Raw genomic sequence first — 230,686 nt, 5'->3', positions numbered from 1 at the left:
AGCCACGGAAGTTGCAAATATGGTAGGCGATCAGTGTGACCCCGTAACAATTTACAGGACACTTCATTATCTTGAGGATCATTCGCTTGCAAGCTCTTTCATTCTTCACTGCAATGAGCACGGGACCGAGCGTTATTACTCAGCAATGGAGGAAGAGGGTTCTTGCCATCATCATTGGTTCCATTGCGAGCAGTGCCATCGGTTTTTGGACCTTGGCGGATGCAGTCTTCAACCACTTCTTTGTACCTATGAAAAGGAAAATGACATTATCATAAAGGACCATACCTTTTTTTTGACCGGTATCTGTCCGAATTGCAAGAAAATCCTTTCGGATACAAAGGCCTGATAACAAACCAAGAATCAAAAAACTATAATAAAAGGGTTGCCACCAGATTTCCTGGAAGCAACCCTTTTGTATAGGAAAAGACTACCTTAGCAAGAATACTTGCCCGGTTCGATCTCGTCTCCGAAATCAGCCTTGGCTTTCTCGATTCTGGCGATTGTCTTGGCCCAGGCATCAAAGATAAGGGCAGGACAATTGGCATCCATCTTCTTGAAATATGCGGTTGATCTCTGCAATTTCTCGATCCACTTGGTGCAACGGAATGTGAATTGGTAGGTGTATTCACTTTCTGTGTAGTCAAGGTCAAGGTATTTCTTGAACAAGACCTTCAAATCCTTATAGAGAGGGATTTTTCCGGTAGGAGTATCCAAGGCTTCGTATTCGCCATGAATTCGTCCTTCTGCCCAGTGCAACCAGACCTTCTTGGCAAGCTTGTCCGTGCAGAATTTACCTTCCTTGGTCCTGAGGAAATAGTTGGTGGAGAAAACCTTTGGAGCCTTGTCAACACTCTTTCCGAACTTGATGTTGTTCATGGTGTATTCGCCAAGGGGATAGGATACGAAATCCATGTTAGCCATCGGGCTGGGATTCCTTACTCCTTCCTTTCCAAGGGTAGCAGAGGTGGTTTCTGACTCAAGCGTACAAGCCTTGATCAGGATACCTTCTTCCCAGGATGCGGATTCCTCCACTGGAACACAAGTATCGCTATCACGACCACCATAGAGAATACCATCGACCTTTACACCCTTCTTGGCCTCAAAGCCTTTCTTGTCATAGTTCTCGAGATAGTCGAGTCTCATGGTGTAACGGGCATTGCCATGTGCGACAGGAATCTTGTTTCCTGCTGCATCTGTTTTTCCCTCGAACCAGTTGGCACCGGAGTGGTTATCCCCAGTTTTTGGAGTATCGAGCCCCGAACCGAGCCAGTACGGCTGATTGTCAGGTCCGCGCAATACATTGGAGAAAATCAACTCTTGATCGCGCATGAGGTTGTCGAAGATCACGGGATCATCTTCAGCGTTGACGTCCTTGATAATACCAAAGATACCTTGCTCGACGTTTACACCACGGAATTCACCGTTGATGTTTCTGAAATAGGCAATGTCATCACCGACGATTTGTTCACCGGGAATCATTGCAGTGGAAGTCTTTCCGCAAGCTGATGGATAGGCACCGGCAAAATAGGTCTTTCTGCCTGCATCTTCATTCAAGCAAGCCATGAGGAACATGTGCTCACAGAGCCATCCCTCTTTTCCTGACTTGTTGATTGCAAGACGCATGGAATGCTTCTTCAATCCAACGGAGTTTCCTGCATATTGGTCATTCATTGAATATACGATGTTATTCTGCTTGTCCATGTAGATACGACGCTTGTCGAGGTTTTTTGAGCAACCACGTTCGTCAAGTACACCGGCTGAATGGATGAACTTGAAGAAATTGTCGTCGTTGTCTTTCATTTCCTTGAAATGCTCGTAGGCAGGTCTGTAGAGGATTGCCTCGGAGTGGGCGACATACCAGGAATCGGTGAACTGGACACAAGGAATAGTGAATTCCGAGAAAGCAGGGCCTTCACAGAAGAATTTCACGACGGCATCTTTTCCTGCCATGATATTCTTGGAGATACCCATGATCTCTGCCTTTCCTTCTTCATATTCAACGGAATTGAGGGTTTTCATTTTCTCGAGATTTTCTTTGTAGACCATGTATTTCGTATTTACTTTGTCACGAGCCTGATCCCCATAACCATCCCAGTGAATTGTCTGTCCGTTCTTTGCAAGCTTGAACTCTTCGCCAAGCTCAAGAGCTTTGGCCTTGATATACTCTTCGTCAGCCTTGCTATCATCACAAACGTAAATGGTGGCGGGGTTGCAGTGCTCAGCAAATTGACCTACAAAGTCCATGACCTTGTTGTTCTTGAGTGCCGTAAGCTTATTGTAGCTCGTTGCATTCATTTTGCTTTTCAGTAATTCAGAATACTTGGAATCCATATTATTCTCCTTTGATCAATATCAACGTTATGAAAAGTATACCCCCATTCAAAAGGTGTCGCAAGGGGGGTAAGTTCAAGGAATTTTATATGGCATAAAGGGAAGAATGGAAAATTAAGTTCACAAAAGGTCATGTCAGGGACTGTTTTGCACTTTTTAATAGTCAAATTTCCTATTTATCATAGGTGTATACGCTATAACCCAAAGGTAGTGGTTCTTAACCGAAGAGCTTGGACAGGATAGGAACTGAAGCACCTTTGACAGATTGACTCTCCCCTGTTTTCCCAATATATTTTGTGATACTTTCCTTGGAATTATGGGATATTCTTCTTTTTCTGTGCAAGGAAAATACTATCGAATGGTTTTTCAATGAAAGTAACATCGATAATCAAAGCAATTGGAATAGTGATTGCCTTCTGTTTTATGCAGAAAGGTCTCATGTATAGGTACCCTTCTATAGGAAGGATTGGAAGACAACTGAAATGGAATACGTAAACCCCCTCGGGACAGAAAAGGTATCAAAATTATTGGTAAGGTTTTCTGTCCCTGCGATAGTCGGAATGATGGTAAATGCCCTATACAATGTAGTTGACCGCATTTTTATCGGAAACAGTCCCGATTTGGGGTCGTATGGAATAGCCGGTATTACCATCGGATTTCCCATTATGATCATCCTCATTTCCGTGGGACTTCTCTTTGGAGTTGGCGGAGCAACCCTTTTTCGATCCGATTGGGACAGGGAAACAAGGAAGAGGCGGAACAAATTCTTGGGAACGCCTTCGGCATGTTGGTGCTTTTTGGCATTCTGTTCCAGATATTTGGTGAAATCTTTCTTGTTCGTATCCTTTCCCTGTTTGGGGCAAGCGAGCAAGTCATGCCCTATGCGCTCGAATATATGCGGTATATTTTTCTGGGATCCACTTTTCAGATAGTGAGCATGGGGTTGAATCATTTCATACGGGCAGATGGCAACCCCAAGATAGCGATGTTGACCATGTTTTTGGGAGCCGGAGTGAATACTGTCCTTGATCCCTTGTTCATCTATGGCTTCAGGATGGGAATGAAAGGTGCTGCCATTGCCACGATTCTTTCCCAGGCCCTCTCGACTATTTGGGTAGTCACATATTTTCTCGGAAAACGAAGCCGGAATAAACTTCGTCTTGCCCATCTCAAGCCGAAGAAAGAGCTTATTTCCAGAATTGTCAGCCTTGGAATGCCCGGGTTCTTGATGCAACTTGCCAACAGTTTGCTCAATGTAGTCCTGAATAAGACCCTGTTGGCCTATGGTGGGGATATGGCCATTTCGGCAATGGGCATCGTCAATAGTCTCCAGACTATTTTTATCATGCCTGTCATTGGCCTCACCCAAGGTGTGCAACCCATTATCAGTTATAATTTTGGGGCAAAAAAATTCGATCGGGTCAAGCAGGCGGCAAAACTTGCGATTGTGTCGGCAACAATACTCGTGACCATTGGCTATTTGATAACCAGGTTGTTTCCACGGCAATTGATAGCTCTCTTCAATCGTGACCCTGCGTTGCTCGATTTTGGAAGCTTTGCCTTGACCCGATGGTTCCTGTTCATGCCTTTGATCGGGTTCCAGATCATAGGATCGAACTTTTTCCAGGCAATCGGACGATCCAGGTCTGCAATGTTCCTTACCCTTTCCAGGCAGGTGATCTTCCTTATCCCGGCCATCTTGGTGTTCTCGAAGCTTTGGGGATTGGATGGGCTTCTTTCTGCAGCTCCCTTTGCTGATCTCCTGTCGACAACCTTGACTGCCATTGTCTTTACTGTAGGGATGCAAAAGTTGGAAGTACAAAGACGTTCCCTCTAGAAATGAAGCTACTTGACAGAGTGCTCATTGAGTAGTGAAAACAGGAGTACCCGGTTCTTGACTCCCAATTTTGCATAGATATTCTTGATATGTGTCTTGACTGTATTTTCCGAGATGAACAAGGCAGTGGCGATCTCCCTATTGGTTTTGCCTTGGACCAGATACCGTATGATCTCTTCTTCACGTACGGAAATTCCATGTGAGGCAAGGACTTCCTGTTGGATGGTAATTTGTTGATAAGGTACCTCATAATTCTGGAAGTACCTTCTGCTGATGAAAAAATAGAGATACACGACAAATACCGAAAAACTCAAGTAGGCCAGCTTGAAGGCATGGTGCTTGAAAAAAATCAAATCCAGGGGAAAGGTAAGTACCAGGGGAAGAAAGGTAATGCTGATTCCCCTCAACAACAACTCCTGTTCTCTTCCCTTGGCTTTCTTCTGGTAAAAAAGAGCTGTGATTCCAAGGATGACCATGAGCATGCTTCCACTGAAGAAATGGTAATGCAAGGTAAGCTCCATTGCCAAGATCCAGTCTCCCTTGCTTTTTTCTATGATAAAATAGAGGCTCAGGATGAGAAAGAGAAATATGATTGCCATCAATATCCTGTTCCCCAGATTTTTCTGGTTTTGGGTTGCTGGCAAGAGATCCATAAGATACCGACTCATCATCGATAAAAGGGCAGTGGTAAGAAAAATGGAGACCAAGGTAAAGCAGAGCCCAAACGTTTCATAGGCTTTTCCTTGCAACTGATCTGGGCCGTATACCCTGGAAATATAACTCATGAGTAGGGTAAGGCACATCTGGAGACAGAGAGGAATCAATACCGTCAGGAATCCCCGGGTATATTGGTCACGGGCACGTACATGGAGCAAGATACAGAGACAGGTGATGGAAAAGACCAGGGAAGTGGTGGTAAACAAGAGAATATCCCCGATTATGAACACTGTGTGGCTCCTTTTCGCTCCAGTTTACCACACGTGGTCCATTCTTCAAAGCGTGAACAGATAGGAAAGCTTTATCGTCAAGGAGTCATTGTTTTTCCAGCTCTTGAAAACGCTGTCTTCATCACCAGAAAGCAATCCGAATACCCTACCTTTTACAGAAAGCGATACATTGTCGTTGACAGAATAGGAAAGGGAGGGAAGAAATGCATAGCCCTTTGTTTCTACCTGGTACGTAAGGGCCAATCGTATATTCACTGTTTCCCGAACCAAGGGAAGGGATAGGGCAGCGGTGAGGGTATTTCCGTAGGCTTTGCCTGCAAAGGCCTGATAGATATCAACATCACCGTAGAGTGCATTGACTTGGTCGAAATGTTCTATCCACTGTCCATTGTACATGACTGTGGCATAGGCTTGAGTACCGAAAAGAAATAAACCGACACCTGCCTCATATACCCATTTGCTGTTATACAGGCTCGGATCAGTTCCCTCTCCATCCTCACTCAACCAATATCCTCCTTCCAGCATGAAGGTAAAGGGCCCGGTTATTATCGTGGCTTCCGTTCCAAATAATTGGGCCCGGGTATACTGAATGTCGACACTCGTAACGTAGGGAGCTGAGGGATCACTTACATCATAGGTAAGGTTCTTATAGCCAGGTTGGCTATAGAATCCATTGAAATACAGCAAGGCCAGGTCGGCTGGTCCCCAAACTGTCTTGAGTCGGGTCCCGAACTGCGAATAATCGAAGTTTGCGGTATTGGGATAGTTGATTGTCGCACGAGCACCTCCAGGGGAAAGAAATGCGGCAGGCAGGAGCGACCAACGGCCTTCTTGTGCTGTTTTCATCGGGGTGAACGTCGGCTCATATACGAGCTCCCAGGTTGTATTACCCCAGGTTGCTGTCGTCATGATCATTGGTTGCGGGATTTTCATGGAAGCAAGGTCATCGACGATTCCTTCGCTGTAATCGAGGGAGTTGAGTACATCGACTACATGCACTCCATCGCCCGCGCCCCCACTCCTTGGTAAGCAATCCTGCTTCAATTCGGACATTCTTCTCATAGATTGAGAGCGAGAGGTTCGTTATGGGCTGGGATTCAGAAGAATCCAAGGAAAGGGCTACGGAAGTTTTTTGGGTATTCCCTGTCAGATTGAGGGTGAGTAGAGGTTGGGGAACGATTGCCCCATCTGAAGGATAGCCAGCAAGGGAGAAGGCAACGGTACCGTTGCCCTCGATTCCCCTCTGCTGAGTGGTAGTTGCCAAGGGTTGTGAGGAATCGGAAAAAAGATTGCCCAGGTCATCATAGGCTGAAAGGGAAGCCATGACGGTGAACACTACAAGAAGCGTGAGTATTGTTTTTTTCATGATAGTCTCCCTGTAGCAAGGAATGAAAGCGTAAAGAACCCTTCGTTTAAGGGTATATCGTATTTTGCCTGCAAGATTTCAATGCGAGTGCTGTGTTGGGAGTCCAGGCTCGTCATCACCAGAGTGGTTGTCATCCAGCGGTTGCCAACTTTTGTAATCTCTTCGGTTTTGAGGACTTTGAGGAGAGAGGTTTCGTCTTTTTTATAAAACTCTACCTGAATTGGCAAGAAGGTGGTTTGGTCCACCCAGATTATGGTCTTGCCGTATTCGGACGAAATGGTAGGAACCGACTCCACTACATAACAATGGTAGGTCCCAGCATCCTCTTCTCGAAGGAGTGTATGGACTGCCTGGTCTTTGGTATAGGTAGTAGAAGCCATGTCGGCATAGGTGAAATCACTTCCCATAAAGGACCCGCCTCCCTCTTGGGCAGCTATCCGTTTGGTTTTTCCCAGGGAAGGGAGATATATCCATTGGTCATCGTTACCGTCTTTGTTCTCGAGGGTAAGGAATCTGGTGTTTTTCACACTGGAAGGAGAGAGAAAGACCGTCAAGGTCTTGGTCAATCCATCTTTTTCACTAGTCAGGGTTTGCAGGCGACGTTCCCTTGCACTGCCATTCTCTTCCTGCAAGGTAAGTTTGATATCCAGGGCGGAAGTGGTGGAAGCCTGTGCTTCCTGGACCTTCTGCATGATTGAGGCCCCTGTTTGTTCAGCTAGAACCGGAAAGGTGACGAGCAGAAGGCAAGACAGGACAAGCACGAGTTTTTTGCTGAGTTTGAAGTTTTTCATGGATTGCTCCTTGTTTGTTGTTTTGTAAGAAATGAGGGATTTGTCCGGATAATAAGCATAGGAAGGACAGTGAGACTGGATAGACTTGCAAAGAGCATGGAGATGCAGAACAGAATGCCCATTTGCTGGATGGGAATGAAGTGGCTGAAAAGCAGGCCGCTGAATCCAAGGGATACGGAAGCGGCATTTATTACGATGGCTCTCCCGGTAGTCCCCAGAATGTCTGGCAAGGAGTCTCCAAGCGATCGAGAAGTATCTGCACGTTTGAAAGCGGCTAGCAGATGTATTGCATAGTCCACCCCGATACCTATGGCCAGGGATGCCAGCAGGCTGGTAATGATATCCAGATGGATTTTAAGAAGAGCCATGGAAGCAAATATCCCGATGAGGGCAAAAGCAACCGGGACGATGCCCAGCAAGCCTGCAAGGGGTGATTTGAACATAAGACTTACCAACAGCCAGACGATAAGGATGGCCCCAATCAAGGAATAGATTTGCGATCTGGTAACCAAATCAGTCAAGGCGAGGCTTATTGCCTCTCCTCCACCCGTCTCCTGAGTCCAACCCGCACTCAAGTTCGTTTGCCAGAAACCAGTGATTTCCTTGGTGATTATTCGCAAGTTTTTTGTATCACAGGGATGAAGTTGGATGACTATCAAGGTGGCATCGGGTTCCAGGGCATCGTTGATATAGCCCGAGAGGTTGCCTGAATAAAGTATCAGATACTGGGAAATCAAGTTTTGCAGGTCTGCCGTCGTTTCGAGTCCGTATTTTTTGGGGTCGGTGGGTATTTCATAAAAAGTCTGGGGATCTTGAACTTTTCCCGTTTCTTTCGGCAAAGAAGAGATGGGTGTCGAGATTGGTGGAGCAGAAGATCCTCCAAAGAAATCAAAGGTTCCCTGATCTTGATTTTTCTTTTGGTAGGGAATGGTATCCAGGTTATAGATTGCATTGATCTGTTTTAGGTACGGCAAAATGGTCTGGACATTCCCGACCAATGGGTTTTTTTCAAGGGAAAGAGTGAAAGCTTCCAGGGAAGAAAGAAAACCAGGATTCAGGACAGAAGAGGGCGCATCTCCTTTGATCATCACGGTCAATATATTGCTTCCGTTCATTTTCTCGTTGAATACATTGGTGTCCTGCACGAGTTTGCTATTTGGCTTGAAGAAATCCAGCATATTGGTTCCTGTCTTGATTGTCGGAAGGAGGAGGATTGTGCCTATAAGCAGCAAGCCGGATATAAGAGCAATGGGCCTTGATCCTTTTCTGGCAATGGTTTCAAGTGCTGTAAAGAAAGAGGAAGAGCTTTTGCTTTTCTTCAAATGGATTGCCTTGATTCCTTTTGGGTAGGATAACCGCAACAAGGAGGGGAGCAAATATAAAGCCGATAGCTGGGAGAGTATGACCCCGAGTGCACTCAGATATCCAAAGGATCTGAAGGGGGCAAGAGGACTGGTGAGTTGGGCCAGGAACCCTGCTGCCGTAGTAGCCCCGGCCATAATGATAGGAAGTCGGTTCCTGTGTACCACACGTTTTATTATCGTATCCGTTTCCTCTGGGGAAAGCATTCCTGAAAAAGTGTCGACCTCTTCATAGAAATGGCTCATTACGTGGATGGTATAGGCACTTCCGACAATAAGCAGCAACACCGGGACCAACATGGTTGCCATAGTGAAGGTGCTGTGGCTCAAGGCCATGATTCCCATGATAAGGGAAGCCGAGACAAGAAGACTCAAGAGAGGAAGTACCACCCCGGCAATTCTACGAAAAGAAAGGAATAACACAAGGATGATCAGAAATCCGACGACAGGGCCAAGGATTGCAAGATCACTTACCAGACTCTTGTTGATTTGGTTCTTGACTACAGGAAGGCCCACCAAAGAGAAAGAAAGTCCCTCTTCTGGTTGGGTGGCAAGGATATTCTGTACTTTCCTGAGCAGGGTGTTCTGATCTGTCCCTGAGAGTCCGGTGTTTGGTTGGAGGATGATCGAGGCAAGGGTTCTATCCGACGATAGTAGGGTTCCCTCGTAGATCTCCTTCCCTTGCTCTATTCTTTTCTCCATTCCCTGCAGTTCTTCAGGGGTATCTCCCTGGAAGAGTGGTACTACTTCTATACCGTCAGAACCACCTTGCAGATGGTCGATATTGGTGAGGGACCGAACTGAATCGATTCCATCCAAGGCGGAGAAAGTATCCGAGAGGTTCTTGATCACGGACAGGGCAGTGGGCGTGAGAATAGTGGTTTTGTTGGTTTGCAGGACTCCTACTACCATGGAATCCATGGAGCCAAACTGTTTTTCAATTTTCTTGTTGACGGCCACGACTGCTGCCTTTTGTGGAATGAAGGCATCGGTAGAGCTATCAACGACTAGGTTTCTTGCCATTAGCAAGGAACCTGCGGCAATGAGAATTGCCGCCAGGACAATTAAGCAATCCCCGTAAAAACGTCGTCCCATACTGTGTTTCCCCCATAGCTAAGGGTACTGGGGGAAAACCTGTGATCCAATCGCTTTCTTGGAGGATTCTTCTGCTTCTTATAGGGTATTTATGCCATCACCTATATGGGTGATTCTTCTTTTATAGGGAACCAAGCAACAGTGTCTGGAAGGGAGCTAAGGTTGCTATGAGCAGAGTGTCTGTTTGTTTGAAAGAACAATCCAAGCCCCAAAGGTAGTGGTATTCCTTTTCAGAGGGAACGGTAATGGTTGCTTCAGTAGCCGCGGCATTGGTCAAAACCAAGATACTTTCCTGCCTTGTTTCTCGTTTGAAAGCATATTGGTCGCTCTGTAGATAAAGTTGGGTATAATCACCCAAAATCAAGGCTTCATGTTCCTTTCTCAGGGCAATCAACCCATGGATATGACTTAAAAGATCTTGATTTCCTTTCTGTATCTGGGAAACCTCAAGGCTGGGCCGAAGTGGACGATCGTCATCGCCTGACTTTTTGCCTTTGATGCCCCATTCCGAGCCATAATATACCGAAGGAGTACCCTTGAAGGAAAAAAGCAGGGTGTAGATGTTGAATAGATGGTGTTTGTCCTGTAATTTGCTTGCTAATCGGTCGACATCATGGTTATCCACGAAATTATAGAGAGATAGTTCCCTATACATTCCTTCTGGGCCAAATTCCCTGTTGGCGCTGTAGGCTAGTTCAAACAGATTGTGGTCATTATGGGCAGAATAGAGTGCCTTGTGCAGTTCATAGTTGGTGACGCTATCCAGCATCTTTTTGTTTGCTCGTTCTCGGTAATCCCCATGGATGACCTCCCCGAGCAAGAAGAAATCGGGATCGTTGGATTTTACCTGTCGATGGAGTGCCTCCAAAAACCCCAGGTCGAGGGAATCGGCACAGTCCAGACGAAGGCCATCGATATGGAACTGTTCTTTCCAAAATTGGGCAACAGACAACAAATAGTCTTGCACTTCGCTGTTGGTCAAATCGAAGACTGCCAACTCTTCGCAGCCTCTCCAATTCTCATAGGTAAAGCCTTCAGTAGTGAAACAAACATTTCGATACCACTTTTTATAGGGTGACTCTTCCTTGTTCTTTTCTATATCCCTGAAAGCAAAGAATTCACGCCCGGTATGGTTGAAGACTCCGTCAAGAATGACCTTGATACCTCTCTGGTGGCAGGTATGAATGAGGTTGACCAGGGTCTGGTTATCTCCGAGTCTTGGGTCGAGGGTGTAGTAATCGGTAGTATCATACCCATGGCTGAGGCTGTCGAAAACTGGTCCCAGGTATAGTGCGTTGAACCCCATTCCCACAAGATGATCCAGCCACTGTTCTATCTTGCTGAGACGATAGGCCAGGCAATGATCCTGGTAGGGGGGAGCCCCACAGAGAGTGAGTGGATTCATGTGATAAAAGCAAGCTGTTTCGTACCAAGATGTATTCATGTCTTTCTCCTTATACCAACCGGTAGGTATATTACCGGGGTGGCCATATATTCATTGTTGCAGAAATCAATGCACGATCACGCTTTTACGAATAGATTCCATGCATGAACTGGTGAATCAACTGATTGATATCCTTTTCTTGCAAGCTTTTTCCTTCCTGGAGATTGGAAAAGGCATATTCAAAAACCATACCAAGAAAACTATGGGCAAATTGATTCTGCCTGCCGTTCATGTTTCCCAGTTGCCATGCTGCAGATTCAAAAACCTGGAGAATCATGTTCTCCAGCCGATCGAGATAGGGTTTGGTGGCAAGATAGGCCTCATCCTTACGTCCGGAATAAAAAAGATGGATAAGCAGGCAATAGAATTCGGGGTTCTTCATGGCAAGGGAACAGAATTCCTGGGCAACGGCTTGAAGGGTGTAGGGAATGTCATCCTTTCGTTCCGTGGCTTTTTCGAGTTGGGGAAAATCTACAAGAAGGTAAGAGTCAAACAGGGCACGGAGCAAGCCTTCCTTGTTTTTGAAATAATGATACAGAGTTGGTTTCCCGACTCCTACTTTGTCTGCTATTTCCTGTACACCGACAGAGCTGTATCCTTTTTCCGAAAAAAGATTCAAGGCTGTCTGAAGTAGGGCTTCGCGATTGTTTTCCATAGCTTTACTGTATACCGTTCGGTATATTATGTCAATCAATCTTCCTTCCAATTTTTGCAATGAACTTTACAACCATCGCCCAAAGATGGATGATAAGGCATAAGAGGCAAAAACGATGAGTGAACCAGGACTGTACACCAAAATCGTGGCCACCGTAGGGCCAGCATCCAATACCTATGAAATTATCAGGACCTTGATTATCGAAGGAGTTCGGATCATACGTTTGAACTTTAGCCATGGATCGTATGATGAGCAACAGGCTCGCCACGATATGGCCAGGAAAGCTTCGGCAGCCTTGGCAATTCCTCTTGCCATAGTACAGGATCTGCAAGGACCCAAGATACGGGTAGGCTCGCTCGCTGAACCTTCGTTTGAAATCAAGGGAGGCGATAAGCTTACCATTACCACCGAACAGTGCATGGGTACCAAGGATAGAATCAGCATTGATTATCCCTATTTGCATGAGGAAGTGAGCAAGGGATCCCAAATCCGTATAGATGATGGCTTGATTTCCCTTACGGTCGATTCTGTCGTGGGCAAGGATATACTTTGTACGATTGCAGAGGATGGTACCTTGTTTCCTCGCAAGGGTGTGAATCTTCCGGGAATTCCCTTGCATCATCTCAGTTCCTTTACTGAAAAGGATAAAAAGGATCTTGCCTTTGCCTTTGCTAATAAACTTGATTATGTTGCCCTGTCTTTTGTGCGTAGTTCCAAGGACATCATTGCGCTCAAGGCGTATATGCAAAAGACTTTTGGACGGGTAATTCCCATTATTGCGAAGATTGAGAAACCCGAGGCGGTAGCGGATATCGACGCTATCATCGAGCATTCGAGTGCAATCATGGTTGCCCGTGGTGATTTGGGCGTCGAGGCTTTGCCAGAGGAAGTGCCTTTGTTCCAGAAATCCATAATTCGTAAATGTCTTGCTGCCGGGGTACCTGTGATAACCGCGACCCAGATGCTTGATTCAATGATGCATAATCCCCGACCTACCAGGGCAGAGACCAATGATGTTGCCAATGCCGTATTGGATGGGACCAGTGCAGTTATGCTTTCTGGTGAAACAGCGGCAGGGGAATATCCTATCCAAGCCGTGAAAACCATGAAACGCATAGCTGCCTTGACGGAACGAAGCGATGAGTTCAAACGACTTGTCCTCAATCAGATTCATGATTTGGAGCATGGTAAACTGGAAAAGAAGCAAACTAAGACAGAAGCTGTCGGAATTGCGACCAGGGAGCTTGCCTTGGCCATCCAGGCCTCTTTTATTGCTTGTTTTACTCATTCAGGCAGCACGGCCCGCTTGATAGCGAAATTCAGGCCAAGTGTTCCGATCCTGGCCTTTTCCCCGAAAATCGAGACGGTCCAGCGATTGTCTCTTTCCTGGGGCGTGAATCCCATACTGATTCAGGATTTGTCTTCAGTGGATCAGTTGCTTGACTATGCCCCTCATTACCTGCAGGAAAAGGGTTTTGTTTCCAAAGGGGAGACTGTTGTGATTACCGCCGGGGTTCCCGTGGGGAGTTCTGGAAGGACTAATATGATCAAGGTTGTGGAGATAGAATAGGGTTCCTTGGACTTGTTCTCAAACTTCCCTGTGAACTTCCAAAAAGATGCTGTCCTTGATTGAACGGATTGCAAAATCCTCGTTTTCCTTGATTCTCAAGGTATCCAGGGGGACCATTTTTTGTGTTCCTTCTGCATATCTCTGGATTTCAATCTCTCCTTTGACAACAACGATTACCGTATCGGAACCTTTATGGAAAGAGAATTCCCTGAAACTTCCCAAAGCCATCAGTACTTTCTTTGTATAGGTTTTTGGCCCCTCGCTAGTTTCCGTTGAGTCGATTATTGTATATTCCCCCCACAGGAGTTCTTCGTGGCGAGGGCTGGTGCTTATGGTATCGACATATTTCTTGAGAACCGGGCTTTTTGAAGGTGAAGTGACGAGAATACCGTCAGGGCTGGCAGCGATTACCAAATCATCCGTTCCCAGGGCTATGATGGGAATGTCAAGTTCATTGATGATAAAGGTACTTCCCGAAGGTTCCGCTATCAATCCCTTGCCCCGACAACCGGGACCCAATTCTGTTGCAAGGATATCCCAGGTTCCGAGGTCTTTCCATTTTCCCTTGTAGGGAACCATTGCTATGGAGGTTGCGTTTTCTACGATCTCATAGTCAAAGCTGATTTTTTTCAGCAACGAATAGGTCTCGTATAGCTGACTATACGTCGTTGCCTTGGTATGCTTGGCGAGAATATTCATCAGGTATCCCAGTTGAAAGGCGAATACACCACCGTTCCAACAGGCTCCTTCGCAAATAAGTGCCTCTGCTTTTGTTTTTTCGGGTTTCTCGACAAATCCCTTGACTGATTGATTGCCGTTGATCTTTTTCCCGGGTACAATGTACCCATATTTTTCAGAGGGATGGTCGGGTTCGATACCCATCAGGACCAGATCGGAAAAACCCTGTTTTATCAGTTTTTCCATTTTCCCGAGAGTCTTGAAATATTCCAGATCGGCATAAACGTCGACGGGGAGGACTATCACGACCTCATCCAGGGGAATCTGTTTTTCCCAGGATAGATAGGCCGAGGAGAGGGCAATCGCCGGAAAGGTATCCCTTCGTTCAGGTTCCAGGACAATGGTTATTGAGTTCCCAAGTTGATTCCTGAGAGAATCATGCTGGGCTTTGCCTGCGGCAACGGTAACCTTGTCCCCAAGGCCTGCTTCTTGGATCTGGCGGTATACCCGTTGAACCATGGATTCTGGTTTTCCATCAGTTCCCTGTAAAATGGGCAGGAATTGTTTGGAACGAGCTTCATTGGAAAGTGGCCATAACCGTTTGCCTGAACCGCCTGACAATAAAATGATATGCATACGCTGATCTACCTTTTTAGTGGATTGGTACCCCTATAGTATCGTATGGAATGTGGAATATCACAACAGGAAAGGAAATAAGTCGTACAGGTAAAAGCTTCTACCGTCCTGCAGGTATTCCATGCTATGATTCAACAAGATATGAAGTATGTAATTTTTACCTTTGCCCTTGTTCTCGGAGTTCCTGTCATTGCCGGGGCGACAGCCTTTTCAAAGCTACTCAAGAGACTAGCTTTTTCCGTTATGATTGTCTCTTTTCTTTTTGGGTCGAAATTCAGCATAAATATCATGTCCATGGAATTCTATAGGGGACCTGTCAGGGGTTTCGAAGTGACTTTTGCAGACCTCATTGCCATGGGACTCGCCCTTGGTATGCTACTGAGAACGGGAAGCAAGATTGTCTGGCGTCCGAGGTTCTTTTTCCCTCTGTTTGCATTTTTTATATTTGCAATAGTAAATGTTCAGAAATCCATGTACCAGATCTACGGATGGTTTGCTATCTGGCAGTTGTTCAGGATGGGATTCATGTATTGGTGCGTAATAAACTTCTTTGCAACGGAAGACTATGATCATGATTCCATCCTAGCCTTGATGCAGGGCTATATAGCTTCTGGATGGATTCTCGGGGCGATATCCTTTAAACAGAAATATCTTGATGGTATATATCGGACAAATGCGTTTTTCGATCATTCCAACACGGTCCCTTCCTTTGCCCTCATCATTTTGTGTGTTCTGCTGACGTGGGTTATTTTCGATGGCAAACTTTCCAAAATCCAGTTTATCCTGGGATTTTTTGCCTCTCTTGGGCTTGTCTTTGCCATCCTCTCCACCGGTTCGAGAACTGGAATGGTTACGGCAGCAGGAGCGATGGTATGTGCCATAATCATTGCACGCCATAAGGCAAAAATGACGGGTCATATGCGTTTTGCCATCATTTTCCTTATTTGCTGTATGGTCCTCGGTGGTTTGATGGTCATGGATACGGTCATCGACCGTTTTCTCAATGCCCCGGAATCGAGCGAAGAAGCTCGCGATGAATTCAAGATAGCTGCTGTCATGATGGCGGATGACTTCAAGATTGGTGTGGGTTTGAATCAGTATTCCCAGGTGCTTACCGATGTGAAAAAATACCGGGAAAACTTCCAGGTAATGAGGAATGAGGAACAGGGAGGTGTCGCCCATCATATATATTTGCTTACCGCGGCGGAAATGGGATACGGCGGTATGTACGCCTTCGTTGCTATTGCTGTATTATTTGGATTGTCGATGGTATTTTATGGCCTTTCTTGGAAAAGTCTGGAGCAACGCTTGCTGTTGGCCCTGGCAGTAGGGTTCTTTATTCTGTTTTTGATAGGGTTCTATGAATGGGTAATTCGGCAGTCTACGGTCTTATACCAGCTTGTTGTTGCTGTAGGGTTTGGTCAATCGCTTATCTACAGCATTAAAATACAGAAAAAGAAAAACCTGCTTAGCCTTGGGGGAGACGAACAATGACACAAATGTCCCGGACCAGACAAGTTACGATCAATGCCGCCACCAACTATATCAGGTTCTTTTTTTCCATGGTGGTCTCTTTTTGGCTCATTCCCTTTATTATCAGGAATCTGGGCCAGGATATGTATGGGCTCTGGACTCTATCCTTTTCCCTGATCGGGTTTTTCTCCCTCCTTGATTTCGGGTTTGGGCTCGGTGTCGTCAAATGGACAGGGGAAACAAAGATTTCGGGTGAAGTTGAGTACCGAAACCATATGCTCAGTACGGTTTTCTTTGTCTATGTTTTTGTCGCGATAGTCGGAATGATTCTTTTGGGAGGCTTTTCCTTTTTCTATGCAAAGGTTTTCTCGATACCGGAACCGTTTCAGGGGATCGCTGTGACTGTCCTGCTGATCCTTGGTTTACGGTCTCTCCTCATCCAGATTCCCCTGAGCCTTTTCAAGGGAATCTTGTTCGGGGAACAACGGATTTATCAGATAAACATTATCCAGACCATAGGTACCTTGCTCTATGCCTCTTCCGCCTATGTGGTGCTCAGTCAAGGGAAGGGAGTCGTTTGGCTGGCAATCGTAAATTGTGTTTCCTTCCTGTTGGAAAATATTTTATATTTCCTCTTGGCCTATAAAAAAGTTGCCAACCTTTCGATTTCCCCCAAAAAAGTACAGAAAGAATATCTTCGTGAGGCAGTATCCTTCAGTTTTTACTCCTTTCTGACAACCATTGCCGGCTTGGTTTTATTCCAGACAGATGTCATCATTATCCAGATAACCTTGAATCTGACCTTGGTTGGTCTCTACTCCATTGCCATCAAGATTTCCGAATATGCCTTTCTTTTGACAAAGCAACTGGTAAATGTCCTTACTCCGTTGATTTCCGAACTCAAGGAAAAGAAAGAATATGATTCCATACGATTCTTGCTGCTTGACCTCTCCAAATACATCATGGCAACCGGGGTAATTCTTACTGCGACCATCTATGTCTTTGGACAAGAGCTCCTTGTCTTCTGGGTCGGATCAGAGTTCACGGGAGCAACCGTTCCCCTTTTGTTGCTGATGACTTCTTTCATGATTTCCATACCTGAATTGATAGCCTCAAATGTATTGACGATGACCGGAAACCAGAAGTTTACCGCCAAGGTATCAGTGTTTTCCATTATCGTGAATGTTGGATCAAGTCTTCTGCTCGTAAGGCCTCTCGGGCTTGTCGGCATAGCGTTGGGGACGCTTATTTCCAGTTTTGTGAACAATGTTATCCTCACCTTATCAAAAGTGGCGAAAGAGTATGAATTTCCTGCCTATTGGTATTTGTCGAAAGTGTTTTTACCTGCCTGTCTTCCAGGCCTTGCCCTGGTAGGTATCGGTTTTACCATAAAATATTTCTATTCAGTCAGTTCTGTGTGGGATATGATAATAAAGGCTATACCCGGTGGTCTTGCCTATGTTGTCATTTTCTGGGAGTTCTTTACTGATAAAAAAATGAAGAAGACAATTATCGGAAAAATCGCAAGGAAAGCGCATTCAAAGGAGATTTGATATATGGCTGAGGAAACAGCTTTGAAACAAGAAGAGTTCAAGTTACCGCTTGAGCTAAAAACGGTTCTCAAGACTCTCCGCCAGAAATGGGTATGGCTTGTCCTTATCTGTGTTTTTGCCTTGCTCTTGGGTGTGCTTTCAGCTCTGCTGTTGGGTACCCAGAAGTATGAATCCACCACGGTATTGTTTTATCAGCCAATTGAATCCTATGTCCCCGATACCTTCAAGATTTTCCAGAGTGTAGGGGAAGGTACTGAACTTTCCTATGAACAGGGAGCAGGGTTGGTCAAGCAGGCCACTTCCGATACTTCTCTTTGGAACAAGGTAAATATGGTCAAGACCCTTCCCAATCTGGAAGAGCTTCGGCGAGAGTTGTCGATAACCAGGACCCTCGACCAGATTGGCGCTTCGATCAGTGTCGATGTAGCCAGGGATACCAATTTGATGTTCATTTCGGCAACCAGCGAGGACCCCCAGGAAGCTGCTCTGCTGGCAAATACAATTCGGGAAATATTTCTTTCCAATAACAATAGCCTGATCAGTAGTGAAATCCAGGATCGCCTGGTGACTCTCAAAATGCAATTTGAATCGGCTACCAAGGAATTGGCAACTGCAAAGTCAGATTTCAATGATTTTATTGAATTGCATAATATCAGGGATATCGCAACAGAAGCCCCTAAATATGCCGGGGAACTGGTGGACTTGGAGCTTTCCCTGGATAAGAACAAACAGCAAGTTGAAATCTATCGGCAAAGAGTTGAGAAAATCCAGGATGCCATCCAAAGCGCCAATATGAGCGATCTTGAAGAGCAAAAACGCAAGGCTGAAGCAGGGGCTGGGGGACTTACCTCCGATGAGGCAAATAACAAGATTCAACAGATTGCGCAGAAAATCAATGAGATACAGGCAAGTAGTACAAATCCCATTGAGGAAGCACGGTTGAATACCCTCTATGGGATTGCAGAAAATGAATATGTCCGTGGAATGATTACTCGTTCAGAATATGAGGCAGCAAAGTTCAACTATGATTTCTTTGTTGCAAACCATACCTATTCTGCGGAAATTGAAGCACTCAAGGCCGAGACTGAAAAAGTCAGGTCCATGACAATCGTAGGGGGTGGGGATAGCGTTGCTTCCTCTGAGTATTTGAAACTTGTCAGGGTCATGTTGTTGGATAATCAACTTGAACTCATCAAGTTGGAAATGGAATATGAAGTTGACCAGAAACGGTATGACTACTTGAGCAAGAACTATATAAACCTTCCTGAAATAAACCAAAATTATATTGTACTTACCGGAAGGGTTGCCTCACTGGAGGCAGAGACCCGAGGACTGGAAAAAGTACTCACTCAGTTCAATATAGTTGCAGAGGAAGACCACTCTGATTTCTATGTCATCTCCGATGCCGAGGTACCCTTGCTTCCTCAGGATTCCAATAGGAAGCTTATTGCATTAGCCGTTTCCTTCCTTGTTTTCTTGCTTGGTTTCACTATTTTGCTTATAACCGTAGTAATCGACCAACGGATAAAGTCGGCTGGGGATGCAAGGCAGAAACTTTCCAGAGTGATACTTGCCACCTTTCCCTTCGTAAGGAATACAAAATTGTTGCTTCCTGGAAAAGACAGGGAAGCCGAACATATTGAACGGTATAGGATTCTAGCCAGGCCCTTACGGATGAAATATCCGAAGCCAGGGGCAACGTTCCTTATTACCAGTACCGCGGACAAGGAAGGAAAAACCACCCTTGCGATTAACCTTGCTACGGTATTCGGTCGTCAGGATGAGCATGTGTTGTTGATTGATGCCCAGATACGCAAGACTGACAGTGGTTCTCCCTTGAAACCCTATAGGCTGACAGAAGAAATGGAAACGGAACCGGCAACAAAAGGATTGGGGTTGGGGGAATATCTTTCTTTCAAAGTTACTGACTGGGAAGATATCATTACCCAGACAACTCTTTCCGGGGTCGATATGATCATCAGGGAAGGGGATGCTGTCATCCCTGACCTGTTGCAGTCTTCCAGAATGAAAGAACTTATTGAGGAGTTGAAACAAAGGTATTCGATCATCATAATCGAAGGTTCTCCTGTGGGAGCTACCGTTGATTCCGAGATCCTTGCCAATTATGCTGATACGGTTCTCTATGTGACAGCCTGTGATATGTTGAAACCAAGTCAGATTTGCCAGTCGCTTGCTCGTCTGAAGAACACCCAGGTACCTTGTGAGGGGATTGTTCTTACGAAAGTGATGCCTGTGTATCTAGATTGATTCTAAGGGGAAATACCACATGACAAGAGAGGAAATTGACGTTATTTGTTATCGCATCCTGCTTTCCATCGGGGATTCCCTGGATCTGCGGAAAATGCTCGGGAAAAGCTTTACCATGTATATGAAGGAACTTCATTGTACGAAGGGTGCCGTAATTCTGATAAACAAGAAAGAATCTCAAGTATCTCCCTTGACAATAGCATATTCAATTCCCCGGAATATTGAGAAAAACGGTTCTTTTATGGAACTTATGCAGAATCTACTGCACTATACCATTGCTGATGATACTGCCACCCTTTCCATTCCAGGCGATAGCGGTACGTATCATCTGATGAGTCTCTCCAATGTTGGCATCCTTATTCTCTATACCCGGGATCAACCTCTTGAAAAAAACATCCTAGAAGCTCTTCGACCAATCAATCAGAAGTTGGGAACAGCCTGTGAGGCTTGCCTGCAGAACACGGAACTCCAGAAAAGCAACCAGAAGTTCATGGAGATGGCAAACATGCTTCCCGGGTTGATCATTGAACTGGACGAGAATTACAAGGTAACCTTCTTCAATCAAAGAACTCAGGAAATTTTCAAGCAAATTGATTCTGATGGTTTTCTTCCCCAGAATATATTTGATTTTTTCCCCTCGACGGAAATTGAGCATATCAGGAAGCTTCTCAAACGGGTAGAGGCTGGTGAAACCATGACTTCCGATGATGTCTGGATGAAGAACAGCAGGGACCAGTTCTTCATGGTAAACCTGATAATTTCCCCTATCAGCTATTATGGTAACATCACGGGTTTCAGGGGCATCGCCGTAGATATTTCTAGAAGGGTCAAACTCGAGCAAGACTTGAAACTGAGGGATACCTTGCTCAATTCCCTTGCCCTTTCGACACAGGAATTACTCAAATCTAGCGAATTCAAACAGGCAATCGACCATTCCTTTGAACTGTTCGGGAATGCAACTGAGGTAAGTTGCATCTGTTGCTATACAAATGTCTTTGACCAAGAAAATAAAATAAAATATGTCAACAATCATTCCATATGGGTTTCAAAAAACTATAAAGCTATGATTGATTTCTCTGGTTCCCTTGCAATCCCTGGCGATACTATCAGGGAGTTTCTTGAAGATCTTGGGAAAAAGATTCCTTGCAACGTAATCGTACGTACCCTTGATCCTGGCATTACCCGGACTTTATTGGAAAAGGAACAAATCAAATCGATTTTGATATTGCCTCTTTTCGTCAAGAATTCATTTTTTGGATTTCTTTCCATCAGTGACTGTATCAATGAACGGATATGGTCGGATGTAGAGATGGATATGTACAATTTGTTTGCCATTTCCATCTCTGAGGCTCTTGAAAGACATCAGGCCGAGACTGAGCTACAGTTATTGTACAAGGACATCATGGATGATCTCGATACCGCCCAGTCAATCCAGAATTATATCCTTCCCCCTTGGTTCAAGCTTCATGAAAACCTGTTGTTCTCTTCAAATTATCAACCCTGGACAAAAATTGGCGGGGATCTTTTTGATTGCATTAAGCTGAAAGATAACCGATATGTAATTTATATTGCCGATATTTCCGGTCATGGAGTGCAGGCTGCGCTGACGATGACTGCCGTAAAATCAATTTTCAACATGGTTATCCGAAGCGATCAGGATAGTAATTCACCTTCTGCCGTAGTTACCCAGTTGAATGGTATTTTGAGTAAACGTCTGTTCAATGACAACTACATGACCATGTGCTATTGTTTGGTGGATCTCAATGAAATGACCCTTACCAGTTTGAATGCCGGGCATCCTCCCCTCATGGTGATCAACCAGAAAACTTCATTGATAACCCTGCTTGATGAAAAAGGTGATATTCCCCTTGGTTGGATGGCAGATCATGTCTATGATGAATCCTCGGTGCAGGTCCTGCCTTTCTCGTATGATGATACGGTCTGCCTCCTTACCGACGGGGTGTTTGAATGTTTTAATGCAAAGAATGAACAATTGGGATTTTCCAGATTCAAGGAAATCCTCAAACAAGAAAATCATGGTTCCAATTGCATCATGGTTCCCCATGACTGTTACCGTACCATCGACGAAGAAGGCTTTACCACTAAAAATGATGATTTTACCTTTGTATCCTTCCAGGCGTTGCCTCAATTTGAAAATCCAAAGCGATTTTATTATGAACTTCTTTCAAACCTACATGCGGTCGATGAGGCTTCTGCCGCCTGCGAATCGTTTGTTTTGCAAACAGGGGGAAGTGATCTGCAGGCTTTCAAGTGCAGGTTGATTGCAAGTGAATTCTTGAGCAATATTGTCCAGCATGGATTGGAAGGTAAATCAAACGAAGTCATTTGCCTTGAAGTTGAATATGGTCAGGATATATCCCTCACCTTTAGGGACAATGCCGATGAATGGCCCCTTCCTCCACAAGAAGATTCCATGGACACTTTTTTCGATCTGCTCAACAATGATTCCAATACCCATGGAAGGGGAATGCAGATAATTCATTCCTATACCAAGGAAGCAATACGAAGGCGTTCCCATACCATCAACGAAACACGATTTGTACTGAAGGATGAGTAGTATCGGGTAGGTATCAGTCTCTTGATTGCATTGCCTTTGCAAGCAGGGCTTCTAGTTCCTGTATATAGCGGTCGAAGGAGAATTGAGAAATTGCAGTTGCTTGTCCAGCCTTGGCAAGGTTGGTAAACAATACAGGATCCTGGAGTATCCTCTTTATTTGATCTGCAAGGGTTTTTTCGTTGCCAGGAAGAAAGGTGAGGGCATTCTGTCCATCGAGAAGAAATTCTCCTTGGCCCCCGTTTGCTGTGCTTATGACAGGGAGTCCGCTTGCCATTGCTTCAAGGTGTGTAAGCCCAAACGGTTCTTCCCAGATTGAAGGGAATATAAAGAGATCATGATCAGTGTAGACCGAGGACATCTTCTCGTGGGGGACCAAGCCCTTGAACTCCACATTGAGCTGATGCTTTTTAACTATTTCCTCCAGCTGTTTTGTATAATCGGGTGGACCCTTTCCGACAATTGTGAGCGATATGGGTGGTACGGTCTTGTCTGAATGGAGGATTGCAAGAGCTGAAATCAACGTGTGGACTCCCTTATATTCATGCAGTTGCCCTGCATAGAGAAGTTTTATCGGTTTGTGCAGGGAAGCTTCACTCTTTGGAGGGAATTGTTCTAGGGGAATTCCTTGGTAGATAACCTGTGAATTGGCAATTGAAACCCCTTTGGATAGGAGATTTCGTTTCACCACCTTGCTGATACAGGTTGTATTCTTGAACTGCAGCCCTTTCAGGGTTATTTCTGGATTGATGAAGGTGTCGAGAAACCAATGGGCAAAGGCTTTGGGGGATAGTGCAAAGCGGTGCTCCAGAAAACTGGTGATGTTTTCGTCGTTGAACGTATAGACTACGGGAATTCTTGAGTTCTCCGCTTCCCTTGCCGCCGAGGGCGTAAGCCGAAGCAGGCTCCAGATAAAAATGACTTCTGGTTTGATTTCCTTGATGCATCGCTTAGTAATCATGCTATTGTAACTCTCTGCACGTATCCTATCTTTCCGCTGGTAACCAGCTATCTGGTCAAAGGGTTGGAAAAGATGAAGGTCCCTGTGGATGTTGCCTTCTGAAAGATGACTTGCATGGTCTGAGGTCAAAATATGCACCTCGTGGTTGCGTTTTTTCAGATATTCTACCACTTGACCGCATAGGATCTCATATCCGCCAAGGACATACGGTGGGTATAGATTCGAGATTACCAAAATCTTCATGTTATTATTGTAATCTATGTTATGATAATTACAATACGTATTGCCATCAGGTTTTGGGGCTATGCAAAACTAATTATGAAGAGAGGAATATATGGAACCTCGCAACCAGAAATTCCCTGTTCTCCGATTGAAAGGAGAGTTGGCTCCTTGGCCTCTTGATGAGGATTTTAGAAGGGATTGGTCAGAATTACTTTTTAGCTTACCCTATAAAACTCCTTTTTGCAGGTTGGAATGGATTGAAACAGGTATTTCTGTTTATGGGGAAAACATCCAGATGGTTCCCTGCCGATTCTATGACCCTGCAGGAGTTCTCCAGGCAATCGGGCTATTCAGTAAATTGGATGAGCCCGGAAGATTCCTGCCTCATACTGTCATTCGGACAATTGAGTACAATTCCCAGCGTATTTTTCCCCTTCTTGCCAAAAATGTCTCCATAATGGCTGAGGCCTTGAGAACCTTCAGGAATTCTTTTGATTTTCATGTGGATTATTATGATTTCTACAAGCTCGACCCCATGGGTAAGGACTTGGAAGAATTGGCAATGGATTTGGACAGCATGAAACTCACCTATGAACTTGAGGTTTTCAATGAACAACCCCAATTCAACCTGGACCTTACCTGGGATGATTATCTTACGGGAAGAACCCAGGGGCATAGAAAGAAAATTCGTCGCTATACCCGCTTGTTGCAGGAACAGTATCCCGATTACCAATTTACGCGACTGAGAACCCCAGAGGAATTTGAAGCGTATGGACTGGAGAAGGTGTTGGATACGATACTGGATCTTTATAATAGAAGCTGGCAATCCGAATATCTAACCGAACATGGTAATCTTGCATCAAAAATGAGCGATTTCTATTGCCGTATTGCCAGAACCTTTGCCCCTCTTGGGTTGCTTGATATCTGTTTGTTGGAGGCTGACAATACTCTATTGGCCTATGAGTTGAACCTAGTTGAGGAGGGGAGTATATTCATGCTTTTCGGAACTTACAACCAAGAGTATTCCCAATGGTCCCCGGGCAATGCCATTCTTTCCGAGATTATCCAGGATAGTATCAAGCGTGGGTATAGTCTGCTGGAGTTCGGAGGAGAGTATCTGGAATATAAAAAACTCTGGACTAAACAGTCCACAAATTCCTATCATCTCAGGCTCTATGGGAATACCTTGCATTCGAAGGTCAAATGCCTGCTTAAAAAAAAGAAATGATGGAAAAGAAAAAAAAAGGTCTACTTGCGACTTTCGAAAAACTGGCAAGGCATCTTCATATCGGTAAGGGTGTGTTTGAATATTCCCTGACAAGTCTTCTGAAGGTTCCTGTGCAACCTGACGAGGCTTTTTCCCCTGCTGGATATTCAGTCGTACCTGGTACGATCGAGAATTTGGATGGAATGGCAAGATGCCGGAAAATGGAGGACGAGGAAGAAGGGAAGAAACTCTTTACCAGCCGATTCTTGAAAAATAGTCTGTGTTATCTGCTCCTTGATCCAAACAAGGACATTGTAGGCTATGCCTGGGTAACGACTGCCATGAATCTGTATGAAGATAATGATAGGTATTCTCTTTTCTGTTCTCCTATACAAGCCTATATCTTCGATACTTTTTTGAAAAGCGAGGTACGGGGAAAACAACTCTATGGATTTTTGATCGGCAGGATCCAGCAGTTTCTCTCTGCAAAGGGTCGAACCGATTTTTTTGTACTGGTTGATAATGCAAATACAATCAGCCTGCGTGCCCATGGTAAATTGGGGGCGAAGGAGTTGGAGACCTATCGGTATTGTTGTTTGTTTGGTTTGACTTTCCATTCTTTGCAGGGACAACAAAAAACAAGGCGAAGACTTGGTCTCTTGCAAGGGCATGGAATTATTGAGTCATTTGCAATGGCTGCACCGGATTTGCATACTTTTTCCATTTCTGTACAGGCTTTGGACTCTGAAGAGGCCTGGGAGCTTCCTCAGGCCAGCGTTTCCCAGCTGGAAGAGACGATTGGGGATTCGCTTTCCCCTTTCCATCTGTTTTCTGTTGCCCATAATTGGTGGAAGACAGCTGTACAAGATCAATGTCGACTATTCCTGCTTGGCATCTACAAGGGTCACGATCGAAAACTTGTTGGGTATGGAATATTTCGATTGTATGCAAACAAGGAGAGATTCGGTCATCCCAAGGAATTGATTGCCTTCGACGATCTGTATTTCATGGAGAATTGTTTTTTTATCCATGTTCCTGATCTCTTACCCTATACCATCCAGAAATTACTGTCAAAACGCAATTTCCGCAAGGAAATACGAAAAGTTACCGATGCCGATATCCTTTCTTGGCATCGGATTCCACCAAGAGACCTGGTTCCCCAACTTCCCAAAGCAATATCCCGGTGGGCGGTCAAGGTGGAAGCCGAGTACCCGATACTGGAAATCAATGATAACCAATCATTCCGGGACAGCGGGATTGTTACGCACGTCATGCATGATATCACTAAGCAACAAAAACGGATGGTCAAGGCTTTTGGGATCATCCCTGAGTTATGCCCTTTCGAACTTGGCCTTCTTGATGAGCTTTCCTATGCCGACAGGGAAGAGCAGTTTTTGCAGTTGATGCGAAAAACTTGGCAATATGAATGGATGAAGGAAAGTCCGTTGGTCGATACTGATGTGTATGAATCAAGATTAAGAAACTATAGTCGCATATGGTCAGCTTCCAATTTCCCTGTATTGTATTTCCTTGACCTTGGCGAAAAGCACATCGCCTTCTTGTATGCGTTGCGGTCCAAGACTCGTTGCTGGTGCCTCTTGATAGGATATGATCCTGATTTCAAGACCTATAGTCCAGGGAAGACAATATTTCTTGGTATGTTGCATGATATGAGCAATCGAGGGGTAACCCAGTTCCATCTTGGAGGAAATGTTGTTGGATGGAAAGAGGATTGGCAATCCTATTGTGCACAGATTTATCGGGTGGAGTATTATCTCAATGCATTCTTTGTGTTGCCAAAAGTACTGAAGGCCCTGCTAAAAAGAGGTTGATTCTCCTAGGGAGGCATTATTCAGTACCCCATAGAGGCAGATATTCCAGACCATGGTTTCCCATACCGAAAATTCGTTGTTGTTCACCAGGGACCAGCCATCAGTCCATCGTCTCTGCAGGGGAAGTTCGTCCCATGCGGGGAACAAGGTATTCGATACAACCTGCTGATAAGCCGCTCCACTGCGTTCCTCTGAGGGGCCATATATCAAGATTCCCGGAACATTTCCGAGTCCCAGGTCATGCTTGGTATGCCAGGAGTCAAGTTGAAGCGGACTCTGGACCTGATCTGATCCCAGCCCTGTCACGAAACTCTTCCCCAGTGGATTGAGACCGAGATCATAGTCTCCATATTGGCACAGGATGTCAAATAGCTTTTGCTTTAGTGCAGGGTCTGTTTCCAGCCTATAAGCAAAGGCATAGACGTCTGCATATCTTCCCTGGGCGGTTGCAGAACCCCATCCATAGGTTTTCGTGGCTCCTTGGGGATAGAGGGCTTTCTCCATGTCAAATCCCATGTATCCACCTGTCTTGGCCTGGTTTAGGACAATTGCTTGCAGTTTTTGTGCAAGAATTGGGTCAAAGGGATCGGAAGAGAGAAGAAAACTGCTGAAATGTACCGTCTGGATTTGGGCGTATCCATTACCTGGTCGGTATTGTACAGGCCACTGCCCATCCTCCAGTAGCAGTCTGGTTGCCAGTTTTTCAAACAAGGTCTGTAGTTTTTCCTGCAGGGTTTTCGACTGAGGCTCGAAGAAGGGAAGAGCCAGGGATAATTGCAGTGAAGCATAGAGTACATCGGCGGTCTCTGAGGTTTCTGTGTATAATAACCCTTCGTCAGTAATGGTGTTGTCGATATAATTCCAGGCAAGCATTGCCCGGTCGAAGAGTTCCTGGGCCCTGGTTTCCCATCCAGGGAAGGAGGTCAGCAACCTGGCCGCCTGTGCCATCATGCCTGCTCCATAGGCTGTGATCTCGTTGGATACGGCCCAGGTTCCATAGACAAGGGAATCGGAAGCTGCATTGGTTTTTCCATATTCGGGGTGACCGCTCGTTTCGGTACCGGCCATGATTCCCCCCCTCTGATGGTCCCGTTCATCAAGTATCTGGAGGTTTTCCCAGATTTTTAGGCCCCAAAGGGCTTCATCGAGAAAATCCGGCAACCCATTTCCCGATTCCGGCAGATTATACTGTCCATCGATAAAATGGTCGGGGAAGGCTTCGTAGTAACCAAGCATAAGAATTGGGACGATCGTATGGTACGGGCGTCGATCGAAGTCTCCTGCGTCGTGGTATCCTCCGGATATCGGAATCATCGGGGTCCTTGGATCAACCTCGATTTTTCCGGAAGCGGACCAAGGGCTGCGGGTAAGGCCAACTTCTGTATGGCAAGCTTCCCGGGTAAATTCCGTGTAGGGGGATTCCAGGGCAATGCCACAGCGTTGGTGGTACAATCCTCTTGTATAGGTGTAGGCAATCCTTTCCACCGCTGCATAGGAAATCTCAAAAGGGTAGGAAATTCCACAACCTTCAAGCTGGATTACATAGGGGCCACCGGGAGGAACCGCTGATAGGTCAAGTCTATATACATATTCACCGGAGCTTACCAATCCTTTGGCTACCTGGGTATCGTCTCCCCTGAACTCGGCTTTCCCTGTATAGATTACTTTCAGGCTCTCCTTGTCGAGCACCCTGTATTCAGGGTCAGAGGAAAACAGCAAAGACCCTCCATTTCCCAGGTATACCCCAAGATTCGCATAGCGTATGCCGCTTTGGGGATGGTAACCTTCCTGATTTACCTTTATCGATTCACAGAAGATGGTCTTGTCATCGAAGGTAAAGGAAGTCGAGCCAAAAGGGCCCGAAACCGAATACACCTTGTTGTTTTGCAAGGGAGCCTCGAGGACAAGATACACTGAATATCGGGTTTCGATAGGGTAGGAACCCTTTGTCGTCTTGGGAAGTTCATCGACGCTTTCCTCTTGTATATAGAGTTTGTCCGGATGGATTGCATTGACTACCCAGTCTGAATTTTTCGTCTGCAAGGGGTTCGTTGCCAAGGTATTTGGCTTAAAGGAGTCGGTAAAAGAAACAACCAATACATTAGGTGCAGCGGTATGGACTGTGAGCGTAGGTTGTTCTACTTTTGCGCCGTTGCAGGAAAACAGCACCAGTGACAGACAGATCCAAAGAAGAATCAGTTTTCTCTGTTGTTTTATGATGATACCCACCTTTTCCATGCTTTACTATAAAACGGGTAAGTCCCCGATGCAATGGACAACTATGTGCCGGGGGATGATTATTTCCACAAAACTTGGTATATGTATGGTATAAATATGTATATAAGACACTTGTCTCGGAGGATTACCCATGATTGTAAAGAAGGAAAACGAAACCACTGTCATAGAAGTGGAGTCTGCAACCCTGACCGCAGCCAATTCCAAGGAATTCAAGGCTGCCATTGAACCCTATCTTGACACTGAGATGAATATTGTCATCAACCTATCCAATGTAACCTTTCTTGACAGTTCAGGGCTTGGTATTTTTCTTTTCTGCCTAAAAAAATTGAACCAGAAGGGTGGTGATGTAAAATTGTGCAACGTAACCAAACCTGTTCGGGTTCTGTTTGAATTGGTTCGCCTGCACCAGATCATTGAGGTGTTCAACACCGAGGAAGAAGCCCTGGCCTCATTTACCCAGAAATAACAAAAGGAAGCAAAGATGCCACAGGAAATGAAGAAGAAACGATCCCTGAGCCTTTGTATTTTCATAGATGCACTTGGCTGGGAGATACTCAAGAGTCATTCGTTCCTTGATGATGAACTCATCCATAAACAGCCTCTGACGACCATCTTTGGATATAGTGCCACCTGTGATCCTACTATTCTCACAGGCTTGCTTCCTCGTTCCCATGGCCATTTTTCTTTTTATGCCTATGATCCTGTGCATTCTCCTTTCAAGGGTTCTCCTTTTATCCAGATGATGCGTCTTGTTCCCAAGGCACTGTCAAGTAGGAACAGGGTTCGTTCCGTTGCCGGGAAGATAATCAAAAGACGGCTTAAGTACACTGGGTATTTCAATATCTATAATATGCCTTTCCGTCTGTTGCACTATTTTGACTATACAGAGAAAAAGGATTTGTATCAGAAAGGCGGAATAAACAGTGGAAGCCCGACAATTATGGACTATGCCCGCGACCACAAAGTGGATTTCTTTCTTGCCAACTGGAAGGCCCCGGAGATAGAGAACCTGGAAACCCTTTCTGCGGTTATCAAGGACGAGTCGAGGAACTGTTCCTTTGCCTATTTGTACATGGCTTCCATGGATGCAATCCTGCACCAGTATGGGAAGGACCATGCAGAGGTGACCAAGAAAATTCAGTGGTATGAAGAGCAAATCCGCGCCCTCCTTGCTGACGCCCAAAAAAACTATGAGGAAGTGAGACTTTTCATTTTCTCCGATCATGGAATGACGGATGTCCACACAAATTTTGATCTCAAGAAAATCATTGACAGTGCTGGCTTGAAATTTGGCAAGGACTATGCCGTTGTCTACGATTCCACCATGGCACGCTTCTGGTTTCTCACTGATGGAGCTGAGCAGAAAATCAGGGAAGTCTTGCAGTCTGTCAAGGAAGGGACAATCCTGGAAGATTCAGTTATGCATGAATGGGGCGTGGATTTTCCTGACAAGCGGTACGGAAAGCTTTTCTTTCTGATGAATCCCGGAGCCTTGATTGTGCCTAGTCACATGGGTGAACGGACCATAGCCGGTATGCATGGTTATTCCCCCCTGGATATCGATTCAACGGCTTCTTTTTCCTCCAATGTCGAGTTGGATACCAACCCTTCCCGTCTGGATGATCTTTATACGCTGATGAAACAGGAGATAGATCGTTGCCTGATACCAAAGAAAACAGAAAAGAAGATATGAACCTTCCTATCCCGATAGTGGTCCGGTCTCATAATGATCGGCATCTTATCGAGCAGACCCTGCAAATGTTGGGGCGTCAGACCTATGCCTGCGAAGTCCATGTTTTCGATAATGATTCTTCTGATGGTACCTTGGATATTCTCTCTTCCTATACTCTTTTCGTTCATAGGGTTCCTGGCGGGACGTATATTCCCGGTGCTGTCCTCAACGAGGCTATGAGAACCCTACAGTCTGCCTATCCCTATGTCGTGTTCCTTAATTCCGATTGCACCCCGGTTGATGAATTCTGGCTGGAGAACCTGGTATCAGGATTTAGCGAGGATTCAATCGCCGCCGTGTTTTCAAGGCAGATGCCCCGTCCTGATTGCCTTCCCCTGTTTGCAAAGGATACCGAGGATACCTTTGGTGATGGATCAAGGCAAAAATACTGGAAGCATTGCTTTTCCATGGCTTCCTCGGCCATACGGAGGGAATGTTGGGAAAAAATGCCTTTCAGGGAAGACCTGCAATATTCGGAAGACATTGACTGGACCTGGAGGGCTCGCCAGAAGGGTTGGTCCATAGCGTATGCAGCAGAATCGCGGGTTTACCATTCCCATAACTACACCCTTGCACAGTTGTGGAAACGACAGCAGGGCGAAGGAAAAGCCGATGCCCAGATTTTTACTTGGTCATGGTGGGAACGTTCATATCTCAGGTATTCCCTTCTTCCGTATCTTCGACAGGTTAAAAGTGATGCATCGTATGCAAAAAAGCATAAAAAAACTGGATTGCTCGGCTATTCCCTTGCCTTGCGTTTTTCCCAGATGAGAGGAAGAAGACAAGGGTTCAAGGAAGGACTAAGGAAAAAAGGTATGGACAATGGATAAACTACCAATGGTATATGCACGGGAAGGATCAACTGAATTCAATGCTTTCATAGAAAAAACCCTTGGAGCCCTGGCAGAAGAGGTTCGCCAGGCAATGATCTCTACCTTCGTTGCTCTTGTGCTCGGAGGTGGCTACGGAAGGGGAGACGGGGCCTGTGTCCTTCGAGAGGGTAACGAGTCACTCTATAATGATTTCGATCTATTCCTGGTCGTGACAAAGCCTATGGAAGTTCCTCTTCAAGTGCTTGAGGTTACCAAGAAATATGAGCATATGCTCAACATTGAAGTGGATATCGGAAAACCCCTGACAATCAACGATATCAAGCATCTTCCCCGCCAGTTGATGTACCAGGATCTTTTGCAAGCTCATGTGGTGCTACTTGGAGACCAGAAAGTACTCACTGCCAATGCACCGTCCTATTTGCTTGAACCCTTGCCTCAGGTTGATGCTCTGCGGCTTCTTTTAAACCGGGGATCAGGTCTTCTGCAGGCAATGTTGGAAGCCCGTGCCTTGGTTCTCGATCCTTCCCATCAAATGCCTGATCCTGATTTCATTCGCAGGAATAGGGAAAAATGTACGCTCTCCTTTGGGGATAGTCTTTTGATACAGGCCGAGAGCTATACTCCATCGTTGCTTGAACGGCAAAAAAGGGTAAAGAGCCTGAAGAAAGAGAAGAATCTTGAAAACCTTGATGAGCTGAAAAGCTTGTATGAGGAGGCAGTGACTTTCAAGCTTCGTCCCGATAGTCTTCCTCTTTGTCAGAATGAGCTCGATGATCTTCTTTATATTGCAGACTACTGGGTTTCTGTCCTTCTGTTCGTGGAATCGAAGCGAACCGGGAAGTCTTGGGCATCGGTGAGTACTTATGCAAATGATGATTTCATCAGGGAAAGCGAACAGCATACCAAAAAGAAGCTGCTACGAAATGTTGTAAAAAACCTCAAAAGGGGAAAGTTTTCCTTGCGCTATCCGCGTGAACAACTATATCGACAGCTGGCCAGCCTGTTGGGCAATGTGCAAGTATCTGATCCTGACTGGAATCGTGAAGCAAAAGATTTTCTGTCGCTATGGCAGTTATATAACTGAGCTAGTCGTTTCTTCTGGAAAATAGCAGTCTCAGGTATTTTCCCAGTAGCTTGGCATTGTAACGAGGGGTATCCATAACCTTGTAGTACATCTCTGAAGCAAAGAGCATTTCCTCGGATGGATACTGAAAGTAGAGGATATCGGCTTCAGAGATGATTCCTGGTTTTGATTGCAGGTAAAGTCCTTGCCAGTCTTTGGTAAGATGTGAATATTCTTCTGTTGTTTTCCATGGAGTCCCAAAGAACCTGGCCTTTCCGCAGGCAATTGTCCAGAAGCCGGGAATTAGATGCCACAGTAAATGCTTTAATAGAATGCCCTGCGTTTCTGATCGACTTCGAAGAACCTTGATTTCCCTTGAAAAAGGTTTGAACAGGGTTTCTGCAGTTAGCTTCTGGGGTATGGGGATTATTGTAACTGAATGCAGGGGCTTGTTTCCTGCCAGGGCTTGGAATAAGAGAAGCAGAATATATACCGGGAAAGTAACAAGAGCGAGTGCCAAGGCAAGCAATCGCGAAAAAAAAGGTGCCTTGAACTTGGTTCCACTTGGTAGGTTGCTCTCCACCGAGGAAAACAACAAGTCATCGGTAGCAGCATAGACTGTGTCCAATTCTGCCTTGAGAATTTTGTTCTGGTTTACCAGGCATCCCTTGATATAGAGGCTTTTCCCGATATAGCTCCCTGCGAACACCGAGGAGCCTATGACACTGCTTTCAGTATCTATGATACAGCCATTGCCGATTTCACAGTCGGGACCGACAATTGAGTTGGAACTAATATTTACCTGGGACCCAAGATAGACCGGAGCCACTATTGTTGCAGAAGGGGAAATCTTTGTACCTGGTCCAGTCCATACTCCTTCCCGGATTTTTTTCCCCATCATGATGAGGCCTTCTCCGTTTCTGACAAGAATTTTGTGAAGAGACTCCAAATAGGTATTGGCAGAGCAGACATCCAAGGAGAAGACCTTGGTCTCTTGCAATTCCTCGGTTGTTCCTTGAATCAGGATAGCTTTCGTGCATACGCTCCATAAAAGGTCCTTGTCGCTTTTCTCATCGCTGAAACGCATTGGTTCCAGAAGATGGTTTTTCGAAAAAAAGGGAAGCTGCAGGCTGTTGCAAAACAGGAACAACTCATCCTCGGCGATTGCTTCGCTGGTAATTATGCGCTCGGATATCTGGGTGGTTTTCTTCAGCAGGGAATAGGTTATGGAAATTCCCCATCGTTCGCCATCCCCAATAAGTTGTTCCAGTTCATCTGCATATTGAGAAAGAAAAATCAATACTTCGTGAATACCCGATCTTTCGATATATTCAATGATATGTTGTACAAAGGGCTTTCCCAGGATTGGGAGAAAGCATGCAGGATGCTCAAATGGTTCCCCATTGGTCTGGAATAGGGGGATTTTGGTAAAATCACAGATAGCTTTCATTGGTTGTTGATCTCCCTTTTAGTTCGTTTGATTTTTTGAATTCGAAGCAGGAACTCAGCATTGCCGATAACATATCGCTTCCACATGCGTCTAGGTTCCATGATCAAACGCCAAACCCACTCGATTCCTATTTTTCTCATCCAGGTAGGGGCCCTGGCTATGGAGCCTGAATAGAAGTCAAACAAGCCCCCGACTCCCATGGAGACGGGTACAGTCAAAAGATCCCTCTGTTCATGGATCCAGAGTTCTTGACGGGGCACTCCCATTGCAACTAGCAGGAAGTCAGCCTTTGAAGCATTGATTCTTGAAATCACATTGGGTTCTTCTCCCTTGGAGAAAAAGCCGTCCTGATAGCCTGCAACAATAGCTTTTTTTGCATGGTCATTTGCCCATTGGGCAGTTTTCTGGGCTATTGTCGGCCCTGCTCCAAGTAAATAGAGCGTCTTGCCTTCTGCTGCGCAACGCTCACAGAGCAAAGGAAACATATCAGTTCCGTTGACATTGTCGATAATCGGGGTTCCCAGTGTATCACCGGCTTTCCTTATTCCCGTGCCATCGGGAAAAATTGCCTTTGCATTCTGTAATATTTCAAGATATTGGGCTTGTTTTGCCGCTACATTGATGCAATGGGCATTTACAAAGTGAATTTCCTGGGTTTTCGATTGGGGGCCTAGGGATGAGAACAATAGGTCGAGAGCTTGTTGCATGGTTATATTGAGAATGGGTATGCCAAGGAGGTTGAATACGCCAGCATTCGGTTTATCCATATCAATAGGCTCCCTTTCCTGTCAGTACGGCAGGAATGGTCTTGAAGATCAACTTGAGGTCGAGCCAGAAGCCATGGCTTTCGATGTACAGGACATCCAACTCAACCTGTTGCTTAAATCCAATATCCGATCTTCCGCTTACCTGCCAGATTCCTGTAAGGCCTGGAGTGACCTCCAGTCGACGGCGGTCTTCCTGGGTATAGAGGGCGACTTCCCTTGGGACGGGAGGTCTGGGACCGACAATGGACATATCCCCCTTGAGCACGCACCATATCTGGGGCAGTTCATCGATACTGAATCGTCTAATAAAGCGTCCGATTCCGGTAACGCGGGGATCCTTTTTCATTTTGAAGGTGACATCGCCCTTACGCTCTGCCTGTCCTAGTAGGTTGTCTTTCATTTTGTCTGCGTTTATGACCATGGAACGGAATTTGGGAAAGGGAAAGGGTTTTCCCTGTTTTCCGATGCGTGTCTGGACATAGATGACAGATCCTCCATCGGTTAGCTTGATGCAGAGAGCCACAATGGCAAAGAGGGGGGAGAGGAGCAACAAGGCCGAAAGGGATACGACGATGTCAATGATTCGTTTGACAGCCAAGGTTGCCTTGATGACATTGGTCCAGAGTTTTCGCTTGACCTTTGCCTTTCTGGTTTTGAAAATCGAACTTTCCAGCTGTTTTTCCATCTGTAGGATTCTCTTTTCCCGTTCATCCTCAGAAAGCTTTTTTTGGTTTTCCCGCGGATCTGTCCTTTGGATGTATCGTACAATGCTGATGACGGCTTCCTCTGCTACTTCATCCTGTTCAATGACAATATCTGCATAGGGTTTTGAGGAGAATACTTCAGTTTCGATACGTTCCTGATTGGTGCTGATAATTCTCTGGATATCCGCTGAGAGCCCTACCTCACTTTTTGTACCCTTGCCTGATTGGTTTGCTATCTTTTTCGAATCCTTGTAATGCAAGAGGGCCTCGGAGGTTAAAGAAAGGTCATCAACCTCGACATATACTTTCAGGCTTGCAATCTGTCTGAAGGCTGACCTGGAAAGGATGTTGTCGCTGTAGATGATAAGGAAGGGTTCCGTATAGTCTTGTTTTATCTTTTGCAAAAGATACTCTTTAGAGAGGAGAAGGGAAGCTTCCTCAGGGGTTTTACCTGAAGGCAGAAATGAATGACAGTCGACAGCGATTGCCTTGGGAAGCCTTTTCGCCAAGGTTTCTGCGAACTTTTTTGCACGGGGAATTGATGGACCTGCCACAATAATTACATATGCATCCATACTACTCACCTTTTTTTGCCTTGTTTCAGTGCATTGTCAAAGACGCTCAGGGTTTGTGCAACTGTTTTATCCCAGGAATATAAATTAGCCCAGGCAAGGCTTTGCTCGGAGAGCAGATTCCTGGTTTCTTTACTGCCCAATACCTTTTTCATTGCCGCTTTCATTTGTTCACAGCTATCCGGAGGGAAATGAGGGGTATGGGGACCGCTTACTTCAGGGAGCGAGGCAGCGTCGGAAGTAATGACGGGAGTCCCGCAAGCCATGGCTTCCAAGACGGGCAATCCGAAGCCTTCAAAGAAGGAGGGAAGGACAAACAATTCCGCACCCCTATACAGATCTGCTACGTCGTCATTATCGATGAAACCCAGGAATTTAATGTCGTGAGAAAAAGGAGAGGCCTTGGCAACAGTATGAATCTCCTCTGAGCGTTCTTTGTCTGGACCGGGAAGAACAAGCTGGTAAGGGATAGTTGTTTCCTGGCGAAAAAGGTCAAAAGCCTTGATGAGGTTCACATGGTTCTTCCCTGGGTGTTCAAGGCGGGAAATGTACAGGATATAGGGCTCTGTTATGGAAAACTTCTTTGCTATCCTGTCTTTGATAACCTTCCTGTCTTTTTTTGGGTAGAACCGTTTGCTATCTGCCGCGAGGGGGATGACAGTAACCCGTTTCTCGGGCACTTTTGCAAATTTGACGATATCGTCCTTGGAAAATTGGCTTACCGTTATAATACTGTCCAGTCTTCTGATAAGAAAAGGGAGCATATTCCTGTTGAAGACTGCATGGGAGAAATCATATTTGTTCTTGAGGTGCAAGGTTGCCAGGTCGTGGACGGTTCCGATAATGGGACACGGGGCCCAACCACATATCCTTCTGTTTGCCGCAGGAAGGAACAAGAGGTCATAGTGCCGTTCCTTGCAGATTTTTGGAAGCTTGAACTGGTTCCAGAAGAAATTCTGCATAGGGGAACCATCGACATTCTCAACTTGGTACCAGGAAATATTTTTCTTTCCTTCAAGATAGTATTCTTTGTCTTTTTCCGGCCCTATTAGCTCAAATGAGTAGTCTTGTGAATAGGGAGCTTGATCGAATCGGTCTAGAAGCTCCCTGAAATAGCTACCGATACCTGAACGTCCGCAATCGGTTCCAAAACTTGGGCAGCCAATTTTTATCATATGCTTTTCCCCATCAATATGTTTTCAAGCTTTTCGCAATAGGAGTCAAAGGAGAATAGTGTCTCAGCTTTCCTGTAACCGGCTTTCCCGAATTTTTGTGCAAGTTCTTTGTCTTGCAACAAAATCAACATCTTGTCGGCAAAAGCCTGTGGATCGTTCGAAGGAACCAGAAATCCTGTTTTTCCATCCTCGAGCCAGTCAGATATTCCACCTACATTGCTTGCCACTACCGGGCGCTGGCGTAGCATAGCCTCAACCCCGACCATCCCAAAGGGTTCAGGCCAACGGGAGGGTACGACTACAAGTGAGGCCCCGTCATAGAAATCGACAAGCCGGTCATGCGAGATCCATCCAATGAATTTCACGATTTTTGATAGTTCCTCTTCCTGTACAAGTGCTTCGAGGTTTCCCAGGTCGTTGCCTGTCCCCAGGATTTCAAGCGTCACGGAAGAAGATAGTTTATCCTTCAGCAGGGCAAAAGCCTTGATGAGGGTATCGACCCCCTTTCCCCTGATCAACTGTCCCACAAACAGTACTGTATTTTTTTTTGGCTGTTCTTTCAGGGGTTCTGGAAAAGGTGCGACGCAGGGAGGAAGTAGGGCTGTCTGGTTGTCAGAAAAACCGTTGCGGAGCAATTCGCCTTTCATGTAGTTGCTTCCAACAATCAAGGTATCGAGCTTGCGGTTCTGGTCCAGCTCCTTGAGCTTAGTTCCAATAGAAGAAAAACCGATGCCCTTAGGTCCTTTCTCGAGAAAGGCCAGATCAAGATAACAACAAAATCCCGCCTTTTTGGTGCATATAGCGTGGGAAAAGAAATAGTACTTGTGTTTGCGTGGACAATAGAGGTCATGGTCATGAACCATACGGACTATGGGGAGGTTTTTGGCTGCGCTTCTTACGCTTCCTATATCATCGAACTTGTGAACGTAGATTACCTCAGGTTTTGTCTGAGTAAGTATTGAAACCAGGGAAGTGGGACCTAGCTCCCACGTTGATTCAAACAGCGAATTAAAAAGCTGTTGGTCAACGGATGAGTTTTTCTTGCAGGCAAATATACAAATATGCCCTTTGTCAGACAGTCCTTTGGCTGCTAAGGCGATGTTTTGTTCTACGCCACCGAAATAGCCTCCGGTCGTGTTAAGAAAAAGAATTCTCATTGATACTCCTATAGATTTTCTCCAGGCGACTTGTAATGGTATCCCAGCTATAGTCTGCCGTTGCTGTTTTCAGGCCTTCTTTCCCGAGTTCTTTTTGTAGGTCCGGATTTCCTGCAAGGTTGCATAATACTGAAGAAATGCTTGTAGAAGCTTCAATTGGGGACTCTGGGTCAAAGAATACTCCATCCTTGCCGTCAGAGACCAAAGATACGAGGCCTCCCCGTTTTGAAACGGCTACGGGTTTTCCGCTGGCCCAGGCTTCCAATACAACCATTCCAAAAGGTTCGTGCAGTGAGGGTAGTACAAAGCAATCCGCACTATGGTAGGCATCGACCAATTCGGTGCTGCTGTAGGGGATGCCCCCTATAAGGGTAACTCTGTCCCATACCCCAAGATTCTTTGCCTCGGTAGTGAGGGTCTCGACATATTCCTTACTGGTAACATGACCAAGAAAAACCAGATGGGCATTTGGGATTTTCTCAAGTATGGATGGAAGTTGCCTGACCAATCCCAGTTGGTTTTTCTGGACATCCAGCCTGGCAACCGTCAGAAAGACGAAACTATCAGGGGAAATGCCATGAAGTTTTCGAAACGAAGGTCCATTGCCGATTGAAAATCTTTCGATATCCACACCGTTGGGCAAGTACTCGACTTTTTTATTGGGAAATTTCTTGATCATAGATGTGTATTCATCTTTTCCGACACAGAGTATAGCCGCCGCATCGTCAAGAACGCGCCTGGATCCTACCCAAAGTCCCAGAATTTTACCCCATTCAAGGGTGCCTTTTGTAGGTTCAGTCCAAGTCTCTTGTTCTTCCTTGGGAACTGCAAGGTTTCCTCCATGCAGGGAAATGACATAGGGAATGTTTTTTTTTCGGGCGCAATATCGAACAATTCCTCCCAGGCGCTTACCTGTGTCCAGATGGATGATATCGATACCCTTGGTTTTCTGCAAAGCATGCATCAAGGAGAAGGAAAAAAGATTGCCAGCCTTTTTGTCCAACATTGACCGAGACTTTTTTGATAATCCCAGATATGGATAAAAATAGGAAAAACCGCCTGATGGGAATGTCCCTATACAGCTCAAAATCTGTTTTATCCAGTGCCTTGGACGTAAAAATTTCCATTTGGTAGCCTTTTTTTCCCAAGGCGTGATGAGGTTTCGGCTACGAAAGTCTCTGATCCTCCCCATTCGTTGGTCACAAATCGACGTGGGACATGGATAATATGTATTTTCTTGTCCATATACCCTGATTATATATGATAAAAACAGCATACGCTAGGAATCTTTTTCTTTATGATACCCGTAAAAGTATGTAGGTTCTGTGTGGTAATTTCCTTTTAGCCTACGGATTTAATTGACAGACCAGCCTCTCAACAGGAATAATGAATTTGGAAGGTGAGTTTAGACATGGTTGATTCAATGCGTCTGATAGCAATAGCGGAAAACTCTGAAGTAAAACGATCGGTCGTTGAAATTCTTGAGAAGACAGTCGGTCCATTACTTGTGTCGATAGCATGGCTGATGGATTGTTGAGTGTCAAACGCAACCATTTTGATGTAGCGATTCTCTTGCTGATATGAAGGACTTTTATTCGATTGAGAATATGGTGAAAAAACTACAGGAAGTAGGATCGATCCAATACATCATTCTCGTATCTGAACTGGAGAAGCCTGTTGATTCCAGTGACAATAGACACCTGCAGACAATGTTGATTGAATCCCCCAATGCTACGGCTACGGAAATCAACCAGGTCCTTGAGGTTTTGAGTACCGTAATGGAGCAAGAGAAAAGCTTGGAGGGAGAATCTTTTGACACAGATTCAGAGCAAAATGGAGGAAGTTGCACTCTTTGATAGTGTTCCCACCGGTCTCTATCGTATCGATACCGAAGGAAATTTCCTTGCCTTGAATAGACGTTTGTTACCATGTTTCATGCCTTGAACCCTGAAGTTCTTCTTTCCGATAACTATTTTTCCATGTTCAATGATCTTGATGAGAAACATACCTGGCTGGATATTATCAAGCGAGACAACACTATCCATGGTCTGGTCTATGAAATAGAGCGGATACGATGGTCAGGTAATCTGGGTTAGGGATACTGTTCGTGCCGTGCTCGATGCAAAGGGAGAACAGAAGTATTACGATGGTATCGGTTGAAGATATTACTTTTCAGAAAAAACTTGACGACAAGCTTTCGTTTCTTGCCACCCAGGATATCCTTACCGGTTTGCCAAACCGAAATTTTTTCCAGGATCAGGCCAAGCTTACAATCTCCCAAGCTCGATACAACGAGGATATCGTTGCGTTCTTGGTCATGGATCTTGACCACTTTTCTGCAATCAACGAAACCTATGGGTATAAGACCGGTGACCGGATTCTCCAGATTGTGGCAAATAGGACCAAGATTCAATTGAGAAAGAGTGATTTGGTATGTCGACTGGGAAGTGACAAATTCATTGCCCTACTCAACGGGATACGAAATCGAAGGGATGTCCTGGCAATTGCCAAGAAGCTAAACCAGGTATTTTCCACTCCCTTTACAGTTTTTGAAAAAGATATCACTGTATCGGCAAAGTATCGGCATTTCCTTGTTTCCCGAACATGGCGACGATATCAACACCTTGATCAAGCGAGCTGAGATAGCAACCTTTGCTGTCAAGGAACGGGAACGGGGTGGTTATATGATTTATACTGATGTTATTCATACTTCGTATGACGATGAAGACTAGGGGTAGTCATTGATTGGTTCCAGACTGGAAAATACACCACACTTTTTTTATTCCTGGTCTTCGTTTCTTGCGGAGTTGCCTTTTCACAATCCAATGCGTACCTGACAGGTCAGACAGGGCCAGCCAAAGGATTGGTGTTTTACGATAAGGGAGCAGTAACCGACGGAATGGCGTTATCTTGAGGTTTGTCCTTTCTCTGCACAGACGATGCTTCCTTGGGGAGTGCCAACGTTGTCTTCTTCAACTTCCTCGGCTATCGGGGCCGGAAAATCCAATACCGAGAAAATAGTGGCCAGGCAATCAAATAGGGGAGACTCGCCCTCCGCGGGCTGTTTACTGTGCAAACTTGGAGCTCAATGGATAATTCTGACTGGTTTCTCCCTTCCCAAGAGGAACTTGACCTGTTATACCGGCAATATTCGACCAACCAGCTTGGGGAATTCATGGGAATAGGTTATGGTTATTGGACTTCTACAGAGTATGATCAAAAAAGAGCCTGGGCCCAAGGGTTCTATGCAGGAGTGCAGGGAAGAATCGAAAAAACTGAGATGTTCCTGGTTCGTCCAATAAGGGCTTTCTAAAAATAAAGGTGGAAGATTTCTTCATGGAACTTACTATACTGGACAATGATTTTTGTATTTGTCAGGTCAGTAATCTGTCTGAAATAGACACTACCGATTCTTTTTGCTTTATTGCGAAGACTCTTGAAGAAATCTCGGTAGTTTGTTCTGTATCCCATGCGCCCAAAAATCCCCTTGCCAGGGATGATGGCTGGAAAGGGTTCAAGGTTGCCGGAATCCTGGATTTTTCCTTGGTCGGTATCCTGGCAAAGCTTTCCAATATCCTGGCAGAGAATTCCATACCTCTCTTTGCCGTATCGACTTTTGCTACCGATTATATCCTGGTCAAGGGCTATGTTCTTCGAAAAAGCACTCAAGGCACTTGAAAAAGCGGGATATACAATTGTATGAGAAGTGAAAGGTAGTAGAAAAATGGCTAAAAAAATAAAACTCTCGCTGGATGTGCTTTCTTTGGAATCCTGTACTGATTTTTCTGTCTGCCTACAGGAACTGTAGGGAATGGGATCTTTCCGTTTCTTCAAGGTATTTCAAAATATTTGTTTCGGTGATGCGGATATGTCAGGTCTTTCCTTTTCCCCAGGGTGGTGTTCTCTGGATGTTCGTTTGAGAACGCTTTGCTTGAGAAAACTTCTTTCATTGAAGTTCGATTTGAGTCTTGTGATTTTTCAAACAGGAATTTTTCAGACAGTCTCTTCCGGTCTTGTGAATTCATCGACTCAAAGGGCATCGGGGCAAACTTCGCAGATAGCAGGATGATTCAGGTCTCATTGAAGAATTGCAATCTGGATCTGGCAAATTTTACCGCGGTAAAGTTTGATACCTGTACGATTGCAAGAGGATCTTTCAAGGATGCTTTTTTCTGTGGATGTACTCTCAAGGATTTGCAACTCTCAAAAGTCAGTTTCATCGGGACTGATTTTTCCCAGACACCCCTGAAGGGAGTGGACTTTTCTGCCTGTGAGTTTTCTTCCATCCATGTCTCTCCCTCGGCATTGGAGCTCAAGGGAGTTGTTGTCGATCTTATCCAGGCAGCCGAGCTATCCAGGATGTTGGGAGTGATCAATAAAGAATGCAGATGCATAAAAAACCCAAGCTACTTTTCCCCGGAAGGAATTGCAACTTGGGTTTGCCTACTATGCTAGCTATTCTAGGTAATTGACGCCTTGAAGATGGCAAGTATCGAAGCTTGCAACATATCATCGAAAGCTTGTTTCGACTGTTGTGCAGACAACCCCTGTGCCAAAGCCCGTGAGAAACTGGCGATGAGCCCGGGGTTTTTTGTCAGACGCTGATTTGCTTCTACTTGGCTGTAGCCACCTGACAATGCCACTACCCGAACTACATGGGGATCTTTCATCAGATCCGAATAAAAGCCATCAATGGTGGGAATGGACAATTTGCACATGATTTTCGTTTCGTCTGGCAATGCTGCCAGATGGGCAAGAATCTCTTTCTTCAGGAGTATCTCGGAGGCTTCCTTATCCTTGCTGAAGATATCAACTTCCGGTTCAATGATAGGAATCAGTCCCTTTGCGGCAATTTGTTTTGCCAGTGAGAACTGTTGGTCCACGATATCCTTGATGCCCTTCATGTTGGCTTCTTTGATGACAGAACGCATCTTTGTTCCAAAAATATGTTTTTCGACGGCTCTATCAAGCAATTGGTCAAGGTTTGGGATGGGCTTCATGAGTTGTACCCCATTTTCAATGGCTGTCCATTCCCTTGTCAATTTTCAAGAAAGGCACAATGCCTTTTTTATCCCAGAGGGAAATCGGCGGTAAAGACATCCTCTATGGTTCGGTCCATGGTGTTCTCAAATAAGATGGCACCGAGTATATGTTCTGAGGAAAAAGCAGGACTGGTAATTATTCGTTTTCTCATTTCATGTACGAGGGAAAACATCTGCTCTTCATTTGTATAGGAATTCTTCTGAAACCCCATACTGGAGCAATGCCTTTGGTGTAACTTCCGCCACTCTGATCCAAGGCTGCTATAAAGCCTTTTCCTGTTTGCATGCGTTTCAATTGTTTTTTGTTCACTTGGTACTTCCTTCTCGTTAACACTACTAAAGGTAATGATTGCTTGGAAATAAATCCAGTGAAAAAGATTTTTTGATGATAGAAAAGTTGAAACAGAATAATCAGTGACCGAGCTACAACGTATTGTAGATACTACTGTCCGTTTGCTTCATCCTGCTCTTACAGGTATACATTGAAGAGTCTGCCTTGTGTATGATGCTGTTGAACTTTTCTTTTTTTCTGGGTATGAAGATGGAGAATCCGACGGCCACGCTATAGGTATCGGAAAATTTCCTTGTTTCGATTTTCGCGGCGAATCGTTGCAAGTTTTCTTCTGTTGTCCTGGGGATGAGACACACGAACTCATCACCTCCAATCCTGTAGATTTCAGCTTGGCTGGGCATCATCCTCTTCAATTTCCTTGGAGAAATGTTTCAGGACCCGGTCACCCTCTGAATGGCCGAAGGAGTCATTGATCTTCTTGAGATTGTTTACATCCATGAGCAGGACCCCTATGACTTCAATGTCTTTCTTTGTATCTATGATACCCTGGATCCTCTTTTCATAGGCACTCCGGTTTTTCAAGCCTGTCAGGGAATCGGTGAAAGCCATATCCAGTAGCATTTTCTCCTTGAATTTGTTTAGGTTGCCTTCCTTGATAATCTGGGCACTATGCCAGAAGAGAATTATTCCACTGAGTGACATCCCGATATGAAAAATAACGGCATTACGCAGTATTATTCCTAAAAATAGAAGCAACTCTTCACTGATGACTGATGCAAGGAGAATGAAAATGGCTAACAAGAAGGAGCCAAGGGCTTTGTTGCCCCTGGAATAATCAATACAGCTGGCAATAAAAAAAGCCAAGAGGAAAAGTACCAACGCGCCTCCTGCATAAATAAGCAGGTCCGTATATTGCATCATTCCCAGAAGCTGAAGAATTCCTATGAAAAACGTATGCTATGGGGAAGATGATCGATAGGTTGCAAAGTTTTTTTTTCAGTACTTCCCACTTGATAGGAAACACAGACAAACTTTGATAGAAAGAACGGAAGTAGATAGAGTGCGGCAAGACTGAAGTTCATGGGAATGGCAGGGTTTCGCATAAAGAAGAGTTTGCTGCAACTTTGGGTAAAGACCCAGGCTCCCAAGGCAATTTCTAGCCATCCGAAATAGAACAGATTGTCCCGTTCCTTTCCCTTTTCTGAACGTCAAGGCTACCACGACGGCATATGGCCCCCAAAAGGCAGAAGGAATAACCAAAGACAAGGGATGGCCATTCAACCAGCTGATCCAGAAGCGCTGAGGCTTTGCTTCCCAGTTCAGGTGCAGCAATATGTCCCGCAAAGGAATTGTTGGAAGAGAATACCATTCTCAGTACAAGTTTTTTTCCCCGTGTCCAGTCTGGCAAGCGGATAAAATGTGAGTATCCACCGCCATAGACCGGACGTATCCAAGGAGAACCTGTAGCATCGAACCGGTAAAGAGATTCTCCTTCTACAAGTACTTCAAGGGAGGTCATTCCCGTTTCCAGAGAGAGACAGGTATTGTGGTTTGGAAACTCAAGGGGAAGCGTAAGGGGAAGCTTCACAGGTCTTGCCTACAAGCTCACCCTTGATCAAATAGGGCAAGGTCTGATTCTCTGCTAGGGTTTTTCCGTCAATACGTATGGTCCACCCAGAATCAAGGAAAATATTTTTTTCGTTTTGCAGAGGTTCTGTTTGAAGAAAGGAATCAAAGACAACACAAACCAGGAAAATAAGAACTACCAATGCAAGAATTACAGACTGAATGATGTATCTGGTTGGTCCGAGATTCTTGGTATTCATTCGTCGATCTCTCCCTATAGGGCAGGCTATACACATCATAGCATGTCCTAGGGCATAACCTCAAAGGAAAAAGGGTACGGATGCAGTTGATTTGGTGAAGAGTTTTGCTATTTTTATGTTTTTTTACTTATAACACACCTCTGACAGTTTCTTTATATTCTTTTTGGGTGTCAAGAAAGAGAGTTTTCAATTCTTTGGCAGTTCCCGTGATATCAATGGAGGTCAAGAGAGCCGAAACAACTGCAACTCCATCTATTCCTGTTTTTGCACAACAGGGAATCGTCTGTTTGTTCATTCCTCCTATGGCTACGACAGGTATGGAGACTGAATTGGTTATGGCTTCAAGTTCTTCTAAAGATACCAATGTCGCATCTTTCTTCGTATTGGTCGAATACATTGCCCCGACACCGAGATAGTCTGCTCCTTCCTGTTCTGCTTGCAGGGCCTGTTGCTTGGTTTGTACGGAAACTCCGAGAAGCTTTGTGCTTCCCAAAAGTTTTCGTGCAAGGGCAACAGGAAAATCATTTTGTCCGACATGGACCCCAGCTGCATCCACACCCAGTGCAATGTCTATGCGGTCGTTTATAAGCAGGGGGATTCCTTCGCGGTCGCAGAGCGTTTTCAACTTATGTGCAAGGTTCAAGAAATCCTTGGACTCAAGTTCTTTTTCCCTGAGTTGCACGAGGGTGCAACCCCCTCTGATCGCTTGCTCTACGCATCGCTCCAGAGACCTGTTTTCTATGAGGTTGCTGTCCGTTACCAGATAGAGTGAGTAATCTATCTGGTTTTTCTCAAATTCCATGTTGTTTCTCCTTTTCTGACAAGAATGCAAAGAATACTGGTACAACACATGACCAAGCTAGTCGTCCCGACAAAACTGTCGAAGCTCAGCAAGGCTTGATAGAGCAGTACCCCCGATTAACCAAAGAATTACATTGTACGTGTCCCATTTTCTTTTTGGTTCTGGTTTTCTCTTGAGAATGAAATAATCGGTGAACAGCAAGGCATACAACGGTGAAAAGACAGAACCGATGAAATACAGGAAGTTCTCAAAGGAATCCAGGGGGACCAGGATTGATAGAACAAGGGCAAGAAGACATACCAACAAGGCCAATAGGTTTTCTTTCCACTTTCCATTCAGGTTGTGAGCGCTTACCCCAGCAGAAAATACATCCAAAAACGTCGTGGTGATAGTCGAGAAGAAGACAATGAACAGACCGGGAAGCCCAAGTCCTGTCGATACAAGTATCAGTGAGAGATCTGTTTCCCCATAGGTAAGTACAGCTCCCAGACCAAGGATGAACATGAAGGAACTGGCAATGAAATAGCCGATTACACTGTATAGGGGACCCTTGAAGGTATGTTTTGCAGAACGGGTGTAATCAGAGATGAGAGGAAGCCAGGATAGGCACATGGCCGCATTCAGTTCCACTCCCTGTCCAAAGGTAAGGGTTCCCGGCATCGTTGTTCCAGCTTTTTGTCCTTTCATGATGACTGTGGTAAACAGCAAGATACAGAACAGAAACAACAAGCCGATGACAACGGTGTTTATTTTTGCAAGGTTCTTGAGTCCGACCAACAGCCAGATTGCAATGCATATTCCGATTGCAATGCTCCAGAATAGTATATTGGAATATCCAAAGAGCAAACCGATTGCCTGGTCAAAGAGCTTTGCGCCATTTTCAATCATGATGGCAGCCCAAAGGACTAACTGGAAGATGTTCAGTATCGAGAATCCATAGGAGCCGTAGATACCGAAAGAGAATCGAGTGGATTCCATGGCGGTCATTCTTTCCCTTGATCCTATAAACCCGGCAAAAAAGAGTATTATCGATCCGATGAGGTGGCCCACCAGAATTGCTGCAATTCCCTTGGAAAAACCCAAGGGAGATAAGAGTCCTCCTGTAAGAATCTCTGCAATCGAAATTGCAGCACCGAACCAGATCAAGAAAAGACTGAATGATGATAGTTGCCATTTGTTATTGGACATCGATTTTCCCCCGTTCTGCAATTTGCTTTGCATCCAACATTCCTATTTGGTCGAGGATGGCACAATGAAAACTTCCTTCGCCCTTTTGGCTGCATTCTTCTTGTGCCAATTCCCCTGCCAGGCCCATGCAGAGTATTCCGGCTGTCGTTGCCATGAGCAGATCGGAAGTCGCCCCGCAACAAGTCCCTACCAATGAGGTACTCATGCATCCCGTTCCTGTTACCTTTGCGAGCCTGCTATGTCCGTTATGGATGGATAGGGTGCGATTTCCATCGGAGATAAAATCAGTTTTCCCGGTTATGGATACTATGCAGTTCAGTTGTCTTGCCAGGGTTTTCGCAAGTTCCCTTGCTACTTCACTGCTTGTCTCTTTATCGGTCTGTGAGGCATCGACGCCTTGTGTCTTTGAGGTAAGTCCTGCAAGACACCGAATTTCTGAGAGGTTTCCTCGAATTACGGAGGGTCCTACCTCCTCGAGGATTCGTTTTACTGCCTGGGTCCTGTAGGTTGAGGCTCCATTTCCTACTGGATCGAGAATGATGGGCAGATGCAATTCTTTTGCCTTTTTGCCAGCTTTGATCATGGATTCGAGCGTTCTTGCATTGATGGTGCCGATATTCAGGACCAAGGAAGAGGATAGGGCCGTAATTTCTTCGACTTCCTCGATTTCGTCTGCCATTATGGGAGATCCTCCCAGCTCAAGGACACAATTTGCACAGTCATTGACTGTTACATAATTAGTCAGGTGATGTACGATCGGCTTCTTTGTACGTACGGCTTGTAGCGTCTCTATAATTGCTTTTTCTATGGTAGTTTGCATGATGATTCCTTTATTGGGTAAGTCCTTGTTTGTAGAGTTTGTAGAAATGATTGGTAGGGCCGCATCCTTTCCCCAGTTCCAAGGCGTGCTCGATTGCCTCTGTTACATACACCTTTGCCTTTCGTATGGACTCGACCATATCTGTTCCCAGGGCCAAGTTTGCCGCAATTGCCGAAGAGTAGGTGCAACCCGTGCCATGGGTATTCTTTGTATCTATGCGATGTCCGGAAAAATGATGGAATTTTTTGCCATCGTACAGGACATCCGTAACATCCTCGATACGATGCCCTCCCTTGACAAGGACAGCCTTGGGTCCCATCAAGCATATTGCCTTGGCAGCTTCCTGCATGTCTGCAATGGTCAGTATCTTCTTTTGTATGAGCACTTCAGCCTCGGGAATGTTTGGGGTAAGGAGGTCGGCAAGGGGCAAGATTTCTTGTATAAGCGTCCCGACTGCATCCTCATCCATGAGGGAATATCCATTTTTGGCAACCATGACTGGGTCGATAACAACATTCTTCGGTGCATATTGCCTGATCTTTTTAGCAACGGATATCATGCAAGGAGCTTTTGAGAGCATTCCTATTTTTACTGCATCGACTGGGATGTCCTCAAATATGGCATCGATTTGATCAGCGATCATTGTTGGTGAGATATCTTCCACCCCGATTACCCGTGCGGTGTTCTCGGCCACCACCGAGACGATGACACTCATTCCATAGACTCCATTGGCAGCAAAGGTTTTCAGATCGGCTTGTATGCCTGCTCCTCCGCTGCAATCGGAACTCGCGATGGACAATGCTTGTTTCATACTTCTCATACTCCTTTTTATAAAAAAAGTGCCTACCCAGAGGGTAAGCACCTATTTCAAGTTCCTTGATGTGGTTGCTTCCCTACGCCAGTGTTAGCTGACAGGTTCAAAGGGTCAGGTTTTAGCCTTCTCAACTCCGAAGAGTCCCCCCGCGTTCAAAAAATAAATATAAAAAAAACTCCCCTGTAGGGAGCTGTATGAGTTGAATCAGTACTTTGCTTCCCTACGTCAGTATTAACTGACAGGTTCAAAGGGTCAGGTTTCAGCCTTCTCAACTCCGAAGAGTCCCCCCGCATGAATATGAGCCGAGTATAGGCAAGGGGAATAACTTTGTCAAGCTGAAACCTCCCGAGGATATTTTGGGGTATCCTTGTGTTACCTGGAAGAGTCCAATCAAAATAACTATGCAATTCACTAAAATAGTATGATGGTTTTTCTTGCAAATTAGTGGAGCTATGATATTCTTTGTATGTTAAGTGGTTCTATAAAAGAACCAGTAATGCCAGAAATGTTGAGAAAAACAAGAATATATACCCAGTATTGGTTCTAATAAAGATGCATATGATTGGTTTCTTCTTCACTTTTCTTTTTCGCTTTATACCCAAGTCACCTTGTTGCCTTGGATAGTAGAGATAGATGTTTTTATAGCCTAAGGAGGGTTATCTGATGTCAAAGAAAATTCTGGTATTGCTATGTGCTTTGGTTTTCGTAACGGGAAGCCTGATGGCCGCCCCAACTGCAGAGAAAAAACCGGAAACAAAACAGTTGCGGTTTATCGATGTATCTCCAAGTCCTACCCGGCAAGAGTACTTTACGAAGACATTTGAGAAATTCAAACAGGAAACAGGAATCTCAGTTGTCTATGAAAGTGTTCCCTGGGATGATGCGGCAAACAAACTTACCGTTCTTGGTGCTTCAAATCAACTTCCTGATGTTATGACTACCTGGGCTGGTTGGCTTGGACAATTTACCGAAGCTGGTTGGGTAGAACCCCTGACGGATTATATCGGGAATACTTCCTCTGAATATGCTTCAACGGTTACTCAATTGGTTTGGAAAGCAGAGAAAGAATTATATGGAAATATCTATACCATTCCTGATGGCATGATGGTAAAAGGGGTATTCGTACGTAAGGATTGGGCAAAAGACGCAGGTTTGAAGCTTGATCCCAAAAAAGGCTGGACCTACAGTGAATATTTTGACACAGTCTATAAATTGACTGATCCTGCAAAAAATCATTATGGTGTTTCTTTTAGAGGATCCAGAGGTGCTTTTGATCCCTTGTTCGTATACATGGAAAGCTATAATGGAGGCTCCGCCTACGCTGCTGATGGATCTGCCTTATTTGATTCAGCAGAATGTCTTGCAGCCTATAAACGATGGAATGCCTTGTATCTTGATGGATGTGCGCCAAAAGATGCTATCAACTGGGGATTTGTCGAAATGGTAAATAATTTTTGCGGAGGTTTGACAGGTACGCTTATAAATGATTCCGAAGTAGCAGCTACTTGCCTTGAGAACATGACTTCCGATCAATGGATGGTTATGCCCATGCCAAAGAGCGATAAGGACGGGAAAATCTACAATACGGTAAATTCCCCCTATGCCTATTCCATTTCTTCTACTTCAACGAATAAAGAAGCCTCTTGGAAGCTCATTGAATTCCTTACAAGACCCGATAATAATATTGAATATTGCAAACTTACTGGGTTGATTCCCATCAAGACTGCAGTCGGGGATGATCCGTACTATGGTCCCGAAGGTCCTTATGCCGCCTTTGTTCAACAACTCAATGATCCTGATATGGTAGTTCCCTGCGCTTTTGGGCCTTTCAGCTATACGGATATGCACCAGGGAGCGATGCATGAGGAGATGCAGAAATACCTGTTGGGTAAACAATCAGCAGAAGTTTCCCTTACCAATGTAAGCAAGGAATTGGGACGTCGCATGAAAGCCTACCTTGCAGAAAATCCTGGTTCTGCCGTCGAACAACCCAAGGGTTTATTCTAGGTCTTCAATGTATCGGTACTGCAGGTTTTGTCAAAGAAGGCCTGCAGTACAATTTTCAAATGGGCAATGAAAGGAGTGAGGTATATGGTAATAATCGTTTTCTATCTGGTAGTGGTTGCATTGCTTTGCATGCTGGGGATAGTTTTCATAAATAAGCATTTTCACCAGCATAACCGCAGGCAGCTAAGTCCAGCAACCAAACGAAAAATGGAACCATACCTATTCTTGTTTCCCACTATCGTTCTGCTTGTTCTTTTATTTGGATATCCTTTGGTCAACTGCAGTACCATGGCGTTCCAGAACTATAAATTGACTTCACCGGGTAATATCAAATTCAATGGATTCGATAATTTCAAAAAATTATTTTCTGAATCGGATTTCTCCCTGATTGTCAAAAATTCTCTTATTTATGTTTTTCTTTCCGTCTCCGGCCAATTTTTGCTTGGCCTGACTCTTGCCCTTGCCTTGCAAAAGCGATTCCCTTTCAGGGGCTTGTATCAAGCAATTATCTTTCTTCCCTGGTCATTCTCCGCTTTTGTCATTGGGTTGATGCATCGTTGGTCTTTTAACGGGGAATACGGGGTGGTCAATGATATACTTCTCAGATTTCATCTGATTTCTGAAAAGATTGCCTGGCTGGGCACCCCTGGTTTTTCCTTGGCAGTCGTGATTATTGCAATGATTTGGATGGGAATTCCTTTTTTTGCCATCATGATCCTTGCCTCTCTTCAATCAATTCCTAAGGAGGTTTATGAGGCTTCCTATATTGATGGATGCGGCGTGCTCCGTCGGTTTTTCGAGATTACCTTTCCCTATATCAAACCAACAGTCATCGTGACAATTCTTTTACGGACTATTTGGATTTTCAATTCCTTTGATCTCATTGTGGTGATTACGAATGGAGGTCCTGCAAACTATTCGCAGACGCTTCCGTCCTATATGTATACAAAGGCTTTTTCCAGCTATGATTTTGGGCTTGCTTCCGCCCTTGGCGTAATCTTGATGGTTTCACTTATCTTGTATGTAACCATCTTCCTCAAGGTAACCCAATATAATAAGGCAGGTGATTTTTAATGAAATATAAATATACAAAATTCCTGTTTGGCCTGGGAAGGGCAGTCCTTTTGGTCATATTTCTTCTTTTTGTCATTCTTCCGATATATTGGATGATTATTACCTCAATCAAAACGAATGGAGAAATAATCAATGCCCAGGAGATCACCTATATCCCCAAGGTAGTCACCACAGAGAATTACAACCAGCTTTTTAATCTGTATGACTATAAGGGTATGATTGCAAATAGTATCATCGTTTCGGTTGCGACTGGTCTATGTGTAACCATGTTGTCAATTTTTGGTGGATATGGGTTAGCCAGATATCGATTCAAAGGTAAGACGGCGATGCTTTTATTTTTCTTGGTTACCCAGATGATACCGGGAATCCTGGTAATCATTCCCTTGTACGTGATTTTTGCAAAACTTGGTTTGATCAATACCAGGTTGAGTCTTTTTTTCTATTATCTGATAAGCAATCTACCTTTTTGCGTAATTACCATGCGGAGTTTTTTTGAGCGTATTCCCTATACCCTTGAGGAAGCTGCCTATATCGATGGCTGTACTAAGATGAGTTGTCTTCGGCGTATAATATTGCCGGTTATGTTCCCCGGTATCGTTGCTGTTTTTGTTTTTGCTTTCATCGGGGCCTGGAATGAGTTGATAGCCGGTACCATTTTCATTAATACTTCAAATCTATGGACAATCCCTGTCGGCCTAAAATCCCTGATAGGAAAATATGATGTTAAATGGGGCGTGCTCATGGCTGGGGGTGTCGGTGCATTGTTGCCCACTGCCATTATGTTTGCTTTCATGCAGAAATTTGTAGTCGAGGGGCTTACCGCAGGTGCTGTCAAGGAATAACAAGGTGGAAAGGTATGAATGATACAGAAATCGAGCCTATTTCCAAGGATCTTTTACACGAGAAAGTCGCAGAAGCAATCCTTAGTTATATATATCGCAACGGATTGAAGATTGGGGATAAACTCCCTTCTGAACGACAACTGGCAATTGAGTTTGGAATTGGCAGGAATTCCGTCAGGCAGGGATTGTGTGCACTTGAGAAAGAACAAATCCTTGAGCGCTTGATCGGCAAGGGAGCCTTTGTCAAACGGGAGGTCTCTGCGGATTCAATCCAACTGAAACTGATGAAAGTCAACTATAAGGACTTGTTGGAGATAAAAATAAATCTTGAGCAACTTGCTATAAGAAGAGCAGCAGAAAGTGCAACACCTGAACAAATTGCAAAATTAAAAGCAATCGCGATTCAGTTGAATGACCTTGCTGACCAAGGAATTTTCTCCATAGCGGTCGATAGGAAATATCATTTGGCGTTGTTGGAATGCGGAGGCAGTCCAACCTTATCCCAACTTGTCATTTCCCTGATTGACTCCCTGGATTGCTATACCAATATGTTTGGTAATGTTTCTGGGATATGGCTCAAGACCATCTCCTATCATCTTGATATCGCCAATGCCCTTGAAAAGAAGCAAGTATCTTTTGCATTGGCAGCCCATGAATATATTTATCAATATGACATTACCGTTCTTGATCGCCTGGAATTGCAAAATATCCAGGGAAAAAACTCATGAACCAGATAGGAAATAGTATGGAAAAGAATGTTGGGAAATGGTGGAGCGAAGGAAAATTCGGATTGTTTATACATTGGGGGCTCTATTCTTTGCTTGCCGGTGAATACAAGAACCAAAAAACGGAGAATATAGCCGAATGGATTATGCATGATCTGCATATACCTTCCAAAGAGTATGAAAAATTGGCAACTCAATTTAATCCGGCTCACTTTGATGCCGATTATATTGTCAAGTTGGCAAAAGATGCCGGCATGAAATATATTGTTTTCACGAGCAAGCACCATGAAGGGTTTGCTCTCTATCACTCCAAGGTGAGTTCCTATAATTGCGTTGAAGCCTCACCGTTTGGCCGTGATCCTATTGCGGAATTCAGGCAAGCCTGTGATAAATACGGGATTGTATTGTGTCTGTATTATTCCCAGGCACAGGATTGGGACGATCCAGATGGCTGTGAGGATGGTATCGGTGAGGAAGGCAAGAATTTCCGCTCGTATCTTGATGCAAAATGCATTCCCCAGATCAAGGAATTATTGACAAATTATGGTGATTTAGGTCTTTTCTGGCTCGACACTCCCATGTATATGACTTTACAGGAGTCCACTGAACTACGAACGATTATCAAGGAACTTCAACCCCATTGTATGATCAGTGGCCGGATAGGTCATAGCTTGGGTGACTATATGACCACCGGAGATAATTTCATTCCACTTTTGCCCTATCCAGGGGCTTTTGAGGTTCCTGCGACCATCAACAGTACCTGGGGCTATAATAAATATGATGAAAACTGGAAAAGTCCTGAGAAAATTTTACGTTCATTGGTAAAAATAGTGAGCCGTGGTGGGAATTACCTGCTCAATATCGGACCAACAGGAGATGGTGACATTCCTCCTGAAAGCTTACAGGTCCTGTCTGAAGTAGGGGACTTCATGGCACTCAACGGGGATAGTATTTATGGAACAAAACCTATTCCTGTGTATCCCTATGACATCGATTGGGGATATTTTACGGGAAAATCCGGTAAATTATACATTCATATCTTTGAGGAAATGGAAATTGCCTACCTGCTGAATATTGCCAATAAACCTTTGAAGGCCTATCGGCTTTCTGATAAGTTGCCACTTTCATTGAAGGAAAGGACAACTTGTGAAGGCGATAGCAGTTGGTTGATCAAGTTGCCACCACGAAGGGAAAAGGAAATCGACCAGGTAATTTGCATTGAGATTGAAGGTGATACCGTCAGCTTTGAACCTATCAGGGACTGATCTGCTTTATTTCTAATTGTGTGTAAAGTTTTATAAATCATTAATATATAAGGAAATTAATAATGGACTTCCCTGGAAATATTCTTACGGATGATACCTATGATTTTATGGATATCGAGCGACCTGTGGCGGCTCCTTTATACCAAACGTCGCTTTTTACCTTTCCCAATGTGAAAGCTTTAAGAGAAGCTATTCAGGATGAGACCAAAACCCACCTCTATTCAAGGGGAAATAACCCCACCGTGGAAGCTGTTGAGGAACGGATGGCTAAACTTGAGGGAGGGGAGCAGGCGAAACTGTTTTCTGCGGGAGTGGCTGCCATTGCAAGCAGCATCCTGTCCTGCGTGAAACAGGGAGACCATATTATCTGTGCCAATGATTCCTATGTATGGGCAAAATATATCTGTGGTACCTATCTTGCCCGTTTTGGGGTATCTGCCACCTTTGTCGATGCAACAAATCTGGATGAAGTAGAGCGTGCAATTCAAAAGAATACAAAGGTCTTGTATTTGGAGAGCCCAAGTTCGATGTTCCTGCGTGTCGAGGATTTACGATCTCTTGCCTGCCTGGCAAAAAGTTATGGCATCACCTCTATTGTTGACAATACCTGGGCCACTCCCTTGTATCAGAATCCCTTGGCCTTTGGGATTGATCTTGTTGTGCATTCGGCCTCAAAATACTTGGGTGGACATAGTGATGTCGTTGCAGGTGTCGTAGTTGGAAGCCGAGTCCTCGTTGAAAGGATATTCAAGACAGAATTTCTTCCCATTGGGCATGTACCTGATCCTTTTCAAGCTTGGTTGATCCAAAGAGGTATGCGTACACTCCATGTCCGCCTACCCTATCACTATGCTTCAGCCTTGTCTGTCTGCGATTTCCTGTATGATAATTCAAAAATTGAACAGGTGCACTATCCAATGCATCCGAAAAGCAAATGGTATGATCTGGCCTCATCCCAAATGAGTGGAGGTTGTGGGTTGCTCTCAATTACCTTGAAATCAACTGACCGTGATAAGATCGAAGAATCAGTCAATAGGCTCCGGCATTTTCGTATCGGGGTGAGTTGGGGTGGTTATGAAAGTCTTGTATTTCCTTCCATGGCATCTCCAGGGGCCAATCCGTCGATGATCAGGTTGCATATTGGTTTGGAAAAAACCGAAACGCTCATTGATGATCTGGAACAGGCTTTTTCTGTTCTCTGATCGACTTTTGGAGAGATGTATGAATTTGAATTGTTTCCCTATGGTCCGAAGCGCAAAGCCTTTCTTGCGTTGGTGGTGGTTTTCAGGTGAACTTGAATACTTAGAGATTGAGGAACAACTCAATTGGATCAAGGAGAAAGGCTTTGGAGGCGTTGAGATTGCCTGGGTTTTCCCTTTGGCGGGAGCCAAGGCCGGACAAGGACCTTTTTTCCTTGATGAATCATGGTTCTCCTATGTTTCTTTTGCACAAGATCAATGCAAGAAGCGAGAGCTTGGTTGTGATTTGACCTTTGGTACGCTTTGGCCTTTTGGCGGGAATTTTCTTCCTGAGGAGTATTCCAGCAGAACTTTCAATGGCTTTTCTTCGCAACGTCTGAATAGATCCTGGGAGTCCCGATATTCCGAGGAACCTGGACGCATTCTCAATCATCTTGACAGCAAGGCTTTTTCCTTCTATGCCGATTTTCTCTTGACCCATGGTTTCAAGACCCTTTGTGAACAAGGGCCAGTATCTTTTTTTAGTGATTCCTGGGAAGTTGAAGTGGAGGGACTTTCCTATGGAGGTATTTTCAAGGATTTCTTTAGAAAATTTGGGTATTCCCTTGAACCGTACTTAGCGATGCTGAACGTTGATCAAGCTATTCGGTTTGATTACAGAAAATGCATTGCAGACCAAATACTTGAACAATTCTATCAGCCCTATGTTGATATGTGCAAAAAAAATGGGGCTTCTTCGCGTATGCAATGCCATGGTACACCCACTGATATCCTTGCAGCGTATGCTCTTGTTGATATACCTGAAACAGAGACCATGCTTTTTGATCCCGATTTTGCCTTGATTGCAGCTTCTGCCGCCGCCATATGGAATAAACCAGTGGTTTCCAGCGAAACCTTTTCCTGTTTGTATGGATGGGTTCCGAATACGGAAGTTCCCCCGGGGTTGGGGAAGGAAAAAATCGAGGACTTGAAATGTGTAGCCGATGCGCAGTTTGCCTGGGGCGTGAATAGGGTTGTCTGGCATGGAATGCCCTATAGTTCCAAGAAGAATCCCCATCATTTCTATGCAACAGTGCATCTGGGTCCGGATGGCACGCTCAATGGTTCGCTGTCTGCTTTTAATAGGTATCTGGAAGAGATGGGAACGTATTTGGCAAGAGGAAAAACTTTTTCAAAGATGGCTGTCTACCTTCCTCTGGAGGACCAATGGATGCTCGATGAGCTGCCTCCCGAATTGGTAAAACCAAGCAGTCATTATTATTGGGAGTTGCAAGAGTTACATATGCCTGATGAATTGCTCTCCTATAGACCTCTGTGGTTTTCTGGAAAGTGGCTTGAAAAAATTCACTTCAATGGAATGACCTTGCAGTGCGGTGACCAAGATTTCTCAGTTTTCTATTGCGATGCCGAATGGATGAGTTTGGATTCTCTGGCAGTATTGGAGAAACTGGCAAACCAGGGAGCCCCTATATATTTCAAGAAATTCCCAAAAGAACCTGGACAGGTAAAACATCAGGCATATGAACCTCTTCTTGCTTCTCTCAAAGCACATTCTATGAAAGTCCTTGATGTCATCACTCCGATTCTTGATTCCGAAATTCCTCTTGATTTTTGGTGCAGAAAGGAAGGAGATTGTTATTACCTTTTTATCTCGAACCCTGCCATGAGAAAATTACGGTACCCCATACCCTATGGGTTCAGTGCTTCTTGCAAAGGCTATGAGCTGTGGGCAGATTTCCATTCGCCCAACCAGATTTATCATCTACCACTTTCTTTTGCAAAATTGGATAGCCTTCTGTACAAGATTGATGACTTCAGTAAAACCGTTGAATTGATTGATACAGAGTGGAGAACTCCTGAAAAATGAACGATTTTTCCTAGAACTCCGCTTTGCTTTCAAAGCAGAGCGGTTCTCCTGTCACCGGATGGAAAAAGGTGATTTTTGAGGCATGCAAAAGCATCCGTTGCCCTTCTTCCTGTTTCCCGTAGAGCCTGTCGCCGATTATCGGGTGTTGCAATCCCTTTTCGTGCGCACTATGAAGCCTCAATTGATGGGTTCTTCCTGTTTGGGGAGTAAAGAGTACCCTGGTTGCCAATCGGTCTTCCTTGAAGTATTCCACCGTGAGTTTCTCCCATTTTGTAATTCCCCATTTTCCCTGGGCTTCGTCAAATACCTGACGGGGCCGATTTTCGATATCCAGACGGAACGGGAGTTCCACGACACCGGAATCAGAGGTAAGTACCCCTTCGAGTAAGGCAATATATTGCTTGCTGACTTTACCGTCCATGAATTGAATCGAGAGATTCCGGTGTGCCCTTGCCTCACAGCAGAGCACCAGCAGACCAGAAGTGTCCATATCCAGACGGTGGACCGCTGGTTGGTTGATGCAAGAAGGAAATAGTCTTTTTACCCGCGTTTCCACGCAATCCTGCATGGCTTCTCCCTTTCCAGGGACAGAGAGCATACCTGCTTTCTTGTTTACTACAAGCAGTGTCTCGTCACAATAGATGATATCCAGGCCAAGCATGGATGCAAGCAAGGGTTTGCACTTGTCATCGCATGGTCCATAAAAATGCTTATGGAGTTTCGATTGAGATCGATTGGTCTCTCCATAGTAAAACTCAGCCATACTTATTATCTGGAGGTTGTGCAAAAAAGCATAGTTAAGTAATTTGGGGGCGCAACAATCGCCAGTACCGGAAGGTGGTAGCTGGTTTTTAAAAATATCTGCGATGGTCGTATAGTTCCCATTGAGGCAACGAAATGCATATAAAGCGTAAATTTCTGCCAGACAGGCTGAGGAGAGTTCTTTTCGTCTTTGCCGAAGGAGCGTAGTTTTCTTGTTTGTCGCCTTGTTTATTTGGTCAGTCAAATCATGAATTGCGCTATCGTATCGAGCAACTACCACATTGAATCGTGCAACGTCACAGACAGGAGGTACCCAACCCTCGATATTCCATTTGCCATCATATTGTCCAGAGAAAGCCTTGAGAATGACTTCCTTTCCTTCTGGATCGAGGCACACCAAGACTCCGAACATCTGTCCCCTGGCTGGACCGAAGAGATAGGAAGTGGATATCTTTCCCTCGCTTTCGTAGTCGAGACAACCCTGTAAATCCAGGGACTCTTGTAATGCCTGGCAATATTTTTCGGCCAGTTGGGAGGGAAGGGGGTTGTTCATGAAAAGAAGATCCTTGTCTGTGTCATTAAGCTATATCGGCAAAAACCATTATAGCATACCGAGTTCTGTCAATTTGTTTCCCAGAGCGTCCAGGGTCGAGGATAACAACTCTTGTCCATATTCAGGGGTGCTGGTTCGAGGATCCTCACCTCGTACGCCCAGAGGCCATTCTTCCGGATTTTGCGAAAGTCGTTCCAAGGCAACCAGTTCAGGGTGTAGGGCAAGCATGAGGGAGGTTTCGTTTTTTCCTGCATGATCCATCTGGGTTTTCCAGGTACCTGGGGAAAAGTCACGCAAGGCGGAAACAAGCACGATATCAAACTGCTTTTCCCAGGTATCTGCCATTTCATTCCATACCTTTCGTGAAGGTCCGTGGCCATCGGCAACAATGCAACGAAATCCGGCTCGTTTTGCCTGGGCAAGGATAGCTTCTACAACCATGGTGAAAAGGCCTTTGGAAACCCAGTAGCAACTTCCTGTAAGTTGTTGGTTGGGCTGTGTCTCCTTGGCCTTGTCCATTCCCATGAGAGGTTGCCCGGTGGAGTCCAGCCCTATGCTGTCTGGGCCGATGAAAAGGGGAGGAAATACGATTCCCCCGAATTTTCTTGCCGCAGCTTCAAACAAATCCCGGGCTTGTATAAGATCGGAACCCAAGGCGTTCTGGAGGCCATGCCACTCCAAGGTTCCCAAGGGAAGATACCCAATAGGGTGTTCCCCAAGTCTTTTAGTAAATTCCAGGGGAAACAATTCCTCGTACAATACTGAATTCTTCATATGGCTTTCAGTGTCTCATGTCTTTGGGAAATCCGCAAGGATACGATTTCTCTAGCTTGCTTGCAGTTCGTTGTGCTTTGGTTTCTTGATGGTGAGGGCGAACAGGGTATTTATCAGTCCCAGGATCCCTGAAAGGGTAAACAACATCTCGATGCCTACTTGCTGCCAGATATAGCCTCCCAATAAGGCCACTACGACACTGATGAGATGGTTTACGGAAATTCCGGTGGTAATGGTAGAGGTCATCTCTTCCTGGGTATCCGCAATATCCTGCACATATACCTTGGAAGCCATGCTGGCCAAGGAAATTATTGAGTCGAGGACGAAATTTACACATACCACGATAAAGGCGACCTCCGGGCTGAACAATCTGTGGGCATACCCATAGAAGAAGCATACGACCATAAGCAGGAGGGTATCGGTTACCATGATGAACTTATATCCGAGGTGGTCGATCAGTTTCCCGATGAGTGGGGCAAACAGCATCCCAAATCCTGCGCAGATAGCCAGCAGGAAAGCGACCAGAGAGGTATCGGCACCATAGAACAAGATGAGTACATAGGGAGCGAAGGTAAGGAATACCTGTTTTCTTGCCCCATAGAAAATTTCCAGCATGTAGTATTTGGAGAATTTCTTGTTGAAATATATTTTACTTCGTTTTACGGGTTTTCCCTGGTCTTTTATGGTAAGGGCAATGAGGGTTGATCCGAGCAGCAGAAAACTGGCTATGAAAAATACTGTCTTGAATCCGGCTATTGAATTCTCGGGAATTCCAAGGTGACTCAGTACGGCAAAAATGATGGTTACTGCCAAGAAGCCGATGATATTGCCCCCGTTGCTGATACTGGACATGAGTCCCAGAGAGGCTCCACCTTTTCCTGGTTTTGCCATATCGAGGGACATTGAGTTCTTGATTGGCATAGTGATGTGCTCACCGGTACTGAAGACAACCATGAACAGGATGACTACAACCTTGGAAGTTCCTACCAAAAGCAAGCCCAACGTTCCTGCAAGCATGATTGCTGTCCCGATCTTGAATACCTTTGACTCAGAAAAACGGTACATGGCAGCCAAGATGAATACAAGGAGCAAGCCTGGGAGTTCCCTGAAGAATTCCACGATTCCTCGTTCAAATTTTGAAATCTGAACTATTTGGGCAAGATAATTGTCCTGGACTCCTCTATAGAATCCATAGGCAAGGCCTGAGCAAAGAATTACCAGGAGGAATTTGTTTCTCCTGGAATCACTTTTGTAAAGAGTGTTCAATCTTTCTTGGATAGTCATAGGTTTGAATATTCGTGAATATGGGGCTTGATGTCAATTAAATTTGACCTCAATTCCCTGTATTGAAGAATATTGGGATAGAATTACAGAAACGTATCAAGGCAGGACCTGGCTTTTTACCTTTCCAAGACAATGAAGGCTTTATAGTTTCTGGAAGATTCCCTCAGTTCCGAAGCCAAAGGTACCGCCGGCGATCACCGCGAAATGGAACTTTGCAATTCCCATATCAATCGGATCTGTTGCCCGGGACCCGGGGACGGAGGCCGTGACTTTTTCTTGGCCATACTTGAAACGTACTCGTTGGCTATTTATGGCAGAGGGGGCTTTTTGGACAGCCTCGATTCCTTTTGTGAACCATGTTGGAACAACTCCTTCGGCAGTATAGAATTTTTCGACAGCAAGGGTTTTCCTCTTCAGGGTATGGATGATTTTTTGTTTCAGGGATTGGTTATCGGCGATATTGCCAATGGATATGAGTGAAAGGATTGTCTCACCCTGCCCGACAGAAAGCAAGCTGTTCTTCTTGTCGTAGGTGCCGGCGATCCAGCAGGTTCCCAAGCCCAGGGAAGTTGCTTCCAGAACCAATTGCTCCCCGAAGTATCCGGCACGTTCCGAGAGGTCAGGGACCTCCTTCAATCCTTTCACTACGAGAACCGATCCTACATTCTTGAACATTCCATAGCTCTTGAAGGTGGAAAAGATATCTCCGGCGTCATCAACCCAGGAAATATGCAAACCGCTTTCCTTGTTTATCTCTTCTATTTTGTTGATCAGGTATTCCCTGGTCTTATCGGCGATGGGTTCCGTTGAATAGGTTCGGATCGATTTTCTGTGCTCGATGGCAAATTGGTAGTCTGGTTGCATATTGGTCTCTTTCCTTTATCAATCGGGGGATAAGCTCAAGGTCCGTAGGTACCTTGAATATACGTATAATTTATAGAATGGTCCAATCCTTAATGTTTCAAACAAGTGGAGAAACTTGGAGAGGTGTTGCAATTTTTGCAACGGGGTCATCAACCAAGAGTCGTGGGCCAAAGAAACGTATGCCAAAGAGGCCTAAGGGAGCGGTCAGCAAGATTGAAACCACGGCAATTGCCAGGATTTGCTGGCCTTCTGGCATTCCATAGCTAAGGGCGACTCCCCCAAGAGCTGCTTGTACGGTAGCCTTGGGAATATAGGCGATCATGCAAAAAATTCGTTGTTTCCAATTCAAATCTGAAAAGCTTGTTGCGATAAGTACTCCAAGGGATCTGAAAACCAGACCAAGGAGGATGACAAGCACGCTTTTCAGACCAGCCTGGAATACGGTGGTGATGTCAACTGAATATCCGATGAGCACAAACAACGTGATCTCTGCAAATATCCAGATCTTTGATAGCTTCTGTGATAATTCATGGGCGGCCGGTTCAAATTTTTCAAGCAGGACGAATCCCAGGGTCATCAGGCTTAGCAGGCCTGCAAAATGAAATGCATCGCCTACCTGTACAAGAAATGAACCGCAAACCAGTATGATGAGGGTTTTTTCCGTTGCCCTGATGTTGGTGTAATGTTTTTTGAACAGAAAGGTCAGCAACAGGCCAATACCGATTCCCGCGGCTATTCCGATGACAATCGAGACTGGTATCGCGCCGATCGATTTGAGGACATTGACGGAACTGCTTCTGGCAAGACCGATGAAAATCGTAAATAGGGTAATTGCCAATACGTTGTCCACCGAAGCTCCTGCAAGGATAATGGTGGGAACTACCTGTTGTTTTTCCGAGATCTTGCCTTGACTTTCCAGCATGGAGGGAACCACTACCGCCAGGGAAACCGCAGAAAGCATGAACGCGGTCAATCCTGATACCTGCCAGGAGAATTTGAAAAAGAATTGGAACAGGAACGTCAGGGCTGTTCCTTCAAGAAGACAGGGAATGAATGACATTGCAATTGCTGTTTTTCCTACTTTCTTGAGCGTGCTTTTCTTGAGGCCCAGACCAGCTCGGAGCAAGATGACAATGAGTGCAAAGGATTTGAGGAATGGGGCAATTTCCCAGAGAACGGCAGGAGTATGGGACGTAAGGAAATAGGAGCAAGCGATTCCAAAAAGCACCATGCCCAGGATAGAGGGTAGCCTGAGTTTGGAAAATAGTTTGCCCGATAGCCAACCACCGGCAAGTATGATAACGAAAAGTTGTGATATTTGTAGCATATGCACTGTTCCTTGCCTCAAGCAGGGACACCTGCCCTGTATGAAGATTCATCAATCTTGATACAGGAGTCATTGGCTGTAACAACAGCGGTTAATGGCGAACTCCACCGCCAGTGTGTATGATGTACTTTAAATGGCAATATTAGTCAATTCATGCGGGATTGCCTGCCGTTCTTTTCAAGTTTCTTATGATGGTTTCTCAGGATATTCTGGTTTCTTTCTGTTCTTTCAAAGCAGGTTGAAAGCATGAAAGACATAGGGTTGGGATGAGGACGGTGATATCGGTGGAACGGTGATATTTCAAAGTAAGCGAGACAATGGGCATGATGCAGAAATCTTTTAGCTTGTGATTTGCTAGATTGTATAGCCGGTCAGTCAGAAATTAGTGTATATTTAGCAAAGATTGATTTAATATATCTTATAAGAAATAAAATAATTTTGAGGAAAATGGAATGCTTGATAAAAGGTCTCTGGTCGACCAAGTCTATGAAACAATGAGAAACGACATTCTCCAACTCCGTTTCCCTCTCGGAAGCAGGATCAACGTCAACGAATTGCAAACGAAAATCGGTGTCAGTTGCACGCCGATCAGAGAGGCGGTGAACAGACTTCAGCTGGAAGGGCTCATCAGTTATAAAAACAATTTTGGAGCTTCGGTTCTTTCTTTGGACGTCCATGATGTCGAGGAAATCCAGGAATTGGCCATGACTTTACATTGTGCAGCAATAAAGCTTTCGCTGAAGCGGAGCGACCCCGAAAAAACCGCGGAAGAACTCGAAAAATACAGAAAGGCTTTTGCCGTTGCAAAAACACCAGAAGAGCAGGTAACCTCAGTGCACCTTCTCATCGGTGTCTTTTACCACACCTGTGGAAACCGCCGGCTCGACAATACCATGATATCCATGCAGGGGCTTCAACTTCTGCTGCGATACATATATGCCGCCGAAGGAATTCATAAGGAGGATGACCTTAGGGATTTTGACAATATGATTGGCTGTGTGAGGAAAAGCAATGCCGATGGAGTTTGCGAGTCTCTGAGAAAAACGACTGACCGGATGACTCCTGGTATTCTTTCTTATATTGCAAGGGTGGGAAAATAAAAAATTAATTCTTGGGTTTTATCTGTGAATGCCGCATCCTGGATCTGGGTGCGGTTTTCTAATATGTCTAGGCAATCTCAACCAAAAGTATAGCATTACACTCGGAAACTGCAAATTTTCCGCCAATTTTACTTGTCATAGACAAATATTTCCAACAAAATTTTCGGTAGAGTTGGGCCTGAAAACTGCCGATTCTTATGCTTGGCGGCAAATTGGTAAATAAAAAAGCTTGCATTTTTGCATTTAGCAAGATATAAGATATATAATGCAATTTGCAATTTCACTTGTTCTGTGGATAAAAAAGGAGCATTTATAATGAATCAGTCAAGCAGTATTTCCAAGAAAACAACAGTGTATTACATTTGGGCAGCAATTTCGCTAGCCTTCATGTTCCTGTTCAGAATGGTTGTGCCACCTTTTGCTGGTATTAATGAAGTCGGTATTGGAATGCTAGGGGTATTTTTCGGCGTTCTTATCGCTACAATTACTACGGGCGAAATATTCTGGCCTGCCGTAATGGGCCTCTTCGCAATGATCTTGTGTGGATTTGCTTCTGCGGGAGACCTTCTCAAGCTATGGTTCGGCAATACGACCATCCAGCAGATCATCTGGGTGATGGCCTTGACTGGTGCCTTGACTGAGTCTGGAGCTGTCAATGTCTTTGCAAGAAAGATCTTGCGTATAAAATTATTGCAGGGACATCCAATGCGTCTCACCATGACCATTTTTTTTGCGGTTCTGGTTTGCTCGGCGCTGGTAAGCAGTCCGACTGCCATGCTTCTTCTCTGGTACCCCATCTTGGACGGTCTCTGTGAAAACTGCAAGATTGAAAAAGACAGTGATCTCAAGAGACAATTGCTCCTTGGCGTTTATATTTCAGCAATGGGTGCATATATTCTTCCCTTCAAGGGCGTCCACCTTTCATCCATCGCTATCATAAGCAGCATCATGGAAGGCAGTGGGCTTGAATTCAACAGTGGCCTCTATCTCTTTGGCGCCACGCTCGTTGTCGTTCTTTTCGTTCTTGGCTATGGCTTCTTCATGCGCTTTGTCTGGAAGACTGACCTTACGCCCCTCGAGAAGTTCCGTTTCGCGGATCTCAACATCAAAGATGAAGACATGAAGATGACTCCTAAACAGAAAATCCTTTTTGGCTTCATGTTCTTTGGTATCCTCTTTCTCATTGCAAGTCTGGTTCTTCCCAAAGGATCCGCCTTCACTGCTTTCTATAATAAAGTCGGAACTACTTGGGTATGGATTGTTCTCTTTACAATTCTTTGCATGATGAGGGACAGAGAGGGCAAGCCTTTCATCAACGGCGTCAAACTTCTCCAGACCAAGACCATGTGGGGAATCGTTGCGGTAGCTGGTTGTTTCACAATCTGTGGTGGTGCCATTGCATCCGATGCCTATGGCATCAAGGTTGCCATCTCCAACCTGCTTACCCCAATTCTGGGAAATGCGAATTGGCCAATCATGGTTATTTTTTGCGTGGTTATTTCGACATTCTTCACGAACTTCACCAACGGTATGCCGGTAAGCTTTACGATCAACGCCATCTGCATTCCTCTTGCATGCAAGATGCAGCTTGCTTCTGGGGGTAACTTTGCAACCGTTCTCGGAATTGCAACCATCCTTTCCGGACTCTGCGCATTCCTCACTAACGGTTCAATTGCATATGCACCTCTTCTGCTCGGTCGTGAAGAGATGACATCCAAGTTTATTTTCACCAAGGGTGTGATGACCAACATTATCTTTATCGTAATATGCAGTCTGGTTTGTATTTTTCTTGGCTACATTGGATAATTTTTAAAAGGAACGAATAATGGCAACTACGATTATTGAAAAAGAACAAGAAACTCCGATTTATGACGAATGCGACATACTTGTCATCGGTGGCGGCGCGGCAGGACACTCCGCTGCCGTTGCTGCTGCCAGGGCCGGCTCGAAAAGTGTAATACTCCTTGAACGTTACGGGTATATGGGCGGCGATGTCACGGGCGGTTACGTCATAATGGTTCCTGACCTCAGTTGGTATGGAAAATCTTTCGTTCGCGGCCTCCAGGAGGAATGGTTCACAAGACTTGGAAAAATTCCCGGAGCTGCCCTTGGACCTTCCCTCGACCAAATAGGTAGCACTGATCCTCTCCTCCTCAACGCTTTCCGTGCCTACCATGACTGCGTAAGCGCCAATTTCGGGGGATCCAAGCCTTCCTGCTTGGTCAGGTCGATTTACTTTGAACCCAACCAATTGAAGATCGAGATGGATAAAATGCTTCTCGAACTCAAAGATCAGATCAAGGTTTGTTGCCATACACTCGGTGTCAAACCGATTATGGAGGGTAATGCAGTCAAAGGCGTAATTTTCGAAAGTAAGGAAGGCCGAAAGGCAATCCTTGCGAAAACCGTCATTGACGCAACAGGGGATGGAGATATCTTCAAACAGACCGGAGCACCTTACGCTACCTTGGCGGACGGGGAGACACGATCCAGTACCACAGCGCTTGTTTGGAGAATCGGTGGAGTCGATTGGAACAACTTCTATGAATGGAAGAGTGCCCATCCCCAGGAAGCTACAATCCTCAGAACAACCCTCGACAAGGTTGCAGGTTTCAAATCCGTTCCACTTCCAGGTCCCACGAATGATGTCTGTTGGGTCAATAACTGGCATGCCGGAAGAGATTGCAGTGTCATAGAAGACCAGACTGCTACCGAGATGAATACCCGCAACACCATGAGAGAAGTGGTGGAATATCTCCGCTTGACTGTTCCGACTGCTTTCAAGAACGCTTTCATTTACGATATCGCTCCCCAGCTCGGTTGCCGTTGCAGCACGCGTCTTGTTGGCGAATATGTTATGACCGGCAATGATTTTGCTTTTGCACATCACTTTGATGACGTCATCGCCTGGCATTCTACAATTTGCCAGCTTAACGATTGCGGTCCTTTGGAAATTCCGTTCCGAGCTTTGTTGCCTCAGAAGGTCGAGAATCTTGTTTGTCCCGGACGCCATCTGTCTGCAGACAACATTGCCATCGACTGGCTCAACCTCATTCCACAATGTGTTGGAACAGGTCAGGCAGCAGGTGTAGCCGCAGCTGTTGCTGCAGCTGATGGCGTAAGCATCAGGAATGTCAACATTCAAAAGGTCCAGGATATTCTCGTGGATCAGGATGTTCCTCTTCCAAGGAATGCCAAATTCGAAGCAAAGGATCCTTCTTACAAAGAATGCGTGGAAGAACATCAATATGGTCTTTACACAGATTTGGCAAAGCATATAAGCGAAGAAGTTGAGGCGAATGGAACCCTGTCTGCAGAAGAATTCAAGAATTGTACTTGCTGGAAGCCTAATTCTGAAAAGATGGGTAATGGTAAACGGCAATAAAGGGAATCCTCCGTCTGTCGGTGTAAATGAGTACAAAGAAGACGAGAAGAGGAAACCTGAAAGAAAAGAAAATCTGTCCGAGGAGTTTTATTCCCGACTCCTCGGGCTTCCTTCTTGTAAAATTTATGGGATCTGCGACAACTGCGGGAAGTGTGATCACTGAACTTTACTACTGGTGCCATGGAATGTATCAAAACCATGAACAATGGAAAAACGACACCTCAAGAAGGTGTCGACCTTCTTTTATAAAAATGATTTCTCCTTTTCTTTCGAAAAACTTTTTGAAGAGAATACGAGGTCATGAAAAGGCCACCAATGATGGCGTAGGACTAATTTGTCAGGAAATTCTGTTTGGCAAATGGATGGAAGATAGAACAAGATGAAGATAGCAGGCGAAGTTTTTTCCTGCCTGGTAGGTCTTGCCAGCAAAAAAAGGAATAAACTATCAATTTTATCTTGCAAGATATAAGATATAAGATATAAAATAAGAATAAGGGAGAACCAAATTGAAACAACTTTTAACTGGAAACGAAGCCGTCGCCCGAGGGGCTTGGGAAGCTGGTGTCCTTTATGCTTCCGGATACCCTGGAACTCCGAGTACGGAAATTCTTGAGAACTTGATAAAATACAGTGGTGTCTATTCAGAATGGGCTCCAAACGAGAAAGTTGCGCTTGAAAGCGTCATCGGAGCATCCTTTGCCGGAGCTCGGTCCTTGGCCACCATGAAGCATGTCGGTCTCAATGTTGCAGCTGACCCACTTTTCACGTTGGCATATACCGGAGTCAACGGCGGATTGGTAATAATCTCTGCAGACGATCCTGGTCTCCACTCCTCACAAGACGAACAGGACAACAGGCACTATGCGCGTTCCGCCCGAGTTGCGATGCTTGAACCTTCCGATTCCCAGGAAGCGAAAGATTTCATGAAAACTGCATTTGCACTCTCAGAGAAATATGACATGCCCATTCTTTACAGAATGACAACCAGAGTCTGCCACTCAAAGAGTATCGTCGATATTTCGGAAGGAAGAACCGAAGTGCCTCTTGTACCCTACGAGAAAAAAGATAAATTCAATCCCGTTCCCGAGATTTCCAAAAAACTGCATTCCAAGGTTGAAAGAAATATCAAGGCACTCGAGGAATACTCGAATTCCACAGAACTCAATTATATCGAATGGGGTTCGAAGAAAACAGGCATCATCGCCGCAGGAGCTGCTTTCCAATATGCAAAGGAAGTTTTTGGCGACAATGCCTCCTATCTGAAACTCGGTTTTACCTATCCTCTTCCAATGGAAAAAATCAAGGCATTTGCAAAAGAAGTTGATGAGCTCATTGTGGTGGAAGAACTCGATCCCGTAATGGAAATCGAAATCAAGGCCGCAGGCATCAAATGTACGGGAAAAGACAAAATTCCTCGAGAGGGAGAACTCAATCCTGATATTCTCAGGGAAGCCTTGCTCTCCACCAAACACCAAACAATCGATGTCTCTGACATTCAGACCGCCAAACGACCTCCCGTTCTTTGTGCAGGCTGTCCTCATCGTGGTTTCTTTCAGGAACTCGGAAAATTGAAAGACATCATCACTGTTTCGGACATTGGTTGCTATGGTCTTGCTCCGAAGGACATCGCAATCTGCATGGGTGGTGGATTCTCTGTTGCGCATGGTGCCCAGAAAGTATTTTCTCTTTCGGGAAGCTCAAAGCGCTGCGTGGGAATTATGGGAGACTCCACGTTCTTCCACTCTGGAATGACATCCATGCTCGAAGCCGTTTACAATAATTCGAGTGTTTTGCTCGTCGTTCTCGACAACAGAATCACCGGAATGACCGGCCACCAGCAGAACCCTGGTTCGGGTTTCAACCTTAAAGAGGAACCGACTAATCTCACCAACATCGCAGAAGTCGCAAAGGCTCTCGGGGTCAAGCACATACGGGTAATCAATCCGCTCGATCTCAAGGAAGTCCGCGAAACTTTGCAATGGGGGTTGTCGTTCACAGATCCTGCAGTGATCATTACCCGCTATCCGTGTGCCTTGAAAAAATACAGTGCCGATGACAAATCAGAATTTGGAACGCTTCATTCCGTCTGCCGCGTCGATGTGGACAAATGCATCGGTTGCAAAGCTTGTGTCAAAACGGGGTGTCCTGCCATTCTCTTCGATCCGAGTACCAAAAAAGCTTCGATTGATACTGCGCAATGCACAGGATGTACCGTTTGTGCCCAGGTTTGTCCGAAGAACGCTATCGTCAAGGAGGAGAGATAACATGGAAGAAATAAAAAACATTCTGCTCTGCGGGGTAGGCGGTCAAGGGACAATTCTTGCCAGTAAAATACTTGCCTATGCTCTTGTTGATGCAGGGTTTGATGTAAAAATGAGCGAAATTCATGGAATGAGCCAGAGAGGCGGAAGCGTATTCACCCAAGTTCGTTATGGACAGAAAGTGTATTCCCCGATCATCGGCCAGGGAAGCGCTGATATTCTTGTGTCTTTCGAAGCGATGGAAGCGTTGCGTTATGTGTCGAATCTTGCAAAAGACGGGCATATAGTGGTCAACGACTACCGCATCCAGACGGCAACAACTGCCTCTGGAAAAGAAAGCTATCCTGAAAACATCATGGAGACTCTCAAGAAAAAAGCGAATACGTATGTCCTTGACGCCGCTGCTATCGCAACGAAAGTCGGAACGGCGAAAAGCATGAACGTGGTTCTTCTCGGAGCTCTGGCTAAACTGATGAAACTTGAAGACTTGAATTGGGATGCTGCTATTGCAGCCTGTGTGAAACCCCAATTTATCGATATTAACCGCGAGGCTTTCAAAGCCGGAATGAATGCGGTAAGCTGAGGGAAAAGATGGAATACCGTTCATTTGAAGAGTTGATTCAAAAAACAAAAGATTGCAGATCTTCCTGCCGACTGGTTCTTGCCGCAGCTGCGGACAAGCACTCTCTCGAAGCTGTTTTCCGGGCTCAGGATCAAGGCCTTGTTTCTCCTGTATTGGTGGGAGACAAGGTTCAGATTGATGCGATCCTTGCCGAATTGCGAAGAGTAGTTCCCTTTGAGGACATATATGATGTCCCGGATCTCGCAGAGAGTTGCAAAAAAGCTGTCTCTCTTGTAAAAGAAAATAAAGCTGACTTCCTTATGAAAGGCAAGGTCGATACAAAGATTTTCCTTAAGGCAGTCGTGGATAAGGAAAACGGGCTTTCAAAGGGAGAGGTCATGTCGCATTTCTCCATTTTTGAAGTCCCTGCTTATCACAAGTTGCTCGTGCCGGTTGACGGAGGCATGGTTCCCTATCCGACGCTTGAGCAAAAGAAGGCGATAATCGAGAACACCGTTGGCGTACTCCGTCGCTTCGGGTATGACTGCCCGAAAGTAGGCGTAGTAACTTGTGTGGAGAAAGTCAATCCGAAGATGATCGAAACCGTCGAGGCCGCTGCACTTGCCGAAATGAACAGAAACGGCGAGATTTCCGGTTGCTTGGTCGATGGTCCTATTTCCTTTGACTGTGCCGTAAACAAAGAGATTGCAGCTTGCAAAGGGTATACAAGTGAAATCGCCGGAGATGTCGATGTGCTTCTTGCCCCGAATATCCATGTCGGAAACATCATGGGGAAAATGCTCACTTGCTTTGCAGGAGCGAAAATGGCAGGATTCGTTGCCGGCGCTTCCTGTCCTGTAATCATGACGTCAAGAGGCTCCGGAGCCGATGAGAAGTATTATTCCATCGCGCTTGCCGCCGCTGCTTCAGAGGATAATCGCTGATGGAACGTATTCTTGTAATCAACCCTGGCTCAACTTCGACAAAACTTGCGATTTTCGATGGAGAAAACGAAGTTTGGAAAGAAAGTCTCAGCCATTCCCTGGAAGATCTTCTGAAGTATAAATCAATCTATGACCAGATTGATTTGCGTCTGAACCTTGTCTACAAGGCCATGGAAGAGCATGGAGAGGACCTTGGCAAACTTACCGCCATTGCCTCTCGCGGCGGTCCCATCGCACCGGTTAAAAGCGGTGCCTACGAAATAAACGATGAAATGATTCACGTTGCCTTCGACCATCCCCAGGATCCCCATGTTTCCATTCTCGGAGCAATCATTGCGGACAGAATCGTGAAAGAGCTCGGAATCAAGGCTTATATCTACGACGCGGTATCTGTTGACGAGATGTATTCGCTTTGCACAATCACTGGCTTGCCTGGAATAAGACGACGTGGGCAGGGTCACAATCTCAACATGCGAGCTGCGGCTCTAAAATGTTGCGCGGATGAAGGCCTTGATTATGGTAAATCCACATTGATAGTCTCTCACCTCGGTGGCGGGATTTCTGTTTCGCTCCATGTCGACGGCAGGATTGCCGATATCATTCCTGACGAGGATGGTTGCTTTGCGCCCGACAGGGCCGGAAATATTCCACAGACGCAACTGGTTGAACTTTGCTATAGTGGCAAATATACCCAGAAAGAGATGATTTCGCTTCTGAAGCGTTCAGGTGGTCTCGTTGCCTGGCTCGGTACCAACGATACCAGGGACGTAGAGAAAATGATTGCTGGTGGAGATGAAAAAGCCAAGTTGATTTACGAAGCGATGGCTTTTGTAGTTGCCGAAAATATCGGTCGCGAGGCTCCTATCTGTTTCGGCAAGGTCGACCGTATCGTCCTCACCGGTGGAATTGCCTATTCCGAATACTTTACCAGGATGATTGCTGAAAGAGTCAGTTGGATTGCCCCCGTTACTATAATTCCCGGCGAGAACGAAATGCAGGCTTTGGCAAATGGTGTTCTTCGTGTCTTGCGTGGCATTGAAACAGCCCATATTTTTCATGAAAAAGCAACGGATTGATAGTAAGCCTACTATTCCTTGCTAGTCTTGTTTTGAAAAAAGAAAGCCATCATGTAAGTCGAAAGACCGAAGTGGTGGCTTCTTTCTTGTTTGCTTTATTTTTCTTTCTAGTTGCAGAAGAATCCGATGGCAAGTATTGCAAAGCCTGTTACCAGGAATAGTTTGTCAGAAATCGTGAAAAACAATTTTTTGGTTTGTTGGCAATACTGCTCATACGTTTTTTGGAACAAGGGCTTGAGTACCTTTTTATCTTCATATCTGGCATTGAAATATAAAAGCATGCACTGCACCAAACATATGAGCAAGCCATAGATGGAACGGGTAGGGATAAACAGACTCACATATAAGAGAATGAAAGTTGCGTACATCGGATGCCGCACGCTTTCATATTTTCCCTCGGTCAGAAGTCTTGTCGGATTTGTTGCTCCCTTCTCCCTGGCCTGATGGTTTTCCTTGGTTATCTGTGCCAGGGCTATCATCCCACGGGTAAACAATACCAATCCATAGAGGAACAGCACGATATCAAAAGAACCGAGACGTATCTGATGTTGGTCGTACAGAAATATTTTTGGAGTAAAAAGAAGCCAATTGGGAATGGTATTGCCGAGCATATTCAGCAAGAGAAAGAAAATCGGATAGAGCACGAGACTTTCCAGAACCTTCAAAATTTTCATATTCTTTTTTGAACCCCTTGGGTTTGTATTTTCTTTTTCGGGAACATCCTGTTGCCCAGGCTGCTCATGAAAGCATAAAAAAGGTTTCTCGGCATTCTCTCGGTACAGGCTATCAACATTCTGATACTCTTTTTAGGTATGCAAATAACTCTATGTTTTCGCAATGCATCAAAGGATGCTCTCACAATCTCGTCAGGCATGGACCACTTGACCATCCCATGGTTTTTCTGGCGTTTCTTTGTCATTCCCATTTTTTCATGGAAATCGGTTTTGGTCAAACCGGGACACAGTACCTGTACCTGTAGGTTGGTATCCTTCAATTCCAAATGCAGGGTTTCACTAAACGTCTTGAGGAAGGCCTTGGAACTGGCATACACCGCATTGCGAGGGAGCAGTAAGTAGGCTCCATCCGAGGCTACATTGATGATTGTTCCTGTATCGTTTGCCAATATAGATGGCAACACGGCACGGATCAGGCGCAGGGGAACCAGGTCATGCACAATGATCATTTTTTCTACCAGGTCAGGGTTTGCTTCTGCAAAGAGTGAATTGACGCCAAATCCTGCAGCGTTTACCAAAACTTCAATATCGGTACGTACCAGAAGTGTGCTGACAAAGGCCTCTAGTTGGATTTTGTCGCTTAACTCGATTACGATCATCTCCACTTTCTTGCGATATGTATCGGAAATATTCTGGGCAACCTTTTCAAGCACCTCCACTCTTCTTCCCGTGATAATGAGGTTGTAGCCTTTCTTTGCATACTCTTTGGCAAACTCTGCCCCGATACCGCTGGTGCCACCCGTAATAAGGGCCGTTTTGTCTGTTTCTGCAGAAAATTCACTACCAAAAATCATAAGGTAGACTCCACTGTATCAAGACCGAGCAGATTAAGAAGGAACTCTCTGATTCGCTCAATTTTTTCTTTTCCTGCAAGGTCCGGATGCAAGAGTATTCCCAGTTGTCCGTAGATGCAGAAACTGGCAGTTGCTTCAAGGTCTGAAATGGCTATTTCTCCCTGATCTGAGGCCTTTTTCAATTGTTTTTTTATTACGGGAAACAATTTTTGGCAGATTTTCATTGAAACCAAGTCATGCATTGCTTTTCCTGAGGCCTGGTGACAGATTTTATAATAATAGGTATCGGGATTTTCGGTATCCAGGAAAGTAGGGGTCCCGTATAGTTTTTGCCGCAGGGTCTTGTCCTGTTCTGAGAGTGCAGAAATCATAGGTTTTGCCTGCATTTCGGCATAGTATTCCAGTACCGACGAAAACAGTTCTTCCTTGGATGAGAAATACCGATAACACAGTCCCTGGGAGACCCCAATCTTTTTAGCAATATCACTGATGGAGGTTTTGTCATACCCCTGTGTGTAGAAGAGTTCTGCCGAAGTGTCGAGGATCTCTTGTTTGCGGTCCTCTGGTTTCTTTGTTATGCGAATCATGGTTTTTTCCTCGTTTGATACGACTATACAGAGATCTGTTTTTCATGTCAATGAATAATATTCATTCATTAATGGAATTGTTATTTATCCATCAAAATTATCAACCTCTGAGTATCGGTACATTCCTTTCCCTTTTTCCTTGGGAGGAGATGAGAGAAAGGGTGCCGGATCTCTTAGGCTTCTTTGGAAGGGAAGAAGAACTGCAACGATTTTTCCAAAGCCTGGTTGAAGAAATTCCAGTTATGGAAGCCCTCTGCTTCTTCGAACGTACAAGGATAGTCCATTTTGTGGAGGTCGTTGCAAAATCGTCGATTGTCCGTCATTAGGTAATCCTCCGTTCCGCACGTTATATAGAGAGAAGGGGCTTTTCCTGCTTGCAATGCTTTTTGTGCAAGTTCCAAGATCTCGAATTCTGGTTTCCATCTGTATTCCGGACCAAAGATTGCCTGGAAGTCCAGGACCAACTGTTTCCCGAACAATTGAACATCCTGTTCGTGTGTGTTCTTTCTCATGGCCTCAAGTCCTTCCCTGAGAAATAGGCATGCTGAGGAAAAAGCAGCACAGCCTCCATAGCAGGAAGGATTTGACAAGGCCAGTTTCAAGGCTCCATAGCCCCCCATGGAAGCCCCTATGACAAAGGTATCCTCGCGTTTTGCGCTTATGTTGAATACATTTTTCACTACCTGCGGCAGTTCCTCTGCGCAATAGGAAAAATACTTCTGTCCATACTTCATATCGGAATAAAAACTTCTGCCAACTTCGCTCATGACGAATATTGCGTCATATTGCTCGGCGAATACAGGTAGCAGGGTATAATTGATCCAGTCGGTATTATTGCCGCAGAGTCCATGCAAGAGATATATCACGGGATGTCTTTCTGAGATAAGCGCCTTATTGGGTAAATATATTGAAAGTCCTGTTTCCATTTCAAGCTGGGTTGAAAAAAAAGAACCACGTAGAATCATTTTCAAGTACCTCTGGATACATATTCTAGGTACAGGGAAGCGGTAGGTCAAGGCAAGGATTTCCTTGCCTCGACCCATTCCTTCAAGAATTGCAGGCTTTTGAAAATACTCTTTTCTTTACTACCTCATCAATGCAAAAAGGAGTTTCCTGATACACAAAATAGTTCAGCCAGTTGCTGAACAAGAGATTGGCATGGGATCTCCAGGTGACGGAAGGGGCTTGGGAACTGTCATTATCAGGGTAATAGTTATAGGGAATTGATGGTTCTTTTCCTGCTTCCAGATCTCGGTGGTATTCACTGTCGAGGGTCAGATCATCATATTCACTATGCCCGGTTACAAAGACTTTCCTGCCATCCTTGCTGGTGGCCAGATACAAGCCGGCTTTCTCGGACACACTGAGTATTTCCAGATTCTCAACAGCTGTCACTTCCTGTACAAAGAGCGTTGTGTGCCTGCTGTGGGGGGCCAGAAAGGTGTCATCAAAGCCCCTGACCAATTTGTTGTTTGGCTGAAGTACTTTGTGGGAGAAGATTCCGAAGATTTTCTTGTCCACTGCATGTTTTTCGATACCGTAATAGTGATGGAGAGCTGCCTGGGCTCCCCAGCAGATAAAGAGGGAAGCATACACATTATCTTCTGCCCAATCGAGGATTTGGGTGAGTTCCTCCCAATATTGGACCTCCTCGAATTCCTTGGTTTCCACCGGGGCCCCTGTGATGATCAAACCATCGAATTGTTGAGACCGTACCTCTTCGAAGGTCTGGTAGAAGGTTTGCAGGTAGGAAAGCTCAGTATGCTGGGGGTGATAGCTGGCGGTGCAGAGAAAGGTCGGTTCTATCTGCAAGGGAGTATTTCCCAGAAGCCTGAGAAGCTGGGTTTCCGTCGTGGTCTTTGTAGGCATGAGGTTCAGTATGGCTATTTTTAATGGCCTGATATCCTGGGAGATTGCCCGTTCGCTGGTCATGACGAATATATTCTCATCGGTCAAGGTTTGGGCGGCCGGTAGGCTACCCTGAATTTTTACTGGCATGGAAAACACTCCTTTAAATTGCCTCGAAAGCTTGTTCGAGGTCGAAAAGGATGTCCTGGATATGCTCGATGCCAATGGAGAGCCTGATGGTATTGGCTTGTATATCCTGTTCCTCCAGCTCCTGTTTGCTTAGCTGTGCATGTGTGGTGCTTGCAGGGTGGATGACTAGGGACTTTGCATCGGCGACATTGGCCAAGAGTGAGAATATCTTCAGGTGGTCGATGAATGCTTTGGCTTCTTTTTCCCCACCTTTTACGTTAAAGGTAAAGATTGAGATTCCTCCCTGGGGAAAATACTGGGTATACAGTTGATGATACCGATTTTCCGGCAAACAGGGGTGCCGTACCAATTCCACCTTTGGATGGTTTTCCAGATAGTTCACTACTTCCAAGGCATTCTGGACATGGCGTTCAACTCGGAGCGAAAGAGTTTCCAGTCCTTGGAGAAACAAGAAGGCATGCAAGGGTGCAAGGGTAGCCCCGGTATCTCGCAGAAGAATTGCCCGGGCCTTGGTTATCCACGCCGCCGGACCCGCTGCCTCGGTAAAACAGATACCATGGTAACTGGGGTTGGGTTTTGTGAGGGACTCGAATTTGCCGCTAGCTTTCCAATCAAATTTTCCGCTATCGATGATTACGCCCCCAATGGCGGTTCCATGCCCCCCAATGAATTTGGTGGCTGAATGAACTACGATGTCAGCACCATATTCAATGGGTCTGACAAGGTAGGGGGTGGCAAACGTATTGTCGACTACCAGGGGAATCTTATGTTTATGGGCGATCTTTGCGACAGCTTCTATATCGGCCAGGGTTGCGTTGGGATTTCCTATGGTTTCGAGAAAAAGAGCCTTGGTATTTGGCTGTATTGCCTTCTCGAAGTTTTCACTTTGGTCGGCATCAACGAACGTGGTATGTATTCCATAGTCAGGAAGCGTGTGGGCAAGCAGATTGTATGTTCCTCCGTAGATGGTCTTGGCAGAAACGATATGGTCTCCTGCCTGGGCAAGGTTGAAGAAGGAATAAAATACGGCGGCGGCTCCGGAGGCGACGGCAAGGGCTGCGACACCTCCCTCCAAGGCTGCGATTCGTTGTTCGAATACACCTTGGGTGCTGTTTGTCAGCCTTCCATAGATGTTGCCTGCATCGGAGAGGTTGAATCGAGCCTCGGCATGGGCGCAATCGCGGAATACGTAGGCGGCTGTCTGGTAGATGGGGACGGCTCGTGCATCGGTTGCGCTATCTGGTTGTTCTTGTCCGACATGTATCTGTAAAGTCTCGAAATGCAATGTATTGTTGTTGGTACTCATACTAAAATATCCTTGTTTTTTGATATGGCAGGAACTGTCTGTTCCTTTATGGCTTTGGTTGAAAGAGAATTATTGGTTGCCTGCCATACGGTCCTTTACGGAGCCGCATCTTGGGAATATTGCTTTTTTCATATAACACCTTTTTATCGGAATATACCTCTGGTTTGTCCCAAGGTTTCTATTCACGAAATTGAAAATTTGTTTGCTTGCAAAGGTTGTTGTATGTTATGCGCAGCGGCACATCATACCATCAGATGAATCAGTTGTTGACATTGACATCATGGTGCCGCCTCCCAGGAAAGGATATCCTACCAAAATGGTTGGATTTTTAGCTATTCTATAAAACCACAGACTAATTAGTCAAGGGGAATATCCTTATTTTTTCGAAAACAGAAATAGGATTAAAATAATTAATTACAAATTAAAGAAATAGTTGCTATACAAATATGAGAAGAACGAAGCAATTGACGGAGTGGACTAACAAGTCCTATTTGTAATTTTTTTCAGTCAACTGAAACAACAACATACTTTCTTTTGTTTACCGTTGCGCTTACCTAAAGGTAATAATGGCAAGGCTGTTTTATACACAGTTTTTGCAAGAAAACGGAAGGCTGCGTTATAGATGAAATATGAGGTGCAAAGGGGATGTTTCGGTGAAAGATCATTCAGGCAAAAAACTGAAAAAAGATAAAACGAAAGAGGTCTGATTTTCTTTGTCTTCCTCTGTATTGTTGTCGTAATTAGCAGTTTTATATGCTTTATAAACATATGTCTTCTGTTAGGCCTTTTGAACAAGATGTTTGTATTTCATTTTAGCTTGTTTTTACTACAATGTTTAATAAAATGATATTAATTTAGCACATAAATAGTTTGTTTCAACATGAAAAAGACTTAAAACAGCAAATATGAAGAAGAAATGCAGTTTTTTTAATGTAAGTTTAATGAAGAATTCTCGTCATTTTTGTACACATCTGAAAAACAGTCTATTTCTTTTTTGAAAAGTTGTGACATACTTAATTGGAAAATAGATAAAACGGTACAGATATTTTTCTTTAGGTTATGCCGTTCAACATGAAAGGGAGTGAAAAAGAAATGCAAACAAGAATAAGCAAGGATTCAATTTCTTGCATATCCATATTGTTGATACTGGTCTTAGGATTGTTTCTTACCTCTTGCAGTCAGCCCGATGCCATGGGTTCGGTGTCTCTTTCCTTTGACAATTCCAAATCCATAGAACCGGGCAGCAGTGCCACGGTTAGTTCCATCCGGTTCTATGGGGCAAAAAACGATGGGACTATCCTGCAACCCAAGATTCTCTCTTTGGTGGATGGCCCCAAGGTGGATGGGCTTACTGTCGGGACCTGGACGTTTTCCGTGGAAGGATTGAACAGTGAAGGGGCAACGATAACCGAGGTTGCAACGCAAAGCGGTGTCAATATAAAGTCGGATAAACTGACCCAAATCTTCTTTGTCCTTCGGTATCTAACCATCGGGAATGGAGACTACAGCCTTACGGTGAACTGGCCGGAGGGACTTCCCGAGTTCAAGAAGGTCGAGGCCACAGTAGGAAATGAAACAGTAGAGGGAACTGTTACAGGCAATTCAGTATTGCTGACAGGGACGAAACCAGTAGGAGACTATTTGGTTGGATTGATCTTCACCAACAAATCGGGAACTACAAAAGCGTTTTCCTCCCTGGAGATGGCGAACATCTACAAGAGCCTGGAGTCGAAAGGAACGATCAAGCTGGAGGCAGCAGACTTTCCTCAGGCAGGGAAACCGGTTGTGACGGTAACTGACATAACCGGGGGGAAGCAGGTGACCATTTCCGGTGGTACGAGCGGAGCGGCAATTCTCTACACGACTGACGGGACTGACCCTGTTTTGTCTAGTTCTCTCTATACAAGTGCTATCGAGCTGACCAGTGCAGGGACGAAGACGATCAAGGCGATTGCCTGCAAGGAAGGCATGATTGACTCTTCTGTTGCAAGTACAAGCGTGATAGTTGAACAGGCAGCAATACCTACTTTCAGTCCAAGTAGTGCGACCTTCAGCAGTACCCAGACGGTGACGATGACCAGTACTGCTGGATCGACAATCTACTACACGACCGACGGAACAACGATTCCTACGACCGGCAGTTCCGCCATTACTTCAGGGGGAAGCATAACAGTCAGTGCGACGACTACAATCAAGGCGATGACGGTGAAGAGTGGGATGGTCAATTCGGCGATAGGGGTAGGTGTCTATACCAAGAAAAAAATCTATGCCATAGGGGATACTGGACCAGCGGGAGGATTCATCTTCTATATCAATCCGAATGCTGCGACTCAGGACTGGACGTATCTGGAGGCGGCACCTACGGATAATGGACCGTGGTTATGGGGATCCGCTATAAAAACAGATGTAACAGCAACTGCCATAGGAACGGGGAAGGTGAATACTGCAATTATTGTAGCCAAAATGGGAATTGAAAGTATTGCGGCGAAGGAATGTGCCGACAAGAAGATAACATATAATAACGTGACATATTCTGATTGGTTTCTGCCGTCAAAAGATGAATTGAATCAGATATACATACAAAAACTTAAGTTAGGAAGTTTCTGCTATGGCCACTATTGGAGCTCTTCGGAATATGATATGTACAATTCCTGGGATCAGTTTTTCGGCGATGATGGTAGGCAGAATGCCTATGGTAAGAATGCCAATTATTTTTATGTTCGAGCAATACGGTCTTTCAAATGAGCTGTTTGTTTATTTGAATAGTCGGAGAATGAGGATGAAGAAAGAAACGGAGCTGCATGGAATGGTTCTGTTTCTGTTATGGGTTTGAAGATATGCCAATGTAACAAGGGTTATGAGGAAGTGGGCTATACTCATAGCCTTTCTTTTACAGAAAGCATAGGATCCTCTTGGTTCCTTTTCTGCGGTAATTATTGCTTGTGTTGTATATAAAATACAATGGAAGGCCTGTTTGGGGGCCTTCCATTACCTCATATATTCGAACAAATCGATATACATCCATCCTTATTTGATGGTAAGTTTATACCCATTTGTATTGATTTGAGCTTTATTTCCTTTTATTGAGGATATTGTTGAGTCTCCGGTCAAAGTCCATGTACTAGTACCATCGAGTGTTACGTTGGTTGTTCCCTCATTGGTAATCTGCCCGACAAATGAACTGTTGTTTGTAAGGGAGATATCCAAGGATGAAATTGCATCGCAAGAGATGGTTCCTGCAAGAACTTGGGTTTTTGCAGTCAAGGTACACGTACCGCCATTTGCTCCGCTCTTGCCCCATCCGCGGGGACTATCGTTTCCGCTTACCGTCAAGAGTACTCCATTGGCCAGAGAAAGTTTAACATTTTCCAGGTTGATGCTGCTGGTGGTGTTGGTTACATAGAACAGATCACCAGTCTTTCCTGTCAAGAATCCACCGGTCATGGTGAATGTACTATGGCCGACTTCAGCGTCTCCAGACATGCTTTGGTAGAGTAAAATTGTCTGGACATGTTCGTTTGAGACCATCGAACCGGTAACGTCACAGTTTTCAAGAGTTGCGCTATTCTTTCCCTCGATGACCACAGCCTCAGAGGTTTTTGCATTCAAGATTGCATTCTTTACGGTGATATCTGCAGTGGAATAAATTGCCGGAGAACCCGTTCCTGAAGTCATATAGGTTCCTCCCTCCAGAGAAAGAATTCCGCCTCCACGATCACTTCGAATGGAAGCAGCACTTTGACCTGCAGTGGCAATAGTCAACCCTGACCCTGAGATGGAAGCTCCACCAGCGCAATCAAGCCCTCCGCTATTGTTGGCAGTGGTACTGATCTTCGTGTTCTTGATATCGATATGGGAATCCTTGCCATAGGCAAAAATGGCATTGCCTCCTTGTGCGCTACTGGAAACAGTGCTACCTGAAAGGGAAAGCGTTGAACCGTCACGAACAAGAATTGCAGCGTTCTGGCCATAAAAATCACTATTCTCTGTATTGGAGGTTGCTTCCTTGCTCTTTGTGACAGTTGCATTGGTCATGCTCACCTTTGCTCCGTTTTCAACTAGCAAGGCGTTTTCATCCTGGGTCATGGAGGTATATGTCATATTGGCAAGTGTCTGGTCAGTGGTATAGGTAACCTTGGCAGTTCCGTTGATTTCTGTCTGGGAACTCATGGAAGGCGGAGTCATCATCTTGCCACGCTCGGGAGGTGGCTCCATTGGTTTTATACTGTCAGGTGGTGGTCCCATCGGGGGGGTACCTGTTTGGTTGTTAGGTTGTTTTTGCATTTTGCCTTGGGGTAACTGTTCCGTACTCTTGCATCCAAAAAGTACGAGGGAAAAGCAACAGATCAAGAGAATGAGTGATGAATGTCTACGCATGTTCCTGCCTCCTTGCTTCTAGCATTGCAAGGGGAGAAGTATAGTCAGTGTGGAAGCCTTGAGGAAGGATATCGATTATATGAAGAGTTGATGTTGTGGGTTTTTCATTCCCATGTAAAAATTTTATTTCTGTACAAGGGTAGCCAATGGTCCTGTATCTTATATCAGGGTTGGAGAGGAAAGGATTTTCTCCCTCTTGATCAATCAAGCTCCTTTTTCATACAGATACTGTCCTTGATGTCTTTATAAGGCCCATAACTGGGAATGATCTTGTAGTTGAGCTTGGAGTACAAGGCCATTGCGTTTTTTAGATGCTTTCCTGTTTCCAGTACCGCTGTAGAATAGCCATGTTCTTTCCCTTGCCGCTCAAGTTCTGCAAGGAGCCTCTTGGACAAACCTTTTCCCCTGTACTCCTCTTTTACGAATATACGCTTCAACTCCAAGGTACTTGCATCATATTCCTTGCACGCTCCGCAGGCTGCCGGAATTCCCTCTACCAGGATAAGGACCACCAATAATAGTTTGTCCACTGTATTGTATTGGTTGCATAATTGGTGGGTTTCCTGGTTTGCCGCGTCAAGTTCCGCATCCAATAGGGTTACCAGATGCAGAAAATCGGCGTTTGTCCTATCTGTGATGAGTATTTCAAGTATGTCGTTCATTTGCTATTCCTCTTTTTTCTTATAGCTGGGTAGGGAAAAGGGCTTGAAGACCCATAGGTAAGCGATGCAAAGTATCGAGGCTAGCACTGCCATGGCAACAAAGGCCAATTCAAGCGACCAATGACTGCCGATCAATCCCACTGCAGGGAACATGAGGATCATGAAGAAACTGAATGCCATGCTCTGTATCGAAAGGATGGTGGCTCGTTGTCCACTGGGAATAAGCCGATTCAGATAGGCTCCGATAGCGGCAACCAAGATTCCTCCAATGCATCCGGTAAGAACATAAAAAAATTCACGATACTCGCTAAGGGCTACTCCCCAAAGACAGAGGACCATAAGTAACGGCATGAAGGTCAGTATTCCTTTTTCCCCGATCTTGCGTTCAATCCTTGCGGCAAAGAGTGCTGTCACGCCAGTTACCAGGGCATTGGCAGCAAAGACAAGTCCTATCTGATATTCCGTTTTTCCATTGGCAGTCCAAAAATTTTGCAGATAGAAAAACAAGACAGTAATAAAGCAGAAAAGCGACTCAGAAAAAACAATAAAGAACGTTATTCTTCCCTGTTTTTTCAAAAGGGCCAGACTTTCAAGGTTTTGGGTTTTCAAGGAAGAGGCGATCTTGCAGAACAAGGAAGAAGGCTTGGAAAGATTCGAGGTCTTGATGAACTCCGGTTCCTTGAAAAAGAGAGAACAGACCGTCGCGGTGGCATAGAAAAACATGGTAAGGTAAAAAACCGCGCGATACGAATGCACAGCCAGGTAGCCTCCCACGATAAAGCTTATGATGGAAGCGCTCTCGTAAAACAATTCCTGCTTACCAGCAACTTTGATATAGCTCTCTTGTTTGCCATCCAAAAGCAAGGAGTCATACACCAAGGCATCACCTGCTCCTGATTCCAAATTGTTTCCCAGGGCTGTGAAGATGAAACCAAGGGCTTGCAAGAGAAAACTGGAAGAGAAAAACATGATTGCTACGCTTAATACGGCAACCAGTCTTCCCAGTAGCCTACTTATCTTTCTTCCCCAAAGATCAGCGATGGCTCCGGTCGGGACTTCCATCAAGAAACTTGTAATATGGTAAATTCCTTCCAGTATTCCCAACTCGACCAAAGAAAATCCCCTGAGTGCCAGATAGATCATCCAGATTCCGTGGGTGAGATTCAATGTAGATAATGTAACAAACAGATAATTCAGGCCGATATTGCGGCCATAATGATTCATGGGGAATACTCCTTGCAACCTTGCTGATTGTATCTAAAGCAAGATAAATTTGTCTACCCTTGGTTGAGGGTGTTGGATCTCCCTGTTATCAGCTTGAAGTAATTTTGCTATGGTAACCAATAATCAGGAAATGCGTCTGTTCACTAGGTCTTTTCATGTACCAAAAACCTGCAAAATGGTAAAATGCGCTTCATGTTAAAAATGGTATAAGAGGCAAAAGTATGAATGTAGCCCAATTATTGGTTAAATGCTTGGAAAAAGAAGGCGTAAAATATATTTTCGGTATTCCAGGAGAAGAGGTTCTCGACATCATGGATGCCTTGCAAGAATCCCCCATCCAATTCATTACGGTTCGACATGAACAAGGAGCCGCTTTCATGGCCGATGTCTATGGTCGACTTACCGGGCAGGCAGGAGTTTGCCTTTCGACCTTGGGACCAGGGGCCACGAATCTTGTCACCGGAGTTACCGATGCCAATAGCGACGGTGCTCCGTTGGTTGCCATTACCGGACAGGTCTCGACGGATAAATTGCATCTTACTGCCCACCAGTATCTCGACCTCAATCGTATGTTTGCTCCTATAACCAAAAGAACCAAAGAAGTGTTGAATCCTGAGACAGAGGAAGAAATTGTCCGATTGGCCTTTAAATATGCAGAAAATGAAATGCCAGGGGCTACCCACATCACCATTCCTGTCGATGTTGCAAAAAAGGAAGTGAGTGACGACGATGTTCCTCTTTCCCGGGTTCCCGTTTCGCTTCGCGAGAGTGCAGACAGAACTACCATTTTGGAAGCCTATGACCTTATAAAGAAAGCTAAACGTCCCATCCTGCTTGTAGGAAATGGGGCTATCAGGGCATCAGCCTCAGCGGCCCTTACGAGGTTCGTGCAGACGGTCCATATTCCTGTCATCAATACCATGATGGCAAAAGGTGTTCTCTCCTGTGATGACCCCTACTATTGCTGTACGGTCGGCATCCCGCTCAAGGACTATGGAAACATCATCCTGGAACAGGCAGATACCGTCATCGCCGTAGGCTATGACATCGTGGAATACGACCCACGGAATTGGAATGTGAAACGCAATACTACGATTGTCCATATTGCCTCGATGCCTGCGGATATCAATAAATATTATCAAACGGCCACCCAAGTCGTAGGCTATATTCCCGAATCGCTGGATGAGCTTACCTACTTGCTGGGAAGAGGCGATGTGAAGGACAGCATCTGGGCGTTGAAAATAAAGGATGCCGCAACTGAGGATGAAGCTTGTTACAAGGAAGATACTTCCTTTCCGATGAAACCCCAGAAAATATTGATGGATGCCAGAAAAGTCATGGGAGAAGAGGATATCCTTATATCTGACGTAGGAGCCCATAAGATGTGGGTAGCCCGTGAGTATCCTTGTTTCCGTCCGAATACCTGTCTCATTTCCAATGGATTTGCTTCCATGGGATTTGCCCTGCCCGGTGCCATTGCCGCAAAGCTTATCTACCCAAAACGCAAGGTGCTTGTCGTAACCGGGGACGGTGGCCTGTTGATGAACATCCAGGAATTGGAGACGGCTGTCCGCATCCATACCCCAATCGTCGTACTCATTTTTCATGATTCCAGCTATGGATTGATCAAGTGGAAACAGATGGATCATTTTGGGCGCAGTTGTTATGTTGATTTCACAAATCCTGATTTCGTCCTGCTTGCCGAAAGTTTCCATGCCAAGGGGTACAGGGTCACCAAATCGGAGGATCTGGTTCCGATATTACAGGATGCCTTTACCCAGGATGTTCCTTGCCTGATTGACTGTCCTGTGGATTATGCGGAAAACCTGAAGCTGTCGGCTCATTTGAAAGACGTGTATGAGACATACCATGCCGGCGAATTGAAGGGGTGCAAGTAATATCATACTTTCGACCTGTTGGACAATATTCCTGACAAAAGGGAAGAATATGAGTATCTTTATGGTAGGAGGCAACTTGTATGAAATTAGTATTGCTACGGCATGGTGAAAGTGCCTGGAATCTGGAGAATCGATTTACTGGTTGGACTGACGTAGAACTTTCCGATACCGGAAGAAAGGAAGCTCAGGATGCCGGTACTGTTCTCAGGCAGGAAGGCTATGATTTCGATCGATGCTATACTTCCTATCTAAAAAGAGCTATTCACACCCTCAATTTTGCTTTGGAGGAGATGGATCGGGATTGGTTGCCTGTCATCAAGAGTTGGAAGCTCAATGAACGCCATTACGGGGCCTTGCAAGGATTGAATAAAGCCGAAACCGCTGCAAAATATGGAGAGGAGCAGGTTCATATCTGGAGACGTTCCTTTGATATCCAGCCACCTAGCTTGCAACCGGAGGACGAAAGGAATCCTGCCTTACAAGCACAATACAGAAATATCTTGAAAGAAGAATTACCCCTGACAGAAAGTCTCAAGGATACCATTGCCCGTACTATTCCGTATTTTGAACAAGAGATCAAACCACGGATGGCAGCGGGAGAACGGATTCTCATTGCCGCCCATGGCAATTCCCTGCGTGCCTTGGTCATGTATTTCGAGCATCTGACAGAAGATGAGATTACCCAGGTAAATATTCCCACCGGTATTCCTCTTGTCTATGAGTTTTCAGAGAATTTTTCTGTTATCCATAAGCAATATCTTGGAGACCCTTCTCAAATAGAAGCAAAGATTTCAAAGGTAAGCAACCAGGGAAAAGCAAAGCATTGAGATAAAAAGGATTTTATCCATTGCCAAGACTATCGAATACATAAAGAAATAAGAGCGATGCAGTTTTGCTTGCAAGATTGTATTGCTCTTGTTTTCTTTGTCCAGGGAAGTTCTTATTTTCTTACTTTTTCCAAAATTCTCTATACATTACAGCTATTTTGTAACATATGTTACAGTGTTGCGTTTGATATATCCTTTTTTTAAAAACCATTCCCTAATATTTTTATGGGTTTCTATGAAAAAGAACAAAAAATCAACAATGTACTTGGAGGTGTCAAATGGCCGTTGCTAACAAAACGAAACGTGAATTTCCCAATGTGTATGTTATCCTGTTCGTGATTTGTATTTTTGCCGCATTGCTTACCTGGATTATTCCTGCTGGTTCTTTCGACCGAGTCGTAAAGAACGGGGTCAGTAGTGTTGTCCCAGGCTCCTTCCATTTCATTGAACGCCATCAACAAGGGTTGTGGGCAATCTTTATGGCAATCGTTGCAGGATTCAAGGCCCAGGCAAGTCTCATTGTCATGGTGTTGTTTGTAGGCTCTGCGGTGTATTACCTGCAAGAAACCAAATCCTTGGACACTGCCTTTAGGCAATTGGCCAATTCGGTCAAAGGTCATGAAGAGATCGCAATTTTCTTCATCATGCTGATTATGTCCATAGGAGGGGCCACCGGAGTATTCGGAAACGTAACCCTTGTACTCATTCCCATCGGGGTAGCGTTGTCCTTGGCCATGGGATTTGATCCGGCCTTGGGTTTTGCCATGATTTTCTTTGGTTCTTTCTCGGGCTTCAATGTGGGATGGGCAAACTTCGCAACCATCGGCATAGCCCAGACTATTGCAGATATTCCCTTGTTCTCAGGTATAGGCGTTCGTCTGTTGCTCAATGTCTGCAATTTTTTGCTCAGTTACTTTTTTGTTTGGATCTATTTCAAGAAAATAAAGAGAGACCCGAAGAATAGCCTGAACTATCAAGAAGGTATGGAACGTTCAGAGTATATGGGAAGTGGTAGCGAGCAGACTATCGGAACAAGCAAATTATCCAAGGCCCAGACTTTTTCCTTGTTGGCCTCTGCCCTCGGTATCGTCTGTGTCGTCATCGGTGCCTTGAAGTTCTCTTGGAAAGCTGACCAGATTTCGGCAACCTTTCTTGTGGTCATCCTGATTATTGGCCTTTTGAATAGGTCCAATCTCAATGGCATTGTCTCAATGTTCCTCAAGGGCTGCCAATCAGTTATTCCCGCTGCCTTTATCATTGGCTTTGCCAATGCAATTTCTCTGTTGATGAAGAATGGGCTGATTCTCGATACCATAGTGTATTACCTTTCCATTCCCATCAATCATTTTGGACCGGTTTTAGGTGCTAACTTCATGGTTATTGCCAATGTTCTTATCAACTTCTTCATCTCCTCCGGTTCAGGACAAGCAACGGCTGTTATGCCGATTATGATACCCATTGCTGACTTGACGGGCATTACCAGACAAGTTGCCGTCCAAGCTTTCCAATTTGGTGATGGTTTCACCAACTGCATTCTGCCTACCGTAGGGTCCTTGATGGGTGGTCTTGGTTTTGCAAAACTTGAGTATGGTAAATACTTGAAATGGGTATGGCCTTTGATTGCAATCCAACTTCTGATGGCACTGGTGGTTATCACCATTTTGCAGAGTGTAGGCTGGACAGGAGTGGCACTATGAGGACTCGACTTCAGTCCCAGGTAGAATCCATCGTTCCTGGTATCCTTGATTTGAGGCATACCATCCATGAACATCCAGAATTGGGTTTGCAGGAATATGAAACCTGCAAACTCCTCGAAACCTATGTGCGTGAGCATGTCGTATATGAGAGAATGCACCGGGTGGGAGAGACTGGCTTATTCATCGAGATAAAGGGAACTAAACCCGGAAAAGGTAAAATACTCATTATTCGGGGTGATATCGATGCGCTTCCGATCACCGAGGATGACAAAGCATCCCATTGCTCAAAAAATCCAGGGGTCATGCATGCTTGTGGCCATGATGTCCATGGAAGCTGTGTCGTTGGAACTGCCAGGATACTGAGTGATCTGCGTGATACTTTTTCGGGAAGTGCGTATATATTCGTGCAACCTGCAGAAGAAATTCTTGCTGGAGCAAAACTATTTCTCAATGATCCTTCCATTGACTTTTCCAAGGTTGACGGGGCTTTTGCACTCCATTGTTCACCGGAATTCGAGGCAGGGAAGATTGGCACTAAATATGGTGGCATACTTGCCTCAAGCGATGAACTGGATATTGTAGTGAATGGAAAAGGTGGGCATGGGGCACATCCAAATACCGTTATCGATCCCATTGTAGTAGCAAGTGCAATTGTACAGAACTTGCAGACGATAGTATCGAGGGAGACCGAGCCCTCTGATAGTGTTGTTGTTTCCTTGTGTTCCATCCATGGTGGGAATGCTTTCAATATTGTTCCTTCAGAGGTTGTGCTCAAGGGAACCGTACGGACAATAAATCCTGCCAGCAGGAATTCGGTGGAAGATTCCATCAAGCGAATAGTGCAGTCTACTGCAGAAGCTTACCGTGCCACGGCAACAGTTACCTATACGCGGGGAGTTCCTCCTATGGTCAATTCCACTGCCTGGGTCGACAGGGTTTTCCAAGTTGGTGAAACCTTGTTGGGAAAGGACAATGTTGTTCATCTTGATGCTCCTTCCATGGGAGGCGAGGATTTCGCCTTTGTTATAGAGAGGGTGGGCGGTGTTTTCATTCGTTTGGGAGCCAGGACTCCTGGTGGTCCATACGGATCAATTCACTCTTCGGGGTTCTATTGCGATGACCGTGCAATTCCCACTGCCTTGACAGTAGCCAGTGGTCTTGCCCTGGATTTCTTGGGAGCTAGGGAATAACCCAAGTCCATCAAGATTCTTTTCATAGACCTCTGTTTCCTGGAAAGCTTGGAAACGGAGGTCTTTGTTTTTAATTGCATGTTTTCAATGTTTCGGATATTGTACTTTTAGGTAGGGCATGCATATGCAACATTTCTTGAATTCAAGTTTCACCATTCCTGCTGAACGGAATGAACAATTGGAAACACTGCTTAAACCCCATTGTCGTATATTTCCGTATCCTGCAAAAACCAAGTTTCTGGAATATGGCGATACTATGGACGGGGTGTATTATGTCTTTCAGGGAAGAACAAAACATTACATCCTAGCCGAGGACGGGGCAGAAAAAATTCTGTACTGCCTGAGTGCAGGTTGGTTTTTTGGGGAAACCCCGCTTACCCTGCATGAATGTACCGGCTTGATATCCGAAACAATGGAACCTTCCATACTCTGGAAAATCCCATATTCGGTTTACGATCGACTTTTTGATGAAAATAAGCTGTTTCGTACTGCAATCATGAATTGCATGTCGAGAAAGATGCTCATTATGCGTCATGAAATCGAAAATCAGGTTTTCAATCCTTGTAAGCAAAGGATTCTTCAGTTGCTTTGCTCCACTGTGGATGAATCTTCCCTGGAAGAGGGTAAGTGGTATAATCTCACGACCCATTATACTCAATATGAAATCAGTACCATCATCGGAAGCGCACGGGTGACTACAAGCAAGCTTATCAACGAATTATGCAACGAAGGGGTCATCCGCATATTGAATCGCAAGTTGCAAGTATCCAAGACCGTATATGAGGAAATCTCCGACCAGATGGATTTTTTGTAAGAAAATATCATATTGGTACTATCCTACACTGTGCATTCCTGCATAGCAATTTTATATCTGAACATGCACTACTATCCAGACGGATACCTACGGAGGTTTGCCATGGATCAAAGAGTGTATGCACAATGTCTTGCTATTCTTACGGAGGAATTGGTTCCGGCCCTTGGATGTACTGAGCCGATTGCCATTGCCTATGCCTCGGCAAAAGCTCGCCAAGTACTGGGGGTCTTTCCCGATTCCATACTTGTCCGTTGCAGCGGAAATATCATCAAGAATGTCAAAGGTGTAACCGTTCCCAATTCAGGAGGCCTGAAGGGCGTCGAGGCAAGTGCAGTCCTTGGCGCAATCGGTGGAAATGCAGAAATGCAACTGGAAACCCTTTCTGGGGTAACATCAAAGGACATCCAGGAGACCAAGGAATTCCTGGCAAAGGATGCCTGCCGGGTGGAGTTGATTGAAAATGGAGAGAACCTGCAGATCATTGTCGAAATGCGTGCAGAAAAATCAAGTTCCTTGGTGGAGATAGTACATTCCCATACCTTTATCGGAAGAATCGAAAAAGATGGTCAGATACTTGTTTCCCAGACCCTGGAAAAGGCCGAAGGTGTTGGTCTGGACTATGGAGTCCTGAACCTCGATACCATCTTTGACTTCGTCGAGACTGTTCGGCTTGAAGATGTGAAAACCATTCTCGACCGTCAAGTCAGCTACAACTATGCAATTGCCCAGGAAGGATTGAAAAATTCCTATGGAGCTACGGTTGGAGCTACCTTGCTGAAACACTATGGCAATGATGTCACTGTTCTTGCCAAGGCGTTGCCTGCTGCTGGTAGTGATGCACGTATGAACGGATGTAGCATGCCAGTAGTCATCAATAGCGGTAGCGGCAACCAAGGAATGACTGTGTGTCTTCCCGTGGAAGTGTATGCCTCCTTTTTGAAGGTTTCTGAGGATTGTCGGTACCGTGCCTTGGTGTTGAGCAACCTTATTGCCATCTACCAAAAAATAAACCTGGGGAAACTCAGTGCCTATTGCGGGGCAGTCTCTGCCTCCGCAGGATCAGGTGCAGGTATTGCCTATCTGCACAAGGCCTCTCGTCAAGTCATAGAAGCTACGATTACCAACACCCTTGCCAATGTATCCGGAATTGTTTGTGACGGGGCAAAGGCTTCCTGTGCAGCAAAGATAGCCTCTTCTGTGGATGCAGCCCAAATGGCTTATTTCATGGCTGCGGATGGCCATGTCTTTCTGTCCGGTGATGGCTTAGTCAAAAAAAATACAGAACAGACCATCAAAAGTATCGGAAGATTGGGACGTGAAGGAATGCGAGAGACTGATCAGGAAATTTTTCGCATTATGCTGGAGCGCTGAACAAGTTCCACAATTTGGGGAATAAAATTTTTTACATGCGTATAAAATTATATAAATGAATGAATTAGTTATTATTTTTCGTGCCAGTTTCTATTTTTATTTCAATAAGAATAGGTTGATGTTTGTAACATACGTTACACAGTATCCAAGTATGTCGCTGGCTCTTGGAACCTAGGATACAGTTTACAAGTAATAAGAGACCAGACAATTTTAAGAGAAGAGAGGAGTGATGATAGTATGATAAATTTATCAGGTTCGTTTGTTGCCATGCCAACTCCATTTACATCAGACAATGCCATTGATTACGATGGTTTTTCTCTGCTGATTGACCGACAGATCAAATATGGTACATCCCAGTTGTTTATCTTGGGATCCGCAGGTGAAGTAACGCTTCTGAGTATCGAGGAAAAAAAGAAGATCGTCCATGAAGTGATCAAGATGACACAAGGGAGAATCCCTGTATTCTTTAGCGCTGCTTCTTTTACGACAGAGCAAAGCATAGAATTTGCCCAATATTGCGAGAAAGAAGGAGCAGATGGTGTCGTCTTTACCGTTCCTCCCTATGTATTGATTCCCCAGACTGCAGTATTTGCCCATCTTGATGCTTGCATGAGTTCAGTTGGCATTCCTTGCGGAATCTATAACAATCCTTCCCGTTTGGGAATTCTGGTTACCCCCGAGACGATAAAGAAACTCTCTGATTGCCATCCCAATTTTGTAATTGACAAGGAAGCGATGCCTTCTGTGGAACAGCTGGTACAGGTCCAGAGGCTGTGTGAGGGCAAGGTAAAGATCATGTGCTGCGATTATCCCAAATACTCGATTGTATTGCCGACCTTGGCTGTCGGTGGAACAGGAACAGCAAATATCGGGGGAAATATCATTCCTGAGGAAGTAGCCTTTTATTCAAGGCCGTGGACTGATATGGAAATCATTGAATCTTCCCGCAAGGAGTACTTCAAATGGTTCCCGCTTCTCCAGCAACTCTATACTTTCTCCAACCCAATCGTCATCAAGTCGGCTTTGGAAATACTTGGTTTGCCAGGCGGTCACTTGCGTAAGCCGTATCAGGATTATCAGGGCCATCACCGGGATGAACTGGAACAGATGCTTGGCCAAATGGGTGTGATTGATAAATACGGCGTCAAGCGCCAATAAAAGAGGTGTCGACCATGGCAAAACCACGACGTATGGTAGTAATCGGGGGAACTGCAGCTGGGTTGAGTGCAGCCTCCAAGGCAAAACGTCTTGATCCTGACTTGGAAATAACCGTATTCGAGAAAACAGGATACATCAGTTATGGTGCCTGCGGGCTTCCGTATTTCGTGGGGGGCTTGATTGAGAAACCTGAGCAACTTGTCTCCTTCTCTGTTGAACAGATGCGAGATAAACGCGGGATTGTCGTGTACATCCACCATGAAGTGTTATCAATCGATAGGGGAAACAAGCAGGTAACCGTACGGAATCTGGAAGCAGAAGAGGTCCTGACCTACCAATATGAAGTATTGGTCATTGCAACAGGAGCGGTTCCTGTGCGGCCGGCCATAGAAGGCATCGATGTCCAGGGTGTTGCTTTCTTGCGAACCGTAGAAGATGGCATTTTGCTTAAGCAGCATGTTCAAGGTGCTCGCTGTGCTACTATCGTGGGTGGTGGATTCATCGGTCTGGAACTGGCTGAGGAACTGACGCAAGTTGGGGTCAAGGTAACTCTTTTTGAAGCGATGGATAGATTGTTGCCATTCCTTCCCGAATCTTTTTCCCAGACAGTGCAGAAGACATTGGAAGACCATGGGGTAGCTGTCCATCTCAGTGCAAAGATCGAGAGAATCCTAAGTTCAGAGGGAACTGTTCGGGCCGTAGAGACTTCCGATGGTATCCAGACAAAAGCTGATTTGGTCATCTTGTCAGTTGGAGTCCTCCCTGCAACTTCCCTTGCCAGGGAAGCAGGTCTGGAACTTGGAATCAAGGGCAGCATCGTAGTAAATGACCGGATGCAAACCAGTGACAATGCTATTTGGGCGTGTGGTGATTGTGCTCAGATGAAACACATACTGACAGGAAAACCTGTTCATGTCCCCCTTGGGACGACTGCAAACAAGATGGGAAAAGTTGCCGGTAGTGTTATAGGTGGAGTGGATGCGACCTTCCCTGGGGTTCTTGGCTCCATGGTCACGAAAGTCTTCGATCTGTATATTGCTGCAACGGGATTTTCCCTCAAGGAAGCAAAAGCTGCCGGATATGATGCTGTCCAGTCCTTTATTACCAAAGCGGACCGAGCTTCCTATTATCCTGCAGGGAAACCGAACACCCTTAATTTTGTATTTGACAAAGAAACTGGGCTATTGCTTGGAGCCCAGGGATTCGGTAGTGAATCGATAGCAGGAAGGATCAATGTACTGGTTGCTTGTATTACCGCAGGCATGACGGTCTTTCAAGTCAATGAGCTTGATTTGGTGTATGCACCACCGGTAGCTCCAGTCTATGACCCTATTCTCATTGCCGCCGGACAAGCGGAAAAATATGTAGGAAGGGCTTAGAAAATGGAAAATTTGCTTCAATTGATTGTTCCCGCCGGGGGCGATATCATGGGCAACATCCTGGACTTTCTTGCAAAACAAGAGCTGAAGAGCGTCTATATCATCGGAGCAATTGGTTCAGCCAAGAATGTCAGGATCGCGGCTCCCGTGGAAAATGAACTTCCTCTTCGATGTGTTGAAGTTCCTTTCCATACTTCTTGTGAAATCGTTGGGTTTACGGGAGAAGTCCTGGAATGGGAAGTTGTCGATAAAGAATTGGCCGCGATGTATCCAGATAAGGATAGTCCGTTGTTCGTCCATATTCATGTTGCTGCGGCGTCAGCGGGTGGACATGTTTTTGGTGGTGGATTCCGAGGAGGCGAAGCCTTTCGTTCTCTTAGGATATTCATGATCCCCGTGTAATGAAAAATAAGTCAACTTCGTTGGCTGAAATTGTAATGAGGAGACTATCATGAAAAAAACGTTGTGCGTGTTGGGCATCTTGGTCCTTGTTTTGTTCCAGGCTCCCTGTCAAGGGCAGAAAGAAAATTCTGCAGCATCAGGTGGCGCTTCGGCCTCTCCCAAGAGGTATTCCATCGGAACAAGTTCAAACGGTGGAAATTTCTATCTGATAGGTGGCGGAATTGCTACGATTCTGAACAATGCATTGCCCCAGAAGTATGTGTTCACCTCCGAGGAAACCGGTGGTTCAGCCGCGAATCTCGCAATGATTGAGAATGGGGATGCCGAGATTGGTTTTGCAATGACTTCGGCTCTCTATGAGGGGTCCAAGGGAACTGCAAAATGGGCCAATGGCAAGCCTATGACCAAAGTCAGGGGTCTTGTGCCCTTGTATCCTTCCTATATGACCATGTATACCCTTGCCAACAGCGATATAAAGAGCATGTCTGATTTTAAGGGTAAAATCATCGGGCTCGGTTCAAAGGGTGCGGCAATGGATGGGGTTCTTCGTAATGCTTTTGCCAAAATGGGTATAGAGCCTTCCTCGATTTTCAACGATGGGCATGGGGCCACAGCCTCGGCTGTATCTCAGGGACAAGTTGATGCCGCCGTATTGTTTTCCTACCCTCCGTTTGCAGCCATTACTGAATTGGAAGCAACCAAGACTCTTCGCTTTATCGGTTTGAGTGCGGATGAACAGAAATTCCTTGCCGATACCTTCCCGTTCTATACTGCTTCCACCATGCCCAAGGGTTCGTATTCTGGTGCAACTGCGGATGTTCCGACTGTCTCTGAATGGAATATGCTGGTTTGTTCTTCAAATCTTTCCGATGCCGATGCATATGAAATTGCCAAGACAATCTATGAACACAATCCTGATTTGCTTGCCGTACACAAGAGCCTGAAATATTGCACTCCCGAGAATTCCCTGAATTTCAATATTCCCATGCACCCAGGAGTTATCAAATATCTGAAGGAACAAGGTATTGAGGTTCCCTCTCGCTTGATTCCCTAGTTTCTGTTTCTTCCTACATCCTGCACTCTCCCCGAATCCGGGGGCAATGCAGGATTTTTGCAAAAACCTTTTATCACCGATGAGGAGCTTCCTACATGAAACATGCAGAACCAACATATAAGGGTATAGTATCAGCTGTCATTCTCTTTGTTTCTCTCTTTGCCATAGTGCTACATGTTGGCAATTATACCATTTTTACCCTGCCCAGCATTCAATTCTATGCCTACCATGTGATGATCGGCTTGGTTCTTGTTTTTCTCTATTATCCCTTGAATGCGAATGTAGCAAGTGACAGGAAGGAACTGATACTACTGTGCAGGGTAATTGACTGGATTATCATTGCCTTGGTTCTTGGAGTCAGCCTGTATGTAATCCTGAACTTCCAGGAATACTCCCAGAACATGCAGAACAATATCATTACTGACCAGATTTTTTATCTTGGATTGATATTGACCCTGATTGTCCTGGAGGCAGCTCGGCGCGTACTGGGAGTCGTTCTTCCCCTCATTGCGATAGTGGCTGTAATCTATGCACTTATCGGAAACTCAATTCCGGGTTTGTTCGGTAACAGAGGGTACTCCTTGCATCGAGTGGTCCTGGCCCTTTTCAGTGATAGAGGTATTTATGGTGTTCCTACGGGAACCAGTGCCTCGAATGTCTATCTATTTCTCATGTTTGCCGCGTACCTCAATGCCTCCGGGGCCGATATTATTTTCCAGGATATCGCGATTGCCCTTGCTGGCAAGAAACGGGGTGGCCCTGCCAAGATGGCGGTAATCGCCAGTGCTTTGTTCGGGACTATCTCAGGTAGTTGTGTCGCTAATGTTGTAAGCACCGGAGCTTTCACGATTCCCTTGATGAAACGTAATGGGTATCCCAAGGCAACAGCTGGTGCCATTGAGGCAGTTGCTTCCACCGGTGGGCAGATTATGCCCCCAATCATGGGTGCCGCGGCTTTTGTTCTTGCCGACGTAGCAGGCATCCCGTATGCAACGGTATGCCTTGGAGCGGTGATTCCCGCAATGATGTATTATGTCTGTCTGTTCAAGATGGTGGACTTGGAAGCAGTTCGTTATCAGCTGAAAGGGTTGGATGAAGCTGATTTGCCGGATTTGAAAGCTTCTTTGGCTAAGGGAATGAAACTGTTCATTCCTGTCATTGTCCTGTTGGTTCTTTTGCTTGGGTTCGGTACCACACCAATGACGGCAGCTATTTATTCAACGTTGACCATTATCATTTGTGGTTTGCTTGACTCCAAGGACCGCTTGACTGTCCAAGGTATTTTCAAAGGCGCTGTCGGGGCAGGACGATCACTCTGTGCCGTGCTCAGTGCTTGTGCAACCTCCGGAATAGTCGTAGGTATTTTCTCCCTGACTGGTCTTGGTTTGAAGTTTTCCAATTTTATTGTTCAGATGGGTAATACTTCCCTGGTACTTTCGTTGGTGCTTTCGATGATTGTCTGTGCAATTCTTGGAATGGGTCTTCCTACGACCGCTGCCTATATTGTTTGTGCAACGGCTATTGCACCTGCTTTGGTCAAGCTTGGCCTGCCACTCTTGTCGGCGCATTTGTTCTTGCTTTATTTTGCTTCCATTTCAGCCATTACGCCTCCTGTTGCCGTAGCTTCCTATGCTGCTGCAGGAATAGCGGAAGAGAATCCAATGAAGGTGAGTTTGAAAGCTTTCTCCTTGGGTATTACCGGCTTTATACTTCCCTTTGCCTTTGCCTTCAATCCTGACTACCTGACAATTGGGTTCAATGTGACTACCTTGGTTACCTTGATCTCTGCTGTGGTGGTTGCTTTGTCAGTGGCAATCAGCTTGCAGGGTATCGTAGAGTCGAAGATTTCAATTCTTGAGCGATTGCTATATGTTGCTGTTGCCTGTGTTGCCATTACTCCGAATTTAGGAGCTTCATTGCTTGCTTCCTTGGTTTTCGTTCTTATTTACTCATTTCGGAAGATCCAGGCAAAAAGGAAAACTACTGCGATTGTTTGATCGAAGGATATTTGAAAAAGTGGAGACGAAAGAAAGGTGAATATCCGGATCTTCACCTTTTTCGTGAATGAAGGTCTTGCAAGCAGGTGTTTATCTACTTGCCTAACTGCGTGCAACACCCTAGTATTTTTTCATGACATTGCAACAACTCAAATACATAACCAAGGTCGCCGATTGTGCCTCGATCAGTGAGGCTTCCTCCCAATTATTCATCTCCCAGCCTTCGCTTTCCCATTCCATCAAGGAACTGGAAGCCGAACTGGGATTTTCTCTTTTCCTTCGGTTGCCCAAAGGGATCTCCATTACCACTGAAGGTCATATCTTTCTTGGATATGCCCGGCAGGTTCTTGAGCAATATCAATTGCTTGAGGAAAAATATCTGGGAGGGACACCCTTGAAACAACGGTTCCGGGTTTCAAGCCAGCACTATTCCTTCGCTGTCCAGGCTTTTGCCGAATTGGTGACCCAATATGCCCATGAAGAGTATGAATTCGCCTTTCATGAAGGTCGTACCTATGAGGTAATTATGGAAGTGGCCACCCTCAAGAGTGAACTGGGGCTTTTGTATCTCAATGATTTCAACAGAAAAGTCCTTGGCAATGTCCTGGATGAGCAACATGTGCAGTTTCATCCGCTCTTTACCTCACAACCGCATATTTTCATTGGAAGGGAGAATCCTCTTGCAGGACGCAGTTCCGTTTCCCTGGAGGACCTGTCTCCCTATCCCTGTCTCTGTTTCGACCAGGGGGAGTTCAATTCTTTCTATTATTCTGAGGAGATTCTTTCGTTTCTTCCCCATGCCAAGGTAATCAGGGTAAGTGACCGTGCGACTATCTTCAATCTGATGATAGGTTTGAATGGATATACGATTTCCACTGGATTGCTTTCGCATAGTCTTGATGATGCACAGATTGTTTCAATTCCCCTGGATGTCGACCAGATTATAGAAATTGGATATATCCACCACAGGGATTTGAAACCAGGCTATCTTGCGACTAAATATCTGGAGAGGCTGGAAGCTGTCTGTAAACTATAGATATAGATAAGATCTATGGATTACCATAAAAATAAAGTATTAGACTATAACATCGAAGATATTTATACTCACTCCATAACCAAAGAGGGAGAACGATACCTATGAAACAGAATGCACCATTCAGAGCCGATGTAGTAGGAAGCTACTTACGACCAGAATCCCTGAAACAAGCGCGAAAAGCCTTTTCAGAAGGTCTTTTGGATAGAGAGAGCTTGACTGCGATCGAGGATTCCGCCATCGCGGATCTGGTCAAGAAACAAAAAGCAGCAGGGCTTTCCTCCCTTACCGATGGTGAGTTTCGCCGAAGTTGGTGGCATTTGGATTTCATGTGGGGAATGGAAGGGATAGGCAAGTGTTCCGCAAAGACTGGTTATAAGTTTCAAGGAGAGGTCACCCGTGCCGACTCTGCCCAGGTCACCGGTCGGATACAGGCGGTGAATCATCCTTTTGTGCAGCATTTTGCCTATCTGCATCAATTCGAGGATGATCAGAGCAGGGCGCGACAGACAATTCCTGCCCCAGCTCAACTCTATGCTGAATTGGTCAGGGGAAAAAACGAACAAGAGATAACACGCTATTACCCCGATAAGGATCTTTTATTCGATGATATTGCCAAGGCCTACCAAACAGTTATCCAGGGCCTCTATGCACAAGGATGCCGTAATGTACAGCTTGATGATTGCACGTGGGGTATGTTTTGTGATGTCTCCTTCCAACAGAAAATGGGATGGAAGGATGCCGATATATCTGCAATGGCCAACTTGTATGTGGAACTGAACAACAAGGCGCTTGAGAACAAACCTTCTGATTTGGTAGTCACTACTCATGTTTGCCGGGGTAACTATCATTCCACTTGGGCAAGCAGTGGTGGATATGAGCCCATTGCAAAGTATCTGTTTCCCCAGGAAAAGGTCTCTGCCTTCTATCTTGAATTCGATACTGAACGTGCAGGCGGGTTTGAGCCTTTACGTTTTGTTCCTGATGACAAGACGGTCGTTCTGGGCTTGATTACCTCGAAGACTCCTTCCTTGGAGAATCCTTCCCTTATTGAAAAGCGTATTGAGGATGCCTCGCATTTTGTCTCGATCGATCGTCTTTGTCTCAGCCCCCAATGTGGGTTTGCTTCCACGGAAGAGGGGAATATCCTTTCTGAAGAAGAGCAATGGAACAAAGTTGCCTTGGTAAGAGATATAGCCAAAGTTGTATGGAACGATTGAAGCTGATCAGTGAGCCGTTTCGGAAGTTGTTTCCGTATTTCTGACCATAAGCAAGGGAACTGATATCGTATGTTTCAGATGCCGGGAGACACTACCGTAGAGTAGATCTCCAAAACCTGTGTGGCCGTGGGTCCCCATGGCCACTAAATCATAGTCGCCTTGGTTGATCTCTTTTTCAAGTTCCTCTTCCGGTTCGCCGCTGAGCAGTAGTTTATTCACTGGGCCTGCTCCAAGCGCACGGAATCGTTCAATCATGCTTTCCATGCAGGCATCGGCCTGTTCCTTGAGGACGCGGTCCTGATCGAGGGTATGGGAATGGACTACATGCGATAGCGTAACTTTTGAAGTTGAGCCTTCCAAAAGTCTCGCGACGAGATCCATGATAGCCTCATCAGCTGGAGAACAATCGATTAAAATAAGAATATGGGCAAATGGTGACATTAAGCGCCTCCTGAGAATGTGGCATACAATAAATATACATTCAATAAGGTGATAACCACGGTGATGAGAAGCATTGCCAGAAATTCACGCGAGCTACTTCGAAAGACTCCCATAACTGGCTTCTTCCTGCAAAGGTAGAGCAAGGGAATCAAGGTGAAAGGGAGCTGAATGCTGAGGATTACCTGGCTGAAGATCAATATCTTGTACGTGTTCAATCCCATCAAGATGATTACAAAAGAGGGAATTGCAGTAATGAAGGTTGCCACTCTATAGAGTAGAGTCCTCGGATCTTCAGGTTTTCCCAAGAATCCTGTAATGACGTTGACTTCTGCCATCGAGGAAGTTACCGAGGATCCGACACCAGAGAAAACCAAGGCTACGGCAAAGAGCAAGCCAGCGACGGGCCCTGCCAGGGGAACCAAGGTTTTCGAGGCATCGGTGATGCTGGTAATTACCACACCGTTTCCATGGAATACTCTTGCTGCAACGATGATCATTGATCCATTGATCAATAGACCAAGGAGGAGAGAAGAAACTGTATCAATACGTTCATAGCGAAGCAGGGATTTCTTTTCATTATCATCAATTCCCCATTGGCGAGAATGGATTACATTGGAGTGCAAGAAAATATTGTGTGGCATAACGACTGCCCCCAACATTCCCATCGCGATATAGATACTTGAGGTACTCAAGCGAGGAATGAAGAACGAGGGAAGGGCCTGACCCCAATCGGGATGGACAATTACCAATTCAGCCACATAACAAAGGGCAATGATTCCGAGAAAGCCGATGATGGTACGCTCTAGCTTATGGTAGCGTTGCCCAATGATAAGAAATACTTCCAGAAACACTGTTATCAAGGCTCCCAACCAAAGGGGAAAATGAAACAATAACTGGAATCCAATGGCACCGCCCAAGAGTTCCGCGACATCAGTGGCAACGCAAGCCATGACAACAGTAATTCCTATGAAATAAGTAATCGGCTTGGGCAGATGCTCCCGGATATTTACTGCAAGGGATTTCCCGGTGGCGATACCCAGTTTTGCCGCTGCATGTTGGATGACCATCAGCATGAAGGTGCTGAGGGTAATGACCCATAACAGAGCATATCCAAAACGAGATCCACCTTCAATATTGGTCGCCCAGTTACCTGGATCGATGAATCCTACCGTGACCAGGAAACCCGGGCCCAGAAATGACAGAATCTTTTTAAAATTGCCTTTTTCTCGCATGATGACTGAGTATAGCTCTTTGTTGTGGAGATTCCAATACTATATGAGTGGCAGGGGTTCCTGAATGTATGCTGTTTTGGGGACTATCTCCATCATGGATGCAAAGGAGTCCTGGTGTTTCTTGCTGAAAGGCAGATCAGAGATGGTCAGAAGGCAAAGCGTCTGCACTCCTGCCCGTTGTACAGTAAGATTCAAGGTTGCTTCTTCCATTTTTCCCGCAAGAATACCCCTCCTACACCAGAGGCGAAAGGTATCCAATCCATCTTCAACATAAAATACGTCACTGGAGAGGATGGCCCGGTCTGAACGGTCTTGTTCATGGGCTCTGCCTTGAATAGAGCTTTTTGAAGCAGAGTGAAGGATGATGTGGAGGCCAAAGTACCTGTATTCTTGGGTTTGAAAATAGGGTTGATGTGACTTCTGAAAATCGGTCCTGAGATGAAATGGTATGTCATTGATTGCCAATTTTCTGAGTTTATCACTGGTCAAATTGGCGAGGAAGAAGCTTTCATGAGTGTTTTTTGTGCCTTGATTCCAGAATCATGTAAGGCATCCAGATATGTTGGTTCAGAAAAGGCTGATTCCCTTTGGTTATGTAAGGTTCGATGATAATGGGGAAAACGACCGCAAAGAAGGCTTCTTCGTGCCGGACCGCATAGGGGAGTAACTGTATAGGATCAATTAAAACAAACTTCTTGCTGAGCAAAGTGGTCAGAAAAAGACCTTTGGGGCCCTATTCCCCCAGCCCAGCCATGACGGTAATAGAGCTGATGGTCAGTCCTTAAAAGATGTATATTGGGTTGTTTATTTTTCATGGTTTGCATCTTCACGTGTGTAGAATCCTTCTTGGGTATCGATGAGGAATGTCCTTATTTGCTGCAATAATCTTTTTTCTTCAGGAAGATTGCCTCCTGCTAGATTGATGTGTTCCAGAGGATCCTCTGCAAGGTTAAAAAGCAAGTAAGGTTTCAAGTCCTTGTTGACAACCAGTTTCCAATTACCGTCAAAGACCATGATTTCTTGATTGTATTCAGAAAAGACCAAGTTCCGGTGTGTTATCTGGCAACCATTGAGTACCGGAACCAAACTAATTCCCTGCTGTGGATAGTCCAATGTTTCTCCCGCCAGTTCAACAATTGTAGGACCGATGTCTTGCAATCCAACCAAGGAGGAGGAAGTTTGCGCAATTTGACCGGGAATACGAATGATCAAGGGAATTTTCAATGCACTTTCAAAGAAATTTTCTTTATACAGGCGTTGCTTGTCTCCATTCATTTCACCATGGTCAGAGGTGAATATGATGAGGGTATCCTCCCAAAGATTTTTTTGTTTGAGAATTGTGCAAAGGTGGCCGATCTGCTCGTCTATCAGGGTAACTTTTCCTGCATAATTTCTCCTGATATTTTGGACGTCCTCCTTGGAAAAAGGTGGATAGGCAGGTGCAGTATCCCAACCCCCTTTGGGTCTATCAGGATATCTATCTATAAAAGGTGGAAGACTTTCTGGCATGTCTATTGATTCGAAACGTTGTACATAGGGCAAAGGACAATCCCAGGGGTCATGGGGACCCCCGAAACTGACAAAGCAAAAGAAGGGTTCCTTGTTGTCATACTTCTGAAGGTATTCGCCCGCAGTCTTTCCTACATATACATCAGGGTAGAGGTCAAGAGGAAGTACGCTTGGGTAGGCAAGGGCTTGGTTTCCCTTATATCGAGCAGCAAGATCCTCTTTGACTTTTTCCCGGAATCCTTGTTCTTCCCAAAGTGCAGCCATATGGCTATCCAATATCGCGCTCACCCTTGGTCCCGGAATTTCATTGACAGTTTCATATCCATACGCTTGAATCAATGGTTCTGCCTCGCGCATGTCAGGTACAGAGCCATTATAAGGGTAATAATGCGTCTTTCCGAATACACTGGTCTTATAACCTTTCTTTTTTAGGAATCTCACCCAATTTTTTGCTTCAGGGGGAAAGGTATGGGGACTATTGTCCCAGACTCCCATCTGATGGGGATATAACCCCGACAGCAACGCTGCCCGGGCAGGGGCACAGATAGGTGATACTGTACAACAATTTGTAAAGCGGGTTCCTTCCTTGCAAAGTGCATCAAGATTGGGGGTTTCCTTTGAACAACAGGTACCGAGACTCAAGGCATCCGCCCTCATCTGGTCGGTCATGATGAACAAAATGTTCTTCGGCTTATTCATTCCTTGAGACCTCCACTGGTCATCCCCGCAACATAATAGGGTTGGAGTAGGATGAAGAGCAAGACAACAGGCAGGGTGGAGAGAAGGGCACTGGAAAATATCAATTCCCACGCTATGCTTTGGTCCGTGAAGAGGTTTGCAATTGCTACCCCGATGACTTGCCATTTATCACTTCTGAGAATGATCAGGGGCCAAACATAAGAATCCCAGGCAAAGAAAAATTTTATCAGACCTCCACTTATAAGGGCAGGACCGATATTCGGGAGCATGATTCTCCAGTAAATTTGGGTATGGGGGCATCCGTCGATAACTGCTGCATTATACAGGTCAAATGGAATTTCTGAGAAATGACCGGTAAATAAAAAAATAAGGAAGGCATCGGCGAGCCAGGGGAGGTAAAGGGCTGTGAAAGTATTGCTTAGATGAATATCTTGTACGACAAGGAACGTAGGGAGCATTCTTGCTTCAAAAGGGACCATCATCGTGAACATTATCAGGAAAAAAACTATTTTTCTTCCTGGAAATTCAGTCATTGACAAAGCAAAAGCAGTCATGGAACAAAGAATGACCGACCCCAGCACGGTAATGGCAGAGAGCAACAGCGTATTGGCAATTGTACGGCCAAATCCCAACTCAAACAATAATTTGGAAAAATTATCCAATGTTGGATGAAGTGGAACGAAGGTTTTCCAGCTAAGAGGGAGAATATACGAGAATAATTCACTTCGAGTCTTGAAAGCCGAACCTACCATCCAAAGGTAAGGAAGCAGGAAGACCGTTGCCAAGAAAATCAAGAAGAGGGAAAATAACGCTTTCTTGTATATTCTCCCTGTATTGTTGCTCATATGTTTTTTTCTCCTTTTCTTGATTCAGAAAAGCGCATCTGCAGCAGTGAAATTCCTATCAATATGACGGCAAGAATAACTGATTGCGTCGAAGCATATCCCAATTGATTGAATACAAAAGCGTTTTCATAAATATCCAGGACTACTACTCTGGTGGACTGCAAGGGGCCTCCATTGGTAGCCATCAAGATAGGACCAAAAACCTGAAAAGAACGAATAGTGGTAGTGATCAAGACAAACAAGAAGGTTTTCTTGAGCATGGGGATGGTGACGGACCAATGTTTTTGAAAAAAGGAACATCCATCTATGGCAGCCGCTTCGTATAAAGTCGGAGAAATGGCCATAAGCCCTGCAAGAAAGAAAAGCATTGTCATTCCGACATTTTTCCAGACTGTAATGAAGACAATTGAACCGAGTGCCTGTTTTGGATCGGTAAGGAACCCTTGGGCAGGTATGCCAATGATATGAAGCAACGAATTGATCAACCCATTGGAGGGATGCATCATCAGTCCAAGAATTGAAGTGACGACTACCATCGATGTGATTACCGGCAGTAAGGTAATGGTTCGTAGCAAAGGGGTCCATTTTTTGGGCTGATAGAACAGTAAGGAAAGGAAGAAACCTAGGATAACCTGAAGGGGTACGCGCATGAAAAAATATCTGAGGGTCGTAACCAAGGAGGCAAGAAAGCGTTCATCTTGGAGAGCATGCAGATAATTATGCATTCCAATGAAAGTTTTTGTTCCAGCCATCAGATTGATTTTCATGAAACTGTATATGATGGCAATCAAGATGGGGAGAAGCTGGAATACTATGATAAGAAGTATGGTAGGTACACAGTTTATAAGGATTGCATGGAGCAAGTCTTTGTTTTTGCTTCCCCTGACGTATTGGTATCGATTCATGGTGAATTCTCCTGGCAAGAGAGAGGTTTCCCTCTCTCTTGCCGTAACATAAATGCATTACATTGAACGAACCTGAGTCTCGAATTCATTGATTTTTGATTCAACAGTTTTCTGTATGTCAGCTCCTGAGGCAAGGTCCAGGAAAAGATTGAACCCTATGATTGAGTTATAAAGAACATATCCAGGAGTATTGGGCCGAGCTTGTCCATATTTCTCAAGAATCTGTGAGAAAATTTGCAGGTTTGGATCTTCAAAGTATTGGGGATATCTTTCTGAAAAACCTTTACGTGAAAGCAAATCACTGCCGGAGATATTGAAGTAAGTTTTTATACCTTCATCAGATCCTGCGAATTTTACAAAATCCTTGGCAACTGTTGGATTCTTGGACTTTGCAGATATAGCATAGGTGAAACCTCCTGTATGGGTCAAAGGAGTCTTGAAATAAGGCATTGGCATGATACCCCAGGAAAGGTCCGGGAAATCTTTCAATAAGGAATTTGCAGAACTGAGGAAAGAGAGAAAAGTAATGGATTGTCCTGTTCCAAAGGCATCAGGAACTTCTGCCGTCGGGGCAAGCTTTTCTTTTGTATAAAGATCTTGATAGAATTGATATGCTTGCATTGCCTGGGGAGTGTCTGCATATCCGTGTAGTGTCAGTCCATCAGGTGATATTGCCTGGTAGGTAGGAGAGCCAGGGCTTCCTGCGCTGCGAATAATCGGGGTGAGCCAAAAATCTCCCCGTCCTGGGTTGGAAAGAAAGGTAATTCCCCAAACATCCTTTCCTGTCTTTTGTTTTACTGCCGTGCGAATGGTTTTTACGTTTTGTTCCCATTCGTTCCATGTCCAAGGCTTATCAAGCGGTGTAGGTTCAATTCCGGCGAGCTTGAAATAATCCTTATTATAGAAAATAGCTGAGGCTGCTTCCCTAAAGGGATAGGCATAAATCTTGCCATTATAAGTTACCGCATCAATAGCACTCTGGATGAATTGGGATTTGTCCCCTTGCGGAAGAATATCATCGAGTGGCAGGAGTGCCCCGTAGTAGGCATAGTTGCTTATATCTGGTGAACCAGTGGTAATGATGTCATCGACATCATTGGACGCCCACATTACTTGCAATTGTTCCTTGTACCTGTTGAATGGGACTGATCGGACGGTGATGGTTACCTGGGGACTTTTTTGCATGTAGGCATCTGCAATGGCTTTTACGCCATCCACTACCCCTGGACTCTGGGGAACAAAGATCTTCAGTTCTGATTGTTTGGGAGTGGTTGCTTCTCCTTGTCCATTGGCAAAACCCGAGGCAAGCATACATAGGCCAAAGATGAGAAACAGAGTGAGAGTCTTTTTATACATACTTAGTTCTCCTTGAAATGATTCCACGCTACGTGTGGATTAAATTGGGGCAAATGAGGATGATTTCCTTGTTTTCCAGGCTCTTGGTAGATTGTGAAAAACGAATTGATCAAATCTTTCAGCGAAGAAATGATTTCTTGATAGGGCTGTTCGTCAATTACATTGATTCTCTCTCCGGGGTCTTCTTGCAGGTCAAACAGCAAGTTGTCAGCTTGATCAGGATACATGCATAGTTTATAGCGATGGGTCCTTACCATCCTCACGGGACCATATTCCCCGAATTGCAGGCGTTTGATTTCCTTTTTTGCATAGGTGTTTGTCAATAAAGAAAGAAAACTTTTTCCGGGACTGTTCCGCTTTTTGATGGCTTCTGGAGATTCTGCAATGGAGGCAAGATCAAGAAGTGTGGCGAATAAGTCGGTATGGTCGACAAATTCCTCACGTTTCTGCTTGTTGAGCAACCTCTTTGGATAATAAAAAATCATGGGAATCCTGATTGACTGTTCCAACATATTCAAAGGATAGGTTGCATTTCCTTTTCCCCAAAGACCATGCTGACCGCAATTCAATCCATGATCTGAAGTGTAGGCAACCATTGTATTTTCCTGGAGACCGAGATTATTGAGTTCGTGCAGGATTTTTCCTACTGAATTGTCAATTTCGGTAACCCCTGCATAATATTGGCAAAGCGCCAATGCCGGTTGTTCCCGGGTAACGTCGGTTGCTTCGTTCACCAAAGTACCGAAGGGATACTGGTATGCAAAGAGATTTTTGCCTACCCCTTTCTTTTGATAATATTCAACCAAGGGCTCTGGATGTCCCAGCCAAGGACTATGAGTGGCATAGTGACCGATCACCAATAAAAAAGGCTTGTCATTGGTTCTTGTCCGTAAATACCAAACGGCTTCTTCTGTAATGGTCTCGGAAAGTACTCCATTGGTTGATACAGGGACATCGTCCCGATAAAATGTTCGTTCCCCCTGGTGCAAGATTGGATAATCGGGACCGATGGTAAATGCATGGTCAAATCCTTGCTTTCTGATCCGTTCCTGACCAAGATGCCATTTTCCCACTAATATGGTTTCATACCCGGCCTGTTGAAAAAGTTCAGGAAGAAGGGTTTCCTTTTCCATCCAGTTATAGTCAACATCAAATCCCTTGGTTGTCCCGATATAGTCATGGACTCCATGTTGAGAGGCGAGCCTACCTGTCATGAGGCAGGCTCTTGCAGGGGAGCAGACAGGGGTCGGTGTAAATGCGTTGAGCATCTGAACTCCATTTTCTGCCAAGAAATCAATGTTGGGTGTTTGCAGATAGGGATCCCCATAGCAACCGGAAGCCCAGGCGCCATGGTCATCAGAGAGAAAAAGAACGAGATTAGGGGATTTGTTCATAGGAATGACTCTCCAGATAGATTTGCATTTGTTTTGCTTCCTGTGAGGTGAAGGTGATTTTCTTCTTGACAATGGTCCCGAACTTCTCGGCTTGGAGACGGGTGCAAAGTCGGTAGATTGTTCTCAAGCTTAATCCAAGTTCTTCACCTAGCCGTTCTCTGGTCAGTGGAACAATGACTGATCCGTTTCTTGTTGCCTCTTGCCCATAGGTACGGAAGAGGAATTGGAGGAGAACATAATACTTGGGATATACATAGGCAGAGCCCATGGAAAAAAATGCAGGATATAGTTGGTTTGCAAAAGTCTTCACGACTAAACGATAGGCCAGGATGTCTTCTTCCATCCATTGTGTAAACGCAGATTTATTCATTCGGATAAAATGTGATTCTCTGGCAGTAATGACCGTGGAGGTGGCTTTTTCTTGACCGGAAAGCAATTCAAGTAGCCCGCTGAAACCTGGTGTCTCCTTTATTGCATAGGCAAATATTCGGTCGTTATCAAATTCATTGATGATGCGCAAGGAACCATTATACATGATATAGATGTAAGGATTCTTTTCTCCTTTCACAATGATTTTCTTTTCTGGGCCGAAGTCAATGAGTTCCATTTTTGCCAGAAATCGCCTGGGCATCGATGCACAGTATTGTTGGAGCCATGGTGATGTCTTGATTGCCTGTTCCAAGTCAGCAGGTGATGCGTTCATCTCAGATGTTCTCCTTTTCATACTTTGGTTTTTACACTATGTACTCATGGTAAACAATGCCATGTGGCACGATAATATCAAAACCCAATATTATTACCAAAGAAAACAAAAAGGTTATTGGAATTTGGAAGTTTTCCGCAAAAAAATGGTAATAATGCAAAAATCATTATTGATTGAAAATGAAACTTTGCCCGACTGACAGGGAAAATGAAGCAACTACACTGAACAACCGTCTTTCTGCGATGAAAACTTTCTACACGTATCTCATGCAGTACCAGGATTCTTCCTTTTTGCATTTGCATGCGAACCTGATGCGTCCTGATTTGATTCCCATTTGGTAGTTGATAGGATTTGCGGACTAGCATCCCAGAATGCAGTTATTTAATGTACTCTGTCTTGACGGAGATAGAGAGCCAGCGGTCACAGTGCAAGTGTCTTAGAAATGGTTTTCTCCTATCCTTTTTCCCCTTCAGTTCAGACTGCAGAATTCCAAGGGCATGTATCTTGCACCAATTCCCGGAGAAGGAAAAATGCAAGTATTGACGTAGGAGAAAAGAGGGTGGATGATATTCAGGAACAGGAATGCAAACCCTTTTGGTAGCAATCTTATGAACAGCGTCTCTTAAGTGGCTACCTGTTTTTCATAAAACGCACATATAAACGGGATTATATCACCCAGATCTGAAGGCGAAGGAAGTAAAACATGAATCTGGGAAAGATTATACATTTGTTTTTTGACCGACTTACCTTTTGGAAATAGGGGGTGATTGCAATGAAAAAGTATTTAAAATGTAAGGTTTGTGGTTTTATTGGTACAGAATTCGAGATGAAGAAGGCTTGTCCTGCTTGTGGGGCATCTGTTACAACGTTTGAGCCCTATGAATATACAATCAGTGATAAAAGAGTGAACTTACTCAATATGCATATTCATCCCATCCTTGTTCATTTTCCGCAGAGTTTGGCGTCTCTCATGCTCATCTTTAGTATTGTTTCATGCATTCAGCACAGTAGCAATCTACTGGTTACCGAAAAATTACTATCAATTATTCTGCCGATTTCAGTAGGCCTTGCAGCCGTAGCCGGAATGTTTGACGCAATGACGCGATTCAGAGACAGATTCGGTTCGATCATCAATCAAAAAAGGCTGTTTGGATTCGTCTTTCTGATATCCTCCACTATGACGGCATTTTTAATCAACCAAGATATTTTCACTATTTTGCAGAATATATTGATTGTAATCCTCAGCTTTGTCAGCTTTGCCTGCAGTGCTGTACTAGGAAAAAAAGGAGGGACCTTGTTGGAAGCTAAGATAAACGACCCGAAGTAGGGGGTGTTAGAAATGGAAACAATAAAACACTTTTCTTTGCAAACAATATAATTCTTTATTCAGTCATATTATAGATCAAATTAATCAGCTATAAATTTTGAATTGAGGAGAAAATGTGAAATGGAAAACAACAATGAAAATGCTATAATGGAAACTAAGTCCGGAATGTATAAAATAGGTATACTGGTACTTGTTTTTGCAGCAATACTCGCTGTGTTATCTTTTTTTATTGTCCCCAGTCAGGGCGGGTTGGTTTCAAGTACTGAACTCCAATCGACCGCATTGCAAAACGCGGATCCGAAAATGGGAGAGACCTTACCCATTCAAGAAGTGGGCATGGGGTCTTCCGGTCGTTCCATCATTATCGCATTGGTCATGTTGACCCATGTTCTTTTTGCAAATCTGCACTTAGGCGGATCATTGTTTGCCATTGTTACGCTGAGTATCTATTTAAAGAACAAAAAAGAACGGTATAACCGCCTGGCCCGATCGGTAACACTGTTCAACGTGATTTTATTCAGCACCGGCGCAACTTTTGCTGTAGGTGGTGTCTTATTCTTCATTGCGTTATACCCAGCGTTTGCGTCGAATCTATTTCATCTGTATTGGTGGCCGTTTTTGGTTGAGGCCATAATGTTTGCGCTTGAAATTTTGTTTCTCTATGCTTTTTGGTTCTCCTGGGGGAAAATTTCAAAAATTTGGCATCAGGTATTGGGTTATGGGTATGTCGTTGCAGTCTTCATTCAGACGTTTTTGATCAATATGGTTGCCGGCGGTATGCTGACGCCCGGCACTGGCATCACTTGGGGGAGCACCGGGGGGATGACGCTGGATTGGCCGACAGCCTTGTCTTGGTGGTTTAACGCCAGCGTCTGGCGGCTGACGTTTCACCGGTTTGCCGCGTCAATATCATTCTTTGGCTTTTTGATTGCAATGCTTAGTATGTTCCACTATAAAGACCGTAAGGATCTGGCGTCCAAACGTGAATGGGACTGGGCCGGCTCTTACGGCGTGGCATGGGGGCTTTTGGGCCTTGTTTTCCAGCCGGTTCTCGGACTTCTTTACATGCTGCAAATCCAAAGCGCACAACCGGATGCCTTCGAAATGATTATGCATGGCTCGAGGGCCTGGGAAATGCTGCTGATGGTTACGCTTTTATCGGCGTTGTTTTTGACGACCCTTATATATTTCAGTAATCGGCGGGAACGCATCCTGTCGTTGCCGGAATATAAGAATATACAGAAATTTTACAAGATTTTTATTTGGGTCGCTGCTGTCTGTGCATTTTTTCTCGTCCAACCGGCGTGGCTTGGCTCAAACAGTATTAATAATTCAGACGCGTGGGCAAATCCAATCGGCACGATGGATTTCAAATACGCTGCCATATTTACGCTCGTGATCATCGGAACGGCGATGCTTATGATCGATACAATCTCCATCGGTGCAATACGCGAGTCAGAATGGGGAAATCTTTCCAAAACATCGCAGGCAGCAGGCATCATGAGTGGCGCGCTCGGCATGTGGATTGTTATCGTAATGGGTTATGTCAGAGAATCTGCCAGATCCCCGTGGTTAATTTATAATATCATTCCAGTTCCCGGCAGGCAAACGTATCCGACACCGATTCCAATATCCCGAATTTACATAGTCTGGTTCATTATCCTCATGGTTGTAACAATGATCTTCTGGTTTGTTTCCAAGGTCACCGCACATCATCCCGAAAAAGCAGAAGAGGTATAACCTACTATGAAGACAAATTATGCTATCAACATTGAAAATCAGGATATCGTCATACAATATCCTGACGGTACGCAACAAAAATTAACCGTACAAAATTTTCCGGAAGATTTTCTGCGATGGCAATCTGTATCCCGAACAAAGATGTTTGAAGTGATGGAGCATAAAGATGCTTCTGCCATAAAGAGCATGCCCGGGCATTTGCCTACATTGGCAACCTCAAGTGATGGGATTTTTCCCATCAATCTTTCAACTAGAGGCATGGGTGTGCTTCCGAAAGAATCAATTTTATCCGAAGTGAGTGAGTTGTTCATTGAGACCAAAAGGAAAATGGCCGATTTTTCCCAGGATGAAAGCTTACGTCAGCGCGTTTCGGTAGTGAAAGACTTTTATGCCGATTATCAGAATTTTGATGCATATATCGTTGGAGGCTTGGAAATATTCGAAGGACAGACCGCGCGAAATATTGCGAACAATCCGCTTGTCTCGCTACTGTACAGTGGTGAAGCGCCTGTTTTTCCCAGTTATCAGTTCAATGGGGTGATCCGTATTGTTTCGGATTCTGATCCTTATTATCAATTTCTCCTGGCTGCCAGAGAACTATTTGCAATGGACAAATTTCATATTCACCAAACAAATTATCCGTTTGGATATTTGTTTTATTTACATGATGCAAAAAATAAAACTCCTTTTTCAAGAAAATAAACTGACGTATTCAGGGGTAGATGAGTATGAAATATCAAAAATTATTGGTTGCGTTGGATGGATCTCCTCGTTCTGATTTGGCTGCAGAATCCGCATTAAATATTACAGGAAAAAATCCAGACGCAATTTTATTTGCATGCCATGTGTACGCGGCAAAATTGCATCTTGATCGTTTTCAGGCGATGGAAAATGGTCTGCCGGAGAAATATCAAGATACGGAACAATTGAGCAACTTGCAGAAGACGCATGATGATTTAATCGGTAACGGATTGGGATTGATTTCCGATTCCTATACAAAAGATATCTGCGCTATGTCAATCAAACAAGGTACAGACTGCAAAAGCATGCTTCTTGAAGGGAAAAATTATGCGGAACTGTTAAAAACTATAGTGCAACAACAGATTGATCTTGTCGTATTGGGAAGCTGTGGAATGGGAGAAACACCGGAACATTCTTTGGGTAGTGTTGCTGAACGGCTGTTGCTGCATACTTTTGATGCCGACATACTCCTGATGAAAAAGAAATGGAAACTGAAAGGGCGTCCGATCGTGGTCGGTATCGATGGCAGCGAAGCAAGCTATCATGCACTTTATAAAGCGCTGGATATTGCCAGTGCTTTTGATGCAAAAGTAATTGCAGTAGCGGTATATGATCCGTTTTTTCATTCCACTGTCTTTAAGGCGATTGCTCAGGTTCTTCCGCCAAAAGATCAGGAAAAATTTAATTTTACCGCGCAGGAAAAACTCCATGATGAAATCATTGATAAAGGACTGGAAAAAGTATACCGCGAGGGTTTGGAAAAAGCGGTGAAAATTAGTGAAAAAGAAGGTGTCAAGATTCAAACTGAAATTCTGGAAGGCAAAGTGTATGAGCAAATTTTGCATTTTGCCTCATTGAAAAATGCCGGTTTGGTTGTGGTTGGCAGGCATGGCCTTCATTGTGAAGAACCTGCGTTGATTGGATCGAATACGCACCATCTTTGCAGAATGCTTGAGGGCAACGTTTTGGTTACGGTTGCTTCAAAAGAAGAAATCATGATACCGAAAACTGAAAAAAATGTGGTTATAATTAAATGGACAGAAGAAGCGAAGAATGCGATTGTCAATATTCCTGAATTTGTGCGCTCCAGAGCGGAGTGGACAATTGAAGAATATGCAAAAGGGAAAGGACTTCATGAAGTAACAGAAGAAATCGTACGCGAAGTGCAGCAGAAAATGGGCATGGGCGGCGGTTCTGCTCATACGAATTCCGAGTTAAATAGTAAGGATGCAGCGCAAGCAACGAAAGTGATCTTCCGAAAAGTCAAAAAAATGGCACCGGATTTTCACCGTCATATTCTTGAAAGCAAAGTGCAGGGACAACTTCTTTCTGTCGGTGATAAAATATTGACCTATATCGTACTGCACACCGAACCGGAATCTCCGGTACGAGTCGGAACAAACACCATAATCGAGTTTGAAAAATAAAAGATGAGTATTATGACGAATACTGTGACAATTGCTGAATTTCACAATGTAGAGAAACGATATGGAAAAACGCACGCGCTTGAGAATGTTTCGCTTAATTTTATATCAGGGCAGGTAACGGTTTTATTGGGACATAACGGTTCGGGTAAGTCAACGATGCTGAAAATGCTTGCTTCTCTGATGCTGCCGGACAATGGAAGCGTCAGCGTGTTCAACGGATTGAACGAGAAAACCCCCAAATTGTTTCGCAAACGAATCGGATTTCTATTCGATCACAACGGGCACTTTGAGCATTTGACAGGATATCAAAATGCATGGTTTTTTCTTAGTTCCTACGGAATGAAGAAAAAAGATGCGACTGCCGCCCGTTTGGACGAATTGTTTTCGTGGATCGGTCTGAGTGATAAAAAGGATGATCTTGTTGCAACTTACTCGTATGGAATGCGACGAAAACTCGCTTTGTTGGAGGCGGTGGCACACAAACCTGACCTGCTTCTTTTGGATGAACCGACAATGGGGCTTGATTATACTTCAAGGTTGGAATTTTACCGATTGATCGGTGATTTGTCCCAGCAAGGTGTTTCTACTGTTATTTCAACAAATGATATATACGAAGCTACGATCATAGGTCAGCAAATCGTAATATTGAAAAACGGAAAATTAATTGCCAATGGGACGCCAGATAAACTTCTATCAGAGGTAAAAAAAGACAGTAAAATTATCGTCACCCTTATGAATCCCATTTCGCTTATATATTTTGAAAAGCTATTGGATATATCGCACATTGAAACTTCAGAAAACAAAGAGGGGTTTGTTTTGGAAATTATGGTGAAACCACAGCGAAATCCTTTGCCAGAGATTATTTTTCAAATTGTTCATAATCGGGGAATGATTAAAAAAATACAGATGGAAGAACCAAATCTTGCGGATGTTTATTTAAAAAACAATTGAGGAATTAGTATGCAACCTGATGGATTGATAAAAAAAGAAATTCTTGAAGATTTACAGAACAAAAGATCTTTGGCAATAAAAATCATCCTTCCCCTTTTATTGATCTCCCCAATAGCTTTCAGTAAAACGGACGTTTTGGTAAAAGCAGGAGTCATACTGGGGTTTGTGATTTTTTTCGGGATTTTTGGCTCATCGGTTGGCTTTGTACGCCTGAAAGAGACCAAAATGATGGAAAGAATGGCAGTTCTTCCGATTCCTTATTGGAGACTGACTTTGGATTATATCGTGGCAAATACGATTTTAGATGTCGGTCAGATTGTTCTTCCTTTTATTCTCATCGTTTTCAATGCAAGATTATCTATGAAAGACCTAGCTCTTTCCGTCGTAGCACTGTTAGCGTCTGTGCTTGTGGCAAATACACTGGGTGTGCTTGTTGGGTTTCTTGCCAAGACTTCGGGAGAAGTACATTTATATTCGATTATATCGGTCTTACTCACGGTGCTGCTTTCGGGTGCGATTTCCTTTATCCCGATTCCGACTGTGATTACCTGGTTTTTTCCGTTTGATGAATTTTTCCTCACGTTTATTGGCAAAGGTGGTAATACATTAGTCATATTGGTGTTATCAGTCATCCCCTGTTTTATTTGGCTTGGATTTGCAATGTTCGCTTCTAAAAAAATATGGATCTTTTCGTAAACTCCAGGTATCCGAAACCTGATGCAAGATTTAAGGATGTCCTTCTTCATCAGGGAAAATACAAGAATAGTTGCGGCACTTCATGTGCTTTGCATTCTTATACAGATATTCTTGAATATTCATAAGTGAACTACAGTATTTTAAAATTGGCTCTTTAATTCTTGATTTTATATGGTATCCATGACCTTGTACCGTTAAATATTCTATGGTAGCCTATGATCCAGTTTTCCAATTGTTTTTTCTGTATGGAAGACTTGAGTTTCACTCAATTTTGGAAGATATCTCCAGAGTTCCTTGCATGGAGTCAAATATTGATGGACTATATACCTATAGTCAGGTCCGATAACGCCTGAGGTTTTTATTTTGCGTCTTAGGATAGATATAGTGGTAAAAAAACGATTGTGTTTATTATTGATAGTATTTCTTGTTTTTCCTCTTTTTGGTGAAAATCCTTCTCAGGGGGCTTTTTTTGCGTTGACTGCAGAGGAACAACAGTATATCGATAGCCATGGTCCGCTTGTGCTATATATCGACCCAGTAGGATTTCCGTATGAGAAAGCTCTTTCAACAACCGAATATACTGGAATTATCTCTGATGCACTTTCCCTTATTTCCAACAGGACTGGTCTTTCTTTTACATTGATAGCTTCTCCGACTGAGAAATCCAGGATAGACGATGTGGTATCCGGAACCGTTGATGCCGTGATGACTTTCAGTATTCCCGATATTCTGGAAGATAGTCTTCATTTTTCCAATTCGCTTTTTTCGGAATCCCTTGGTATCATAGCCAATGCTGAGCATGCTCCTGTAAGGGATCTTTCAAAGGAACCTAAAATTTTTGCTGCCGTAAGGCAAGCTAGTGGACTTTCCTCATGGTTGGCCGCTAAGTACCCCAATATTTCAACCATTGAGGTTGATTCTGATCTGGATGTCTATTCTTATGTAGATTCTGGGAAGGCCCCTCTGGGTATAGGTTCTTCTTCCGTATTTTTTACCATGATCAAGGAGGAAAAACTTCCTTCTCTCGCTGTAGTGGGACATCTATCGACAGTTGAGGAATCCTTGAGATTTGCCGTAGCCCCCGATAACCTTATATTGCAATCCATAATGGACAAAGCCGTCGATACTGTTTCTCTTGAAGAGCTTATGACCATTTCTGAAAAGTATATCCTCCCAGCAGAAAAGACTTCCGCTTATCCCCTGTTTTTTATTAGACTTGGAGTTCTTTTTGTGATAATTGGCATTGGCATTGGACTGATTGAACACTTCAGACGTCTCTATAAAAAAGCAAAATCAAGGGAAACTACCTTGAAAGAGAAAAGCAAATTGCTTGCCTCCAGTGAAGAACTCTATCGATCAATCGTAAATACTTCTCCTGATGCAATCCTTATTGTTGATAAAGAGGGAATGATTGTCATGGCTTCTCCCATTACTGCTGAATTGGTCGGTAACCCAAAGGGAGAGATACCTCTGGGTAAGTTTTTACACGATTTTATTGCTGATGAGAGTTTGGAGCTGATGAAGGCAAACTTTAGGAAACTATTCTCTGGAAACCTTGTAGGAGCCTCCGAATATGTAGCAAAGAGGGTCGACGGGGTATTGTTTAACATTGAAGTGAATAGCGATGTAATAAAAGATGTCACAGGCAATGCCATCCAACTGGTTTCCATAGTACGGGATATTACGGAAAAGAAACACACAGAGAGCGCCTTACTCAAGAGTGAGGAAACGCTTCGTCTCTTGAATGAGGAACTGCAAGAGAAAAACAAAATACTCAGGGAATCATCTACGAGGGATTATCTTACGAAGATTCGCAACAGGCAGTATTTTGAACAAAGCTTGCAGAAAAAGATAACTACTGAGTATGGAAAGAGTGGAGCTTTGTCCCTGTTATTGTTGGATTTGGATAAATTCAAGGATGTCAATGATACTTGGGGGCATGTAACCGGTGATGAAGTCCTGAAAAAAACCGTATCTGTGATTGCTTCCCTCCTTCCCAATACTGATTGGTTTGCCCGATGGGGAGGCGAGGAGTTTGTTATTCTTTTGGAGAATACTCCTTTGGATGAAGCTGTGAGGATTGCCGAACGCATACGTTTGCAAACCCAGGAGATCCAGCATCCGAATGTCGGAACTGTTACCATAAGTATCGGAGTGACACAATATATCGAGGGAGAGGCCTTGGAATTTCTTTTCAAGCGTGTAGATCTTGCACTGTATCGTTCTAAATTGGATGGACGTAACAGAGTCAGTGTAAGTAGAACTGATCTGGAAAACCAATATGTCCTGTTTCAATGGCAACCCCGTTTTGCCAGTGGCCAGCCAGAGATTGATAGGCAACATAAAGAACTTATAGACTTGGGGAATGATTTGATCGAGGCTCTTCTGAGAAATGCGGAACAAGCGCAGCTTTCAGTGCTGTTGGATTCTCTCAGTCTCCATATTGCGGAACATTTCAGGGATGAGGAAGCCTACCTGGAAGCTATCAAGTATCCTGGATATGCGGAGCACAAGCTAGAACATCAAATGTTATATGCCAAAGTCCAAAAGCTTCTCTTGGAAACCAAAGAGGGTAAATCCAGTCTTGAGGATTGCATCAATTTTCTTTCAAAGAATGTAATCATGGAGCACTTGCTGATTGAAGATATTAAATATTTTCCCTTTTCCAAACAGGAATTTGTCGGAAAACAATAGAACTTGCAGAGTGTTCAATGCAGGTCAATTGATTTGTCTTTATTGCCCATCCAGTTTGAAAAGAAGAACAACAAGAGGAAGGCCGAGGAACTCAAGGACCAGGTAATGGGATAGGCCCAATAGACAACCCTTATATCCATAAGGAAAGAGAGCCCGACCTTGATATAAAGCATTCGGATAATACACCAACAGGTAAGCATGACTGTCATGGGGATGATGGATTTTCCGGCTCCCCTGAATATTCCGGCCATGGCATGGGAAAGGGCTACGGCAAAGAGGAATATGGAAGCAATGTGAGCCTTTTGCACTCCATAGGCAATGACTTCAGGATCTCGACTGAACCAGGAAAGCAAGGTTGCTGCATTGAAATACAGGAGCATTCCAATGCTCTCTGCCAAAAACATGGAAAAGGCAATTCCGAACCTGGCACCTTTTTTTACCCTGTCCAAATCCCTGGCTCCCATATTCTGGCTTGTGAAGGTCGTCAGGGCAAGGGCAAAGCTTGTCACGGGGATCAGGGCAAAGCCTTGGATTCTTAGCATAGCCCCATTGCCTGCCATTGCAGAGGCCCCGAATAAATTGATACTGGATTGTACAAATAGATTTGCCAGGGAAGTGACTGAGTTTTGTATGCCGGAGGGAATGCCTATCTTCAGTATTTTTGGCAATAAGCCCTTGTGAAAGCGAATTTGTTTCAATTCAACCCTGAACACTTCTTTGGTTGTCAGAAGCAGGCGAAACGAGAAACATACACTCACTACCTGACTGATGATCGTTGCATAGGCAGTTCCTGCAATGCCAAGATGGAATACCCCGACAAAGAGCAGGTCCAGAATGATATTCAATATTGAGGCAATAATCAAAAAATAAAGAGGATGCCGACTATCGCCTACAGCCTGCAGGATGCCTGTTGACGTATTGTACAAGATCAGGGCACCGATTCCCAAGAAGTATATACTGATATACGTGTTGGCTTCCTTGAATACTGAATCAGGAGTTCCCATCCAATGAAGGAAGTAGGGTGCTCCGAAATATCCAACAAACGTAAGGACAAGACTGCTGCAAAGGCCAAAGGCGACGGCGGTATGAATGGTCTTTCGCACTGATGATAAGTCCCCTGAACCAAAGAAAGAGGATATCACAACCCCGGCGCCAACAAAAATACCTTGGAAAAGTCCAACCAAAAGAAACGTCAAGGGACCACAGGAGGTAATGGCGGCAAGTGCCTCTTTGCCGACAAAATTCCCGACTACCAGGGAGTCTGTCGTATTGTATAGTTGTTGGAACAAGTTTCCGATGAAGATTGGCAAAGCAAAAGAAAGGATATTTTTATGTATTGACCCTATTGTCATCAACCTAGTATTTCGTTTCATTGTGTCTTGTACTGTATCCCAGTTGGAAAGGACTATGCAAGAGTAAAATGAGGAAATACTTGGTTGGGGGAACCTGAGGATATTTTCAGGAAGATGAAGAGATTGTTGCTTTTATCCCTTTCTTGGAGTCTTCTGAATAAAGTACTTGATCGCAGAGGCCAGGGTTTTTCTAGTATGCCGGTTTGCGGGCAGTGGCACACAAGCCAAAGAATTCCTTCTGTATAGCATGGTTGTCTTTCCAGACAGACTGCAAAAAGATCTCATCGAGTTCCTTGGTCAGATAGGAAGCCCTGAGCGAGGAGAGAAATCCTGGGCGGATGGCCTTGGGTTTGGTCGAAGCATAAATCAGATAGGTTTTCAGAAACGATACATCCCGTCGCATATCAGTGATGCACATCCGTCCTCCTGGCTTCAATACACGAAAAATCTCGTTCAGTACCAATGCAGGGTCCTCCCATTCATGGAGCGATCCGTTTGAAAAGACAGCATCAAAGGAACTATCCTCAAAAGGCATGTGCAGACCTGTTCCTTCTACATATTGCACACGATCTGACAATTGGTATTGTGCGGCATTCTTCTGGGCTACAGCTATCATGGCCTTGCTGATCTCGCAGCCTGTAAGCGTGGTTCCCTTGGTTTGCAAGAGCCACTCAAGCCCTACATACCCAGGCCCCGGACCAATTTCCAGAACTGTTCCCGAAGTGATTCCTGTCTTGATGAACGTGTCCACATTGTTCCAGTGTTTGTCTCGCATTCCCTTTGCAAATGCATCAAATACTTCCACTGTCAGAGTATCTTGAATGCCTTCATTTGTTTCGACGACTCGTCTACGCATAATTTTTCTCCTTATGCCTGCAAGGTATGCAGGGTATCCATAGTCCAGGTATATTCTGAGTGGAAATGGTCCAGATGATGGTTGAAAATGATTGAGGCCATCAGTTTTGACTCTTCAGGGATATAGGTCATTGTTTCAGCCTCATGGCGTTTGATTTGTTCAAGGCTTTTTTTCAGGGTGTCTGCATATATCTGTAGATGTTTGATCAAATCAGCTGGATCGAGGGCATCTGCAAAGAAGAATGTAGCATCTGAGGAAAATGTAGGACGATAGGAGAAGGAGAGAGTCTCTTCAAGCATCTTTTTGAAGGCAAGCCTTCCTGATTCCGTAATTGCATAGATGGTTTTTTTCTGGCCTGGAACTTGTTGAATCGATGACATCTACGGAAATCAAACCGCTTTGGGTCATTTTTTCCAGATGATAATAGATGGTAGGCAATTTGATTTGCGTGAAATCCGAGAGCTGTTCACTGATCAGTTTCTTGATTCGATATCCATGCATTGGGCCCATTCTCTGAAGCACTCCAAGAATATATAAGGGAACCATGTATAACTCCTATTAGTCAGTATTGACTATGTATATACTCAGTACTGACTATTATGTCAAGTATTTGCTTCTTCTTTTTTTACATATATTTACACGCTTGCATCCAGGTTTGGCCGTATTTTTATTTGAAGGTAGTTACTTGAACCTTTCAAGAAGAGACTTGAACGAGGGAAAATAAGAAAATGCCTTGATACCAAGATATAAAATGTGAGAAAATTGATGAAAGGAATTCAGTACCATGCAAACCATAGAAGAACTTGTACATAGTAGCTATTGGGAAAAAGACATCAACTGTGCCCGTACCATGTTGTTTGCTTTGGGAACTCTTTTCGAGGTTCCCCTTGAGAACCAAACTTTGCAGGCTGCCATCGGCATGCATGGAGCGGGTGGGTACAGGGCTCAATGCGGTCTGGTAGAGGGAGCTTTGATGTTCCTGGGAATTTTCTTTGCACAGAAAGGGCAAGCTGATGAATCAATAAGTAAGCTCTGTTATAGCTATGCAGAAGAGTTCACCCAAGAATTTTCGTCGTTGGAATGTCGAGACCTTCGGCCGAACGGATTTCAGGAAACTGACGCTCCCCATGTCTGTGAGAACCTGACGGTAAAAGCAATCGCTTTTACGCGTGACTTTATACGTACTGCAAATAGTTCGATTCAATAGAAAGGATATTTTTCCCATGGAAATACAACTGGTTCCGTTTACGCCTCAAGATTTTGACGAGCTCATAGGTTGGAGTGGCGAGGCTCCTTTTCTCATGCAATGGGCGGGACCGATGTTCCACTATCCCCTTACGGCAGAACAATTATTTGCGTATAACCAGGATGCAAACAATGAGCAAACCTCCGATAAACTGAATTATAGGGTTCTCCTTGCTTCCACGAACCAGGGAATCGGCCATGTTTCCATTGGAAGCATCGACAGGGATAATGGATCGGCAAGGGTTACCAAAGTCATTGTCGGAGAATCCGGGTTCAGGGGAAAAGGTGCGGGCAAGGCTATCGTCGAAGCTGTCCTTGCAATTTGCTTCGGAAAATTGGGTTTGCATCGGGTCACCCTTGGGGTGTTTGATTTCAATATCCCCGCTCTGGCAACCTACAAGCATGCCGGTTTTACAATCGACGGAATATTGAGGGATGCGAGGAAAATGGGTGAGACGTACTGGAATCTAGTGGAAATGAGTATTCTGGAAGATGAGTGGAGAGCTATACAGAAAATTGGCAATCAGGAATGAAATTCTTCCCGATTGCCAATCCCTGACTCCTTACTTATTGATTGCAGTGAATCGCTTCTGGATGAATCTGCCTTGTTCGGCCTCATCAATCATGGCTATGGCATAATCGGCATAGGAAATGGTACTTTCGCCTTTTTCATCAAAGATCAATTCCTCACCGCCAAGTTTGTAGGTTCCAGTTCTCTTTCCATCAGGAAGGAACACGATGGCAGGGGAGAAAAAGGTCCAACGAACATCACTTCTTTTACGAAGTTTCTCCAGCTCCTTGGCTTGTGCCAGGGAAGCTGCTGTGTATTCCTTGGGGAATTCAGGAGTATTTACCAATTGCAGCGTGTGGGTCTTGTCAGTGTACAGGCTTCCTGCACCTCCCATGACCAGTAGGCGGGTATCAGTTCCTGATACAGTGTCGCAAAGGTGCATGCAAGAAACAGTATGAAGAGGTAGCGTCTCCTCAGCCCAGGTACCAAAGGCGTCGATGACGACGTCAAAACCGGACAAATCTTCTTTGGTGATGGAAAGGATATCCTTGGTGATCTGTTTGACTCCCTTGGGAACGACGGCTTCTGCTCTTCTTGCAAAGCCTGTTACTTCATGGTTGCGAGCTACTGCTTCCTTGGCTATCAAGCTTCCTGCTTTTCCTGAAGTTCCGATGATTGCAATTTTCATATGTATATACTCCTGTAATGAATGTTTACTTGAATGATTAGTTGTAATAATTATAATTACAACTAAAGCGTAGCACTTCACTGTTGTAATGTCAATGATTACATCAAAGTGGATGTAACTATTGTCATTACATGTAAGCCATGCTATGGTACCTGTATGCAGATAAGCAGCAAATTCACCATTGCAGTCCATACTCTCTTGCTCATAGATTTGTTCGCGAATGAGCGTAAGGTAACCTCTCTTTTCATTGCCTCGAGTGTCTGTGTGCATCCGGTAATCGTCAGACGTACCCTTGCAGACCTCAAACGTGCAGGTCTGATTACCGTACAAGCTGGAACCGGGGGAGCTTCCTTGGCAAAATCAGCATGGGAAATTACGCTCTTCGATATTTATCAAGCTTCGGAAAGTGCACAAGAGAACCTCTTTGGATTCCATGAACAACCGAATCCGCTGTGTGTAGTGGGCAAGAATATCCACGCAATACTTGATGGTCATCTGATAGAAGCCCAGCAAGTCTTTGAAGATAATCTGAAAACTACGACCCTTGCTGAGTTGCAACAAGAAACCGAGAAATATATCACAGAAGAAAAAGAATAGGTCAGTGTGAAATTGCGATATTCTTGCCTTTTCCGACTAGTTGGGTGATGTTCATTGCAACAATAGGCAAGGAAGCGGTGGTAACGGAAGAGGGAACTGCCAAATAGACTGGAGTCCAGTTCGGATTGAATTTATTCTTGAATGACCTGAGACCTTGGAAATTATAGATTCCCTCTCCATTCTGGAAGAGGAAATTCACGCCCTTGTTCCAAAGCGGGGCACCTTGCCTGGTTTCCAATCCTGACATTGGAGCCATTCCCAGATCAAAATGCTCATAGCCCTGTTCCTTGCCCCACAACATGCATTCGATGAAAAGATATTCCATGACGCCCCCGGGCGCCTCGTCAAGATGTCGCATCAGGTCAACGGAAAGTTCCTTGGCATCCCCGCTGGACCAAAGGTTTGCAAAGGCCACGATGGTATTTTCCTTCATGACTACGGCGCAAGGAAATTGGCTTATATAGGCTTCATCGAAATACCCTAAAGAAAATCCTTTCTCCTTGGCATTCTTGGAAGCAAGCCACGCATTGGAAATCGTTCGCAACTCTTGAATATGTGAAGTAGTCTCTTCTTTTGAGAATACAGTAAACGAGTATTGTTCACGGATCATCTTGTTTCTCGGTGGCCTAAGGTTTCTCCCTGCCGAACCTTCCAAGGTGAATGTGCGTAGATCGACTACGGCTTCTTCCCCCAGCTTGAAGATATGCATCCCCAATTCGACGAATACCGGAAGGTAGGAAGAGGATATCTCATACCATACGACGCGGAGTCCTTGTCTGCGGGCCTGTTCATAAAAAGTCCATAATAAGTCGGGGAAGGTTTGCTCCTCGCCTATGGGGTCTCCCATTACGACCAACATGTTGTTGATCTCCCCATACATGAGGAAGGCGTTCTTGCTTTCATTGATGAAGAAGTATTTATCGCCTAGCAAGGAAAGTTCTGCAGAGGCCCTGTTGCCTTTCTTGCGGATAGTCTCCAACGTCTCGCGATCTTTTTCGTAGGTCCTGTGCGTTAGCTTGAATACAGGGGAGAGCAAGAGGCGCAGTGAAATGATTGCCGCTGAAATTCCGAGGCCCAGACCTGCACGCAAGGCGCGCGGTGCATCTTTCTTGAATTCAAATACCCACCATAGTTCACTTGAATATTGTATATGCTTGAAGGAAAAGAGGCCTAGCCATATAGCCACTGCAAAAACGGTTCCGACTCCTATGAACCAAGGAAGGCCCGACGAGGGGGAAAGCATCGCGGCATGTCGGTAGAATAATTGGCGGGAGGGAAGCAACAGCAATAAAACGAAGCCCATGACCAAGGCCTCCTCCCAATCGAAACCTTTCAGCAAGGATAGGACAGCCCCTACGATAAGCAATATGATGGTCAAATAATATGCACCGTCGATTCTGCGACGTAAGGCATCCGCAATTACCAGAAGTGCCAAACCGGTAAGGCTGGCGGCAAAATGGGAAAACTCGAGCAAGGGAAGAGGAATGAAGGGGTCGAGGAACATCAGACGCGTCTTTATGGCGGGGGTTGCCCCGGAGAAGATGAGGACGGCTCCTGCGATGAAGACAAGAATTGACAGGACCGTAGGAATAAACGGAGCAAGGACCCTGGCTGTCTGGGTAGCCCCTGTGCGAAGCGTTTTTCGTTGGATATATGCTTCCTGCAATACGAAACCAATGATTCCGACCAATAGGGGTGCCAAATAATAAATTGCACGATAGGCTATCAAGGCCCCAAACAGGACATCAGAGGGTATGGAGGAGGAAAGGGATAGCATGATCATGGATTCGAATACGCCGATACCTCCCGGTACATGGCTGACAGCACCTACCAACTGGGCAATTACAAAAATTCCCAGGCAAGGCAAGAAACCAGGTTTTTCGGCAGGAAGCAAGGTGTAAAAAACCGAAGCAGCAAGGAACCAATCGAGTGAAGAGACGAGTATTTGTTTGGCAGCAATGGGGAATGCAGGAACTTCCAGGGAGAAGGAGCGTATATGCAGTCCCACTTTCCCTGACAATGCAATTCCTGCATAGGCTAAGACGGCTCCGACCAAAAGAAAGCCAATGACATGGGACGAAAAACCGAAAGGAAGAACCACCGTTGAGGAAGAAGCGCTGAATAACAGGGAGCAGCCACCCATGGTTGCCAGTCCAAGCCAGAAGGTAGATACACAGAAGGCTACGATTTTTGCAATATCTTCACCATCCAACCCCCATAAGGAATAGAAACGATAGCGCATTGTGCTGGAGCCAAAGAGCGATAGGCCAATATTGTAGCTGAAGACGTAGCTCATGAAGGAAGTGAAGGCCGTCTTTCCATAGGACAGCTTCTTCCCTACATATTTCATGGCCAGGACATCATAGAAGGTCAGTATGAAATAGTTGCAGGTCGTAAGGGCCAAGGCCGTGAGAATCGTAATGGAGGAATAAGATTTCAGGTTCTTTATAAGATCATGATGACGATAGGCTTTCATGGTATCGAAAAGGAGCAACAAGGCGAGACAAAGGATTGCCAGGATGAAAAAAGGTTTTGCTTTTTTCCAGAAGGCTTGTATTTTTGCAACGACAGAGGCTTTTGATGTCCTGGTCATATAATGATTACCCCACCACGCGAAAACAAGATTCTATGAAAAGCCTATCAGAAAATCATTCAGCGGGCAATGATTTTAAGCTGGCAAAGAAGCAGGAGGGGGAAAAGAGAATCAAGGCAAGGAAAGATATCCTTCCTACAAGGTAGCGAGGGTATCGAATAATTGCTCAAGTCCCTCGGGTATTTTCCCTGTTTGTGGATAGAGCAGGTAATTCAAATCATGGTCATGTCCTGCAAAGATGTGAATGGTCAGATTCTTTTTACCCATTTGGTTAAAAGTCTTTTCAATGTCCCTTACTCCTTGAACGGGTACATTCCTATCCAGGGTTCCATGAAAAATATGAATGGGAAGTGTAAGCTTGGAAAGGATTTCACTGTTGGCAGGCATATTCATTGCATAATCCTTGAACCATCCTGAGGTAAGGAAAACTCCGTAGTTGGCTTGCAACCATTGGTCGTCACCTTCTTTGATGGCTTTCTTCAGTTGCGCAAACCCAGGGGCAAGCATGAGCTTGAAATCTTCTACATCGATCACTCCATCCGCATTGGCATCCAGTTGGGCAAAGGCAGTCTCTTTATTCATTCCCAGGGCAGGTAGTATTCCGTATTGATCCTTGTTCAGCTCCTCCGGAGAAATCGAAAGATCCTTGTTGTCATCAAAATATTGTCTGTAGAAGATCATACTCGCCTCTCCGCTTTGTTGCCAGGCCAAAGTCTCTTCCATGGTGGTATTCATATATCCGGCCAAAACCAAGGCATCTACAAAAGAGGGTTTCTCGAGTGCTACCCGAGGGGCAATCGCGGTGCCTGAGCTCCAACCCAAGAGAATTATTCGTGTCTTGCTGAGTCGGGGTACGGTATGCAAGGTTTCAATGATGGATTCTATGTCTTTTATTTCATTCGATGGCAGGTAGGTTTTGTATTGTTCCTTATCGATTGTTTGATAGAGAGGGGGGGTCTGCCCAAGGGTAACTCCTCTGGTATCGTAACTGAAGAATCCAAGATTCCTTTGATTGCATTGTTGGGCAAATAGGTCAAAATAGGAGAATTCCAGTGACTTTCCCATCTTCCGGTGGTTGTCATAGGTATTGGGACCTGATCCATTTACATAGATTACCAAGGTTTCCACAGGTCCAGAAGGCAGTCTGAGTCTTCCGTCAAATTGTACGCCGTCAAAGCCCGTTATGGTAAGGATTTGATCAGAGGCTTCTGCCTGGGAGAAATCCTCAGGGTGGGAAAGAGGAGTCGAAGTACACGAAACTGCAAAAAGCAGCAGGGTAAGCAAAGGTAGGTATAGGTATTTCTTGGACATGGCTTGAGTATAAGACTTTATGTAATTCTGGTGAAGATGGATTGAGGAAAAGTAGTTTACAATCTGATTGTTTTACCTGATAGTCGAATGACAATTCCCTCAGTATATTTAGGTTCAGGAGAATTGCCATGAAATTATTCGAATCCTGTTCCATCAAGAATCTTTCCTTGAGAAATAGATTTGTCATGCCCCCGATGTGTACCTATATGGTACCGGCGCACGATGGAAAGGTAACACACTTCCATCAAGCCCATTATGTGGCTCCCGCCATAGGTGGCGCGGCTCTTATTATCATAGAGGCAACCGCCGTATCACCGGAGGGACGTATCTCCGACAATGATCTTGGCCTTTGGAACGATGAGCAGATACCGGGGTTTTCTCAACTTGTTGAAGGAATTCATGAGGCAGGTGCGAAGGTTGCTCTCCAATTGGCACATGCTGGACGGAAATGCATGGCAACTGATGGTATTGCAGAGATATTGGCTCCTTCTTCCCTTGCCTATGACGATACCTATCGCACCCCCCGGGAAATGAATGAAACTGACATTGAACGGGTCCTTGATGATTTTAAAGAGAGTGCACGACGAGCGAATGAAGCAGGAATTGATGCTCTTGAAATCCATGCTGCCCATGGATATCTCATCAATCAATTTATCAGTCCGGAGACGAATATCCGTACCGATCGGTTCCGCGATCCTTCACTTTTTCTCTCCTTGGTCTTGGATGCTGTTCATCAAGTATGGCCAAAGGACAAGGCAATTTGGGTGCGAGTCAGTGCAACCGACTATAGTCTTAAAGGGTATGATGTCAACTATTTGATCAAGGTGCTTGAGAAGGTTCGTACAAAGATTGATGCCGTTCACGTATCCTCTGGTGGTGTGGTCCCCATTGTTCCCCAAGCTTATCCTGGGTATCAGGTTTCCTTTGCCAAAGATCTCAAGGAGGCCCTGATGTTGCCGACAATCGCGGTGGGTATGCTTTCTTCTCCTGATTTGGCCGAATATGTGTTGCAAAGTGGATCGGCCGATCTGGTTGCAGTGGGGCGAGGCTTGCTTCGCAATCCGAACTGGTTGCTCGAGGCTGCCTTGCCGCGCCAAAAGGAGTTTCTCTTGCAGCAACCTGCATACCTTCAAGGGGGATTTCCTCTTCGTTAATTGATTTATTTCCTACCTCCTATCGTGTATCGTTAGTAATGATGCGGTCCTCGATAGGTTTTTATTGAAGCCAGGGGTGAGATGGCGTACCATTGGTTATGGATAAAAGATCACAAGTAAAGCGTGCCCTTTGGTATATCTTGATTTCCTGCCTAATTTTTTTCCCTCTTTTGGGCGGAGTATATTTGCTTATCAGCCATGAGAAGCAGGTCGCCTTCGTGCAAGAGGAGACTGTCTTGCTTGAAATGTTGCGCAAAGAGGTGCTTGAAGAACAGAATAATGCGATTGAAGATCTTTTCCTGATTTCCAATATGAAAGAGACTTCCTTGCTTTTTTCCAACGATTCGGAGGCAACGAGGATTGTCAATTCTGCAATCTTTGCGATGATCCGGGCAAGGGACTATTATGATCAGATACGTATCCTGGATGCAAAAGGCATGGAATGGGTGAGATTTGATTACAATGATGGAACTCCGAAGAGCATCGCCAAAGAAGAATTGCAGGATAAATCGGATCGATATTACTTTCTTAATGCACAGGACTTGAAGCCAGGACAAGTGTATATCTCTCCCTTTGACCTGAATGTCGAGGGAGCTGCTATCACGATTCCTTTCAAGCCTATGATCAGGTATGTCATGGGAATCTATGACGGGACCTGTGATGTCCCTGTAGGGTTTGTAGTCATCAACTATCTTGGGCAACGTATACTCAATAAATTACATGAGGCGGAAAACTCCGGGCAAGAAAACTTGTCGTTGGTGAATGGACAGGGGTATTACCTCTATGGATCCGATTCCCGAATGCCCTGGGGCTTCCAGCTTCCTGAACATGCTTCAGCCAATCTTTCAACGCTTGATCCAAAGTTATGGGCACGGATGCAAGAAGCTTCTGCAGGGAATTTTTCCAAAAAAAGTAGTTTCCAGTTCTTTACGACCCTTGAACCAACCGATTCAGCCATGAGTCGTATTGCTCAATTGAGGGGTGGCACTACTGAAGAAACTGTTCTCTCGGAACAATCGGGACAACAATGGTTTCTGATCAAGGATATCAGTAAAGAGCAATGGCTAGCCCAAATAAATTATCTCAGGGAAGTTTTTCTGGTCAATGCCCTTATAGGATTTTTGGTCCTGGTCATTCTTTCTGTGATGTATGCAAAGATCAGGATGGCAAATGAATCAATGCAGGAACAGCTTGTCCGGGAAGCTACCTATGATTTTCTTACCGGTACGTATAATCGGAATGCAGGTTTTTCCTTACTGACCAATTTGGTCAAGCTTACAGCAAGGAACAACCAAATTTCCATCTTATGTTTTTTGGATTTGAATAGCCTGAAATTGGTGAATGATCGATACGGACATGACCAAGGCGACCTTTTTATTGTATCCCTTGTGGAAATGTTGAAAAACACCCTTCGTAGTACAGATACGATAATTCGTCTGGGCGGCGATGAATTTTTGGTATTGGCACCTACTTGTACCAAGGAAGCCATAACTCCCAAGTTTGAAGAAGCAAACGAATTACTGAAGTCCAAGGGAAAGGAAGTTGGTTGTCCCGTTCCTTGGACCTTCAGCTTCGGATGTATCGAGATCCCTGCCGATGGTTCGAAAACAGCGGATACGCTGATTGCCGAGGCCGATGCCTTGATGTACCGCAATAAACAGCAAATGAAGGCGTCCCTTGCTTTGCTTGCCTCAGTCAAGGATGAGGCAGATAGATAGCTTTTCTCAGTGGGGTATAACAACAAAAAACTTGACTCAGGAGAAGATATGGAAGATGCCACCAAGGTAATTCATCAGAAAGCCAGAGATGCATTTGATGTCATAGCAGAAAAGTATCATGTCTTGTTCAAGGATGAGATGAAAGAAAAGCCCTACGATAGAACGTATCTGGACAATTTCTGTTCCCTGCTTCCTGAAAACGCCCTTGTCTGTGATGCTGGTTGTGGTCCCTCGGGGCATGTCGGTAGATATATCTTCGACAAGGGAATCAACACTTTTGGCATCGATATCTCTCCCCGGTGCATAGAGCTTGCACGAACATACAACCCCGGTATGCAATTTCAATGCACTGACTTTCTCGATTGGCAACAGCCTTTCGAGACCCTGGATGGAATTGTATCGTTTTATTCCATCATCTATACCCCAAGAAATGCAGTTGGAGACATACTTTCGGTGTTTCATGACAAATTGAAAAAGGAAGGGCAGTTGGTGGTGGTTGTCAAAAAAGGGGTTTTTGAAGGATATCAGTCTTCCGTATTGGGGTATGACGTGCATCCCTATTTTACGGAATACTCGAAGGAAACCTTGCAAGATGTCTTGGAAGATGCAGGATTCCAGATTCTGGATGTATCACAAAGAAAAGCGTATTCCCAGGAAATTGATAATCAAAGGATCTATTGCCGTTGTAAAAAACGTTCATGACTTTCCTTGGCAATTGCTTATCCTGATTAAAGAAATAATGAAAGATATGTGTTGGTTGGATATTGAATATTCAGAATTTTATGAAGAATGATGTTCTGGCATTGAGAAATACATGATTTTGATATAGATACAGTGTTTTTGTTGTCTGGTTGTGCTCCTTTTTCAATTCTTGTATATTACCGAATATACGGTAACATAATGAAAAGAGATACAAAAGCCAGAATCATCGATGCCACAATATATTTATTGGCAACCAATCCTTTGGAACCGATTACCTTGGAGAAGATTGCAAGTCAGGTAGGTATTTCCAAGCCTGCCATCTATCGGCATTTTTCCAGCAAGGACGAGTTGCTGAAAAATGTCGATGAGACCTTCCTTGCCGATGCCTATGTCCTGTTTGATACCTTGGATCCCAATCGAGAGAATGATCCTGCGTATCTGATGGAAACCTTTACGGAAGCCTTGCTACCGCTTAAAATGCATTTATCTTTTTTGTCTCATCTGATAATCGCAAGACAAATAAATCTGGCTTCTTTTTTGCAGCGTTTGTTTAGTGACCCTTCCGGGAATAATTCAAATATCTGTTTGTTGTATCGTTCTTCGGTATATTTCTTTTTTGCCTTACCTGGCCTTACCTACTATGGATTGCAAAAAGAGACTATCAAGCCCATTGTCCATACCATTCTTGACTGGTATTCCCATGGCTTGGGAATTTCACCGGCGATTGATGATCAAATCTGGCAAAAAGGGTTTGTTGCTCCAGAGGAGATCGTTGAAGATCGTTTTCTCATTGCCATGAACAAGGTAGCCAGCAAATATGAACTGACTGGATTGACCATACAGAGAATTGCTACGGAACTTCATTTGGCAAGCAGCTCCTTGTACTACAGTTTCCCTACCAAAGAGGCTCTTGTTCGCGAGACTGCCAAGAAAGAACAGCAGCAATTCTTGAGAATCCTCGATAACAAGGTTTCCCAGGCAAGGAATGTATCGGAAGCTTTGCAAATTCTGTTTTGTACCTCGGGTTCCTATTTAGCCCAGCGTCCACAGTTGGGGATTCAATTCAATACACTTTCCAGTTTAAGGAACGACGAAATACCGGATGAATTCATTCATCTTCGCACATGGAATGATGAGTTTTCCTCGATAAGGGAACGGGCAGGGCACCTGAGTCGTTTTTTGGCAATTGCTCCGCAAATCAATGTGTTCAGCAAATCAACCAATCCTTCTGATTGGATGAAATACAGCAAGAATTTGTTCCGCTTTTTTTCAAGCGGATGTACCACGGAGGAAATATGAAAAAGTTCTCTATAACCCTGACACTAATTTTATGCATGTGTCTGGGATCAGCCTTTTCCCTCGATTTGACTGTTGATCAAGCTGTCGAAATGACATTGTCCAATAATCAGAGCCTGAGAAGTGCCGCCCTTGACCTGCAGATGGCAAAGAATGCCAGTGATGTAAGCTGGAATGGTTTCCTGCCTACTGTCCAGGCCTCGGGAACCGTACAAAGGAGTCATGAATCCATGACTGCGTTGCCTGTAACAACAGCCTTTGCCGGCAATCTGTCGTTTTCCTTTAACTTCAATCCTGCCCTGATCAGCAATATTGAACTTGCCAATCAGAAATATCTTGCCGGTCAGATTACCTATGAACAGTCCAAGGCCGAAACAATCAGGGATGTGAAGAAACTTTTCTATGCAATCCTGCTTCAACAGAAATCCTTGGCCTTGCAAGAAGAGACCTTGGCAAATACGAAGACCCGGATGGACCAAGCTCAGGCCTTGTATGAACAGGGCTATACCACAGAGCTCTCAGTTTTGCAGGCTCAGGTCGGATACGAAAATCTTAAGGCGACCACACTCAAGAGTAAACAGACGGTGGAGCAACAACTTGCCAATTTTGCCTTTCTCTTGCACCTTGAGGGAGAAAAGGATTTGCACCTGGTAGGTGAGATTGAACCCGAGTTCAAGAGTATTGATTTGCAACAATGCCTTGCAAGGATCGGGGCACGGTATGATATTACCGGGTTGCTCAAGCAGAAAGATATCCTGGAAGTGCAAATGGAAGCTCTCGATATGCAAATCTGGATTCCCTCGGTGTCCATCAATATGAATTACCAACCGATTCATAGCGATGTTACCCAGAATTGGTTCAATGGTTCCAATTGGTCTGATGGCGGTTCCTCCAGCATGACCATTGCCTGGAATCTTACCAATCTGCTTCCCTGGTCTACGGGAAGACAGAATGCACAAATCCTTGAGGAGAATATCCAGAAATTGCAGATTAGCCTCTCCTTACTGCAAGAAAATGCCCGTTTGGAAATCAAGAAGAATATCACGACTCTTGGACAAGCAAAAGAGGCTATCGACAATAGTGAGCGCGCAATTTCCTTGGCCCAAAAGTCATACGACTTGACCGTGCAGGCTTACGAGGCGGGATCCAAGGAACTTCTGGATGTACGCGATAGTGAAAATCAACTGAACCAGGCAAAACTCGGGAAACTCAATGAAGAGTACAATTACCTGACAGCTTTGTTGGATTTGGAATATGCAACACAAACTTCATTCTAGAGAAAAGGAATCAAACATGAAAAAACAAGTTCTGGCAGTGATCTGCCTGCTTATCTTACTCGTACTCAGTGGTTGTTCGAAATTCAAGAGTCCTACGGATACAGTCCCTGTGGAAGCTAAACCAGAAATGGAAACTGTGAAAGCCACTGCCGTACAAAGTTATACAGTAGATACTGGTTCGTTGGTTGCCTACCAAAATTTCGGAGGGGATGTCTATCCGGTCTATTCCATGGATATTCTTCCTGAGACTACGGGAAAGGTTGTCAAGCTTTTGGTCAGCGAAGGAGACACCGTACAAAAGGATCAAGTAATTGGAGAGATTGATCAATCAAAACCCGGTTTGAACTATAATACAAGTGCGGTGAAAGCTCCGATGGACGGAACGATCCTCTCGCTAAATGCCCAATTGGGTGGAATGGCAAGCCCGAGTATGTCCTTTGGCAAGGTAATTTCGACAGACAAACTGGAAATCCGTTTTTCTGTGGTTGAACGATATCTCTCCTTGGTGAACCTGGGACAAAAAGCCCTGATTACCTTTGATGCCTATCCAGACTTGACCTTTCCTGCTTCCATTACCAGATTGAGTCCGATATTGGACAAGGCAAGTCGAACCAGGACTATTTACTGTACTTTGGATCAGCCTGACAGCAGGATCATCGCTGGTATGTACGCAAAAGTGAAGGTCATTACTGAAGAGAAGAGCGATTGTCTCGTCGTTCCTGATGCAACAGTCCTTACCAACACTAAAGAATCCTATGTATTTGTCATCGATGATACAACGGCTCGCAAGGTTGTCGTGACCACCGGTATCGAAAGTGAAGGAATGCTTGAAATTACCAGTGGCCTGAAGAAAGGCGCCAAAATCGTTGCCAAGGGACAAAATCTTCTTAGTGACGGAACTCAGGTAGTCATAGCTTCCTCCTTGGGAGGTTCTAACTGATGTCCCCATCAAAAAGTGCAGTAAAACATCCTACGACGATCTTGATTATTTTTATACTCATGACCGCCTTGGGCATCTATTCCGTACAGAAGTTACCTATCGATCTGTTTCCTAATATGGATATTCCCTATATTCTGGTTCAGACCACCTATACAAACGCTTCTCCCTCTGAAGTTGAGGATAAGCTTACCCGTACCTTGGAAAATGCCCTTTCCGGTGTTTCAGGTCTCAAGAAGCTTACTAGCACTTCGTCCCAAGGGTCCAGCATTATCATATTGGAATTCGACATCGGGACAAACTTGGATGAAGCGACCAATATCATACGAGACCGAATTGATCTGGTACGGAATTATCTCCCCAGTGATGCCGAATCTCCGATAATTCTCAAACTTGATCCTAACATGATGCCTATCATGACCTTGGCCTTGACCAGTGATACCCTCTCACCTGAGCAACTACGAAAAATGGCTGATGAGTCGGTGCAACCTCGGTTGGAACAGATTGATGGTGTAGCTTCCACCTCTCTTGCAGGAGGACGGGAACGAGCCATCAGAATTGAAATCCAAAAAGATAAATTGAAGGCTTACAACCTGACTATTACACAGATAAGCCAGATGGTTGCCATTCAGAATTCGCAAACTTCCGTAGGTAAGATTGATGAGAATGGTCTTGACTGGTCTATCGCGGCCAGTGGGGAATATTCCTCTCTCGACGATATTCGTAACACAGTCATCTCCTACAAAGTCGGTGGTGATAGTGATGTCAAGCGTATTTTTTTGGGTGATATCGCAGAGGTCGAGGATAGTTACAAGGACGTTGACAGTTATGCCTATTTCGACGGAAAACCTTGTGTAACAATCTCGATTCAGAAACAGACGGGGAAAAATACGGTTACCACCGCAAAATTGGTACGGAAGCAGATCAAGGTGATTCAGGATATCCTTCCGGCGCAGGCAACTCTTTCAGAGGCCTATAATACCAGTGATGCGGTTGAACAGGCTGTCGATCAGGTAGTAAACAGCGCCTTGCAAGGAGCTTTGCTGGCTGTCTTGGTTCTCTTGTTCTTCCTGCGAAGTTTCAAGAGTACCCTGATTGTTGGATTGTCCATTCCAATTTCACTGGCAATTACCCTCGGGGTAATGTATTTCACTGGATTCTCCTTGAACCTGATGACCCTTGCTGGATTGGCTTTGGGTATTGGTATGCTTGTGGATAACTCCATTGTTATCCTGGAGAATATCTATAGTTACCGTGAAAGCGGAACCAAGGCGACTGTTGCAGCCATCCTGGGTTCCCAGGAAATGATCACGGCCATTACCAGCAGTACATTGACCACCATTTGTGTATTTCTTCCCATGATCATGTACAAGAAACAGCTGGGGATAGCCGGACAGGTTTTCAATAGCCTGGCTTTTACCGTAGTCATATCCTTGTTGTGTTCACTTTTTGTTGCAGTTACCTTGGTCCCTGTTCTTGCTTCCAAGTACCTTAAGCTGGGCAATATCAAGAAGCGAAATTCTCAAGGCTTCCAGAAAGTGATGTCCAAGATTTTTGATGCTTTCGACAATGGTTATGCCAAGATGGTTCGTTTTGTCCTGCATCACAAGATTCTGACTTTGTTTGTCATTATTGCACTGTTGGTGATCTCCCTTTTGCAAATCAGTCGTATTGGTTTCATTTACATGCCGGAGAATGAACAGAATAGTGTCTCAGTGGACATTGAGCTACCTCAGGGTACTGCCTTGGATGTTTCTGACAATGTACTGATACAATTCAATGATCTTGCCCTTCAAAGTTTGGAAGGCGTAAAGACGAGTGTAAGCTCAAGCGGTGGTACAACTTCAATGATGAGTACCGGTGGCAGTAACCTTGCAACGGTAAGCTATACGCTATATAGCAGCAAGGAACGTCAGTCTGGTTGGGATGATGATGCGTCGGCGCGTAAGAAACTGGAACAGTTGTTCCCTCTTTTCCCTGAGGCAAAATTTACCATCCAGAGCAGTTCCTTTACCAGTAGCCTTGGTGGCGGGGGACTTGATATTGCGATCAAGAGCAATGACCTTGAACTCTGCAGGGAAACCGCTTCCCAGATCAAGAATTTGCTGAACGATAAGGCAAGTTCGATGGTCAAGGATGTCGAGAGTTCTCTCAATGATGGCCTGCCACAGCTTACTATCGTATATGACCGAAGCCGTATGGCCGCTTTAGGCCTTAATATTGCCTCTGTCAATAGTGAGTTGCAATCTGCAATAAAGGGTACCACCATTTCCCGATATCATGAAAACGGGAATGAAGTTGATATGGTCATCGGCCTGAGAGCCGAGGATAAGAGCAATATAACGGATCTGGATGGAATAACGGTAACCAATGCAAGTGGCCTGCAGATTTCTCTTTCCAATTTTGCCCACTATGAACGCAGCAAGTCTCCGGTTTCCATAGACCGGGAGGACCAGAGTCGTATCGTGCATGTTACTGCGAAACTCCAGGACGGGCAGACGGTGGATAAGGTCCAGAAAGAAGTGGAGAATTTGATCAATGCAAATATTCCGGCAGATAAGGATTTGATAATCAGCTACGGTGGTGACTATCAGCAATTGATGGATGGTTTGCGAACCTTCGCAGAAATCATCATCATTGCAATCCTCTTGGTCTTTGCCGTCATGGCGAGCCAGTTTGAATCCTTTCTCAAGCCGTTCATCATTATCTTCTCCATACCTTTGTCAGTAATAGGTATTGTTGCGATTTATATGATTACCGGTCAGACCTTCAGTCTGATCACCGCCGTAGGTTTGTTGATCTTGGTTGGTATCATCGTCAATAATGGAATTGTCTTGGTAAGTTATACGGACTTGCTGCAGAAGCGGGGACTTTCCCTGGAAGAATCATGTGTGCAGGCGGCAAAGAGCAGGCTCAGGCCAATTCTGATGACTACCCTGACCACTATTCTGGCTTTGGTTCCCATGGCCTTTTTCCCTGGTGAAGGTTCGGAGATGGTGCAACCTATCGGACAGACGGTCCTTGGTGGCCTAGGGTTCGGTACCTTGATGACACTCTTCCTCATGCCTGCTCTCTACTACATATTCAATAGGGGAAGTGAGAAACGGATGCATAAGAAGATGGAAAAAGAAGTTGCCCGATTGTCTGAATCGCAACAGCTCTAGAAAGGAGAGAAAATGAAAAAACTTGAGATTATCGTCAGTCAGGCAATAGATGAGGATTTCTTGCATGACTGCAAGGTCCTGAAGGTAGCCCAACATTATACCAAGTCCGTGGGAGTCCTGGGTTCTGGCTATAGTGTTCCTAAATTGGGAGATGAAATCTGGCCACAATTGAACAACCACTACATGATCGTCGTGGAGGATGAGGAGATGGAGGCTATCAAGCGCATCGTAAATCATCTGAGGGAGATCTATCCAACCGAGGGAATAGCTTGTTTTGTTTCCACGGTGGAAGCTTTGTAAGGATTGCTTACAGAGCGAAAGGAACATTTCTCGAAAATATATTGCAAAAGGGCAATGCAGGTATTTGCATTGTCCTTTGCTATACGTATTCCCATTTGAGTTTTTAAAAAAGTTCCTTGTCCTTGACTGTTGATCTTGTTCAAAAGGCAAATTTTGCCAAGGGGACAGCACGTTTTGCCAATGCCTGATCAAGATGGTTTCCTTATAGTCAGAGGCAAGGAGTACGATATGGAAATAACGATCAAGAAAATTGGCATGACCTCAATGGATGATCATGGACATCGAATCTGTCTAGACCAACAATATGCAGCTGGTCTGGAAGCTCTTGAAGGTTTCAGCCATGTGGTTGTTCTCTGGTATGCAGATCAACTGGAAGGAATGGGCTCTTCTGCAATAGTGTTGGATAAACCGTATAAGAATGGTCCCGATCATCTTGGTGTGTTCGCGACACGAAGCCCGTTCCGTCCGAACAATATTTGTTGCAGTAGTGCCCGGATACTGCAAATCGATCATGCAAAGGGTATTGTCAAAGTTGATTGGCTGGATACCCTGGAAGGGACCCCTGTCCTCGATCTTAAACCCTATCATCCGAGTGAAGATCGAATTCGCGATGCAACGGTGCCTCTATGGTGCTCCCATTGGCCGACTTGTCGGGAAGAAAGTGGTTCCTTCAATTGGGAAGCAGAATTCCTGTTTTGACCGGTATAAAGATTTCCACGGTATTCCCGTCCTGGGAATACCTTTGGAATTCCCAGCAACCTCTTGGTTGTATTTCCTGGGAAGCAAACCAGGTACCGTAGATATATCGGTAGGTTTGGGATATTTGCGAAATATCTCCTTCGTGAAGAAACTGAAGATAATCCCCACCCTCGACGATTCTTGTCGTGAAAACATTTTTTTGGATGGTGTTTTCTACTACTTCAAGGGCGCAGAGGACGGAAAGGCCTGGGAGTTCTCCCTCCTCAAGCCAGGATGAGTACTGATGAAACTTCCTTGGTTCCTTGACTCCTTCTATTTGATCTTCAGCCTGCATGAAGGTATTCCATTGGGAGTGGAACGATTTTGTCTCATTTCCTATGAAGAAGGCGATTCCACTCAAGACAAATGGTTGCAATGACATAATTTGTGGTTGGGGCAAGCAAGGAATGATTTCTTTTCTCGAATCAGGTTTGAAAATCTCCACTCTGCCTTGAAAAATGGATAGTTGTTGATCTCTGGCTTCACGGGGAGAATATCCAAAACGATTTTTGAAAGCCCTGGAAAAAGATGCATAGTCTACATACCCATATTGTTCGGATAACAGGGCAAGCGTCTTTGAAGTTGCCCTGAGTTCATCGAGCATATGGGTCAGTAACCTGCCTTGCATATATTCCTTTGGACCAATGCCAACCACCGAGGAAAATAGCCTGGTAAAGTGATAGGGACTATACCCGGTTCTTTGGGCAAGGGCCGAGACCGAGGGTATCTTTTTATGATCGATGAGTGATCGTTCATAGATTTCAACAGCCTGAATAATGTTTTCGAATCCATTCATGTATCTATTCTAGCATGAACTTGGACAAGTTCGGTATCGAATCAGGAACTGTGAAATTCGATTGGGTCTTGCAAGGTATATGAACATCGAACAATGGCCTAATATGTGCCATTGCACGATGTTTATCTTTGTAATATCCTCTTAAAGGATGTTGTTTATTCCGCAATGGTCTCTTTTTCAAGATCCCAGATGTGTGGATCCTTACCAAAGACAAGGCAGGTTGCAATTCCCAAAAAGCCTAGTATGGCAAATAGAAAGGCAGCTCCCGAGCCTTTACCCGAACCGAAGGCCAAGAGAAAAAAGTGATTGGCCAATTGTGTTTTTGCAAAGGGCTCAAATACTCGGTCAACCAGAAAACCTCCCAGTAGGTATCCTACGGGAATGGTAAAGAACTGTAGGGTATTGCGCGTGGCATAGACCCGTCCTTGCATCTCCACCGGAATATGCAACCTCATAATCGCATCCAGATTGGTGCTCATAAGAGGAATTGCCACCCATCCCATTATTGCCCCAAAGCACCAGAAGGGAACAGTTTTTCCAAAGGCCAGGAAGAAATTCTCCGAACTCATGGAAAATAGAAGGGAGAGCCAGATTGTCTTTACCCTGCTCTTGGGCTTAGGGGCCAAGGAGGCAAGAATGCTTCCTGCAAGGGTTGCCAACCCAGTAACCATCGTAACCAATCCCAGACTTGTCCTGCTTCCCCCATTGCGGGAAAGAATCATGGCAGGAAGTGCAGAGTTGTAGATGGACGCAGTCAAGTTGATTGCCGCCAGAAAAAGAATCAGATCCAATATTCCCCTGTTTTTCAGGAGATACGCAATGCCTTTTTTTGCAGAGACGGTTATTGAATCTTTTTCAGTTGTATCATCAATGGCCTGTTTTGGTATTTTGATACAGAAAATAAGGGTTAAGAACGCGGTAAAGAACGTCATAAGATCAAATAGGACAACAGTATCCATTCCCTTGAATGCGAGTAAGGCAGTTGCAAACATCGGGGTGAGTACAGTAACCAGCGCATTGGAAAAAGATTTCAGGCCGCTTACTCTTTGGTAATGCTTTCTGGGGGCAAGAAGACTGGCCGCAACTTCTGATGCCGGTTGTTGAACAGTATTCATGGTTCCTGTCACTATATTGAGTGCATAGAGGTGCCAGATTTGCAAGCTCTCAGTCTTGAGCAAGAAGAGCAATAGGCCTGAACAAATGGCTGCAAGAGTATCGCATACGAGCATTGTGGTCTTCTTGTTCCATCTGTCGCTCAAAGCCCCTGCAAAAATACTGAGCAAGATATATGGCGCATAGGAACATACGGAAAGGAGTGCGGTTGAAAGTGCGGATCCGCTTTTCTCATATAACCAAATTATCAGGGCAAAGCTGGTCATTGAGCTGCCCAGTGCAGAAAATGACTGAGTGATCCAGAGAACCAGAAAGGGTTTCAGTTCTCCAAGAGTTGTAATAGTATTGTGTTTCATGGTGACTTTGTTTCCTTACAAATATATTTTTGTGGGAAGGCAAAGTCTTTTGGACGATAGGTTCTAAACTAGCTCCATGCAATTTCGTCCAGATAAGACCTTGCATGGAGAGATATCAATACAGAGCATTAAAGAAGCCTCCTGAATGGAAAGTAGTATAGCTCCAAAAGGCAGGATTGTCACCCCGAGAAAATACCTTTTATAATGGAGAGAGTATTCAAAAGAGGAGAAGGCCATGAAATATCAGGCAGCACTGATTGTCGTCGAGGATATAGAAAAGTCGCGACAGTTATATGAGAAGGTCCTGGATCAGAAGGTGAAGTCAGATTATGGTGAAAATGTTACGTTCCTAGGGGATTTTTCCATTCACCAGAAAGCACATTTCCAGAATCTGATACAAGATAGACCCATTATTCAACGATCCAATAGTTCTGAACTGTATTTTGAACATGATGATCTTCCCTCTATCGTTTCAAAGATACAAAACCTGGGATTGGAATTACTGCATGGTATTGTTGAGCAACCTTGGAAACAGCAGGTCGTTCGGTTTTATGACTATGACAAGAACCTGATTGAAATAGGAGAAAGTCTGGAACATGTAGCTTCACGCCTTGCAAAACAAGAATACTCAATTGAAGAAATTTGCAAGATTACCTATTTAGACCAACAGACAGTCAAACAGGCAATCCAGAAATACTCATAAGGGAAGTGTTAGCCTATTATTTTTTCAGACTCTTGAAAAAGGTTTTCAGTTCCTGTTTTGTCTCTGAGGTCAATAACGTGTCAGGGATGCCAAGGACTGCACCCTGAAGCCCATAGAGCATATGAAGGCAAGCCCCGGGATCTTGTTGGTGGCGTATACGTAGAAAGGCTTCCTGGACACCGAGCTCTTCCAGCTGTTGGGGAGTTTCGATTCCCACCGCCAGCAGATTTTCTTCAAGTACCTTACCGACATTCGGTAGTTTTGAGAGTTCGCTCATTGTCTGTATCCTTCTTGTTATATTTGTACGTAGGTGTTTCCTTTCCAATTCTAATACTTTTGGGAAATCGACTGCAAGGGAATTTCAAGAGGCTGGCGTTTTGAGTCACGCCAGCTTTGCGTTTCCTTCCTAGGCCTTCCAGCGTTTCAGTATCGGAAAGAAGCCCTCCATCATCTTTTTGGCATCGGCCTCAATCATTCCTGGATTGTTTTCCAACATGGGCTTTACACAGATATCGATCATCTCTTCCTTGGTACCCTGAAAGGTAAAGGCCCCATTTTCATAGCAATACTTGCAATAATCAGTGCTTTTTGAATTGTCACTTTCGGTTCCGTACAATTCATCTGTCTGGCCCATGGGCATCCCGCAACTCTGACAAAATCGTTCTTTCATTTTGTTCTCCTTGAGAAATTAGTGCAAAAGGTTGGTGACCTTTTGTAATCTCATGATACAAGGGGAAACTTGACAACTGTTTGTCATGTTTTGAAATGCATATATAATTTCTTTGCATATTCAGCAAGTTCGAGGCGAAGATATTCTGGCTCAAGGATTTCCAACTCAGTACCGTAGGAAAACAGATAATTGATCACCCACATCCCATTGGGAAATTTAGCGGTAACCAAAAAGGTTCCTTCTTTTTCTTTCTTGATGCTATCACACTCAAATTCATCATAGATACGATATGCCAGATTGGGGGAAAAGCGCAGTTTCACGGCGATAGCCAAGTTATCCTTTACTGTGCCAAATTCAAGGGGAGGGGCGTCTGTGAAGGTCTCTGTAAAGTGAGTACCCGTAAGGTGTAGGTTTTGGATGCGGCTTATCTTGAAAAGCCGGAAATCTTCTTGTTGCAAGCAGAACGCCTGCAGATACCAATTCTTGTCCTTGAAGATCAACTTAAAGGGTTTGATCTTTCGTTGGAGGGTAATTCCTGAAGTATTGCAGTAGAGTATATCCAGAACCCATTTCTGCAAGATGGCGGTCTTGATGAGTTCGAACTTCTTGGTGTCGACCTGTCCGTATCCCCACCGAGAGAAATCGACTTCTATCCAGTTTGTATTCTGTTTCTGGAATACTGCACCGAGTTTATGAAGCAAGGGGCCTGTTTGTTGGCCTGCTACCTGCAGACTTTGGAGGGAAAAGAGGATTTGGTTCTGTTCATCCTCGGACAGGAGCGCTTTGTCAAAGGTAAACTCTTGCATGAGAGAGATTCCCCCTCCCTTGCCACTTGAGGCATATATAGGAACTCCAGATAAGGAGAGTGTTTCTATATCGCGAAATATGGTACGGACAGAGACACCCAGAGTGGTTGCCAGTTCCGGGGCCGTTACCGACTTCCTTTCGAGCAGAATATAGATGATCTGAAATAACCGGTCAGTTTTCATGGTCTATCCCTTACAATTTTGAGCTACAGTATACCATGAAAACAAGACTGCCCGGAATCAGGCTTGCAAAGTCTTCTTCATATAGTGCCTGGTCCCTGTCTCCGGGTACGCTTCCAGCACAAAGACCTCGGTGTAGCCTTGTTTTTCATAGAAGCCCTTGGCCTGGAAGCCGAAGGTGTTGAGAAAAGCATAGGAGCAACCTCTCTGTAGTGCTTCTGCTTCTGCCTTGGCCAATAGGTTTGTACCGAGTCCCTGCCCCCGATATTTTTCATCTACCCATAGATATAAGATTTCCAGCCAGTTCCCATGGGTATCGGCAGAAAGTCCCCCAGCGAGACGTTCTCCATCTTCATGGGCGAATACGGCCAGTTCCCTGACTATCTGGTTTTCCAGATGGGCAAGGTTGAACTTTTTCAGGTTTTCATAGATCTCTGCGATTTCGGTCTGCTTGGGATGGTCTGTTGTTTCATAGTGCATGACAAAGAATTTACAGGGGAAAAGAGCCCTTGTACAAGAAGTTGTCGGATTCTTTTCTTTCATTTTGCATTTTACATGCGTTATGTTATAAAACAGGGGAGGAAGGAAGCTACCAATGGAAATGGATTCAACAGTAAAGGTTCGCAAATACCAAGAAAAGGATCTTCCCAGTTTTGTTGAGATCTGGAATGCTGTAGTTCGCACGGCAGATGCTTTTCCCCAGAAGGTCGAGTTGAGGGAGCTTGAAAGCTCAACGTTTTTTTCTTCCCAAAGCTATACTGCGGTAGCTACCAGGGGCTCTGAAATAGTTGGCTTGTATATCCTTCATCCCAACAATATTGGCAGATGTTCCCATATTGCCAACGCTTCCTATGCAGTCAAGGAAAATCATAGGGGAGAGGGCATCGGAAAGGCTTTGGTAACTGACTGTCTTGTCCAGGCCAAGTCCTTGGGTTTCAGGATATTGCAATTCAATGCAGTCCTTACTACCAATGTGGTTGCCTTGAAGCTGTACCATAGTCTTGGCTTTGAAGATTTAGGTGTAGTCAAGGGAGGGTATGTAAAAGCTGATGGTACCTTCTGCGATATCCAGCAGATGGTCAAATATTTCTGACTTTCTCGTTCTCCTTTCTTTGAAAAAGAGGGTTATTCCTTTTTGATTTGTACCGTATACTGCTAATTGCCTATGGTTGGTTTTTCAATCTCCTGTTACCCTACTGATGAGGTGGTTCGATGCATAAATACGCTCCGACATATAGCTCAAGATTGTATAGTAATCATGCAATATCGCGGGTTTTACCCATCTTTGCATTGTTTTTTCTTTTGAGCTTTTCTGCTCCCTTTTCCCTTGGTGCGGAATCCTTGCTTGCTTCCTCTTCCTCAGCCAAGGTTTTTCAACTCAACACAAAAACTGACAGTCTCCTGCTTGGGAGCGGGAGTGTACTTGTCGGGGGTGCCTATGGTCTGCAATATCTGCTTGGGACCACATCTGCACCCAGTACCTTGCCCTTGCTTGATACAACCGATATAAATTGGTTTGACCGGCAATTGATGCATTCGTATGACAAGACCCTGGATGTTGCCTCGGATGTCCTTTTAGGGTTTTCCTGTATCATTCCCGGTGCCTTTGCTTTTTCTTCCCAATCTGATTTAGGGACTGTCGGGGTCATGTACTTGGAATCTCTTCTTCTTTCCTATGGCTTGAAAGAACTGGGGAAGACTCTATTTCCCCGAACCCGTCCGTACATGTATTTCGATGGGTATCCTACAGAAGCGTTATCTGATGGTGATTACCAGCGTTCCCTTCCTTCGGGCCATACGACTACAGCCTTTACCAGTGCCGCTTTTACCAGTTATGTCTTCAATTCTTATTATCCGGATTCAGCTTGGAAGCTCCCTGTTGCTCTTGGGGTGTATGGAGTGGCCACAACAATAGCAATTCTTCGGGTTACCAGCGGAAATCATTTTGCCACTGATGTTCTTGCAGGGGCCTTGATAGGGACTGTTTCGGGGATTTTAGTGCCTTGGTTGCACAAAACCCATGCTAAAGACAGTATTGCAAATAACTTGCTTTCTCATATGATCATTCTTTCCGATGGCCTATTCTTCAGATTCAGCGTGTAGTTCTTTTCTTGTGGATGGACAAATCTTGACGCTATGGTTACCTTCTCTTCTATAGGGTTCCTTTTCTTGCAGTTCCTTGACAGTATTGGGTATCGATGATCAGTAAGGTTTTCTGGTTGAATGGCCAGAACGACGAGTCAGTGATCCATCATTGGAGTCCTCGCATTTCCGATGATAAAAAGGTGTTTTGCATGAAGGCAGAAAATAAGAGAAAAGACAGAAGTTTTCTTGAGGATATCGCCCATAGGACCATGATAACCTATGGTTTGGTTCCTGATTTTTCCAAGGCTGTTCTTGATGAGCTTGATACGATCAAGGGGCCTGCAAAGGCAGCTTCAGTACCGGGTTTGATAGATTTGTGCGATTTGCTCTGGTGTTCCCTGGATAATGATGACTCTCGCGACCTTGATCAACTCACTGCGGTGAAACCGTTGGAAAATGGGCTGGGAAAGGTTTTGGTTGCAATAGCGGATGTCGATGCCGTAGTAAAAAAGCAATCGGCCATTGACTTGCATGCCCAACAGAATACTACTTCTGTTTATACGGTTCCCAAGGTTTTTTCCATGCTTCCCGAAAAATTATCCACCGATATCACCTCGCTCAATTTTGGTGACGACCGTTTGGCTGTCATCATTGAAATGGATATTGCCAAGGATGGTTCTGTCAGCAATTCCTCGGTCTATGAGGCGTTGGTTCGTAATAAGGCAAAACTTGCCTACTCAAGTGTTGCTGCTTGGTTGGAAAAAAAAGGCCCCATGCCAGAAGAAATTGCTTCGGTACCAGGTATGGCAGAAAGCTTGTTGTTGCAGGATATGATAGCCCAAAAAATGAAAATGCTTCGTCATATCCATGGTGCCCTAGTCTTGGAGACCATTGAAGCCAAGCCAGTTTTTTCCGGTGATGATCTGACGAATCTGGTTCCCGAGAGCCGTAACCGTGCAAAAGAGATAGTCGAGGATTTCATGATAGCCGCAAATGGGACTACTTCACGGTATCTCATAAAGAAAGGGTATCCTTCGCTTCGAAGAATTGTCGTAGCACCCCAACGATGGGATAGGATCATGACAATTGCCTCTGAGCATGGAACCAAGCTTCCCGAGAAACCTGATTCCTTGGCCTTGGAGAATTTTTTGATTTCCTCACAAAAGGAACATCCCCTTCAGTTTCCCGATATATCCCTCAGCATCATAAAACTGATGGGTGCCGGCGAATATGTGGTACAAGGACCCGATACCAAGGATGAAGGACATTTTGGTTTGGCCGTCAAGAACTATACTCATTCCACGGCCCCCAATCGCCGTTATCCTGATCTGATCACCCAGAGACTGCTGAAAGCCGCCATTGAGGGAAAACCTTCCCCGTATACCAATGAAGAGCTGGGTTCCCTTGCCAAACATTGCAATGTAGCCGAGAGCGCGGCAAACAAAGTGGAACGACTGCTGGTGAAATCCGCGGCAGCAATTTTCCTTGCCTCAAGAATAGGAGAACAATTCACTGCCATTGTCACCGGTGCAGCATCCAAAGGCACTTGGGTACGTATTCTCGAACCTCCTCTTGAAGGACGATTGATGAGCGGTTTTGAAAAATTGGATGTAGGCGATACCCTTCGCGTTCAGTTGGTACATACTGATGCGGAACGTGGATACATCGATTTCAAGAAAGTGGACTGACCAGCTTACTATATTGAATTGAGCTAGAGGGAAGGTAGAGAGGATGAAAAAACTTGGATTGGTCGGGGGCATGGGCCCCGAATCCACCATTTTGTATTATCAAGGCATTCTCAACGGGGTGCAAAAGGCTGTTGGGAAAGATTATTTTCCGCCCTTGACGATTGAAAGTGTCAATGTGTTTGAAGTTCTGCAACTCTGCAAGAGTGAAGATTATGATGCGTTGACCAGCTATCTTATGGAAGCAATTACCAATCTGGCATCAGGTGGCGCAGATTTTGCTGCCCTGTCGGCCAATACCCCTCATATTGTGTTTGACCGATTGCAAGCGGCCTCTCCCATACCTCTTGTTAGTATCATAGAGACGACCTGTGCCGAGGCCCAGAGACAAAAATTCACGAAAATTGGCTTGTTGGGTACTATTTTCACGATGACCGGTGCATTTTTTCAAAAGCCCTTCCAGGAAGCCTCAATTGAAATTGTGACACCCAAACCTACTGAAATGGTATGGATCAACGAGAAAATCTCCCAGGAATTGGAGTTTGGCATTGTCAAGGAAAGTACTCTGGAAGGCTTTCAGGCCATTATCGAGCGTATGAGACAGGAAGACGGGATACAGGCTCTTGTATTGGGATGTACCGAACTACCACTGCTATTGCATGAAGAGGAATCTTCTCTTCCGTATCTGGATACCCTGCAACTGCATGTCCAGGCGTTGGTAGCAAAAATTCTCGATAGGCCCAATCGTTTCTGATCAGAAGTATAAGAAAGAGTACCATGGAATAATTAGTTAGGTACCTATGTATATTGACAGGGTTTGGGAATCTTGGTATCTTGCAAATAGTTAGGTACCTTAGGAGTTTTATTTTGAATACTTCAGATTCCCTTTACAGGCTTTTCCATAGCGCCTTTCACCTTATTGTCCGGCAGATGATGTATCGTACGAGTCATCATCATGGTGGACAGGGACAGCTCCAAATTCTCTCCTTTCTTGATGAACAAGGGGCGATGAAACAAAAACTACTTGCAGGACATCTGGGCATACGGGAAGCTTCCTTGAGCGAGTCCTTGGTCAAGCTTGAGGCTCAGGGGCTCATTTCCCGGACCAAGGATGAAACAGATCGAAGGGTATTGAGTGTTGCCATTACCGAGACCGGACGGCTCTTCCTGTCTGAACGGACCAAGCATGTCACAAAAGAAGCCAACGACCTCTTCTCTCCGCTGACACAAGAGGAGCAACAACAGTTGGAAACCCTGATGGCAAAGTTGGTTGAATCCTGGGAAGCAGAAGCAGCTCTCGACTCAGAACCCCGGATTCGACATTCTCAAAGGAGAGGGGAAAGACATCGGGGGCATCATCATGAATGAACAAGAATTGACGCCTTCTCTTATTGACTATCTTTTATTGATCTATCAGGTACGACAGGAACAAGGTAATGTCAAGGCAATCGATATTGCAAACAGGACAGGGTATACTCGCGCTTCCGTATTCAGGGCCGTTAAATTACTTGAAAAACAACAGTTGCTTACAGTAGGTGAGCATCATTGGTTGCAACTTACCTCCGAGGGAAGTGCCATTGCAAATCGTATTTATCAGCGATACAGAGTATGTAAGCATTGGTTGGAAATGCATGGGGTTTCTTCGGATAAGGCAGAGCAGGATGCCAGAAAATTGGGTGAGGTTATCAGCGAAGAAGCCTTGGAATGCATTGGCAAGAATCTTTTCTCCGTATGCTAGGTACTCTTGAAAAAAAGAAGCTCACGCTTTATTGAAAGAACGAACCCTCTGGATTCTTGAATCAGTATCCAAAGGGTTCGTTTTATCTTGGTATCGAGATTTTCCAGTCAGGAATCCAGAGTTATTCGCTCAAGCCTGAAATTTGGTCAAAGGACATCGTTACCGGCAATACCGTAAGATTCAGGATATCTTCCTTTCTCAAGGGAATTCCGCCGGCTTCCAGATTCTTGAGCAATTCCTTTGCATCCTCAGGAGAATCGATCGAGGCGAGAATGATTAATTTCTCTCCTTCCTTTTCACTCCGGCTTTTCAAGAATCCTGTAAAGAGGCTGAATTCACTTTCCAAGCTGTTATTCAAATTCTTGGCATCGAAGGCCGAGGCTTTGGTTATTCCTACACTTTGGAGAGCAAGGAATACGTCTTCTTTATAGTCTAGTTGTGATAGTTCAATAATCAACAGATTCATGGCGTTCTCCTTCTATTGGTGATCCGAACTGTTGTTCGTCTCTCCTGCCTTCGTCAAGGCAAAGCGTGTCAATAATGGTCCTATAATTTCAGTGATGATGGTAGTAAACAGGAGTACATTGATTATGGTACTAGCCAGGTCAATACCACTTTGCCCAAATTGTGGCATCGTGAATTTCTTATTGATGGCCAAGGCCAAAGCCAGGGCAACACCTACCTGGGGCAAGAGTGCGAAGCCTACAAGGCCTCGTACTTGTTTGGGAGCTTTTCCGATAATAGCCCCGAGTGTTGCACCACCCATTTTTCCGATGCTTCTTGCAAAGAAATAAAACAGTCCAAGAACCCCGATTTTTCCGATCAAGGCCACGTTCAAGTGAGCCCCTCCAAGAATAAAGAAGGCAGCAAGGAAGATGGGAGAAAAGTTGGAAACTATTCCTTCACTCTTTTTACTTAAGGTCGGGGAACTGTTTACGATTATCATACCGAAGGTCATGATCGATAAGAGTTCAGAGACGCCTATCGTTTCGCAAACACCAAGAAGGGCAAAAAGGAAGGCTGCCAACAGTAGCGCGATCCAGTCATTGTTCTTGACCTTGCGAAGGACCAGGCTATAGATGATAGCAGCTACGATTCCAATGCAGATAGCCTCAAAGATGGCCAGTAAAGCTGAACCAAGCATAGCTGGAATAGCCACTGATTTTCCTACGAGGTTTGAGCTGACAAATCCTTCCACAAATACATAGATGATAAGCGCAGCCGCATCATCGAGACCTACAACGGCAAGGACCGTGGAGGTCAGGGGACCTTTTGCCTTGTATTGCTTGATTACCGCAACGGTAGCAGCAGGTGCGGTAGCCGAAGCTACGGCGCCTAATAAAAGGGAAGTATTCAGGTCGGCTTTGTAGATGAAACGCAGAACCAGAAAGACAACTGCAAAGGCTCCGCCACTTTCAAAAATGACAATGGCCAGGATGCTTTTCCCCAATTTTTTGATTACATCCATTTTCAGTTCTATTCCGATCGTGAATGCAATCATACCCAAAGCTACGGTAGACAAAGGGCTTAGAGCGTTCAGCACATCGGCCGTTAGAAGCTTGAGAAGCGATGTCCCTAGTATGACTCCCAGTAATACATAACCGGTAACCTCTGGAATTTTGATCGCATTGGTAACAAGTTTGATGCAGTATCCTGCCCCGAAAATAGCGGCAAGATATAAAAACACATTAAATTCCATGGTTCCTAATCCTTGATTCTATAACTCAGCAAAAGCATTTATGACAGCCTTCGCGGTTTTTGCATTCATAAGAGTCTCTCTTCTCACATGATTTTTGATGATAAGCGTGATCTTTGAGAGAATCTTGAGGTAGTCTGTCTGGCTATCGTCAGGACCACCAATCATAAGGACAAGGCGAACAGGTTGTTTGTCTATGGCATCCCAGTTGGAGCCCTTGGACAAGATGGCCGGAATTACAAAAAATTCAGGAATCCCCGGTAATTTTGCATGAGGTATCGCTACCTGTAATCCTATACCTGTACTCATAATGTCTTCACGTTCAAAAATAGCTTTCTTAAACGTAAGAATATCGGTGGTGTATCCTAATTCGACAGCTTTAGCCACCATGGCTTCAAGCACTTCATTTTTGTCAGTATCATCCAAGAATAATACTGAAGATTCAGAAAGATAATCGAGTATCCGCATTGACAACTCCCTTCAGCCTTAAAAGCATAGAATTTTGAGTCAACTTTGTAAAGGTTTCCCTTTGGTTTAACCGAACAAAGAAAAAGATACTATCATAAATCAAAAAAACTTTTGCAGAATCAAGCAGATTGAGAGTCCTCGTTATTCTTGTAATGCCATACGGATAACCCTGTTGTCAAAGCTGTTCGCTGTTTCTGTGGTACTGATTATTTTTTCCTCTACGCTTGGTAAAACCCTGTTTTATGGAAACCATACCATTCCTGGACGGTCTCTACTGGCATGACTTTCAGCAGCAATAGTATTTCTCTTGCAAATTCCAGGGGTGCGGTACCATTGGCAGTAATTATGGCACTATCACAAACAGCTTGTTTCTCGACGAAGTTCAATTCTCCCTTGTAATGGGGTGCCTGATCCTTGATTCCTTGCAGGGAGTTCCCTGAATGCTTGATCGTATCCAGATATCCCTGTTCCGCCAGGAAACCGACCGCATCGCAGATTGCTCCGATGGGAATATGCTTTTTGCTGGCATACTCCACGACTGGCAATACGGCATTGTTCTTTTTTTCCTTCCAGGACAGTCCTCCAATGAGCAGGAGCAAGTCGAATTCCTTGGGAAAATCTTCTACGCAATAGTCAGGAAGGACCCGAAACCCTCCCATTGAGGTTTTTGGTTTTGTATCGAGACTAAGAGTCTTGATATTGCAGTTTGATTCCGGTGCATTCAAGGTCGAACATATATACGCCGATTCCCAATCAGCAAAGCTCTCACTGATGAATACCAATACTTTTCTTTTCATTTTTCTGTAACTCCCTCTTAATATGTATCTATAGCACGCATAAGATGACAACAGTATGTCATGTTTGGAGACCACTGTACCGAATTAGGGTTTTTATTTAATAAAAAGCCAGTTTTCTGATATGGAATATGGAATTTCAATGTATCTTGCCAATCCGATTTCGGATGCATTGACAAAGAAAGTAGTTTCATATAAAACAGTTTCAGCAAAAGGAATCGTTCTATGAAGAAAAAAAGAATTGGATTGGAAATTCGGATACTGAACAATCTGATTAAGCGATACGTGGATTTTTCTTCCAAAAAAGGGGAAATAGACGCCATAACAGGTAATAATGCCTGGATCATCGGCTATCTAAGTGAAAATGCGGAAGAGGGACGGGATGTCTATCAGAGGGATATCGAAGATCATTTCCACATTACTCGCTCCACGGTATCGAATGTCCTTAGCCTGATGGAACAGAAAGATCTGATCTTGAGACAGACTGTCGATCAGGATGGGAGGCTCAGGAAAATTGTCCTTACAGAGAAAGCCCAGAAACTAGAAAACCTCATGAAACAGGATATATCAGAGATGGAACAGATTCTGACAAAGGGGTTCAGTGAGGCGGAATTGAAAATTTTTTATGGTTTTTTGCAACGCGTGCAGAAAAATGTATCAGGACAACAGGAAATACAACCGATGTCCTGTAAGCAACAATGAATGAAATCCTTGGTATTCAGCAGGGTTTCGTAATATATGAGGAGATGAAATGATCAAGGTACTTTTGTCCAGTATCCGGCAGTACAGAAAGGATTCCATTCTGACTCCGGTGTATGTGACGTTCGAATCAATCATGGAAGTCATCATCCCGACTTTGATGGCAAGCTTGATTGATTACGGTATAAATGCAGGAAGCATGCCACAGGTATGGCGGATCGGCCTATATCTGATTATCTGTGCGATGATTTCCCTGCTCACGGGAATTCTTGCGGGACGCAGTGCAGCGATAGCCTCCGCCGGGTTTGCCAAAAACCTGCGGCACGATATTTTTTACAAGGTACAGGACTTCTCGTTTTCAAACATCGATAAGTTCTCCTCTGCAAGCATCGTCACTCGTCTGACCACGGACATAACAAATGTGCAGAATGCCTATATGATGATAATACGTTTGGCGATACGCAGTCCTTTGATCATGATCTTCGCCCTTATCATGTCATTTCGCATCAATGCCCAGATATCCTTGGTTTTCCTGTTTATTATTCCCCTGCTCATGGTTGGGCTTTTTTTCATTACGCTTCATGTCCATCCTCTCTTTGTGAGGGTCTTCAAGACTTATGACAAACTGAATCGGGTTGTGCAGGAGAATATCAGGGGCATCCGGGTGGTCAAGACGTTTACCAGGGAAGAGCATGAGGAACAGAAATTCGAAGGGATCTCGCAAGAAATATTTGCGGATTTCTCGAAGGCAGAGAAGATTCTGGCCTTCAATGCGCCACTCATGCAGTTTTGTATCTATGCCGCAATGCTTTTGATCTCTTGGCTTGGTGCAAAGGCCATAGTGGCCAGCGGCAACAATCCAGCCAATGGATTATCGACAGGAGATCTGGCAGGCTTGATAACCTACACGATGCAGATTCTCATGAGCCTGATGATGCTTTCCATGGTTTTTGTCATGATTATCATTTCCAGGGCCTCTGCCGAACGAATCGTCGAGGTTCTCAGTGAAGAAAGCAATCTCCAGAATTCCAAAAATAGTGTACAGACGGTACGTGATGGTTCGGTAGTTTTTGAGCACGTCACCTTCTCTTATGCACAGAAAGTAGACAAACCGGTTCTTGACGATATCAACTTTTCGATTGATTCAGGAGAAACGGTAGGAATCATCGGAGGAACCGGTTCTTCAAAATCCAGTCTGGTCCAGCTTATTCCCCGTCTCTATGATGTTTTGGAAGGCAAGGTGACCGTCGGTGGTATTGATGTCAGAAACTACGATATAGAAACCCTCCGTGACCAGGTTGCGATGGTATTGCAGAAGAATGTTCTTTTTTCGGGAACCATCAAGGAGAATCTTCGTTGGGGCAATGAGCAGGCTACCGATGAACAACTCATCCAGGCCTGCAGGCAGGCCCAGGCTGACTCTTTCATCAAGGAATTTCCCGATGGCTACGATACCTATATCGAGCAGGGTGGAAGCAATGTATCGGGAGGGCAGAAACAACGGCTTTGCATCGCCCGAGCCTTGCTCAAGCAGCCGAAGATCTTGATTCTCGACGATTCAACCAGTGCAGTCGACGCCAAGACCGATTCCTTGATCAGACGGGCCTTCAAAGAGGAACTTCCCGATACGACCAAGTTTATCATCGCCCAGCGAATCACCTCGGTCCAGGATGCCGACAAGATCATTGTGATGGAGGATGGCCGGGTTGATGCAGTAGGGACACACAAGACCTTACTCGAGACCTGTGAAATCTATCGTGAAGTCTTTGAATCCCAGAACAGGGGAGGTGCAAGTCATGAATAAGACTACTAAACGACAAGCGCCCAGACAATTCAAGCCTGGGACAACAAAGCGATTGTTATCGTATATGAAGCAGTACCGAGTCCAACTTATCTTGGTTATCATCTGCATCATTCTCAGTGCTGTTGCCAATTCCGTGGGAGCTCTGTTCCTGCAGGTATTGATTGACACATATGTTCTTCCCTTGATCGGCCAGGCCAATCCTGTCTTCTCTGCGTTGCTCAAGGCTATTTTCTTCATGGCAGGTATCTACCTGGTCGGGGTACTGGCTACCTTGTTCTATAACAGGGCTATGGTCGTTGTTGGACAGGGAACGCTCAAGAAGATACGTGACGATATGTTTACCCATATGCAAACCTTACCGATCAAGTATTTCGACACGCATTCCCATGGGGATGTGATGAGTTATTATACCAACGATACTGATACTCTTCGCCAAATGATTAACCAGAGTCTTCCCCAGGTGTTTTCATCAGTTGTCACCATTGTGACAGTATTTTTCTCCATGTTGTATTTGAGCGTGGGTCTGGCCTTGTTCGTGGTGGTGTTCACTTTTATTTTGTTGCAGATAATCAAGAGCCTTATAGGAAAAAGCAGCGTGCATTTCATGCGGCAACAAGAATCGTTGGGAGATGTTGATGGCTACATCGAGGAAATGATCAACGGACAGAAAGTCATCAAGGTCTTTTGCCACGAGGGAAAGGCCAAGGAAGAGTTCGACAAGAAGAACGATGCCTTGTGCGACAGTGCCACCAAGGCAAACATTTTTGGCAACATCACCATGCCGATCGTCGGGAATATGGGCTATCTGCTCTATGTGTTGATAGCCATAGTCGGAGGCGCTGCAGGCATAGCGGGTATCTCGAATTTCAGTCTTCGGGGTATCGAGGCACTGTCTCTGGGAACAATTGTCTCCTTCCTTACGCTATCCAGAAGTTTCATCTCGCCCATCGGTCAGGTATCGATGCAATTCAATATGGTAATCATGGCCCTTGCCGGAGCCTCCAGGATCTTCGCGTTCCTCGATGAAGAGGGAGAGACAGATGAAGGATATGTAACTCTTGTCAATGCGACGAAAGAGAACGGGGAAATGAAGGAGTGCCGGGACCGAACCGATTTATGGGCCTGGAAGCATCCCCATAGTGATGGGACTGTCACCTATACCGAAATGCAAGGGAAAATCGTTTTCGAGAATGTTGATTTTGGGTATGAACAGAACAAGACTGTACTTCATGGGATTTCGTTGTATGCAAAACCAGGACAGAAGGTTGCACTGGTTGGGGCAACAGGAGCTGGAAAGACCACGATTACGAATCTTCTCAATCGGTTCTACGATATCACCGATGGCAAGATTCGTTACGATGACATCAACATTGCAAAGATCAGGAAACCTGATCTACGTCGTTCCCTCGGCATTGTCTTGCAGGATGTCAATTTGTTCACAGGAAGCGTGATGGACAACATACGATACGGAAAACTGGATGCAACGGATGAGCAATGCATCGAAGCAGCCAAGCTTGCGAATGCAGACAGTTTCATCAAGATGTTGCCCCATGGATATGAGACAATATTGAAAGGCGATGGCAGCGGTTTATCGCAAGGACAGAGGCAACTCATCTCCATTGCCCGAGCTGCCGTAGCAGATCCTCCTGTCATGATCCTGGACGAGGCGACTTCTTCCATCGATACCAGGACGGAGTCCCTCGTACAGACGGGCATGGATGCCCTCATGCATGGGCGAACTGTATTTGTCATTGCCCATAGGTTGTCCACCATTCGTAATTCTGATGTCATCATGGTTCTGGAAGATGGAAAGATCATCGAACGCGGCAACCATGAGAAACTGATCAGTGAAAAGGGCAGGTACTATCAGTTGTATACTGGAGCTTTTGAACTCTCCTAAGCAGTACGGGTCCTTTTATAGCTGTCTGAATTCAAACATACCATCATTGCTCCTCGGGGTAATGATGGTATGTCTATATAGAGCTCTGCTTGACGGAGAAAAGACTGGTTTTTACTAAGTTGCGTAGAATAGCATGATTAATCTACGCAATATATGCGGTAATTATGCGTAGATTAGATTGCTTATTCTACGCATATGCAGTAGTGTATGGTATATGAGTACATATATCTGGCAACTTCCTACTTGGCCTGTCTTTACTTTTGAAACAAAGGACCTGCTTCCTGTCTTGACCGAGGTGGCCCGTCTCCAAGGAAAAGTAGAGGCTCTGAGCGAGCAATTGGCTTTTTCGCAAAGCAAGGAATTGGAAGCACAGATTCTTTCAGATGAAATTCACGATTCTCATAGTATTGAAGGAGAGCGTCTTGACGAATTGCAGATTTATAGCTCTCTTTGTCGAAGACTCAAGGTACCAAGTGCTTCAATGACAATGAGTGGTGCCCATGTGGAAGGTGTCGTAGAAAACTTACTTGATGCTCTTGAGAATTCAAGATTTCCACTCACAAAAGAGAGAATTTTCTCTTGGCATAGTCGTCTGTTTCCGCAAGGTCGCAGTGGTCCTTTTCTTCTCAATATTGGTAGGTATAGAACGGAACCCATCGAAGTAATCTCTGGTTCCTATAAAAACCAGAAGGTTTGGTTTGAAGCTCTTCCTGTGGAAAAGCTATCTCTTGCAATGCAATCTTTTTTCACTTGGATCAATGAAGAAAAAGGTATTCCTGCTCCTGTGAAAAGTGCAATAGTCCATCTCTGGTTCCTCACAATTCATCCCTTTGAGGATGGAAATGGAAGAATTTCCAGAACAGTGAGTGATTATGTATTGAATCAAGGAAATCCTGGTAATATGGTACTTTTCAGTATCTCGACACAGTTGAAAAAGCGACAAAAAGAGTATTATGAGAAGTTGCACGAAGCCCAGACAGCTTCCATGGATTGCACTCCTTGGATCTTGTGGTATATAGAGCAAATCCAAGAGGCCTTGCAAATGGTATTGCAGACTATTGAAAAGATCTTGCAAGTGAATCAACTGTACCAAAAGCTGGAACAGCTTTCTCCCAATGGTCGGCAATTGGAAATGGTAAAGAGACTTACAACTGATTTCTATGGCGACCTGACTACACAGAAATGGGCAAAACTTACCAAATGCAGCCATGACACGGCCATGCGGGATATCAAGGACCTTGTAAAAAAGGGAATTCTCAAGAAATCCGAAGCAGGAGGAAGAAGTACAACCTACCAGGTGGTTCTTTCTTAAAGTCCAGGAAGACCGGGAAATCAGGTCTCTGTTATAGTGACAACACCGTTTTCTGCAGTCAATGAAAGGTCCTGCAGCTCAAAGAACGAAATCATCGGTGAGGTATGCCCGCAATCAAAATTGCTGATAATCGGAAATGAATAAGAGCCAAGGGCTTCGAGCAGAAACTCATCGTACGAAATCAACGAACCTTCCAAAAGTAATTTTTCTGGTTTCCCGACTATCAAGGCTTGTATCCTGGAAAAGACGCCATGCAGTTTCAAGGAAGTGAGGTTGCGCTCTTCGTTGGATAGCGGGGCGTTCATTTCCTCGATTAGGAGGATCCTTTCCGAGAAATCGGGACAGTATTTCGTGCCCAGAAGAGGGACCAGGGTGTTCAGGTTTGCAATCAGCAACTGGCCATGGGCTTTTCCTTCTCTCAATACGTGCCACCCATCATTTTTTGTATAGATGCGTCCACGCTTTTTCCAGGCATCGCTTTTCCAATCTGGAGATTCATTGGAATATTCCAAAGGCGGAATAATAGTACGTTTCTGTTTCCTTGCAAGGGAGAAGAAACTCTGTACTGCAAAGGAATTTGATTTTGGCCATTCCCCGAAGACTGGTATCAGGGTAGGGCCATAAATGGTGGACAATCCTGCCTGGGCAAGAATGCCCATATGCAATGCCGTGATATCACTGTATCCCACGATAATTTTTCTGCTTGCCCTGATAGCTTCATAGTCAAGATAGGGAAGAAGACTGGAAGAACACATGCCGCCAATTACTGGCATGATTACATCCACTGCTTCATTATGTACCATATCCATGAATTCCCTGGCACGAGCTTCTGCTGAGGCTGTCCGATACCCTTGGAAAGATTTTTGTTGAATGAGTTTGCTCTCAATAATTTTGCAGCCCAGTTGTTCCAATTGGTTGCAAGCAAAATGATATTTTTCCTCAAAGAACAAATGTGCAGGAGACGAAGGGGCAATTATCCCTATCGTCGGATTTGGAGGAAGAGGTTTGGGAAACACAATGGATAAGGGTGCATTTTGAATCATTTTTTCAATATCCTCGCTTTTGGTTCCAGAGTCTGAATTCATATCTGGGCTTGAACATATGAAGACGCTGAAGCTTTCAATCACTATGGAAGTCTCTTTCCTTTTTCACTATAGTGAAGGAAACAAGGATATAAAACAATGAAAATTTTTGCATATTCAGTACGTCCAGACGAAATTGAACTGTTTCGTTTGTTTTCCAATACCTATTCGGTAACCGTTGATACTACAGACAAGGCCCCGAGCCTTGCCACGGCGGATCTGTCAGCGGGGTATGAGGCCATCAGCATCATAACGACTCCGATAGACAGGCCGTTGCTTGAACAATTCAAGGCCTTGGGTGTTCATTACGTCTCCACAAGGACCGTCGGATTTGAACATATAGACGGAAAAGCTGCTGAGGAACTTGGCATTGCCTATGGAAATGTCTCCTACTCTCCCTATTCCGTTGCTGAATACACAGTGATGTTCATGTTGATGGCTTTGCGCAAGACAAAGACTATCCTGGCAAAGAATGCCATGCAAGATTATTCACTTGCAGGTACGACCGGACGACAGTTGCACAACCAGACAGTAGGAATCATCGGAACCGGGAAAATTGGCCGCACCGTTATCAAGATTCTCCAAGGATTCGGGTGCAAAATCCTTGCTACCGATCCCTATCCCGACTCAGTGCTTGCAAATGACATCCACTATGTGTCGCTTGCAGAACTTCTGGCAGCAAGCGATGTAATTACCCTCCATGTTCCGGCTTCTACTGATGACTCCTACCTTTTGGGCAAAGCTGAATTTGCCGCAATGAAAGAGGGGATGGTTGTGGTGAATACCGCCAGAGGTTCCCTTATTGACCAGGAAGCATTGATGGATGCCATTGAGGTAGGCAAGGTGGGGGCGGCTGCATTGGATGTCATACAACAGGAAAAAGCTCTTTATTACAATGATCTTAGGTATAATCCGCTTTCGGCAAGGACCTTGGCAATCCTTCGTTCGTATCCAAATGTCATCGTCACCTCACATACGGCCTTCCATACCGATCAGGCCATCAGTGATATGGTGGAGAATTCCATCAAGGCCTGTATCGAACATTGCAGTACCGAAAAATGAACGAAAAGAGGAATTTCATTTTTAATTGACGTACCTGAATATTCGCACGCAATAGCACCAGTGTTCGCGTTAGACGGTACCGGTGCTTCGCGTATTCAGCACCACCTGTATCAGGAGAGCCACTGGGAATGAATGGTTCCCTGTGGTTTTTCCCATATTGAGTTTCCCCAAATCGAAAAAATAAACTCATGAACTATCCTATCCGTAATGGCCTCTGCCTGTAGACAAAAATCTTCAAGAAGTTCCGGGAGTCTGAAGTATCTGGCTTTATAGCCATTCTTGTAGGCTTGTTTATCGTTCCTGGAAGAGCATGCTTCCGATATAACAATTCTCTTTCTAGGGTGTTCATGCGGAAGTCGTGGAGAGTATCTGGGTCACAGCCAATCATCGTTGAGTGTTTCCTGCCTGTTTGGGTGGGTGGATATACCTGAATGGATACGGATGAATGTTGTTTGGTTTAGAAAATATTAAATAGCCATACAAAGAGTATGTAAATTGGGAGGAAGTTAAACTTGACTCAGGTTTATATATTGGCTAAAATACAGAGTATACATATGTAAATATTATATATTCCAAACTGGAGGCCGTATGGCTGCACTGGATTCAGTATTGCAGGAAGGATTGCTCGTGGATAGGAAATGGCTGGGGAAGCATGGGATTGAAGCGACAGCCGTGGATTATTATCTCCGTACTGGCAAGATCGAAACTTTGGTCCATGGTCTCTACAGAAAACCGGGGCCTCCCTTGAAATGGCAAAATATAGTGTATTCACTGATCCTGCTCGGTCATGATGTCCATGTCGGTCATATGACTGCCTTGGCCTATCATGGGTACGACCACTACCTGAGGCTTGGGGGTGCACAGCGCATCAGATTGTACAGTACACAAAAACTTCCATTATGGGTAGAAAAGGTGGAAATTGGTCCTGGTTTCGTCAGGATGAAGCGCAATCCGTTCGCAGAAGATGCAATCGGTGTGATCGAAGTCCCTTTCGGAACGTGGGATTGGCCCATACGGTACTCCACGCCTGAACGTGCGTTTATCGAATTGGCAAGCACCATCGAAACAAGTGAGGAAATCCTTCAGGCAAAACTGATGTTGGAAGGAGCTGCGAATCTCCGGCCGAGGCAACTGCAGGCATTACTGGAAGCTTGTGGCAATATTAAGGCAAAGAGGTTGTTTCTTTGGCTCGCGAGAATGTCAGGGCACTCTTGGTACCAGCATATCGACACATCAAGGGTAATTCTGGGTGCAGGGAAACGTCAGATTGTACCCGAGGGTACCCTTGATTCGCAGTTCATGATTACGGTTCCCAAGGAGGTCAGGGATGGACAGAAAGAATCCATATTTTAAACAGGTTGAACTATTGGTCCGCATTCTGCCTTTGGTGGGGGAACACCCTTGTTTTGCTTTGAAAGGAGGGACGGCAATCAACCTGTTCTACCGGGATATGCCGCGACTTTCCGTTGATATCGATCTGGTGTACGTGCCGGTTGGAGCACGCATGCAATCACTTGATGATATAACGATGAACCTTAAAAACCTAGGTGCTGCCATTATCGCACGGATTCCCGATGCCAAGATCCAGTATTCTCCACTGAACCGTACTGAGAACGTGAACCGGTTGATCGTCGAAGCTGGCAGGACGGTGGTAAAGATTGAACTGTCACCGGTATTGCGAGGAACCGTGTATGATCCTGCAGTCATGCGGATAACCCGGTCAGCTGAGGAGGCCTTCGGGTTTGCAGAAGTCCCAGTGGTCTCGTTTGAGGATCTGTTCGCAGGGAAAATGATGGCTGCATTGGACAGGCAACATCCTCGAGATCTCTTTGATATCAAGGGTTTGATGGAGCATGAGGGAATCACCGACAGGTTGAAGGAAGCCTTCATCGTGTACCTGATCTCCCATAATCGGAGGATTGTAGAAATTCTCGATCCAAACCTGCTCGACATTAAGCAAATGTATAAAACCGACTTCGTCGGGATGACAACTGATCCAATTGAATTGGCGGATCTAATCGAGGTGAGGTTCGAATTGATACGAACTGTACATGCCTTGCTCGATGAACGGGATAAGAAATTCCTCGTGGACTTCAAGGAAGGTCATCCCGATTGGTCATACTTCAGTGTCCCTCACATCAAGGACCTTCCCGCCGTCAAGTGGAAAATACATAATCTGGACAGGGTGGAAGTTCAAGAGAGGCAACGGATGGTCGACACGCTCAGAAGCTATTTAAGATTACTGAGCGATCAATGATACAATTGTGAGAATATTTACCATAGGGTGCAAGATTACCTGAAATTATAACTGATACGTATGGTCGTAGGACGAAGAGGAGTCTTCATTCCTCCATGCCATGACCGTATTTGTTTCTTTTTTTCCCTCGATGATTGCAAATAGTTTAGAAGCAATCACCACTCCCATCTCTTCTTGTGGATGGCCTAAGGAATGTAGCTCCACTCCTTGTAGTTTTAACTGATAGGCATGGTCGAAGCTTCGGATTTCGGTAATAGTGTGTACTTCATCCTTGATGACTGCCAACACCTGGGATGCAATTTCGTCATTGTAGCATATCAATGCAGTGCACTCACAATGAATTGTATTGGCGACGCGCAACATACGAGCGATAATTTCCCGTGATTCTGTCGTGAACCACATGCAATGGTTATCTATGAACGGGATATTGTTATCAGCCAAGGCTGCTATATATCCGGAGAATCGATTGATTCCCTGGATGTCGTCGCTCTTGAAAATACCTCCGATAGCATGATGGCCTTTCTGAATCAAGGCAAGTGTTTGATCATACCCCCCCTGATAATCGTCAGTCACCACATAAATCGACGAATCTGGTTGCTTTATGAACAGATTCGGGTAATAGGCATTGAAAAAGACCAACGGAATATGCCTGTTGATGAGTTTCTCGTAAAAAGGCAGGTTGGGGCTGGGAAGTGCAGACTTCGTACCTTCAACAAGAATGCCATCCACAGTATCAATGGATAGTTTTTGGAGGATCTCACGTTCTTTTGCTATACTGTTGTTGGTTGCCATCAATAGCATCGTATAGGAGTTTTCCGTTGCCACACTTTCGATTCCTCTAAGAATCAACGGAAAAATATAAGAACTTATGTAGGTGGTTATGACTGCAATGTGCATTGTCTTTTTCTGTTGGATGGCATGTTCGCTGACGTAGGAACCACTTCCATGGACCTTTGTTATACATCCGTCGTTTACCAGTTTGTTCAAAGCCTGGCGAACTGTTTGTCTACTGATGCCATGCTTTGTTGCCAGTTCAGACTCTGATGGTAACTTATCGCCTGTGGCATATGTGCCATCATTGATTGCACTGACGATGGCGTAATAGAGTTTTTGATATTTCCTTGATCCATCCATTCCTTTTTATCCTAGGTGCTTATTGTATAGCATAGATCTTGGAAAAACAAGAAACAATATCTATATCAATTACCACTCCGTCTTGATGGGATAAACAGTACAACATTTTCAAGATAGCTTCATTTCAAGCCAAAAAAAGATTGCTATCTTTACAAATTTGTGTTGACAAGTGCGCTTTTTTGCCTATTACTTGTATTTAGTTGTTATTTATCTGGTAAGCTGGAATGAAAGGAATAGTCTTTCAGCAAGAGATCCAGAAATTATATTATCTACTATTTTTTTGTCTTTGATTGTCAATAAAATATATGAAAAGGAATCAGAAATGAAAAAAAGATTTTGGTTGATTTGCCTATTTGTTCTGGTTGGTATCCTTTGTGCAGGATGCAGTAGCTACATCAGTAAGAGTGTCGCAATGGATGTCGCCATGCAAGATCTGGGTTTGATTCAAATCAATGTATCAAATTTGGAAGGAACCATTAACAAGGCAAATACGCCTGTTATGTATGCAATTACTTTCGATTATGCAGGACAACACTATGTTTATGATATCGATGCCAAGACCAAGGATATTCTCTCAAAAAGTATCCTTTGAGTAATCGCATTATTTTTTTTGTTGTCATGTCTGGAGAGAGATTTTTTCTATAATGCTAGGGAGGTTCAAGAATGGACAAATGGTCGTTGAAGACAAAAGAGGGCAGCAGAAATCTGTTGCTTCTTTTCATCGTTTTGATTTTCGTGTTCGCACTTCTTGCTCAGGTCATCACGACGAGAGGATTCAAGATTGATTCCACTGATGTCACCATTGATGTACGAGGTGTCGATCTTTCCATGAAACTTTACAAGCCTGCAAATGCGGACAGTAGCAAACAGTTGCCCTGCATCATTCTTGCTCATGGAGGTTCGGAGAACCTGAATGCCTGCGCACTTGTTGCCTGGGAATTTGCAAGAAGAGGATTTGTGGTGCTGAATGTCAGTGCATATGGTGCGGGAATGTCCGGGCAACCGGCGATCAGTGATGATGGAAGAAATGCAAGCACCTATGGACGAGATGGAACAAATGGATATTTTGATGCCTTGGAGTATGCACGTTCCCTTTCCTATGTGGATAAGGGCAGAATCGCAATGTGGGGTCATTCGGCCGGATATCTGCTAGTTAGCAAAGCAATTTTCCAGGATCAGGATTATTACACCATGAACGATCGGATGTTGAACATACTGCATGATACGTTCCAAATCGGAATCAGTGAAGAGCAGCTGGTCCAGAATGCTGATATCATCGCTTCCAATCAATTGAGTAAGGAAAATCTTGCCGTTTATCAGTATATGAGGCAAGAGCAACAGGTACGTTATGATGGTTATGTGAAAGCTGCACGGATTTCGGCAAGCCAATTCAATAAAAAAGTCATGGTCGCCGGACACGAAGTGCTTAGGGATCCTCAGTGCAATTTGATGGTCGGTCTAGGCACGCATGAGAATCCAGCTGCATATTATGTCGGGGAGACAAAACAGTACAAAGCTGCTTTCCATACTGGAGAGGTTTCCGTCGAGCGTAAGAACTGGTATGCGACAGCCGATTACACTTTGGATACACTCGCCACGAGTCAAAAAATCGGAGAGATGTTTACAACTACTTCCAGCAATACGCCTACCTTGAAAACAGCCGTTGAGAATCGTAGTGCCCGGTTGTTGTATAGTCCTGAGACCTTTCATTCAGGCAATGAATGGGGAAAAACCGGAATTACGGAAGATCTTGAGTTCTTTACCCAGGCGCTTCAATATAATAATGGAAATTTCTCGGATGCTTCGACAAAACCCATCAGTACGCAAAGCTTGACGTGTTATTATGCCCTGCTTTGTACGACGTTGGCGTTCTTTTCCATGATTGGCATGCTCATAGCCCTGGCCTCAATTCTCTTGAAGAGTAAGTTTTTCTCTCCTTGCGTGAGACCGATGTACTCACCAAGCATGACTACAAAAGATTCAAAGTTCTGGATTGCTTGTGCCGCCTCTGTCCTTGCTGGCTTCTTTGGAGCCTATATGGGGACACTCGAGAACTTGCATTTCCAAGTATCAAATGCAATGATGTCGAGATTCTTCCCTTGTGAACCAGGGCACATCCGAATGCTGTTTATCATTATGGGAACAGCAGTTGCAGGTATTGTTCTTTTTGTAATCCTTTCCTATGCATTCAGGAAAAAACAGGATACTCAATTGCCAACTCTTGCCTCGTTGAATATTGCTTCCGGTTGGATGACTGTTTTGAAAGCGTTTCTTCTTTGTTCGGTGCTGTTTGCAGCCTGCTATATTACCGAATTGATTATGAATGCCTTGTTCCAGCAGCGCTATGTCATTCTTGACGGTTGTTTTGATTTAATGAAACCAAGTGGTTTCATGCGAATGCTGAAATACACCATTATTCTGCTTCCTTGGACATTCCTGCTCAGCTTGACAAGTAACCTGACAATCTTGAAGGATGTAAGTGACACGAAGGATACAATCATATCAGTGGTGGTGAACTCCTTGGGAGCTTTCCTGCTACTTGGCATCGGCTGGATTATGACATACTCCAGTTTTGATCATGGAGTTGTGTTCGCCTTGCATGGCATTCTTTCCCTGGTTATTTTGATACCAGTGACCAATTATCTGTATCGTAAGCTGTTCAAGATGACAGGTGGTGTCTGGACGGGAGCCTTTGTTGTGGCAGCCCTCCTTGGCTGGCGTCTTGCTTCCTACATCTCTCATATGTTCTTGTATTATGGACCGGATAAGATCTCTGCATTCTGGGGGATTTACTAGAAATTTAGTCCATATTGAGAAAAAGTCTGGAACTAGTTGCACCTCATGGGGAAATTCTCCCTATGGGGTGTTTTGTATTTTGCAGGTTTTGGAAAGGCATCTGGGAATATTCATACGGCATATCCGATGTAGGTATTGTTTTCCCATACTATCTGGCAATGAATTGTACTGTCTAATCTGTGTAGGTGTACATGTAACCTTGCTGTTCCTTATTGTTCGCTGACGTAAAATTCTCTCTATGATTCACTTCATTGATGTGATACATTCAAGTCAATATAGTTTTGGCATGAGATTTGTACTTTGGGCAAAGGTGGGAGTACTCCTACCTTGATTTGTTTTTGACAATTCCTGCATGGATTAAACAACATCCGGCATAAAAGGATGTGTGAGCAAGGAATTCTTTTGGAGGTAATATGAGCAAGTGGTTTACCATAGACCAGATTGACAAGGATACATTCATAATAAGTGAATATCGGCATTGGGAAGAGACTCATTGCTATCTTATAAATGGATCTGAACGTAGTTTGCTGATCGATACCGGACTGGGTATCTGTAACATATATGAAGAGGTGAAAAAACTGACCGACAAGCCGATTACCGCTGTGGCCACCCATATTCATTGGGATCATATCGGTGGTCATGGGTATTTCCCTGATTTTTTTGCTCATGAAGCTGAATTGAATTGGTTGAATGGGGAGTTTCCCTTATCGATGGAACAGATCAAGGGTATGGTGGTGGATCGCTGTACCTTGCCTGAAGGCTATGATGTAGACAACTATGAATTCTTTCAGGGGACGCCAACGAGAGTCTTGAAGGATGGGGATGAGATAGACATCGGGGGGCGGTGCATCAAGGTATTGCATACCCCTGGGCATTCTCCTGGCCATATGTGTTTCTGGGAAGAAGCGCGCAAGTATCTGTTCACAGGCGACCTGGTCTATAAGGATACGTTGTTCGCCTATTATCCTTCCACCGATCCCCAGGCTTATCTTGATTCCTTGGAGAAGATTGCCGCATTGCCGGTAGAGCGTGTTTTTCCGGCTCACCACAGCTTGGACATTCAACCTGAAATCCTACTAAGGATGCAAAATGCTTTCAGGGCTCTGAAGTCAGAAGGTAAACTGCATCATGGAAGCGGTGTATTTGATTACGGAGACTGGGCCGTGTGGTTGTAAGTTGCTGTATGAGTATTGGCGAAGGATCTTGGCCTGAAGAGAAAGGAGAGGTTGATTGCCCAAGGGTAATCAACCTCTCCTTTCAAATTAAATCTACAGCGAAAAATGGTTTTTCTATACGTTTTTTTCTGTTTGTCTCTGGTCCTTCAGGTTACACAAGGGCTTTTTCCTATACTGCAAAATAAGTCATTACGTGTGGTATGGAAGCAATTATTATGGGAGTTCTCCAATGGTAAAATCCAATACCAAACAAGGAAAGGACTCCAAGAATCACTACTATCCAAATGACAACCCTCAAGGCAAGGAAACCTGCGGCACTCGAACCAAAAAGCAATGCAATGATAACAAACAGCACAATGAGATACACCACCATACTATCCTCCTAAAAGAATAACTGTTGTGCGAAAAAGGGTTTTTATCCCTTTGAGAGTACGCTTATGAAATATTATAGTACAATGATAACTCTTTTCAGAATAAAGAACAAGGGTAGCGGTCAATAGGCCTTTTTATTAATTTTATTAGGCATATCCAAAGTAGGATGTTGCCTGTAGAGGAGACATTAGAATGCGGTTTCTTTTTTTCCTTGTTGCTTCGGCTATGTCAATACCAAGATGGTTAGGATGTTTTCTGCATGGACCGGAAGGTACATCCATAAAAAGGAGACACCCAAGACCTTCTCCTACATGTACAATGCTTTTTCTCCATATTAATTGACAAGGTTTGTCAGATTGAACTCCTGCTTTTCGAGAAACTGCATGAAATGATGTAATTTTTCAATGAAAGTTAGTTGTTATAAATTTTTCCTGATTGTAGGTACAACATATTGCAGTTGTGAATTAATCAATATAAAGTATGAAAAACCCATTATATTAATATAACTATAATGGAATGGAGGGATTGATTTAATGAAACGAGTTGTATCGATGGTTTTGGTTTGTTGTCTCTTTATCGGGGTGCTGTCCGCGCAGGGAGTGCCAGAGCAGCTGTCATCCGTTGCAACACCGACCCCATTGCTTGTCTATGCAGGTGCAGGATTGAAGAAGCCTATGGAAGAGATCAAGGCGTCATATGAAAAAGACCATCTGGTTGATATCCAGTATATCTATGCGGGATCGGGCCAATTGATTTCCCAGATCCAGTTATCAGGGAAAGGGGATGTCTTCATTGTTGGTTCCGAAGAAGTGTACAAGATTGCACAAGACAAAGGTTTTGCAAATGAGCCTTCCTTGGTTGCGCATCATACCCCGTGCATCGCAGTTGCTTCAGATAATCCAAAACACATTGTCCGGCTTGAGGATTTGGCGAAAGACGGAGTGTCTGTTATCCTTGGAGATCCCAAGGCCAATGCGATAGGTCTGTCTGCCCAAGAAATTATCAAGAAAAACAATTTACAGGGAATCATAGCAAATACTGTTTCCCAGGCCGCTACGGTCAATGAGATCGTAATTCAGCTTACGATGGGGCAGGCAGATGCTGCAATCGTGACTAAGGACAGTATTTCTGGAAATTCTAAAGTCAAGGCTATCTCTATTCCTGAAGAGCAGAATATTGACCAACTTATTCCCGTTGGAACATTGACGATGAGCAAATATCCTTCCGAGGCCCAAGCTTTCATGGATTTCATTTGTTCTGAAGAAGGGAAAACAATTTTTGAGAAATATGGATTTGACGCTGTCCTATAAAAATGTCAAATAAGTTGTTTTCCATAATTCTTTGGACAATTCTTTGCTTTGCCTTGGTATTTCTTCTTGCCCCTCTTGTTCTGTTGTTATTTGAGGGTTGGAAAGGCGTGCCATATGCTTTGATGGAAAAAGAAGTACAATGTGCCTTGTTTCTCAGTTTGTGGACGGCAACGGTTGCTACGATTTTTTGTATGGGAATTGCCGTATTTGTTGGATATGCGCTTCACGGGCTTGCCCGTCCCTTGAAGAAGCCCCTGTCCATCATTTTTGCATTACCCCTATCCTTACCTCATCTTGTTTCCGGTGTTGCCTTGTTGTTGTTGTATGGAAGGAAGGGGTTGGGGGATTGGCTGTATACGCAGTTTGGGATTGACTTTGTCTTTACCAAGGCCGGAATTGTCTTGGCTTTGGTGTTTGTTAATCTTTCCTATGCGATTGTGATGATGTACAGCGGTTATGAAGAGCAAAGTTCGCATCTGGAATTTACCGCAAGGACACTTGGATGTTCCCGTTTCCAATCATTTTGTTTTGTAACGTTCCCTCTTTCGCGTCGTATACTGGCTTCCACAACAATCATGACATGGTCACGAGCTCTTGGAGAATTTGGCGCCGTAATCATGATAGCAGGAACGACCAGAATGAAAACAGAGATTCTCCCAACAACGATTTTTCTGAATATGTCCACAGGTGATCTTGATATCGCATTAGGCGTTTCCATTATCTTGATCATTGTATCGGTTGTATGTATTACGTGCTTGGAGTTGTTGATGCCAGATGATAAGGAAGGTGGAAGGTGCTGAGAATCCATGATTTGTCATCGATAGCAGGGTCCTTTACCTTGGAGCATGTTAACCTTTCCTTGGATGAGGGAGCTTATTGTGTCATTCTTGGTTCCAGTGGTGCCGGAAAGACAGTCTTTTTAGAAACACTTGCAGGACGATATCCTCTTTTACAGGGTTCAATCGAATGGAATGGGATCGAATTATCTCATCTTCCGCCTGAGAAGAGGCATATAGGATTTGTATATCAGGATTATGCACTGTTTCCCCATCTGAGCGTTTCGGAGAATATAGCTTTTCCTTTGCGTTTCAATAATTGCAGTCGGGAGATGAAAAAGAAAAAAGTAGATTCGATGCTTGATTTACTTGCTTTGTCCTCAATGGCAGAAGCTAGGCCAAGGACACTCAGCGGCGGAGAGAAGCAGCGGGTTGCATTGGGAAGGGCTTTGGTGATGGATCCTGAGATTCTGTTGCTTGATGAACCGCTCAGTGCACTTGATTGGGCAACCAGAAAACAAGTCCGTAGTATGATCAAGACCATACATCAGGACTTGGGAAAGACGATCATTCATGTTACCCATGATTTTGCTGAGGCAAGGTATTTTGCGGATTGTATGACTTTCATGCAACATAGGACTCTTTCCGTGATTTTTGATCAGCAGTGTATTCAATCATTTTCAGAGGAGAATATTTATGAACGACTTCGCATATGAGCAATTCTACAAGACACTCCATGATCGATTTGCTTCTCTTGTCAAGGAACATAAGCTTGATACCAAAAGCATCGAGATCCATGTAAGAGCGCTTTCACCAGAAGAAGCCATTGGAAATCCGGGAAGGACGGATTACCCAATCATGAGAGGGAAGGAACAGATGCTTCAGGCTTCTTACAAGGGAGTGTTTGGACAAGTATTTTCTGATGCTCCTTCAAGTTTTTCGGGAACGGTAGGTGATGTCTTGAAGATGGATATCCTTGCTGACAATCATGCAAGAGGATTGTTCATTGCCACTATGAATGCGGTCATGCGTTCACTTTCCCTGATTGAGGGAACCGTACACTGTAAGGATGAGGGTCCAAAACGTTGTGCTCAGCAAATAGGTGACCATATTCAGAAAATTTATGGAAATCCCCAGGTTCTCCTAGTTGGTTTCCAACCTGCCTTGGTAGAGGTTTTGGGGTCCCGTTTTTCCTTGCGGGTGCTTGATTTGAACCCTGAAACAGTAGGAACAACCCGATGCGGTATTTGTATTGAGGATAGTATCAAGGATAGAACTGATGCCCTCCAGTGGGCAAGTCTGGTTCTTTGCACGGGGAGTACGTTGGCAAATGGTACCATCGTCAACTATCTGGATATAGGAAAAGATGTAGTTTTTTTCGGGACGACCCTTGCTGGTGCCGCCAAATTAATGGGGTTGCAACGTTGGTGTTTTGCTTCTCTTTGATTTGTAGGGACCGGCAACCTCTGACCAGGGTAATCAAACAGATCCATGAAATTTTCTTTTGGGATTTCTCTTCTGCATTATTCAGCTTTTCTTGACCTTGTTCGAGGATGCCATTGTGTTTTTTCCGCATTGGTTGGTACAATGACGCGTATCCTGTGTAAGGGAAAGCACGATCATGCTACGAACCAGGACGAGGTAAACGGAAAAGGTTGCTGGAGTAAATATTCTATCTCAAACGGGGTTCGCCATTTTGCATTAACTTTTTGTGAAATCCGTTTATTGGCTGTTTACAGGTATTTCACAATTCAACGATTGAATAGCATTACCAATGTTTATTCCAGCGTTTATCGTTTATTAAATATTTAGACATAAAACTGAGTAAATGGTGTTTAAACGCTGTTTACTATCTATATTTCGCTATTCCTGCTGGTTTATTTCATGTTCTTTTGGATTATTGGATTCATAGCATTCTGGATTCAACACAAGCATGTTTCTCATTGATTGGTAAACACTATACTGTCCACACGAAAATTATTATGACAGCTAGTACGGTTTTTTCTTTGGCTGGTTTGTGCGCCTACTGGCTCTAGAGCCGGACGCTCTCTTGGCTGTTTTGAACGCCAGATGTCGCACATTCAAACATAAAAAAAGCCGCTGATTACCAGCGACTTACTAAGTGGAGGTAAGGGGAATCGAACCCCTGACCTTTTGAATGCCATTCAAACGCTCTAACCAACTGAGCTACACCCCCAAAGCGACAACAGAAGGAATAATAAAGAGTGGAATAATTAAAGTCAAGTAGGTTCAGACTTTTGGAGGGCAAATATCCTCTCTTCAAAATTCCTGGATTTGTTGTTCCTTTGTCTCTTGTCTGGTATACTGGTGTTAATGCAACTATTTTCTAATTAAATAATTTTATCAGGAGGAAATGCATGGAGCTGCTCCGCAAGCTGAAGGAAGTTTCCATTTCCATTATCCCCATATGTTTACTGGTCACTCTCCTGCATTTTACAATATCCCCACTATCAGAATCCCAACTCCTTTCTTTCTATCTGGGGTCTGTTTTTGTCATTCTGGGGCTTGCCTTGTTTTTGGTAGGCACCGAGATAGGGCTCCTTCCCATCGGTGAGAAGATAGGCTCTGTGGTGACAGGCAAGAAGAACCTTCCCTTGCTAATCTTTACCGGCGTCATCATAGGCTTTGTCATCACCTTCGCTGAACCGGATATTTCCGTGCTTGCCAGTCAGGTACAGAAGGTAAATTCTTCCATATCGCCGCTATTGCTCATCACCTTGATCGCCCTTGGGGTAGGGTTGTTTGTAACCTTGGGCATGCTGCGAGTCCTGTTTGCCCTGTCGCTCAAGAAACTCCTGATAATGTTTTATACTCTTATCTTTATCCTGGCCTTTTTCTCCAATCCCTCCTTGTCTGCCATAGCCTTTGACAGTGGAGGTGCGACAACCGGCCCCATGGCTGTCCCTTTTATCATGGCGCTGGGATTGGGCATTGCCCGCATCCAGAAACGCCAGAATGAGGCAGATACCTTTGGCTTCATTGCCCTCGCTTCCATTGGTCCCATCCTTGGCGTCCTGGTGCTGGGACTTTTCAAGACCAATGCAGATATGGGTTCGGTCTCGCAAAGTATGGCCTCCTATGAAACCAACGGCTTTATCCATCTTTTTCCTGAAATGGCGGGAGATGTCGCCAAGGCCCTGACTCCCTTGGTCTTGATTTGTGCACTCTTCCAGGTCACCCTGGTGAAGATGCCAGTGAGGCAAGTATTCAAGATGGTCATGGGCATCCTGTATTCCTATATTGGCCTGGTTGTCTTTTTTGTCGGTGCCCAAGGCGGTTTTATGCCGGTAGGCTATACCCTGGGCAGTACGCTTTCTGCAATTTCGCCTTCCTTGCTCATCGGCATGGGCTTTGTCCTGGGGGCAATAACAGTCATTGCAGAACCTGCCGTATGGGTATTGGTGGATCAGGTGGAAACCATTAGCAATGGACATATCCGTAAAACAGTAATGCTCGTTGCCATGGCAATAGGGGTATCGCTGTCCATAGGTCTGTCCCTCTTGCGCATAGTCACTGGACTTTCCCTCTGGTATTTCTTGCTTCCCGGGTATGTCCTTGCCCTGATTTTAATGCGTTGGTGTCCTCCCTTGTTCTCGGCAATGGCCTTTGATAGCGGAGGAGTTGCCTCAGGTCCCTTGAGCTCCACCTTCATCCTTTCCTTTGCCATAGGAGCCTCTACGGGGCTGGGAGGCAATCCTGCCACCGATGCCTTCGGGGTGATTGCCTTGGTTGCCATGACTCCCTTGGTGACCATTCAGCTGTTGGGCTTGCTCTATAAGAAAAAACAAGCAAAAATGGAGAATAAAGGAGAAGTCAGAAAATGATGTATCATCGACTGGTATGCATTGCAGAGAAGAATGAAGCAGAAAATCTGATGACCCTTGCAAAGGCGGCAGGAAGCACCGGTGGAACAATATTCTCGGTCAGGGGAACTGCCAGTAGCAATTTCCTTTCTTTCCTCTGCCTCGGGGACTCTCGTAAGGAAATGTTGATAACTGTCGTGGATGACCAGCATTTTCTGTCCGTTTTCAAAGCTATCACAGAAGACAGTCACACAAAAAAAGGCCTCTGTCTTTCCCTCCCTTGCATAAGAACCTATATGAACCAAACGACCAACCCAATAGAAGGAGCTCAAGCCATGCAGAATAAATGGGAAATGATTCAAGTGATCTGCAGCAGTGGTTATGCAGACGATATAATGGCAGCGGCTCGCAAAGCCGGTGCCGGTGGCGGTACCATCGTAGATGGCCGGGGAACGAGCAAACCGGATGATGTAACTTTCTTCGGGGCAAGCCTGGTACCGGAAAAAGAGATGCTGATGATCGTGGTTGAACAAGAAAAGGCCGAAGACGTATTTTCAGCCATCGTGAGCCTTCCCTGCTTGCAGCAACCAGGCAGTGGCATTGCATATTCATTGCCAGTGGAAAAGTTCGCAAACCTTGGGCATAGTCAAGAGTGATATACAAATATCAAAAAAAAGAATACACTATGTATCAAATTGACCCAAATTACTGAAAATTGTTCACTATGATGAATCTTTGTGTTAATATAATAACATATTGTTAAAATTACGTATATTTTGTTAAAAGTCCCTTGTAATAGTTAGCAAAAAACAGTAACGTACTAACACTTAAGGTATTTGAACGGCAGAACCTAACCGTTCAGGAGAGAACTCATATGGACAAAAAGTTTAAAGTAGCCGTCATTGGCGCAACTGGTGCCGTAGGCCAGGTATTTATGTGGATGCTCGCAGACCATCCTTGGTTTGAAGTAAGCTTTGCCACAGCATCGGCAGCACGAGCAGGGCTCGGCTATGCCTCGACAACACACTGGGTTCTCCCCATGGAAATGCCAGAACAGATAAAAAATATAGAGATCAAGGAATTCAATATTGAAGCCATGAAAGAAGCTGGTGTGCAGATTGTCTTTTCTGCCCTTCCCGCCGAAGTAGCCCGGGAAGCTGAACCTCAGCTCAGAGCCAGTGGTTTCTATGTATTCTCCAACGCAGCAGCAATGAGATACGACAGCAATGTCCCCATACTCATTCCGGAGACCAATCTCGAGCAACTTGATTTGATCAAGGAACAAGGCTATCCGAATACCGGGTTTGTCGTGACGAATGCAAACTGCGTAACCACCGGCCTGGCCATGGCCCTTGCTCCCTTGAGAAAGTTTGGTATCAAGAACATCATGCTCAATAGTTACCAGAGTGTCAGCGGTGCAGGGTATCCAGGACTTTCCTCCTTTGATATCACCGACAACTGCATTCCTTTCATCAAGGGTGAAGAAGAAAAGATCGAGAAGGAAATCAAGAAGATCCTGTCCATCTCTCCTGAGGTGTATGCGTATACTGTCCGCGTTCCCGTCATGTTCGGCCACTTGGAATCTGTATGGTTGGATCTTGAGCAAGACACCGAGATCGAGGATGTCATTCAAGCTTGGGCTGACTTCAAGGAAGTCCAGGACCTTCCCTCGACTCCCTGCCAACCTGTTGAATATGGCTCTGATAACACGTTCCCACAGCCTAAGTATGCCTTCTGGGGCAATCCGAAGGGAATGGTCGTCTATACTGGTCGGTTGAAGAAGAAGAACGGCAAGATCGGCTTCCTCTTGATGGTCAATAATATCGTCAAAGGCGCCGCTGGTGGTTCAATCCAGAATGCAGAGGCCTTTGTCGAACGCTTCGGACTTCGAAAATAAAAATATTTTTCCTGCAATAAAATACTGGGGCCTTTACAGACAATGTCTGTAAGGGCCTTGTTCTTATGCAAAGGATGTTACTTTTTTTCGTCCAATGCTATGCTTTTACTGTGAGATTCAAAGCTCTTGGGTCTTTTGGAGAGGAAACAATGGAATATTGGGATTTATATGACATGCAGAGACAACCTCTGGGACAAGTTCACCAACGGAGTGCTGCTCTTCCTGAAGGAACCTATCACATCGTGATATCCGTTTGGACAGTAAATACAAAAGGTGAAATTCTTTTGACGCTTCGGTCTCCCTACAAGGATATCTATCCAAATTGTTGGGAAAACACGACTGGCTCGGTAGTTGCCGGGGAATCCAGCAAGGAAGGTGCCCTGCGTGAGTTGCGAGAAGAGACAGGAATCCAAGCTACGGAAGATGAACTGTATTTTGTTGATACGCTTATAAAGAGTAATTCTCTGGTCGATAGGTACCTGGTTAAAAAAGATGTAAAAATTTCCGATCTTGTCTTGCAAAAAGAAGAGACCGTGGCTGCACGGTGGGTTCCCTTTGCTGAATTCCTGATTCTTCTGCAAAACAAGGAAATTGCATTTCCCGTCGAACGGGATTTGCAACGGGTGAAGATTGGTCTGCAGACCTTCCTGTCAAAAACTAGCTTGGACAAAGATTATGTAAATATACGATCATGATTAGCCATTTGGCAATGGATTGTCTTTTGAGACTCCCCATTGCCAACTATGAGAAAGATCAGGCCTTCGTGACCGTGGTTATGCAATCATTGACCATTACATGGTAGCGATGGTTTTGCTGTTTTACATACCAAGAGCCCTTATGCGGGCATTGATCACACTTGAGCATCAAGGAATCACGTCTGAAACAACTTCGACTGATGAACAAGGGAGGTGTATATACGTCTCCTACTTTTGATGGTACGAAAGGCCATCGTGAGGGTTCATAAGTGTCGGTTTCACCCCATAGATACCCTCCTGCAAGGTTGGGTAGAAGTTCTGTTGCCATGATTGCCGCTTCGCTGTTTGCCAGATACAGGTAGGCATCAAAGAAACAGTGGACCTGGGGATTTTTCTTTGCCCAACGAATCTGGGCAATATTGTTCAATCCGACATAGGTCTTGCCCAAATCATTTTCTGAGTCAAGGATCTTGATGATGGAATCGAGGCAGGCATAATACTTTTCCTCTTCAAACATGACAGGGGACAGGGGAAGAAAGAACTTTCCATCCTCAAAAAACAAGAGACCTTCAGGTTTCTTGCCACTTTCCAGATAGCTTGCCAATTGGGGAATATCCAGATAGGGAAGTCCTCCCTTGGTACAAAGTTTCTCCCGTCCAGGAAGCTGTATGCTCTCTATCAGGGTTGTCCTTTCAGAAAAATCGACCTCACGTTCCAACCAGTTGGCAAGTTTCTTGTCAAGAATCCCATACCAATCGCGCCTGATCGATTTCAGGATGGAAAGGGGAAGGAAGACTTCCTCGTCTTTCAGTTCCGTATTGTTGGTATAGGTGATCGTTCCCAAAGTACAAAATGATGTATCGCTTTGGGCGAAAATTGTCTGGAGATGATGAGTCAAATCCTGGCTTTTATTTGCCACGGAAATATCCATCGGATAATGTTGGATAATCGGGGAATCCATGAAATTCGTTTGTATGGAAATTTCGTTCTTTTCAATGATGACAGTCATATCCAGCGGGAATTTTGATGTAGGCAGATTTTCATTGAGCAATGCAGGATTCTGATCATGGGCACTGATGAGGTACAGCGTTTCCCCTGAGTGAGGGATGGGGCCTGAACGAGGCAATTCAATCTCTACCGTTTCGCCTTTATAGGCATAGGTCATGCTGGCCCCTTGGTTATTGTAGATACCACTGAGACTGAATTTGACTGTATCGATAGGTTGGTTTATGCCTTTGGTAAAGAACATTATTCCATCGCGGATGGCCAGGTCGCACTTGGTCGTCACCACGGCATAATCACTTTTTACCACCAATACCTGTGCAGCGGGAATACCTCTGTGCCCTGGGTAACTGGTACTTCCCAGGGTTGGTTTGTTTCTTGGTTCAAACGATTGCCGTTTCCTTCCATACCCTGTGAGCCAGCCTCCGGTTTGTCTTCTTGCAAAGACTACCGACAGGCTTTGGTCCAATGCCTGTTTCTCTTCTTCAGAGGCTTTCCCGTCGAGAACCGCCCTATAATATCTGCTCGCCGCCAGGGTATAGGCAGGACCTTTCATGCGTCCTTCGACCTTCAGGCTTTCTATTCCCATTTCCTCAAGTTTTTTTGCAGCTTCCCCACCCTTGAGGTCGCTCATGGAAAAATACCATCCTGTATTCTTGCCTTCAGGGACAGGAGAGAGAGCTTCTGAGGTTTCTGTATCTTGTTCAAGGGAGAACCAGGATCTGCAGATCTGCGCGCAAGCCCCACAGTTGGCACTACGGCCGCAAAGTTGCTTGCTGGCAGTACAGAGGCCCGAGAACCCATAGCAAAGAGCTCCATGGATAAAGATTTTCAGTTCAATATCGGGACAAGCTTCCCGGATAACCTGTATTTCCTCAAGAGTCAGTTCCCTGGACAATACGACTCGTTCAAAGCCCATGTCCTGCATCTGCCTTACCCCTTCAATGGTATGAACGGCAAGTTGAGTGCTTCCATGCAGGGGAAGGGAAGGAAACTGGGTCTTTATGAGGTGAGCGACTCCCAAGTCCTGGACAATTACGCCATCACAACCAATAAAAGCAATCTGACGCAAAAGTTTTATCACATCGGCAAGTTGTTCATCGGTAATGAGGGTATTGACCGTAACATAGATTTTTTTCTGTTGTTCATTGGCTACTTGTTTGAGCTTTGAAAGCTCTTCAAAATTAAAATTGGTAGCTTCTTTCCTTGCGGAGAACCTGCGCATGCCCAGATAAACGGCATCGGCTCCTTCATTGAAAGCTACAAGGGCTGCCTGGAGGGATCCTGCTGGCAGTGCTAATTCAGTCATTGTACATCCTTTGGTCCATTTCGCGAAAAATGTCCATCCTGACGATAGCCTGCAGTCCCTTTTCTGTCAATCTTACCGCATTGTCAAGCTTTCGGAACGTTTCTTGAGTTCTTCCACTATTTGGGCATGACGTTTCTCGCTCAAAGGATAAAAAGCAATGGGAATAATTCCGAGAAGACTCGAGAAGAAAGGAATGAAAGCAGTAAGGCCGTGTATGCCGGCAAGTACCTGCTCGCTTTGTACAGTATTGGGAACATATCCAAAGTAGGCTAGGGATGAGGCAATTATAACCGACGTTACGGCAGCCGTGAGTTTTGCCAGGAAGGTCTGGCTCGAGAAGATGGTGCCCTCTGTCCTTTTTCCTGTTTTTAATTCCCCGTATTCAATGGTATCTGCGATCATTGCGGTTTGGATTACCTGTGGACTTGCCATTCCCAGACTGCTGAAGCAGTTGAAGGCAAGCAACAGCCCGAAATTATGCCATCCGGTAAAATAGAACCCCAGGGACCCTATTGCATAGATGCTGTAGTAACCGATACAGGCAGCTCGTTTCCCGAAATGTCTGCAAAAGAAGGGAACCGATGAGATACCGATGAGAATGAAAGGAATGTTCGCTCCTGCAAATAGAGTATAGAGCATCTCATTGCCAAGGTTGTATTTTGCGTAATAGATCAGCATGGATAACTTGGCTGTCTGCCCAATTCCTGTAAAGAAGCCACTGATGATTACCAGCATCAGTGGTTTATTTGAAGTGAAGGTTTTCAGTATATCCTTGAATGAGGATTTTTCTTTATTGGTCGGTAGGACTCTCTCTTTTACGAAGAAAAAAGTGAAGGCAAAACAGGCCACGGTCAAGAGACTGTAAATAAGGGCCGTCATTTGATACCCTCTGGCCGGAGATCCTGAGCTGGAAAATAATCTTATCATGGGTTGGGTGGAAAGGGTTGCAATGGCAATGGCAACGGTTGCAATGAAACGGGGATAGACCACGACACTGTTGCGTTCATTGGTATCGTTGGTAATGGCACTGCTCAAGGCCCAGAATGGAACGTCGCTGGCTGTATAGATCATCCCGAAACAAATATAGGTAACGGTTGCCCAAGCTATTTTCCCCGACATGGAAAACGAGGGGGGCACTGAAAGCTGCCACGGCGAAGGGAACAAAAAGGATGGGGGTGAAGATCAGGTAGGGTTTGAATTTTCCCCAGCGGGTTTTGGTTTTGTCTGCCAGCATACCCATCATGGGATCGTTGATGGCATCCCAGAGTTTTGAAAGAAGCAGGATTGTTCCTGCCACCGAAGGGAGGAGGCCGAATACATCCGTATAGAAAAAGAGCAAGAAATTTGCCATGAGACTATAAATCATATTTTGGCCGAAACAGCCAAACCCATAGGCCAGTTTTTCACTCGTCTTTATATGTTGGTTTGAATCCATAATAAAAAAAGTGTACCACAGAATTTCCAGCTTGCAAGATGAATGATTGGTGTCTTGTGTTGCAAGAGCCCTCAAGAGTATAATTATGGGGAACCCAACCAAGAAAAGGAGGTGTTCAATGCAGAAAAAGACAGATGCAGGGAACTTGATTGCCGAAGTAGGCAAAGATACTGTTATCTATGAACAGGGAAGTCCTTGTTCTACCATGTTCCTGCTTCGAAGCGGAACAGTCGGTCTCTTTCTCAACTACAGGACTCCGGAACAATTTGAGCTTGTGGAAATAGCTCGGCCGGGTTCGAGTCTGGGGGAAATGGGCCTGTTTGCAGGAGAACCCCGCAATGCAACTGCGGTGGCCATGACAGACTGCGTCTTGGTGGAAATTTCCGAGGCCAAGTTTCCTGCTTTCATAGAGGCTCATCCAGAAGAGACCAGACAGATTGTCCTTGACCTGAGCCAACGTTTCAAGATGGCAATCCAAGAAGTCAAGAATGAACAGCAAATCATTCAGGAATGTTTTGAGGCTCTCAAGGAAGTGCAACTTACAAAGAAAGATACGTTGAAGGAACGTCTCAAGAAAATCTCTGATTTTCTCTTGGATATACCAAAGGATGTACCTCCAGATTTATATCTGAGTTTTAATTCCCGGTTTCATGGTTCCATGCTATAGATTCCATGATTGGCGCTTTGGATTCCCGAATTCGTGGATTTCTTGTATACAATAGTATTGCTAAACAATTGAATTAATTGTAAATTCATAGGGCAATTCTAAACTTGGTTTAGAGTTGCGTTTTGAAAAAGAAATACTAGTTGAAGGAGTAGTCCATGACCGTACAAGAGATCAAGCATGATGGGCTAAAAAAATGGCTTGCGGATTTCGTATCCCTTACCACCCCTGATGAAGTTGTCGTAGCAGACGGTAGCTCAGCTCAATACGATGAGTTGATTGATGCCCAGGTAGCATGTGGCCTTGCCACTAGACTGAATCCAGAAAAGAAACCTGGAAGTGTACTGTATCTTTCTGATCCTTCTGACGTTGCTCGTGTCGAGAAACGTACGTACATTTCTTCCGAGACTCAGGAATCAGCCGGCCCTACCAATAACTGGATGGCTCCAGCTGAATTGAAAAAGGAAATGACAGCATTGTATCGTGGTTGCATGAAAGGCCGTACCATGTATGTCATTCCATTCTCCATGGGACCTATTGGTTCTCCCATTTCCAAGATTGGTGTTGAACTTACCGATAGCCCCTATGTTGTCTGCAATATGATGATCATGACCCGCGTCGGCAAAAAAGTTCTTGAGCAACTTGGTACTGACGGGTATTTTGTTCCTTGTTACCATTCCGTTGGAAAACCCCTCGCCAAAGGCGAAGCAGACAATGGCAAATGGCCTTGTGCCCCGATGGACCAGAAGTATATCTCGCATTTTCCTGAAACCCGGGAGATCTGGTCCTATGGTTCAGGTTACGGCGGGAATGCCCTGCTTGGAAAGAAGTGTCTTGCCCTTCGCATAGCTTCTGTCCTTGCCCGTGATGAAGGCTGGTTGGCCGAACATATGTTGATTCTCAAGATTACCAATCCTGAAGGCAAGAGCCGTTTCGTAACCGGTGCTTTCCCCTCGGCTTGTGGTAAGACCAACCTCGCAATGTTGGTTCCGACCATTCCTGGTTGGAAAGTAGAGACCGTAGGTGACGATATTGCCTGGATGAAATTTGGTGCCGATGGCCGACTGTATGCCATCAACCCAGAGGCAGGTTTCTTCGGCGTAGCTCCTGGAACCTCCGATGATTCCAACCACAATGCCCTTGTCGCTGCTTCTTCAAATACAATCTTTACCAACGTCGCTTTGACCGAGGACAAGGATGTATGGTGGGAAGGTATCGGCTACGATGCCCCTGGAACGGTAATCGACTGGAATGGCAATCCCTGGACCCAGAATAAGGCTGACAAGAGCCAGAAACCTGCTGCCCATCCAAATGCACGTTTCACTGCCCCTGCAAAACAATGCCCGAGCATTGCCTCTGAATGGGAAGACCCAAGGGGAGTCCCGATAAGTGCAATTCTCTTCGGTGGACGTCGTCCGAAGACCATTCCCTTGGTACACAGAAGCAATGACTGGAACCATGGTGTATTCCTTGGTTCAATCGTTGGATCCGAAGTTACCGCAGCAGCTCTCGATGTCAAGGCCGGAACCATCCGCCGTGACCCGTTTGCAATGTTGCCGTTCTGTGGATATAACATGGGCGATTACTTCCAGCATTGGCTGGACATTGGCCATGCTGCCCCCGATCAGGATAAGCTTCCCAAGATTTTCTACGTCAACTGGTTCCGCAAGACTGCCGAAGGCAAGTGGTTGTGGCCTGGTTACGGTGAAAACAGCCGTGTCCTCAAGTGGGTCTTCGAGAACTGTGAAGGCACTGCAAAGTCTGTTGAGACTCCGATCGGTGTCATGCCGACCTATGATGCCATCGATCGCCCAGAGGGTGTAACCGAAGAAGATATGAAAGAGCTTCTTGCTGTTGATATCGACGGTTGGCTCTCTGAAGTCCAGGACATCCGCACAAACCATTACCCGAAGTTTGGCAAGCACCTTCCAAGTGAGCTTGCAACCTTCCTCGACACGCTTGAGGCTAATCTCAAGGCTGCCAAGTAATAGTTTTTCCTCTCCTTTTATATAACAATGATAGACGGCCTTTCCTTTTTGGAAGGGTCGTCTTTTTTAGCAGTCAAGTTGGCTTGCGTCTTGTCTGGGTTCGCCGCTTTTTTGCTACCAGTTTTGTGCAGGGATTTAACCAAACCAGGGAAGATGCAATAAAAAAGTTGCATTTTCCCAAATTGGCCCAGCATCTCTGCTGTCTTCTGTGCGAATACGCTTTATACTCCTATCATGAGCCAACTGGAACGATTCTTTTATATCAACAAGACAATTATTGAAGAGGGGAAAGTAACGACCCGGCAAGTAGTTGAGAAGTTTGAGATCTCAAACCGCCAGGTAATGCGAGATTTTGATTATCTACGGGATAATCTTGCAGCTCCCCTTGCATATGATTCCAAGCAAAAAGGGTATATTTATACTGGTGAATTCTCCATGGTGACCAATACCAATGAACGAATGTTGGTATTGAATGCAATATTCAAGAGTCTGGCAGAATCGCAAGGAATCATGTCCGTGGTAACGGAAATGGTGACCCAGGGACTCGACAGTGGTCTGGACCAGGATTACAAATCCTTGATGGATAAGATTGTCTTTATCACCCCGATCCAGGATTGGCCTGATTACGCGGTTTTCAACGAAATTTGTTCTGCCATGAAGCAAAACGAACGTATGACCATGCATTATCAGAATGGACGGGGTGAAACCACGGTCAGGCACATTGAACCCTTGCGGTTGGTAAATTATAGTGGACGTTGGTATTTGCTTGCGTTTGACAAGAAGCACAAGGCCCTGAGGATATTCCATCTATCCAGGATTTTGAATATCCATCCAATAGTCGGGGACTATTTCCATTCCTCCTATCCCGATACCGAACTGGATGCTTTCATCCATGGAGGATATGGTATCTTTATGGGCAATGAGATCATTGACGTGACCTTCCAGATACTCGGTAATGCAGTTCATACGGTAAGTACCCAGACTTGGCATAAAAACCAGAAGGTAGTTCACCTGCAACAGGATGGACAGGAGATTCTTGAAGTTACGGTTCCTGTTGCCAATATGCAGGAAATCTTGTCCAAGGTACTTTCCTTTGGTTGTTCTGCCAGACCTGTTGCACCACCGGAATTCGTCGAACGATGGAACGATAATGTATTGCGGATGGCTTCTTTGATACCTAGCCAGTAAAACTTTTTTTCTTGGTATGACATTTCTTGTCATACCCGACAAGGTATCCTGGGGATACAGAAGGAAGGAGGACTTACGCATGGACGAAAAATTGTATGAGTATGAAAAATCTTTGGGAAAGGAAGAAGCTCACTATCCAGATTGGTTTGGACGGATGACTGATTCTGTCCTTTGCATGGTTGCCCTGGGGGTGCTTGCCCTGGTCTTTTCCCCGATTCTCGTTGTATTTGGTGCTTTCTCCCCCTTGATGAAGAGATGATTTTTAGCGTATTTTTCATTTTTTTGCATAAATATACAGGCATGCTCTTCCCCTTTCAGGGGTTTTCTGGATAGGATGGATAGACTTCCTAGAAAGTCCACATCCTATCGCCCCGCTGCACATATACCGTATGGGTATTCTTTTGTGCAGTCACAAGGAGCTTGCCCATGGACAATACGCCATCCTCCAGACAGTTGTATGGACCTGCGGATAAACCGCCTCTCGGTCAGTGGATTCCCTTGAGTATCCAGCATGTATTCGCCATGTTTGGTGCAACCATTTTGGTTCCGATCCTCACTGGTTTGAGTCCCAGTACTGCTCTGTTTACCGCGGGAACGGGAACTTTGCTGTATATACTGATTACCCAGGCAAAAGTACCGGCCTTTTTAGGATCTTCCTTCGCCTTCATTCCTGCCCTTATAGGAGTTTCCAGTGTATATGGACTTCCGTATGCCATGGGAGGAGCTTTTGCTTCAGGTATTTTCTACTGTATTGTTGCCTGGATTATCAAGAAATCAGGATACAATTGGCTTGGCAAGGTTCTTCCTCCTGTCGTGATAGGCTCCGTGATTATCGTCATCGGATTGAATCTGGCTCCTACGGCCATGAGCATGGCAATGAATGATGCCCAGGGAAACTACAGCTTGTTCCTCTTGATGATTGCTTCGGTAACCTTGGCCATCACCATCGTGGCAAATATTTTCTTCAAGGGATTTTTCAGCATCATTCCTCTTCTGATCGGCTTGTTGTCCGGATATTTCTTTGCCTTGTTCATGGGGATCTTGTTTCCGGCCTATGCGCTTATACATTTTGACGGTGTCAGGGAAGCCCTCTGGTTTGGATTGCCCACCTTTGCCTTCCCCAAATTCAATATTGTCCCTATGCTGACCTTTATCATTGTCTCCTTGGCAACCATTTGTGAGCATCTTGGCGATACCCTGACCATATCCAAGGTTGTCGGAAAGAACTTCTACGAAGACCCAGGTCTTCACAGGACTCTTGCCGGTGATGGTCTTGCAACACTTTGGGCTTCTTTCTGGGGAGGTCCACCCAATACCACGTATGGTGAAAACATCGGAGTCCTGGCCCTGACCAGGGTATATAGCGTATGGGTGACCGGAGGCGCTGCAGTCTTTGCCGTATTGCTTTCCTTCTTCCCCAAGTTCGGGGCTTTGATACAAACTATCCCGAATCCTGTCTTGGGAGGAATTTCCATGTTGCTCTTTGGTACCATTGCTTCCAGTGGCCTGAGGACTCTTGTCGATAGTGGTGTCGATTATGAGGATAAGAGGAATCTTACCATTAGCAGTGTCATCCTGGTCATTGGTATCGGTGGTGGTGTCATCGACTTTGCAATGGGAGATAATATGGAATTCTCTCTTGGTGGAGTTGCCTTGGCTACGATCGTGGGAATCTTTCTCAATCTTTGCATACCTAGCGAAAAGGCTAAGAACTAAGTAAAAAGATCTTATACAGAGGCCCCTTTTGGGGCCTTCTGTTTGCAAAGGCCTTTAATTCTGTTACGATAAAACGTATGTACACCTATTTGGTAATTAACTCGGATTCACAGCTCAGTGTAATGGTAGCACAGTGGAAACAACAGGGGATCAAGGTTCTGGCCATGGACTTTGAGGGAGAATTCAACCTTCATATCTATGGAGAGCATTTGTGCCTTATCCAGCTCTATGATGGGTCTTCTTTTTATTTGATTGACCCCTTCAAGGTATCCCCGCCTTCCCTGAAAGCTTTCCTCGAAGATTCCGAAATCGAGAAAATCATGTTTGACTGTGCCAGTGATTCTGCTCTGGTGCGCAAGGAATTCGGGATTTTTCTGGAAAATATCTATGATATCAGGGTTCCTGCCTTGGCCATCGGCTATACAGGGAATCTGTCCGGTTTGGTGGAAAAATATCTTGGGGAACAAGAGGAAAAACCCACTGGTAGCAAAAAGAAAAACCAAATGACCAATTGGCTGTCCCGACCGTTGAAAGACGATCAGGTCCAATATGCCCTTTCAGATGTAGCCCATCTGTTTGCCTTGAAGGAAATCCTGCAGACTGCCATCGAGGAAAAGGGCCTTGCAGTGCAGGTTGCCGTAACCATGAAGACCATTGCCAAGCCAAAAGGGCCTGATAAACCAGGTTGGACCAAGTTTGCCAGCTGGAAGTTTCTTGGTAAGGAAGAAAAAATCTACCTCAAACATTTTTTTATTGTACGGGATACCCTTGCACGAAAATACAATGTTCCTGCCGTACGGATACTGGACAAACATATCTTGCTGGACTTGGCCAAGAATGTTCCCTCCGACGCCCAGGGGTTCCAACCTTTTTGTTATCGGAGTGGCATGTCCAGCAAACAAGAATTGGTGAATTTACTCCTACAGGCCAGGGAAAATGCCGTTACTGAACTGCAAGATGCCTGAAACGAGCTTGTTCGCAACCCTCGACCAATAGGGACAGGGTGTCGCATACCGGAGTAGGTATATCGTGCTTCAAGCCAAGTTGGGAGACCGTACCACAGAACCACTGGTTCTCTGTTTTTCTTCCGGCTTCCATATCCTGAAACATCGAGGTTTTTCCCTCGGATCCCAGTGATAGGATTGTCTTGTAGTTTGTTTCGATCATCTCATCGGTCAAAAGAATTCCTTCGGCCTTTGCAACTGTCTGGACCTCCTTGCTGGTCTTCCAGGCCAAAGTCTTGAGACTCTCTGCCTTGAAATCCCCATAGGTGGCCAGACAAATGGAAGAAAGGGTATTGAAGGCTGTATTGAGCATGAATTTTTTCCAGAGTTCGACCTGGATATCCTGGGGAACTAGATATTGTATATGAGCTAGGGTAAAAAGTTGCTCAATTTCCTGAACCTGATGGCTTCTCTTGTTATCCTTCTCCCCGAAGACAATTTTCCCTTCCTCGGTAAAATCTATATGATTCTTCTCATGTCTGGAACTAAGACCTACGGCGAAACCGTACAAGACCCTATCTGAGCCATAGGCTTCTGTGAGCAAGACTTCGCTTTGGGTCCCGTTAAGGAGGCTGATGATGGAAGTATTCTCTCCCACTGCCTTCTTGATTGCCTCGAGGGCTTCCTTGAGTTGATGATTCTTCGTGGCTATGAGTACCAAATCGGTTGGAGTTGCATCCTCGGGTTTCACTATGTTGAAAAACAGCTGTTTTCCGTTGATTACAAACCCATTTTGTAGGTAGCGTTCCCTCCGTTCTCCCTCTGCGAGAAAACAGACATTCTCGTTACCTAAGGCCTGGGCCAATCTCCAGCCATACAATGCCCCTACCGCTCCAGAACCTATGATAGTTACTGTTTTCATGTGTCTACCTCGTTGCCAATCCAAAGACAAGTTGTTCCAACTTATCCAAGTCTTCAAGTGAGATTTCCTCATACAGGGTATGGGGATTTTTATATCCTATGGAACAAACAACTGTGGGAAGTCCCTTTTGATTGAAAATATTTGCATCGCTACCCCCGAGGGTAGGTTGTTCCCTGTAGGGCAATCCAATTTTCTTGATGGTATCCCGCAGGTATTGAAAGACCGGGGCATCGGTTGGGACTGAATAACTGCCGTACATATGGTCGAGTTGGATATCTACGGTTCCTCCATAGGTATCTGCTGCCTTTTGCAAGCAAGAAATCATATGATTCGTCTGCTGTTCAAGTTTCTGTGCATTCAGGCTTCTCGCTTCAAAAGCTAGATAAGCTGTGTCATTTACGATATTGGTGCAACCTGGGGCGAGAAAGGATCCTACGTTTGCAGTGGTTTCGCTATCAATCTTCAGCAGGTGCATGCAAGCTATGGCTTCTGCTCCCATCTGGATTGCACTGATCCCCAATTCTGGCGAGAAACCTGCATGGGAGGCCTTTCCCTTGAAGGTTGCCTGAATTTTATCATGGCCCGGGCCTGCTGTGATGCAAGTTCCCAAGGGTCCCGAGGCATCGAACGTATAGCCATAGGTTACCTTGGAAAGCTTGTCCATATCGATTTGGGAAGCCCCTACCAGACTGATCTCCTCGCTTACCGTACATACGATCAGCAAGTTTGGATGAGCGATGTCGTTCTCCCTGATTCTCTCAAGCACTGTCAGAATCGCAGCCAGGGCTGCTTTGTCATCGGCTCCCAGGGCCGTGGTATTATCTGTCTTGATAATGCCTTGCGAAACAATGACTTTGGCATTTTCAGCAGGGGGAACCGTATCCATGTGAGCGTTGAGCATAATGGTTTCACCCTCGCCTGCAAGATAGGCAAAGAGATTTCCTGCTTCGTCTTGTTCGGTGGAAAGTCCCAGTTTTTGCAAACGCTCGAATAGATTCTTGCCAATTGCCTCTTCATGTCTTGAAACCGAATTGATCGCAACCAATTCCAGGAATGTTTTTGCTACGGAATTCATTGCGGCAGTATAGCATAGAGAAAGGAAAGGAGAAAAGCTTTGAAGTTGACATATGGTGGTGTATTATATATCCATGAGCCATACACCAGAAAAAAATAGATATGATGCGATGAAATATCGTTATGCCGGACATAGTGGGTTGCAATTGCCTGAACTTTCCTTGGGACTTTGGCATAATTTTGGAACCGATGCACAGGAAACTGTGACTACCGATATCATCTGTAGGGCCTTTGACCGGGGAATCACCCATTTTGACCTTGCAAATAATTATGGGCCGGAGCCGGGTAGTGCTGAAAAGCGTTTCGGGAATATCCTGAAACAGCAATTATCGGCATATCGCGATGAAATGATTATTTCTTCCAAGGCTGGGTATGAGATGTGGCCGGGTCCCTATGGTGATTTTGGTTCCCGTAAGTATATTCTTTCAAGTTGTGACCAGAGCCTGAAACGATTGGGCCTTGAATATGTGGATATATTCTATCATCATCGCCCTGATCCCAAGACTCCGCTTGAAGAGACGATGGGATCCTTGGCTCAATTGGTGCATCAAGGAAAGGCACTGTATGTGGGCATAAGCAATTATCATGCGGCTGATGCCTTGAGGGCGAAGAAAATACTCGACGGACTTGGATGTCCCTGTATTCTCAACCAGGTGCGATATTCCATTTTGGATCGTTGGACCGAAGAGGACCATCTGCTTGATGCAATGGATGGCCAGATAGGGATGATTTGCTTTTCACCTCTTGCCCAGGGTCTCTTGACGGGCAGATATCTTGATGGTGTCGTTCCTCCGGGGTCCAGGGCAAGCCAGAATCGTTTTCTCAAGGCTGAAAAAATTACCCCGGATTTGGTTGAAAAGCTGAATAAACTCAATTCAATTGCCCAACAAAGAGGCCAGACACTCTCAGAGATGTCAATTTCCTGGTTACTCAAGGATTCTCGGGTTACCTCGGTCTTGATCGGGGCGAGCTCTGTTGCCCAGTTGGAAGATAATCTGAAGGCAGTTGCCTATGAAGGAACATTTTCCAAAGAAGAGCTTGGGGCCATTGATGTTTTATCGGAATAGAAGAGGGAAGGGGGAGAGCGAAATCCATGGATGCCTTTGATGGACGCGTAGATTCGTATATTTCGACCTTCCCTCAGGAAGTCCAGATTCGCTTAAAGCAGTTGCGCGCAATCATTCATGAGGAAGTTCCTGAAGTGGTGGAAACCATCAGTTGGGGAATGCCTACCTTCAGGTATAGGGGGAATCTTGTATTCTTTGCAGGATTCAAAAAGCATATTGGGTTTTATCCCTTGCCAAGTGGTATCGAAGCGTTCTCAAGCGAGTTGGCGGGATTTTCTACCTCCAAAGGAGCTGTCCAATTCCCTTTTGATAAGGAGCTTCCCCTTGAACTCATCAAGAAATTGATTAGGTTTCGTCTTGCGGAGAATAGTGAAAAGAGTTTACGTAAATAAGGATTACCCGCAAATAGCTTTGTTTCGTCCTGAGGTTTTCGCTAGATATAGTGCGGTGTCAGCCCGTTTGATAAGATTCGAACTTGATTCCCCGGGGATGTTTTCGGCTATTCCTATGCTCAACGTATTTCTCACTTTGGGTGAAAATGGGGTGGCATATACGCTTTGCAGCAGTTTCTCGGCGATTGAGAGGGCGTTCTCTTTGGTAGCGGAAGGAAGCAATGCCAGGAATTCATCTCCGCCCCATCTGGCAAGCGTGTTCTTTTCCCCGAGTATTCCTGTCAGGATCTTTACTGTATGCAGCAGGACCTCGTCGCCGGTTTGATGTCCGAAGGTATCGTTAACTATCTTGAAATAATCAATATCGATAATAAGAATTGAGTACGTCCCGGCAGTGTTTCCATGAATTTGTACCTGTTCTGAGATTAGGGAATCAATTTTTCTTCTGTTTGCAAGGCCAGTGAGACTGTCTTTTGTGCTTAATAGTTCCAATTCAGCAGTTCTTTGTTTTACCTTTGAGGAAAGTTCCTCCATCATTCTTTGCTGAAATTGCTCTTTTTCAAGTATCTGTCTGCTCAATATGATTATTACAACCAGGGCAATGATGATGAAAATAATAAGGATGGACATGCTGATTGACAGGGTCCTGTCATAGGAGAACATTGCCTGAGCCTCAGATACTTCACAGCCCAGGGTAAACGGAAATTGATCAAATTTGGCAAGAATCAAGTAACTTCCCTTATATTGCATGGCTTTGGTCGATTTGTTGATAGAGGTTTCCTCAAGGTCCAGGATTCCTGAATTGGCAAAGGAAGGAATATCCTGAATCGTCCTTGGGGTATGATATTTATCTGAATTCAAGGAAGCTTTGGCATTCTTTTCAGCCATTGTTTCTCCCAAAGTATTGAAGATAATCGCTGTTTTGAATCCAGGAACCACTTCACAGGAGAGCAAATCAAGAAAGGATTCGGTTTCCGTGACAAGACTGACTATTGCATCAAGCTTTCCTGATTTGTCAAATAATGACTGGCTGAGCAAGAGATGCCAACTTCCATTACTGAAAAAAGAAAATAGGGAAAAGGGATTTTCCTCAGTGAGATGCATCTCGGTAATCTGCCTTCGTGTCTCATTTTCTATCCTGTCATTGGCATGATAACTGGAGAATAATTGAGAACCATCTGCAGATACTATGAAGAAACCTTCCAAGTCATTATGGGGACATACTTGAGTGCGGGTAAAGGTTATCAACTCCTGGATATCGGACTCTTTATGCAAATCGAGAAAACTGGCGTGTTCCCGTACCAAGGAAAGTCCCGATTTCAAAGAGCTGAGCTCTCCCGAAATTCTTTCGACCATTAAATTTGCCTGAAGTTGAATTCTGGTTTCAACACCTTCCAACTCTGCATTCCTTTGGTTGATCATGCTGAAACTGACAGATACTACCAGAATTAAACACAGAACGGAAGGAATCATGAAAGCGAGAAAAAATTGATTCCTCAGGTTTGTTTGGGAGAAAGAACTCACTGTCTCATTCCTTGTAAATATATATTTTCTAAGAGAAAAAAGTGCGAGAGTCCAGAAAATGAATTATTTGTAATTCTTGTACTTATATATTCCTTCTGGTTTTCTTGCTTTGCATAGGGATAAACTACAATTTCATCAATATGGGCAGAGATGTTTCTAATCAGAATCCTGGACAACAGCACATCAATTATACTGATAGAAGTAGTAATGAAAACAAACATACTTTCCTCTACTGTCTCTAGGTAATTATTTTTCGTATGTGTAATACTGGAATTGTCTGATTTCCGTAGGCTCATAAGATACTATATCATGGCAATTTGTATTTTATCCATATAAAAGAGGAGAGAAAAGAACTTGAATTGGAAAAAGGTATTTCTGGATTACTGTTTCAGATACAGGTATACTGATTCAAGAATCTTTTGGATTGAGGCTTTGCTTTTTCTGGACAATAGCAGAAAGCCTTCATATAGTCATTGTGTATCCGACTGATTTACCCTAGGGAGTATGTATGAATAGAGTAAAAAATATCAGGAAACAAATAGGTTCACGACTGGTGAAACAATTGGGGTTGGAACCTTTGGATAAAAGTGTTCTCGACTCCATCAATGATTCGAATTTCGAGAAACTCTATTTGGAGACCTTTCTAGGATTTCTCATCACGTTTCTTTATTTCTTGATTTTTCATTTCTTTTCAAAGATTGATACTCTTGGCAGAGAATCCTGGCGTATAGGCATCGAATTTACCCATTTTACGCTTACCTCTATTCTGCTTATCCTTTTTGTTCTCAGTCTTTTTCAGGCAAAAACCAGGACAGGGCAAAGAACAGTCTATGAGATTGTCTTGCAGGTAATGACAATTTCGGTTGCCTTTATCGGAGGCATTGCCCTGACGGTCATCGACCAGAATGTAACGGCGAGCATCAGTCCTTTTTTGGTTGTTTGCATCATTGTAGCCCTCCTGTTTAAACTGCGACCTATTGTTGCATTTTGCATATTTTTCCTGGCCTATATGGTTTTCTTTTTCTCCATAGGAATTTATCAGCAGGATTCTGCCATTATCCTTTCGAATAGGATAAATGCCCTTACCATGGCGATTATCGGAGGGTTCCTTTCTTCCTTGTTTTGGAGGACTGCCGTAAAAAGCAAGAGTCAACAGGATTATATCGAAAAACAACAGCTGGAGCTTGAGAAAATCAATAAGCAACTTGCAATTCTTGCATCTTCCGATGGACTTACAGGACTGCAAAACAGGCGTATGCTAGATCGCAGGCTCCAAGAAGAATTGGAGAGTGCAAGAATTAATCATACTCCGTTATCCTTGATTCTCTTTGATCTGGATCATTTCAAGGAATACAATGATCTGTATGGACATGTACAGGGAGATGATTGCTTGAAGATGATGAGTTCCCAGCTTTTGGAATCCCTGGATATGGATAAGAATTCCTTGTTTCGGTATGGGGGAGAGGAATTTTTTCTGTTGCTTTCGAATTGTCCACCTGCAAAGGCCTTGGAAACTGCTGAGCGAATTCGTCAAGGAATCATTGCATTGCAGATTCCTCATGAAGGGAATCCTTCCATTCCCTTTGTCAGTGCAAGCTTTGGTGTTTTTACTCTTGAAAACTCTCAAGTAGTTACCGATCTTGAAGTCTTGCAACAAGTTGACGTACTTCTCTATCGTGCAAAGGCGCAGGGGAGAAACTGCTCGGTATCTGGCGTTGCCTGAAAATAGTATCAGCTTGTTTTTTTTGCAGTAAACAGTATATTTGCATTTGTGTTGCCATAAAGGTATATACGAGGAGGTTTTGGATGTCAGAAACTACCCCAAAAGGGCAAATTCTTTATTTTTCTCATGGGGGTGGGCCTTTGCCGCTCCTTGGCGATGCCAGTCATAAGGCAATGATTGCCTTTCTCAAGGGACTTCCGGTCTCTTTGCATAAACCTGAGGCAATTGTGGTTATCAGTGCACACTGGGAGGAGCCGGTAGCCACTGTCCTGAGTTCACCAAACCCTCCGATGTTCTATGATTACTATGGGTTCCCTGCAGAAACCTACACTGTTACGTATCCGGCTCCAGGGAATCCTGCCCTGGCTCATACATTAGAGACTTTATTGCAAGCTGCAAATATTCCCACCGCTTCCGATACACTAAGAGGTTTCGATCATGGAGTCTTCATTCCCTTGATGTTGATGTATCCTGAAGCTGATATTCCTACCACCCAGCTATCCCTTGTCAGAGGACTGAATGCCAAAGAGCATCTTGAACTGGGAAAGGCCTTGGCTCCTCTTATGGAACAGAATGTGCTGGTGATAGGTTCCGGATTTTCTTTTCATAACATGGCAGCCTTTTCTTATGATGCTGACAAAAAACAAGACAGCAGGAATGAAGCATTTCAGAATTGGTTGAAGGAGGTGTGTACCGGACCCTATACCGAGCAGGAACGTGAGAATTTCCTCCTTGATTGGGAGCAAGCGCCCTCTGCCCGGTACTGTCATCCTCGGGAGGAACATCTGCTTCCCCTGCTATCTTGCGTCGCCATGGGACAAAAAGAAGGAAAGGTCGTGTTCGATGACTATATTCTTGGTAAACGTAGCCTGGCTTTCTTGTGGACTTGAGCAAAACCCTGCCGAAGGGGCGATAGGTTGGTTATTTTTTGGTAGCCTTGGTATGTACGAGGGCCAATAAGTTGTCGGTTGCCCGCAAACGGCGGCTTATTTCCCTCGCCAGGTTCAGTATGATCATGGTATAGGTCATGAGATGTGATTTCGAAAGTGCGTGGAGGTCCTTGTTGCTGAGGGTTGTTACGGTGGTATTTTCCAGGCATAGGACTGAGGCTGCACAGTTTTGAATATCTATCAGTTCCATTTCCCCGAACGAATCCCCTATATGGAGTTGCGTTATCTCCCTTTCCTGTTTCAATGCGTCAGGACAATGCTTTCGTATGGATACAACACCTTTCAGTATAAAATAGACGCTGTTGTTCGGTTCGCCTTGTTTTAAAATAAACGTTCCCTTTGCATACTGTTTTTCATCAAGCAGGCTATGGATGACCTCCAGTTCTTCATCGGTCAAACCCCCAAACATGCTATGCTTTCCAAGGAACGCATTGGTTGCTGTACATTCATTCATAGGTAATGGTACCCCACGGCATTGCAAAGCGCAAGTATTGCTATTCTCCAGAATGGCTGGAATTCATGTGATTTTCTTGGATTTCCTTTTTGACCTAACTGATTATGGACAGAAACTTGTACAATCAGGAGGACCAAAAATACTTGGGTTTTATCTTCTCATGATAATTATCCATGGATTTTTCATATCTAAAACCTTTTTAGCATGATATGATTGAAACGATCAAAGAAAGAAATCGGAGGAATTTGTTGTGAATAAAACTCTGTTGCGAAAGTCCATTGCGATGTTCATCCTGGTGGCCTTGGTTTCCCTAAGCGTTTTTGCGGAGAATACTTCTTCGGGAAATGTGAAGTTCATTACTGCCGGTCCTACTCTCGAGGCCAAGCTTGAAGCTGGTTATACCCTGAAAATGGATATGCTTCAGGGCGATGGAGCCTTGTTCAGTGGAAATAATCTCAAGTTAAAGGGTGTAGTGGGAATCTCTCCAGTTGCTGCAACAGCATCGCTGAGTGCTGTATTGACGCCCATCGCGGTCATTGAATTGAACGTCGGGGCAAGTGTCGGAACAGGTTGGAACTGTAGCTTGCTCGGTATGGACCTAGTTGGATTGTACTTGGGAACAGGGCCTGTGGGTTCTGTCTTGTCCACTGACCAGCTTGGTGGTATGTATTATGAGGGAAAAGTCGGGGCTGCCTTCCAGTTCGATACAGCTGCCGTCATTCCCGGGGATTGGACCAGTATTATCCTGAGGACCTATCAGGAAGTGAATTACCAGGGATATACGAACGCCGGGGACAATATTGCCTGGGAATATGAGACCAATGGAGCGATGGTCAACGGCTTCAACTACACAGGTGAATATGTACTTGGTTACCAAATGCCTCTCAAGCTGAATCTGGTGGCCCTCATGTTGGATACATATTCCTTCGATCTGTTCTCCGGCAATGATCACCCCTTCTTCTATCAATTGGGATTGGCAATGAACTATGCATTCACGGATTCGTTGAATCTTACGGTCATTCCCCAGATTACCAATATGAAAAAGGATGATAACAAACAGATCAATGAAGTGGCTTTGCGCTTTAAGAGAGTTGCTCTCATGTTGAATTATTCATTCTAGTCCAAATCTGGATATGAAACAAAGGCACCTTGCAAGAGGTGCCTTTGTTAGTTTCTCAGAGGAGAAAAATTTCTTTGTCGATGAAGATATTCACCAATTTGGGATCGAATTGGGTACCTGAACATAACTTGAGTTCCTCGACTGCAATTTCGGTGGGTAAGGCAGTACGATAAGCCCTGCTGCTGGTCATGGCATCAAAGGCATCGGCAAGCGTTACGATACGAACTTCTATGGGAATATCATCGCCCTTGAGTCCATCGGGATATCCTGTTCCATCCATGCGTTCGTGATGGCTCCTGATTATTGGTTCATAGGCTTTGAATAAGTCAATATGGCTTACGATCCGTTCCCCATATATCGGATGCATCCTGATAATGGCATACTCTTCTTTGGTGAGGGATGTAGGTTTATTCAGTATTTTTTCCGAAATTCCAATTTTCCCGATATCATGAAGGAGAGCTCCTCCTTCAAGAGTTTGTATGCTTTCTGGAGAAAGATGAAGAGCTTTTCCCATTGCTACTGCAATATTGCGAACTCTGTTGCAATGACCCTTTGTATAGGCATCCTTTTGCTCTATCGTTTCTGAGAAGGCCTCAAGAGTGGCTAGGGTGGTGTTTTTCAATGCAAGAAGGGCTGTTTGCAGGTTTTCTTCAAGTTCCTTTTGGTGGACAATATCCTGGGACCGTTCATCATCAGCTTCCTGGTTCGATTCTGATTCCATGATTACTCGCTTTACACAGGAGACCAGGGTTTCGCGGGGAACCGGTTTTGCAAGATAGTCGGAAGCCCCCAATCTGATGGCTTTCATCCCTGTGTCGAGATCATTGAAGGCGGTAAGCATTATTACCGGTATTCTGGGATAGGTATGCTGAATGATTTCCAGCAATTCAAACCCTGATAGTCCGGGCATCTTGATGTCCAATAAAATGAGATCGACATCAGAGGCCTCATGTGTCAGCATATCCAGTAACTCATTCCCATTTTGGCAGGGTGTGATTCTGTAGCCTTCTTTTCTCAGCAATATCTGTAGAATTTTACGAATTGCAGGATCATCGTCTGTTGTAACAATATGTTTAGTCATTTCTAGCTTTTCTCCGATGAGTTAGGTTCTGCAGTGAAAGGAAAAAGGGTGTTTCTTTTTTATAATCAGCATATTCAGGAAACATTCTAGGAAAAAAAATCAAATCCTCCACAATAATTAATAAAAGGTTGCATATACTATAACCAAGACAAAGCAAGGCAATTTGATAGTTCCAAAAATAGATTGCTATCAAAATGTTGATCACTGTATACCAAATAAAACCTGGATGTCTAGAAAAACTATAGGTTCCCTTGCGAAAAAGTTTTCCGGTTGTATCTGGAGATATGATAAACTCAAGAAAGACTGAGTATATAAGCAGTAGCGTAAAGATAAGCATCAGAAACAGCAAGATACCTATGGCAAGCGTTGAAAGAGGGGATTTCGTAGTCAGGAAAATAATTGGATACGGGACGGCCGTAATAAAAAAACCTATGAAGAAAATCCTCTTCAAAAGGGATTTCTGATGAAGTATGGCCACATCATAGAGTCCTGCAAGTAAATATCCGATGGCTCCAAGCAAAAAGAGTTTGATTAATTCCATAGATTGTCTATATAATAGTGCAAATTGAATACATTTGGAAGTGTAAAAAGGACTCTTCATGATTATTGATATTTCCGTGATCATCCCTGCAATGGCTTTCATAATATATGTCTTCCTTGCTGCTTTTGGTTTTCTGCAATATAACAAGGACAGATTTTATTGGTCTTTCCAATTGTATATGGTATTGGTTTCCATTTGGAGTTTTGGATCCATGATGATGCATCTTAACAGTGGGGCAATGACACCATTGTTTTGGAATAAGATCATGCTCATCGGATTGCTTTCGGTTCCATTTGCCTTGGTGAACTTCATTATAGATATCCTTGAATTGCATAACCGTCCTATTCGTATATTCACCAATATTAGTTATCTGCTGGTCATTCCCCTTATGTATCTCAACTTTACAGGAAATATAGTATCGGCGGCAGGTTTTTCATCCGACGGTACGTTCTATTATCATCTCGCCCCTGGTGCCATGTCTGCCTATTCAATGAGTTATGCCTATCTCATACTCACGCTTGTGATCCTGTTGTTTGGATCCAAATATCAACCTTTCCAGAAATATCATAAGAATCTTCTTCTGCCTCTCATTGGGGTAGTAATCATGCTTGCCGGTATTTTTATGAATATCTATCCTAGATGGGGAAAATATCCCATTGATATACTTGCCGCTGCAATCAATGCATTATTACTGTTCTACACGATATATAAATATAAACTTATCAACTATTCCCGTGTTGGCCTGAGCATCATCTATTCAACGGTACTTGCCATTGTTGCTTCCACTTCCTATTATCTTATTTTGAGTTTCATTCGGATATTTAACAGTTCCTTTGCTCCTGGAAATGTGGCCCAACTTGCAATTATTCTGGGAATAGTTACCGTTATCATCATCCATCCGACGAGAAACCTGCTTGTGTTCATCGTGGATACTATCGTTATACCCAGACGGCACCCCTACCAGACAACCATTAAGCATCTTAGCCAAAAACTGACAACTATCGTCAATCTCCAGGAGTTGGGAGAAGAAGTGGTAAAAAACTTGAGTACCGGAATGAAGACGGAATGGGTTGTATTTGTGGTGAAAACGATGGATGACAGGAACCGATTCCAGTTGATTGCAAATAGCAAATGTCCAACTTCTATACTTATTGGTGAAGAACTGGAGTTTTCCTTTCCTCCGTATGTTGAGGAAAAGTTTAACCAATTCATCGGGGAGAATGTTTCGTCGATCATCAATGTCAGTCCTGACGAACAACGGTTGCAAATAAGTGATCAACTTCCTTTGGCCGATGTCCTTATTCCCCTCATATCGAGAAAGAAAATTGCCGGATACATTATTATTGGATATGACTATACAAAATCCTTGATAACAGAGATCGAAATTGAGGCTCTGGAAATCCTTGCCGCCCAGACCTCTCTATCCTTGGAAAATGCCCTTTCTTTCGAGCAATTGAAAATCCAGGGCAATGCCCTTACCATGAGCAATAATAAACTTGAAGCCATATTCAATGGAATGGCGTCCCCTGTATGCCTGACCGATATCGATTTTACCATTCAGGAAGCAAACATGGCTGCTGTTGCCTTATTCGGGAATAATAGAAATGATATAATTGGCACTAAATGCTATCGGACTTTTTTTGGTCGAAACAGACCCTGTTCCTTTTGTCAGGCCCTGGAATGTCTTCATACCGGGGCGGTACAGGAAACTGAGTCGACTGTTTCTGAAAAGATCTATTCCTTCCAATACCAGAATGTTAAAGTTCCCGAAAATTCCAAGAGCGTGTTCATTGAAATCATCAATGATATTACTGAACAGAAACACTTGCAGGAAGAACTTGTGCGAACGGAAAAGATGGCAGGGATAGGAACCTTGGCCGCGGGAATAGCTCATGAGTTGAACAATCCTCTTGCCGGTATTACCGGGACAGCTGAAATTATGCTTTCTGAAGTCGAGCAGGATAGTCCGCATCGTGAATACCTTGAGGACATTCTCTCTTATTCCAGGACAGCCGCGGATGTAATCAAGGAATTATCGATTTATTCCCGTAAAGAGGAAGTCAAAGAGATTCAACAGGTTGAGATTGTCAGGATATTGGAATTTTCGCTCCGTCTTGCAACTCGCGGAATTGATTCACAAAATATTTCCGTAAAACGGAATTATCATGCTCTCACGCTTATTGAGGCAAATGAAGGAGAGCTGCAACAGCTTTTCCTGAATCTGATAGTAAATGCCATTCAGGCTATGGATGGCATTGGTACCCTCACTCTTTCTTGTATGGAGAAGGAGGGGTTTGTTTTTGTCAAGGTGGAAGATACTGGCTGTGGTATACCGGAAAAGAATTTGAACCAGATATTCACGCCTTTTTTCTCAACCAAGGCTCCTGGCAAAGGTACGGGACTTGGTCTTTCAAATTGTTACAGCATTGTGGAAAAGATGGGAGGGAGAATCAGAGTGAAAAGCGAAGAACATGTGGGCTCAGAATTCACGACAATATTTCCATTGAATGACGAGGGGCGAAACGGGATCCATTTTTCTTTGGTCAATGACCAATCTGGAATGAATGATGTATTCTTTATACAGAGAAAAGTACTTGTTGGGGAAAAAGGGTATCTGGGAGAAACAATTCATAGTGAAACAGATGAAAAAGCCATGCATATATTGGCATTCAAAGGGTTGCATCCTGTGGGAACCGTTTCCTTGGTGACCTCGGATAAATCCTGGCCACTTCCTGTTTCCCGTTACTTTGATATCGAGTCTGTATTGCACTCACGTAATTGTTCCGAGATTCTTCGTTTGGCCGTTCTGCCTGAAATGAGAAATACCACAGCCTCCATTGGCTTGATAATCCTGGTTTTCCTTCTTGCCCGCAGCATGGGAATTGACAATTTGGTTATTGATGTGTTTGCAGATGATGCAAAGACGATCAAGCTCTACAAGAAATTTGGGTTTGAAGAAATCGGTACCTATAAGTCCCCTGATGAGGTCTTGGTCCTGGCTTTGCAGAAGAAATCTACCTTGGAGACTGACAAGAGCCAACTCAGGCATTTTGTAAGGCCCCTGTTTGCAAGGTTGCGGCCGATGTTTGATTTTGGGAAGTACACCCAAGGCGTACTTGATGAGATGGATAGGATATTGAGTACTGATAACGATGGTAATAATGAAAAGGAAAGACGCGAAGACTAGTCTTTGCTTGAACTTGATTCAATAGCCTGAAAGACTGGGGTTATTAATAATTCCAGGCTTTCAGGTTTGTTTTATGCATTCAATCCAAGTTTTTTGTTTCTACGAAAAATACAGATGCTTTGCTGTCTCGTAAAAGACCTGTTCCTGTTCTTTTGCTGTGAACACTTGCTGCAAGTATTCCAACAGGTGTTCATACGATTCCTTGCACAGTGTGCTGGGAGCATCAGTACCCCACATGAGATGATCGCTTCCAATTATATCCGCAGCAAGCCTGGCATAGGCCTGTGCTGTTGGAAAAGGAAATTGTTCAGGTCTGACTTTCCAGTGGAGAGCTGCAAGGTCAAAGAAAATATTTTCACGTTTCATGATTTTCAGGCCATCGGTAAGTTGGACGAGTTGTCCGAGTCTAGGTGACATGAGGTGACAAATTACGATTGGCATGGAGGGAAAGGCATTGGCAATAGTCTTGATAGCCTGAGGTTGATTGCTACCATCTCCAGGACTGCCTAGATCAAAGACCAAAGTTCCTTGCTTTCTTGCTATTTGTCCGTAGAATTCCATCAAGTCCGCACGATCCAGGGCAAAGGTCTCATGGTTTCCCATGATGCCGCATCCTGTGGACATCTCAAATTTGAAAATCCTGAAATTCAGGTTTGAGAGTAGGTTGTCCAGTATTTTCTGTGCATTGCGGCAGTTGGGATCAAAAGTTGCTGCCCCTGTGAACCGTTTTGGATACCTGGTGATGGTCTGCTTGACATAGTCATTGGCAAATCCCAGGAAACCTCCCTGCAAGAGTACCGCTTTTTCAACCTGATGGGCATCCATGAGGGCAAGCAATGCCTCGGCGGTGAAGGTGGTATCCCCGGAACCTTCAGGTATAAGGTCAATTATTTCTCCGGTTGCCCAGCGGGCTTTTCCGTTTCCTATCGGACGAAGTTCCCCGTCCGCGCCAAAACCTGAGAGCTGGGAGAAAGCATGTGCATGTGCATCGATGATTTGCATTCAATAACTCCTCAGGTGTAAGGCTATAAGTGCATCAGGCCTTTGTCAACGAGGTTCTTTTTTCAGAAATATCAAAAAATGATACTGTTTGTCAAAACAATCGTGCTGTGCAAGAGGGGAAACCTTCACCAGACTAAGGACCGTAGAAAACATTTATTTTGGAGGTTTTAAATGAAAAGGCGTTTTATTGTTCTCTTTCTCATTGCCAGCATGTCGATGGGAATGGTTTTTGCTTCTGGCGCAAAGGAAAATGGCAAGACATCCGGTCCTATCAGTTTGCGCATGTCATGGTGGGGCGGCGATTCTAGGCATACTCCAACGCTCAAGGCATTGGACTTGTATCACCAGAAGAACCCCAGCGTGACTGTTGAAGGTGAATATTCAGGATGGGATGGGTATTATCAGAAGATCGTGACTCAGATTGCCGGTGGTACTGCCGCTGATATCATTCAGATTGACCAACCTTGGCTCAATGAGCTTTCTTCCAAGGGTGACGTTTTCACTACTATTGATTCTTCAATGGTTGACCTCAGTCAGTTCGATGCTGATTTCCTGAAAAACTATTGCACGTACAATGGCCAGTTGAAGGGCCTTCCTACCGGAACCAACGTCAATACCTTTGTTGTTGATGCAAAGTTGCTTTCCGATAGTGGCATTGATCCCAATACCGTATGGACCTGGGAAAACATTGTCAGTGAAGGCAAGAAAGTTCATCAGAAAGATTCCTCAAAGTATTTCAGTTCAGCAACTCCCGATATCATCCGTTTCTGGTTCGAAGTCTATATCGCCCAGCTAGCTGGTGGGGTAGTGGACTCCAACAAGAAGGTTGCTTTTACCCAGGAACAGGGAACCCAGGCTTTTACCTATTTCCAACAATGGTTTGATGCAGGTATTGTGGCTCCTTTCTCCCAGACTTCCCTTTTCTATCAGAAATTTCAGGAAAATCCTGACTGGATCAACGGGAATACCGCAACTGCATGGGATTGGGTAAGTTCCATGGGCAGAGATATCGGAACCAGACCCAATATGGAAACACGCCAATTCCCTGTCATGGCTGGTGCCAAGAACAGTGGTGTCTTGATGAGACCTTCACAAATTTTCGTCGTGAATGAAAACTCCTCGAACAAGGCCGAATCTCTCAAGTTGCTCAATTTCCTTTTCGCCGATCCCGAATGCATTGAGGTATTGGGAACTAGCCGTGGAATTCCTTCGACAACCAATGGCAGACAAATCTTGGCTTCAAAGGGTTTCATTACCGAGCAAACCGAAAAGGCTACCAACGAAGGTATTGCCCAGGCAGGGCTTCCCCAGAGTGCTTGGCAAATGAATTCTGAAGTAATGCAGGCCATGCAGGATGTTATTGATGAATTCGGTTTCGGGAAACTTACTCCTGATCAGGCTTCCGCGAAAATGATCAAGAATCTCAACGCTACCTTGGCCAACTTATAAAACAACGTATTCAAATAGCTATCCGACCTGCAAGGGTTTGTGGATCGGATAGCTTTCTTAGGGCGGTTTCAATGCAAAAATTACATAAACATTCATACACGGGATATGTATATATTCTTCCCTGGCTACTGGGCTTTCTGGTTCTCCAGTTCGTGCCTTTGCTCAATTCCTTTTGGTATTCATTCACGGACTTCCAGCTACTGGGAAAAGCAAAATTCGTAGGATTGGCGAATTATATCAGAATCTTTACAGCTGATGCGACCTTCTTGCAATCGTTGAAGGTGACTTTTTACTATGTTCTGATGGCTGTCCCTTGTAAGATAGCCTTTGCATTGATCATTGCCATGGTCCTTAATCAGAAGATCAGGGGTATCAATCTTTTTCGTACTCTTTATTACATTCCTTCAATACTTGGCGGTAGTGTAGCTATTTCTGTTCTGTGGAAATATCTTTTCATGAGCCAGGGAATTGTCAACAACCTTCTGGGAGCAATCGGTATAGCTCCCCATAACTGGTTGGGCAACCCGGACCTTGCCTTGGGTACCATAAGTTTGGTAACTATCTGGCAATTTGGTTCTTCCATGCTTCTCTTTTTGGCAGGACTCAAGCAAATACCCGAATGTCTCTATGAAGCTGCCATGATCGATGGATCAGGAAAATTCAGGACCTTCTGGAAGATTACCCTGCCTGAGTTGTCCCCGATCTTGTTGTTCAATCTTATCATGCAGATGATCAACGCCTTCCAGGAATTTACTCCTGCTTTTGTCATTACCCAGGGTGGTCCCTTGAAAAGCACCTATCTGTATGGGTTGATGCTGTACGATCAAGGCTTCAAATTCTTCAGAATGGGTTATTCCTCGGCCCTGTCCTGGATTTTGTTCGCCATCATTATGATTTTCACTAGTTTGACTTTCAAGTCTTCCCAGTCCTGGGTTCATTATGGAGATACGCTATGAACAAGAAAAAGCGACCAGTTGCAAGGATTATATCGTATATATTCCTTATAATTCTTGCATATATAATGATATACCCTCTATTGTGGATGCTTGGGGCTGCTTTCAAGACAAATGAAGAAATCTTTGGAACCTTGGGCCTTTTGCCAAAGCATCCCGTATTTGGAGGCTTTGCCGCAGGATGGAAAGGTACCGGACAATATGGTTTTTCCAAGTTCATGTCCAATACCTTTCTCTTGGTAATTCCCACTGTATTGTTTACCGTCATTTCCAGTACCCTGGTGGGATATGGGTTTGCACGTTTCGACTTTCCCCTGAAAAAAATATTGTTTATCGTTATGCTCTCCACCATGATGTTGCCTGCAACAGTCATCATCATACCCCGGTATATTTTCTTCAAGAAGTTAGGTTGGCTCGATTCCTATCTTCCGTTCATCATTCCTGCCTTGCTGGGCTGTTTTCCGTTTTTCAACTATATGATGGTCCAGTTTTTCAGGGGACTTCCCCTGGAACTGGATGAATCGGCAAAGCTTGATGGGTGCAATAGCTTCAGCATCCTTATACGGATCTTGCTTCCCTTGTGTAAATCAGCTATTTTCTCGGTTGTCGTGTTTCAATTTGTCTGGACTTGGAATGACTTCATGAATGCACTCATTTACATCAGTAGTGTCGCAAAATATCCCATAGCTCTTGGTTTGCGAATGACCATGGATATCTCCACCGAGTTCGATTGGAACCAGATCATGGCAATGTCTTTGGTTTCCATCCTTCCCCCGGTAATCCTTTTCTTTGCTGCCCAGAGATATTTCGTGGAGGGTATAGCAACTACAGGTATCAAGAGTTAGTTGTCCGTAGCCTCCTTCTCAAGTGGATACGGCAGGGTGATGGTAATCGTTATTCCCCTTACCCCGTCACTGGAGAAAGACAAGTGAGCTTTCCCTTGGAAAAAGAGCATCAGGCGTTTCCTGCTGTTCAAGACACCAAGGGAATTTTTTTTATATAACACATCAATCGGTTCTTCATTGAGATTTTGAAGTTCCTGCTCACCGAGAGGAGTACCGTCATTCTCAAGAATGATTTTTATCTGGTCATCCTCTTTGTTTATGGAAAGACTGATGGTCAAGAGTTCTCCCTCGATGAATCCATGGTTGAAAGAATTTTCCAAGAGTGGTTGGAAAATCATGCTTGGGACAACGGTATTGAGAACTTCCTCGGAAATGTCTTCATGAAAGACAAAGGAATCCTTGAAGCGGTATTTCTGGAGTTGCACATAATATCGGGTTTGTTCCAATTCCTTGGATAAGGAGGTTCCCTGCAAATCATCGACCTGCAAGGAATACTGGAGTAGTTTGGAGAGAATCTGTATCATTTTGCTGACATCAGTTTCCCCTTCTGCGAGTTTGATGGTTTTCCAGTAAATGGTATCGAGGGTATTGAAGAGAAAATGTGGATTGATTTGCATTTGCAGGGCCCGATATTCCATTGCTTCCTTTTGCCATCGTAGATAATCCTGTTGAATGAAGGTTTTGATTACATGATTGTTCATGTAGTCAAAGACATTTTCGTTTTGGTCCTGGTCTTCGGTTTCCAGGTTACCGGCATTATTCAATTGTTGGATTATATTGGAGAGAAAAGCACGTTCCTTGCGATTTGTCCTATGGGTAAGGAGTAGGCCAAGTGATAAGGCGACCAACGACAAGGCAATGGTCAAGCTCATGAGTGTTGTGGATAAAGCATAGAGTTTGGGTTTATAAATACCTAAAGTGAATATCCAGCCGTATTTTTTCGAGGGTATCTGGAAGTATTGCATCTTGTTTTCTGGATACGGGCAAGGTTGTGAGGGGCTGGCGAACAATAGTTGGCCTTGTTCATTATGAACCGTGAGATATTCATTGGCATAGGTAAAGGATTTTTCATAGGCTTGTGATAGTACCGTTTCTTTCAGGTCCAAGACTATTACTCCCCGTGGGGAACCTGAGACATTCGTTATGGGGCGATAGATGCGGATGACTGCCTGCTCGGTGGGAGTTCCTTTTCGCAAGATGATATGCTCTGAAAAACTTTGGCTGCCATTCAGCTTTGTCTTGTAGGTGGAGAACCAGGAACCATCGTACAAAGATGATAGACCGATGAAACCAAGGTCATTGGAAAGTACGTTGCCCTTGCTATTGTCAAGATATACATAGATACCGTCGATATAGGGACGTGCATTCGCGGGAGCGGAAAGAAACGATCGGATAAGCTTGACTTCCCTGAAATCAGTAAGGTTGAGTGTCCCATTTTCAAGGATTGTCTGGACTTTCGTTATCATTTCGGGGTTTGTGCTGAACATAAGATTCAAGGAATCCATTTCATCAAGGATGATGCCGTAATAGGAACTGGCTTGCTTCAAAGTCTGATTTGCTTGCTCAATGCTGTTCATTCTCAAAAAATTACGGGTCAATAGAGTTGCAGTTGAGCCAAGCAGGAGAACTACGATTACCAAGGGAAGACTATGGCGTATGAATATTTGCAGCAGTCGTTTCTTGTTATTCATTGTATGCCATGTTCCTTTCTGTATTGTTGGGGAGATGAACCAAAAGCCTTGCGAAAGGTCCGGCAGAAATTCTGGGTATCCTGGTAGCCCAGCGATTGGGCGATCTCTTTGTTCTTGTATTCGATTTTCCCCGATAACATCTGTTGGGCTTGTTGCATTTTCATCGATACCAGATATTCCTGGAAATTCTGACCTGTTTTTTCCTTGAAAAGTCGGGAAAGATAGCAGAGATTGATTCCCAGTTCTTCGGCGATATTCTGCAGAGAACAGGTGTTTGTTCTTTTTGCAATGATTGCCAGGGCCTGGTTGATCAGTGGATTGTCTTTGTTCTGCTCACCGGAGGCGGTGACTTCTATTGTATTGCCATCGAGTATTTTTCTGATCTTCACAAAAGCGGTTTCAATTTCTTCGAACGAAGCTGGTTTGAGTAAATAGTCCTGAACACCGAAATATATAGCTTTTTTTGCATAAGTGAAGTCGTTATAGGCACTCATGATGCAAAAAAGAGGCACGGTTTCTTCCTCGCTCAACTCCTTGATCAGGTCAAGTCCAGAGATGAAGGGCATGCGAATGTCGGTAAGTACGACATCTATTGGGTGATTTTTGCAATAGGCAAGGGCTGCTCTTCCGTCCCCAAAAGCTCCTACGACGGAAAAACCGATTTTTTCCCAGGGAAAATATTGTGAAAGTCCTTCAAGTTGATCAATTTCATCATCGATTATTACTAATGTATACATAAAAGTATGATACCATTTCAGGGTAGTGGATGTCAAAAAAAGATACTGAATGTCAAACAATTCAACCTGTTCTTATTTGCCAATCATTGCCACAATTCCTTAAGCCTTGGAGGTTACGGATGAAAGATTCTCGCATTTGTATTATTGGCGGAGGTGGAAGGCTCTGGGCCATCCAATTCATGAAAGACTTGGCTACCAATTCCATGACGCATGGAACGCTGGTATTGTACGATATCGATAAAGAGGCGGCTCGCTCGAATGTTGAAGTAGCCAACCGGATTTTTGCTGCAAATAAGGCAGAAGGCCGTTTTGCTGTTGTGGCAAAAGATGATCTGGGAGAGGCCCTTGAGGGTACGGAACTTGTCATTATCTCAGTTGAGCCTGGCAATACTGAATGCCGATATGGGGATCTCGTACTTCCTGAGGAATATGGAATTCTGGAATCGGTAGGGGACACCACCGGTCCTGGTGGCATAATGCGAGCGCGTCGTGCCCTTCCTCTTTTCTTCGAATTTGCCAAGCAGATCGAGAAGCATTGCCCAGATGCCTGGGTAATAAACTATACAAATCCGATGACTCTGTGCACTGCGGCGCTTTTCAAGGCCTTCCCGAAGATCAAGGCCTTGGGATGTTGTCATGAGGTGTTTCACTTGGAGACCTTCATTGCAGAGCAAGTGGCCAAATGGTATGGGGTCGAGAAACCAGACAGACGCGATATCCATGTGGATATTACCGGAGTCAATCATTTTACCTTCATTACCGGGGCTACCTGGGAAGGTATCGATTTAATGCCTAAGCTTAAGGAACTGGCCGCTGATCCGAATACCTACCCAGACGAGACCGAGCTTGCAAAGAAGAGAATAGCAGAAGAAAAATGGTTCGATTGCGATCATCTCATCGCGCTCAGTTTCCTTCGGGACTTCGGGGCCCTGGGAGCTGCCGGTGACCGCCATCTTAGTGAATTTGTTCCTTGGTTCCTCTCATCTGAAGAACAACTGTGGAAGTTGGGAACCATTCGCACTCCCTATGCCTGGAGATTGAGCCAAGCCAAGGAGAAGAAGGAAAAAGTATTCAAGCAAGAAGATTTGATCGCAGAACCCTCCGATGAGGAAGGGGTGGATATCATGCGTTCCTTGCTTGGGGACCGTACGTTGCTGACAAATATCAATCGTCCCAATGAAGGGCAGATCAGGTATCTTCCCAAGGGAAGAATCGTGGAAAGCAACGGATATATCAGCAACGATTCCATCAGGCCGATCATGGCAATGGATCCACCCCTTGCCATCCAGAATATGGTCAGACAAGTAAGTGATGTCCAGCAGATGACCCTTGATGCTCTCTATACCAATGATGACCAGCTTCTTTTTACTGCTTTCTTGTCCGATCCTCTCATGAAACTTCCCTTGGACAAGGCCAGGGAACTCTTTGACAAGATGCTCAAGGCTTCTGAAATAAGATACTAAGGCGACACCTGCAATCTTATTGGGCTTGCGCTCTCTTCCTCCTATCAGGAAGAGATTTTTTCTTGTCTGAGTGCAAGCTGAAAATTCTGAACCACGAAAAAATTAAGATGGGTGTTGACAATTTAAAAAATTCAGTTAGAATTTGTTTATATTTGTAATTATTTCCGCAAACGTTTGCAGAAAAATAGACAGGCAAGAGCCGTGTATGGGCAAGAATAGAGGAAACAAGAAAAATGGCTGAGTCTGCAACGAGTTTGAAAGAGGTGGCCCTGAAGGCAGGAGTGTCGATCAGTACCGTATCAAGGGTATTGTCAGGGACAGACTATGTTCATGAGAAAACTCGCTCCAGGGTCCTGGCGGTAGTCAGGGAACTGAACTATCGACCGAATATGATGGCCCGAAGTCTGAAACTGGGCAAGACCAATGCAATTGCCCTGATGATACCAAGTATCGACAATATGATTTTTCCCCCGATTGTACGTGGAGTCGAGGATATTGCCCGAGCCCAGGACTATGTAGTTACCTTGTGCAATACCGATGACAATCCTGATACGGAGGCTCGCTATATACAAAAGCTCTGCAATATGGGGGTTGATGGCATTATCGATGCAACCTTGCGCAAGGAGAGTCAGAGAATAACAGATCTCAGGGACGAAGGCTTTCCTGTTGTGCTGACCAGCAGGAATTACGACAACAGTCTCGATGCCATCGTGATCGATAACTATGCAAGTGCGTATGAAATGACTTCCTTCCTCATTTCCCGAGGCTACCGGCATATTGCCTTTGCCATGGGCGATGCCCAACTGCTGTTGTATGCAAATCGTCTGAGCGGCTATACCCAGGCCTTGCTAGACCATGGACTTCCTTTCGACAAAGAACTTGTGATGTATGAACTTGATAATCCAAATAGTTTCTATCCCTTGGTAAAGGATCTTGTAAAAAGAATCCCTTCCGTGGATGCAGTATTTGCCTCAAATGATTTGCGGGCGATCATCATTATGCGAGCCTTGAGGGATCTGGGGCTTCACATTCCCCAGGATATCGGGGTGGTCGGGTTCGATGATATTCCCATCAGTACGTTTATGGACCCTCCTCTTACCACCATTCACCAACCTTTATATGAAATAGGTGTCCAGGCCGCCAAGCGACTGATTCAACAAATACAAAACAAGACAGAAAAAGGGATCTTGGATTCTCCGAGGATTGAGATTCTGGAAACCAAACTGACAGTTCGTGATTCAACAAAATAAATATAGATAGGAAAGATATATGTCGGAGAAGTTTATGTATCATGATTTGGATGATTTACGAAAGGATATCGTACAACGGGGTGTGAACATCCAGGTTTCTGAGGATTTGTCGCCACTGGGGAGACCTGTGGTCATCGGAAAGCTGACAGCCCCCAATTCCTTGGCTGTTTTGCCTATGGAGGGCTGTGATGCCAATCCCGATGGCAGTCCTTCTCCCTTGGTCTTTCGCCGATATCATCGATTTGCCGCAGGTGGAGCAGGTCTTTTGTGGGGCGAGGCGAATGCAGTGGTGCCCGAAGGAAGGGCCAATAGTCTTCAACTGATGCTTACTCCAGATAACAAGGCCTCGTTCAAGGAATTGGTGACGTCAAGCAAGCAGGTTGCCCTTGAGTCCAACGCAACCGTTCCTGTCATGATTCTCCAGCTTACCCATTCGGGAAGATATTCTCGTCCTATAGGCCATAAGCCTGCCCCCCTGGTTCCTCAACGCGATCCTATTTTGGATGCACGTTCAGGTGTGGTTGATGATTCGGCAGTGGTAAGTGATGCGTATCTGGACAGTCTGATACCGGCCTATGTCCATTCAGCCTTGCTTGCCAAGGAAGCAGGGTTTGATGGGGTCGATATCAAGGCCTGCCATCGATACCTTTTAAGTGAATTGCTTGCCAGCCATATCAGGAAGGGAAAGTATGGGGGAAGTTTCGAGAATAGGACACGACTATTGCTTACCATCGTGGAGGAAGTCAGAAAAGCGGTAGGTCCTGATTTCATCATAGCGTGCCGGTTCAATGTTTTTGACGCCCATCCCTATCCATATGGGTTTGGATGTGCCAAGGACGATATGTGGAAATTCGAAAGCGAGGAACCTCAGCGACTGGTCAACGAATTGGTAAAACGAGGAATTGACTTGCTTAGCAATTCAGCAGGGAATCCCTATTATATCTATCCTCAGGTAACCAGACCTTTTGATACTTCCTCCATGGGAATTCCGACTCCCGAGGAACACCAGTTGGTTTCCATCGAACGGTTATTTGCCTTCAGTGAAGTTGTGCAGAAAGCAGCGGGAACGGTTCCCGTCGTTGGAAATGGGTATACGTGGCTTCGCCAATTCTTGCCCTATGTAGGATCTGCCAACCTAGCATCTGGCAGGGTAAGCATGATTGGTCTCGGGCGTTCCAGTTTTGCCTATCCCGATGCACCCTCTGATATTCTGAATTCAGGAAAGATGGATCCTAAAAAGGTTTGCATTTCCTGTAGCAAATGCACCCAGATAATGCGTGACCATGGAACGACGGGATGTGTAATCAGGGATTCTGTGCTCTATGCTCCTCTGGCAAAAAAATTCCGTGAGGAAGCTCTCTTGCGGGAGACCCCCGCTTCCAAATAAAAGGAAAGATGAAATCATGCAAGAAAGAAAGACGGCAATAGTGACAGGCGGAACCAGGGGTATAGGGTTGGCCATAGCCAAGCAGCTTGGCTTGGATGGTTTTGCCCTGGTAGTCGTAGGAACGAAAAAAGAGGCTGAGTATCCTGGATTTCCGTCATGGTTTACACAACACGAAATCCCCTTGGTTTACATCCAGGCCAACATAGCAGAATCCGATGACCGTCAAAAGATTGTGGAGACTGCCTTGTCGTGCTTCGGAAAAATTGATGTATTGGTCAATAATGCCGGAGTTGCCCCGACGGTAAGGAAAGATCTTCTGGAGATGGAAGAGGATTCCTTCGACCGTTTGATCTCCATCAATACCAAAGGGCCCCTGTTCCTCAGCCAGTCGGTGGCAAAGGCAATGCTACTCCAGCCAAGGGAGAGCAGGGATTGCCGTATTGTTTTCATTACATCTTGTTCAAGTGTGGTTTCTTCACCCTCAAGAGGGGAATATTGTGTATCCAAGGCCGCTGCTTCCATGGTTTCCACCTTGTTTGCCGATCGTCTTGCCTCGGAAAATATTTTGGTACATGAGATACGGCCGGGGGTAATTCGTACCGACATGACTTCTGGCGTCACCGATAAATATGAGACACTTTTTGCACAGGGAGTCTTTCCTATCAAGCGGTGGGGAGAGCCTGAGGATGTCGCCCAGGCAGTGAGTGTCTGTTGTTCCGGTGCCTTTCGCTATACCACCGGAAACGTGATAGATGTGGATGGTGGCTTCCATATCCAGAGGTTGTAGGCATATGAAAACACTGGTCTATGATACCTTGGTCGTCGGTTCGGGCTGCGCGGGATTCAATGCCATCGATTGGCTTACTGATTTGGGTGTTACCGAGGTCGCCCTGGTAACTGAGGGAGTCAAGAAGGGAACGTCCCGCAATACGGGATCGGATAAACAAACCTATTATAAATTATCGATAGCCGGAAACGACAGTGACAGCGTCCTGTCCATGGCCAATACCCTCAATGCAGGGGGTGAGGTCGATGGTCCCCTTGCCTTGGTCGAAGCAAGTTGTTCTTCCCTTTGTTTCATGAAACTGGTCCTGCTCGGTGTTGATTTCCCGACCGATAGGTATGGACAATTCGTAGGATACAAGACCGACCATGATCCCAAGCAGCGAGCTACCAGTGCCGGGCCGCTGACCTCCCGGTATATGACCGAAGCCTTGGAAGCCAAGGTGCAATCCAAGGGAATCCCTATTTTGGATGGATATCAGGTTGTCCGTCTGGTAGTGGAAGAAGGAAAACTCAGGGGACTTATTGCCATGTATGGAGGAGAGCCTGTCTACCTGAAATGCAATCAGGCCATCTGGTGTACCGGAGGTCCCAGTGGAATCTATAGGGATGTCGTATACCCCGAAAGCCAAAGGGGCATGAGTGGCATTGTCCTCTCAGCCGGTGCCGAGGGAAACAATCTGCAACACTGGCAGTACGGGATTGCCTCAACTAAATTTCGATGGAACCTGTCAGGAACCTATCAACAGGTACTTCCTCGGTATATTTCCATCGATGCTGAGGGCGAGGAACATGAATTTCTCTTTGAAGATGGACAAGAACCTTCTACGGTATTGTCCAATATTTTTTTGAAGGGGTACCAGTGGCCTTTCGATAGCCGAAAGATCAAAGGATCCTCCTCCATTGACCTGGCGGTGTATAAGGAACGAGTGCTGAAAGGACGACATGTTTTTCTCGATTTCAAGCATAATTCCGCCTATCTGCCTTCTGACTGGACTGCCCTAGGCGAGGAAGCGTTTGCCTATCTCAAGAATTCCAAGGCACTTTTTGGAACACCTTATGAACGTCTGGAACATATGAATCCCCTTGCGGTGCAACTCTATAAAGAGCATGGAATATATTTGGATACCCAGATGCTTGAAATTGATGTTTGTGCGCAACACCATAACGGGGGCTTGCTGGTGGATGCAAATTGGCAGAGTACGATACAAAACCTCTATGCCGCAGGAGAGGTGGCAGGAACCTTCGGCCCCTACAGACCGGGAGGGACTGCATTGAATTCCACACAGGTCGGATCAATGAGAGCTGCCCAGCATATAGCCGAGAAACAAAACAGGGAAGTTGCCCCAAGAACTGTTACTGAGGGAGAACTGGCATCACTCAAGGATTTTGAGAATGATTTTTCCCTGGTTCTGAAGGGACAGGGCACAAGCTCCTGCATTGCTCTGGGATCTTACTTTCAAAAGAGAATGAGTGAAGTCGCTTCCTTTATTCGGGTTCAGGACGAGGCTGAAAAGCTTCTGCAAGAACTTTCCTCTGCCATTGGTTCCTATTTCGAGATGGCAAGGCTTCCCAAGGAGTATGGAAAAGAATATATATTCTCGGTCTATGATCAGTTACTATCTTCCCAGGCTATCTTGGAATCCATGCTTGTATCAGCAAAGACCTATGGAACCTATGGGAGTGCGTTGTCGATTCATTCTTCTACTGAGTTGTCCAGAATCGAGGAGGTTCATAAATCTGAACCAAATGCTTTTCTGCACTTGGTAACCGTTAAAACGGAATTGGGTTTCTCCAGTACCTGGCGACCGGTCCAGCCAATTCCCCAGGAAGATACCTGGTTCGAAAATGTTTGGGCCGAGCATCGGAGAAGAAAAGGGGCCAAGATTTAAAAAAAGAGCAGAAACAAATCTTGTTTCTGCTCCTTGCATTGCTTTTAGATTTTTACAGTTTCTCGGCAAAGAAATTGGCCGTTGCATCCACGACAATCGTAAGCATGTCGGTCCGGTCACTATAGAAACCATAGCTGTGTCCATCTGCGGTGGTATTGACTACCTTGGCTTTGAAAAGATCAGCTACATTCTGGCTGACAGAAGGAGAAACGGCTCCGTCATCAGTTGCATAGATGACTTGGCTGGGCTTGCCGGCAAAGGCAACAGCTGCATCTTGGGCTGGGTTTTCTTGTTTTTCCAGATCCTCAAACCATTGTTTGCTCAATTCTTGTTTCTGCCCATAGATGGTGGTAAACAAAACGAACCCATTGGCCTTTGCCTCTGCTTTCAGCTTTTCCCACATATCCTTGCCCCCGAAGAGGGCCTTCAGATCCTCAGTGCTTGCAGCCGGGGCCAGAAAGGTAACGGCTTTATAATCATAGGCTTTGTCCTTGATTAGATCCAAGGCAATTCGTCCGCCCATGCTATATCCAAACAAGCCTACGCGTTCAGGATTGACATCCAGAATTGATATGGCCGCTTCTGTCGCTGCCAGTACATCAGCTTCCATGTTGGTCAGGGTATTCTTTTGAAAACTTTCGCTACTTGCCCCGCAACCAGGGAAATCCATTCTGATAGAGGCAATGCCTTGCTTTGCCAAGGCGTCGGCGATTGTTACAAAGCCGATATTTTCATCCTTGCTTCCCCCATGCCCATGGGCAAGAACTACCAAGGGAACTGCATGGCCACCCTTTGGATAGACAATCTTTGCGGGGATTTCAACTCCACGTGAGAGATAGGTGAAAGCGTAGCTTACTGGGGTGTAGGAATTCAGCTCGTTGGTTTTTGTCGTAGCACAACCAAAGAGGGTCAGCATCATCAGCAGAGCTGTGAAAACAGGCAACAATTTTTTCATGTAGTACTTCTCCTTAGTTTTCAAGCATAGGGTAGGAAAGGAGAAAAAGACAAGTCATATTTCAGGAGAGAGAGAACTAAATATTCTGTATCTGTTTTGTATTGACCGTCTGTGTATAGCCAGAAAGACAGGTATTGGCCATAATCAGAAAGATTGTCCCTATTTTTACCTTCCTCTAGGTAAAGATTGTGAGCGAATCAAAACCTATGGTATTATCCAAAAAAAGATACTACTCCTTGCATGAGGGAAAAAATTGGAAAAACTGGAAGTTCTCGGTAACCTGAAGGTTCTCTTGAAACGCTTGCATATTTTCATGCTGGGTTTGTTGCCCTGTATCCTGGCAATGGCTTTTTTCATAATCCCTACTGCGGGAGGAGAACAACGAGACTATGTAATTTTACTATTGGGACTTTTTGTTTTTACCCTGTTTGCATATTTATTGAATGGAAAAGGCTACTATTTTCCTTCGGCTTTGTTGACTGTTCTTTTAGTGATTCTTGGTACCTGGGGTTCGTTTTTCCTTGAGTATCATCTGGGGATCTTGGATCTGTTTCCTCTTGTGTATGTTACGATTTCCATTATGGCTGCAAGTATTTTTCTTCCATTGATCTATACAATCGTCCTTACCCTTCTGCAATTTTTGTTCCTGATAGCCGTTTTGCTGCTATTCCCGATACCCGTGGATTTCAATGTTCCCAGTCTTCTGGTTTTTGTCCTTACCGTTTCCATTCTCAGCATCTCGTCAAACTATTTAAGAAAAAACCAGGTTGTCCAGTTGCAAGGGTATGCAATCAAGGATCATCTTACGGGGTTGTTCAACCGGCGTTATTTTGACGAAACCCTGGAACAAAAGCTCTTTCGTGCAAAACAACAGGATTATACCTTGTCCCTCATTATGGTGGATATCGATAAATTCAAGCAGTACAACGATCAATTTGGACATGATGCGGGTGATGCAGTAATAAAGGCTGTTGCAAATCTGTTATTGACCTATACAGACCTGGAGGATAGTGTCTGCCGGTACGGCGGTGATGAATTTGCCATCATTGTTTCACATAGCAAAACGACTGAAGTATTACAAGAGGCTGAAAAAATACGATTGGAAGCAAAGAAACTCATTGTATCGCACAATGGGCACGATTTGGGTCCCATAACGTTTTCCCTAGGAATCTCCTCGTTCCCAAATCAAGGGAATACCTGGCAGGCCTTGGTTGCCTCCGCTGACCAGGCTTTGTTCAGGGCCAAGCAAGAGGGGAGAGATAGGGTATTCTTTTGATCTGATCGGAATGTTTTTATCTCTGTTTTGGTAGGTGATTTCCTATTGATACTGACTATACGTATTTGTTTCAGTCCTTTTTCATGATTTCAGGTAGGCAAATCCTTGCCTGTTTTTTTTGTTGTTTGGTACAAGGTAGTATTCAGTAGTGGAACTTCTTGATAAAACATATTTGATTTAGTTATAACAATGTTGCATAACTTTTTTTCTGAATTGACTTTTTATCGTAGATGGCTACGATGCTTTCATACGAATCAATAGGCAATCCTGCCTCATTCCCCCTTAGTTTGAATTCGAAATATTGTTGCATATAAAGAATAATTTCTGGAGTTTCTATTTATAGGTTTCTCTGACAAAGGCGTCATTTTCCTCCAATAAAGGATCATGGCGCCTTTTGTGTATTCATCGAACAACCCAAGGAGATCAACAAGATGCAATCGGAAATCCTATTGAACCATATCAGTATGACCTACCAGCAAGAAGGCAAGAACAGTATCACTGCGCTGGAGGACATTTCCATGGGAATCGAGAAAGGAACTTTTGTTTCCCTTCTGGGCCCCTCCGGTTGCGGGAAATCGACCTTGCTTGGCATCATGGCCGATTTGCTCCAACCCTCCAGCGGTGAGATATCCATTGCCGGTGAGTCTCCGAGAACTGCACGGTTGAACAAGAAATATGGGATTGTGTTTCAGAATGCCGTTCTCTACGACTGGAGGACCGTCGAGCAAAACATTGGACTTCCCTTGGAAGTCATGAAGGTCAAGGACAAAAACAACAAGAAAGAATGGCTTGACCGCATTGAGGAGATGCTTGAATTGGTCAATTTGAAGGATTTTGCCAAATATTATCCTCATCAACTTTCCGGTGGTATGCAACAGAGAGTCTCCATTGCCAGGGCCTTGGCCATCAATCCCGAGATTCTGTTGATGGATGAACCCTTCTCTGCCTTGGATGAGTTCAGCAAGGAACGATTGCAGGATGATCTATTGCGTATTTGGACAAAGACCAGCAAGACCATCATTTTTGTCACCCATAGCATAGCCGAGGCTGTCTATCTATCCGACCAGGTCTATGTCATGTCCCCACATCCTGGAAGACTTTCCGCTGTTGTCGATATCGACCTGCCTCGTCAGCGTACCCAGGATATGCGTGAATCGAAACAGTTCTACTCCCTGGTTTCCAAGATCAGGCACAGTTTCGAGTTGGAAGAAGCTTGACCCATGATGACAGGAAAGAAATTTTTCAGGACACCACAGTTCGTAGCCTTGATCTGGTTGTGTGCAATAGTCATTCTCTGGGAATCCTCTGCCTTCATGATTGCAGATGTGTTGCAGGACAAGATGGCAGCTATCAAATTGCCGTATCTCCATACTGTCCTTCTCACGATTGCCAAGAATTTTCCTATGCTGATACATGCCTGTGCCATTACTGCCTCCAGGGCAGTCCTTGGGTTTCTGTTGGGCACCTTGATAGGTTTTTTGCTTGCCATATTGATGAGTCTGTTTGTTTCTGTTGAGAAGATGCTCTATCCCTATCTGTTGCTTTCCCAGATGGTTCCCGTTTTGGGTTTGGCACCGGTAGTCATTTCCATAGTCAGGAAAGCCAAGATCGGACCGTTTGTCATCCCTGCAAGCGATATAACCCGAGTCATCATTGCGGCCTATATCACGTTCTTTCCTGTTGCCACCAATATGTTGGCAGGACTGAAGAGTGTCGATAGTGATAAGAAGAAGCTCATGTTTTCCTATGCCGCAAACAAGGCGACCGTGTATCGAAAGCTCATGTTGCCGTTCAGCTTGCCCTATCTGTTCTCGGGTATGAAGATTTCGGCACCCTTGGCCGTCACTGCCTCGATTCTCGTCGATAGCCTGGGAGCTGCTGAAGGCATTGGCTACAACCTCACCTATGCCCTCTATACAGGATCTTACCAAATATTCTGGGCGAGTGTCGTCTTTAGTGCCGCAATGGGCATTCTCAGCTACTACCTGGTCGTGGTTTTGGAACGTGTGTGTTTGCCTTGGAAACCGGTGCAGAAGGGAAATGGGAGGAAAAATTCATGAAACCAGATAGAATATTTTCACGATATTCCCTACGTCTCTTTATGCAAGGTTTGCTCTCCTTCCTGCTTCCCTTGGCCTTTGGAATTGTCTTCATCTACCTTTGGCAGCATCAAGTCTTTCACCGACTGCTCAATGTCAAGGTATTGCAGTTACCGCTTCCCAGTCGCATCCTGTCAGTCTTGCTCGAGAATACCGACAAGTTGTTTGCTGATTCCTTGACGACTGCCCAGACAGCCGTTACCGGATTGATCATCGGCTCCAGTGCTGGTTTTCTGGTAGCAATCCTGGCCACGCTCTCTCCAAAGTGGGGCAATGGTGCCCTTACCGTTTTGGCAGCTTGCAATGCAATTCCTGTCGTTGCCCTCTCTCCTATCATGAATGTCTGGTTTTCCAATCCCATGGTGGCAAAGGCAGCGGTGGTATCTATCTTGAGCATGGTCGCCATGTCCGTGAATGCGTATCAGGGGCTGACAAACCTCAAGCCTTTTTCCCTGAACCTCATGCACTCCTATGCAGCTTCCAATCGTGTGATCTTCTTCAAGCTCCGATTGCCAAACTGCATTCCCTATGTATTTGTCGGACTGCGCATCAACGTTGCCTCAGCAATGATCGGTGCCATAGTCAGTGAATATTTCTCATCTGCCAGCAATGGGCTGGGATACGGCATACGGAACAAACTGTCCACCGGACAGTTCCCCTTGGGATGGGCCTATATCATAGCAGCCTCCCTGATCGGAATCATTCTGTACACCATCGTCATCGTTTTTGAAAACTGTGCCCTGAAGCACAGATCACACTAAGTTTGGAGGGTATCGAAATGAAGAAACTACACCAAGGTTTCGTAGTGCTGGCTGTATTGCTTTTTTGTTCCACCATGTTGTTCGCAAATGGAACCAAGGAAGCAGCGACGGATGATCAGGGCCCGGATGAAATTACGGTCCATATGAAATGGCTTCCCCAGGCTCAGTTCATGGGGTATTACGTAGCAGCTGCCAAGGGCTACTATGCCGACGAGAACCTGAAGGTCAACATTGTTCCCTGTGACGGGACAATCACTCCTGAACAGGCCGTAAGTACCGGAACTGCACAAGTTGGAGTGACCTGGGTGTCCACGTTGCTGACCTACATTGCCCAGGGCTATGACTTTGAGGAAGTATCCCAGATCTATCAGAAATCCGGCCTGTTGCTGGTATCGAAGAAAGCAACGGGAATTAAATCCAGTGCCGATATTACTGCCAGTACCAAAGTAGGTAACTGGGGTCTGGGAAATGAGTACGAGGTAAAGGCCTTGTTGCAGAAACTTGGTTTGCCCACAGAATATGTCAACCAGGACTTTACGATGAACGGGTTCGACAAGGGTACCATAGATCTTGCCTCGGCTATGACCTACAACGAATACGGACTGGTCATCAACTCCTATGAAGGAGCTCTCGGTTATGGTGCAGACAATGTCAATGTCATTGATATGAACGATGAGGGCGTTGCCATGATGGAAGACTGCCTGTTTGTCTCCAAGGAATGGGTCTCTGATGCCAAGAATGCCGACATCCTTGTCAGATTCCTCAGAGCTTCTATCAAGGGCTGGAAGACTGCTTGCGATGATCCAAATGCGGCTGCCAAGATCGTTCATGACAGTGGAAGCTCGGTGTCCTTGGAACATCAGATTTTCATGGCTGAACAGGTCAAGAAGTTGGTTGAACCTGAGAGTGCACCTTTGGGAAGCTTTGACGCAACAAAGATGCAACAGACCCTGGATTTGACCAAGAAATATGCAGAGTTGGGCGATTCCAGTGCCATGGCAAGTTTGCAGAAGCTCACCTTGTCTGACTTGTATACCGACCAATATTACAAGTTGGCTACCAAGTAGAGACTCCTTAAAAAGGGGAGGAGGAATTTTTTTCCTCCCCTTTCTTCTCTTTCCATACAGTTTGCATAAGGGAGGAACCTATGGATTTGCTTATACGGAACGGAATGCTTGTCACGACATCAGAAACCTTCGTGGCAGATATCGGGGTGGAGAAGGGCAAGATCGTATCGATAACCAGGGAAATCAATGACCAGAAAGCAGAGATGGAAATCGATGCAACGGGTAAATATGTGCTTCCAGGGGCGTTGGATGTCCATACCCATTTACAAATGCCTTTTGGGGGAACCATCTCTTCCGATGGATACTTCTCGGGAACCAGGGCTGCCTTGTGCGGGGGAACGACCACCGTATTCGATTTCATCCTGCAGAATTTTGATGAACCGATGCTCGATGCCTTCAAACGACGCAATGCCTTGTGTGAACCGGAAGCCGCCTGCGACTATGCCTTCCATATCGCAGTGAAAGATATCCATGGTTCCCTGCTCGACACCATGGAGGATGCGGTAAAAGCCGGCATCCCGACGTTCAAGGTCTTCATGGTCTATGATTTTGGTGTCACCGACGGTACGTTCTACCAGGTCCTGAAAAAAGCACAGGATATTGGTGCACGTATCAGCGTTCATGCCGAGAACAACGACATGGTCAACTTCTTGGTCAAGAAATACCTTAGTGAGGGTAAGACCAGTGCCTATGATCATTATTTGAGCAGACCCGAGTTCGTGGAGGCTGAAGCCGACCACCGGGCCATTCAATGGGCAAAGAGTCTCAATGCCCCACTCTATATCGTCCATCTTGCTTGCAAGGAAGGAGTGGAAGAAGTAACCAAGGCCCGGGCCGAAGGCTATGAGATTTATGCAGAGACCTGTCCCCAGTATCTCGCCTTTACTAATGAAGTCTACAAAGGGCCGAACGGGAGAGCCTTTGTCTGTTCTCCTCCCATCAAAGGCAAAGAGAGTCAGGAAGCACTTTGGGATGCAATAAGACGGGGGACCATCGATACCATTGCCACTGACCATTGTCCCTTCAACAGTTTCGAGAAGGACTGGGGCAAGGACGATTTCTCAAAGATTCCGAACGGCTGCGCAGGAATCGAAAACATGTATCCCTATATGCTCAATGCGGCGAATGTGGGAAAGATTTCCTTCAACAAGGCCGTAGAGCTTTGCGCCAGCAACCCTGCAAAACTCTTTGGATGCAAGCAAAAAGGTTCTTTGGCTGTAGGAAAGGACGCCGATATCGTCCTGTATGACCCGAAGAAAGCAGTTACCATCACCAATGAGGAGATGCATTCGGATTGCGATCATACCATTTGGGAAGGAATTCCCCTTACTGGATATCCTGTTGCAACCTATCTTCGGGGGCAACTTGTCTATCAGGATGGAAAATTTCTGGGTAAAAAGGGTATGGGGCATTTTATCAGTAGGTCCCTGCAATGAACCAAAAGAGCAAAACCATGACAAAAAAAGCTTTCAACGTTACCGAAGAAGCCTCCCGGTGCTTGCTCTGCGTGGATGCCCCTTGCACCCAGGCAGCTCCCAAAGGATCAGATCCTGCACGCTTTGTCAGGGCCGTGCGATTCAACAATGACAAAGTTGGACTGCAGGCAATCCTGAATTGCGATGACTCTACCTTGCTCTCCATCCAGGAAGCCTGCATCCATTATGACCGACCCATCAGGATTGCCAGGATGGCCGAGACCCTACGCAAGAAATATGAGCGTGAACCTTCCGATCTTGTCGATATCGATCTTGCCATAGATTTTTGTGGCATTCGTTGCGAAAATCCATTTTTTCTCTCTTCTTCTGTAATTGCCAGTAATTATGAGATGTGCGCGAAGGCCTTGTCCCTGGGATGGGCAGGTTTGGTGTTCAAGACCATAGGGATTTTCCTCCCCGAGGAAATTTCTCCTCGGTTTTCTGCCATCGGCAAGGAAGGGACTCCCTTTATCGGATTTCGGAACCTTGAACAAATTTCTGACAAACCCCTTAAAGAAAACCTGGCAATCCTGAAACGCCTTAAACAGGATTTTCCCGATAAGGTCATCGTAGCTTCCATTATGGGAAATAGTGAAAAGGAATGGACGGAACTGGCTCGCTTGGTTACCGAGGCCGGGGTTGATATGATCGAGTGCAACTTCTCCTGTCCTCATATGTCCGGGGATGGCCTGGGGTCGGACGTCGGGCAAAATCCTGAGCTGGTACGAAGATATACTCAATGCACCAGGGAAGGGACCCTCCCTTCCGATTCTTGCAAAAATGACTCCCAATATCGGAAATATGGAATTGCCTGCCTTGGCTGCAAACGAGGGTGGTGCCGATGGAATTGCTGCTATCAATACCATCAAGAGTCTTACCGGCATTCAATTGCAGACGTTCTCTGCCCCTCCTTCCGTCCATGGAAAATCTGCGGTTTCCGGTTACTCGGGCAAGGCGATCAAACCGATTGCCCTGCGGTTCATCAACGATCTGGCCTGTCATCCAACACTCTCCGGTATTCCCTTGAGTGGCATGGGTGGTGTGGAAACGTGGCAGGATGGTCTTGAATTCATCTTGCTGGGCTGTAGTAATGTGCAGGTCACTACCTCAGTGATGCAATACGGCTATCGGATCATCGAGGATCTTACTTCTGGCTTGCAAGCCTTTATGGCGGAACAGGGTTTTTCCCATCTTTTTGAATTGGTCGGGGCAGCGCGTTCAAATATCATTCATGCCGATGAACTGGATAGGCAGAGTATCGTCTATCCGATTATCGACAGGAATCTTTGCCTTGGCTGTGGCCGTTGTTATGTATCTTGTCTGGATGCAGGTCATCAAGCCCTGTCGTTCGGCAAGGATCGTGTTGTTCATTTGAATGCAAAAAAATGCAAAGGTTGCCACCTCTGTCTTTTGGTATGTCCCGTTGGGGCCATCCATCCGGGAAAGCGCGTGACAAAACCAATGCCCAAGGAGTGAGAGCAATGACAGCAAAAGAAATCAGCACCACCCAAACTTCCTATGTGCTGCAATCCTGGAGCAAACAGAAAGGCTTGTCCCCTCTACCGGTAAAAAAGGCCGAAGGGATTTATTTTTGGGATTTCGAGGGAAAACGGTATACCGATATGTCCTCCCAATTGGTGAATTTGAACCTTGGACATGGAAACAAGGAAATTATTGAAGCCATCAAGCAGCAAGCCGATGAGTATTGCTATATTTCTCCTTCCTATGGGTGTGAGAGCAGAGCAGAGCTTGCAGAGATGCTCATTAAACTGTTTCCCGAGAATATGGGAAAGATATTCTTCACCAATGCGGGTGCCGATGCCAATGAGAATGCGCTGAAGATGGCCCGTATGTATACCGGTCGACAAAAAGTATTTTCCCGGTATCGAAGCTACCATGGTTCAAGTTTTGGGGCGGGGAATCTTACCGGGGAACCCAGACGGTACGCTTTGGAACCGGGGATACCGGGCTTTGTCAAATTCTTCGATCCCTATGTGTATCATGAATCGATCCAGTTTTCTTGTGAAAAAGAGGCTGCTGCCTATTATGTAGGCAAGCTTCGAGAGCAAATCCAATACGAAAATCCCGATACCATCGCGGCGATTGTCCTGGAGACGGTCACCGGTTCAAATGGAGTCATCATTCCGCCCGATGGTTATCTGCAGGGAGTAAGAAAACTGTGTGATGACTACGGCATCATGATGATTTGTGATGAGGTCATGACAGGATTTGGACGTACCGGTACCATGTTTGCCTTCGAGCATTGGGGTGTCGAGCCCGATCTGGTCAGCTTTGCCAAAGGGGTTTACCTGTGGGTATACGTCCAGCTTGGTGGGGTTGCCGTGAGCAAATCCATAGCTTCCTATTTTGACGATCATGTACTTTCCTGCGGGCTGACCTACAGCGGGGCATCCGCCTTGCCTGTGCCGCCGGGGTTGCTGCTTTGCACTATTACCAGAACCATGCCATTTTGGGCAACGTACATGCAGTGGGGCAGGTATTGGGTACGTTGCTGGAGGAATTGAAGGAAAAACATGCGTGTGTCGGCGATGTCCGTTATATCGGGCTGTTCTCTGCCCTTGAATTGGTCAAGGGACAAGAAAACCAAGGAAGTTCTGGTTCCGTATGGCCGGGATCCCGAGGGTATCATGAAATCCATAACAGGGCGTTTGGCCAAGAAAGGCTTTATGACTTATTCCCATGAAAACATGGTTATCGTTGCTCCCCCCCTCATTATAACAGAGGCACAGCTTCGCGAGGAGATGGTCAAACTGGATGAGGTACTTGGAGAAGTCGATGCCCAATACTGCACTACCAAAGGAGAATCTACCCTATCATGAAACTTACCCATCATTCCCCCGTACGTATTCTGATGGATACTGATTGTATCAAGAAAAATGCTTCGGCCCTTGCTCCGTTCGGATTCAAGGCTCTTATCGTAACCGGACGTCATTCGGCCAAGGCAAACGGTGCCTTGGATGAAATCCTCAATGCCCTTGGTGAGAATGGACAGGAATATGCCATGTATGACAAGGTAATGGCAAATCCGAGCATTGAATGTGTCTATGAAGGGGCAGAGATTGCCTGGAAAGAGCAAGCTGATTTTATCATTGCCATAGGGGGAGGGTCCCCCATGGATGCGGCCAAAGCCATTTGCCTGCTTTCCGGACAGGATTTGAAGAGGAGGACCAGTTGTTTACCGGTCCTTATGGCAGGGAAGTCCTTCCCTTGGTTTGTGTTCCCACTACCGCCTGGTACTGGTTCCGAGGTTACCCAGTATTCCATTCTTACCGACAATAAGCTGGAGACCAAACGTAATATCGCCACTCCCTTGATATTTCCCTCCCTGGCTTTTCTTGATGCAAAATACTTGATAGGACTTCCCAATCAGACGGCGGTCAATACAGCTATCGATGCGCTGTCCCACTCGGTGGAGGGAATGCTTTCCATCAGGGCTGATATCCTTTCTGATCTTCTTGCCGAAAAGGGTGTCAGGCTTATTGCCTCTTGTCTCTCTTCCCTGGAAAAAGGGATTTTGGAAACTAAAGAGAGGGAACAGTTGCTGCTTGTCTCGACAATTGGGGGAATGGTCATTTCCAGTACCGGGACGACTGCTGTCCATGCCTTGGGGTATGCCTTGACCTACCATCATCATGTTGATCATGGTAAGGCCAATGGCCTGCTGTTGGTTTCGTTCCTTACCTTTGTATCCAAGGAACGGATGGATATCATCGAACGGATTTTGCAGGCCCTGGGTCTCTCTTCCCTAAAAGAGCTTCAAAAAAAGTTGGAGAAATTGCTGGGTCCTATGCCCGAGCTTACAGAGGAACAGATCAAGCTTTATGCCAAGAAGGCTTTTGCCACCAAGAATATTGACAATTGCATTGTCAGGCCCAGTGAAGCTGACCTTCGGGATATGTTGAAAACGTCGAAATAGGGGATATTCGCGACCGAGAGGGCCTGCGGAGAAACCAAGGACCATCGAGCTTGCCCGATGTTTGTACAAATGAGGTGAAAAGATGTTTACATGCGATTTGGAACGAATGGACGACAAGATCAAGACGTTCAGCAAGTTTGGCGATACGGGTCATGGGGGCATTACCCGGTTTTCCCTTTCCCCTGAAGCTCTTGAGGCAAGAGCGGAGTTTACAAAGCGTTGCAAGATTTTGGGTATGGACGTCGTAACTGATGATATGGCGAATATCTATGCTACCTTGCCCGGTGAAGCCGGACAACCAGCTATCATGGCCGGTTCCCATCTGGATTCTGTACGGCAGGGGGGTAACTATGATGGTGTTTTGGGAGTTCTTACCGCTTTGGAAGCTGTCGAGACCATAGCAAAGGAAAAAATTCCCCATAAGCATCCTTTTACGGTCATTGTCTGGACCAATGAGGAAGGGGCACGTTTTGAGCCTGCCATGATGTCCTCGGGGGTTATCACCGGAAAGTTCGACAAGGCAAAAATGCTTGTCTCCAAGGACTTGGATGGAATTACGTTTGCCCAAGCTTTGGAAGCAAGTGGATATAAGGGGGCCGAGAAAAACAGGCTTTCTGCCGATAGACAAATGGCTTTGGTCGAGTTGCATATCGAGCAAGGACCGGTCCTGGAGAATGAAGGTTTTGATATTGGGGTGGTCGAAGGGGTTTGCGGTATGGTCAACTATGAATTTACCTTCATAGGTCAGGCAGACCATGCAGGGACCACTCCGATGAAACTGAGAAAGGATGCCCTTTTCGCCGCGGTGAAGACCATTGCGTATCTGCATGAGGAACTGGATAAACTGGATGGTAAGCTGGTCTATACCACCGGCAAGATCTCTGCCCATCCGAATATCCATACCATCATTCCCGATGAGGTGCGGTTTACCATTGATGCCCGTCATCAGGATCCAGAGGTTATCAAGCAGGTGGTATCTATCATTCATTCCATTCCCAAGGTGGTTGAGAAATGTGAAACCAGTTATGCAGAGGCTTGGTCACGCAAGACTGTTTCGTTCTATCCGCCTTATGTCGATTTCGTGGAACAGGCATCCCTGGAATTGGGTTATTCTGCCAAGCGAATGTATAGTGGTCCTGGGCATGATGCCCAGTTTGTGACTGATATCCTTCCCACGACAATGATATTCATCCCGAGTGTCCATGGTCACAGTCATTGCGAGAAGGAGTTCTCGACGCTTGAATCTTGTTTCAAAGGTGCGAATGTGGTCTTGGGGACGCTTCTCAAGATTGATGCCGCGAATTGATTTTCAGAGTATGTCATAGGCCGGAAATTCCAAGAGTCTTTCCGGCCTCTTTTGTTTGTAGTGTTCAATGTCTTGCAGGTACGACAGGCAACCAGATTTCTATTGCATAGTTTGGATCGGTGGGGTCCCCTGCTGGATAAAACTCAATATCCGATAGATCAGCATATTCATAGCCTGAAGAAGGTAACCACTCCATAACGATTCTGCGTTTGCAAATCCTGCATAGCCTGAGGATTGGTCATGCCTCCTTTATAGGTAAAAAATTGCTCAGGTTCCATTTTCAATGTTGTATTCTTGCATCTTCTGGCATGGGTATATCGGTGGCAACGGCGATGTAGTAGTCCATAAGGTTTCTTGTAGATCAATTGGGAAATTGCTTCCACGCTACCGGTTCGCTGGGATTCCGCCCAGAATTTCGTGACATCAGCAAAGCATTCCTCGACTTCTATTTGCAGATGCATACTAATACCGACGATGCGAAAGGCCTGAAGTTTTTCCATATGAGAGAAGATATTCGGTTGATAGAAGGTTAAGATGGCTCCTGGTTTTTTTGCCTCTGAGAGCGAAATTCCCTAGATTGCCTGGAAGGCCCTGCTGAACGAGGTGGGTGAATCCTCTCAATCCATGCACAAAAAAATTGGGTATCCTGGATTTGTGAATTCTGATCGATACGAGAAAGACAAACATTATTTTGATTGCTTTTTTTTAATGAATAGGGTAGTCATGGTGTAATGAATATCTTGTCGTTGGGAGGTTTTTTAAGATGCCATCTATTGATTTTCTTATCACGGCCTTGGTTGTCGTCTTGATTCCGGGAACTGGGGTTATGTATACGATACATACTGGTTTGTTGCAGAAAAAACGATATGCCGTGGCAGCAGCCTTCGGTTGTACGCTGGGAATTGTGCCACATTGTATTGCCAGCATCCTGGGCCTTTCCCTTTTATTGAATATGGGTGCCCAAGTCTTTTCCACTCTGAAGCTTTTGGGCGCTGGGTATCTGTTCTATCTTGCATGGAAAACCTGGAAAACGGCCGGAAGTATGGAAATGGGTGAGCCTACAGCTTCCCTTCCTTTTCGAAAGGTTATAGTGGACGGTATCTTGCTGAATCTTTTAAACCCAAAGTTGACGTTGTTTTTTGTATCTTTTCTGCCTCAGTATGTGCCAATGGGAGAGACAAATACCTTGCAGGCTTTGATCCTCTTGAGTTTTGTTTTCATGCTACTGACGCTTATCGTCTTTATCGGGTATGGCCTGTTGGCCAATCTAGTACGTGAATTGGTGATTAAAAAGAGGCAGATCATGCTGCATGTAGAGAGAGGCTTTGCCTGCTTCTTTGCCGCCCTTGCAGTAAAATTGGCACTATCCGACAGATGACTACCCAGGTTCTGTTACCTGATGTTTTCTCTTTATCATACTATCCAGGATGTGATCACCTAGGTTCAGGTTGACCGCATCCTGGATTTTTTTCAGTAGGCAGAATACATTCTCAATAGTCTTCCCTAATCCCAAATTCCGCATTTTCTACCCAGGAATTGGGACGGTTGACCAGTTTGACAATCTCTTCCAACATTGCATAGTGATGCTTTTCTTCATTCAGGATTGCCTTCACTGTCTTACGTGTTTCTTCTGATTCCAGGTTTTCCAACTGGGACGAATAGAACTCTATGCTTTTTTTCTCGACGTCCAAGGCTCGTTCATACAACTTGAGCTGTTCAGTCTCTTTCTTGAAATCCTCTTTTTTGAAGTTCTTGAATATCGATTTGGCTTTTTCTGTGGCTGTACTGGCAACCATTACAGGAACAGAATTTTGCTTGAGAGTCATAAAGACCTGTTGGTGTTTCTCTTCATCTTCGGATAACATCGTAAAAATGGTCCCTAACCCTTTTGTAGCGGCTTTCGAGGCGAGCTCATGATAAAACGCTGCGCCTTCCTTCTCGATCTGGATTGCAATTGAAAAAATATCCATATCAGTTCCTCCTATGGGCTTTCTTATCTTCAATATACCGTTTTCTTGGGAAGGCGTGTAATAAATAATTGAGATGCCTGCCCTTGAAGAGTCTTGATTGCCTGTCTGCAAGTTTTTAAAAATTCTCCATAAAAAAGTTGACAGGGTCTTTTATTCATGATGATAATGTACTAGTATTAATACTGATGATATCAGTAGTATTCTTAAGGAGTATATGCATGACAAAAAAAGATCGGGTAATAGCTGCTATCAAGAAAGAACAGGTAGATAGCGTTCCCTCCGGGTTTTCCCTTCATTTTCCTTCACAATCGGCCTTTGGCGAGAAGGGTGTCCAGGCCCACCTTGCTTTTTTCAAAGAGACCGATACCGATATCTGTAAAATCATGAATGAACATTTGGTACCGGCTTGTGGGAGCTTTGCCAGTGCTCAGGATTATCGAAAAATACCTACCATTTCAGGGAATGCTTCCTTTATACAGGATCAAATTGTTTTTACGCAAAAGATAATGGAAAAGGCCGATCCAAATGCTTTTATGCTGGGAACCTTGCATGGAGTCCTGGCTTCTTCGATTCATCCGTTGGAGAAATCCGGCATGTCCTATGAACAGACACGTACCTTTCTGGTCAACGCCTTACGCGAGGATTCCCGTCCTGTCTTGGATGCCATGAAAAGAATTACGGATGGAATGTGTGAATTGGCCTTGCAATATCGCTCGGCAGGAATGGATGGTATTTACTATGCTGCGCTGGGAGCGGAAAAAAGGTATTTTACCGATGAAGAATTTGCCCAGTGGATTGCTCCCTTTGATTACCAGATATTGAAAGCGATCAAGGAATCCGGCGCCTATAGTTTTTTGCATATGTGTAAGGACGGACTTGATCTTGCAAGATACACAGGATGCCTGGATATGGTGGATGTGGTGAACTGGGGTGTTTATGAAGCTCCCTATTCC

General features: G+C 44.9%; 214 protein-coding genes, 1 tRNA gene, 2 pseudogenes and 3 riboswitches (2 of these 220 running past the window's edge). Of the genes and pseudogenes, 128 read left to right on the top strand and 89 right to left on the bottom strand.

Annotated elements, in window-relative coordinates; genetic code table 11:
- Positions 1–346 carry the 3' portion of a transcriptional repressor gene (locus ACHZBG_RS13310; protein ID WP_320129954.1) on the top strand. Its footprint begins 59 nt before the window's first position, so only the last 346 of its 405 coding nucleotides appear in the window; its start codon lies beyond the left edge, outside the window; the stop codon is at positions 344–346.
- 86 nt (positions 347–432) lie between these two features.
- Here the strand turns inward: ACHZBG_RS13310 and ACHZBG_RS13305 are convergent, their stop codons facing one another.
- Positions 433–2,331, bottom strand: coding sequence for a phosphoenolpyruvate carboxykinase (GTP) (locus ACHZBG_RS13305; protein WP_320129953.1), 1,899 nt, complete (start codon positions 2,329–2,331; stop codon positions 433–435).
- Between the two features lie 454 nt (positions 2,332–2,785).
- Entirely contained in the window at positions 2,786–3,010 is a 225-nt protein-coding gene (locus ACHZBG_RS13300) for a hypothetical protein (RefSeq protein WP_320129952.1), read from the bottom strand.
- 51 nt (positions 3,011–3,061) lie between these two features.
- Between ACHZBG_RS13300 and ACHZBG_RS13295 the strand changes: the two genes are divergently transcribed.
- On the top strand, positions 3,062–4,168 hold the full coding sequence (locus tag ACHZBG_RS13295; protein WP_320129951.1) for an MATE family efflux transporter: 1,107 nt from the start codon (positions 3,062–3,064) through the stop codon (positions 4,166–4,168).
- A gap of 8 nt (positions 4,169–4,176) precedes the next feature.
- Here the strand turns inward: ACHZBG_RS13295 and ACHZBG_RS13290 are convergent, their stop codons facing one another.
- The 7 genes from ACHZBG_RS13290 to ACHZBG_RS13260 all read right to left on the bottom strand — a co-directional run bounded on the left by ACHZBG_RS13290 (position 4,177) and on the right by ACHZBG_RS13260 (position 11,827).
- Complete coding sequence (locus ACHZBG_RS13290; protein WP_320129950.1) at positions 4,177–5,115, bottom strand: response regulator transcription factor; 939 nt, start codon at positions 5,113–5,115, stop codon at positions 4,177–4,179.
- A gap of 45 nt (positions 5,116–5,160) precedes the next feature.
- The gene (locus tag ACHZBG_RS13285; RefSeq protein WP_320129949.1) at positions 5,161–6,114 is read right to left on the bottom strand and encodes a hypothetical protein; all 954 of its coding nucleotides are present in this window, start codon (positions 6,112–6,114) and stop codon (positions 5,161–5,163) included.
- Entirely contained in the window at positions 6,059–6,481 is a 423-nt protein-coding gene (locus tag ACHZBG_RS13280; RefSeq protein ID WP_320129948.1) for a hypothetical protein, read from the bottom strand. The genes ACHZBG_RS13285 and ACHZBG_RS13280 overlap by 56 nt, the downstream gene beginning before the upstream one ends.
- Positions 6,478–7,272, bottom strand: coding sequence for an outer membrane lipoprotein-sorting protein (locus ACHZBG_RS13275; protein ID WP_320129947.1), 795 nt, complete (start codon positions 7,270–7,272; stop codon positions 6,478–6,480). Before ACHZBG_RS13275 ends, ACHZBG_RS13280 begins: the two co-directional genes overlap by 4 nt.
- A complete protein-coding gene (locus ACHZBG_RS13270; RefSeq protein ID WP_320129946.1) occupies positions 7,269–9,728 on the bottom strand; it encodes an MMPL family transporter in 2,460 nt (819 codons plus the stop codon). Before ACHZBG_RS13270 ends, ACHZBG_RS13275 begins: the two co-directional genes overlap by 4 nt.
- 121 nt (positions 9,729–9,849) lie before the next feature.
- Positions 9,850–11,172, bottom strand: a complete 1,323-nt coding sequence (locus tag ACHZBG_RS13265) for an alpha-amylase family glycosyl hydrolase (RefSeq protein ID WP_320129945.1) — start codon at positions 11,170–11,172, stop codon at positions 9,850–9,852.
- 85 nt (positions 11,173–11,257) lie between these two features.
- Complete coding sequence (locus tag ACHZBG_RS13260; protein ID WP_320129944.1) at positions 11,258–11,827, bottom strand: TetR/AcrR family transcriptional regulator; 570 nt, start codon at positions 11,825–11,827, stop codon at positions 11,258–11,260.
- A gap of 115 nt (positions 11,828–11,942) precedes the next feature.
- Between ACHZBG_RS13260 and pyk the strand changes: the two genes are divergently transcribed.
- Positions 11,943–13,397, top strand: coding sequence for a pyruvate kinase (pyk, locus tag ACHZBG_RS13255; RefSeq protein WP_320129943.1), 1,455 nt, complete (start codon positions 11,943–11,945; stop codon positions 13,395–13,397).
- Between the two features lie 18 nt (positions 13,398–13,415).
- Here pyk and ACHZBG_RS13250 read toward each other — a convergent pair whose 3' ends face one another.
- Positions 13,416–14,711, bottom strand: coding sequence for a sugar phosphate nucleotidyltransferase (locus ACHZBG_RS13250; RefSeq protein WP_320129942.1), 1,296 nt, complete (start codon positions 14,709–14,711; stop codon positions 13,416–13,418).
- A 141-nt stretch (positions 14,712–14,852) separates the two neighbouring features.
- Between ACHZBG_RS13250 and ACHZBG_RS13245 the strand changes: the two genes are divergently transcribed.
- Genes ACHZBG_RS13245 through ACHZBG_RS13230 form a run of 4 tightly spaced genes read left to right on the top strand, consistent with a single transcriptional unit; the run spans position 14,853 to position 22,583 of the window.
- Entirely contained in the window at positions 14,853–16,205 is a 1,353-nt protein-coding gene (locus ACHZBG_RS13245; protein ID WP_320129941.1) for an O-antigen ligase family protein, read from the top strand.
- Positions 16,202–17,737: a polysaccharide biosynthesis C-terminal domain-containing protein gene (locus ACHZBG_RS13240; protein WP_320129940.1), complete on the top strand. Its 1,536-nt coding sequence runs from the start codon at positions 16,202–16,204 to the stop codon at positions 17,735–17,737. The genes ACHZBG_RS13245 and ACHZBG_RS13240 overlap by 4 nt, the downstream gene beginning before the upstream one ends.
- A 3-nt stretch (positions 17,738–17,740) precedes the next feature.
- Positions 17,741–20,005 carry an AAA family ATPase gene (locus ACHZBG_RS13235; RefSeq protein WP_320129939.1) on the top strand — a complete coding sequence of 755 codons (2,265 nt, stop codon included), beginning with the start codon at positions 17,741–17,743 and terminating at the stop codon, positions 20,003–20,005.
- 19 nt (positions 20,006–20,024) lie between these two features.
- Positions 20,025–22,583: a SpoIIE family protein phosphatase gene (locus tag ACHZBG_RS13230; RefSeq protein ID WP_320129938.1), complete on the top strand. Its 2,559-nt coding sequence runs from the start codon at positions 20,025–20,027 to the stop codon at positions 22,581–22,583.
- A gap of 13 nt (positions 22,584–22,596) precedes the next feature.
- On the opposite strand, the gene ACHZBG_RS13225 is transcribed toward ACHZBG_RS13230, so the two are convergent.
- The gene (locus tag ACHZBG_RS13225; RefSeq protein ID WP_320129937.1) at positions 22,597–23,784 is read right to left on the bottom strand and encodes a glycosyltransferase family 4 protein; all 1,188 of its coding nucleotides are present in this window, start codon (positions 23,782–23,784) and stop codon (positions 22,597–22,599) included.
- A gap of 91 nt (positions 23,785–23,875) precedes the next feature.
- On the opposite strand from ACHZBG_RS13225, the gene ACHZBG_RS13220 reads away from it, so the two are divergent.
- Positions 23,876–24,991 carry a GNAT family N-acetyltransferase gene (locus ACHZBG_RS13220; protein WP_320129936.1) on the top strand — a complete coding sequence of 372 codons (1,116 nt, stop codon included), beginning with the start codon at positions 23,876–23,878 and terminating at the stop codon, positions 24,989–24,991.
- Positions 24,988–26,802: a GNAT family N-acetyltransferase gene (locus ACHZBG_RS13215; RefSeq protein WP_320129935.1), complete on the top strand. Its 1,815-nt coding sequence runs from the start codon at positions 24,988–24,990 to the stop codon at positions 26,800–26,802. The genes ACHZBG_RS13220 and ACHZBG_RS13215 overlap by 4 nt, the downstream gene beginning before the upstream one ends.
- Here ACHZBG_RS13215 and ACHZBG_RS13210 read toward each other — a convergent pair.
- Positions 26,788–29,040, bottom strand: a complete 2,253-nt coding sequence (locus ACHZBG_RS13210) for a glycoside hydrolase family 9 protein (protein WP_320129934.1) — start codon at positions 29,038–29,040, stop codon at positions 26,788–26,790. The genes ACHZBG_RS13215 and ACHZBG_RS13210 overlap by 15 nt on opposite strands.
- Positions 29,041–29,170: 130 nt before the next feature.
- Between ACHZBG_RS13210 and ACHZBG_RS13205 the strand changes: the two genes are divergently transcribed.
- From ACHZBG_RS13205 to ACHZBG_RS13190, 4 genes are read left to right on the top strand one after another with little or no spacing between them, the layout of a single operon-like run.
- Positions 29,171–29,506, top strand: coding sequence for an STAS domain-containing protein (locus tag ACHZBG_RS13205; RefSeq protein WP_320129933.1), 336 nt, complete (start codon positions 29,171–29,173; stop codon positions 29,504–29,506).
- A gap of 15 nt (positions 29,507–29,521) precedes the next feature.
- A complete protein-coding gene (locus tag ACHZBG_RS13200) occupies positions 29,522–30,733 on the top strand; it encodes an alkaline phosphatase family protein (RefSeq protein ID WP_320129932.1) in 1,212 nt (403 codons plus the stop codon).
- On the top strand, positions 30,697–31,602 hold the full coding sequence (locus ACHZBG_RS13195; RefSeq protein WP_320129931.1) for a glycosyltransferase: 906 nt from the start codon (positions 30,697–30,699) through the stop codon (positions 31,600–31,602). The genes ACHZBG_RS13200 and ACHZBG_RS13195 overlap by 37 nt, the downstream gene beginning before the upstream one ends.
- A complete protein-coding gene (locus tag ACHZBG_RS13190) occupies positions 31,595–32,689 on the top strand; it encodes a hypothetical protein (protein WP_320129930.1) in 1,095 nt (364 codons plus the stop codon). The genes ACHZBG_RS13195 and ACHZBG_RS13190 overlap by 8 nt, the downstream gene beginning before the upstream one ends.
- Before the next feature lies 1 nt (position 32,690).
- On the opposite strand, the gene ACHZBG_RS13185 is transcribed toward ACHZBG_RS13190, so the two are convergent.
- From ACHZBG_RS13185 to ACHZBG_RS13160, 6 genes are read right to left on the bottom strand one after another with little or no spacing between them, the layout of a single operon-like run.
- Entirely contained in the window at positions 32,691–34,118 is a 1,428-nt protein-coding gene (locus ACHZBG_RS13185; protein ID WP_320129929.1) for an NDP-sugar synthase, read from the bottom strand.
- Positions 34,115–34,885, bottom strand: coding sequence for a WecB/TagA/CpsF family glycosyltransferase (locus ACHZBG_RS13180; protein ID WP_320129928.1), 771 nt, complete (start codon positions 34,883–34,885; stop codon positions 34,115–34,117). Before ACHZBG_RS13180 ends, ACHZBG_RS13185 begins: the two co-directional genes overlap by 4 nt.
- A gap of 1 nt (position 34,886) precedes the next feature.
- On the bottom strand, positions 34,887–36,164 hold the full coding sequence (locus tag ACHZBG_RS13175) for a sugar transferase (RefSeq protein WP_320129927.1): 1,278 nt from the start codon (positions 36,162–36,164) through the stop codon (positions 34,887–34,889).
- A gap of 5 nt (positions 36,165–36,169) precedes the next feature.
- Positions 36,170–37,336, bottom strand: coding sequence for a glycosyltransferase family 1 protein (locus ACHZBG_RS13170; RefSeq protein WP_320129926.1), 1,167 nt, complete (start codon positions 37,334–37,336; stop codon positions 36,170–36,172).
- Positions 37,333–38,493, bottom strand: coding sequence for a glycosyltransferase family 4 protein (locus ACHZBG_RS13165; RefSeq protein ID WP_320129925.1), 1,161 nt, complete (start codon positions 38,491–38,493; stop codon positions 37,333–37,335). The genes ACHZBG_RS13170 and ACHZBG_RS13165 overlap by 4 nt, the downstream gene beginning before the upstream one ends.
- Positions 38,474–39,499 (bottom strand): glycosyltransferase family 4 protein, encoded by a 1,026-nt coding sequence (locus tag ACHZBG_RS13160; protein WP_320129924.1) that lies wholly within the window; start codon positions 39,497–39,499, stop codon positions 38,474–38,476. Before ACHZBG_RS13160 ends, ACHZBG_RS13165 begins: the two co-directional genes overlap by 20 nt.
- 405 nt (positions 39,500–39,904) lie before the next feature.
- Here ACHZBG_RS13160 and ACHZBG_RS13155 point away from each other — a divergent pair, with 405 nt between their 5' ends.
- From ACHZBG_RS13155 to ACHZBG_RS13140, 4 genes are all read left to right on the top strand, one after another.
- On the top strand, positions 39,905–40,030 hold the full coding sequence (locus tag ACHZBG_RS13155) for a hypothetical protein (RefSeq protein WP_320129923.1): 126 nt from the start codon (positions 39,905–39,907) through the stop codon (positions 40,028–40,030).
- 70 nt (positions 40,031–40,100) lie between these two features.
- Positions 40,101–40,349: a hypothetical protein gene (locus tag ACHZBG_RS13150; protein WP_320129922.1), complete on the top strand. Its 249-nt coding sequence runs from the start codon at positions 40,101–40,103 to the stop codon at positions 40,347–40,349.
- A gap of 84 nt (positions 40,350–40,433) precedes the next feature.
- A complete protein-coding gene (locus ACHZBG_RS13145) occupies positions 40,434–40,589 on the top strand; it encodes a hypothetical protein (protein WP_320129921.1) in 156 nt (51 codons plus the stop codon).
- A gap of 50 nt (positions 40,590–40,639) precedes the next feature.
- Positions 40,640–41,134, top strand: coding sequence for a GGDEF domain-containing protein (locus ACHZBG_RS13140; RefSeq protein WP_320129920.1), 495 nt, complete (start codon positions 40,640–40,642; stop codon positions 41,132–41,134).
- Positions 41,135–41,398: 264 nt separating this feature from the next.
- Here the strand turns inward: ACHZBG_RS13140 and ACHZBG_RS13135 are convergent, their stop codons facing one another.
- Positions 41,399–41,569: a hypothetical protein gene (locus ACHZBG_RS13135; RefSeq protein ID WP_320129919.1), complete on the bottom strand. Its 171-nt coding sequence runs from the start codon at positions 41,567–41,569 to the stop codon at positions 41,399–41,401.
- A 12-nt stretch (positions 41,570–41,581) separates the two neighbouring features.
- Here ACHZBG_RS13135 and ACHZBG_RS13130 point away from each other — a divergent pair, with 12 nt between their 5' ends.
- The 3 genes from ACHZBG_RS13130 (at position 41,582) to ACHZBG_RS13120 (ending at position 42,948) form a co-directional block, all read left to right on the top strand.
- Positions 41,582–41,806, top strand: coding sequence for a hypothetical protein (locus tag ACHZBG_RS13130; RefSeq protein WP_320129918.1), 225 nt, complete (start codon positions 41,582–41,584; stop codon positions 41,804–41,806).
- A 23-nt stretch (positions 41,807–41,829) separates the two neighbouring features.
- Complete coding sequence (locus ACHZBG_RS13125; RefSeq protein WP_320129917.1) at positions 41,830–42,171, top strand: ACT domain-containing protein; 342 nt, start codon at positions 41,830–41,832, stop codon at positions 42,169–42,171.
- Positions 42,172–42,387: 216 nt separating this feature from the next.
- Complete coding sequence (locus tag ACHZBG_RS13120) at positions 42,388–42,948, top strand: pentapeptide repeat-containing protein (protein ID WP_320129916.1); 561 nt, start codon at positions 42,388–42,390, stop codon at positions 42,946–42,948.
- A gap of 5 nt (positions 42,949–42,953) precedes the next feature.
- Here ACHZBG_RS13120 and ACHZBG_RS13115 read toward each other — a convergent pair.
- The 10 genes and pseudogenes from ACHZBG_RS13115 to thiD form a co-directional block, all read right to left on the bottom strand.
- A pseudogene (locus ACHZBG_RS13115) lies at positions 42,954–43,845 on the bottom strand (fructose bisphosphate aldolase).
- A 113-nt stretch (positions 43,846–43,958) separates the two neighbouring features.
- Complete coding sequence (locus ACHZBG_RS13110) at positions 43,959–44,231, bottom strand: diguanylate cyclase domain-containing protein (RefSeq protein ID WP_320129913.1); 273 nt, start codon at positions 44,229–44,231, stop codon at positions 43,959–43,961.
- The gene (locus tag ACHZBG_RS13105) at positions 44,212–44,748 is read right to left on the bottom strand and encodes a diguanylate cyclase domain-containing protein (RefSeq protein ID WP_320129912.1); all 537 of its coding nucleotides are present in this window, start codon (positions 44,746–44,748) and stop codon (positions 44,212–44,214) included. The genes ACHZBG_RS13110 and ACHZBG_RS13105 overlap by 20 nt, the downstream gene beginning before the upstream one ends.
- Before the next feature lie 20 nt (positions 44,749–44,768).
- A complete protein-coding gene (locus ACHZBG_RS13100) occupies positions 44,769–44,930 on the bottom strand; it encodes a hypothetical protein (RefSeq protein WP_320129911.1) in 162 nt (53 codons plus the stop codon).
- A gap of 53 nt (positions 44,931–44,983) precedes the next feature.
- A complete protein-coding gene (locus ACHZBG_RS13095) occupies positions 44,984–45,415 on the bottom strand; it encodes a hypothetical protein (RefSeq protein ID WP_320129910.1) in 432 nt (143 codons plus the stop codon).
- Positions 45,387–45,653 carry a hypothetical protein gene (locus tag ACHZBG_RS13090; RefSeq protein ID WP_320129909.1) on the bottom strand — a complete coding sequence of 89 codons (267 nt, stop codon included), beginning with the start codon at positions 45,651–45,653 and terminating at the stop codon, positions 45,387–45,389. The genes ACHZBG_RS13095 and ACHZBG_RS13090 overlap by 29 nt, the downstream gene beginning before the upstream one ends.
- Before the next feature lie 127 nt (positions 45,654–45,780).
- The gene (gene thiE / locus ACHZBG_RS13085) at positions 45,781–46,455 is read right to left on the bottom strand and encodes a thiamine phosphate synthase (protein ID WP_320129908.1); all 675 of its coding nucleotides are present in this window, start codon (positions 46,453–46,455) and stop codon (positions 45,781–45,783) included.
- Positions 46,456–46,512: 57 nt separating this feature from the next.
- Positions 46,513–47,676, bottom strand: a complete 1,164-nt coding sequence (gene cytX / locus ACHZBG_RS13080; RefSeq protein WP_320129907.1) for a putative hydroxymethylpyrimidine transporter CytX — start codon at positions 47,674–47,676, stop codon at positions 46,513–46,515.
- Entirely contained in the window at positions 47,633–48,463 is an 831-nt protein-coding gene (gene thiM / locus ACHZBG_RS13075; protein ID WP_320129906.1) for a hydroxyethylthiazole kinase, read from the bottom strand. The genes cytX and thiM overlap by 44 nt, the downstream gene beginning before the upstream one ends.
- A 10-nt stretch (positions 48,464–48,473) precedes the next feature.
- A complete protein-coding gene (gene thiD / locus ACHZBG_RS13070; RefSeq protein WP_320129905.1) occupies positions 48,474–49,274 on the bottom strand; it encodes a bifunctional hydroxymethylpyrimidine kinase/phosphomethylpyrimidine kinase in 801 nt (266 codons plus the stop codon).
- 61 nt (positions 49,275–49,335) lie between these two features.
- Positions 49,336–49,435: riboswitch (TPP riboswitch) on the bottom strand.
- 41 nt (positions 49,436–49,476) lie between these two features.
- Positions 49,477–49,576: riboswitch (TPP riboswitch) on the bottom strand.
- A 364-nt stretch (positions 49,577–49,940) separates the two neighbouring features.
- On the opposite strand from thiD, the gene ACHZBG_RS13065 reads away from it, so the two are divergent.
- From ACHZBG_RS13065 to ACHZBG_RS13035, 7 genes are all read left to right on the top strand, one after another.
- The gene (locus ACHZBG_RS13065) at positions 49,941–51,284 is read left to right on the top strand and encodes a sugar ABC transporter substrate-binding protein (protein WP_320129904.1); all 1,344 of its coding nucleotides are present in this window, start codon (positions 49,941–49,943) and stop codon (positions 51,282–51,284) included.
- A gap of 84 nt (positions 51,285–51,368) precedes the next feature.
- A complete protein-coding gene (locus ACHZBG_RS13060) occupies positions 51,369–52,358 on the top strand; it encodes a sugar ABC transporter permease (RefSeq protein ID WP_320129903.1) in 990 nt (329 codons plus the stop codon).
- Positions 52,358–53,200, top strand: coding sequence for a carbohydrate ABC transporter permease (locus tag ACHZBG_RS13055; protein WP_320129902.1), 843 nt, complete (start codon positions 52,358–52,360; stop codon positions 53,198–53,200). Before ACHZBG_RS13060 ends, ACHZBG_RS13055 begins: the two co-directional genes overlap by 1 nt.
- 14 nt (positions 53,201–53,214) lie before the next feature.
- Positions 53,215–53,928 (top strand): FCD domain-containing protein, encoded by a 714-nt coding sequence (locus ACHZBG_RS13050; protein ID WP_320129901.1) that lies wholly within the window; start codon positions 53,215–53,217, stop codon positions 53,926–53,928.
- Between the two features lie 17 nt (positions 53,929–53,945).
- The gene (locus ACHZBG_RS13045) at positions 53,946–55,190 is read left to right on the top strand and encodes an alpha-L-fucosidase (RefSeq protein WP_320129900.1); all 1,245 of its coding nucleotides are present in this window, start codon (positions 53,946–53,948) and stop codon (positions 55,188–55,190) included.
- A gap of 62 nt (positions 55,191–55,252) precedes the next feature.
- Positions 55,253–56,392 carry a PLP-dependent aspartate aminotransferase family protein gene (locus ACHZBG_RS13040; RefSeq protein ID WP_320129899.1) on the top strand — a complete coding sequence of 380 codons (1,140 nt, stop codon included), beginning with the start codon at positions 55,253–55,255 and terminating at the stop codon, positions 56,390–56,392.
- Positions 56,393–56,411: 19 nt separating this feature from the next.
- Complete coding sequence (locus ACHZBG_RS13035) at positions 56,412–58,256, top strand: glycosyl hydrolase (RefSeq protein ID WP_320129898.1); 1,845 nt, start codon at positions 56,412–56,414, stop codon at positions 58,254–58,256.
- 10 nt (positions 58,257–58,266) lie between these two features.
- On the opposite strand, the gene ACHZBG_RS13030 is transcribed toward ACHZBG_RS13035, so the two are convergent.
- From ACHZBG_RS13030 to ACHZBG_RS13010, 5 genes are all read right to left on the bottom strand, one after another.
- Positions 58,267–59,571, bottom strand: a complete 1,305-nt coding sequence (locus ACHZBG_RS13030; RefSeq protein WP_320129897.1) for an RluA family pseudouridine synthase — start codon at positions 59,569–59,571, stop codon at positions 58,267–58,269.
- Positions 59,572–59,619: 48 nt separating this feature from the next.
- The gene (locus ACHZBG_RS13025; RefSeq protein WP_320129896.1) at positions 59,620–60,345 is read right to left on the bottom strand and encodes a creatininase family protein; all 726 of its coding nucleotides are present in this window, start codon (positions 60,343–60,345) and stop codon (positions 59,620–59,622) included.
- A gap of 51 nt (positions 60,346–60,396) precedes the next feature.
- The gene (locus tag ACHZBG_RS13020) at positions 60,397–61,629 is read right to left on the bottom strand and encodes an MFS transporter (protein WP_320129895.1); all 1,233 of its coding nucleotides are present in this window, start codon (positions 61,627–61,629) and stop codon (positions 60,397–60,399) included.
- 141 nt (positions 61,630–61,770) lie between these two features.
- Entirely contained in the window at positions 61,771–62,493 is a 723-nt protein-coding gene (locus tag ACHZBG_RS13015; protein WP_320129894.1) for a nitroreductase family protein, read from the bottom strand.
- Between the two features lie 97 nt (positions 62,494–62,590).
- Positions 62,591–63,820 (bottom strand): cation:proton antiporter, encoded by a 1,230-nt coding sequence (locus ACHZBG_RS13010; RefSeq protein WP_320129893.1) that lies wholly within the window; start codon positions 63,818–63,820, stop codon positions 62,591–62,593.
- A 56-nt stretch (positions 63,821–63,876) separates the two neighbouring features.
- Positions 63,877–63,941, bottom strand: a riboswitch (Fluoride riboswitch).
- A gap of 331 nt (positions 63,942–64,272) precedes the next feature.
- Between ACHZBG_RS13010 and ACHZBG_RS13005 the strand changes: the two genes are divergently transcribed.
- The 7 genes from ACHZBG_RS13005 (at position 64,273) to buk (ending at position 73,148) form a co-directional block, all read left to right on the top strand.
- A complete protein-coding gene (locus ACHZBG_RS13005) occupies positions 64,273–64,920 on the top strand; it encodes a GntR family transcriptional regulator (RefSeq protein ID WP_320129892.1) in 648 nt (215 codons plus the stop codon).
- 315 nt (positions 64,921–65,235) lie between these two features.
- On the top strand, positions 65,236–66,726 hold the full coding sequence (locus ACHZBG_RS13000) for a hypothetical protein (RefSeq protein ID WP_320129891.1): 1,491 nt from the start codon (positions 65,236–65,238) through the stop codon (positions 66,724–66,726).
- 19 nt (positions 66,727–66,745) lie between these two features.
- Complete coding sequence (locus ACHZBG_RS12995) at positions 66,746–68,305, top strand: FAD-dependent oxidoreductase (RefSeq protein WP_320129890.1); 1,560 nt, start codon at positions 66,746–66,748, stop codon at positions 68,303–68,305.
- A 506-nt stretch (positions 68,306–68,811) separates the two neighbouring features.
- Positions 68,812–70,569 (top strand): indolepyruvate ferredoxin oxidoreductase subunit alpha, encoded by a 1,758-nt coding sequence (iorA, locus tag ACHZBG_RS12990; protein ID WP_320129889.1) that lies wholly within the window; start codon positions 68,812–68,814, stop codon positions 70,567–70,569.
- A gap of 1 nt (position 70,570) precedes the next feature.
- Positions 70,571–71,149, top strand: a complete 579-nt coding sequence (locus tag ACHZBG_RS12985; protein WP_320129888.1) for an indolepyruvate oxidoreductase subunit beta — start codon at positions 70,571–70,573, stop codon at positions 71,147–71,149.
- An 8-nt stretch (positions 71,150–71,157) separates the two neighbouring features.
- Positions 71,158–72,072, top strand: a complete 915-nt coding sequence (locus tag ACHZBG_RS12980; RefSeq protein ID WP_320129887.1) for a phosphate acyltransferase — start codon at positions 71,158–71,160, stop codon at positions 72,070–72,072.
- On the top strand, positions 72,072–73,148 hold the full coding sequence (gene buk, locus ACHZBG_RS12975; RefSeq protein WP_320129886.1) for a butyrate kinase: 1,077 nt from the start codon (positions 72,072–72,074) through the stop codon (positions 73,146–73,148). The genes ACHZBG_RS12980 and buk overlap by 1 nt, the downstream gene beginning before the upstream one ends.
- A 107-nt stretch (positions 73,149–73,255) precedes the next feature.
- Here buk and ACHZBG_RS12970 read toward each other — a convergent pair whose 3' ends face one another.
- From ACHZBG_RS12970 to ACHZBG_RS12945, 6 genes are all read right to left on the bottom strand, one after another.
- Complete coding sequence (locus ACHZBG_RS12970) at positions 73,256–73,822, bottom strand: methyltransferase (protein ID WP_320129885.1); 567 nt, start codon at positions 73,820–73,822, stop codon at positions 73,256–73,258.
- Positions 73,819–74,676 (bottom strand): SDR family NAD(P)-dependent oxidoreductase, encoded by an 858-nt coding sequence (locus ACHZBG_RS12965; RefSeq protein ID WP_320129884.1) that lies wholly within the window; start codon positions 74,674–74,676, stop codon positions 73,819–73,821. The genes ACHZBG_RS12970 and ACHZBG_RS12965 overlap by 4 nt, the downstream gene beginning before the upstream one ends.
- Positions 74,673–75,263: a TetR/AcrR family transcriptional regulator gene (locus ACHZBG_RS12960; RefSeq protein WP_320129883.1), complete on the bottom strand. Its 591-nt coding sequence runs from the start codon at positions 75,261–75,263 to the stop codon at positions 74,673–74,675. Before ACHZBG_RS12960 ends, ACHZBG_RS12965 begins: the two co-directional genes overlap by 4 nt.
- Before the next feature lie 173 nt (positions 75,264–75,436).
- Entirely contained in the window at positions 75,437–76,228 is a 792-nt protein-coding gene (locus ACHZBG_RS12955) for an alpha/beta hydrolase family protein (protein ID WP_320129882.1), read from the bottom strand.
- A gap of 82 nt (positions 76,229–76,310) precedes the next feature.
- Entirely contained in the window at positions 76,311–77,261 is a 951-nt protein-coding gene (metA, locus tag ACHZBG_RS12950) for a homoserine O-succinyltransferase (protein ID WP_320129881.1), read from the bottom strand.
- A gap of 13 nt (positions 77,262–77,274) precedes the next feature.
- Positions 77,275–78,567 (bottom strand): O-acetylhomoserine aminocarboxypropyltransferase/cysteine synthase family protein, encoded by a 1,293-nt coding sequence (locus ACHZBG_RS12945; protein WP_320129880.1) that lies wholly within the window; start codon positions 78,565–78,567, stop codon positions 77,275–77,277.
- A 1,092-nt stretch (positions 78,568–79,659) separates the two neighbouring features.
- On the opposite strand from ACHZBG_RS12945, the gene ACHZBG_RS12940 reads away from it, so the two are divergent.
- Positions 79,660–81,312 carry a chitobiase/beta-hexosaminidase C-terminal domain-containing protein gene (locus tag ACHZBG_RS12940; RefSeq protein ID WP_320129879.1) on the top strand — a complete coding sequence of 551 codons (1,653 nt, stop codon included), beginning with the start codon at positions 79,660–79,662 and terminating at the stop codon, positions 81,310–81,312.
- A gap of 282 nt (positions 81,313–81,594) precedes the next feature.
- Here ACHZBG_RS12940 and ACHZBG_RS12935 read toward each other — a convergent pair whose 3' ends face one another.
- From ACHZBG_RS12935 to ACHZBG_RS12925, 3 genes are all read right to left on the bottom strand, one after another.
- Positions 81,595–82,944, bottom strand: a complete 1,350-nt coding sequence (locus ACHZBG_RS12935; RefSeq protein ID WP_320129878.1) for a hypothetical protein — start codon at positions 82,942–82,944, stop codon at positions 81,595–81,597.
- Between the two features lie 200 nt (positions 82,945–83,144).
- Complete coding sequence (locus ACHZBG_RS12930; RefSeq protein WP_320129877.1) at positions 83,145–83,606, bottom strand: GNAT family N-acetyltransferase; 462 nt, start codon at positions 83,604–83,606, stop codon at positions 83,145–83,147.
- Between the two features lie 3 nt (positions 83,607–83,609).
- A complete protein-coding gene (locus ACHZBG_RS12925) occupies positions 83,610–84,830 on the bottom strand; it encodes an MFS transporter (protein ID WP_320129876.1) in 1,221 nt (406 codons plus the stop codon).
- Between the two features lie 221 nt (positions 84,831–85,051).
- Here ACHZBG_RS12925 and ACHZBG_RS12920 point away from each other — a divergent pair, with 221 nt between their 5' ends.
- The 13 genes from ACHZBG_RS12920 (at position 85,052) to ACHZBG_RS12860 (ending at position 100,870) form a co-directional block, all read left to right on the top strand.
- Entirely contained in the window at positions 85,052–86,728 is a 1,677-nt protein-coding gene (locus tag ACHZBG_RS12920; protein ID WP_320129875.1) for an acetolactate synthase large subunit, read from the top strand.
- A gap of 80 nt (positions 86,729–86,808) precedes the next feature.
- Positions 86,809–87,555, top strand: a complete 747-nt coding sequence (gene gpmA / locus ACHZBG_RS12915; protein WP_320129874.1) for a 2,3-diphosphoglycerate-dependent phosphoglycerate mutase — start codon at positions 86,809–86,811, stop codon at positions 87,553–87,555.
- Positions 87,556–87,833: 278 nt separating this feature from the next.
- Complete coding sequence (locus ACHZBG_RS12910) at positions 87,834–89,252, top strand: YfcC family protein (RefSeq protein ID WP_320129873.1); 1,419 nt, start codon at positions 87,834–87,836, stop codon at positions 89,250–89,252.
- Entirely contained in the window at positions 89,249–90,442 is a 1,194-nt protein-coding gene (locus ACHZBG_RS12905) for a M20 family metallopeptidase (RefSeq protein WP_320129872.1), read from the top strand. The genes ACHZBG_RS12910 and ACHZBG_RS12905 overlap by 4 nt, the downstream gene beginning before the upstream one ends.
- Before the next feature lie 124 nt (positions 90,443–90,566).
- A complete protein-coding gene (locus ACHZBG_RS12900; protein WP_320129871.1) occupies positions 90,567–91,256 on the top strand; it encodes a Crp/Fnr family transcriptional regulator in 690 nt (229 codons plus the stop codon).
- 102 nt (positions 91,257–91,358) lie between these two features.
- Positions 91,359–92,627 carry an L-serine ammonia-lyase, iron-sulfur-dependent, subunit alpha gene (locus ACHZBG_RS12895; RefSeq protein ID WP_320129870.1) on the top strand — a complete coding sequence of 423 codons (1,269 nt, stop codon included), beginning with the start codon at positions 91,359–91,361 and terminating at the stop codon, positions 92,625–92,627.
- A gap of 237 nt (positions 92,628–92,864) precedes the next feature.
- Positions 92,865–93,785, top strand: a complete 921-nt coding sequence (locus ACHZBG_RS12890) for a dihydrodipicolinate synthase family protein (RefSeq protein WP_320129869.1) — start codon at positions 92,865–92,867, stop codon at positions 93,783–93,785.
- Between the two features lie 14 nt (positions 93,786–93,799).
- Complete coding sequence (locus tag ACHZBG_RS12885) at positions 93,800–95,164, top strand: FAD-dependent oxidoreductase (RefSeq protein WP_320129868.1); 1,365 nt, start codon at positions 93,800–93,802, stop codon at positions 95,162–95,164.
- Between the two features lie 3 nt (positions 95,165–95,167).
- Entirely contained in the window at positions 95,168–95,566 is a 399-nt protein-coding gene (locus ACHZBG_RS12880; protein WP_320129867.1) for a PPC domain-containing DNA-binding protein, read from the top strand.
- Positions 95,567–95,615: 49 nt separating this feature from the next.
- On the top strand, positions 95,616–96,620 hold the full coding sequence (locus ACHZBG_RS12875; RefSeq protein WP_320129866.1) for a TAXI family TRAP transporter solute-binding subunit: 1,005 nt from the start codon (positions 95,616–95,618) through the stop codon (positions 96,618–96,620).
- A gap of 95 nt (positions 96,621–96,715) precedes the next feature.
- Positions 96,716–98,617, top strand: coding sequence for a TRAP transporter fused permease subunit (locus tag ACHZBG_RS12870; RefSeq protein WP_320129865.1), 1,902 nt, complete (start codon positions 96,716–96,718; stop codon positions 98,615–98,617).
- A 133-nt stretch (positions 98,618–98,750) separates the two neighbouring features.
- Entirely contained in the window at positions 98,751–99,653 is a 903-nt protein-coding gene (locus tag ACHZBG_RS12865) for a LysR family transcriptional regulator (protein ID WP_320129864.1), read from the top strand.
- A 101-nt stretch (positions 99,654–99,754) separates the two neighbouring features.
- Positions 99,755–100,870: a 5-methyltetrahydropteroyltriglutamate--homocysteine S-methyltransferase gene (locus tag ACHZBG_RS12860; protein ID WP_320129863.1), complete on the top strand. Its 1,116-nt coding sequence runs from the start codon at positions 99,755–99,757 to the stop codon at positions 100,868–100,870.
- Positions 100,871–100,876: 6 nt separating this feature from the next.
- Here ACHZBG_RS12860 and ACHZBG_RS12855 read toward each other — a convergent pair whose 3' ends face one another.
- From ACHZBG_RS12855 to ACHZBG_RS12815, 9 genes are all read right to left on the bottom strand, one after another.
- Positions 100,877–101,311, bottom strand: coding sequence for a universal stress protein (locus tag ACHZBG_RS12855; RefSeq protein WP_320129862.1), 435 nt, complete (start codon positions 101,309–101,311; stop codon positions 100,877–100,879).
- On the bottom strand, positions 101,311–102,543 hold the full coding sequence (locus ACHZBG_RS12850; RefSeq protein ID WP_320129861.1) for an Nramp family divalent metal transporter: 1,233 nt from the start codon (positions 102,541–102,543) through the stop codon (positions 101,311–101,313). The genes ACHZBG_RS12855 and ACHZBG_RS12850 overlap by 1 nt, the downstream gene beginning before the upstream one ends.
- Positions 102,544–102,582: 39 nt before the next feature.
- The gene (locus tag ACHZBG_RS12845) at positions 102,583–103,032 is read right to left on the bottom strand and encodes a hypothetical protein (RefSeq protein WP_320129860.1); all 450 of its coding nucleotides are present in this window, start codon (positions 103,030–103,032) and stop codon (positions 102,583–102,585) included.
- Between the two features lie 315 nt (positions 103,033–103,347).
- On the bottom strand, positions 103,348–104,751 hold the full coding sequence (locus tag ACHZBG_RS12840; RefSeq protein WP_320129859.1) for a sulfatase-like hydrolase/transferase: 1,404 nt from the start codon (positions 104,749–104,751) through the stop codon (positions 103,348–103,350).
- Positions 104,748–105,596, bottom strand: coding sequence for a carbohydrate ABC transporter permease (locus tag ACHZBG_RS12835; RefSeq protein ID WP_320129858.1), 849 nt, complete (start codon positions 105,594–105,596; stop codon positions 104,748–104,750). The genes ACHZBG_RS12840 and ACHZBG_RS12835 overlap by 4 nt, the downstream gene beginning before the upstream one ends.
- Entirely contained in the window at positions 105,593–106,501 is a 909-nt protein-coding gene (locus ACHZBG_RS12830; protein ID WP_320129857.1) for a sugar ABC transporter permease, read from the bottom strand. Before ACHZBG_RS12830 ends, ACHZBG_RS12835 begins: the two co-directional genes overlap by 4 nt.
- A 57-nt stretch (positions 106,502–106,558) precedes the next feature.
- Positions 106,559–107,857, bottom strand: a complete 1,299-nt coding sequence (locus tag ACHZBG_RS12825) for a sugar ABC transporter substrate-binding protein (RefSeq protein WP_320129856.1) — start codon at positions 107,855–107,857, stop codon at positions 106,559–106,561.
- Positions 107,858–107,859: 2 nt separating this feature from the next.
- Complete coding sequence (locus tag ACHZBG_RS12820; protein ID WP_320129855.1) at positions 107,860–109,251, bottom strand: sulfatase-like hydrolase/transferase; 1,392 nt, start codon at positions 109,249–109,251, stop codon at positions 107,860–107,862.
- On the bottom strand, positions 109,235–109,954 hold the full coding sequence (locus ACHZBG_RS12815) for a Crp/Fnr family transcriptional regulator (RefSeq protein WP_320129854.1): 720 nt from the start codon (positions 109,952–109,954) through the stop codon (positions 109,235–109,237). Before ACHZBG_RS12815 ends, ACHZBG_RS12820 begins: the two co-directional genes overlap by 17 nt.
- Before the next feature lie 179 nt (positions 109,955–110,133).
- Between ACHZBG_RS12815 and ACHZBG_RS12810 the strand changes: the two genes are divergently transcribed.
- The 8 genes from ACHZBG_RS12810 (at position 110,134) to ACHZBG_RS12775 (ending at position 119,530) form a co-directional block, all read left to right on the top strand.
- A complete protein-coding gene (locus ACHZBG_RS12810) occupies positions 110,134–110,295 on the top strand; it encodes a hypothetical protein (RefSeq protein WP_320129853.1) in 162 nt (53 codons plus the stop codon).
- Positions 110,296–110,726: 431 nt separating this feature from the next.
- The gene (locus ACHZBG_RS12805; protein ID WP_320129852.1) at positions 110,727–111,281 is read left to right on the top strand and encodes a DUF2231 domain-containing protein; all 555 of its coding nucleotides are present in this window, start codon (positions 110,727–110,729) and stop codon (positions 111,279–111,281) included.
- A 120-nt stretch (positions 111,282–111,401) separates the two neighbouring features.
- Positions 111,402–113,021: a cytochrome ubiquinol oxidase subunit I gene (locus ACHZBG_RS12800; protein WP_320129851.1), complete on the top strand. Its 1,620-nt coding sequence runs from the start codon at positions 111,402–111,404 to the stop codon at positions 113,019–113,021.
- A 6-nt stretch (positions 113,022–113,027) separates the two neighbouring features.
- Entirely contained in the window at positions 113,028–113,723 is a 696-nt protein-coding gene (locus ACHZBG_RS12795; RefSeq protein ID WP_320129850.1) for a pyridoxamine 5'-phosphate oxidase family protein, read from the top strand.
- A gap of 26 nt (positions 113,724–113,749) precedes the next feature.
- Entirely contained in the window at positions 113,750–115,189 is a 1,440-nt protein-coding gene (locus ACHZBG_RS12790) for a universal stress protein (RefSeq protein ID WP_320129849.1), read from the top strand.
- A gap of 24 nt (positions 115,190–115,213) precedes the next feature.
- A complete protein-coding gene (locus ACHZBG_RS12785) occupies positions 115,214–116,140 on the top strand; it encodes an ABC transporter ATP-binding protein (protein WP_320129848.1) in 927 nt (308 codons plus the stop codon).
- 9 nt (positions 116,141–116,149) lie between these two features.
- A complete protein-coding gene (locus ACHZBG_RS12780; RefSeq protein WP_320129847.1) occupies positions 116,150–116,836 on the top strand; it encodes an ABC transporter permease in 687 nt (228 codons plus the stop codon).
- Between the two features lie 384 nt (positions 116,837–117,220).
- Positions 117,221–119,530, top strand: coding sequence for a bacteriohemerythrin (locus tag ACHZBG_RS12775; protein WP_320129846.1), 2,310 nt, complete (start codon positions 117,221–117,223; stop codon positions 119,528–119,530).
- Positions 119,531–119,544: 14 nt separating this feature from the next.
- Here the strand turns inward: ACHZBG_RS12775 and ACHZBG_RS12770 are convergent, their stop codons facing one another.
- The 4 genes from ACHZBG_RS12770 to ACHZBG_RS12755 all read right to left on the bottom strand — a co-directional run bounded on the left by ACHZBG_RS12770 (position 119,545) and on the right by ACHZBG_RS12755 (position 122,284).
- Positions 119,545–120,903, bottom strand: a complete 1,359-nt coding sequence (locus ACHZBG_RS12770; protein WP_320129845.1) for an MATE family efflux transporter — start codon at positions 120,901–120,903, stop codon at positions 119,545–119,547.
- Positions 120,904–121,072: 169 nt separating this feature from the next.
- Complete coding sequence (locus ACHZBG_RS12765) at positions 121,073–121,738, bottom strand: methyltransferase domain-containing protein (protein ID WP_320129844.1); 666 nt, start codon at positions 121,736–121,738, stop codon at positions 121,073–121,075.
- Between the two features lie 11 nt (positions 121,739–121,749).
- Positions 121,750–122,037 (bottom strand): hypothetical protein, encoded by a 288-nt coding sequence (locus ACHZBG_RS12760; protein ID WP_320129843.1) that lies wholly within the window; start codon positions 122,035–122,037, stop codon positions 121,750–121,752.
- Entirely contained in the window at positions 122,030–122,284 is a 255-nt protein-coding gene (locus ACHZBG_RS12755) for a PadR family transcriptional regulator (protein ID WP_320129842.1), read from the bottom strand. The genes ACHZBG_RS12760 and ACHZBG_RS12755 overlap by 8 nt, the downstream gene beginning before the upstream one ends.
- 238 nt (positions 122,285–122,522) lie before the next feature.
- Here ACHZBG_RS12755 and ACHZBG_RS12750 point away from each other — a divergent pair, with 238 nt between their 5' ends.
- Both ACHZBG_RS12750 and ACHZBG_RS12745 read left to right on the top strand, forming a co-directional pair.
- Positions 122,523–122,945 (top strand): C-GCAxxG-C-C family protein, encoded by a 423-nt coding sequence (locus tag ACHZBG_RS12750; RefSeq protein ID WP_320129841.1) that lies wholly within the window; start codon positions 122,523–122,525, stop codon positions 122,943–122,945.
- A gap of 16 nt (positions 122,946–122,961) precedes the next feature.
- Positions 122,962–123,516, top strand: a complete 555-nt coding sequence (locus ACHZBG_RS12745; RefSeq protein ID WP_320129840.1) for a GNAT family protein — start codon at positions 122,962–122,964, stop codon at positions 123,514–123,516.
- 30 nt (positions 123,517–123,546) lie between these two features.
- On the opposite strand, the gene ACHZBG_RS12740 is transcribed toward ACHZBG_RS12745, so the two are convergent.
- The gene (locus ACHZBG_RS12740) at positions 123,547–124,182 is read right to left on the bottom strand and encodes an NAD(P)-dependent oxidoreductase (protein ID WP_320129839.1); all 636 of its coding nucleotides are present in this window, start codon (positions 124,180–124,182) and stop codon (positions 123,547–123,549) included.
- Positions 124,183–124,338: 156 nt separating this feature from the next.
- Here ACHZBG_RS12740 and ACHZBG_RS12735 point away from each other — a divergent pair, with 156 nt between their 5' ends.
- Entirely contained in the window at positions 124,339–124,779 is a 441-nt protein-coding gene (locus ACHZBG_RS12735) for an Rrf2 family transcriptional regulator (protein WP_320129838.1), read from the top strand.
- A 1-nt stretch (position 124,780) separates the two neighbouring features.
- On the opposite strand, the gene mprF is transcribed toward ACHZBG_RS12735, so the two are convergent.
- Both mprF and ACHZBG_RS12725 read right to left on the bottom strand, forming a co-directional pair.
- Positions 124,781–127,372: a bifunctional lysylphosphatidylglycerol flippase/synthetase MprF gene (mprF, locus tag ACHZBG_RS12730; protein ID WP_320129837.1), complete on the bottom strand. Its 2,592-nt coding sequence runs from the start codon at positions 127,370–127,372 to the stop codon at positions 124,781–124,783.
- Positions 127,373–127,507: 135 nt separating this feature from the next.
- Entirely contained in the window at positions 127,508–128,683 is a 1,176-nt protein-coding gene (locus tag ACHZBG_RS12725) for an alpha/beta fold hydrolase (RefSeq protein ID WP_320129836.1), read from the bottom strand.
- A gap of 128 nt (positions 128,684–128,811) precedes the next feature.
- On the opposite strand from ACHZBG_RS12725, the gene ACHZBG_RS12720 reads away from it, so the two are divergent.
- The 9 genes from ACHZBG_RS12720 to ACHZBG_RS12680 all read left to right on the top strand — a co-directional run bounded on the left by ACHZBG_RS12720 (position 128,812) and on the right by ACHZBG_RS12680 (position 139,930).
- Complete coding sequence (locus ACHZBG_RS12720) at positions 128,812–129,837, top strand: NADPH dehydrogenase (RefSeq protein WP_320129835.1); 1,026 nt, start codon at positions 128,812–128,814, stop codon at positions 129,835–129,837.
- A 98-nt stretch (positions 129,838–129,935) separates the two neighbouring features.
- Positions 129,936–131,555, top strand: a complete 1,620-nt coding sequence (locus tag ACHZBG_RS12715) for a diguanylate cyclase domain-containing protein (RefSeq protein WP_320129834.1) — start codon at positions 129,936–129,938, stop codon at positions 131,553–131,555.
- Between the two features lie 48 nt (positions 131,556–131,603).
- Complete coding sequence (locus tag ACHZBG_RS12710; protein WP_320129833.1) at positions 131,604–132,257, top strand: class I SAM-dependent methyltransferase; 654 nt, start codon at positions 131,604–131,606, stop codon at positions 132,255–132,257.
- 198 nt (positions 132,258–132,455) lie between these two features.
- Complete coding sequence (locus tag ACHZBG_RS12705) at positions 132,456–133,556, top strand: TetR/AcrR family transcriptional regulator (protein WP_320129832.1); 1,101 nt, start codon at positions 132,456–132,458, stop codon at positions 133,554–133,556.
- Positions 133,553–134,830, top strand: coding sequence for a TolC family protein (locus ACHZBG_RS12700; protein WP_320129831.1), 1,278 nt, complete (start codon positions 133,553–133,555; stop codon positions 134,828–134,830). Before ACHZBG_RS12705 ends, ACHZBG_RS12700 begins: the two co-directional genes overlap by 4 nt.
- 16 nt (positions 134,831–134,846) lie before the next feature.
- Positions 134,847–135,770: an efflux RND transporter periplasmic adaptor subunit gene (locus tag ACHZBG_RS12695; RefSeq protein ID WP_320129830.1), complete on the top strand. Its 924-nt coding sequence runs from the start codon at positions 134,847–134,849 to the stop codon at positions 135,768–135,770.
- Entirely contained in the window at positions 135,770–138,931 is a 3,162-nt protein-coding gene (locus ACHZBG_RS12690; RefSeq protein WP_320129829.1) for an efflux RND transporter permease subunit, read from the top strand. Before ACHZBG_RS12695 ends, ACHZBG_RS12690 begins: the two co-directional genes overlap by 1 nt.
- Before the next feature lie 12 nt (positions 138,932–138,943).
- Positions 138,944–139,231, top strand: coding sequence for a PG0541 family transporter-associated protein (locus tag ACHZBG_RS12685; protein WP_320129828.1), 288 nt, complete (start codon positions 138,944–138,946; stop codon positions 139,229–139,231).
- 228 nt (positions 139,232–139,459) lie between these two features.
- The gene (locus ACHZBG_RS12680) at positions 139,460–139,930 is read left to right on the top strand and encodes a TrmO family methyltransferase (protein ID WP_320129827.1); all 471 of its coding nucleotides are present in this window, start codon (positions 139,460–139,462) and stop codon (positions 139,928–139,930) included.
- Here ACHZBG_RS12680 and ACHZBG_RS12675 read toward each other — a convergent pair.
- On the bottom strand, positions 139,902–140,765 hold the full coding sequence (locus ACHZBG_RS12675; protein ID WP_320129826.1) for a helix-turn-helix domain-containing protein: 864 nt from the start codon (positions 140,763–140,765) through the stop codon (positions 139,902–139,904). The genes ACHZBG_RS12680 and ACHZBG_RS12675 overlap by 29 nt on opposite strands.
- Positions 140,766–140,920: 155 nt before the next feature.
- The gene (locus tag ACHZBG_RS12670; RefSeq protein WP_320129825.1) at positions 140,921–142,234 is read right to left on the bottom strand and encodes an MFS transporter; all 1,314 of its coding nucleotides are present in this window, start codon (positions 142,232–142,234) and stop codon (positions 140,921–140,923) included.
- A 235-nt stretch (positions 142,235–142,469) separates the two neighbouring features.
- On the opposite strand from ACHZBG_RS12670, the gene ACHZBG_RS12665 reads away from it, so the two are divergent.
- Positions 142,470–142,937 (top strand): VOC family protein, encoded by a 468-nt coding sequence (locus ACHZBG_RS12665; RefSeq protein WP_320129824.1) that lies wholly within the window; start codon positions 142,470–142,472, stop codon positions 142,935–142,937.
- Positions 142,938–142,953: 16 nt separating this feature from the next.
- On the opposite strand, the gene ACHZBG_RS12660 is transcribed toward ACHZBG_RS12665, so the two are convergent.
- The 4 genes from ACHZBG_RS12660 to ACHZBG_RS12645 form a co-directional block, all read right to left on the bottom strand.
- A complete protein-coding gene (locus ACHZBG_RS12660) occupies positions 142,954–143,214 on the bottom strand; it encodes a TfoX/Sxy family protein (protein WP_320129823.1) in 261 nt (86 codons plus the stop codon).
- Between the two features lie 129 nt (positions 143,215–143,343).
- Entirely contained in the window at positions 143,344–143,607 is a 264-nt protein-coding gene (locus ACHZBG_RS12655; RefSeq protein WP_320129822.1) for a zinc ribbon domain-containing protein, read from the bottom strand.
- Positions 143,608–143,690: 83 nt separating this feature from the next.
- A complete protein-coding gene (locus ACHZBG_RS12650; protein WP_320129821.1) occupies positions 143,691–144,596 on the bottom strand; it encodes a YafY family protein in 906 nt (301 codons plus the stop codon).
- Between the two features lie 57 nt (positions 144,597–144,653).
- A complete protein-coding gene (locus ACHZBG_RS12645; protein ID WP_320129820.1) occupies positions 144,654–145,136 on the bottom strand; it encodes a GNAT family N-acetyltransferase in 483 nt (160 codons plus the stop codon).
- A 52-nt stretch (positions 145,137–145,188) separates the two neighbouring features.
- Between ACHZBG_RS12645 and ACHZBG_RS12640 the strand changes: the two genes are divergently transcribed.
- The 6 genes from ACHZBG_RS12640 to ACHZBG_RS12615 all read left to right on the top strand — a co-directional run bounded on the left by ACHZBG_RS12640 (position 145,189) and on the right by ACHZBG_RS12615 (position 150,101).
- Positions 145,189–145,686, top strand: a complete 498-nt coding sequence (locus ACHZBG_RS12640; RefSeq protein WP_320129819.1) for an N-acetyltransferase — start codon at positions 145,189–145,191, stop codon at positions 145,684–145,686.
- A 119-nt stretch (positions 145,687–145,805) separates the two neighbouring features.
- Entirely contained in the window at positions 145,806–146,696 is an 891-nt protein-coding gene (locus ACHZBG_RS12635) for a phosphatase PAP2 family protein (protein ID WP_320129818.1), read from the top strand.
- A gap of 95 nt (positions 146,697–146,791) precedes the next feature.
- A complete protein-coding gene (locus ACHZBG_RS12630; RefSeq protein WP_320129817.1) occupies positions 146,792–148,366 on the top strand; it encodes an RNB domain-containing ribonuclease in 1,575 nt (524 codons plus the stop codon).
- Positions 148,367–148,409: 43 nt separating this feature from the next.
- Positions 148,410–149,117: an amino acid racemase gene (locus tag ACHZBG_RS12625; RefSeq protein ID WP_320129816.1), complete on the top strand. Its 708-nt coding sequence runs from the start codon at positions 148,410–148,412 to the stop codon at positions 149,115–149,117.
- Positions 149,118–149,230: 113 nt separating this feature from the next.
- Positions 149,231–149,731, top strand: coding sequence for a MarR family transcriptional regulator (locus ACHZBG_RS12620; RefSeq protein ID WP_320129815.1), 501 nt, complete (start codon positions 149,231–149,233; stop codon positions 149,729–149,731).
- Entirely contained in the window at positions 149,724–150,101 is a 378-nt protein-coding gene (locus tag ACHZBG_RS12615; RefSeq protein ID WP_320129814.1) for an iron dependent repressor, metal binding and dimerization domain protein, read from the top strand. The genes ACHZBG_RS12620 and ACHZBG_RS12615 overlap by 8 nt, the downstream gene beginning before the upstream one ends.
- 121 nt (positions 150,102–150,222) lie before the next feature.
- Here the strand turns inward: ACHZBG_RS12615 and ACHZBG_RS12610 are convergent, their stop codons facing one another.
- The 4 genes from ACHZBG_RS12610 to ACHZBG_RS12595 all read right to left on the bottom strand — a co-directional run bounded on the left by ACHZBG_RS12610 (position 150,223) and on the right by ACHZBG_RS12595 (position 153,062).
- A complete protein-coding gene (locus tag ACHZBG_RS12610) occupies positions 150,223–150,567 on the bottom strand; it encodes a hypothetical protein (RefSeq protein WP_320129813.1) in 345 nt (114 codons plus the stop codon).
- 12 nt (positions 150,568–150,579) lie between these two features.
- Complete coding sequence (locus ACHZBG_RS12605) at positions 150,580–151,800, bottom strand: cation:proton antiporter (protein WP_320129812.1); 1,221 nt, start codon at positions 151,798–151,800, stop codon at positions 150,580–150,582.
- A gap of 18 nt (positions 151,801–151,818) precedes the next feature.
- Positions 151,819–152,265: a PTS sugar transporter subunit IIA gene (locus ACHZBG_RS12600; protein ID WP_320129811.1), complete on the bottom strand. Its 447-nt coding sequence runs from the start codon at positions 152,263–152,265 to the stop codon at positions 151,819–151,821.
- 218 nt (positions 152,266–152,483) lie between these two features.
- Complete coding sequence (locus tag ACHZBG_RS12595) at positions 152,484–153,062, bottom strand: type 1 glutamine amidotransferase family protein (protein ID WP_320129810.1); 579 nt, start codon at positions 153,060–153,062, stop codon at positions 152,484–152,486.
- A 222-nt stretch (positions 153,063–153,284) separates the two neighbouring features.
- Between ACHZBG_RS12595 and ACHZBG_RS12590 the strand changes: the two genes are divergently transcribed.
- The 4 genes from ACHZBG_RS12590 to ACHZBG_RS12575 all read left to right on the top strand — a co-directional run bounded on the left by ACHZBG_RS12590 (position 153,285) and on the right by ACHZBG_RS12575 (position 158,774).
- Entirely contained in the window at positions 153,285–153,761 is a 477-nt protein-coding gene (locus ACHZBG_RS12590) for a MarR family transcriptional regulator (RefSeq protein ID WP_320129809.1), read from the top strand.
- 49 nt (positions 153,762–153,810) lie between these two features.
- Complete coding sequence (locus tag ACHZBG_RS12585; protein ID WP_320129808.1) at positions 153,811–155,562, top strand: ABC transporter ATP-binding protein; 1,752 nt, start codon at positions 153,811–153,813, stop codon at positions 155,560–155,562.
- Entirely contained in the window at positions 155,555–157,462 is a 1,908-nt protein-coding gene (locus ACHZBG_RS12580; RefSeq protein WP_320129807.1) for an ABC transporter ATP-binding protein, read from the top strand. The genes ACHZBG_RS12585 and ACHZBG_RS12580 overlap by 8 nt, the downstream gene beginning before the upstream one ends.
- Before the next feature lie 214 nt (positions 157,463–157,676).
- Entirely contained in the window at positions 157,677–158,774 is a 1,098-nt protein-coding gene (locus ACHZBG_RS12575; protein WP_320129806.1) for a Fic family protein, read from the top strand.
- Between the two features lie 20 nt (positions 158,775–158,794).
- On the opposite strand, the gene ACHZBG_RS12570 is transcribed toward ACHZBG_RS12575, so the two are convergent.
- Positions 158,795–159,859 carry a S66 peptidase family protein gene (locus ACHZBG_RS12570; RefSeq protein WP_394699400.1) on the bottom strand — a complete coding sequence of 355 codons (1,065 nt, stop codon included), beginning with the start codon at positions 159,857–159,859 and terminating at the stop codon, positions 158,795–158,797.
- 96 nt (positions 159,860–159,955) lie between these two features.
- On the opposite strand from ACHZBG_RS12570, the gene ACHZBG_RS12565 reads away from it, so the two are divergent.
- The 3 genes from ACHZBG_RS12565 (at position 159,956) to ACHZBG_RS12555 (ending at position 163,175) form a co-directional block, all read left to right on the top strand.
- Positions 159,956–160,918 carry an NAD(P)-dependent oxidoreductase gene (locus ACHZBG_RS12565; protein WP_320129804.1) on the top strand — a complete coding sequence of 321 codons (963 nt, stop codon included), beginning with the start codon at positions 159,956–159,958 and terminating at the stop codon, positions 160,916–160,918.
- Positions 160,919–161,506: 588 nt separating this feature from the next.
- The gene (locus ACHZBG_RS12560; RefSeq protein WP_320129803.1) at positions 161,507–162,271 is read left to right on the top strand and encodes a type IV toxin-antitoxin system AbiEi family antitoxin domain-containing protein; all 765 of its coding nucleotides are present in this window, start codon (positions 161,507–161,509) and stop codon (positions 162,269–162,271) included.
- Entirely contained in the window at positions 162,246–163,175 is a 930-nt protein-coding gene (locus ACHZBG_RS12555) for a nucleotidyl transferase AbiEii/AbiGii toxin family protein (protein ID WP_320129802.1), read from the top strand. Before ACHZBG_RS12560 ends, ACHZBG_RS12555 begins: the two co-directional genes overlap by 26 nt.
- Before the next feature lie 45 nt (positions 163,176–163,220).
- Here the strand turns inward: ACHZBG_RS12555 and ACHZBG_RS12550 are convergent, their stop codons facing one another.
- Positions 163,221–164,309 (bottom strand): GntR family transcriptional regulator, encoded by a 1,089-nt coding sequence (locus tag ACHZBG_RS12550; protein ID WP_320129801.1) that lies wholly within the window; start codon positions 164,307–164,309, stop codon positions 163,221–163,223.
- 322 nt (positions 164,310–164,631) lie between these two features.
- Between ACHZBG_RS12550 and ACHZBG_RS12545 the strand changes: the two genes are divergently transcribed.
- The 3 genes from ACHZBG_RS12545 (at position 164,632) to ACHZBG_RS12535 (ending at position 168,280) form a co-directional block, all read left to right on the top strand.
- The gene (locus ACHZBG_RS12545) at positions 164,632–164,901 is read left to right on the top strand and encodes a hypothetical protein (RefSeq protein WP_320129800.1); all 270 of its coding nucleotides are present in this window, start codon (positions 164,632–164,634) and stop codon (positions 164,899–164,901) included.
- Between the two features lie 71 nt (positions 164,902–164,972).
- The gene (locus ACHZBG_RS12540) at positions 164,973–167,105 is read left to right on the top strand and encodes a prolyl oligopeptidase family serine peptidase (RefSeq protein WP_320129799.1); all 2,133 of its coding nucleotides are present in this window, start codon (positions 164,973–164,975) and stop codon (positions 167,103–167,105) included.
- A gap of 413 nt (positions 167,106–167,518) precedes the next feature.
- Positions 167,519–168,280, top strand: coding sequence for an MBL fold metallo-hydrolase (locus ACHZBG_RS12535; protein ID WP_320129798.1), 762 nt, complete (start codon positions 167,519–167,521; stop codon positions 168,278–168,280).
- Positions 168,281–168,449: 169 nt separating this feature from the next.
- On the opposite strand, the gene ACHZBG_RS12530 is transcribed toward ACHZBG_RS12535, so the two are convergent.
- The gene (locus ACHZBG_RS12530; RefSeq protein WP_320129797.1) at positions 168,450–168,653 is read right to left on the bottom strand and encodes a hypothetical protein; all 204 of its coding nucleotides are present in this window, start codon (positions 168,651–168,653) and stop codon (positions 168,450–168,452) included.
- A gap of 532 nt (positions 168,654–169,185) precedes the next feature.
- Between ACHZBG_RS12530 and modA the strand changes: the two genes are divergently transcribed.
- The 4 genes from modA to ACHZBG_RS12510 are packed head-to-tail and all read left to right on the top strand — an operon-like array spanning position 169,186 to position 172,184.
- A complete protein-coding gene (modA, locus tag ACHZBG_RS12525; protein WP_320129796.1) occupies positions 169,186–169,962 on the top strand; it encodes a molybdate ABC transporter substrate-binding protein in 777 nt (258 codons plus the stop codon).
- A 2-nt stretch (positions 169,963–169,964) separates the two neighbouring features.
- The gene (locus ACHZBG_RS12520) at positions 169,965–170,762 is read left to right on the top strand and encodes an ABC transporter permease (protein ID WP_394699399.1); all 798 of its coding nucleotides are present in this window, start codon (positions 169,965–169,967) and stop codon (positions 170,760–170,762) included.
- Positions 170,756–171,454: an ATP-binding cassette domain-containing protein gene (locus ACHZBG_RS12515; RefSeq protein WP_320129794.1), complete on the top strand. Its 699-nt coding sequence runs from the start codon at positions 170,756–170,758 to the stop codon at positions 171,452–171,454. The genes ACHZBG_RS12520 and ACHZBG_RS12515 overlap by 7 nt, the downstream gene beginning before the upstream one ends.
- Positions 171,435–172,184 carry a Rossmann-like domain-containing protein gene (locus ACHZBG_RS12510; protein ID WP_320129793.1) on the top strand — a complete coding sequence of 250 codons (750 nt, stop codon included), beginning with the start codon at positions 171,435–171,437 and terminating at the stop codon, positions 172,182–172,184. Before ACHZBG_RS12515 ends, ACHZBG_RS12510 begins: the two co-directional genes overlap by 20 nt.
- Before the next feature lie 677 nt (positions 172,185–172,861).
- Here ACHZBG_RS12510 and ACHZBG_RS12505 read toward each other — a convergent pair.
- Positions 172,862–172,935, bottom strand: a tRNA-Ala gene (locus ACHZBG_RS12505).
- 181 nt (positions 172,936–173,116) lie between these two features.
- On the opposite strand from ACHZBG_RS12505, the gene ACHZBG_RS12500 reads away from it, so the two are divergent.
- The 4 genes from ACHZBG_RS12500 (at position 173,117) to ACHZBG_RS12485 (ending at position 177,154) form a co-directional block, all read left to right on the top strand.
- The gene (locus ACHZBG_RS12500; protein ID WP_320129792.1) at positions 173,117–174,583 is read left to right on the top strand and encodes a DUF1538 domain-containing protein; all 1,467 of its coding nucleotides are present in this window, start codon (positions 173,117–173,119) and stop codon (positions 174,581–174,583) included.
- Positions 174,580–175,218: a P-II family nitrogen regulator gene (locus ACHZBG_RS12495; protein WP_320129791.1), complete on the top strand. Its 639-nt coding sequence runs from the start codon at positions 174,580–174,582 to the stop codon at positions 175,216–175,218. Before ACHZBG_RS12500 ends, ACHZBG_RS12495 begins: the two co-directional genes overlap by 4 nt.
- A 218-nt stretch (positions 175,219–175,436) precedes the next feature.
- Positions 175,437–176,459: an aspartate-semialdehyde dehydrogenase gene (gene asd / locus ACHZBG_RS12490; protein ID WP_320129790.1), complete on the top strand. Its 1,023-nt coding sequence runs from the start codon at positions 175,437–175,439 to the stop codon at positions 176,457–176,459.
- 149 nt (positions 176,460–176,608) lie between these two features.
- A complete protein-coding gene (locus ACHZBG_RS12485) occupies positions 176,609–177,154 on the top strand; it encodes an NUDIX domain-containing protein (RefSeq protein WP_320129789.1) in 546 nt (181 codons plus the stop codon).
- Between the two features lie 58 nt (positions 177,155–177,212).
- Here the strand turns inward: ACHZBG_RS12485 and ACHZBG_RS12480 are convergent, their stop codons facing one another.
- The 3 genes from ACHZBG_RS12480 to ACHZBG_RS12470 form a co-directional block, all read right to left on the bottom strand.
- On the bottom strand, positions 177,213–179,465 hold the full coding sequence (locus ACHZBG_RS12480; protein ID WP_320129788.1) for a U32 family peptidase: 2,253 nt from the start codon (positions 179,463–179,465) through the stop codon (positions 177,213–177,215).
- A 72-nt stretch (positions 179,466–179,537) separates the two neighbouring features.
- Positions 179,538–180,584 carry a glycoside-pentoside-hexuronide (GPH):cation symporter gene (locus ACHZBG_RS12475; protein WP_320129787.1) on the bottom strand — a complete coding sequence of 349 codons (1,047 nt, stop codon included), beginning with the start codon at positions 180,582–180,584 and terminating at the stop codon, positions 179,538–179,540.
- Positions 180,469–180,900: an MFS transporter gene (locus tag ACHZBG_RS12470; protein ID WP_320129786.1), complete on the bottom strand. Its 432-nt coding sequence runs from the start codon at positions 180,898–180,900 to the stop codon at positions 180,469–180,471. Before ACHZBG_RS12470 ends, ACHZBG_RS12475 begins: the two co-directional genes overlap by 116 nt.
- Positions 180,901–181,018: 118 nt before the next feature.
- On the opposite strand from ACHZBG_RS12470, the gene ACHZBG_RS12465 reads away from it, so the two are divergent.
- The 6 genes from ACHZBG_RS12465 to ACHZBG_RS12440 all read left to right on the top strand — a co-directional run bounded on the left by ACHZBG_RS12465 (position 181,019) and on the right by ACHZBG_RS12440 (position 187,421).
- The gene (locus ACHZBG_RS12465) at positions 181,019–181,567 is read left to right on the top strand and encodes a cyclic nucleotide-binding domain-containing protein (protein WP_320129785.1); all 549 of its coding nucleotides are present in this window, start codon (positions 181,019–181,021) and stop codon (positions 181,565–181,567) included.
- A gap of 155 nt (positions 181,568–181,722) precedes the next feature.
- Positions 181,723–183,552, top strand: a complete 1,830-nt coding sequence (locus ACHZBG_RS12460) for a phosphoenolpyruvate carboxykinase (GTP) (RefSeq protein WP_320129784.1) — start codon at positions 181,723–181,725, stop codon at positions 183,550–183,552.
- 234 nt (positions 183,553–183,786) lie between these two features.
- Entirely contained in the window at positions 183,787–184,740 is a 954-nt protein-coding gene (locus ACHZBG_RS12455) for a WYL domain-containing protein (RefSeq protein ID WP_320129783.1), read from the top strand.
- A gap of 79 nt (positions 184,741–184,819) precedes the next feature.
- Positions 184,820–184,999 carry a hypothetical protein gene (locus tag ACHZBG_RS12450; protein ID WP_320129782.1) on the top strand — a complete coding sequence of 60 codons (180 nt, stop codon included), beginning with the start codon at positions 184,820–184,822 and terminating at the stop codon, positions 184,997–184,999.
- Between the two features lie 167 nt (positions 185,000–185,166).
- Complete coding sequence (locus tag ACHZBG_RS12445) at positions 185,167–186,456, top strand: solute carrier family 23 protein (protein WP_320129781.1); 1,290 nt, start codon at positions 185,167–185,169, stop codon at positions 186,454–186,456.
- A gap of 77 nt (positions 186,457–186,533) precedes the next feature.
- Positions 186,534–187,421 (top strand): 3'-5' exonuclease, encoded by an 888-nt coding sequence (locus tag ACHZBG_RS12440; protein ID WP_320129780.1) that lies wholly within the window; start codon positions 186,534–186,536, stop codon positions 187,419–187,421.
- On the opposite strand, the gene ACHZBG_RS12435 is transcribed toward ACHZBG_RS12440, so the two are convergent.
- Positions 187,399–188,322: a ketopantoate reductase family protein gene (locus ACHZBG_RS12435; RefSeq protein ID WP_320129779.1), complete on the bottom strand. Its 924-nt coding sequence runs from the start codon at positions 188,320–188,322 to the stop codon at positions 187,399–187,401. The two genes, ACHZBG_RS12440 and ACHZBG_RS12435, sit on opposite strands and share 23 nt — an antisense overlap.
- Positions 188,323–188,326: 4 nt before the next feature.
- A complete protein-coding gene (locus tag ACHZBG_RS12430) occupies positions 188,327–189,397 on the bottom strand; it encodes a M20/M25/M40 family metallo-hydrolase (protein WP_320129778.1) in 1,071 nt (356 codons plus the stop codon).
- Between the two features lie 73 nt (positions 189,398–189,470).
- Between ACHZBG_RS12430 and ACHZBG_RS12425 the strand changes: the two genes are divergently transcribed.
- Together ACHZBG_RS12425 and ACHZBG_RS12420 are read left to right on the top strand one after the other, a co-directional pair.
- Positions 189,471–190,463, top strand: coding sequence for an aldo/keto reductase (locus ACHZBG_RS12425; protein ID WP_320129777.1), 993 nt, complete (start codon positions 189,471–189,473; stop codon positions 190,461–190,463).
- Positions 190,464–190,489: 26 nt separating this feature from the next.
- Positions 190,490–190,855 (top strand): DUF1801 domain-containing protein, encoded by a 366-nt coding sequence (locus ACHZBG_RS12420; protein ID WP_320129776.1) that lies wholly within the window; start codon positions 190,490–190,492, stop codon positions 190,853–190,855.
- A gap of 3 nt (positions 190,856–190,858) precedes the next feature.
- Here ACHZBG_RS12420 and ACHZBG_RS12415 read toward each other — a convergent pair whose 3' ends face one another.
- On the bottom strand, positions 190,859–192,277 hold the full coding sequence (locus tag ACHZBG_RS12415; RefSeq protein ID WP_394699398.1) for a GGDEF domain-containing protein: 1,419 nt from the start codon (positions 192,275–192,277) through the stop codon (positions 190,859–190,861).
- Positions 192,278–192,887: 610 nt separating this feature from the next.
- Between ACHZBG_RS12415 and ACHZBG_RS12410 the strand changes: the two genes are divergently transcribed.
- On the top strand, positions 192,888–194,102 hold the full coding sequence (locus tag ACHZBG_RS12410; RefSeq protein ID WP_320129774.1) for a GGDEF domain-containing protein: 1,215 nt from the start codon (positions 192,888–192,890) through the stop codon (positions 194,100–194,102).
- A gap of 83 nt (positions 194,103–194,185) precedes the next feature.
- Positions 194,186–194,992 carry a class III extradiol ring-cleavage dioxygenase gene (locus tag ACHZBG_RS12405; protein ID WP_320129773.1) on the top strand — a complete coding sequence of 269 codons (807 nt, stop codon included), beginning with the start codon at positions 194,186–194,188 and terminating at the stop codon, positions 194,990–194,992.
- Positions 194,993–195,023: 31 nt separating this feature from the next.
- Here ACHZBG_RS12405 and ACHZBG_RS12400 read toward each other — a convergent pair whose 3' ends face one another.
- On the bottom strand, positions 195,024–195,506 hold the full coding sequence (locus tag ACHZBG_RS12400; protein WP_320129772.1) for a cyclic nucleotide-binding domain-containing protein: 483 nt from the start codon (positions 195,504–195,506) through the stop codon (positions 195,024–195,026).
- Between the two features lie 250 nt (positions 195,507–195,756).
- Between ACHZBG_RS12400 and ACHZBG_RS12395 the strand changes: the two genes are divergently transcribed.
- The gene (locus ACHZBG_RS12395; protein ID WP_320129771.1) at positions 195,757–196,626 is read left to right on the top strand and encodes a hypothetical protein; all 870 of its coding nucleotides are present in this window, start codon (positions 195,757–195,759) and stop codon (positions 196,624–196,626) included.
- Positions 196,627–196,681: 55 nt separating this feature from the next.
- Here ACHZBG_RS12395 and ACHZBG_RS12390 read toward each other — a convergent pair whose 3' ends face one another.
- Both ACHZBG_RS12390 and ACHZBG_RS12385 read right to left on the bottom strand, forming a co-directional pair.
- Complete coding sequence (locus tag ACHZBG_RS12390; protein WP_320129770.1) at positions 196,682–197,707, bottom strand: HD domain-containing phosphohydrolase; 1,026 nt, start codon at positions 197,705–197,707, stop codon at positions 196,682–196,684.
- Entirely contained in the window at positions 197,700–198,248 is a 549-nt protein-coding gene (locus ACHZBG_RS12385; protein WP_320129769.1) for a DUF1295 domain-containing protein, read from the bottom strand. The genes ACHZBG_RS12390 and ACHZBG_RS12385 overlap by 8 nt, the downstream gene beginning before the upstream one ends.
- Before the next feature lie 58 nt (positions 198,249–198,306).
- On the opposite strand from ACHZBG_RS12385, the gene ACHZBG_RS12380 reads away from it, so the two are divergent.
- A complete protein-coding gene (locus ACHZBG_RS12380; protein WP_320129768.1) occupies positions 198,307–201,435 on the top strand; it encodes a GNAT family N-acetyltransferase in 3,129 nt (1,042 codons plus the stop codon).
- Positions 201,436–201,534: 99 nt separating this feature from the next.
- Here ACHZBG_RS12380 and ACHZBG_RS12375 read toward each other — a convergent pair whose 3' ends face one another.
- A complete protein-coding gene (locus ACHZBG_RS12375; RefSeq protein WP_320129767.1) occupies positions 201,535–202,437 on the bottom strand; it encodes an amidohydrolase family protein in 903 nt (300 codons plus the stop codon).
- Positions 202,438–202,608: 171 nt separating this feature from the next.
- Here ACHZBG_RS12375 and ACHZBG_RS12370 point away from each other — a divergent pair, with 171 nt between their 5' ends.
- The 3 genes from ACHZBG_RS12370 to ACHZBG_RS12360 all read left to right on the top strand — a co-directional run bounded on the left by ACHZBG_RS12370 (position 202,609) and on the right by ACHZBG_RS12360 (position 205,684).
- Positions 202,609–203,886, top strand: a complete 1,278-nt coding sequence (locus ACHZBG_RS12370) for an ABC transporter substrate-binding protein (protein ID WP_320129766.1) — start codon at positions 202,609–202,611, stop codon at positions 203,884–203,886.
- A gap of 71 nt (positions 203,887–203,957) precedes the next feature.
- Entirely contained in the window at positions 203,958–204,842 is an 885-nt protein-coding gene (locus ACHZBG_RS12365; protein WP_320129765.1) for a sugar ABC transporter permease, read from the top strand.
- Positions 204,839–205,684 carry a carbohydrate ABC transporter permease gene (locus ACHZBG_RS12360; RefSeq protein WP_320129764.1) on the top strand — a complete coding sequence of 282 codons (846 nt, stop codon included), beginning with the start codon at positions 204,839–204,841 and terminating at the stop codon, positions 205,682–205,684. The genes ACHZBG_RS12365 and ACHZBG_RS12360 overlap by 4 nt, the downstream gene beginning before the upstream one ends.
- Here ACHZBG_RS12360 and ACHZBG_RS12355 read toward each other — a convergent pair.
- Together ACHZBG_RS12355 and ACHZBG_RS12350 are read right to left on the bottom strand one after the other, a co-directional pair.
- Entirely contained in the window at positions 205,681–207,375 is a 1,695-nt protein-coding gene (locus tag ACHZBG_RS12355; RefSeq protein ID WP_320129763.1) for a histidine kinase, read from the bottom strand. The two genes, ACHZBG_RS12360 and ACHZBG_RS12355, sit on opposite strands and share 4 nt — an antisense overlap.
- Positions 207,372–208,112 (bottom strand): response regulator, encoded by a 741-nt coding sequence (locus ACHZBG_RS12350; protein ID WP_320129762.1) that lies wholly within the window; start codon positions 208,110–208,112, stop codon positions 207,372–207,374. The genes ACHZBG_RS12355 and ACHZBG_RS12350 overlap by 4 nt, the downstream gene beginning before the upstream one ends.
- Before the next feature lie 119 nt (positions 208,113–208,231).
- Here ACHZBG_RS12350 and ACHZBG_RS12345 point away from each other — a divergent pair, with 119 nt between their 5' ends.
- The 5 genes from ACHZBG_RS12345 to ACHZBG_RS12325 all read left to right on the top strand — a co-directional run bounded on the left by ACHZBG_RS12345 (position 208,232) and on the right by ACHZBG_RS12325 (position 214,887).
- Positions 208,232–209,575: an alpha-galactosidase gene (locus ACHZBG_RS12345; RefSeq protein ID WP_320129761.1), complete on the top strand. Its 1,344-nt coding sequence runs from the start codon at positions 208,232–208,234 to the stop codon at positions 209,573–209,575.
- A 233-nt stretch (positions 209,576–209,808) separates the two neighbouring features.
- A complete protein-coding gene (locus tag ACHZBG_RS12340) occupies positions 209,809–210,825 on the top strand; it encodes a LacI family DNA-binding transcriptional regulator (RefSeq protein WP_320129760.1) in 1,017 nt (338 codons plus the stop codon).
- A 19-nt stretch (positions 210,826–210,844) separates the two neighbouring features.
- Positions 210,845–212,212, top strand: a complete 1,368-nt coding sequence (locus ACHZBG_RS12335) for an NADH:flavin oxidoreductase (protein ID WP_320129759.1) — start codon at positions 210,845–210,847, stop codon at positions 212,210–212,212.
- A 16-nt stretch (positions 212,213–212,228) separates the two neighbouring features.
- Positions 212,229–212,999, top strand: a complete 771-nt coding sequence (locus tag ACHZBG_RS12330) for a 3-ketoacyl-ACP reductase (protein WP_320129758.1) — start codon at positions 212,229–212,231, stop codon at positions 212,997–212,999.
- Between the two features lie 4 nt (positions 213,000–213,003).
- Entirely contained in the window at positions 213,004–214,887 is a 1,884-nt protein-coding gene (locus ACHZBG_RS12325; protein ID WP_320129757.1) for an FAD-binding protein, read from the top strand.
- Positions 214,888–214,939: 52 nt separating this feature from the next.
- On the opposite strand, the gene ACHZBG_RS12320 is transcribed toward ACHZBG_RS12325, so the two are convergent.
- Positions 214,940–215,842, bottom strand: coding sequence for an alpha/beta fold hydrolase (locus ACHZBG_RS12320; RefSeq protein WP_320129756.1), 903 nt, complete (start codon positions 215,840–215,842; stop codon positions 214,940–214,942).
- 253 nt (positions 215,843–216,095) lie between these two features.
- Here ACHZBG_RS12320 and ACHZBG_RS12315 point away from each other — a divergent pair, with 253 nt between their 5' ends.
- The 13 genes and pseudogenes from ACHZBG_RS12315 to ACHZBG_RS12255 all read left to right on the top strand — a co-directional run bounded on the left by ACHZBG_RS12315 (position 216,096) and on the right by ACHZBG_RS12255 (position 227,763).
- Positions 216,096–217,118, top strand: a complete 1,023-nt coding sequence (locus ACHZBG_RS12315) for a GGDEF domain-containing protein (RefSeq protein WP_320129755.1) — start codon at positions 216,096–216,098, stop codon at positions 217,116–217,118.
- A 431-nt stretch (positions 217,119–217,549) separates the two neighbouring features.
- Entirely contained in the window at positions 217,550–218,335 is a 786-nt protein-coding gene (locus ACHZBG_RS12310) for an ABC transporter ATP-binding protein (protein WP_320129754.1), read from the top strand.
- A 6-nt stretch (positions 218,336–218,341) separates the two neighbouring features.
- A complete protein-coding gene (locus ACHZBG_RS12305) occupies positions 218,342–219,178 on the top strand; it encodes an ABC transporter permease (RefSeq protein WP_394699397.1) in 837 nt (278 codons plus the stop codon).
- Positions 219,175–219,978, top strand: coding sequence for an ABC transporter permease subunit (locus ACHZBG_RS12300; protein WP_320129752.1), 804 nt, complete (start codon positions 219,175–219,177; stop codon positions 219,976–219,978). Before ACHZBG_RS12305 ends, ACHZBG_RS12300 begins: the two co-directional genes overlap by 4 nt.
- A 17-nt stretch (positions 219,979–219,995) precedes the next feature.
- Entirely contained in the window at positions 219,996–221,045 is a 1,050-nt protein-coding gene (locus ACHZBG_RS12295) for an ABC transporter substrate-binding protein (RefSeq protein WP_320129751.1), read from the top strand.
- A gap of 80 nt (positions 221,046–221,125) precedes the next feature.
- Positions 221,126–222,481, top strand: a complete 1,356-nt coding sequence (gene hydA, locus ACHZBG_RS12290) for a dihydropyrimidinase (protein ID WP_320129750.1) — start codon at positions 221,126–221,128, stop codon at positions 222,479–222,481.
- Positions 222,478–223,206, top strand: a pseudogene (locus ACHZBG_RS12285) (NAD-dependent dihydropyrimidine dehydrogenase subunit PreA); the annotation flags it as partial. The gene hydA and the pseudogene ACHZBG_RS12285, both read left to right, overlap by 4 nt.
- On the top strand, positions 223,205–223,996 hold the full coding sequence (locus ACHZBG_RS12280; protein WP_320129749.1) for a 4Fe-4S dicluster-binding protein: 792 nt from the start codon (positions 223,205–223,207) through the stop codon (positions 223,994–223,996). The pseudogene ACHZBG_RS12285 and the gene ACHZBG_RS12280, both read left to right, overlap by 2 nt.
- A 5-nt stretch (positions 223,997–224,001) precedes the next feature.
- Positions 224,002–225,045: an aminotransferase class III-fold pyridoxal phosphate-dependent enzyme gene (locus ACHZBG_RS12275; protein ID WP_320129748.1), complete on the top strand. Its 1,044-nt coding sequence runs from the start codon at positions 224,002–224,004 to the stop codon at positions 225,043–225,045.
- Positions 224,964–225,224, top strand: a complete 261-nt coding sequence (locus ACHZBG_RS12270; RefSeq protein ID WP_394699396.1) for a hypothetical protein — start codon at positions 224,964–224,966, stop codon at positions 225,222–225,224. The genes ACHZBG_RS12275 and ACHZBG_RS12270 overlap by 82 nt, the downstream gene beginning before the upstream one ends.
- Positions 225,208–225,360 carry a hypothetical protein gene (locus ACHZBG_RS12265; RefSeq protein WP_394699395.1) on the top strand — a complete coding sequence of 51 codons (153 nt, stop codon included), beginning with the start codon at positions 225,208–225,210 and terminating at the stop codon, positions 225,358–225,360. The genes ACHZBG_RS12270 and ACHZBG_RS12265 overlap by 17 nt, the downstream gene beginning before the upstream one ends.
- Positions 225,357–226,457 (top strand): iron-containing alcohol dehydrogenase family protein, encoded by a 1,101-nt coding sequence (locus ACHZBG_RS12260; protein WP_320129746.1) that lies wholly within the window; start codon positions 225,357–225,359, stop codon positions 226,455–226,457. Before ACHZBG_RS12265 ends, ACHZBG_RS12260 begins: the two co-directional genes overlap by 4 nt.
- An 82-nt stretch (positions 226,458–226,539) precedes the next feature.
- The gene (locus ACHZBG_RS12255) at positions 226,540–227,763 is read left to right on the top strand and encodes a Zn-dependent hydrolase (protein WP_320129745.1); all 1,224 of its coding nucleotides are present in this window, start codon (positions 226,540–226,542) and stop codon (positions 227,761–227,763) included.
- Positions 227,764–227,827: 64 nt separating this feature from the next.
- On the opposite strand, the gene ACHZBG_RS12250 is transcribed toward ACHZBG_RS12255, so the two are convergent.
- On the bottom strand, positions 227,828–227,959 hold the full coding sequence (locus ACHZBG_RS12250) for a GyrI-like domain-containing protein (RefSeq protein WP_394699394.1): 132 nt from the start codon (positions 227,957–227,959) through the stop codon (positions 227,828–227,830).
- Positions 227,931–228,263 carry a hypothetical protein gene (locus ACHZBG_RS12245; RefSeq protein WP_320129744.1) on the bottom strand — a complete coding sequence of 111 codons (333 nt, stop codon included), beginning with the start codon at positions 228,261–228,263 and terminating at the stop codon, positions 227,931–227,933. The genes ACHZBG_RS12250 and ACHZBG_RS12245 overlap by 29 nt, the downstream gene beginning before the upstream one ends.
- 263 nt (positions 228,264–228,526) lie before the next feature.
- Between ACHZBG_RS12245 and ACHZBG_RS12240 the strand changes: the two genes are divergently transcribed.
- The gene (locus ACHZBG_RS12240) at positions 228,527–229,141 is read left to right on the top strand and encodes a LysE family translocator (protein WP_320129743.1); all 615 of its coding nucleotides are present in this window, start codon (positions 228,527–228,529) and stop codon (positions 229,139–229,141) included.
- Positions 229,142–229,253: 112 nt separating this feature from the next.
- Here ACHZBG_RS12240 and ACHZBG_RS12235 read toward each other — a convergent pair whose 3' ends face one another.
- Positions 229,254–229,733, bottom strand: a complete 480-nt coding sequence (locus ACHZBG_RS12235; RefSeq protein WP_320129742.1) for a ferritin family protein — start codon at positions 229,731–229,733, stop codon at positions 229,254–229,256.
- Between the two features lie 218 nt (positions 229,734–229,951).
- On the opposite strand from ACHZBG_RS12235, the gene ACHZBG_RS12230 reads away from it, so the two are divergent.
- A protein-coding gene (locus ACHZBG_RS12230) for a uroporphyrinogen decarboxylase family protein (RefSeq protein WP_320129741.1) crosses the window boundary here: on the top strand, positions 229,952–230,686 show its 5' portion. It continues 225 nt past the right edge of the window; only the first 735 of its 960 coding nucleotides appear in the window; the start codon lies at positions 229,952–229,954; its stop codon lies off the right edge, out of view.

It is taken from the genome of uncultured Sphaerochaeta sp. (genome assembly GCF_963676625.2).
GTDB lineage: Bacteria > Spirochaetota > Spirochaetia > Sphaerochaetales > Sphaerochaetaceae > Sphaerochaeta.
Note: the sequence above shows the minus strand (reverse complement) of the source record. Positions and strands in the feature narration are given on the sequence as shown.

Excerpts from the sequence above, each read along its gene's own strand:
- ACHZBG_RS12550 (WP_320129801.1), bottom strand. The coding sequence starts at position 164,309 with ATGGATGGATCAAGGAAATATCAAAAACTCTATTACGCCATCGTCAGT.
- ACHZBG_RS13050 (WP_320129901.1), top strand. The coding sequence starts at position 53,215 with ATGAATGATACAGAAATCGAGCCTATTTCCAAGGATCTTTTACACGAG.
- ACHZBG_RS12265 (WP_394699395.1), top strand. The coding sequence starts at position 225,208 with ATGACTTATTCCCATGAAAACATGGTTATCGTTGCTCCCCCCCTCATT.
- ACHZBG_RS12325 (WP_320129757.1), top strand. The coding sequence starts at position 213,004 with ATGAAAACACTGGTCTATGATACCTTGGTCGTCGGTTCGGGCTGCGCG.
- ACHZBG_RS12590 (WP_320129809.1), top strand. The coding sequence starts at position 153,285 with ATGAAGAAAAAAAGAATTGGATTGGAAATTCGGATACTGAACAATCTG.
- ACHZBG_RS13240 (WP_320129940.1), top strand. The coding sequence starts at position 16,202 with ATGACACAAATGTCCCGGACCAGACAAGTTACGATCAATGCCGCCACC.
- ACHZBG_RS13190 (WP_320129930.1), top strand. The coding sequence starts at position 31,595 with ATGGATAAACTACCAATGGTATATGCACGGGAAGGATCAACTGAATTC.
- ACHZBG_RS12980 (WP_320129887.1), top strand. The coding sequence starts at position 71,158 with ATGGAATACCGTTCATTTGAAGAGTTGATTCAAAAAACAAAAGATTGC.
- ACHZBG_RS12705 (WP_320129832.1), top strand. The coding sequence starts at position 132,456 with ATGAAAAGAGATACAAAAGCCAGAATCATCGATGCCACAATATATTTA.
- ACHZBG_RS13035 (WP_320129898.1), top strand. The coding sequence starts at position 56,412 with ATGAATTTGAATTGTTTCCCTATGGTCCGAAGCGCAAAGCCTTTCTTG.
- ACHZBG_RS13180 (WP_320129928.1), bottom strand. The coding sequence starts at position 34,885 with ATGGATAAACCGAATGCTGGCGTATTCAACCTCCTTGGCATACCCATT.
- ACHZBG_RS12455 (WP_320129783.1), top strand. The coding sequence starts at position 183,787 with ATGAGCCAACTGGAACGATTCTTTTATATCAACAAGACAATTATTGAA.
- ACHZBG_RS12520 (WP_394699399.1), top strand. The coding sequence starts at position 169,965 with ATGTCAAATAAGTTGTTTTCCATAATTCTTTGGACAATTCTTTGCTTT.
- ACHZBG_RS13065 (WP_320129904.1), top strand. The coding sequence starts at position 49,941 with ATGTCAAAGAAAATTCTGGTATTGCTATGTGCTTTGGTTTTCGTAACG.
- ACHZBG_RS13260 (WP_320129944.1), bottom strand. The coding sequence starts at position 11,827 with ATGGAAAACAATCGCGAAGCCCTACTTCAGACAGCCTTGAATCTTTTT.
- ACHZBG_RS13160 (WP_320129924.1), bottom strand. The coding sequence starts at position 39,499 with ATGTTGGACAAAAAGGCTGGCAATCTTTTTTCCTTCTCCTTGATGCAT.
- ACHZBG_RS12595 (WP_320129810.1), bottom strand. The coding sequence starts at position 153,062 with ATGAAAAGAAAAGTATTGGTATTCATCAGTGAGAGCTTTGCTGATTGG.
- ACHZBG_RS13270 (WP_320129946.1), bottom strand. The coding sequence starts at position 9,728 with ATGGGACGACGTTTTTACGGGGATTGCTTAATTGTCCTGGCGGCAATT.
- ACHZBG_RS12995 (WP_320129890.1), top strand. The coding sequence starts at position 66,746 with ATGGCAACTACGATTATTGAAAAAGAACAAGAAACTCCGATTTATGAC.
- ACHZBG_RS12345 (WP_320129761.1), top strand. The coding sequence starts at position 208,232 with ATGAAAGATTCTCGCATTTGTATTATTGGCGGAGGTGGAAGGCTCTGG.
- ACHZBG_RS12645 (WP_320129820.1), bottom strand. The coding sequence starts at position 145,136 with ATGAAAGAAAAGAATCCGACAACTTCTTGTACAAGGGCTCTTTTCCCC.
- ACHZBG_RS12985 (WP_320129888.1), top strand. The coding sequence starts at position 70,571 with ATGGAAGAAATAAAAAACATTCTGCTCTGCGGGGTAGGCGGTCAAGGG.
- ACHZBG_RS12330 (WP_320129758.1), top strand. The coding sequence starts at position 212,229 with ATGCAAGAAAGAAAGACGGCAATAGTGACAGGCGGAACCAGGGGTATA.
- ACHZBG_RS12725 (WP_320129836.1), bottom strand. The coding sequence starts at position 128,683 with ATGTCCAAGAAATACCTATACCTACCTTTGCTTACCCTGCTGCTTTTT.
- ACHZBG_RS12480 (WP_320129788.1), bottom strand. The coding sequence starts at position 179,465 with ATGACTGAATTAGCACTGCCAGCAGGATCCCTCCAGGCAGCCCTTGTA.
- ACHZBG_RS12830 (WP_320129857.1), bottom strand. The coding sequence starts at position 106,501 with ATGAATCGATACCAATACGTCAGGGGAAGCAAAAACAAAGACTTGCTC.
- ACHZBG_RS12810 (WP_320129853.1), top strand. The coding sequence starts at position 110,134 with ATGAAACTTTGCCCGACTGACAGGGAAAATGAAGCAACTACACTGAAC.
- ACHZBG_RS12855 (WP_320129862.1), bottom strand. The coding sequence starts at position 101,311 with ATGTCACCATTTGCCCATATTCTTATTTTAATCGATTGTTCTCCAGCT.
- ACHZBG_RS13020 (WP_320129895.1), bottom strand. The coding sequence starts at position 61,629 with ATGACTATCCAAGAAAGATTGAACACTCTTTACAAAAGTGATTCCAGG.
- ACHZBG_RS12920 (WP_320129875.1), top strand. The coding sequence starts at position 85,052 with ATGAATGTAGCCCAATTATTGGTTAAATGCTTGGAAAAAGAAGGCGTA.
- ACHZBG_RS12255 (WP_320129745.1), top strand. The coding sequence starts at position 226,540 with ATGTTTACATGCGATTTGGAACGAATGGACGACAAGATCAAGACGTTC.
- ACHZBG_RS12460 (WP_320129784.1), top strand. The coding sequence starts at position 181,723 with ATGACCGTACAAGAGATCAAGCATGATGGGCTAAAAAAATGGCTTGCG.
- ACHZBG_RS12445 (WP_320129781.1), top strand. The coding sequence starts at position 185,167 with ATGGACAATACGCCATCCTCCAGACAGTTGTATGGACCTGCGGATAAA.
- ACHZBG_RS13125 (WP_320129917.1), top strand. The coding sequence starts at position 41,830 with ATGGAACTTACTATACTGGACAATGATTTTTGTATTTGTCAGGTCAGT.
- pyk (WP_320129943.1), top strand. The coding sequence starts at position 11,943 with ATGAGTGAACCAGGACTGTACACCAAAATCGTGGCCACCGTAGGGCCA.
- ACHZBG_RS12570 (WP_394699400.1), bottom strand. The coding sequence starts at position 159,859 with ATGAATTCAGACTCTGGAACCAAAAGCGAGGATATTGAAAAAATGATT.
- ACHZBG_RS12780 (WP_320129847.1), top strand. The coding sequence starts at position 116,150 with ATGCAACCTGATGGATTGATAAAAAAAGAAATTCTTGAAGATTTACAG.
- ACHZBG_RS13220 (WP_320129936.1), top strand. The coding sequence starts at position 23,876 with ATGGAACCTCGCAACCAGAAATTCCCTGTTCTCCGATTGAAAGGAGAG.
- ACHZBG_RS12665 (WP_320129824.1), top strand. The coding sequence starts at position 142,470 with ATGAAATATCAGGCAGCACTGATTGTCGTCGAGGATATAGAAAAGTCG.
- ACHZBG_RS13280 (WP_320129948.1), bottom strand. The coding sequence starts at position 6,481 with ATGAAAAAAACAATACTCACGCTTCTTGTAGTGTTCACCGTCATGGCT.
- ACHZBG_RS12585 (WP_320129808.1), top strand. The coding sequence starts at position 153,811 with ATGATCAAGGTACTTTTGTCCAGTATCCGGCAGTACAGAAAGGATTCC.
- ACHZBG_RS12630 (WP_320129817.1), top strand. The coding sequence starts at position 146,792 with ATGATCAGTAAGGTTTTCTGGTTGAATGGCCAGAACGACGAGTCAGTG.
- ACHZBG_RS13155 (WP_320129923.1), top strand. The coding sequence starts at position 39,905 with ATGGTTGATTCAATGCGTCTGATAGCAATAGCGGAAAACTCTGAAGTA.
- ACHZBG_RS12875 (WP_320129866.1), top strand. The coding sequence starts at position 95,616 with ATGAAAAAAACGTTGTGCGTGTTGGGCATCTTGGTCCTTGTTTTGTTC.
- ACHZBG_RS12720 (WP_320129835.1), top strand. The coding sequence starts at position 128,812 with ATGAAATTATTCGAATCCTGTTCCATCAAGAATCTTTCCTTGAGAAAT.
- ACHZBG_RS12970 (WP_320129885.1), bottom strand. The coding sequence starts at position 73,822 with ATGAAAATTTTGAAGGTTCTGGAAAGTCTCGTGCTCTATCCGATTTTC.
- ACHZBG_RS12800 (WP_320129851.1), top strand. The coding sequence starts at position 111,402 with ATGGAAAACAACAATGAAAATGCTATAATGGAAACTAAGTCCGGAATG.
- ACHZBG_RS12880 (WP_320129867.1), top strand. The coding sequence starts at position 95,168 with ATGGAAAATTTGCTTCAATTGATTGTTCCCGCCGGGGGCGATATCATG.
- ACHZBG_RS13015 (WP_320129894.1), bottom strand. The coding sequence starts at position 62,493 with ATGCAACCAGACTACCAATTTGCCATCGAGCACAGAAAATCGATCCGA.
- ACHZBG_RS13175 (WP_320129927.1), bottom strand. The coding sequence starts at position 36,164 with ATGGATGCATATGTAATTATTGTGGCAGGTCCATCAATTCCCCGTGCA.
- gpmA (WP_320129874.1), top strand. The coding sequence starts at position 86,809 with ATGAAATTAGTATTGCTACGGCATGGTGAAAGTGCCTGGAATCTGGAG.
- ACHZBG_RS12675 (WP_320129826.1), bottom strand. The coding sequence starts at position 140,765 with ATGAATGGATTCGAAAACATTATTCAGGCTGTTGAAATCTATGAACGA.
- ACHZBG_RS12910 (WP_320129873.1), top strand. The coding sequence starts at position 87,834 with ATGGCCGTTGCTAACAAAACGAAACGTGAATTTCCCAATGTGTATGTT.
- ACHZBG_RS12575 (WP_320129806.1), top strand. The coding sequence starts at position 157,677 with ATGAGTACATATATCTGGCAACTTCCTACTTGGCCTGTCTTTACTTTT.
- ACHZBG_RS13230 (WP_320129938.1), top strand. The coding sequence starts at position 20,025 with ATGACAAGAGAGGAAATTGACGTTATTTGTTATCGCATCCTGCTTTCC.
- ACHZBG_RS12385 (WP_320129769.1), bottom strand. The coding sequence starts at position 198,248 with ATGGAATTAATCAAACTCTTTTTGCTTGGAGCCATCGGATATTTACTT.
- ACHZBG_RS12905 (WP_320129872.1), top strand. The coding sequence starts at position 89,249 with ATGAGGACTCGACTTCAGTCCCAGGTAGAATCCATCGTTCCTGGTATC.
- ACHZBG_RS13100 (WP_320129911.1), bottom strand. The coding sequence starts at position 44,930 with ATGCGAAACCCTGCCATTCCCATGAACTTCAGTCTTGCCGCACTCTAT.
- ACHZBG_RS12485 (WP_320129789.1), top strand. The coding sequence starts at position 176,609 with ATGGAATATTGGGATTTATATGACATGCAGAGACAACCTCTGGGACAA.
- ACHZBG_RS12790 (WP_320129849.1), top strand. The coding sequence starts at position 113,750 with ATGAAATATCAAAAATTATTGGTTGCGTTGGATGGATCTCCTCGTTCT.
- ACHZBG_RS13060 (WP_320129903.1), top strand. The coding sequence starts at position 51,369 with ATGGTAATAATCGTTTTCTATCTGGTAGTGGTTGCATTGCTTTGCATG.
- ACHZBG_RS12235 (WP_320129742.1), bottom strand. The coding sequence starts at position 229,733 with ATGGATATTTTTTCAATTGCAATCCAGATCGAGAAGGAAGGCGCAGCG.
- ACHZBG_RS12530 (WP_320129797.1), bottom strand. The coding sequence starts at position 168,653 with ATGGTGGTGTATCTCATTGTGCTGTTTGTTATCATTGCATTGCTTTTT.
- ACHZBG_RS12825 (WP_320129856.1), bottom strand. The coding sequence starts at position 107,857 with ATGTATAAAAAGACTCTCACTCTGTTTCTCATCTTTGGCCTATGTATG.
- thiM (WP_320129906.1), bottom strand. The coding sequence starts at position 48,463 with ATGCAAACTACCATAGAAAAAGCAATTATAGAGACGCTACAAGCCGTA.
- ACHZBG_RS12415 (WP_394699398.1), bottom strand. The coding sequence starts at position 192,277 with ATGATCAACCAAAGGAATGCAGAGTTGGAAGGTGTTGAAACCAGAATT.
- ACHZBG_RS12870 (WP_320129865.1), top strand. The coding sequence starts at position 96,716 with ATGAAACATGCAGAACCAACATATAAGGGTATAGTATCAGCTGTCATT.
- asd (WP_320129790.1), top strand. The coding sequence starts at position 175,437 with ATGGACAAAAAGTTTAAAGTAGCCGTCATTGGCGCAACTGGTGCCGTA.
- ACHZBG_RS13235 (WP_320129939.1), top strand. The coding sequence starts at position 17,741 with ATGGCTGAGGAAACAGCTTTGAAACAAGAAGAGTTCAAGTTACCGCTT.
- modA (WP_320129796.1), top strand. The coding sequence starts at position 169,186 with ATGAAACGAGTTGTATCGATGGTTTTGGTTTGTTGTCTCTTTATCGGG.
- ACHZBG_RS13140 (WP_320129920.1), top strand. The coding sequence starts at position 40,640 with ATGGTATCGGTTGAAGATATTACTTTTCAGAAAAAACTTGACGACAAG.
- ACHZBG_RS12295 (WP_320129751.1), top strand. The coding sequence starts at position 219,996 with ATGAAGAAACTACACCAAGGTTTCGTAGTGCTGGCTGTATTGCTTTTT.
- ACHZBG_RS12840 (WP_320129859.1), bottom strand. The coding sequence starts at position 104,751 with ATGAATAAGCCGAAGAACATTTTGTTCATCATGACCGACCAGATGAGG.
- ACHZBG_RS12300 (WP_320129752.1), top strand. The coding sequence starts at position 219,175 with ATGAAACCAGATAGAATATTTTCACGATATTCCCTACGTCTCTTTATG.
- ACHZBG_RS12765 (WP_320129844.1), bottom strand. The coding sequence starts at position 121,738 with ATGCGTAGACGAGTCGTCGAAACAAATGAAGGCATTCAAGATACTCTG.
- ACHZBG_RS12370 (WP_320129766.1), top strand. The coding sequence starts at position 202,609 with ATGAAAAGGCGTTTTATTGTTCTCTTTCTCATTGCCAGCATGTCGATG.
- ACHZBG_RS12660 (WP_320129823.1), bottom strand. The coding sequence starts at position 143,214 with ATGAGCGAACTCTCAAAACTACCGAATGTCGGTAAGGTACTTGAAGAA.
- ACHZBG_RS12475 (WP_320129787.1), bottom strand. The coding sequence starts at position 180,584 with ATGTCGGGGAAAATAGCTTGGGCAACCGTTACCTATATTTGTTTCGGG.
- ACHZBG_RS12555 (WP_320129802.1), top strand. The coding sequence starts at position 162,246 with ATGGACAGAAAGAATCCATATTTTAAACAGGTTGAACTATTGGTCCGC.
- ACHZBG_RS12435 (WP_320129779.1), bottom strand. The coding sequence starts at position 188,322 with ATGAAAACAGTAACTATCATAGGTTCTGGAGCGGTAGGGGCATTGTAT.
- ACHZBG_RS12355 (WP_320129763.1), bottom strand. The coding sequence starts at position 207,375 with ATGAATAACAAGAAACGACTGCTGCAAATATTCATACGCCATAGTCTT.
- ACHZBG_RS13090 (WP_320129909.1), bottom strand. The coding sequence starts at position 45,653 with ATGAATACCAAGAATCTCGGACCAACCAGATACATCATTCAGTCTGTA.
- ACHZBG_RS12320 (WP_320129756.1), bottom strand. The coding sequence starts at position 215,842 with ATGAAAAAATTGTTGCCTGTTTTCACAGCTCTGCTGATGATGCTGACC.
- ACHZBG_RS12935 (WP_320129878.1), bottom strand. The coding sequence starts at position 82,944 with ATGCGTAGACATTCATCACTCATTCTCTTGATCTGTTGCTTTTCCCTC.
- ACHZBG_RS13205 (WP_320129933.1), top strand. The coding sequence starts at position 29,171 with ATGATTGTAAAGAAGGAAAACGAAACCACTGTCATAGAAGTGGAGTCT.
- ACHZBG_RS12700 (WP_320129831.1), top strand. The coding sequence starts at position 133,553 with ATGAAAAAGTTCTCTATAACCCTGACACTAATTTTATGCATGTGTCTG.
- thiD (WP_320129905.1), bottom strand. The coding sequence starts at position 49,274 with ATGAAACAAGCATTGTCCATCGCGAGTTCCGATTGCAGCGGAGGAGCA.
- ACHZBG_RS12695 (WP_320129830.1), top strand. The coding sequence starts at position 134,847 with ATGAAAAAACAAGTTCTGGCAGTGATCTGCCTGCTTATCTTACTCGTA.
- ACHZBG_RS12635 (WP_320129818.1), top strand. The coding sequence starts at position 145,806 with ATGCATAAATACGCTCCGACATATAGCTCAAGATTGTATAGTAATCAT.
- ACHZBG_RS12450 (WP_320129782.1), top strand. The coding sequence starts at position 184,820 with ATGGACGAAAAATTGTATGAGTATGAAAAATCTTTGGGAAAGGAAGAA.
- ACHZBG_RS12545 (WP_320129800.1), top strand. The coding sequence starts at position 164,632 with ATGAAAAAAAGATTTTGGTTGATTTGCCTATTTGTTCTGGTTGGTATC.
- ACHZBG_RS12640 (WP_320129819.1), top strand. The coding sequence starts at position 145,189 with ATGGAAATGGATTCAACAGTAAAGGTTCGCAAATACCAAGAAAAGGAT.
- ACHZBG_RS12900 (WP_320129871.1), top strand. The coding sequence starts at position 90,567 with ATGCAACATTTCTTGAATTCAAGTTTCACCATTCCTGCTGAACGGAAT.
- ACHZBG_RS12805 (WP_320129852.1), top strand. The coding sequence starts at position 110,727 with ATGAAAAAGTATTTAAAATGTAAGGTTTGTGGTTTTATTGGTACAGAA.
- ACHZBG_RS12500 (WP_320129792.1), top strand. The coding sequence starts at position 173,117 with ATGGAGCTGCTCCGCAAGCTGAAGGAAGTTTCCATTTCCATTATCCCC.
- ACHZBG_RS12470 (WP_320129786.1), bottom strand. The coding sequence starts at position 180,900 with ATGGATTCAAACCAACATATAAAGACGAGTGAAAAACTGGCCTATGGG.
- ACHZBG_RS12745 (WP_320129840.1), top strand. The coding sequence starts at position 122,962 with ATGGAAATACAACTGGTTCCGTTTACGCCTCAAGATTTTGACGAGCTC.
- ACHZBG_RS13110 (WP_320129913.1), bottom strand. The coding sequence starts at position 44,231 with ATGATGCCCAGCCAAGCTGAAATCTACAGGATTGGAGGTGATGAGTTC.
- ACHZBG_RS12655 (WP_320129822.1), bottom strand. The coding sequence starts at position 143,607 with ATGAAAGAACGATTTTGTCAGAGTTGCGGGATGCCCATGGGCCAGACA.
- ACHZBG_RS12685 (WP_320129828.1), top strand. The coding sequence starts at position 138,944 with ATGAAAAAACTTGAGATTATCGTCAGTCAGGCAATAGATGAGGATTTC.
- ACHZBG_RS13210 (WP_320129934.1), bottom strand. The coding sequence starts at position 29,040 with ATGGAAAAGGTGGGTATCATCATAAAACAACAGAGAAAACTGATTCTT.
- ACHZBG_RS12955 (WP_320129882.1), bottom strand. The coding sequence starts at position 76,228 with ATGATTCTACGTGGTTCTTTTTTTTCAACCCAGCTTGAAATGGAAACA.
- ACHZBG_RS12850 (WP_320129861.1), bottom strand. The coding sequence starts at position 102,543 with ATGCGAGAAAAAGGCAATTTTAAAAAGATTCTGTCATTTCTGGGCCCG.
- ACHZBG_RS12365 (WP_320129765.1), top strand. The coding sequence starts at position 203,958 with ATGCAAAAATTACATAAACATTCATACACGGGATATGTATATATTCTT.
- ACHZBG_RS13005 (WP_320129892.1), top strand. The coding sequence starts at position 64,273 with ATGCTTGATAAAAGGTCTCTGGTCGACCAAGTCTATGAAACAATGAGA.
- ACHZBG_RS13150 (WP_320129922.1), top strand. The coding sequence starts at position 40,101 with ATGGTGAAAAAACTACAGGAAGTAGGATCGATCCAATACATCATTCTC.
- ACHZBG_RS12930 (WP_320129877.1), bottom strand. The coding sequence starts at position 83,606 with ATGAACGACATACTTGAAATACTCATCACAGATAGGACAAACGCCGAT.
- ACHZBG_RS12600 (WP_320129811.1), bottom strand. The coding sequence starts at position 152,265 with ATGCGGATACTCGATTATCTTTCTGAATCTTCAGTATTATTCTTGGAT.
- ACHZBG_RS12350 (WP_320129762.1), bottom strand. The coding sequence starts at position 208,112 with ATGTATACATTAGTAATAATCGATGATGAAATTGATCAACTTGAAGGA.
- ACHZBG_RS12410 (WP_320129774.1), top strand. The coding sequence starts at position 192,888 with ATGAATAGAGTAAAAAATATCAGGAAACAAATAGGTTCACGACTGGTG.
- ACHZBG_RS12340 (WP_320129760.1), top strand. The coding sequence starts at position 209,809 with ATGGCTGAGTCTGCAACGAGTTTGAAAGAGGTGGCCCTGAAGGCAGGA.
- ACHZBG_RS12495 (WP_320129791.1), top strand. The coding sequence starts at position 174,580 with ATGATGTATCATCGACTGGTATGCATTGCAGAGAAGAATGAAGCAGAA.
- ACHZBG_RS12250 (WP_394699394.1), bottom strand. The coding sequence starts at position 227,959 with ATGGAGTGGTTACCTTCTTCAGGCTATGAATATGCTGATCTATCGGAT.
- ACHZBG_RS12770 (WP_320129845.1), bottom strand. The coding sequence starts at position 120,903 with ATGAAACGAAATACTAGGTTGATGACAATAGGGTCAATACATAAAAAT.
- ACHZBG_RS13010 (WP_320129893.1), bottom strand. The coding sequence starts at position 63,820 with ATGCTACAAATATCACAACTTTTCGTTATCATACTTGCCGGTGGTTGG.
- ACHZBG_RS12535 (WP_320129798.1), top strand. The coding sequence starts at position 167,519 with ATGAGCAAGTGGTTTACCATAGACCAGATTGACAAGGATACATTCATA.
- ACHZBG_RS13250 (WP_320129942.1), bottom strand. The coding sequence starts at position 14,711 with ATGCATATCATTTTATTGTCAGGCGGTTCAGGCAAACGGTTATGGCCA.
- ACHZBG_RS12430 (WP_320129778.1), bottom strand. The coding sequence starts at position 189,397 with ATGAATTCCGTAGCAAAAACATTCCTGGAATTGGTTGCGATCAATTCG.
- ACHZBG_RS12305 (WP_394699397.1), top strand. The coding sequence starts at position 218,342 with ATGACAGGAAAGAAATTTTTCAGGACACCACAGTTCGTAGCCTTGATC.
- ACHZBG_RS12820 (WP_320129855.1), bottom strand. The coding sequence starts at position 109,251 with ATGAACAAATCCCCTAATCTCGTTCTTTTTCTCTCTGATGACCATGGC.
- ACHZBG_RS12560 (WP_320129803.1), top strand. The coding sequence starts at position 161,507 with ATGGCTGCACTGGATTCAGTATTGCAGGAAGGATTGCTCGTGGATAGG.
- metA (WP_320129881.1), bottom strand. The coding sequence starts at position 77,261 with ATGCCAGTAAAAATTCAGGGTAGCCTACCGGCCGCCCAAACCTTGACC.
- ACHZBG_RS13215 (WP_320129935.1), top strand. The coding sequence starts at position 24,988 with ATGATGGAAAAGAAAAAAAAAGGTCTACTTGCGACTTTCGAAAAACTG.
- ACHZBG_RS12885 (WP_320129868.1), top strand. The coding sequence starts at position 93,800 with ATGGCAAAACCACGACGTATGGTAGTAATCGGGGGAACTGCAGCTGGG.
- ACHZBG_RS12465 (WP_320129785.1), top strand. The coding sequence starts at position 181,019 with ATGCAGAAAAAGACAGATGCAGGGAACTTGATTGCCGAAGTAGGCAAA.
- ACHZBG_RS12405 (WP_320129773.1), top strand. The coding sequence starts at position 194,186 with ATGTCAGAAACTACCCCAAAAGGGCAAATTCTTTATTTTTCTCATGGG.
- ACHZBG_RS12425 (WP_320129777.1), top strand. The coding sequence starts at position 189,471 with ATGAGCCATACACCAGAAAAAAATAGATATGATGCGATGAAATATCGT.
- ACHZBG_RS13275 (WP_320129947.1), bottom strand. The coding sequence starts at position 7,272 with ATGAAAAACTTCAAACTCAGCAAAAAACTCGTGCTTGTCCTGTCTTGC.
- ACHZBG_RS13265 (WP_320129945.1), bottom strand. The coding sequence starts at position 11,172 with ATGAATACATCTTGGTACGAAACAGCTTGCTTTTATCACATGAATCCA.
- ACHZBG_RS12795 (WP_320129850.1), top strand. The coding sequence starts at position 113,028 with ATGAAGACAAATTATGCTATCAACATTGAAAATCAGGATATCGTCATA.
- ACHZBG_RS12740 (WP_320129839.1), bottom strand. The coding sequence starts at position 124,182 with ATGAAAATTGCAATCATCGGAACTTCAGGAAAAGCAGGAAGCTTGATA.
- ACHZBG_RS12540 (WP_320129799.1), top strand. The coding sequence starts at position 164,973 with ATGGACAAATGGTCGTTGAAGACAAAAGAGGGCAGCAGAAATCTGTTG.
- ACHZBG_RS12245 (WP_320129744.1), bottom strand. The coding sequence starts at position 228,263 with ATGGAAAAACTTCAGGCCTTTCGCATCGTCGGTATTAGTATGCATCTG.
- ACHZBG_RS12390 (WP_320129770.1), bottom strand. The coding sequence starts at position 197,707 with ATGACTAAACATATTGTTACAACAGACGATGATCCTGCAATTCGTAAA.
- ACHZBG_RS12755 (WP_320129842.1), bottom strand. The coding sequence starts at position 122,284 with ATGGTTCCCTTATATATTCTTGGAGTGCTTCAGAGAATGGGCCCAATG.
- ACHZBG_RS13305 (WP_320129953.1), bottom strand. The coding sequence starts at position 2,331 with ATGGATTCCAAGTATTCTGAATTACTGAAAAGCAAAATGAATGCAACG.
- ACHZBG_RS12240 (WP_320129743.1), top strand. The coding sequence starts at position 228,527 with ATGCCATCTATTGATTTTCTTATCACGGCCTTGGTTGTCGTCTTGATT.
- ACHZBG_RS12605 (WP_320129812.1), bottom strand. The coding sequence starts at position 151,800 with ATGGAATTTAATGTGTTTTTATATCTTGCCGCTATTTTCGGGGCAGGA.
- ACHZBG_RS13300 (WP_320129952.1), bottom strand. The coding sequence starts at position 3,010 with ATGAGGATGATCATAATGGGAAATCCGATGGTAATACCGGCTATTCCA.
- ACHZBG_RS13130 (WP_320129918.1), top strand. The coding sequence starts at position 41,582 with ATGGATAATTCTGACTGGTTTCTCCCTTCCCAAGAGGAACTTGACCTG.
- ACHZBG_RS12400 (WP_320129772.1), bottom strand. The coding sequence starts at position 195,506 with ATGAATGAATGTACAGCAACCAATGCGTTCCTTGGAAAGCATAGCATG.
- ACHZBG_RS13040 (WP_320129899.1), top strand. The coding sequence starts at position 55,253 with ATGGACTTCCCTGGAAATATTCTTACGGATGATACCTATGATTTTATG.
- ACHZBG_RS12925 (WP_320129876.1), bottom strand. The coding sequence starts at position 84,830 with ATGAATCATTATGGCCGCAATATCGGCCTGAATTATCTGTTTGTTACA.
- ACHZBG_RS12615 (WP_320129814.1), top strand. The coding sequence starts at position 149,724 with ATGAATGAACAAGAATTGACGCCTTCTCTTATTGACTATCTTTTATTG.
- thiE (WP_320129908.1), bottom strand. The coding sequence starts at position 46,455 with ATGGAATTTGAGAAAAACCAGATAGATTACTCACTCTATCTGGTAACG.
- ACHZBG_RS12945 (WP_320129880.1), bottom strand. The coding sequence starts at position 78,567 with ATGAGTACCAACAACAATACATTGCATTTCGAGACTTTACAGATACAT.
- ACHZBG_RS12715 (WP_320129834.1), top strand. The coding sequence starts at position 129,936 with ATGGATAAAAGATCACAAGTAAAGCGTGCCCTTTGGTATATCTTGATT.
- ACHZBG_RS12375 (WP_320129767.1), bottom strand. The coding sequence starts at position 202,437 with ATGCAAATCATCGATGCACATGCACATGCTTTCTCCCAGCTCTCAGGT.
- ACHZBG_RS13165 (WP_320129925.1), bottom strand. The coding sequence starts at position 38,493 with ATGAGAATTCTTTTTCTTAACACGACCGGAGGCTATTTCGGTGGCGTA.
- ACHZBG_RS13170 (WP_320129926.1), bottom strand. The coding sequence starts at position 37,336 with ATGATAAAAATTGGCTGCCCAAGTTTTGGAACCGATTGCGGACGTTCA.
- ACHZBG_RS12610 (WP_320129813.1), bottom strand. The coding sequence starts at position 150,567 with ATGAATCTGTTGATTATTGAACTATCACAACTAGACTATAAAGAAGAC.
- ACHZBG_RS12690 (WP_320129829.1), top strand. The coding sequence starts at position 135,770 with ATGTCCCCATCAAAAAGTGCAGTAAAACATCCTACGACGATCTTGATT.
- ACHZBG_RS12865 (WP_320129864.1), top strand. The coding sequence starts at position 98,751 with ATGACATTGCAACAACTCAAATACATAACCAAGGTCGCCGATTGTGCC.
- hydA (WP_320129750.1), top strand. The coding sequence starts at position 221,126 with ATGGATTTGCTTATACGGAACGGAATGCTTGTCACGACATCAGAAACC.
- ACHZBG_RS13105 (WP_320129912.1), bottom strand. The coding sequence starts at position 44,748 with ATGATGCAATATACGGACCTGCTTATTTATGCAGGAGGCGCGTTGGTA.
- ACHZBG_RS13045 (WP_320129900.1), top strand. The coding sequence starts at position 53,946 with ATGGAAAAGAATGTTGGGAAATGGTGGAGCGAAGGAAAATTCGGATTG.
- ACHZBG_RS12960 (WP_320129883.1), bottom strand. The coding sequence starts at position 75,263 with ATGATTCGCATAACAAAGAAACCAGAGGACCGCAAACAAGAGATCCTC.
- ACHZBG_RS13030 (WP_320129897.1), bottom strand. The coding sequence starts at position 59,571 with ATGAACAACCCCCTTCCCTCCCAACTGGCCGAAAAATATTGCCAGGCA.
- ACHZBG_RS12735 (WP_320129838.1), top strand. The coding sequence starts at position 124,339 with ATGCAGATAAGCAGCAAATTCACCATTGCAGTCCATACTCTCTTGCTC.
- mprF (WP_320129837.1), bottom strand. The coding sequence starts at position 127,372 with ATGACCAGGACATCAAAAGCCTCTGTCGTTGCAAAAATACAAGCCTTC.
- ACHZBG_RS12940 (WP_320129879.1), top strand. The coding sequence starts at position 79,660 with ATGCAAACAAGAATAAGCAAGGATTCAATTTCTTGCATATCCATATTG.
- ACHZBG_RS12895 (WP_320129870.1), top strand. The coding sequence starts at position 91,359 with ATGGATCAAAGAGTGTATGCACAATGTCTTGCTATTCTTACGGAGGAA.
- ACHZBG_RS12510 (WP_320129793.1), top strand. The coding sequence starts at position 171,435 with ATGAACGACTTCGCATATGAGCAATTCTACAAGACACTCCATGATCGA.
- ACHZBG_RS12670 (WP_320129825.1), bottom strand. The coding sequence starts at position 142,234 with ATGAAACACAATACTATTACAACTCTTGGAGAACTGAAACCCTTTCTG.
- ACHZBG_RS12650 (WP_320129821.1), bottom strand. The coding sequence starts at position 144,596 with ATGAAAACTGACCGGTTATTTCAGATCATCTATATTCTGCTCGAAAGG.
- ACHZBG_RS12580 (WP_320129807.1), top strand. The coding sequence starts at position 155,555 with ATGAATAAGACTACTAAACGACAAGCGCCCAGACAATTCAAGCCTGGG.
- ACHZBG_RS12860 (WP_320129863.1), top strand. The coding sequence starts at position 99,755 with ATGAAACAGAATGCACCATTCAGAGCCGATGTAGTAGGAAGCTACTTA.
- ACHZBG_RS12835 (WP_320129858.1), bottom strand. The coding sequence starts at position 105,596 with ATGAGCAACAATACAGGGAGAATATACAAGAAAGCGTTATTTTCCCTC.
- ACHZBG_RS12815 (WP_320129854.1), bottom strand. The coding sequence starts at position 109,954 with ATGAACGCATCACCTGCTGACTTGGAACAGGCAATCAAGACATCACCA.
- ACHZBG_RS12680 (WP_320129827.1), top strand. The coding sequence starts at position 139,460 with ATGGAAATAACGATCAAGAAAATTGGCATGACCTCAATGGATGATCAT.
- ACHZBG_RS12260 (WP_320129746.1), top strand. The coding sequence starts at position 225,357 with ATGAAACTTACCCATCATTCCCCCGTACGTATTCTGATGGATACTGAT.
- ACHZBG_RS13200 (WP_320129932.1), top strand. The coding sequence starts at position 29,522 with ATGCCACAGGAAATGAAGAAGAAACGATCCCTGAGCCTTTGTATTTTC.
- ACHZBG_RS13225 (WP_320129937.1), bottom strand. The coding sequence starts at position 23,784 with ATGAAGATTTTGGTAATCTCGAATCTATACCCACCGTATGTCCTTGGC.
- ACHZBG_RS13055 (WP_320129902.1), top strand. The coding sequence starts at position 52,358 with ATGAAATATAAATATACAAAATTCCTGTTTGGCCTGGGAAGGGCAGTC.
- ACHZBG_RS12280 (WP_320129749.1), top strand. The coding sequence starts at position 223,205 with ATGGCCTGGGGTCGGACGTCGGGCAAAATCCTGAGCTGGTACGAAGAT.
- ACHZBG_RS12275 (WP_320129748.1), top strand. The coding sequence starts at position 224,002 with ATGACAGCAAAAGAAATCAGCACCACCCAAACTTCCTATGTGCTGCAA.
- ACHZBG_RS12750 (WP_320129841.1), top strand. The coding sequence starts at position 122,523 with ATGCAAACCATAGAAGAACTTGTACATAGTAGCTATTGGGAAAAAGAC.
- ACHZBG_RS12360 (WP_320129764.1), top strand. The coding sequence starts at position 204,839 with ATGAACAAGAAAAAGCGACCAGTTGCAAGGATTATATCGTATATATTC.
- ACHZBG_RS13185 (WP_320129929.1), bottom strand. The coding sequence starts at position 34,118 with ATGAAAGCTATCTGTGATTTTACCAAAATCCCCCTATTCCAGACCAAT.
- ACHZBG_RS12890 (WP_320129869.1), top strand. The coding sequence starts at position 92,865 with ATGATAAATTTATCAGGTTCGTTTGTTGCCATGCCAACTCCATTTACA.
- cytX (WP_320129907.1), bottom strand. The coding sequence starts at position 47,676 with ATGCAAAGCAAATTGCAGAACGGGGGAAAATCGATGTCCAATAACAAA.
- ACHZBG_RS12625 (WP_320129816.1), top strand. The coding sequence starts at position 148,410 with ATGAAAAAACTTGGATTGGTCGGGGGCATGGGCCCCGAATCCACCATT.
- ACHZBG_RS12440 (WP_320129780.1), top strand. The coding sequence starts at position 186,534 with ATGTACACCTATTTGGTAATTAACTCGGATTCACAGCTCAGTGTAATG.
- ACHZBG_RS12710 (WP_320129833.1), top strand. The coding sequence starts at position 131,604 with ATGGAAGATGCCACCAAGGTAATTCATCAGAAAGCCAGAGATGCATTT.
- ACHZBG_RS12335 (WP_320129759.1), top strand. The coding sequence starts at position 210,845 with ATGTCGGAGAAGTTTATGTATCATGATTTGGATGATTTACGAAAGGAT.
- ACHZBG_RS13025 (WP_320129896.1), bottom strand. The coding sequence starts at position 60,345 with ATGAAGAATTCAGTATTGTACGAGGAATTGTTTCCCCTGGAATTTACT.
- ACHZBG_RS13000 (WP_320129891.1), top strand. The coding sequence starts at position 65,236 with ATGAATCAGTCAAGCAGTATTTCCAAGAAAACAACAGTGTATTACATT.
- ACHZBG_RS12420 (WP_320129776.1), top strand. The coding sequence starts at position 190,490 with ATGGATGCCTTTGATGGACGCGTAGATTCGTATATTTCGACCTTCCCT.
- ACHZBG_RS12310 (WP_320129754.1), top strand. The coding sequence starts at position 217,550 with ATGCAATCGGAAATCCTATTGAACCATATCAGTATGACCTACCAGCAA.
- buk (WP_320129886.1), top strand. The coding sequence starts at position 72,072 with ATGGAACGTATTCTTGTAATCAACCCTGGCTCAACTTCGACAAAACTT.
- ACHZBG_RS12565 (WP_320129804.1), top strand. The coding sequence starts at position 159,956 with ATGAAAATTTTTGCATATTCAGTACGTCCAGACGAAATTGAACTGTTT.
- ACHZBG_RS13245 (WP_320129941.1), top strand. The coding sequence starts at position 14,853 with ATGAAGTATGTAATTTTTACCTTTGCCCTTGTTCTCGGAGTTCCTGTC.
- ACHZBG_RS12760 (WP_320129843.1), bottom strand. The coding sequence starts at position 122,037 with ATGCTTGAAGAGACTCTCTCCTTCTCCTATCGTCCTACATTTTCCTCA.
- ACHZBG_RS12380 (WP_320129768.1), top strand. The coding sequence starts at position 198,307 with ATGATTATTGATATTTCCGTGATCATCCCTGCAATGGCTTTCATAATA.
- ACHZBG_RS12965 (WP_320129884.1), bottom strand. The coding sequence starts at position 74,676 with ATGATTTTTGGTAGTGAATTTTCTGCAGAAACAGACAAAACGGCCCTT.